General features: G+C 60.4%; 144 protein-coding genes, 7 tRNA genes, 2 pseudogenes and 1 riboswitch (1 of these 154 only partly in view). Of the genes and pseudogenes, 124 read left to right on the top strand and 29 right to left on the bottom strand.

The window, feature by feature from the left end:
* Positions 1-362: 362 nt before the first annotated feature.
* Together AB5750_RS01045 and AB5750_RS01040 are read left to right on the top strand one after the other, a co-directional pair.
* Entirely contained in the window at positions 363-2,243 is a 1,881-nt protein-coding gene (locus AB5750_RS01045; RefSeq protein ID WP_368145116.1) for a diguanylate cyclase, read from the top strand.
* Between the two features lie 23 nt (positions 2,244-2,266).
* The gene (locus tag AB5750_RS01040; protein WP_368145114.1) at positions 2,267-2,623 is read left to right on the top strand and encodes an Hpt domain-containing protein; all 357 of its coding nucleotides are present in this window, start codon (positions 2,267-2,269) and stop codon (positions 2,621-2,623) included.
* 108 nt (positions 2,624-2,731) lie between these two features.
* Here AB5750_RS01040 and AB5750_RS01035 read toward each other — a convergent pair whose 3' ends face one another.
* The 6 genes from AB5750_RS01035 to AB5750_RS01010 form a co-directional block, all read right to left on the bottom strand.
* A complete protein-coding gene (locus AB5750_RS01035; protein ID WP_161144628.1) occupies positions 2,732-3,541 on the bottom strand; it encodes a gamma-glutamyl-gamma-aminobutyrate hydrolase family protein in 810 nt (269 codons plus the stop codon).
* Positions 3,542-3,628: 87 nt separating this feature from the next.
* Entirely contained in the window at positions 3,629-4,393 is a 765-nt protein-coding gene (locus tag AB5750_RS01030) for an amino acid ABC transporter ATP-binding protein (RefSeq protein WP_089572310.1), read from the bottom strand.
* 36 nt (positions 4,394-4,429) lie between these two features.
* Positions 4,430-5,263, bottom strand: a complete 834-nt coding sequence (locus tag AB5750_RS01025; RefSeq protein WP_368145112.1) for an amino acid ABC transporter permease — start codon at positions 5,261-5,263, stop codon at positions 4,430-4,432.
* Positions 5,260-5,919 (bottom strand): amino acid ABC transporter permease, encoded by a 660-nt coding sequence (locus AB5750_RS01020; protein ID WP_368145110.1) that lies wholly within the window; start codon positions 5,917-5,919, stop codon positions 5,260-5,262. The genes AB5750_RS01025 and AB5750_RS01020 overlap by 4 nt, the downstream gene beginning before the upstream one ends.
* 138 nt (positions 5,920-6,057) lie before the next feature.
* Positions 6,058-7,053, bottom strand: coding sequence for a glutamate ABC transporter substrate-binding protein (locus tag AB5750_RS01015; protein WP_138113223.1), 996 nt, complete (start codon positions 7,051-7,053; stop codon positions 6,058-6,060).
* Positions 7,054-7,480: 427 nt separating this feature from the next.
* Positions 7,481-9,262, bottom strand: coding sequence for a 1-deoxy-D-xylulose-5-phosphate synthase (locus tag AB5750_RS01010; protein WP_368145109.1), 1,782 nt, complete (start codon positions 9,260-9,262; stop codon positions 7,481-7,483).
* A gap of 228 nt (positions 9,263-9,490) precedes the next feature.
* On the opposite strand from AB5750_RS01010, the gene AB5750_RS01005 reads away from it, so the two are divergent.
* The 12 genes and pseudogenes from AB5750_RS01005 to AB5750_RS00950 form a co-directional block, all read left to right on the top strand.
* Positions 9,491-10,024 (top strand): HD domain-containing protein, encoded by a 534-nt coding sequence (locus AB5750_RS01005; protein ID WP_368145107.1) that lies wholly within the window; start codon positions 9,491-9,493, stop codon positions 10,022-10,024.
* Positions 10,025-10,152: 128 nt separating this feature from the next.
* On the top strand, positions 10,153-11,046 hold the full coding sequence (locus tag AB5750_RS01000) for a putative ABC transporter permease (protein WP_368145106.1): 894 nt from the start codon (positions 10,153-10,155) through the stop codon (positions 11,044-11,046).
* Between the two features lie 198 nt (positions 11,047-11,244).
* Positions 11,245-12,522, top strand: coding sequence for an ammonium transporter (locus AB5750_RS00995; RefSeq protein WP_368145105.1), 1,278 nt, complete (start codon positions 11,245-11,247; stop codon positions 12,520-12,522).
* Positions 12,523-12,714: 192 nt separating this feature from the next.
* Positions 12,715-13,053 carry a P-II family nitrogen regulator gene (locus AB5750_RS00990; RefSeq protein WP_368145103.1) on the top strand — a complete coding sequence of 113 codons (339 nt, stop codon included), beginning with the start codon at positions 12,715-12,717 and terminating at the stop codon, positions 13,051-13,053.
* Positions 13,054-13,127: 74 nt separating this feature from the next.
* On the top strand, positions 13,128-13,790 hold the full coding sequence (locus AB5750_RS00985) for a TetR/AcrR family transcriptional regulator (protein ID WP_035137606.1): 663 nt from the start codon (positions 13,128-13,130) through the stop codon (positions 13,788-13,790).
* A 101-nt stretch (positions 13,791-13,891) separates the two neighbouring features.
* The gene (locus tag AB5750_RS00980) at positions 13,892-15,154 is read left to right on the top strand and encodes an MFS transporter (protein ID WP_368145101.1); all 1,263 of its coding nucleotides are present in this window, start codon (positions 13,892-13,894) and stop codon (positions 15,152-15,154) included.
* 115 nt (positions 15,155-15,269) lie between these two features.
* Entirely contained in the window at positions 15,270-16,127 is an 858-nt protein-coding gene (locus AB5750_RS00975; RefSeq protein WP_368145100.1) for an HAD-IIB family hydrolase, read from the top strand.
* 471 nt (positions 16,128-16,598) lie between these two features.
* Positions 16,599-16,724: a hypothetical protein gene (locus tag AB5750_RS00970; RefSeq protein WP_022094649.1), complete on the top strand. Its 126-nt coding sequence runs from the start codon at positions 16,599-16,601 to the stop codon at positions 16,722-16,724.
* A 275-nt stretch (positions 16,725-16,999) separates the two neighbouring features.
* Complete coding sequence (locus AB5750_RS00965; protein WP_040358972.1) at positions 17,000-17,710, top strand: TetR/AcrR family transcriptional regulator; 711 nt, start codon at positions 17,000-17,002, stop codon at positions 17,708-17,710.
* Positions 17,711-17,721: 11 nt separating this feature from the next.
* The gene (locus AB5750_RS00960; RefSeq protein ID WP_368145099.1) at positions 17,722-22,515 is read left to right on the top strand and encodes an acyl-CoA dehydratase activase-related protein; all 4,794 of its coding nucleotides are present in this window, start codon (positions 17,722-17,724) and stop codon (positions 22,513-22,515) included.
* A 417-nt stretch (positions 22,516-22,932) separates the two neighbouring features.
* Complete coding sequence (locus AB5750_RS00955) at positions 22,933-23,892, top strand: 3-hydroxyacyl-CoA dehydrogenase (RefSeq protein ID WP_368145097.1); 960 nt, start codon at positions 22,933-22,935, stop codon at positions 23,890-23,892.
* 96 nt (positions 23,893-23,988) lie between these two features.
* Positions 23,989-24,450, top strand: a pseudogene (locus AB5750_RS00950) (aryl-sulfate sulfotransferase); the annotation flags it as partial.
* Positions 24,451-24,464: 14 nt separating this feature from the next.
* On the opposite strand, the gene AB5750_RS00945 reads toward AB5750_RS00950, so the two are convergent.
* Together AB5750_RS00945 and AB5750_RS00940 are read right to left on the bottom strand one after the other, a co-directional pair.
* Positions 24,465-25,604 (bottom strand): DUF389 domain-containing protein, encoded by a 1,140-nt coding sequence (locus tag AB5750_RS00945; RefSeq protein ID WP_368145096.1) that lies wholly within the window; start codon positions 25,602-25,604, stop codon positions 24,465-24,467.
* 214 nt (positions 25,605-25,818) lie between these two features.
* Positions 25,819-27,522, bottom strand: a complete 1,704-nt coding sequence (locus tag AB5750_RS00940) for an OPT/YSL family transporter (RefSeq protein WP_349115250.1) — start codon at positions 27,520-27,522, stop codon at positions 25,819-25,821.
* 192 nt (positions 27,523-27,714) lie between these two features.
* On the opposite strand from AB5750_RS00940, the gene AB5750_RS00935 reads away from it, so the two are divergent.
* The 11 genes from AB5750_RS00935 (at position 27,715) to AB5750_RS00885 (ending at position 38,214) form a co-directional block, all read left to right on the top strand.
* Entirely contained in the window at positions 27,715-28,566 is an 852-nt protein-coding gene (locus AB5750_RS00935) for a type III pantothenate kinase (protein WP_368145095.1), read from the top strand.
* An 83-nt stretch (positions 28,567-28,649) separates the two neighbouring features.
* The gene (locus tag AB5750_RS00930) at positions 28,650-29,174 is read left to right on the top strand and encodes a deoxycytidylate deaminase (protein WP_089572276.1); all 525 of its coding nucleotides are present in this window, start codon (positions 28,650-28,652) and stop codon (positions 29,172-29,174) included.
* Between the two features lie 171 nt (positions 29,175-29,345).
* Positions 29,346-29,624 carry a NifU family protein gene (locus AB5750_RS00925; RefSeq protein ID WP_035137589.1) on the top strand — a complete coding sequence of 93 codons (279 nt, stop codon included), beginning with the start codon at positions 29,346-29,348 and terminating at the stop codon, positions 29,622-29,624.
* A gap of 109 nt (positions 29,625-29,733) precedes the next feature.
* Positions 29,734-30,555: a prolipoprotein diacylglyceryl transferase gene (gene lgt, locus AB5750_RS00920; protein ID WP_368145094.1), complete on the top strand. Its 822-nt coding sequence runs from the start codon at positions 29,734-29,736 to the stop codon at positions 30,553-30,555.
* A gap of 144 nt (positions 30,556-30,699) precedes the next feature.
* Entirely contained in the window at positions 30,700-32,883 is a 2,184-nt protein-coding gene (locus tag AB5750_RS00915) for a DUF6020 family protein (protein ID WP_368145093.1), read from the top strand.
* 164 nt (positions 32,884-33,047) lie between these two features.
* On the top strand, positions 33,048-33,854 hold the full coding sequence (locus AB5750_RS00910) for a YebC/PmpR family DNA-binding transcriptional regulator (RefSeq protein ID WP_117734266.1): 807 nt from the start codon (positions 33,048-33,050) through the stop codon (positions 33,852-33,854).
* Between the two features lie 166 nt (positions 33,855-34,020).
* A complete protein-coding gene (locus AB5750_RS00905; RefSeq protein ID WP_040358981.1) occupies positions 34,021-34,566 on the top strand; it encodes an Asp23/Gls24 family envelope stress response protein in 546 nt (181 codons plus the stop codon).
* Positions 34,559-34,936 carry a DUF2273 domain-containing protein gene (locus tag AB5750_RS00900; RefSeq protein WP_040358983.1) on the top strand — a complete coding sequence of 126 codons (378 nt, stop codon included), beginning with the start codon at positions 34,559-34,561 and terminating at the stop codon, positions 34,934-34,936. The genes AB5750_RS00905 and AB5750_RS00900 overlap by 8 nt, the downstream gene beginning before the upstream one ends.
* Before the next feature lie 44 nt (positions 34,937-34,980).
* Positions 34,981-35,502 carry an Asp23/Gls24 family envelope stress response protein gene (locus AB5750_RS00895; protein ID WP_368145091.1) on the top strand — a complete coding sequence of 174 codons (522 nt, stop codon included), beginning with the start codon at positions 34,981-34,983 and terminating at the stop codon, positions 35,500-35,502.
* A gap of 208 nt (positions 35,503-35,710) precedes the next feature.
* Complete coding sequence (locus AB5750_RS00890) at positions 35,711-36,733, top strand: YitT family protein (RefSeq protein ID WP_368145090.1); 1,023 nt, start codon at positions 35,711-35,713, stop codon at positions 36,731-36,733.
* Positions 36,734-36,882: 149 nt separating this feature from the next.
* Positions 36,883-38,214: a zinc-ribbon domain-containing protein gene (locus AB5750_RS00885; protein ID WP_368145088.1), complete on the top strand. Its 1,332-nt coding sequence runs from the start codon at positions 36,883-36,885 to the stop codon at positions 38,212-38,214.
* 140 nt (positions 38,215-38,354) lie between these two features.
* Here the strand turns inward: AB5750_RS00885 and AB5750_RS00880 are convergent, their stop codons facing one another.
* Entirely contained in the window at positions 38,355-39,818 is a 1,464-nt protein-coding gene (locus AB5750_RS00880; RefSeq protein WP_368145087.1) for a M20 family metallopeptidase, read from the bottom strand.
* A 162-nt stretch (positions 39,819-39,980) separates the two neighbouring features.
* Here AB5750_RS00880 and AB5750_RS00875 point away from each other — a divergent pair, with 162 nt between their 5' ends.
* The 12 genes from AB5750_RS00875 to AB5750_RS00820 all read left to right on the top strand — a co-directional run bounded on the left by AB5750_RS00875 (position 39,981) and on the right by AB5750_RS00820 (position 54,506).
* Positions 39,981-41,624 carry an amidohydrolase gene (locus AB5750_RS00875; protein ID WP_368145085.1) on the top strand — a complete coding sequence of 548 codons (1,644 nt, stop codon included), beginning with the start codon at positions 39,981-39,983 and terminating at the stop codon, positions 41,622-41,624.
* 918 nt (positions 41,625-42,542) lie between these two features.
* Positions 42,543-42,836 (top strand): co-chaperone GroES, encoded by a 294-nt coding sequence (groES, locus tag AB5750_RS00870; protein ID WP_022094351.1) that lies wholly within the window; start codon positions 42,543-42,545, stop codon positions 42,834-42,836.
* 96 nt (positions 42,837-42,932) lie between these two features.
* On the top strand, positions 42,933-44,570 hold the full coding sequence (gene groL, locus AB5750_RS00865) for a chaperonin GroEL (RefSeq protein ID WP_022094352.1): 1,638 nt from the start codon (positions 42,933-42,935) through the stop codon (positions 44,568-44,570).
* A 371-nt stretch (positions 44,571-44,941) separates the two neighbouring features.
* Positions 44,942-45,134, top strand: a riboswitch (FMN riboswitch).
* 5 nt (positions 45,135-45,139) lie between these two features.
* On the top strand, positions 45,140-45,730 hold the full coding sequence (locus AB5750_RS00860; RefSeq protein ID WP_349105772.1) for an ECF transporter S component: 591 nt from the start codon (positions 45,140-45,142) through the stop codon (positions 45,728-45,730).
* Entirely contained in the window at positions 45,727-47,631 is a 1,905-nt protein-coding gene (locus AB5750_RS00855) for an energy-coupling factor transporter ATPase (protein ID WP_368145083.1), read from the top strand. Before AB5750_RS00860 ends, AB5750_RS00855 begins: the two co-directional genes overlap by 4 nt.
* A complete protein-coding gene (locus AB5750_RS00850) occupies positions 47,631-48,431 on the top strand; it encodes an energy-coupling factor transporter transmembrane component T family protein (RefSeq protein WP_368145082.1) in 801 nt (266 codons plus the stop codon). The genes AB5750_RS00855 and AB5750_RS00850 overlap by 1 nt, the downstream gene beginning before the upstream one ends.
* 30 nt (positions 48,432-48,461) lie before the next feature.
* A complete protein-coding gene (locus AB5750_RS00845) occupies positions 48,462-48,908 on the top strand; it encodes a pyridoxamine 5'-phosphate oxidase family protein (protein ID WP_117648255.1) in 447 nt (148 codons plus the stop codon).
* A 44-nt stretch (positions 48,909-48,952) separates the two neighbouring features.
* Positions 48,953-49,363: a pyridoxamine 5'-phosphate oxidase family protein gene (locus AB5750_RS00840; RefSeq protein ID WP_368132201.1), complete on the top strand. Its 411-nt coding sequence runs from the start codon at positions 48,953-48,955 to the stop codon at positions 49,361-49,363.
* A gap of 257 nt (positions 49,364-49,620) precedes the next feature.
* Positions 49,621-50,691 carry an N-acetyl-gamma-glutamyl-phosphate reductase gene (argC, locus tag AB5750_RS00835; protein ID WP_368145081.1) on the top strand — a complete coding sequence of 357 codons (1,071 nt, stop codon included), beginning with the start codon at positions 49,621-49,623 and terminating at the stop codon, positions 50,689-50,691.
* Positions 50,692-50,825: 134 nt separating this feature from the next.
* Positions 50,826-52,091: a bifunctional glutamate N-acetyltransferase/amino-acid acetyltransferase ArgJ gene (gene argJ / locus AB5750_RS00830; protein ID WP_368145079.1), complete on the top strand. Its 1,266-nt coding sequence runs from the start codon at positions 50,826-50,828 to the stop codon at positions 52,089-52,091.
* An 81-nt stretch (positions 52,092-52,172) separates the two neighbouring features.
* Positions 52,173-53,153, top strand: coding sequence for an acetylglutamate kinase (gene argB, locus AB5750_RS00825; protein ID WP_195920141.1), 981 nt, complete (start codon positions 52,173-52,175; stop codon positions 53,151-53,153).
* 69 nt (positions 53,154-53,222) lie between these two features.
* Positions 53,223-54,506 (top strand): aminotransferase class III-fold pyridoxal phosphate-dependent enzyme, encoded by a 1,284-nt coding sequence (locus AB5750_RS00820; protein WP_368145077.1) that lies wholly within the window; start codon positions 53,223-53,225, stop codon positions 54,504-54,506.
* Positions 54,507-55,118: 612 nt separating this feature from the next.
* Here the strand turns inward: AB5750_RS00820 and AB5750_RS00815 are convergent.
* Positions 55,119-55,194, bottom strand: a tRNA-Val gene (locus AB5750_RS00815).
* Positions 55,195-55,381: 187 nt separating this feature from the next.
* Between AB5750_RS00815 and asnB the strand changes: the two genes are divergently transcribed.
* From asnB to AB5750_RS00720, 19 genes are all read left to right on the top strand, one after another.
* Positions 55,382-57,262, top strand: a complete 1,881-nt coding sequence (gene asnB, locus AB5750_RS00810; protein WP_195920120.1) for an asparagine synthase (glutamine-hydrolyzing) — start codon at positions 55,382-55,384, stop codon at positions 57,260-57,262.
* A 112-nt stretch (positions 57,263-57,374) separates the two neighbouring features.
* Positions 57,375-58,937, top strand: a complete 1,563-nt coding sequence (locus AB5750_RS00805) for a Mur ligase family protein (RefSeq protein ID WP_195920121.1) — start codon at positions 57,375-57,377, stop codon at positions 58,935-58,937.
* Positions 58,938-59,044: 107 nt separating this feature from the next.
* On the top strand, positions 59,045-59,956 hold the full coding sequence (locus AB5750_RS00800; RefSeq protein ID WP_138113161.1) for an HAD family hydrolase: 912 nt from the start codon (positions 59,045-59,047) through the stop codon (positions 59,954-59,956).
* A 51-nt stretch (positions 59,957-60,007) separates the two neighbouring features.
* Complete coding sequence (gene murI, locus AB5750_RS00795; RefSeq protein WP_349073907.1) at positions 60,008-60,892, top strand: glutamate racemase; 885 nt, start codon at positions 60,008-60,010, stop codon at positions 60,890-60,892.
* Between the two features lie 54 nt (positions 60,893-60,946).
* Positions 60,947-61,672, top strand: coding sequence for a ribonuclease PH (gene rph, locus AB5750_RS00790; RefSeq protein ID WP_368145076.1), 726 nt, complete (start codon positions 60,947-60,949; stop codon positions 61,670-61,672).
* Between the two features lie 143 nt (positions 61,673-61,815).
* Positions 61,816-62,457, top strand: coding sequence for an RdgB/HAM1 family non-canonical purine NTP pyrophosphatase (gene rdgB, locus AB5750_RS00785; RefSeq protein WP_368145075.1), 642 nt, complete (start codon positions 61,816-61,818; stop codon positions 62,455-62,457).
* Positions 62,458-62,460: 3 nt separating this feature from the next.
* On the top strand, positions 62,461-62,907 hold the full coding sequence (gene dtd, locus AB5750_RS00780; protein WP_148331907.1) for a D-aminoacyl-tRNA deacylase: 447 nt from the start codon (positions 62,461-62,463) through the stop codon (positions 62,905-62,907).
* A 183-nt stretch (positions 62,908-63,090) separates the two neighbouring features.
* Positions 63,091-63,387 (top strand): Veg family protein, encoded by a 297-nt coding sequence (locus AB5750_RS00775; RefSeq protein ID WP_006234957.1) that lies wholly within the window; start codon positions 63,091-63,093, stop codon positions 63,385-63,387.
* A 2-nt stretch (positions 63,388-63,389) separates the two neighbouring features.
* Entirely contained in the window at positions 63,390-64,286 is an 897-nt protein-coding gene (gene ispE / locus AB5750_RS00770) for a 4-(cytidine 5'-diphospho)-2-C-methyl-D-erythritol kinase (protein WP_368145073.1), read from the top strand.
* A 49-nt stretch (positions 64,287-64,335) separates the two neighbouring features.
* Positions 64,336-64,412, top strand: a tRNA-Pro gene (locus AB5750_RS00765).
* Positions 64,413-64,524: 112 nt separating this feature from the next.
* A complete protein-coding gene (tatA, locus tag AB5750_RS00760) occupies positions 64,525-64,800 on the top strand; it encodes a twin-arginine translocase TatA/TatE family subunit (RefSeq protein WP_022094895.1) in 276 nt (91 codons plus the stop codon).
* A gap of 106 nt (positions 64,801-64,906) precedes the next feature.
* The gene (gene greA / locus AB5750_RS00755) at positions 64,907-65,377 is read left to right on the top strand and encodes a transcription elongation factor GreA (protein WP_006234960.1); all 471 of its coding nucleotides are present in this window, start codon (positions 64,907-64,909) and stop codon (positions 65,375-65,377) included.
* Positions 65,378-65,456: 79 nt separating this feature from the next.
* Positions 65,457-67,421: a lysine--tRNA ligase gene (lysS, locus tag AB5750_RS00750; protein WP_022094894.1), complete on the top strand. Its 1,965-nt coding sequence runs from the start codon at positions 65,457-65,459 to the stop codon at positions 67,419-67,421.
* Between the two features lie 320 nt (positions 67,422-67,741).
* Complete coding sequence (locus AB5750_RS00745) at positions 67,742-69,310, top strand: threonine/serine exporter family protein (protein ID WP_368145071.1); 1,569 nt, start codon at positions 67,742-67,744, stop codon at positions 69,308-69,310.
* Between the two features lie 313 nt (positions 69,311-69,623).
* Positions 69,624-70,172, top strand: a complete 549-nt coding sequence (locus AB5750_RS00740) for a DUF2798 domain-containing protein (protein WP_022094319.1) — start codon at positions 69,624-69,626, stop codon at positions 70,170-70,172.
* Positions 70,173-70,453: 281 nt separating this feature from the next.
* Positions 70,454-74,893 carry an acyl-CoA dehydratase activase gene (locus AB5750_RS00735; protein WP_368145070.1) on the top strand — a complete coding sequence of 1,480 codons (4,440 nt, stop codon included), beginning with the start codon at positions 70,454-70,456 and terminating at the stop codon, positions 74,891-74,893.
* The gene (locus AB5750_RS00730) at positions 74,877-75,566 is read left to right on the top strand and encodes a TetR/AcrR family transcriptional regulator (protein ID WP_055309426.1); all 690 of its coding nucleotides are present in this window, start codon (positions 74,877-74,879) and stop codon (positions 75,564-75,566) included. Before AB5750_RS00735 ends, AB5750_RS00730 begins: the two co-directional genes overlap by 17 nt.
* Before the next feature lie 192 nt (positions 75,567-75,758).
* On the top strand, positions 75,759-78,395 hold the full coding sequence (locus tag AB5750_RS00725) for an ATP-dependent Clp protease ATP-binding subunit (protein WP_368145068.1): 2,637 nt from the start codon (positions 75,759-75,761) through the stop codon (positions 78,393-78,395).
* 214 nt (positions 78,396-78,609) lie between these two features.
* Entirely contained in the window at positions 78,610-80,067 is a 1,458-nt protein-coding gene (locus tag AB5750_RS00720) for an aminoacyl-histidine dipeptidase (protein ID WP_195232412.1), read from the top strand.
* Between the two features lie 127 nt (positions 80,068-80,194).
* On the opposite strand, the gene AB5750_RS00715 is transcribed toward AB5750_RS00720, so the two are convergent.
* From AB5750_RS00715 to AB5750_RS00705, 3 genes are all read right to left on the bottom strand, one after another.
* Positions 80,195-81,499, bottom strand: coding sequence for a type II toxin-antitoxin system HipA family toxin (locus AB5750_RS00715; protein ID WP_368145066.1), 1,305 nt, complete (start codon positions 81,497-81,499; stop codon positions 80,195-80,197).
* Between the two features lie 3 nt (positions 81,500-81,502).
* Positions 81,503-81,970, bottom strand: coding sequence for a helix-turn-helix domain-containing protein (locus AB5750_RS00710; RefSeq protein ID WP_349071266.1), 468 nt, complete (start codon positions 81,968-81,970; stop codon positions 81,503-81,505).
* Between the two features lie 119 nt (positions 81,971-82,089).
* Entirely contained in the window at positions 82,090-82,668 is a 579-nt protein-coding gene (locus tag AB5750_RS00705; RefSeq protein WP_368145065.1) for a manganese efflux pump MntP, read from the bottom strand.
* A 248-nt stretch (positions 82,669-82,916) separates the two neighbouring features.
* Between AB5750_RS00705 and disA the strand changes: the two genes are divergently transcribed.
* From disA to AB5750_RS00675, 6 genes are all read left to right on the top strand, one after another.
* Entirely contained in the window at positions 82,917-83,957 is a 1,041-nt protein-coding gene (disA, locus tag AB5750_RS00700) for a DNA integrity scanning diadenylate cyclase DisA (RefSeq protein WP_438266007.1), read from the top strand.
* Complete coding sequence (ispD, locus tag AB5750_RS00695) at positions 83,957-84,685, top strand: 2-C-methyl-D-erythritol 4-phosphate cytidylyltransferase (RefSeq protein WP_118385096.1); 729 nt, start codon at positions 83,957-83,959, stop codon at positions 84,683-84,685. The genes disA and ispD overlap by 1 nt, the downstream gene beginning before the upstream one ends.
* Positions 84,675-85,169, top strand: coding sequence for a 2-C-methyl-D-erythritol 2,4-cyclodiphosphate synthase (gene ispF / locus AB5750_RS00690; RefSeq protein WP_006234975.1), 495 nt, complete (start codon positions 84,675-84,677; stop codon positions 85,167-85,169). Before ispD ends, ispF begins: the two co-directional genes overlap by 11 nt.
* Positions 85,170-85,172: 3 nt before the next feature.
* Positions 85,173-86,639 carry a cysteine--tRNA ligase gene (gene cysS, locus AB5750_RS00685; protein ID WP_368145062.1) on the top strand — a complete coding sequence of 489 codons (1,467 nt, stop codon included), beginning with the start codon at positions 85,173-85,175 and terminating at the stop codon, positions 86,637-86,639.
* A 143-nt stretch (positions 86,640-86,782) separates the two neighbouring features.
* The gene (rlmB, locus tag AB5750_RS00680; RefSeq protein WP_368145060.1) at positions 86,783-87,703 is read left to right on the top strand and encodes a 23S rRNA (guanosine(2251)-2'-O)-methyltransferase RlmB; all 921 of its coding nucleotides are present in this window, start codon (positions 86,783-86,785) and stop codon (positions 87,701-87,703) included.
* Positions 87,704-87,706: 3 nt separating this feature from the next.
* A complete protein-coding gene (locus AB5750_RS00675) occupies positions 87,707-88,384 on the top strand; it encodes an NYN domain-containing protein (protein ID WP_055285223.1) in 678 nt (225 codons plus the stop codon).
* Between the two features lie 27 nt (positions 88,385-88,411).
* Here the strand turns inward: AB5750_RS00675 and AB5750_RS00670 are convergent, their stop codons facing one another.
* Entirely contained in the window at positions 88,412-89,752 is a 1,341-nt protein-coding gene (locus AB5750_RS00670) for a DNA-binding protein (protein ID WP_368145059.1), read from the bottom strand.
* A 224-nt stretch (positions 89,753-89,976) separates the two neighbouring features.
* Between AB5750_RS00670 and AB5750_RS00665 the strand changes: the two genes are divergently transcribed.
* The 11 genes from AB5750_RS00665 to rplA all read left to right on the top strand — a co-directional run bounded on the left by AB5750_RS00665 (position 89,977) and on the right by rplA (position 95,246).
* A tRNA-Thr gene (locus AB5750_RS00665) sits at positions 89,977-90,051 on the top strand.
* A gap of 813 nt (positions 90,052-90,864) precedes the next feature.
* A tRNA-Tyr gene (locus tag AB5750_RS00660) sits at positions 90,865-90,946 on the top strand.
* Between the two features lie 10 nt (positions 90,947-90,956).
* Positions 90,957-91,032: transfer RNA gene (locus AB5750_RS00655), tRNA-Thr, on the top strand.
* A 3-nt stretch (positions 91,033-91,035) separates the two neighbouring features.
* Positions 91,036-91,112 (top strand) — tRNA-Met (locus AB5750_RS00650).
* A gap of 96 nt (positions 91,113-91,208) precedes the next feature.
* Complete coding sequence (gene tuf / locus AB5750_RS00645) at positions 91,209-92,399, top strand: elongation factor Tu (RefSeq protein ID WP_035137538.1); 1,191 nt, start codon at positions 91,209-91,211, stop codon at positions 92,397-92,399.
* 279 nt (positions 92,400-92,678) lie between these two features.
* Entirely contained in the window at positions 92,679-92,828 is a 150-nt protein-coding gene (gene rpmG / locus AB5750_RS00640; protein ID WP_022093895.1) for a 50S ribosomal protein L33, read from the top strand.
* Between the two features lie 13 nt (positions 92,829-92,841).
* Positions 92,842-92,917 (top strand) — tRNA-Trp (locus AB5750_RS00635).
* 76 nt (positions 92,918-92,993) lie between these two features.
* Positions 92,994-93,332, top strand: coding sequence for a preprotein translocase subunit SecE (gene secE / locus AB5750_RS00630; RefSeq protein ID WP_055285218.1), 339 nt, complete (start codon positions 92,994-92,996; stop codon positions 93,330-93,332).
* Positions 93,333-93,335: 3 nt separating this feature from the next.
* On the top strand, positions 93,336-93,872 hold the full coding sequence (nusG, locus tag AB5750_RS00625) for a transcription termination/antitermination protein NusG (RefSeq protein ID WP_006234984.1): 537 nt from the start codon (positions 93,336-93,338) through the stop codon (positions 93,870-93,872).
* A 120-nt stretch (positions 93,873-93,992) separates the two neighbouring features.
* Positions 93,993-94,421 carry a 50S ribosomal protein L11 gene (rplK, locus tag AB5750_RS00620; RefSeq protein WP_022093893.1) on the top strand — a complete coding sequence of 143 codons (429 nt, stop codon included), beginning with the start codon at positions 93,993-93,995 and terminating at the stop codon, positions 94,419-94,421.
* Positions 94,422-94,538: 117 nt separating this feature from the next.
* On the top strand, positions 94,539-95,246 hold the full coding sequence (gene rplA, locus AB5750_RS00615) for a 50S ribosomal protein L1 (protein ID WP_022093892.1): 708 nt from the start codon (positions 94,539-94,541) through the stop codon (positions 95,244-95,246).
* Positions 95,247-95,371: 125 nt separating this feature from the next.
* Here rplA and AB5750_RS00610 read toward each other — a convergent pair whose 3' ends face one another.
* The 9 genes from AB5750_RS00610 to AB5750_RS00570 form a co-directional block, all read right to left on the bottom strand.
* Positions 95,372-96,082 carry a metallophosphoesterase family protein gene (locus AB5750_RS00610; RefSeq protein WP_117799696.1) on the bottom strand — a complete coding sequence of 237 codons (711 nt, stop codon included), beginning with the start codon at positions 96,080-96,082 and terminating at the stop codon, positions 95,372-95,374.
* Entirely contained in the window at positions 96,079-97,995 is a 1,917-nt protein-coding gene (locus AB5750_RS00605) for a BMP family ABC transporter substrate-binding protein (protein ID WP_368145057.1), read from the bottom strand. The genes AB5750_RS00610 and AB5750_RS00605 overlap by 4 nt, the downstream gene beginning before the upstream one ends.
* 93 nt (positions 97,996-98,088) lie before the next feature.
* Positions 98,089-98,856, bottom strand: coding sequence for a mechanosensitive ion channel family protein (locus AB5750_RS00600; RefSeq protein ID WP_117639535.1), 768 nt, complete (start codon positions 98,854-98,856; stop codon positions 98,089-98,091).
* 335 nt (positions 98,857-99,191) lie between these two features.
* On the bottom strand, positions 99,192-99,986 hold the full coding sequence (locus AB5750_RS00595; RefSeq protein ID WP_022093887.1) for an ABC transporter ATP-binding protein: 795 nt from the start codon (positions 99,984-99,986) through the stop codon (positions 99,192-99,194).
* On the bottom strand, positions 99,979-100,902 hold the full coding sequence (locus AB5750_RS00590) for an ABC transporter permease (RefSeq protein ID WP_368154875.1): 924 nt from the start codon (positions 100,900-100,902) through the stop codon (positions 99,979-99,981). Before AB5750_RS00590 ends, AB5750_RS00595 begins: the two co-directional genes overlap by 8 nt.
* Before the next feature lie 204 nt (positions 100,903-101,106).
* On the bottom strand, positions 101,107-102,087 hold the full coding sequence (locus AB5750_RS00585; RefSeq protein ID WP_368145055.1) for an ABC transporter substrate-binding protein: 981 nt from the start codon (positions 102,085-102,087) through the stop codon (positions 101,107-101,109).
* Positions 102,088-102,247: 160 nt separating this feature from the next.
* The gene (locus AB5750_RS00580; protein WP_368145054.1) at positions 102,248-103,030 is read right to left on the bottom strand and encodes a hypothetical protein; all 783 of its coding nucleotides are present in this window, start codon (positions 103,028-103,030) and stop codon (positions 102,248-102,250) included.
* A 259-nt stretch (positions 103,031-103,289) separates the two neighbouring features.
* Positions 103,290-104,693: an asparagine--tRNA ligase gene (gene asnS / locus AB5750_RS00575; protein ID WP_117635367.1), complete on the bottom strand. Its 1,404-nt coding sequence runs from the start codon at positions 104,691-104,693 to the stop codon at positions 103,290-103,292.
* A gap of 181 nt (positions 104,694-104,874) precedes the next feature.
* The gene (locus AB5750_RS00570; RefSeq protein WP_368145053.1) at positions 104,875-105,438 is read right to left on the bottom strand and encodes a PTS sugar transporter subunit IIA; all 564 of its coding nucleotides are present in this window, start codon (positions 105,436-105,438) and stop codon (positions 104,875-104,877) included.
* A 246-nt stretch (positions 105,439-105,684) separates the two neighbouring features.
* Here AB5750_RS00570 and AB5750_RS00565 point away from each other — a divergent pair, with 246 nt between their 5' ends.
* The 3 genes from AB5750_RS00565 to AB5750_RS00555 all read left to right on the top strand — a co-directional run bounded on the left by AB5750_RS00565 (position 105,685) and on the right by AB5750_RS00555 (position 111,315).
* Complete coding sequence (locus AB5750_RS00565) at positions 105,685-106,584, top strand: alpha/beta hydrolase (RefSeq protein WP_368145052.1); 900 nt, start codon at positions 105,685-105,687, stop codon at positions 106,582-106,584.
* 391 nt (positions 106,585-106,975) lie between these two features.
* The gene (feoB, locus tag AB5750_RS00560) at positions 106,976-109,336 is read left to right on the top strand and encodes a ferrous iron transport protein B (protein WP_368145051.1); all 2,361 of its coding nucleotides are present in this window, start codon (positions 106,976-106,978) and stop codon (positions 109,334-109,336) included.
* 347 nt (positions 109,337-109,683) lie between these two features.
* Positions 109,684-111,315, top strand: coding sequence for a PTS transporter subunit EIIC (locus AB5750_RS00555; protein ID WP_368154873.1), 1,632 nt, complete (start codon positions 109,684-109,686; stop codon positions 111,313-111,315).
* Positions 111,316-111,377: 62 nt separating this feature from the next.
* Here AB5750_RS00555 and AB5750_RS00550 read toward each other — a convergent pair whose 3' ends face one another.
* Positions 111,378-112,130: a MurR/RpiR family transcriptional regulator gene (locus AB5750_RS00550; protein ID WP_158550125.1), complete on the bottom strand. Its 753-nt coding sequence runs from the start codon at positions 112,128-112,130 to the stop codon at positions 111,378-111,380.
* Between the two features lie 175 nt (positions 112,131-112,305).
* Here AB5750_RS00550 and AB5750_RS00545 point away from each other — a divergent pair, with 175 nt between their 5' ends.
* From AB5750_RS00545 to AB5750_RS00525, 5 genes are all read left to right on the top strand, one after another.
* Positions 112,306-113,679, top strand: coding sequence for a family 4 glycosyl hydrolase (locus AB5750_RS00545; RefSeq protein WP_117583084.1), 1,374 nt, complete (start codon positions 112,306-112,308; stop codon positions 113,677-113,679).
* Positions 113,680-113,844: 165 nt separating this feature from the next.
* Positions 113,845-114,597, top strand: a complete 753-nt coding sequence (locus AB5750_RS00540; protein WP_368145048.1) for a hypothetical protein — start codon at positions 113,845-113,847, stop codon at positions 114,595-114,597.
* Between the two features lie 175 nt (positions 114,598-114,772).
* On the top strand, positions 114,773-115,969 hold the full coding sequence (locus AB5750_RS00535) for an MFS transporter (protein ID WP_368145046.1): 1,197 nt from the start codon (positions 114,773-114,775) through the stop codon (positions 115,967-115,969).
* A gap of 153 nt (positions 115,970-116,122) precedes the next feature.
* A complete protein-coding gene (locus tag AB5750_RS00530) occupies positions 116,123-117,499 on the top strand; it encodes an alpha-amylase family glycosyl hydrolase (protein WP_368145044.1) in 1,377 nt (458 codons plus the stop codon).
* Positions 117,500-117,502: 3 nt separating this feature from the next.
* On the top strand, positions 117,503-118,066 hold the full coding sequence (locus AB5750_RS00525; protein WP_368145042.1) for a uracil-DNA glycosylase family protein: 564 nt from the start codon (positions 117,503-117,505) through the stop codon (positions 118,064-118,066).
* Between the two features lies 1 nt (position 118,067).
* Here AB5750_RS00525 and AB5750_RS00520 read toward each other — a convergent pair whose 3' ends face one another.
* The gene (locus AB5750_RS00520) at positions 118,068-118,730 is read right to left on the bottom strand and encodes a hypothetical protein (RefSeq protein ID WP_368145041.1); all 663 of its coding nucleotides are present in this window, start codon (positions 118,728-118,730) and stop codon (positions 118,068-118,070) included.
* 93 nt (positions 118,731-118,823) lie between these two features.
* Between AB5750_RS00520 and AB5750_RS00515 the strand changes: the two genes are divergently transcribed.
* The 12 genes from AB5750_RS00515 to rpsJ all read left to right on the top strand — a co-directional run bounded on the left by AB5750_RS00515 (position 118,824) and on the right by rpsJ (position 136,633).
* Positions 118,824-119,960: a pyridoxal phosphate-dependent aminotransferase gene (locus AB5750_RS00515; RefSeq protein WP_368145039.1), complete on the top strand. Its 1,137-nt coding sequence runs from the start codon at positions 118,824-118,826 to the stop codon at positions 119,958-119,960.
* Between the two features lie 503 nt (positions 119,961-120,463).
* Positions 120,464-120,985, top strand: a complete 522-nt coding sequence (gene rplJ, locus AB5750_RS00510) for a 50S ribosomal protein L10 (protein ID WP_055250258.1) — start codon at positions 120,464-120,466, stop codon at positions 120,983-120,985.
* 102 nt (positions 120,986-121,087) lie between these two features.
* Positions 121,088-121,465: a 50S ribosomal protein L7/L12 gene (gene rplL, locus AB5750_RS00505; RefSeq protein WP_006235005.1), complete on the top strand. Its 378-nt coding sequence runs from the start codon at positions 121,088-121,090 to the stop codon at positions 121,463-121,465.
* Positions 121,466-121,778: 313 nt separating this feature from the next.
* Positions 121,779-122,687 (top strand): UTP--glucose-1-phosphate uridylyltransferase, encoded by a 909-nt coding sequence (locus tag AB5750_RS00500; RefSeq protein ID WP_368145038.1) that lies wholly within the window; start codon positions 121,779-121,781, stop codon positions 122,685-122,687.
* Positions 122,688-122,974: 287 nt separating this feature from the next.
* Positions 122,975-126,466, top strand: a complete 3,492-nt coding sequence (gene rpoB, locus AB5750_RS00495; RefSeq protein ID WP_199408647.1) for a DNA-directed RNA polymerase subunit beta — start codon at positions 122,975-122,977, stop codon at positions 126,464-126,466.
* Between the two features lie 6 nt (positions 126,467-126,472).
* The gene (locus AB5750_RS00490; protein ID WP_368145035.1) at positions 126,473-130,948 is read left to right on the top strand and encodes a DNA-directed RNA polymerase subunit beta'; all 4,476 of its coding nucleotides are present in this window, start codon (positions 126,473-126,475) and stop codon (positions 130,946-130,948) included.
* A 201-nt stretch (positions 130,949-131,149) separates the two neighbouring features.
* Positions 131,150-131,665: an RNA polymerase sigma factor gene (locus tag AB5750_RS00485; protein WP_368145034.1), complete on the top strand. Its 516-nt coding sequence runs from the start codon at positions 131,150-131,152 to the stop codon at positions 131,663-131,665.
* Positions 131,619-132,695, top strand: a complete 1,077-nt coding sequence (locus AB5750_RS00480) for a DUF4179 domain-containing protein (RefSeq protein WP_368145033.1) — start codon at positions 131,619-131,621, stop codon at positions 132,693-132,695. Before AB5750_RS00485 ends, AB5750_RS00480 begins: the two co-directional genes overlap by 47 nt.
* 524 nt (positions 132,696-133,219) lie before the next feature.
* Positions 133,220-133,597, top strand: coding sequence for a 30S ribosomal protein S12 (rpsL, locus tag AB5750_RS00475; protein WP_006235012.1), 378 nt, complete (start codon positions 133,220-133,222; stop codon positions 133,595-133,597).
* A 73-nt stretch (positions 133,598-133,670) separates the two neighbouring features.
* Complete coding sequence (gene rpsG / locus AB5750_RS00470; protein WP_006235013.1) at positions 133,671-134,144, top strand: 30S ribosomal protein S7; 474 nt, start codon at positions 133,671-133,673, stop codon at positions 134,142-134,144.
* A gap of 19 nt (positions 134,145-134,163) precedes the next feature.
* Positions 134,164-136,263 (top strand): elongation factor G, encoded by a 2,100-nt coding sequence (gene fusA, locus AB5750_RS00465; protein ID WP_022094183.1) that lies wholly within the window; start codon positions 134,164-134,166, stop codon positions 136,261-136,263.
* Between the two features lie 61 nt (positions 136,264-136,324).
* Positions 136,325-136,633: a 30S ribosomal protein S10 gene (gene rpsJ / locus AB5750_RS00460; RefSeq protein WP_022094184.1), complete on the top strand. Its 309-nt coding sequence runs from the start codon at positions 136,325-136,327 to the stop codon at positions 136,631-136,633.
* Positions 136,634-136,749: 116 nt separating this feature from the next.
* On the opposite strand, the gene AB5750_RS00455 is transcribed toward rpsJ, so the two are convergent.
* On the bottom strand, positions 136,750-137,526 hold the full coding sequence (locus AB5750_RS00455; RefSeq protein WP_368145032.1) for a biotin--[acetyl-CoA-carboxylase] ligase: 777 nt from the start codon (positions 137,524-137,526) through the stop codon (positions 136,750-136,752).
* Between the two features lie 176 nt (positions 137,527-137,702).
* Between AB5750_RS00455 and AB5750_RS00450 the strand changes: the two genes are divergently transcribed.
* The 27 genes and pseudogenes from AB5750_RS00450 (at position 137,703) to AB5750_RS00320 (ending at position 158,632) form a co-directional block, all read left to right on the top strand.
* Positions 137,703-138,662 carry a 3-oxoacyl-ACP synthase III family protein gene (locus AB5750_RS00450; protein ID WP_368145031.1) on the top strand — a complete coding sequence of 320 codons (960 nt, stop codon included), beginning with the start codon at positions 137,703-137,705 and terminating at the stop codon, positions 138,660-138,662.
* A gap of 52 nt (positions 138,663-138,714) precedes the next feature.
* The gene (locus AB5750_RS00445; RefSeq protein WP_368145029.1) at positions 138,715-138,951 is read left to right on the top strand and encodes an acyl carrier protein; all 237 of its coding nucleotides are present in this window, start codon (positions 138,715-138,717) and stop codon (positions 138,949-138,951) included.
* Positions 138,952-138,953: 2 nt separating this feature from the next.
* Positions 138,954-139,898: an enoyl-[acyl-carrier-protein] reductase FabK gene (fabK, locus tag AB5750_RS00440; protein ID WP_006235020.1), complete on the top strand. Its 945-nt coding sequence runs from the start codon at positions 138,954-138,956 to the stop codon at positions 139,896-139,898.
* On the top strand, positions 139,886-140,812 hold the full coding sequence (locus AB5750_RS00435) for an ACP S-malonyltransferase (protein WP_138113093.1): 927 nt from the start codon (positions 139,886-139,888) through the stop codon (positions 140,810-140,812). The genes fabK and AB5750_RS00435 overlap by 13 nt, the downstream gene beginning before the upstream one ends.
* A gap of 30 nt (positions 140,813-140,842) precedes the next feature.
* Positions 140,843-141,616, top strand: coding sequence for a 3-oxoacyl-[acyl-carrier-protein] reductase (gene fabG, locus AB5750_RS00430; RefSeq protein WP_227789743.1), 774 nt, complete (start codon positions 140,843-140,845; stop codon positions 141,614-141,616).
* 36 nt (positions 141,617-141,652) lie between these two features.
* A complete protein-coding gene (gene fabF / locus AB5750_RS00425) occupies positions 141,653-142,903 on the top strand; it encodes a beta-ketoacyl-ACP synthase II (RefSeq protein WP_438266029.1) in 1,251 nt (416 codons plus the stop codon).
* 3 nt (positions 142,904-142,906) lie between these two features.
* The gene (accB, locus tag AB5750_RS00420) at positions 142,907-143,380 is read left to right on the top strand and encodes an acetyl-CoA carboxylase biotin carboxyl carrier protein (RefSeq protein WP_022094191.1); all 474 of its coding nucleotides are present in this window, start codon (positions 142,907-142,909) and stop codon (positions 143,378-143,380) included.
* A 9-nt stretch (positions 143,381-143,389) separates the two neighbouring features.
* Complete coding sequence (fabZ, locus tag AB5750_RS00415) at positions 143,390-143,812, top strand: 3-hydroxyacyl-ACP dehydratase FabZ (protein WP_099432064.1); 423 nt, start codon at positions 143,390-143,392, stop codon at positions 143,810-143,812.
* Between the two features lie 10 nt (positions 143,813-143,822).
* Positions 143,823-145,166 (top strand): acetyl-CoA carboxylase biotin carboxylase subunit, encoded by a 1,344-nt coding sequence (locus AB5750_RS00410; protein ID WP_368145028.1) that lies wholly within the window; start codon positions 143,823-143,825, stop codon positions 145,164-145,166.
* Positions 145,153-146,865, top strand: a complete 1,713-nt coding sequence (gene accD, locus AB5750_RS00405; RefSeq protein ID WP_368145026.1) for an acetyl-CoA carboxylase, carboxyltransferase subunit beta — start codon at positions 145,153-145,155, stop codon at positions 146,863-146,865. The genes AB5750_RS00410 and accD overlap by 14 nt, the downstream gene beginning before the upstream one ends.
* Before the next feature lie 40 nt (positions 146,866-146,905).
* Positions 146,906-148,120 carry a PTS sugar transporter subunit IIC gene (locus tag AB5750_RS00400; RefSeq protein ID WP_368145024.1) on the top strand — a complete coding sequence of 405 codons (1,215 nt, stop codon included), beginning with the start codon at positions 146,906-146,908 and terminating at the stop codon, positions 148,118-148,120.
* A gap of 150 nt (positions 148,121-148,270) precedes the next feature.
* Positions 148,271-149,425 (top strand): cation diffusion facilitator family transporter, encoded by a 1,155-nt coding sequence (locus AB5750_RS00395; RefSeq protein WP_368145023.1) that lies wholly within the window; start codon positions 148,271-148,273, stop codon positions 149,423-149,425.
* Positions 149,426-149,464: 39 nt separating this feature from the next.
* On the top strand, positions 149,465-150,091 hold the full coding sequence (locus AB5750_RS00390; RefSeq protein WP_349070373.1) for a histidine phosphatase family protein: 627 nt from the start codon (positions 149,465-149,467) through the stop codon (positions 150,089-150,091).
* 449 nt (positions 150,092-150,540) lie between these two features.
* Complete coding sequence (rplC, locus tag AB5750_RS00385; RefSeq protein ID WP_035137484.1) at positions 150,541-151,161, top strand: 50S ribosomal protein L3; 621 nt, start codon at positions 150,541-150,543, stop codon at positions 151,159-151,161.
* A 46-nt stretch (positions 151,162-151,207) separates the two neighbouring features.
* Positions 151,208-151,834, top strand: coding sequence for a 50S ribosomal protein L4 (rplD, locus tag AB5750_RS00380; RefSeq protein WP_006235032.1), 627 nt, complete (start codon positions 151,208-151,210; stop codon positions 151,832-151,834).
* The gene (gene rplW, locus AB5750_RS00375) at positions 151,835-152,122 is read left to right on the top strand and encodes a 50S ribosomal protein L23 (RefSeq protein ID WP_022094197.1); all 288 of its coding nucleotides are present in this window, start codon (positions 151,835-151,837) and stop codon (positions 152,120-152,122) included.
* Positions 152,123-152,301: 179 nt separating this feature from the next.
* Positions 152,302-153,132, top strand: coding sequence for a 50S ribosomal protein L2 (gene rplB, locus AB5750_RS00370; protein WP_022094198.1), 831 nt, complete (start codon positions 152,302-152,304; stop codon positions 153,130-153,132).
* Between the two features lie 32 nt (positions 153,133-153,164).
* Positions 153,165-153,425, top strand: a complete 261-nt coding sequence (gene rpsS, locus AB5750_RS00365; RefSeq protein ID WP_006235035.1) for a 30S ribosomal protein S19 — start codon at positions 153,165-153,167, stop codon at positions 153,423-153,425.
* 14 nt (positions 153,426-153,439) lie between these two features.
* Positions 153,440-153,811 (top strand): 50S ribosomal protein L22, encoded by a 372-nt coding sequence (gene rplV / locus AB5750_RS00360; protein WP_006235036.1) that lies wholly within the window; start codon positions 153,440-153,442, stop codon positions 153,809-153,811.
* 6 nt (positions 153,812-153,817) lie between these two features.
* On the top strand, positions 153,818-154,528 hold the full coding sequence (rpsC, locus tag AB5750_RS00355) for a 30S ribosomal protein S3 (protein WP_006235037.1): 711 nt from the start codon (positions 153,818-153,820) through the stop codon (positions 154,526-154,528).
* Positions 154,528-154,944 (top strand): annotated as a pseudogene (gene rplP, locus AB5750_RS00350) (50S ribosomal protein L16); the annotation flags it as partial. The gene rpsC and the pseudogene rplP, both read left to right, overlap by 1 nt.
* An 86-nt stretch (positions 154,945-155,030) precedes the next feature.
* The gene (rpmC, locus tag AB5750_RS00345; protein WP_006235039.1) at positions 155,031-155,246 is read left to right on the top strand and encodes a 50S ribosomal protein L29; all 216 of its coding nucleotides are present in this window, start codon (positions 155,031-155,033) and stop codon (positions 155,244-155,246) included.
* A gap of 16 nt (positions 155,247-155,262) precedes the next feature.
* The gene (gene rpsQ / locus AB5750_RS00340) at positions 155,263-155,523 is read left to right on the top strand and encodes a 30S ribosomal protein S17 (protein WP_006235040.1); all 261 of its coding nucleotides are present in this window, start codon (positions 155,263-155,265) and stop codon (positions 155,521-155,523) included.
* A gap of 118 nt (positions 155,524-155,641) precedes the next feature.
* Positions 155,642-156,010, top strand: a complete 369-nt coding sequence (gene rplN / locus AB5750_RS00335) for a 50S ribosomal protein L14 (protein WP_006235041.1) — start codon at positions 155,642-155,644, stop codon at positions 156,008-156,010.
* Between the two features lie 13 nt (positions 156,011-156,023).
* The gene (gene rplX, locus AB5750_RS00330; protein ID WP_368145022.1) at positions 156,024-156,329 is read left to right on the top strand and encodes a 50S ribosomal protein L24; all 306 of its coding nucleotides are present in this window, start codon (positions 156,024-156,026) and stop codon (positions 156,327-156,329) included.
* Positions 156,330-156,802: 473 nt separating this feature from the next.
* Positions 156,803-157,882 carry a Gfo/Idh/MocA family protein gene (locus tag AB5750_RS00325; protein WP_368145021.1) on the top strand — a complete coding sequence of 360 codons (1,080 nt, stop codon included), beginning with the start codon at positions 156,803-156,805 and terminating at the stop codon, positions 157,880-157,882.
* A gap of 3 nt (positions 157,883-157,885) precedes the next feature.
* Positions 157,886-158,632, top strand: coding sequence for a DeoR/GlpR family DNA-binding transcription regulator (locus AB5750_RS00320; protein ID WP_196022160.1), 747 nt, complete (start codon positions 157,886-157,888; stop codon positions 158,630-158,632).
* Between the two features lie 60 nt (positions 158,633-158,692).
* Here AB5750_RS00320 and AB5750_RS00315 read toward each other — a convergent pair whose 3' ends face one another.
* Together AB5750_RS00315 and AB5750_RS00310 are read right to left on the bottom strand one after the other, a co-directional pair.
* Complete coding sequence (locus tag AB5750_RS00315) at positions 158,693-159,352, bottom strand: RluA family pseudouridine synthase (protein WP_227789749.1); 660 nt, start codon at positions 159,350-159,352, stop codon at positions 158,693-158,695.
* Between the two features lie 15 nt (positions 159,353-159,367).
* The gene (locus AB5750_RS00310) at positions 159,368-161,860 is read right to left on the bottom strand and encodes a U32 family peptidase (RefSeq protein ID WP_368145019.1); all 2,493 of its coding nucleotides are present in this window, start codon (positions 161,858-161,860) and stop codon (positions 159,368-159,370) included.
* A gap of 378 nt (positions 161,861-162,238) precedes the next feature.
* Here AB5750_RS00310 and AB5750_RS00305 point away from each other — a divergent pair, with 378 nt between their 5' ends.
* Positions 162,239-162,616: a RidA family protein gene (locus tag AB5750_RS00305; protein ID WP_089572469.1), complete on the top strand. Its 378-nt coding sequence runs from the start codon at positions 162,239-162,241 to the stop codon at positions 162,614-162,616.
* Positions 162,617-162,724: 108 nt separating this feature from the next.
* On the opposite strand, the gene AB5750_RS00300 is transcribed toward AB5750_RS00305, so the two are convergent.
* A complete protein-coding gene (locus AB5750_RS00300) occupies positions 162,725-163,381 on the bottom strand; it encodes a helix-turn-helix transcriptional regulator (protein WP_227789750.1) in 657 nt (218 codons plus the stop codon).
* 352 nt (positions 163,382-163,733) lie between these two features.
* Here AB5750_RS00300 and AB5750_RS00295 point away from each other — a divergent pair, with 352 nt between their 5' ends.
* The 3 genes from AB5750_RS00295 to ygfK form a co-directional block, all read left to right on the top strand.
* A complete protein-coding gene (locus tag AB5750_RS00295) occupies positions 163,734-165,128 on the top strand; it encodes a uracil-xanthine permease family protein (protein ID WP_161144905.1) in 1,395 nt (464 codons plus the stop codon).
* A gap of 196 nt (positions 165,129-165,324) precedes the next feature.
* The gene (gene ssnA, locus AB5750_RS00290) at positions 165,325-166,680 is read left to right on the top strand and encodes a putative aminohydrolase SsnA (protein ID WP_368145017.1); all 1,356 of its coding nucleotides are present in this window, start codon (positions 165,325-165,327) and stop codon (positions 166,678-166,680) included.
* 149 nt (positions 166,681-166,829) lie between these two features.
* Positions 166,830-168,773 carry the 5' portion of a putative selenate reductase subunit YgfK gene (gene ygfK / locus AB5750_RS00285; protein ID WP_368145016.1) on the top strand. Its footprint extends 1,056 nt past the window's final position, so the window shows 1,944 of its 3,000 coding nt (coding positions 1-1,944); the start codon lies at positions 166,830-166,832; the stop codon falls past the right edge of the window.

Genomic DNA, 168,773 nt, shown 5'->3' with positions numbered 1-168,773 from the left:
GCTCTCGATTGGTACGCCCCGCGAGGCGGGAACGAGGATGGCGGCTGAGCTTTTGGACTGTCCACTCGTAATGGTTCCCGGCGCGCACAACGGCCTGCGCGATCGTCCGGTAACGGCTGCCCAGACCGTCCGTGGCATCCTGGGGCTCTAGCAGCTGCAAAAAACAAAACAGGCTTCACCCGCAAACGTTTCGGCCGTGTTAACAAATGTGCTCAAAACCTCACGCCTGCGGCTTCAATCGTGCCGTCTGCCAACTCATAAAAATGTAACGACATTCACGTGCTTACCTGCATCGACAAGGTGCTACTCTGGTAGCATTTGGAACCCACCGCTACCAAGCGAAGCTATCGAAAGGGCCCCATATGCTCAATAATCACGAGGTCAATCTAACCGACGAGGAGGCTGCCGCCGAGGTCGCCCGCGTCGCGAAGACCTACCCCGTGGTGCGTTTGCTGTCGGCCGATCAGATTAAGAACGAGCCTAACTGCTTGCTCGCCGGCGATCGCTGCCCTTGTCTGCGTCAATCGAGTCTTGAGGCCTTGGCAGATTCGGGTGAGGTGTCGGAGCAACTGCTCAACGATGGTGTTGAGTACCGCGCCCGTCTGCGCCCTCTAAAGGTCGAGGGCGAGCCTCACGTCTTGCTGATGGTGCGTCCGATCGATGAGCAAGAGGCTGCAGAAGAGGACCTTGTCTACACCGACGTGCTGACGAGTGTGCACAATCGCCGGTATTATGAGGAAAAGCTCCGAAGCGCCCGTATGAATGCCGGCGTTGCGATGATCGACCTTGATGATTTTAAGGTCTTCAACGATACGTGTGGCCGTCATGCCGGCGACCTTGCGCTCGGTGCTGTGGCGACAGCCATACGCAGCGGAATTCGTTCGACTGACGAGCTTGTACGCTATGGCTGCGACAAGTTTGTGGTCGTCATGCCCAATATTCCCTCCGATGACTTCACCCGTCGCCTGCACCAGGTGTCCGATGCCGTTCATGCCACGATTGTTCCGGGCCATGAGTATGCGAGCTTGACGGCATGTGTTGGTGGCGTTCGCATTCATGGCGAGACGGTCGATGAGGGAGTTGGCCGCGCTGTCCAGTTATTGAGCCGCGCTAAGGCAAAAGCCGGTACGGTCGTGACCGATGCCGATTCCATTGAGGCCTTCCAAAGCGAAAAGCCTTCGGTGCTTATTGTCGATGACTCCGAGATGAACCGAGCCATTCTCAACGAGATGCTCAAGGACGAGTATTGCATCCTCGAGGCCGATAACGGTCGTGCGGCGCTCGACATGCTCGACCGCTATGGCGATGAGTTGTCGCTCGTGCTGCTGGATATTGTCATGCCGGGCACGAACGGCTTTGAGGTGCTGGCCGATCTGTCGCGCCGATCGGGTCTCGACAATCTGCCTGTCATCATGATCTCGAGCGAAGATTCCGATGATATGGTTCTGCGCGCTTACGAGCTGGGCGCCTCAGACTATATCAATCGCCCGTTTGACTCCCGTGTCGTGCGCCGCCGTGTAAGCAACACCATCCGCCTATACGCCAAACAGCGCCGCCTGACGAACCTGCTGTCCCAGCAGTACAACGAGCGCGTCAAGAACAGTCGCATGCTCATCGACATCATGGCCGGCGTCATGGAGCTTCGCAACGGCGAGAGCGGCAGGCACGTTACGAACATCGAGAAGCTGACCGAGCTGCTGCTTGGCTGTCTGGTCCGGCGTAGCGGCACGATCTCCCTCGACAATGAGGAACGCTCCACGATCGCCCTGGCTTCGGCGCTGCACGATATCGGCAAGATGTCGATTGACGATGCGATTCTCAACAAGCCCGGGCGCCTTACGCCCGAGGAGTTCGAGATTATGAAGACGCATACCACGATCGGCGCCGACATGCTGCGTGAGCTGGGTAGCCAACACGCCGGCAATGCGCTTATGGAATATGCGTACCAGATTGCGCGTTGGCACCACGAGCGCTGGGACGGCAAGGGTTATCCCGATGGCCTTAAGGGCGACGAGATCCCCATTGCCGCGCAGGTGGTCTCGGTGGCCGACGTGTATGATGCGCTGACGAGCGTGCGTGTGTACAAGGACGCTATCCCGCACAAGGAGGCAATCCAGATGATCCTGGACGGTAAGTGCGGCACCTTTAACCCGCTGTTGCTCGACTGCCTGCTCGAGGTGCAAGACCAAATTGCCGAGACGTTGGCACGCCCCGCCGATGTCGTCGCGTTTCCCACGATTTAGTTTGACCAAAGGAGTTTTAATCCATGATTTCCATGCGTGAGGCGTATGAGAAGGTCGGCGCTAATTATGATGACGCGTGTGCTCGGCTGATGGGCGGGGAAATGCTTGCCCGCTTTGCCCTCAAGTTTTTAGATGACGAGAGCATGGACAAGTTGGAGGCTGCCATGGCGGCAGGAGACGCCGAGGAAGCGTTTATGGCAGCGCACACGCTCAAGGGCGTGAGCCAGAACCTGGGATTCGATAATCTGTACGAGCCGGCGGTCGTGGTGACCGAGGCGCTGCGCGGCGCCGATGCCGTTGACGGCGCTCACGAGGGAATGCATGCGTTGCAGCAGCAATATGCGGCTACGATGTCGGCCCTGCGCGAAGCGGCCGAATAAGAACTTGCGAGCCTTGGCTGCCCCAAGTCCGTTGATGTAGTCACAAAAGGGCGCCCCGCCGGACCATGTGGCCGGCGGGGCGCCCTTCTGTGTTGTGCTGTCCGTGAACTAACGAGCCTGCTTTACCTTGGCCGCTGCCTCGACAAACGACTTCCACAGGTTAAAGTCGGTCTCGAGCGTCTTCCACGTGTACTCAGGGTGCCATTGCACGCCTAGACAGAATGGCTGGCCTTCGACCTCGATGCACTCGGGAACGCCGTCGGTTGCCTTGGCGACCAAGCGCGTGCTTTTACCCAGACGATCGACGCAGCAGTGATGCGCCGAGTTGGTCTGGATTAGCCTGTGCCCGCCAACCGCGCGCTCCAGCAGCGAGCCCGGCACGACCTCGACGGGGTGCACGGGATCGTTGAGCACGTGGGTATGACGCCACTGCGTGCGGCCCTCGCGCGCACCCAGGCTCGGCACGTCCATGCACAGGGTGCCGCCGGTGGCGACATTGAGCAGCTGCGTGCCTCGGCAGGTGGTAAAGAGCGGCTTCTTGGCGCGAAGCACCTCGTTAACCAGCTTAAACTCAAAACGGTCGCGAATCTCGCAGCACAGCGTGGGGTCGTAAGGACGCTCGTCGCCCCAGCGTTTGGGGTTGACGTCCGGGCCGCCGGGAATAGCGATACCGTCAGCGATTTCCACGTAATGACGGATAACATCGACGTCTTCGGTAATAGACATCTGCAGCGGCAGGCCACCGGCGGCAAGGATGGCATCGACAAAGACACTTGCGATTTCCTCGTTGGGGGAGAGCGTCTCGCTCAAAAACGGTTTTGCCTCTTCCCAACGCGGCGCGACGAGGATGAGCGGACGGTCGGCGGGGGCAACGTCGACGTGCGGGGTGTATGACGATGAGGTGCGGGTTCCGATCATAGGTGTTGCTTTCGAATCTAAAGGTGGCAGGGCGCATGGGGGACGTGGGACAACACTTCTGATGGATTTGTCCCACGGGGTGGCTGGTTAGTGGCCCTTAATGGAGTTGAGGAAGTCCTGGGCGCGCTTGGTCTGGGGATGGTCGAAGAACTCGTCGGGCGTGCCGGTTTCCACGATCTGGCCGTCGGCCATAAAGACGACGCGGTCGGCTACGCGGCGGGCGAAGTTCATCTCGTGCGTGATGACGATCATCGTCATGCCCTGCTGCGCCAGGCGAACCATGACCTCGAGCACCTCGTTGATCATTTCGGGGTCCAGCGCGCTTGTGGGCTCGTCAAAAAGCATGGCCTTGGGCTGCATGGCAAGCGAACGGGCGATGGCCACGCGCTGCTGCTGGCCGCCCGAAAGCTGTGCGGGCACCTTATCGGCCTGCTCGGCAACGCCCACGCGGCTCAGCAGGTCCATGGCGCGCTCGCGGGCCTCCTCCTTGGACACGCCCAGCACATCGACCGGCCCTAGCATGACGTTCTGCAGTACGGTCATATGTGCGAACAGGTTGAACTGCTGAAACACCATGCCCAGCTCGGCACGCATGCGGGCAAGGTCCTTGCCTTCCTGCGGCAGGGGCTCGCCCTCGATGAGGATCTCGCCCGAGTCGATGGTTTCCAGGCGGTTGATGGTGCGGCACATGGTCGACTTGCCCGAGCCCGAGGGGCCGATCACAACGACGACCTCGCCGCGATCGACTGACAGATTGATGTCGTTGAGAACGTGCAGGTCGCCATAGTGCTTATCGACGTGCTTGAGCTCAATCAACGGCTGATTGCCGGTAGAAGAAGTGCTCTGTGCCATGGTGCTCGGCTCCTTATGACTCGAAATGGTAAAGCGTTAGCGGATGATGGTCGCACCGGTCTTGTGCGAAACGTAGACAGCGGCCTTGTTGATCGCAACGTTGATGAGGATGTAGATGACCGCGATTACCAGGTAGACCGACACGAGGGCGTCGTAGTTGGTAATGAGCACGCGGGCATTTTGCATGAGGTCGGGGTAGCTCACCACGTAGGCGACGGTGGTGTCTTTGACTACGACCACAAGCTGCGAGATCAACGACGGAATGATAAATCGAATAGCCTGCGGCAATACGATTTTAAAGGTGATTTTAGCCTTGGAGAGACCGAGCGCCTGGGCCGCCTCGACCTGCCCGCGCGGTACGGCGTTGACACCGGCGCGGAAAATCTCGGCCAGCACGCCGGCTGCGGCGAGCGCGACAGGGAGTGTGAGCATCCAAAACGACGGCAGCGCGATCTTGTACTGGGGCAGCACCAAAAAGAAGAAGTAGATGAACAGCAGACTCGGCACGCCGCGGAAGAAATCGGTGAGCACGCGGCAGACCAGCTGCAGCGGCTTAATGTCGCTGGTACGGCCGAGCATAAGGGCTAAGCCCAGCACCAGCGCGATAGCGCCAGCGGTGAGTGCGACTTTAACGGTGCCCTCAAAGCCGGCAAGCAAGAACTTCCAGGTGGTGAAGTGCGTAAAGAAATACCAATAGTGGACCGAAAGCTGACCGGTCACATAAAAGCGCTGCAGTACCAGAGCGATGAGCGCGGCCACGGCAACGAGCGAAATGGCGGTGCCGATGCGAATCTTGGCGCGCATCTTGGGGCCGGGAGCCTCGTAGAGCGCATCGCGCATGGTGAGCGCGGAGGTGGAATGCTTGCTCATCGGAGGATCCTCACCTTCTTATCGATGTAGTTGCCAATGTGGCTCACCACAAAGGCCGTGCCCAGGTAGCCGAGCGCCGAGATAAAGAACGCGGCGACGCCGCCGAGCGAGCGCGTGTTGATGTAGCTCACCACGCCAGTGAGCTCCTGCGGTTTAAGCGGCACCTGGCTGCCCAAGGCGGTGGTGAGCATGACGGCGATAAAGAGGTTGGTCATGGGCAGCACGCTCGAGCGCAGCGCCTGCGGAATCACGATTTTGGCGAGGACACGGCTGAAGCTCATGCCCAGCGAGCGGGCGGCTTCCACCTGGCCGACGCCTACGGTGTTGATGCCGCTCATAAAGTTTTCGGAGCCAAAGGCCGAGCCCAAGAGGACCGTGGCGACGATAACGCAGGTGCGGTAGGGCAGAACGACCTTGAGCGGCGGCAGTGCGTAGACGACGATGATGAGCAGCGCGATGCCGGGGATGTTACGGAAGACCTGGACATACAGGTCGCCAAAGACGCGCAGCGGCTTGAGCGGCGACACGCGCATCACGGTGACGGCGACGGCCAGCACCATGGCGATGGCAAACGACTCAAGCGTCATGCCCCAGGTTGCTAGCAGCGCGTCGATATAGTTCTGGCCATAGAGCGACCAGAGTTCGGAGAGACTCATGCGGACCTCCCGCCGATAAGGAAAGGGGCTCCCGTGTGTACGGAAGCCCCGACAACTCAGTGAGGAAACAGTTTACCGCAATAAAGCGCATCATGCGTTTCCGTATGGTTTCGTTGCGGCCGTTACCAGGCTCGCTGCCTAGGCGCCGATCTCGGGCAGCTCGGGAACGTTGGTGTCGCCCGTACGGTCGCCGATGCAGATCTGCCACAGCTCGGTCCAGGTGCCGTCGTCCTCAATCTTCTTAAGGAAGTCATTGACGAAGGCGACGCCGTCGGAATCGAGCGGCAGGCCGATGCCGTAAGGCTCCTTGCTGCCGAAGGGCTTGCCGGCGATCTTGTACTTGCCGGGCTCACGAACCAGGGCGCTCTGCTGCATGTTGTTATCGATGACGTAGGCATCAACGCGACCCTGCTGGAGTGCCTGGCGGGCCTCCTCGTCGGTCTTGAACTCCTGCTGGCTGGCCTTGGGGGCGAACTCCTCCAGGATGGCGGGGCCGTTGGAGCCGGACTGGACGGCGACGTTCTTGTCGGCCAGGTCGTCGACGCCCTTGATGTCGTCGTTATCGGCGAGCACCAGGATGGCCTGCTGCGTGTAGTAATAGGGACCGGCAAAGGAGACGAGTTTCTTGCGCTCGTCAGTGATGGTGTAGGTGGCAAAGACGGCGTCGACCTGGCCATTCTGCAGGACGGACTCGCGCGTGTCCGAGGTTACCTGGGTGATCTCGACCTTGTTCTCGCCCAGAATGTAGTTGGACAGGAGCTGTGCGATACCGGCGTCGAAGCCGCGGGTCTGACCGTCTTTCTCGTTGAGGAGGGAGAAGAGCGTGGAGGTCTGAACGCCACCGATCTTAAAGACGCCGGCGTCCTTGACGGCCGTCGCCCAGGTGCTGGCGGCGATGGCGTCGTCATCGGCCTTGGGGCCGTTGTCGACGAGCTTGTCGAATGCCTTGGCGTCGAGCGTGGTGGAAGCCTCGGTATCCTCGGAGCTCTTGGAAGAGCCGGCGGCGGAACCCTTGTCGGCCTCGGCGCTGGTGTCGGAGCAGCCGGCAAGACCAAGGCCGGCGACGGTTGCGAAAGTGGCGGCAACGAAGCCGCGACGGTCGAGAACGACCTGCTGGGAGAGGTTCTTGCTCATGGTAGAACACCTTTCTCAATAAAATCCCTAGCGGTTGAGTAGAGTTATACCCTATCGCGCTCAAATGGGTCAATACGAAATAACTCAGAAACATACTTACCTTATGGGTTATTGTACCTACCAAAAAGGGACAGGTTTATTTTGGCAGGTTTTATCTGGGCAAACGTCGATTATTGCAGCTGAGATAGCGCTTTGCGGACGGCGTGGTCGCCCGCAGCGGTCGCTATAATGGCGGCAACGCGACACGTATATAAGTAAGGAGATCGCGTATGAACGGCTATTCGTTTTTCGCGCCGACCATGACTTGCTGTTTTGTCTCAATCTGTAACAGTTAGACGGTAATTCGGGCCCTAGATGTTACAGATTGAGATAATCGCGTCGCGAAAATAAAAACCTCCGCAGGGATGCTTCCCTTGCGGAGGTTTTCTTACTCGTTGAGTAGTCTCACGGCTTCGGCGGCCATGTTCTCGACCGTCATGCCATTCTGCGCGAGCAGTTCGTTGGGGTCGTAGCGGTCGGGGAAGCTCTTGGCGATGCCGAAGGTGCGCGTGCGCAACGGCGTGCATGCCAGATAGCATGCCACGCGCTCGCCCCAGCCGCCGTCCAAGATGCCGTCCTCGAGGGTGACGACGACGCGATGCTCGGCGGCAAGGCTGTCGAGGAACTTGCGGTCGAGCTCGGTTGCAAAGCGCGGGTTGACGAGCGTGGCCTCGATGCCGTACTCGGCAGCCAAGCGGTTTGCCACGCGTTCGCCCAGCTCAAAGAAATCGCCGAGCGCGAGCACTGCTACGTCGCGACCTTGGCGCACTACGTTGTAGCGAACGACGCTGTAGTCGGCGTCCTCGGCGGGCGCCAAGTCGGGGCGGATAACCAGGCCGATGCCCGGTACACGAATCGCCACGGGATGCTCGCGGTGGTCGAGCGACCAACTCAGCATGGACAGGTATTCCTCCATGCAGGCCGGCGCCAAGTAGCGCATGTTGGGAAGACCGCCCAGCATGGAAATATCAAAGAACGAAAGGTGCGTCTCGGACGTGGTGCCAAAGATCGACGCGCCAAACACCAAGATGGTTGCGGGGACATCGTTGAGGCACAGGTCGTGCCACAGTTCGTCGTAGGCGCGCTGCAAAAACGTGCCGTACACACCAAAGACTGGCTTGGCGCCCGAGCGCGCAAGCGCGGTGGCAAAGGTCACGGCGTGCTCCTCGGCAATGCCAACATCGACGAACTGTTTGCCGGCGGCAGCGCGAAGCTCGGGTGTAAAGCCCATGATGTAGGGCGTGGCGGCCGTGATACCCACGACCTGCGGATCGCGCTCGATGGCGGCGCTGAGCGCCTCGCCCGTAATGTCGGCATAGGTGCGCGGCGCAGGCTCGCTCGGATGGCCCGGGCAGAGCTTGCGCCCTGTTGCCATGTCAAACGGACCAACGTGGTGCCAGCGTTCGGGGTCGTTCTGGGCTGGCTCAAAGCCCTTGCCCTTGGCGGTGGAGACGTGCAGCACGATGGGATGATCGATATTGCGCAGTTCCTGCAGCGCGTCGACCAGGGCCAACACGTCGTTGCCGGCGTCCAAATAACGGTAGTCGAGTCCCATCGCGCGGAAAACGTTGCGCTCACAGGCGCCGTTGCTGGCGCGCAGCTCGGCCAGATTGCAATACAGGCCGCCATGGTTCTCGGCAATGGACTGGTCGTTATCGTTGACGATGATGATCAGGTTGCTGTCGAGATCGGCGGCATTGTTGAAGCCCTCAAACGCCAGGCCGCCCGAAAGCGAGCCGTCGCCAATGATGGCGATGACGTTGTATGCATCGCCCGCCAGGTCGCGAGCGTGCGCTAGGCCGCAGCCCAGGCTCACCGAGGTCGAGGTGTGACCCATGGCGAACAGGTCATGCTCGGACTCGTCGGGATTGGCAAAGCCAGAGGCCTCGCCAAAGCGCTTCGGATCGATATAAGTGTACGCGCGCCCCGTCAGCGCCTTGTGGGCGTAGGTCTGGTGCGAAACGTCAAAGACAATCTTGTCGATAGGGGAGTTAAACACGCGATGAAGCGCAACCGTAAGCTCAACGACGCCCAGGTTGGGGGCAACGTGCCCGCCGACGGCGGCGGAGCTTTCGAGGATGGCGTGGCGAATCTCGTCGCAGAGCTGCGGGAGCTCGGCACGATTAAGAGCCTTGACGTCCTCGGGCGTTGTCGTTTGCGTAAGCAGCATCGTTGTGGGTTACTCCATGCGAATCGAGCGTCGGCGCTCCCTCGGCCGACACAATTGCACAAGACAGTCTCGCACATTTTGGCGTTTGATATGTGACGGCGGCGCGGTAATTCGCCAACTGGTGGGGCAAAACGTTTTGTCCGATGCCATACTGGTAGATTCGATGATGATTTTATTCCATGCGTGCAGGCCGTGGCTTGTCGCTGTGAGTCGCTGGAAGGAGGCAGCATGTCCGATGGCGTTCGTGCCGAGAAAATCGCGTGCGAAGTAGACCATGCTGCCCGTCAACTGGCACAGGCGGGCCGTCTGGACCTGACGCGCGAGTTTATCCAGCATGGCGATGTGACGGTGTATGCGCATGTGATCTCGGTGGCGCGGGCGAGCCTGTCCTTTGCCGAGCGCTTGGGCCGTGCAGGCATTTTGGTCGACCGCGCCTCGTTGCTGCGCGGAGCCTTGTTACACGATTTCTTTCTCTACGATTGGCACGACCCCAACCCGAGCCATCGACTGCACGGATTTCGTCACCCGTTTTTTGCCCTGGCGCGTGCCGAGGAAGATTTTGAGCTAACGCCTCGCGAGCGGAATATTATCACGCGTCATATGTTTCCGCTGGTACCGGTTCCGCCGACGTGTCGTGAGGCCTGGATTGTGTGTATGGCGGATAAGTGGTGCGCGCTGTGCGAGACAGTTGCCGGCCGTCTGCCGCGCAGGGGCTGCACAGATGATTTGAACGAAGGCTCGAGCGAGAAGAGGAGAGGGTAGACGGTGGGGACCGCGATCGACATGTCCTTTGACGGCGCGACGCTTGCCGCCTGCCCGCTTTCGGCACTGGTGCTCTCGTTTGCCTTCTACGTTTTTGCGGCTGGGCATGGGAATCGACAGTCTGCGCCATGCTCAACCACGGACGCTTTGCCAACAGCGGCTTTTTGCTGGGACCGTGTTGCCCTATCTATGGCGCGGGTGGCATTGCCTGCTGGCTGCTGTTGCGCGGGATTCCGGATGCCCCGAGCCAGTTTGTCGCTGCAGCGCTCGTATGCAGCGTGATTGAGTACAGCGTAGGCGTGCTGTTGGAAAAAACAACGGGCGCTCGCTTTTGGGACTATTCGCATCTGCCGTTTAACCTGCACGGACGTATCTGTCTGTACTGGGCCTGCGCGTTTGGCCTGGGTGCGTTGTGCATTTGCCGTTTAGTGGAGCCGGCATTGCTGGGGCTGCTTGGCCATCTGCCGGTGCTGATTGTGCGGTTGTCCGCCTTTATCGTCGCGGTCGCGATGATGGTCGACGCGTTGTGCTCATTGGCGAGCTGGCGGCGTCTGTCTGATCAGCTGGAGCGCGTCCGGGCCGACCTTGCCGACCGCATCAACGAGTCGCTTGCCGACGCGTCCGACTCAATGCTCGAGCGCATTCCCGATTCTACGATTGACTCGGTGGCACAGACGCACATCCGTAGCCGTGCCGTTAACGCGTGGCTGGCCGAGCTGGGTGACGCCGCGCTCGATGCCCTGCGCGAGAAGGCTTCGATGCCGACGTTTATCGCGGATGGTGCTCGCGGCCTGGCGCTTGCCGCCCGCCGCGTGGCCGATGCCGCGCCGAGCATGCCGCGTCCGTCGCTCAGTCGTCGCCTTGCCGGTAAGTGCATGAGCCGTCCGGTACCGAGCGTGTCACTCAGCCGCCGCGACCTACGCTTTTTCAATGCCTTCCCGCGTCTGCGCATCAATCGCTACGAAGGTGTCATTCGAGCAACTAATCTCCGCGACCGCGCCCACGAGCTGTTTCGGCGCTAGCCGGGATGGGCGCGCTCACGGCTCCCTTGCTCGCGTATTTCCCGTTCGTTTCGCGCCCGTTGCCGCGCCGTTTCCAAGATTGCGGCACCGTTTCCATTCGACAACGCCGCGTTTAACAACGCCGTATCTGGTCTACACCAGTTGCCCCTCGGCCGCATTATGGGCGCCGACAACGTTCATGCGATCAAGGGGGAGCGAATGTTCGATACGGGATCGACAACGTTTATGCTCATCTGCACCATGCTCGTGTTTTTAATGACACCGGGCCTGGCGTTTTTCTATGGCGGCCTGTCCAGGCGCAAAAATGTCATCAACACCATGCTTATGTGCTTTGGCGCCATTGGCCTGGTTGGTGTGCTGTGGATTGTTGCCGGCTGGTCACTGGCCTGCGGCGGCGACGGTTCCAGCCCGTTTATTGGAGGCCTTGACCAGCTGCTGTGCCTGCCGGTGCTCGGCCAGGTGCTGCAGGCGGCCGAGGGCAATGCCGCGGACGGTGCCGTCTACCCTCAAATCATCAACATCGCCTTCCAAATGGCGTTTGCCATGATCACGGCAGCTATCGTCACGGGCAGCCTGGCCGGCCGCGTTAAGTTTGGTGCCATGACGGCCTTCCTGGGCATTTGGCTGCTCGTGGTCTATGCGCCGCTCGCCCACATGGTCTGGGGCGGCGATGGCTCCTTTATCGGCGACATCATCGGCGCACTCGACTTTGCCGGCGGCGACGTGGTGCACATTTCGTCCGGTCTCACGGGCCTGATTCTCTGCTTAATGCTCGGCCGTCGTCGCGGTTTTGGCATGGTGAGCTATCGCCCGCATAACGTGCCGTTTGTGGCGCTGGGCGCCGGCCTGCTTTGGTTTGGCTGGTTTGGCTTTAACGGCGGAAGCGAGTTCAAGGCCGACGCCGTGGCGGCGCTCGCCATCCTCAACACCGTGACGGCCAGCGCGGCGGGCATGGTCTCGTGGCTTGCCGTCGAGCGCGTGCGCACCGGCCGCCCCACGCTGGTGGGTGCCAGCACCGGTCTGGTTGCGGGCCTTGTGGTGGTCACGCCGGGTGCGGGCTTTGTCGAGCCGTGGGCGGCGCTGGTCACGGGCCTGATCGTATCGCCCGTCTGCTACCTGGCCATCAGCCATCTTAAGACCAAGTTTGGCTACGACGATGCGCTCGACGCGTTTGGTTGCCACGGCATCGGCGGCATCTTGGGCGGCGTGCTCACAGGCCTGTTCTGTGTGCCGGAGCTCTCGTGGACTGGTAAGGGCGGCCTGTTCTACACGGGCGACGTGTCGCTGCTCATCTCGCAGATTTTGGGCATTGTGGTGACGGTCGCTATTGTGTTGGTGCTCGATTTGGTGATCGCCGCGGTGGTCAAGGTGCTGTTCCACGGCAGTCTGCGCGTGGACGAGGCCGACGAGGCGCTGGGCCTGGATGCGAGTCAGCACGGTGAGAGCGCGTACCCTTCGTTCTCCGGGCTCGATTAGCAGCTTCCCCAAGCTCCGCACCTTGCCGTTCAATCGTCGCGCGGCTTTCCCAGGCACCCGACCTTACCCCTCAAACCGTCGCTTGCGTACCGAAGTACGCGGCGCTCCTCTTTCGGGGCAATCTCGGGCACCTGGAAAACCCGTGCCATGTGAAGAACAATCAATTTCTTTTATTAAAGAGAGGAATTCACTATGAAGAAGATTACGGCGATTGTTCGCGCCGAGAAGCTTGAGGTTCTTAAAGATGCGCTGTTTGCTGCTGATGTTCGCGGTATGACTATCAACCAGGTGCAGGGCTGCGGTGCGCAACATGGCTGGAAGGAATACGTGCGCGGCAACGAGTTGCTTGTTAACACGATCCCTAAGGTGCAGTTCACGCTCATTTGTGCCGATGAGCATGTCGACGGAATTGTCGACATCATCTGCAACGTCGCTCGTACCGGTGCCGTTGGAGACGGCAAGATTTGGGTCGAGCCGGTCGAGGAAGTCATCCGCATCCGTACCGGCGAACACGGCCCCGCCGCGGTGTAGAATCGACCGTCTACCATCCGCAACGTTAAAATGCTGCAATGAGGCACAAGACTTGCGTTGTGGATGGACGGATTATGGGTCGTAATAAATATCCCGAGGAGACTGTCGCGAAGATTCTCGACGCGGCGCTGGAGCTATTCTGCGTACAGGGTTATGAGGGGACGAGCATCCAAGACATCGTCGACCGCCTCGATGGCATGACCAAGGGTGCTGTCTATCATCACTTTAAGAGCAAAGAGGAGATTTTCAACGCCGCATTTGATCGGGCAACGGCTCCGATTGCTGAACACCGTCGCGCGACACTCGGTGCTGGCAATATGACGGGAGCTCAAAAGCTCAAACGACTTTATGCGCCCGAGTCCGTCGTTCCGCAAATCGAGCTATGGGCTCGCATGCATCCTGCGGCAGATCCGGTAAAAAGCTCGCGGCTGCTGGCGATGCAGTACCAAGGTTCGTTTGACGAGTCGGCCGATGGCAATCTCTTGCCAGTAATCGAGGAGGGCATCGCCGACGGCTCCATTGCGTGCGAATGCCCGCGCGAAGCAGCGGAGGCCGTATCGTTGTTAGCGAATCTTTGGCTGCTGCCATTGTTCCGTCCGCTCGAGCCCAAGGAGCGAATGCTCGCTCGCGCACAATGTTTGGCACAGATGGCGGCAGCGGTGGGGCTCGATTTGGGTAATGAAGTGCTCCAGACAACGGCCCAGATTTGGGACGTATGGAACCGTGCCGGGTGGTAATATAGATACCAACGGTATGTAATTGATTTGTGAGGGTAGCCACGGCTGCCCTTTTCAAGTCATTAAATACATACTGACAGTATGTATTTGGGGGCAGGCTTATGGCTGGGATGCGAAGAATTAGCGTTTCATTGGCGCCAAAAACAGTGCGATCTATCAGGCTATTTGGTCTTCTTGTTGCACAGCTGTGTGCGTATTCGATGCTGTCGGCACTGTGCTTTGCGTGTCCGCTCTACTTGTTCGATTGCAGCGGCTCCTCAACGTTATATGGCGCCGTCGCGGCGATAGCGTTCATACCGGGCGTGCTCGCGACTCCGGTTGGCGGGATTTTGGCGGATCGGGGAAGACATCGCGGGGTTCTTGTGGTACTCGGCATTGTTCTGATGGCTGCATCACTGCTGTTTATCCCCATGAAGCGTTCGCTGCCTCTTGCGGTTGTCGTGGCAGCAATGCTTTGCGTCCAATATGGCATCCAATCGCTGCTGAAACCGATGCTTCAAATTGAGGCGGTGCGCATGACGGGCCAAGAAAAGGTTGAGCGTGCCACTGCGTTGGTCTCGCAGATAATCATGATGAGCAATATCTTGGGGCCTGTAGTCGGGACGGCAGTCTATGGGTGCTTTGGTATCGATACTCTATGCGAAACCGCGGCGTTGACGTTTACGATTTCAGCCCTGCTGTTCGGGGGCGCACTCAAGCAAAATGCCTCATCTGAAACGATGGGAGACGGCGCGACTCGTACGACACGCCGAAACGATTTTCGGGAGTTGATTCGGTACCTGTCTCAAAACTCATCATTGCTCGTTGTGTTTTTGATTGCGGCTATTTTGAACCTTGCGTTAGTTGGGTTAACGATTGGTGCTCCCGTTATTGTTGCAAAGCATCTCGGAATGCAGTCATCCTTCGTTGGGATTATTGAGGTGGCTATGGGCTTAGGTGGTCTTGTCGGCAGTGGTTTGGTCGGTATTTGGCCGCATCGTTTTTCCTTCAAGGGCATATGTCGATATGTTGCGATGATCTGTTTTGGAGTCGTGCCGATTATTGTCACGCTACTGAGCGGTCCTGATGAATTAGCGTTTGCCGCGCTTGCGGCCGGCTCGGCATGGGTCATGGCGTGGGCAAGCATTACATCGGTCGAAATCGTTTCATTTGTTCAGCGGTCAGCGCCAAAGGAACTCTGCGGAAAAGTGCTGGCACTCGTTTATATGACGCTTTCCTGTGCAACGCCTATTGGCCAATTGGTTTACGGGCTCGCATATGATCGATGGACACCGGCGATTGTATTCGCAGGCATGTTGGCGGTGCTGACGTTGACGACGGCGCTGTTTTATCGGCTGAAAAGTCGCTTGTGGCGATTGTCTTAGCGCGCTGGGGCACCGTGAATTTGTGAAGGCAGTGGCACGTCGCGTCGTGACGGCATTGTTTGGGCGTGCCTCTCCTTCGTCTACAATATCGTGCAGACGAAGGAGAGGCACGCCCATGATCAAGATGTTTGCGAGTGACTTAGACGGAACGCTGCTGAACGCCCTGCATGAGGCGGATGGGACCATCCGCCGTGCCATTCGCGAGCTGACCGAAGCTGGCCTGCATGTGGTTCCCGCGACCGGACGCTCGACGCTGCCGATCGGCGAGCATGGCTTTACGGGCCTGACGCTTGACGCCTGCTGCTCCAATGGATCCATCGTGCGCGACAGTCATGGCGAGGTGCTCAAAACCTGGACCATTGACCCGCAGATCACCGAGGAACTGCTCAAGGAGTTTCCGGACATTTGCTTTGATTGCTCCACGCCCGATGGCATGTTCTCGAGCGGCTCGTTCGAGATGCATCAGGCGGGCTTTAAAAAGGACAGCCCTATCAAGCGTATCGTGATGCGTGGCATGCGTGCACGTGGCGGGTATCACGAGGAGCAATATTTCGACCAGTCGATCGGTGACATCCTGCGCCACGATGTGTGCAAGATCAACTGCCGCGTGACCTCGCCCGAGCTGGAGCGTGACCTTAAAGCATATTTGGCCGAGCGATCGGACCGCGTGGTCAACGCGCCGTTCGATCCGGTGATGTTCGAGATCACGGACGTGGCGTGCAACAAGGGCGAGAGCGTGGCCTGGCTGGCGGGCTACTACGGTATTGCCGAGGATGAGGTCGCGGCCTACGGCGACGGCGGCAACGATATCGCCATGCTCAATCGTTTTCGTCACAGCTACGCGACCAAAAACGCAAGCGATGCAGCCAAGGCCGCCGCGAGCGCGACTATCGGCAGTTGCATGGTCCACGCCGTTCCCAAACACATGCTCGCCACCATGCACAAGCAAAACTCCCGCACCGTCATCGAATAATGTGACAAAGGGACAGCCCCTCTGTCACATGGGAGATGCCGGCTTTTGGCGTATAGGACTGTCTCGCTTTCGCCACCAACAAATTTTGAGTTATTCGGCCTGTCGGAGGTCGTTAAATGGCTAAAGATGCCCTCTCGGGAACATTCATACCTCTAATGGTGTTTGATTCGGTGTCGTAAGTGCGCAAATGGGCATGTATGCGCTCAAATAAGGACAAAAACCCTCAGATAATCCCGGCGGTGCATTTATACAGAACTAGCAGCGTGGCCGAATAACTCGAAAAATGTAGGTGGCAGTTCGGCGACAAGCTCGGGTACGGCAAAGGAACTGTTCCTTCGCCGTACCCGAGCTCCGATCTTCTGAAATACGAACAAACATTCGCATATCTAACTGCGCTTTGATAGAATTGATACTGTTGGCGGCAGTTCCATGTGCCGGGCAGCGCCCTCCATCTGATGGGAGGTGATGCCCATGACCGATCTGATTGATTTCGTGAGACTTCTGACCGCTTTGGTCTCGTTCTTCACGGCGCTTGTCGGCCTTTCCGAGGCACTCAAGCAGCGTTCGAAGCGCAACAGAAGGGGTCGCCGCCGCTAAGGCATTGACCCCCTAATGCAAACAACGGCGCTGCCCAGCTAGCTACAACTTGGGCTGCCGTCGACACTATTCTACCCACGAATGACTTTTTGGACAATCGGTACTGCCGCTTCAAAAGCCAGGCACAACTGGCACAACCTAGGCGGTCGCTGAATGTGACATGGGAACTGTCCCTTCGCCACATCCCAAATATTGCCTTTGCGTGTTGATGCACACGGTGTGCAATAATACTCGCACTGTGCAATAGCGCACAGGCTGAGTAACAAGGAGGACGCTTGTCCCAGCTCGAGAAATGCGATCGCCGGTCCCTTCGCTCGCAGCGTGCCCTTCGCCAGGCACTCGCCAGCGAGCTTGCCGAAAGCGGCGACCTTTCGCGCATTAACGTCGCGTCGCTCACCGAGCGTGCCGGCCTTACGCGCCGCACGTTCTATTCGCACTACCGCGATATTCCTGACTTTATCAATCAAATCGAGGACGGCTTGCTGGCTGAGATCCGTGAGCGCATTGAGCTCATCACCGCAGCTCAGCTGCCCGATCTCTATCACAACATCGATGAGCTCGAGCCGGCGCCCGGTTCGGTTGAGCTGCTGCGTTATCTTGCAGCCAACCGCGACTTAATCGGCGCGCTGCTGGGTCCGGGCGGCGACCAGGCCTTCATTAAAAGGATCATCGACACCGCGCGTGAGGCTGTGGTACCGCGTGCGCAGACGGGCATTTTGGGCCTGGCGCTGGGCACGTTCTTTGACTACTACGTTACCTACGTCGTAAGTGCCGAGGTCGGCATGATTCAGCGCTGGTTTGAGCGTGGGCTCACCGAATCGCCCGAGGCCATGGCGCGCATTATGACGGTGCTCGCTTTTGTGCGCCCTGGTGACCTGTATGGTCAACCCATCGATATCAACGTGCCGGAATACGGCATGAAGCTATTGAACTTGCAGCTCGAGGACGCAGCCGACACTGCCGCAACCGTCGAGTCCAACAACTAAGAGGAGAGACAATGAGCAAACTCGTCGAGGGCATCAAGGACCGCATGGTCGCTGCCGCACGCGAGGCCGCGCCCACCGTGGTGGACGCCGCGCAGAAGGCCGCGACCGCGGCTGCCGAGAAAGTTGCCGAGGCAGTTGCCGATGCCAAGAACGCGGCAGGGGAGACATCCGTCGCCAGCGAGCCCGTAGCCGCCGAGCCCGTAGCCGCCGAGCCCGTAGCCGCCGCCCACGCCCCCGAAGGCGCGATCTTCAACCCCGAGAACGCTCGTGGCAACCTGCACCTGGGCATCGACGTGGGCTCCACCACCGTTAAGCTCGCCGTGCTCAACGACGACAACCAGATCGTCTACGCCAAGTACCAGCGCCACCACACCGACGTCCGTGCCTGCGCCCGCGACCTGTTCGAGGGTGCCGCGACCGTGCTGCCGACGGCCCAGATGACCTGCGCCATTACCGGCTCGGGCGGCCTGCTGCTGTCCCAGTGGCTCGACCTGGAGTTTGTTCAGGAGGTCATCGCTAGCAAGCGTGCCGTCGAGACCCTCATCCCGGCCACCGACGTCGCCATCGAGCTGGGCGGCGAGGACGCCAAGATCATCTACTTCGACAACGGCATCGAGCAGCGCATGAACGGCACCTGCGCCGGCGGTACGGGCGCGTTCATCGACCAGATGGCAACCCTGCTGCACACCGATGCCAGCGGCCTCAACGAGCTCGCGGCCAACGCCACCACCATCTATCCCATCGCCAGCCGCTGCGGCGTCTTTGCCAAGACTGACGTGCAGCCGCTGCTCAACGAGGGCGCTCGCCCCGAGGATGTTGCCGCTTCCATCTTCCAGGCCGTCGTGACCCAGACTATCTCGGGCCTGGCGTGCGGCCGTCCCATCCGCGGCAACGTTGCCTTCCTGGGCGGCCCGCTGCAGTACCTCTCCGAGCTGCGCCACCGCTTCTACCTCACGCTCAACCTGGACGAGGAGCACCGTATCGTGCCCCAAAACGCTCACCTGTTTGTGGCGAGCGGCGCCGCCATGGCGCACGAGTCCAACAAGCTCAGCACGTTCCCGCAGCTCATCGAGGCCATCGACAGCTTGGGCGACACACAGGGTGCCGAGGTCGAGCGCCTGGATCCGCTCTTTGCCACTGACGAGGACTTTGCCGAGTTCAAGAACCGCCACGACGCCGAGGTCGTTCCCAAGGGCAAGCTCGACGGCTACACCGGACGCGTGTTCATTGGCATCGACGCCGGCTCCACCACCATGAAGGCCGCGCTCGTGGGCGAGGACGGTCAGCTGCTGCACACCTGGTACGGCAACAACAACGGCGACATTCTGGGCACGGCCAAGGTCATCATGGCCGATTTCTACAACCACATCCCCGCCGGCTGCACCATCGGTCACGTGACCACCACGGGCTACGGCGAGGCGCTGCTCATCGAGGCCCTCAAGGCCGACTCCGGCGAGATCGAGACCGTCGCGCACCTGCGCGGCGCCAAGGCGTTCCTGCCCGGCGTCGAGTTTATCCTGGACATCGGCGGCCAGGACATGAAGTGCCTGCGCGTGAAGGACGGCGTCATCGAGCACATTATGCTCAACGAGGCCTGCTCGTCGGGCTGCGGCAGCTTTATCGAGAGCTTCGCCGTGTCCATGAACATGGACGTGCGCGCGTTTGCCGATGCCGCCATCCATGCCAAGGCCCCTGTCGACCTGGGCAGTCGCTGCACGGTCTTTATGAACTCGCGCGTCAAGCAGGCGCAAAAGGAAGGCGCCACGGTGGGCGACATCGCGGCCGGCCTGTCCTATTCCGTCATCAAAAATGCCCTGTTCAAGGTCATTAAGCTGCGCGATCCCAAGGAGATCGGCAGCCAGGTAATCGTTCAGGGCGGCACCTTTATGTCCGACGCCACGCTGCGCGCATTTGAGCAGCTCACCGGCGTGCATGCCGTGCGTCCCGATATCGCCGGCTGCATGGGCGCCTATGGCGCTGCCTTGCTCGCCCGCGATCGCGCTGGCGCCGACGGCACTTCGACCATCCTCTCGGCCGAGGACATCGCGCACCTCACCGTGACGCAAAAGCATGTCCGCTGCGGCCGTTGCTCTAACAACTGCCAGCTTACCGTCAACGACTTTGGCGGCGGCAGGCGCTTCATTACCGGCAACCGCTGCGAGAAGGGCGCTGGCCACAAAAAGCAGAAGACTGAGGCCCCCAACCTCTTCAAAAAGAAAAACGAGCTGCTCTTTAACCGCGAGATCCTGAGCCCCGACGAGGCCCCGCGCGGCACCGTCGGCATCCCGCGCGCGCTCAACATGTACGAGAACTACCCCTTCTGGCATGCGTTCTTTACGCGCCTGGGCTTTAGCGTGCAGCTGTCCGACCAGTCGAGCAAAAAGACTTACCAGGCGGGCATCGAGTCCATGCCGTCCGAGAGCGTGTGCTATCCGGCCAAGATGAGCCACGGCCACGTGATGAACCTCATCGACCGCGATGTCGACTTCATTTGGATGCCGTGCGTGCGCTGGGAGCGCAAGGAGGATCCGACCGCCGGCAACTGTTACAACTGCCCCATTGTCATGAGCTACCCCACGGCGCTGGCGCTCAATATCGACGAGATTCGCGAGCAGAACATCGAGTTCCTGTACCCGTTTGTGCCCTATCACGACAAGACCGAGCTCAAGCGCCGTCTGTACCAGGTGCTCGCCGTCGACCGTGTGGCCGATGCTGAGGCCGGTCGCGGTCGTGTGCGTGGACCCAAGATCACGCGTTCCGAGGTCGATGCCGCCGTCAACGCCGCCTACGAGGCCGATGCGCGTTTCCACGAGGACATCCAGACCATGGGCGAGGAGGCTCTTAAGTGGGTCGAGGACCACGGCGGCCACGGCATTGTGCTCGCCGGCCGTCCCTACCATAACGACCCCGAGATCAACCACGCCCTGCCCGAGCTTATCTCGAGCTTTGGCTTTGCGGTCTTTACCGAGGATTCGCTCGCGCATCTCGTGAAGCCCGAGCGCCCCATTCGCGTCGTCGACCAGTGGATGTACCACAGCCGCCTGTACGCCGTCGCCCGTTTTGTGACGATGCGCAACGACCTGGACCTGATCCAGCTCAATTCCTTCGGCTGCGGTCTCGATGCCCTGACTACCGATCAGGTGCAGGAGATCCTGGAGGCCAGCGGCAAGATCTACACCGTGCTTAAGATCGACGAGGTGTCTAACCTGGGTGCCGCGCGCATCCGCATCCGCTCGCTCATGGCAGCGCTCAAGGACCAGGAGGCCGAGCGCCTGGCCGATGCCACGGCCGCGGGCGAGGCCTACGAGCAAGGCGATGCCGCGCCGGTGGCGCCCTCCACGGATGCCCCCGCGTTCGCGAGCCGCAAGTACACGTTCGAGGCGCAGCGTGAGAGTGCTTCGACCGCGTGGCCCAAGGTGCCCTTTACCGAGCAGATGCGCGAGGAGGGCTACACCATCCTGTGCCCGCAGATGGCGCCGATCCACTTTGACCTGGTCAAAGAGGTGTTCCGCGGTGCCGGCTACAACTTGGAGCTGCTGCCCTCGACCGACCACGATGCCGTCGAGGCTGGCCTGCGCTACGTGAACAATGACATTTGCTATCCGTCGATCCTGGTGACGGGCCAGATTATGGAGGCCATCGAGAGCGGTCGGTACGACCTGTCCAAGACGGCCGTGGTTATCAGCCAGACCGGCGGCGGCTGCCGTGCCACCAACTACATCGCACTCATCCGCAAGGCCCTGCGCGAGAGCGGCCACCCCGAGATCCCGGTGATCTCGCTTTCGGCCGTGGCGCTCGGTGAGGACAACCCCGGCTTTAAGATTACGCCGGCACTGCTTAAGCAGGCAGTCTACGCAGTGCTCTTTGGTGACGTCATGATGCAGATGCTCTATCGTTGCCGCCCGTACGAGGCCACGCCCGGTGCCGCCAACGCACTCTACGAGGAGTACATGGCGCGCGCCCGCAAGCTGGCGCCTAAGTTCAACAGGCACAACTACACCAAGTTGTGCCGCGAGGCCATCCGCGCGTTCGACACCATGCCGCTTGTGGGCGAGGGTACCAAGCCGCGCGTGGGCGTGGTTGGCGAGATCCTGGTCAAGTTCCATCCCACGGCCAACAACCACGTGGTCGATGTCATTGAGCGCGAGGGCTGCGAGGCTGTGGTGCCGGGTCTGCTCGACTTCTTCCTGTACTCCATGAGCAACGCCGAGCTACAGAAGGACGAGCTGGGAAGCTCTGCTACCACGCGCGCTGGTATGCAGGCGCTCATCAAGCTGGTGGACTGGATGCGTACGCCGGTGGAGGAGATGCTCGAAAAGTCCAGCCGCTTTGAGGCGCCCGAGCGCATCGACACTATGGCCGACAAGGCTCGCACGGTGCTCTCGGTGTGCAACAACATGGGCGAAGGCTGGCTGCTCACGGCCGAGATGCTCGACCTGATTGACCATGGTGCACCCAACATTATCTGCACGCAGCCCTTCGCGTGCCTGCCCAACCACGTGGTGGGTAAGGCCGTGATCAAGGAACTGCGCCGTCAGCACCCCGAGAGCAACATCGTCGCAGTGGACTACGACCCCGGCGCGTCCGAGGTCAACCAGCTCAACCGCATTAAGCTCATGATCAGCGTGGCCAAGGAAAACATGCGCGCCGGTAAGGGCTTTAAGCTCGAGAAGGTGGCGCCGCTCGCGATGGACGAGGTCACCGGCCAGATGCGTGCCCACGATGGCTGCGTGAGCTGCGGCTCGGTCGACGAGAGTGCCGTGGCGTCGGTCGCTGAGCGCCTGGGACGCGGCATTAAGAAGTAACTGGCCTGCTATGGGCTGGATATGAGACAAACGGGTGGTGGCCGTACCGGCTACCACCCGTTTTTGCTTGGACATATGTTGCGTAAATCGTTTTGTTGCAGCCTTCTGTGCACTCGAATTTCGGAAGTGCGGGGAAAAACGCGAACCTCCTGAGCACACCGCCTTTTTAGACTCTCGCGACCTGCGGTTTTGTTGTAAAAAAAGCCGGTCTGGTCGGTGAAACCCGATTTTTCCCCGCACTTCCGAAAACAGCGGTTCAGCAGCGCCAAAAAATGCCCTCAAAATCGAGAGTTAATGAACAGGTGTAGCCGTTCGCCACAAATTACCGTCCGTTTATAGAACCCACCCCCAGCGCGCGTCCTCCTTACGGTTGAATAAATACACATCTATGGAATTACGTAAGAGAGGACTGTTCTTATGAGCTACAAGACCGTTTGCGTTGCCGGCGGCGGCGTGCTGGGAAGCCAGATTGCCTTTCAGGCAGCCTACTGCGGCTTTGATGTAACGATTTGGCTGCGCAGCGAGGGCAGCATCGGCCGTACCCAGCCCAAGATCGATCATGTGCGCGAGGAGTACATCGCTGCTATCGAGGGCATGGCGGACGGCACGGGCGAGTGGTGCGCCGGTATCGCCGATAGCGACCAGCCTTTCGACAAGGAGACGGCGCTCGCCGCCGTCGAGCGTGCCTACTCCACACTCAAGCTGGAGCTCGACCTCGCCAAAGCCGTGGCCGACGCCGACTTGGTTATCGAGTCCATGGCCGAGGACGCCCAGGCAAAGATCGACTTCTACAAGAAGCTCGCCCCGGTCCTCCCGCAAAAGACCGTCGTCGTAACGAACTCCTCTACGCTGCTGCCGAGCACCTTTGCCAAGTACACCGGCCGCCCCGAGAAGTACCTGTCGCTGCACTTTGCCAACTCCATCTGGAAGAACAACATGACCGAGGTCATGGCCCAGAGCCAAACTGACAAGCGCTACTTCGACGAGCTCGTCGACTTTGCCAACGATATCCGCATGCTTGCCCTGCCCGTCAACAAGGAAAAGAACGGCTACCTGCTCAATTCCATGCTGGTGCCGTGGCTGCTTTCGGGCCTTGACCTGTATGTCTCGGGCGTGAGTGACCCCAAGAGCATCGACCTCGCATGGACGCGCGGCACCGGCGCTCCCAAGGGCCCGTTCCGCGTATTCGACACGGTGGGCATCCAGACGGCCTACAACATCGTCATGCAGTATCAGAAGGTCCCGGGCCTGGTGAGCCCGCTGCTCAAAAAGATGATGATGCCCTACAACTTTAAGGCCATGGCATCCGTCCTCAAGCAGATGCTCGACGAAGGCAAGCTGGGCGAAAGCTCGGGCGAGGGCTTCTTCAAGTACTAACAATGATCCCTCGGGGACGGAGGAAAACGGATCATTTTTGGTCGCCAGCAGTGAGAAGATGGACCCAGAAATAGAAAGGAGTGGCAATGGGCCGGCTCGGGCTTTGAGGACAAGTTACTGCAGGCCCAGGGCGTTTTTTCGCTCAACGCGGGTCAGCACAGCGTGACGTATCTGCCGAGTTTTGACACGGCAACGACTGGTCGCTACCAGGTGCTGCTGTACGACAACAACTTTGGTGCGGCCGAAAGCTATCCCAAGTTCGACTGGGGTCAGCTGGGCGCCGCGGTGGTGACCGACTACAACAAGGGCACGCATTCGTTTGGGCGCATCTTTACGGTGGACGAGACCGCGCGCACCTACGAGCTTGTGGACCAGATCGCCGTGCCGTTTTCGGGCTATGTGAGCAGCGCGCAGCGCGTCGGCAATTCGAACAGCATGCTCGTGGCTTCGGGCCAGGCTAAGACCTTTACCGAGTACGATCGCTATGGACTGCCCATCGCCACCTACGAGATGGAAGCCGAGAAGTACATCTATCGCGTGTACAAGTACGACCTGTAGGGCCGCGCTCTGCATCACTTCACGTCAAATTCCACGCGATCGAGCTCGGGCACATTGAGGTCGATGAGCTTGCGGGCGACGTGGCGGTCGCGTGCCCCGAGCGCCTCGCTTGTCGTCACATGGGCGACAACCTCGCGCTCGACGATGCCCTCCTCGTCGCCTTCGGTGGCCGAGGTCTCGACGGCGACGGTGTAGTCCTTAAAGCCTGGCAGCACCGCCGCAAGCTCGCGCGTGGTTTCGGTGACGCCGTAGCCGTCCTGCACGCCGGCCTGCGCCGAGCCAATGGAACCCGCCGTCATAACGATGCAGGGGATGGCAAAGATTACCGTGCCCACGATGATGCGGCGGCGCACCTTGCGCGATAGCTCGTCGACCTCGGCATTTTCCTCGGCAGTCACAATACCGTCGCCGTTGAGGTCGCGCTTGAGCGGCACGCGCAAAAGAAGCAGAACGGCTTCGGCCGCGAGTGCGATAAAGACCACGTTGATGCCAAACTCGTAAAGCGCCGAGAGAAACAGTGACCCGCTTGCGATGGCGATGCCATAGCCCGCCGCGCACAGGGGCGGCATGAGCGCGGTCGCCACAGCCACCCCGGCGATGAGCGTGGCGGGTTCCTGGTCGCGCGAGTTGCCCAGGCCACCCGCAAAGCCGCCCGCGAGCGCGACGGCAAGGTCCCACACAGTCGGTGTCGAATTGTCGATGATGGCGGCCGTGGTGGTGCCAAGGGGCGAGAGCTTAAAGTACAACGTGGACGTGACCAGGCAAAAGACCATCTGCAGCGCGAGGCCGGCGACGGCCTCAAGGGTGATCTCGCGGTCGAGCGTGGCGATGCCGTATGCCATGGCAAGGACCGAGCCCATGAGCGGGCAGATGAGCATGGCGCCTACAATGGCGATATCCGAGTCGATATCGAGGCCGATGCTCGCGATCAACATGGCAATGATCAAGATGCATAAGTGTGAGCCAGTCAGGCGCGCCCCGTTTACAAAGCGCTTGCGAATCACGTGATAGGGCGCGCGTCCCTCGCGAATGTTGAATGCCCGCTTTAGAAAGCGGCTTGCGTTCTCCATGGCCTCGCTGTGGGCGGGGCGGATGCCATGGCGCCGATGATGGCGCTCGCGCAGTCGCTTGAGCTGTTGTTTATCGAGTTCCATGTCCACCTCGTATTGCCGTAGGAACGCGGGTGCGTTCGCAGCATGTACTCTACACCGTGACGGGCGGGGCGGTCATCTTGACATGGAACTTAGGCGAGCAGGCAAAGGAAGACACGCCACATACAAGTACTGCCGAGGGTTTCGGCAGATACAAAAAGCGCGGGGCCGGATGGTCTCCGACCCCGCGCTCTGCACGGGTGCGTTGTTGTTTGGTTTAGCCCAGCAGGCTCAGGCCAACAGAGACAAACGCCAGGATAACGCCGACGATGGACTCGCCACCGAGCAGGCCGCTGGCGACAACCAGGCCCTGCTCCTGGAAGGCGGCATCCTTGGCGGTCTTCTCCTCGTCCGAAAGACCGGCGTTGGCATCGCGGTGGGCTGCCCACTTGTCGTAGGCGAGCTTGACGCAGGAGCCCAGGAAGGCCGTGAGCGACATGTAGAACGGCAGGTACACGCCCAGGCCGATCATCATGGCCGGAATGCCGAGCCAGTACATGACGATGCCGGCGATAAAGCCGCCCGCAAACCACGGCACGCTCGGGATGCCCGAGACCATGGTGGCGACCACGCTTGCCTGTGCGGCCACAAAACTCTTGTCGGGGCCAAAGGCGTCCGGACCATAGGCGGTGACGAGCGCGACCATGACGGCGGCGGCGACCAGGGCGCCCACGATGCCGCCAATGGCCTGGCCGACCCACTGCGCGCGCGGGTTGGTGCCCAGCACGGCGCCGGCCTTGAAGTCGTTCATGACGTCGCCCGCAAGGCCGCACGCCACGGCCACGATGCCGGCGATAAAGAACAGCTTGACCTGAGCGAGCTGCGCGAAGGCGGCAACGATGAGCATGACGATGAGGCCGAAGATCTCCATGGGGTCGATGCCCGTCTGGCCGCAGCTCTGCGCGCTCATGATGGTGGTGACAAAGGTGAACAGCGTGACGATGACGGCCGGAACGGGGCCAAGGTCGAGCACGATGGCGATGATCACGGCGATGGCGGCAGCGCCCAGGCCGATGATACCGGCGTCGAGTTTAAGGGAGCCCGAGATGAGCGACTGCTCGTCGGTGTCGGTGGAGCTGTCGGCGGCGAGGCCGCGGACGATACCGGCGACCTGCGGAAGGATGTCCTTGAGGACGACGGCGACGCCAAAGCCCATCATGAGGCCCATACCCAGGGACTTGACGATGCCCTGTGCGGTCATAACGTCAAACAGACCGGCAGCGGTGCCGCCGACGATGATGCCAAAATTGCCCAGCAGCGCGCCGGCAAACCAGAACGCGACGGGGGCGAAGCCCACCAAAAAGCCGATGGACAGCAACATGGGCGAGTTGTAGATGGCAAAGGTCACGCCGGGGATATTGAGCGTGCACAGCATGCTGGGCACAATGCCCAGAGCGTCGCGCAGCACGCTGTAGATGCCGGCGATGGCCATGGAGCCAAAGAGCTGCTTGCCGGTCTTGCCGCCGGCCTCGGTCGCGCGCAGGGTCTGAGCTGCGGCGTTGCCGGTGGGGAACTCAAGCGCGGCGTCCACGATAAAGTGACGGTGGATGAGTGCCGTGGCCAGCAGGCCTAGGATAGTGCCGGCGAGTGCCACGATAAACATGTCGAGCCAACTGATCTGGTCGGCATAGCCCAGCATCCAGGCGCCCGGGATGGTAAACGCCAGACCGCCAGCGACCATGGCGCCTGCGGACATGATGGTGTGGGTGACGTTGGCCTCGTTGAGGCTGGCGTTGCCCATGAGCTTCAGGAAGAACAGCGAAATGACGGCAGCGAAAATGATCGGCCAGGGGAGGGCGCCCATCTTGAGGGCGGTGTAGGCCGAGCTTGCCGTGATGATCACGCAGCCAAGGACGCCGATGACGACGCCGCGCAGCGTGAGTTGCCCGCGCATCGAAGCGCGGTTCGAGGGATTGCTCATATAAAACTCCTTTGCGTATATCCGCTTCCCCCGGGAGCGCCGTTACGGATACGGCGCGGGAAGTCGGGTTACCAAGGGCCGCCGCGTGAGCTCGCAAACGACCGCGCACCAGTATAGCCGCAAGCTAGTCATTTTGGGATGACTGGTTTAGGTAGGCGATATACTGCTGGGCAGACGAAAGGAGCGCCGACGATGCTTAATGGGTGCGCATATATATTGACGGTCGACGTGGGCAACACGTTCATTCGCTTTGGCCTGTTTGCAGAGGATTCGGCCGCGGCGCAGGAATGTCCGCTTGCGACGTGCGAGATCACCATGCCGTCGAGCATCACGGCAGACGAGGCGCGCATGCGTCTCGTGCAGGTCATGGCCGCACTGGCGGCCGATGCGGGCATGCCGGGCGCGCTTGTGTCCACGGCTGCTGTGCTGAGCTGCGTGGTCCCGGCGCTCGAGCGCCCGTGGAAGGCGGCACTTTCCCGTACCTGCACGGGGCGCGTGCTCACGGTGGGGCCGGGACTTAAGACCGGCATGCCCGTGCACTACGATGACCCGGCCGAGATCGGTCCCGACCGCATCGCCGACGCCGTGGCTGCCCGCGCCGTCTACGGCTCGCCGTGCATTGTGATCGACCTGGGCACGACGACCAATATCGAGGTCATCGACGCACACGGCACCTTTGTCGGCGGCGTTATCGCGCCGGGGCTGGCGCTCGGCGCCCGTTCGCTCTCGGCCGCTGCGGCGCGCCTGCCTCAAGTTGAGCCCTCGGCGCCGACACACGTCATCGGCCGTAACACGCGTGAGGCCATGCGCTCGGGCGTGGTTCTGGGCGAGGTGGCACGCATCGACGGCATGCTCGACATGGTGCTCGCCGAGATGCGTGCGACCAAGGCCGCGGGGGAGGGCGATGTGCCCATCGTCATTACCGGCGACGATGCCGAGGCGCTTGCGGCGCTGGTCGGCCATAGCCTGACGGTCGACGATGCGCTGACGCTGCGGGGCCTCGCCGAGCTCTACCACATCAACCAAAAGCCCCGCCGCGCGTAGCGATGGGGGCAATGGGACAAAAACGTCTCCACCTTCCACCTGCTACAATGGGTCAAACTATTGCGATTTCGGAGGTGTCTGCCATGTCGGACGATCTTCATCAAACCGCGTCGGGCAAGCGCCGCGACGTTATTAGCTGGGATGAGTTCTTTATGAGCGTGGCCATCGCCGCGCAGCGCCGCAGTAAGGACCCCAACACGCAGGTGGGCGCGTGCATCGCCAGCACCAACCACCGCATCCTTTCGGTGGGCTACAACGGTACGCCCTCGGCGCTCAACGACGACTTTTTCCCGTGGGGCACGAGCGATGACCCGCTGCAGGACAAGCATAACTACGTAGTCCATGCCGAGGCCAACGCCGTGCTCAACTATCGCGGCTCGCTCAAAGACCTTGAGGGTTCCACGGTCTACGTCACGCTGTTCCCGTGCCACGACTGCGCCAAGATCCTGGCACAGGTGGGTGTGGGCGAGGTCGTCTACCTGGACAATAAGTATGCCGACACCGATGACGGCCGTATCAGCCGCCGCATTCTCGACTCCTGCGGCATCAGCTACCGCCAGGTCATCGTCGATGTCCAGATTGGTACCGGGGGACAAGCTCAGCAGTAATATGCGTTGTCGCTATCTGGCGACGAACGCAGCTCAAAGAGCCCCGTCCCAAATTGACTACTCGTGAAAGTCGCGTCTGCGCGCATGGACGGCTCGTGAGCGGGTACATGGCTGTAGTAACATAGCTTCTGTCCGCGGGCGTGCCCGCGTTATTGTGAGAAAGGAGCCCCTGTGGCTGTTAACGAAGAGCTGCTTAAGAAGGTTCTTGAAGAGATTCGCCCCAACCTGCAGGCCGACGGCGGCGATATGGAGTATGTGGGCGTCGACGACGAGGGCGTCGTTAAGCTGGAACTGCAGGGCGCTTGCGCCGGCTGTCCCATGAGCTCGCTGACCCTTTCCATGGGTATCGAGCGCATCCTGAAGGAGCACGTGCCCGGCGTTACCCGCGTCGAGCAGGTCAATGCTTCCGGCGAGGCCGAGGACCTGTACGACGAGTACGCGCCGTTCTAAGATGCGAAAGCTGCGGACGGTACGCTCCGCATAGACGTTACGTCCAAATATGCGGCTGCGAGCGCAAGGCCCGCGGCCGCATTTGTATGTAGGGAGCAGGGGGATCGATATGCTCAACGACCTCTACCATATGCTTGACCCCGTTGCGATCTCGGCGGGCCCCATCACGATCTACTGGTACGGTCTGGCCTATGTGGTCGGCGCCCTGCTCACGGCGGTCGTTATGTACCGCACGCAGCGTCGTTGGGGCTTCGACATCACGATCGATGACCTGACGAGCGTCGTGGTCGGTGCGGTCTTTGGCCTTATTATCGGCGCGCGCCTGTTTTACGTCGTCTTTTACGGTGATGGCTACTATTTGGCCCACCCGCTCGAGATCTTTGCCACCAACGAGGGCGGCATGAGCTTCCACGGTGGCCTGGTGGGCGGCATCTTGGGCGGCATCATTGTATGCCGCATGTATAAGCTCGACGCCTGGACCATCGCCGACCTTGCTGTGATCGGTGCTCCGCTGGCGCTGTGCCTGGGACGTTGCGCCAATTTCGTCAACGGCGAGCTGTGGGGTAAGCCGACCGATCTGCCCTGGGGCGTGGTCTTTGGCGGCACTGCGGGCGATATGCCGCGCCATCCCTCCCAGCTCTACGAGGCGTTTCTTGAGGGCGTCGTACTCTTCTGTATTTTGCAGGTGCTCAGCCGCAAAAAGCCGCTACTGCCCCAGGGTACGTTTATGGGCGTGTTCGTGATGGGGTACGGCATCGTTCGCTTTTTGATTGAGTTTGTGCGTGTGCCCGATGCGCAGCTGGGCTATCTGCTGGGCGGCGTCATCACCATGGGTCAGCTGCTGAGTCTTCCGCTCGTAATCGCGGGACTGGCGCTCATCATCTTTGCTCGTCGCCGCAACCAGCCCCAGCGCATCTACCTCGACGCCTAACCACCAAAACCACCACAAAGGGGACAGGCACCTTTGTGGTGGTTCGCTGGGCAACGATGACAGAACCGTAACGTTTCCCCAGATAAAACCTGCCAAAATAAACCTGTCCCTTTTTGGCAGGTTTCTAGAAAGGCTCTTTGGACTGTGAAGGATTCCGATCTCTCCACAACGGCTGCGCGCGACGCTGCCCGCATCGTCTGGTTTAAGCGCTATCCCGCCAAGCAGACGCTAATCGCATTTTTGCTCGCGCTGTTGGCGACCACGGCGTTTTCCATCGATCCCGCCCCGGTGTCGAGCAACGCAGTCTTGGCGATTGACCCCAAAGCCTCGGGCATGCTGTACGTGTGCTACGAGGTGCTCCTCTCGTTTGCCGGCCATACCGACGCGGTCATGCTGCTTGCACTTGCCTGCCTGCTCACGCTACCGTTTCGCTACGTGTTCTTTGGCCGTGGCGACACCTGGCGCCCATCGATCGTTCTGCCGTCGCTGTTCTTCGCCATCTGCATGGTGTTCGGCCGCAGCTACGATCTCACCGACTCGGCCGAGATTGTCCTTGGCGACAAAGCCCGCATCATCTGCGCCTGGATTGGCGGCGCGGGCTGGATGCTCTTGGCGGTCGTTGCCTTCTACCTTGCGTTTGAGTGTCTAGATTGGCTGAGCTCTCGGCGCATTCCGTTTTCCGAAGCGCACTTTGGCCGCGTATGGCGTGTAACTCACGCCGTGCTCTCGGTCCATCCCTTTGCCGGGCCCTTCCTGGTGCTTATGATCGCCTGGGCGCCCACGCTCATCGCTTCGCTGCCTGGCCTTTTTATGGGAGATACGGGCGCGCAGATTCGCCAGTGGTTTAACTATCCCAACGGCACGAGCGACTACCTGCGCCTACTCAACCCCAACGTGCTGCTCAACGGGCATCATCCCGTAGTGCACACGGCCATTATCGGCTCGTGCGTCCAGCTGGGGCTTTCACTGTTCAACAGCGCCAACGCAGGTCTTGCCATCTATACCTGCGCTCAATTTGTCATCACGGCTGCCTGCATGGCCTATTCCATTTCGTCGCTGCGCAAACTGGGCGTGAGCCTGCCGGTTCGCGGTGCGATCCTGCTGTTCTTCGCGTTTATGCCGATGTTCTCTAACTACGCGGCGTTGCTCACCAAAGACGTGCTCTTTGCCGACGCGTTCTTGGTGCTGCTGGTACAGACCGTCAAGCTCGTGGCATGTGGCTTGCCCCGTCGTGATGCCAATGTCGAGCGAGCGGGCGAGAAAGCCCCCGCGCTCTTTGCGCGCCACGACTGGCTGCTGCTCGCTCTGGGCGCCATGGGTTCCACGTTCCTGCGCAACGGCGGCTTGGTGTTTCCCCTGGCAGCATGCGTAATCGCGGCGGCGTTTTGCGTATGGGACGTGCATGTGGCTCGTCGTGCAGTCAAGCAGACTGGTGCTGCGCCGTCAGGCGCCATCCCGCGCTTCCGCTGGGTTGGCGTTCTCGCGGTGCTCGCGCTCTGCCTTGCCTCTAATATGTACTTCACCAAGGTCTTTATGCCGGCGCACGATATCACGCCTGGTTCCAAGCGCGAAATCCTTTCGATTCCGTTCCAGCAGACGGCTCGTTTCGTCCAAAAGCACGACGGCCTCAACTCGGGCGTCAACCCTACGGTTAAGGAGGATGGCACCATCGTGGAGGCTCCTTGCGACGGTTTGGTGACCGACGAAGAACGTGCCGTGATCGATCGCGTACTCAAGTACGAGAACCTGGGCCGCCGCTACAACCCCGACAAGTCCGATGCCGTCAAGAACTGCTTTAACGAGTACGCCTCGCAGGAGGACATCAAGGCCTATTTTGAGGTATGGGCCCAGATGTTTAAGAAGGATCCCGAGTGCTATATCTCGGCGCTCATCAATAACTACTATGGTTATTTTTATCCGAGTGCCCAGGATGCGTGGGTCTACAGCACGGCGCGCAGTGCCGAGATCATGGCGCGTCCCGACAACCTCAAGTACTTCGACTTCCATCCGGTTGACAGCAACGTGGTGCGCTGGTGCGACCACCTGGTCAATCTGTACCGTGTGGCGGTGCAGCGCATCCCGTTTATTTCGCTCACCATGAGCTCGGCCACCTATGTGTGGATCATGATCGCCGTGGTGGTCTACTTGCTGCGTCGTCATTCATGGCGTGCGCTGGCGATCTGGGTGCCGCTGTTGGGCGTGCTCGCTGTGTGCCTGATTGGCCCGTGCAACGGCTCGACTTACATGCGCTACCTGTATCCGGTCATCGCCTGCATGCCCTTCGCCATCGGCGCCACCGTCACCCGCAGCGACTTTCTCTGGTCCTAACTTGGTGCATTGGGGTCAGGTTTCTTTGCACCAAAGGGGTCATCATCACGACGCCTTCATTTTGGGGTTTATCTCGCAGGCCAGTAGGTATATCATAACGACGTTTGTTTATATTGCCCGAGCATCTGCGCTGGGCTTTAGGTCGAAACCGATAGGAGACACGTATGTCCGGACACTCTAAGTGGGCCACAACCAAGCATCGTAAGGGCGCGCAGGACGCCAAGCGTTCCGCCCTCTTCTCCAAGCTCAGCCGCAACATCACCGTTGCTGCCCGTCTCGGCGGTGACCCGCTGCCCGAGAACAACGCCAGCCTCGCCGCTGCCGTTGCCAAGGCCAAGGCTCAGTCCATGCCTAAGGACAAGATCAAGTCCGCTATCGACAAGGCTTTTGGCTCGGGTGCTGACGCCGCCGTCTACGAGAACATCGTGTACGAGGGCTACGGTCCCGCCGGTGTCGCCGTCTACGTCGACTGCCTGACCGACAACCGCAACCGTACCGCCGCTGATGTCCGTTCCGCCTTCTCCCACGCTGGTGGCAACCTGGGCACCTCCGGCTCCGTCGCCTTCCAGTTTGAGCGCAAGGGTCAGATCGTCGTCGCCAAGGAGATCCTGGACGAGAACGCCAAGAAGGAGACCATGATCGCCAACGGTGCTGCCGGTGACGAGGATGAGTTCATGATGGCCATCGCCGAGGCCGGTGGCGAGGACTACGAGGACGCCGGCGAGGAGTGGATCGTCTGGACTGCTGCCAACGACGTTATGGCTGTCTCCAAGGCGCTCGAGGAGCAGGGCGTCCAGGTCAAGGGCTCCGAGACCACCATGGTCCCGACCACCCCGACCGAGGTCTCCGGCGCCGATGCCAAGAAGGTTCAGCGCCTCATCGACCGTCTTGAGGAGCTCGACGACGTCCAGGATGTTTACAGCACCATGGACATGACCGACGAGGTCATCGCTGCCCTCGAGGAGGAGTAGCGCCCGCATGGGTTAAGCCGTGCATATCTGGGCATAATGAAGCGAGCATGCAAGCCTCGTGGAATAGATGAGCCGGATTCGCGTGCGTAGAGCACCGGACCCGGCTCTTTTATAATGATGCGAACCGTTTTGCATTTCGAGAGCCGAGATTTGAAGGGAGCGCCACGTGCGCGTACTCAAACGAGCCCTAGCGATCGTGTATCTTGCCGCCGCCATCGTGGCGCTGGGTACGCTTGTCTGCCAGTTTTGGGGGCCGTATACGTATCGCTTTATGCTGCTGATGCGCGACCCCATGCCGCGCATTGTCGTGACGGCATGCGGCGGAGTTGTGGCGATTGGCGTGCTGGTAAGCTTCTTCCGCCTGATGTTTGCTCGTCGCGAGCCGTCCTGCGTGCATCCGGCGGGGGAGCGCAATATCGAGGTCACGCTCGCGGCGCTTTCTTCGTGCGCCAGGGCTGCTGCAGAGCGCGACGATCGCGTGATGATCGAGCATGTCGAGGCCCGCGTCCAAGGTTCCGACGATTCGCACGTCCGTTTTAAGGTCGAGGCTATCGCGCTTGACGATAAGGACGTGGCATCTCTGGCTACCGCGATGCAGCAGCGCATCGAGGAAGCTTGCGACACCATGCTCGGCACGCCGGGTACGACCACGCGCGTCCGTTTTTTGCCGTCCAAGACTACCGTCCAGACCGTGGAGGTTTCCGGTGAGTGATACCAATCAAGATAAGACCGCTCGTACGCCGCGCCTGACGATTGACCAGAGCGCCACGCCGGCGAGCGAACCTGTTGATTCCAAAGCAGAGGCAACTGAGTTACAAGACGCGGCGGCCGCGGATTTTGACGAGGCTATGGGTCTCATCAAGGGTACGGGCGCTGCCATCTGGAGCTATGCTGTGCGTCATCCCAACACCACGCTTGGCGCCGTCGCTGGCTTTATCCTCGCCGTGTTGGTGCTCACGCTCGGCCTGTGGGACACACTCGTCATTGCATTCTTCGTGCTGATCGGCGCCGTGATCGGCCAAATTCGCGACGGCGAGAACGGGATCGTCAACTTCTTCGGCCGTCTGTTTAGCGGCCGCTAATATGTATTCGACTGTCGCATCCGCGGCAGGCATAAGGAGGAACCATGGCTTTTAATACGAAGGTCGATGTAGCCGATACCGAGCTCGAGGAGAACGAGGCGGTCGTCGCCGAAGCCGAGGATGTGACGCTCGAGGACGAGGCTCTTGTCGAGGTCGAGTCCGCCGATGACGCGGACGAGGATGATGAGGAAACAGACGAGTCCGAGGACTCGCTGACCTATTCCAACGGTGTGATCGAGAAGATCGTTGCCATGGCCACCCGCGAGGTTCCGCACATTCTGGGCATGAAGGGTAACCTCATGCACTTTGTGCAGGAGCAGTTTGGTGCCGAGAATCTGACCAAGGGCGTGACGGTCGAGGTCACCGATGACAATCGCGTGGTCGTCAACATCTCCGTCATTATCGAGTACGGCGCCTATGCGCCCGCGATCTTCGACGATGTCAAGGCGCGTGTCACCGAGCGCCTTGCCGCGATGACCGGCCTTGAGGTGGCGGGCGTCAACCTGCGCATCGAGGACGTCATCACCCCCGAGGAGTACGAGCACCGCACCAGCCAGCACGAGTAACCTTCCAAAAAGGGACAGGTTTGTTTTGGCAGGTTTTATCTGCGAAAACGTTAAACGGCCGACCGCGCAAGCAAAAGCGTGGCCGGCCGTTATTTGTATGCCCCCCGATGTAGGCATACCGCTCGTCTAACTAGGGGTTGCAATCGTCGCGTTCCGCGTTACCCTAATGGGCGCATTGTTTCCAAATTGTTAACGAGGGGTTGCCGTAATGGCCGACGAGCACGAAACAGAAAGCAAGGCATGGGCAATTGAGGCCGCCGCGGCAGAGGCGGCATCGCGTGCTGCCGAGGAGATGCATCGTCCTCCCGTAGTGCCGATGGAGCGCGTGGTCGATCGCACCGATATCGAGCGCGGCGAGCGTGCCGGCCAAAAGCGCAGCCAGGAGCCAGGCTTCCCGCGCTTTTTTGCCGAGCTCAATCTGGGTCTGATTCTTACGGCCTTTGCCATCGTTGCGTTTAAAACCCCTAATCACTTTGCTTTTGGCGGCACCTCGGGCATGTCGGTCATTCTGTCCACGCTGTTCCCGACCCTGCCCGTCGGCGTCTTTATGTGGATTATTAACGCGGTTCTCGTCGTTTTGGGCTTTATCTTTTTGGAGCGCAAGGCAATCCTGTGGAGCGTCTTCGCCTCGTTTGCGTTGTCCGCCTATGTTTCGCTGTTTGAGCTCTTTATTCCGACCGATGTCTCTCTGACGGGTGATATGTGGCTCGACCTGTGCTTTGCCGTCATCTTGCCGGCGCTCGGCAGCGCTATTGTCTTTGACATCGGCGCCTCGACGGGTGGCACGGACATTCTTGCCATGATCCTCAAGCGCCGCACGACGCTCGAGATTGGCCGCGCCCTGCTGCTGGTCGATATCGGCATCGTGACCACCGCGGCCTTTTTGTATGGCCCGCGTGTCGGTCTGTATTGCGTGCTTGGCCTGTTTGCCAAGACACTCGTGGTCGACAAAGCCATTGAGAGCATTCACCTGCGCAAAGTCTGCACGGTCATTTGTTCCGAGCCCCTTAAGGTCGAGGAGTTTATCGTCAAGCATCTCAACCGCACGGCGACCATCAGCCGCGGCTACGGTGCCTTCTCGGGCAAGTGCGTGACGGTGATCATGAGCGTGCTGAGCCGTCGCGAGGCCGTGCAGCTGCGCCGTTATGCGCGCGAGGTCGATCCGGGTGCCTTTATCACGATCGTCGACAGCTCCGAGATTGTCGGCAAGGGCTTCCGCGGAACGAACTAGCACAGACGTATTCAACGAACCGCCTGCTGGCGCCGTGTATCTTGCAAATCGGTCATCTTTGAGTATTTGACCCCACATTGGGCAATAATGATGCTAAAGACATCGTTTGCGATCCAAGTGATTTGTTCAAGATACGAAGGGATGATTCTATGTTCTGCTCGCAGTGTGGCGCCCCCATGGGCGATAACGACAAGTTCTGCGGCGTGTGTGGTGCTCCTAATGCCGGTGCCGCTGGCCCCGCTCCCCAGGGACAGCCTCAGCCCCAGCAGTTTGTTCCGCAGCCGCCCGTGGCGAATGCGCCAAAGGGCTGTGTGGCTCAGGCGTTCCAAGATATGACCAAGACTCCGGGCGTGCTTCAGCGTGTATGCCAAATCGCGTTTTTGCCGGCGCTGATTTGCGTTGTGTCGGTGCTCGTGTTGTTTATTCCCGTTATTGGCGGCATTGCGGCTGCCATTGGCTTTTTGGCAGCTTGCATTGCGAGCGTGTGCGGTTCCGGCTTTGGTATCGAGTGGGGTCGTGATCTTTCGCTCAAGGTCGATGACGGCATGGATCGTCCGTTGATGCGTTCCACATCGTTTGGCCTTGGAGTCTTTTCGAGCGTTATTTCGGTCGTGCTCGAGGTTATCGCTGCCATTCCCGTTATCGGTGTAGTGCTTTCGCTGGTGGAGGGCGTGGCGCTTGGTGCCGCAGGCTCGTACTCCTACTATGGCTCCTATGCGCTCGAGGCTGCGCTGTTCGGTTCGCTCGGCCTGCTTGTCCTGGCGCTGATTGCCTCGGCGATTCTGGGTGTCTTCTTTAAGATGTTCGCCGACATCGCCGTGATGCACTTTGCGGTGACCGGGCGTGTCGAGAGCGCGTTTTCGCTCGATAAGGTCTGGGCGGCGTTTAAGCACAACAAGACCAAGCTGTTCTGTGCTTCGTTCCTTCCCGAGTTTTTGACGGGCCTGGTCGCCAACGTTGTCACATGGATCTTGACGGTCGTCTTTGGCGCCATTGCCTCTGTCGGTATGTATAGCTACTACTATCGTCCTACGGGTATTGAGGCAATTGTTACCGGCGGTGGCGTCACGCTCGCGCTGTTCTTGGTGCTGGTCGCTTTCGTCACCGTATTTCTTACGGTCTTTGGCAAGATGCTCAAGCACCGTGCCGTTGGCTATTGGGTTGCACGTTATGCAAGCGAGTGGGCCGACGAGGACAAGGACGACGTCCTGACTTTTGTATTGCCCTTCGAGAAGAAGTCCGCTCCCTCGGGTTACAGCGCTCCGGATGCCGAGCCCGCACCTGAGTCCGAGCCCAAGCCTGAGCCGGCACCTGCACCCGCTCCCGCGACCGAGCCTGAGCCGGCGCCCGAGCCTGAACCGGCGCCCGAGTCTGAGACGGCATCTGAGCTTGAGCCTGCGCCTGAGCCTGAGCCTGAGCCGGCACCTGCACCTGAGTCGGCGTCCGAGCCAAGCTCCGACGAGGAACCTCAGGACGAGTAGCCATGCCGTCTGCCATTTGGGGACGGGGTAGAAATAGTAGAAATAGCGCTTGATAAATGAGCGGGGGCGGACGTGTCGAAACGTCCGCCCCCGCTTTGACATCGCGATGTGGCTATGACTGCGAGATGCCAGCGAATCGACTACTCGTCGTGCTTCTCCTCGCGGCGTGCAGCAGCGCGTGCGTCGTGGATGCCCTTGATCGCGGCATGGCGAGCCGTTCGGGCATCATGGATGGCGTCGCGAGCCTCGGCGGTCGTCGCCTTGGCAGAGCGCAACTTGGCGGCCAGATCGGGGTTGGTTTCGGCGACCGCGGTAATCGCGGGGCCGTCGAGCTCCTCTTGCGTGGGCTCGGCCAAAAAGTCGATAGCATACTGGGCGGCCACCATGGAGCCCTTTGCCAGCACGGTCTCGTCGATCTTGTAGAAGCAGGAATGTTGGGCGTACGTGGCGCCAATCTTGGGGTTGCGCGTACCTACAAAGGCGAGCACGCCCGGTACGCGACGCAGGTACTCCGAAAAATCCTCGCCCGAAAGCGTGCCGCGATAATGGCCTTGGCCGGTGGGGCCCAGGCACTTGATTACAGCCTGACGGCAGCGCTCGCTCGAGGCGGCGTCGTTTTCGACCTTGTAGTTGGCGATGGTGTAGTCGGTGAGCTCTGCCTCGGCGCCCAAGGCGGCCGCGGTATGCTCCACGATGCGGCGCATGAGCTCCGGCATTTCCTCGTGGGTCGAATCGCCGTAGGTGCGCACCGTGCCGGCGAGGTAGGCCGTGCCGGCGATAACGTTGCGTGCGGTGCCGCCGTGCAGCTCGCCGACGGTGATGACAGCCGGCTCGTAGGGGCTGATCTCGCGCGAGACGATGGTCTGCAGGGCGTTGACGATCTCTGCGGCCACCATAACGGCGTCGTGACCGCGCTGGGGCATGGCGCCGTGGCACGAGGTGCCGCGTACGTCGATACGGAACCAGTCGGTATTGGCCATGCGCGGTCCGGGCTCGCAGCTCACGGTGCCGGCGTCGACCTCGCTCCAGATGTGCGCGGCGTAGGCGCCATCGACGCCGTCGAGCACACCCGTGCCGATCATGAGCTTGGCGCCCTGGCCGTTTTCCTCGCTGGGCTGGAAGGCGATGCGGACCTCGCCGTGGATGTCGTCGGTCATATGGCGCAGGATTTGCAGCGTGCCGAGCATCATGGCGATATGGCAGTCGTGGCCGCAGGCGTGCATACAGCCCTCGTTGACGCTGGCGAACTCCTCGCCAGTCTGCTCGGTAACGGGCAGGGCGTCGATATCGGCGCGCAGCAGGATGCGGCGGCGTGGCGTGCCGTCCTCGCGATAGGCGTCGGGCGCGGTGCCGCGAAGCGTTGCCACCAGGCCCGTCTTAAGGGGACGCTCGTAGGGGATATTCATGGCGTCGAGCTGGTTGGCGATGTCGGAGGTCGTGCGCTCCTCGGCGAGGCTCAGCTCCGGGTGCTTATGGAAGTGCCGGCGCTGCTTGATGATATATGGTTCAAACTCGGTAGCGATATCTTGGATGGCCGCGGTGACGTCGTCAGCCGCGCGAGCCTCGGTCGCCGCCATAATCTGCTGTGCCTTGGTCTTCGTCATGGTCGATTTGCTCCTTGCTGGGTTGATCGCAAAATCGTACAGGCTCTCTCCAGTATGCCACCTGCCGCTAGGGCTGGTAAAGTTGCCGTTTGCCGCTTGGGGTTTTGTTACAAGGGCGGGGGAGTACACTCGGGGGTGTTGAATTTCCTGCCAGAGATGGGGATGCCCATGCAACATATCGATCTGATTATCCGCTCCAAGAACGTCTTTACCGCGCAAGACGGCATCGATACCGCCCGCGAGCTGGCGATTGCCATCGCAGGCGACCGTATCGTCGCAGTCGGTGCGCCGGATGACGTGATTGCCGCCGCGCCTGCCGCCACGCCGGTTATCGACTACGGCGAGCAGTTTGTCTGCCCCGGTTTCCATGACGCTCATCTGCACTTCTTCCATACCTCGGTCGGTTCCTCGCCGTACATGCTCATGGATATGGGCACGTCCGAGGCGGCGCTGGTGCAACATGCGCTCGAGTTTTCCCAGGATCTGCCTAGTGACGCTTGGGTCGTGACGCAGGGCTGGCGCGATTACCGTTGGGATCCGCCCGAGCATCCTACCAAGGCGTCGCTCGATGCGGCATTCCCCGATCGTCCCTGCGTTATGTATTCGGGCGACGGGCACACGCTTTGGCTCAACAGCCGCGCACTCGAGGCGCTCGGCGTCACGCGCGACAGCGAGCCGCCAGCGGGCGGCAGTTACGACAAGGATGCAAACGGCGAACTCACGGGTATCGCTCACGAGGCGGCTGCCATGCAGCTGCTACCGCGCTGCCTTGAGTGGCTGGGGGAGGATCGCATCGCAAGCGCTTACGCCGATCAAATGAGGCGTATGGCCGAGCAGGGCATCACCTCGATCTGCGATATGTCGCTCATGCCCATGCCGGGCTGCGATTTTATCCGCGACGACGTCTACGACAAACTGCAGGCAGCCGGCAAGCTGGGCATCCGAGCCCATCTGTTCCCCACGCTGCTGGATGACCAGTCGCGCTTGGAAGAGCTGCAGACCCGCTACGCGAACAACGCGCTGCTCTCGGCGCCTGGTTTTAAGCAGTTTTTCGACGGCGTGTCGAGCGAACACACGGCCTATCTCACCGAGCCCTATACCAACCCGCGCTTCCCGGGCGACCAGGGCCGTCTGACGGTTCCTGCCGAGCGTATGCGCAAGCTGGTCCTCGCTGCCGCGGAGCGCGGTCACACCGTGCGCATCCACGTCATCGGCGACGGTGCCATCCATGCCGCGCTCGATATCTTTGAGGAGGCCGCGGAACTGTACGGCCTGCCCCAGCACGGTCATAACACGCTCGAGCATCTGGAGAACCTCTTGCCCGAGGACATTGACCGCCTGCGCAAGCTTAACGTGGTTGCTTCGAGCCAGCCCTGCCACATTACACTCGACCCGGGCGGCCCCGAGCGCGACCTGGGCCTGGAGCGCAGCCGCATCATGTGGCCGTTCGCAACCTATAAGCAGCGCGGCATTCGACAAGCCTTCGGCACCGATAGCCCCATCACAGCTGTTACCAGCATGAACGTGCTCTACACGGCTATCACGCGCCAGGATCCCAAAAGCCACTGGCCCGAGGGCGGCTGGTTACCGAGCGAGCGCATCGATGCAGCAACAGCCCTGCGCAACTACACCCTGGGCAGCGCCTATGCAGCGGGCGACGAGCAAAACCTCGGCAGCTTGGAGCCCGGCAAGTATGCCGACCTGGTAGTCCTGGACCAAAACCCGCTCACTATCGACCCCCAAGAGCTCCAGGCTACCAAGGTTCAGACCACCTACCTGGCAGGTAACTTGATTTACGAGCGCTAAGTATTCATGCCGTACCGTTAAGCGCGGCTCGGGCAGCCTTTTTGGGATAGCGCTCGAGCCGCGTTTGCGTTTTGGTGGGGATCCGCCATGAGCGTCCCTGCTCTGTTGGATTTGGGTGCGGGGCGGAGGTGCTGCTGCCCCGCGCTCAATTTGGACACCAGCAATGCTATCTCTTGGTGTTTTGCATACTTCCCATTACAGATTGCATAAAAAGGCTGGGATGTCCTTCCTGATCCTGATGTACCCCCGCCCGTGCCGTGCAAAAAACGGAGTATTCAGCACCGCGAGCTCTGCCGGTGCCGCTGCGGCTGAGTAACGTTGCGGAGATTGACGTCATTTTGGGCTCCGGTACGGCGCGAAGCATGCCTTTTTGTCCTGGCGGGGTTTGCCTGCCGACTCAAATCGCCGGTCGAAGGCGTCCTTGGGACCAATATGGTGTGTCCGGCGTGTATGCAGCCGTCCTGGCTTGCTGAATACTCCCAAAAATGCACGGTGCTCCCCAGGGGACCCGTGCACGCAACGAAAACCATGCCCATGTCGCTATCCGCATCGCCATTTTGCTGCACTGACTTTTCTGAATGTCGGGCCCGAATTAGTTAACCTGCCTCCCGTGTGGCTCCGGAGGGGCGGGGCATAAGGTTTATCGCGAGTTCCGTACGAGCCGAAGGCCACTTAATGTGGCCTTCGTGCGAGCAGGACTGCCCGAGCAGGAAACCTTACGCCCCGCCCCTCCGGAGCCACACGGGAGGCATCGCTAAGTTATCCCCCGGCATTCAGAAAATCTAAGTGCCAAAAAATAAGATTTTTTGACTCCGTGTTGTATAACCCGCCATTCGTGGGTACCATTCAACGCGTACGCAAACAAAAAGGGTTAATTCGCGTGGTATAACCGCGCGGCCCAAAAAGGAGGAGACAAGCATGTCGTCTTTGAAGCCGCTTGCAGATCGTGTTCTGGTCAAGCCCGACGAGGCCGAGCAGAAGACCGCTTCTGGTCTGTATATTGCCAGCAACGCTCAGGAGAAGCCGCAGCGTGGCACCATCGTTGCCGTGGGCGCCGGCAAGGTCAACGACAAGGGTGAGCGCATCCCCATGGACGTCAAGGTTGGCGACGTTGTCATCTACGGTAAGTTCGGTGGCAACGAGGTCAAGGTCGACGGCGAGAAGTATCTGCTGATGCGCGCCGACGACATCTACGCCGTCGTCGAGGCCTAGTCTCGTCAGAATCTCTGATTCGTCTTTGAACGCGCCCGCCGCATAGGACTCGGAAGCGGCGACGCGAGTCACATTTCTTTTGGAGGATTACCTACCATGGCAAAGAACATTACGTTCAACACCGATGCCCGCGCTAAGCTCGCCAAGGGCGTCAACACTCTGGCCGACGCCGTTACCGTCACCATGGGCCCCAAGGGTCGCTACGTTGCGCTGCAGCGCACGTTCGGTGCCCCGACCATCACCAACGACGGCGTTTCCGTCGCCAAGGAGATCGAGCTCGAGGATAACATCGAGAACATGGGTGCTCAGCTGGTGAAGGAGGTTGCCACCAAGACCAACGACACCGTGGGTGACGGCACCACCACCGCAACCCTGCTCGCTCAGGCCATCGTCAACGACGGTCTGCGCAACGTCGCCGCTGGCGCCAACCCGCTGGCCATCCGTCGCGGCATCGACAAGGCCGTCAACGCCGCCGTCGCCGAGATGAAGAAGCAGGCCAAGCCTGTCGAGACCAAGGAGCAGATCGCTTCCGTCGGTACCATCTCCGCCGGTGACCCCGAGGTCGGCGAGAAGATCGCCGAGGCTATGGAGGTCGTGGGCAAGGACGGCGTCATCACCGTCGAGGATTCCCAGACGTTCGATATCACCATCGACACCGTCGAGGGCATGCAGTTCGACAAGGGCTATGTCTCCGCTTACTTCGTCACGGACAACGACCGCATGGAGGCCGTGATGAAGGATCCGTACATCCTCATCACCGACCAGAAGATCTCCAGCGTTCAGGACATTATGCCCGTTCTCGAGGCTGTCCAGCGCGCTGGCCGCGGCCTGCTCATCATCGCTGAGGACATCGACGGCGAGGCTCTGCCGACCCTGGTCCTCAACAAGATCCGTGGCGCCCTCAACGTCTGCGCCGTCAAGGCCCCTGGCTACGGCGATCGCCGCAAGCGCATTCTCGAGGACATCGCTGTCCTCACCGGTGGCCAGGCTGCCCTGGACGAGTTGGGCGTGAAGGTCGCTGACATCACCGCCGATATGCTCGGTACCGCTAAGTCCGTCACCATCTCTAAGGACAACACCGTCGTCGTCGGCGGCGCTGGCTCCAAGGAGGCCATCGACGCCCGTATCGCTCAGATTAAGGGCGAGATGGAGAACACCACCTCTGACTTCGACCGTGAGAAGCTCCAGGAGCGCCTGGCCAAGCTCTCCGGTGGCGTTGCCGTCATCAAGGTCGGCGCTGCTACCGAGTCCGAGCTCAAGGAGATCAAGCACCGCGTCGAGGACGCCCTGCAGGCAACCCGCGCTGCTGTCGAGGAGGGCATTGTCGCCGGTGGCGGCGTCGCCTTCATGGACGCTGCTCCTGCGCTCGACGCCGTTGAGCTCGACGACCCCGAGGAGAAGATCGGTGTCGACATCGTCAAGAAGGCTCTGACCGCTCCGGTCGCTACCATCGCCAAGAACGCTGGTTTTGAGGGCGCTGTCGTGGTCGACAAGGTTGCCGAGCTGCCTGCCGGCCAGGGTCTCAACTCTGCCAACGGCGAGTGGGGCGACATGATCGAGATGGGCGTCCTCGACCCCGTCAAGGTCAGCCGCGTCACCCTGCAGAACGCTGCTTCCGTCGCCAGCCTGATCCTCATCACCGAGGCCACCGTCTCCGATGTGCCCAAAAACACTCAGCTTGAGGACGCTATCGCTGCTGCCACCGCTGGTCAGCAGGGCGGCGGTATGTACTAAGGCCGACAAGGTCTAGAACTCCCACCGGGAATCCGGGGGCGTGACGGGGGTTTCTCTCCGGAACGTCCTCGGACATGCAAAGAGGCTCCGCATCGCGCTTCGCGCTGCGGAGCCTCTTTGCGTCCTGCGGAATGTTCCGGAGAGAAACCCCCGTCACGCCCCCGGATCCCCTGCGTTTACGGCCTTGAGGTCGGCGTGGGCGGAGAATGTGGTTGATGGGGATACGTGTCCCTTTCGCTGTTTCGCGGCTTTGCCGCGAAAAGCGCGTTACTTTGGGATGGGTGGGGAACGTGGTTGTTGCGGCAGCTGATCCCCGCCACAAATTACCCTCGGCATACTTGCGCGAGCGATTGCTCGTGCTACACTTGCAATTGCTGTTTCAGGGCGGGGTGGAATTCCCCACTGGCGGTAAATCGGGCGGTGCCAAAGGGGTGCCGCGGAGCAGGCGAGGCGTCTGCGACCGAGCCGATGAGTCCGCGACCCGTGTGTGCGTTGGTTCGCATGCCGGCTGAACTGGTGAGATCCCAGTACCAACGGTTAGAGTCCGGATGAAAGAGGCAGGTGATCTTATGTCTGAACAGTCGCAGCATATCCATTTTGAGAACACGAATAGGTGGAGCACCAAACAGCTCGTTACCATGGCGCTGATGTGTGCCTTGGGTGCCCTGTTTATGTACGTGCAGCTGCCTATCCTTCCTTCGGCGCCGTTTTTGACGTATGACCCGTCGCTGGTGCCGGCGATGGTGTGCGGGTTTGCGTATGGTCCTGGCGCCGGCACTGCTGTTGCCGCTATGGCAATCGTTATCCATGCGCTCACCACGGGTGACTGGGTCGGCGCGCTTATGAACCTGGTTGCCACGCTGGGCTACATTCTGCCCGCGGCTATCGTCTACCAGAAGATGCACACCTATAAGGGTGCCGTGATTGGTCTGGTGCTCGGCGTCATTGCCGCTACGGTGCTGTCCATGGTCGCGAACCTTACCATTGGCGTTTGGTTCTGGTATGGCTCGGTCGATGTGATCGCCCCGCTCATGATTCCTGCCGTGCTGCCGTTCAACCTTATCAAGACCGTGCTTAATTCGGTATTGACGCTTGCGGTGTACAAGGCGGTCTCCAACCTCATCACGCCTAAAAAGGACCAGGTCAAAGGCTGCGCATGATTGAGTGTCGGGGCGTTTCCTTTAGCTACGACGGTGCCGTACCGGCGCTCGACGGCGTCGATCTAAACATCGAGGACGGCGAGTTTTTCTGCATCCTCGGTGGTAATGGGTCGGGCAAGTCGACGTTTGCCAAGCATCTGAATGCGCTGTTGCAGCCCGATGCGGGCACGGTACGCATCAACGGCATGGATGCGTCCGACCCCGAGCTGGTCTACGACATTCGTTCGACCGCGGGCATGGTATTCCAGAATCCCGACGACCAGCTGGTGGCAACGCTTGTCGAAGATGACGTTGCGTTTGGTCCCGAAAACCTTGGCGTGCCATCGGCGCAAATTGCGCAGCGCGTACGCGAGGCGCTGAAGGGTGTGGGCCTGGTGGGCTTTGAGCGCCACGAGACCCATGCGCTTTCGGGCGGCCAAAAGCAGCGCGTGGCGCTTGCCGGCGTGCTCGCCATGGAACCGCGCGTGCTCATATTGGACGAGGCTTCCTCGATGCTCGATCCGCGTGGACGCAAGGGCCTCATGAAGGCTTGCCGCGCGTTGCACGCTCGCGGCATGACCATCGTGATGATTACGCACTTTATGGAGGAGGCTGCCGAGGCCGATCGTGTCGCCGTGTTTCAGACGGGACGAGTTGCCATGCTGGGCACGCCCGATGAGATTCTGACGCGGGCGAATGAACTCGTTCAGCTCAACCTTGACATGCCAGAGTCGTGCCGTTTGGGCACGGCACTTCGTGCGGAGGGCGTGCCCGTTTGCGCGCAGGTACGTGAGGCGGATATGGTCGCCGAGATTGCGCAGGCTTATGCCGAGCGAAGTGGGGCAGGCATCGCGGGGCAGTCTTCCGTATCCCAGTCGGAAATCGCTGACGGCACTGTTCCGGTAGACAACGAGGGCAACGCGTCGGAGCCCGTCATCGAGTTATCCCATGTTTCGTACAGTTATTCGCTCAGTCCGCGCGAGCGCCGCCGCTGGCATAAGCGCTCGGCCACTGCGGGCAAATCGAGCAAACAGGCTCTCTGGGGAAACGACCCAAGCAGCCCGTGGGCGCTGCGCGATGTATCGCTGACGGTGCGTCGCGGCGAGTTCCTGGGCTTGGCAGGTCATACCGGTTCGGGTAAGTCGACGCTGGTCCAGCATCTCAACGGTTTGATTCGCCCCCAGGAGGGATCCGTTCGCGCGCTGGGGCTCGATCTGTCAAACAAGAAAGACGCCGCCGCGGTTAAGGCCAAGGTCGGCGTGGTGTTTCAATATCCTGAGCGTCAGCTGTTTGCCGAAACCGTGGCGCAGGACGTGGCGTTTGGTCCGCATAACCTTGGCTTGCCGCAAGATGAAGTCGACCGTCGTGTCGAGTCATCGCTCTCGCGCGTGGGCCTCGACCTTTCCACGGTCGGCGACAAGAGTCCCTTTGAGCTTTCGGGCGGTCAGCAACGGCGTGTGGCATTCGCCGGCGTGCTCGCCATGGAGCCCGAAGTCCTGGTGCTCGATGAGCCCATGGTGGGGCTCGATCCGGCTGCGCGCAGGGATTTCCTTGAGCTTATCGATCGACTTCACCGCGATGGCCTGACCGTTGTCATGGTTTCGCATAGCATGGATGACCTGGCCAATTGCTGCGACCGTATTGTCGTGATGAACGAGGGCGCGGTGTTTGCCGAGGGCACGCCCGCTCAGGTTTTTGCGCATGCCGATGAGCTTAAATCAATCGGCTTGGGCGTTCCCGCCGCCCAGCGTATGGCGCTGGCGCTTACGGAGGCGGGCGTGCCGCTGCGCTTTGACGGCCTCTATACGGTTGAGTCGCTGACAGACGAGTTGGTGGACCTGCTAATCGGTTGCTCGGGCGGTCCTTCTAACGTCGCGGACATTGCTAAATTCAAGACGGTCGCGCGAGAGAAGGGCTGCTAATGGAGGCGTTTTCGTTTGGCAGCTACTATCCCGGCGATAGTGCGATCCACCGCCTGGACCCGCGAACTAAGTTGCTCTTGGGCTTTGTGTTTCTGATCACGACGCTCACAGTCAGCAGCTTCCGCGGACTGGCCCCGGTCGCAATTTTCGTTGTGCTGACCTATGCCGTGTCTCGGGTGCCGGTTCGTCGCGTTCTGTCGTCGATGGCGCCGCTGCTGGCAATCGTCGTCGTGGTCGCGGTGCTCAACTTGTTTACCGACCAGAGCGGGCGCATTCTGTGGCAGCTCGGCTTTTTGCAGATAAGCGAGGGCTCGCTGCATTCCGCCGCCTTTATGGCGTGCCGCCTGACCTTGATGATGGCCGGTATGAGCGCTATCACGCTCACCACGCCGACGCTCGACCTCACCGCGGGCTTTGAGCGCCTGCTCGCACCGTTTGCGCGTGTGGGACTTCCTGCGCACGAGCTCGGCATGATCATGGGTATCGCGTTGCGCTTTATGCCGCAGTTTGCCACCGAGATGAAGCAGACGGCGGACGCGCAGGCGAGCCGCGGTGCGCGCGTGACGGGGGGCCCGCTCGGCGGCGTGCGTATGCTCGGCAGTGTGGCGATTCCGCTGTTCACCGGCGTGTTCCGCCATGCCGAGACGCTGTCTGCTGCCATGGATGCACGCTGCTATCACGGCGAGCAGGGCCGCACGCGCCTGCATGCGCTTGCATTTGGCCGCGGCGATGCGTTGGCGGCGGTGGTGACGGCGTTGCTGCTCATCTGCGTCATCGTCATCAATCTTCAACTTGTTTAGGCGCGATTCGAGCGCAAGAAAGGGGTCCCTATGACCGACAACGACCGCACGGCTCAGCTTGAGCGCGCCTGTTCGTATCTCAGGCGCATTCCGGCGTGGTATCTGGCCACGACCGATGTGGCCGACGGGCATCAGCCTCGCGTGAGGCCGTTTTCGTTTGCCATGGTCGATGACGGTAAGTTGTGGTTTTGCACGTCGCGCGACAAGGATGTGTGGGCGGAGCTGAGCGCGAATCCCAAGTTTGAACTCTCGGGCTGGAAGCCGGGGGAGTGCTGGATCGTGTTGACCGGCGAGGCCGCACTTGAGGACGACGCAGTTGCGAGCGACAAGGTGCGTCAAGCGGGTTTTAAGCACATGGTGGGCATTGGCGAGGAACACGAGAGTGCCAACGACGGCCGCCTTGCTTTCTTTTCGGTCCGCAACATTGCCGCGCGCTTCTGTGATATCGACGGCAGCGAGGAGCGCCTGGAGCTCTAGCTCGCACAAACCAGGTTCCCAAACTAGCTAGTACAGGAGGAAACGTGGACGGATTGAATACGGTTTTGGAGTATCTGACGTCGGTGCCGGCGTGGTATCTGGCGACGAGCGTGGACGGACAGCCACATGTGCGTCCGTTCTCGTTTGCACAGATTCAGGACGGCAAACTGTGGTTTGTAACGGCGCGCACCAAAGATGTGTGGCAGGAGCTGCTGCAAAATCAGCGCTTTGAGGCCACGAGTTGGTGGCCGGGCCATGGTTGGTTGATTCTGCGCGGGCGTGCGGGGCTGGAAGACCGGGCTTCGAGTGAAATGCGCGAGGCCGGTTGGAAACATCTTGAGCGCTTGAGCGAGCACTATGAGGGGCCTAACGACCCCGCGCTCGTCTTCTTTAGCGTCGAGGATCCCGAGGCTTTTATCTGCAATCACGACGAATGGGTGCCGGTCGAGCTCTAGCCAGCTGGCTCATCCTAACAACTTGGTTTTCGCATGCGCGGGCCCCGTATTGCCCGGCGCCGTTAGGAGCGCCGGTCAATACGGGGCCCGCTCCATTTGTCAATTCCTTCAAGCGAATGTGTCGGGAATGTTTCAATGCATGAATATGCAAGCCATTTACGTATTTATGCATCTTTTGGTGCTAAAGTTTCAACCCACTTCATAACAACCGCTGCGAAATGCGCATCGGTGCATAAATCGCAGACAAGGAGTCTGATATGTCTTTAAAGGTTGGAATCGTCGGTGCGGCTGGATATGCCGGCGCCGAGCTCATTCGCCTCGTGCTCGGCCATCCCGAGTTTGAACTTGTTGCCATCACGTCCAACGCCGATGCCGGCCAGCCGTTGTCTGCGGTGTACCCGAGCTTCACCGGCGTAAGCGATCTTGTCTTCACGACGCATGACGCCCCCGAGCTCAAGAACTGCGATGCGGTCTTTTTGGCCGTGCCGCACACGGCTGCCATGGCACGGGTGCCCGCCCTGCTTGCCGCGGGAGTTTCCTGCATTGACCTCTCGGCCGACTATCGCCTGAGCGATCCGGCCACCTTTGAGGCCTGGTATGCCGCCGAGCACACGAGCCCCGAGCTACTCAAGAGCCGCGCCTTTGGTCTGCCCGAGCTGTTCTCCCAGGATTTGGAGACCGCTGCATCCGACCACGCCGACGGCAAGCCCGTACTGGTCGCCTGCGCCGGTTGCTATCCCACTGCAACGAGCCTTGCCGCCGCGCCTGCCGTGCGCGCCGGCTGGGTTGCCCAGAGCGGCCCCGTGATCGTTGACGCTATCAGCGGTGTAACGGGTGCCGGTAAGTCCCGCAACGCCCGTACGCATTTTTGCAGCGCCGACGAGAATTTGGAGGCCTACGGCGTGGGCAAGCATCGTCACACGCCCGAAATCGAGCAAATCCTCGGTCTAACCGATCGTGTCGTCTTTACCCCGCACCTGGCACCGCTCAAGCGCGGTCTGCTCTCTACGGTGACGATGCCGCTTACGCCGCGGGCTATCGACGCCTTGACCCTTGAGGACGTTGTCGACCATTACAAGCAGTTCTACGCCGGTCGCACCTTCGTGCGCGTACTCGATGCCGGTCAGCAGCCCAAGACGGCTTCGGTCGTCGGCACCAACGCCGCCCAGATCGGTCTCGCGCTCAACGAGCGCGCGGGCGTTCTGGTGGCCACGGGCGCCATCGACAATCTGTGCAAGGGTGCAGCAGGCCAGGCGGTCCAGTGCGCCAACATCGTCTTTGGTTTTGGCGAGCGACGAGGCTTGCCCACAGTGGCGTGCCCGGTGTAGCACATTCGATTGTTAGCGATTTGGTAATCGGGCATCGAGTGGGGCGCCACTCTTAAGCTGGTCTCATGATTGTGGCTGGCATGGCGCACCAACCGATGCCCATTTTTTGTTTGACATAAGGAGTCATAAAGACGATGAATGCTGAGCAGTTCGATATCAAGATCCATGCCGTAGAGGGCGGCGTAACGGCGGCAGCCGGCTTTAAGGCGGCGGGCATCCATGCCGGATTCCGCAAGAATCCCGAGCGCCTGGATTACGCGCTCGTCGTGCCCGATAAACCCTGTCCCGGGGCCGGCGTGTTTACGACTAACCGCTTTTGTGCGGCGCCCGTGCAGGTGAGCCGTGCCAACCTGGGCGGCGCCGACAAGGGCTATGGCATCATCGCCGGTGTTTCTATCAACTCTGGCAACGCCAACGCCGCCACGGGTGAAACCGGTCTTGCCTGCGCGCGCGAGACCTGCAACATCGCCTCGCAGGTCATCGGCTGCGAGCCCCAGCAGATTCTGGTCGCCTCCACGGGCGTAATTGGTCAGATTCTGCCGATCGACACGTTTGAGACCGCCGTTCCTGCCGCCTACGAGGCGCTCTCCGCCCACGGCGGCGCCGATGCCGCTCGCGCTATCATGACGACCGACACGCATTCCAAGGAGTATGCCGTGTGTTACCGCAGCGAGGCCGCGGGGCACGCAGGTAATGCCTATACGGTGGGCGGTATGTGCAAAGGCTCGGGTATGATCATGCCCAACATGGCCACCATGATCGCAGTCATCACTACCGATGCCCCCGTCGAGCCGGCGGCGCTTCACGCCCTGTTACTCTCCACCGTCAAGCAGACCTTCAACAAGGTAACGGTCGACTCCGATACTTCGACCAACGACACCTGCATCATGCTCGCTTCCGGCGCTGCCGCAAATGCCGAGCCTATTGTCGAGGGCTCCGATGCCTTTGACGAGTTGGCCTTTGCCGTGCATGAGGTGTGCGAGAGCCTGGCGCGCAACATCGCCGCAGATGGCGAGGGCGCATCCAAGCTCGTGACGGTTAATGTCACCGGCGCCGCGAACGACGAGGAGGCCGATATCGCCGCCCGTGCTGTTGCCAACTCGCCGCTCGTCAAGACCTGCATCGCCGGCCACGACTGCAACTGGGGCCGCGTTGCCATGGCGCTCGGCAAGTGCGGCGTGCAGTTTAACCAAGAAGATGTGTCCATCGACATGATGGGTATGCCCGTCTGTCGCGATGGCCTGACGGTCCCCTTCGATGAGGACGAAGCCCTGCGACGTTTTGAGGCGCCCGAGATCGTGATCTCGGCCGACCTGGGCGCAGGCGACGCGGCAACGACCGTGTGGACCTGCGACCTCACGCATGAGTACATCTCCATCAACGGCGACTACCGTTCCTAGATTCCGGGCACGCTGCGCATCTTGCCGCGATTGCGGACAGCGGAGCACGGCGCGATAACGATACGAAAGACGAGGCAGATTATGAAATTCGCACGCGATTGTCGTTCGAGCGAATCCAACGAAGCAACCGCGCAGCTGCTGTTCGAAGCACTGCCGTGGATTAAGAACCTGACCGGCAAGACGGTTGTTATCAAATATGGCGGAGCCGCCATGGTTGATGAGCAGCTGCGCCGCGACGTGATGAGCGACATCGTTTTGCTCAAGATCATCGGTATGCGCCCCGTCATCGTGCACGGCGGCGGCAAGGCTATTAACGAGGCGCTGAGCCATTACGATATTCCCGTCGAGTTTAAGAACGGCCAGCGCGTGACCACGCCGGCGACTATGGATATCGTGCGCGAGGTGCTGGGCGGCAAGGTTAACCAGGAGCTGGTTGCTGCCATCAACCACCACGGCAACCTGGCCGTGGGCGTGTCGGGCAGCGATGCCGGCACGCTCATCGCCGAGCCGCTCGACCCCGAGCTCGGTCGCGTGGGCAAAGTGACGCACGTCAACACCGACTATATCGAGCGCTTACTCGATAGCGAGTACATCCCCGTCATCGCTACCGTCGCGGCGGGGGAGGACGGCGGTTTCTTCAACATCAACGCCGACACCGCCGCCGGTGCCGTTGCCGCGGCGCTCCACGCGCATAAGGCGATCTTTTTGACTGATGTCGATGGTCTGTACAAGGACTTTAGCGACAAGGACTCGCTTATCTCCAACCTAACGCTCGACGAGGTTAACGAAATGCTCTACGGCGGCGAGGTCGATAAGGGCATGATTCCCAAGCTGCGCGCGGCCGTCGATGCGATTACCGGCGGCGTATTTCGTGCCCACATCATTAACGGTACTACGCCGCATTCGCTGCTCCTGGAGCTGCTGACCGATGCCGGCGTCGGCACCGTGATTCATTCCACCGAGACGGCTTACGAGTTCGATACGCATCCGCATCCGCTTTCGACGTTTGCTGCGCGTCTGACCGAGAACCTTGACGAGGTCGAGAAGCTTCAGACGGTCTAGCTGACCCGCAGCCGCCCCATTCCTGCACCCATAGCCCCGCGCCGTCTGGCGCCCAACGAAAGGCATCCCATGTCACTTGCAGCTCAGCAATCGCTTGAATCCCATTACGTTATGCATACCTTTGGCCGCTCTCCGGTCGAGTTTGTCGAGGGTCACGGCATGAAGCTCACCGGCGACGATGGCCGTGAGTACCTCGACTTTCTTGCCGGTATCGGTGTGTGCAGCCTTGGCCACGGCAACGCCGCAGTGCTCTCGGCGCTCGAGGCGCAGACCAAAAAGCTCATGCATGTCTCCAATTACTTCTACATCGAGCAGCGTGGACAGGTCGCGGCGCTGCTGTCCAAGCTTGCCAACGACGACGTAGATGGTGCGTGCGTGCTGGCCGATGCCATTGCCGCCGGCGATGAGACCACGGCCGCTGCGCTCGGTGCCCCGGCTGCGGACGAGCAGGTGTGGGAGACGTTCTTTGCCAATTCTGGTGCCGAAGCCAACGAGGGCTCGATGAAGCTCGCGCGTCTGTACGCCAAGCGTGCTGGTAACGGCGGCAACACCATCGTATGCATGCGCGGCGGCTTCCACGGCCGTACACTCGAGACCATTGCGGCCACCATGCAGGATTGGCTACAGGACAGCTTCCGTCCGCTGCCGGGCGGTTTTGTGGCCTGCACGCCCAACGATGTCGACGAACTGCGCGCAATCTTTAAGCAGCTGGGAAGCGAGATCTGCGCCGTCATGCTCGAGCCGATTCAGGGTGAGGGCGGTGTGCACCCCATGACCGAGGAGTTTATGGCGGCGGCGCGCGACTTGGCACACGAAGTGGGCGCCGTGCTTATCGCCGACGAGGTCCAGTGCGGCATCTTCCGCTCCGGCAAGCCATTTGCGTTCCAAACCTATGACGTGGAGCCCGACATCATGAGCCTTGCCAAGGGCATTGCCGACGGCGTGCCCATGGGTGCCGTCGTGGCAAAGAAGGAGATTGCCGACGTGTTTAAGCCGGGCGACCATGGCTCGACCTTTGGCGGTAGCTGCTTGCCCATCGCGGCGTGTGCCGCGACGCTCTCCGCGCTTGTGCGTGGCGATTATGCCGAGCATGCTGCCAAGGTGGGCGCCTATATGGAGCAGGCGCTGGCTAAGCTTCCGCATGTGGTAGAGGTGCGTGGCCGTGGCCTGATGCTCGGCTGTGATTTGGATGATGCCGCGGGTGACGCACATGATATTGTTGCCCGCGCGCTGGCCGCCGGTGCCGTGATTAACGCTACGGGTGCTCATACGCTGCGTTTCTTGCCGCCGCTCGTCTGCGAGGAAGCCGACGTGGACAGTCTGATCGAGATCCTGTCGGGTGTCTTGGGCTAACGCAGCGTAATAACTCAATTTGGATCGGGTTCCGGACTGCTGGGTGTGTCATATGCGGCATGATTTGGCGATCCGGAGCCCGTTTTGTTGCTGATTTGCGATGGTCAAAAGTCCCTCTGGTCAAAAAATGCCAAATATGAGTACGGGCACTAATTCTGTAGCATATAAATTAGACACAATTTGACGAATTGGACCGCATATGTCCAGTTTTGCTGTCAGAAAACATGCTCATCTGGACCGTTAGCCGTTGCTTTGATGTCAGATTTGCCCTTTGGGACCTCGAAAATGCTGTTACAAAAGAGGTAGCAGTACTCATATTTGGCATTTTTTGACCACTGCCCTTGAAACGAGTGAGCTGTGGGGTTCGAATCCCTCTGCGATGGGCCCAAAAAAGAAAGGCTCCCATTGCTGGGAGCCTATCAAATCAGTGGTGGGCGATGAGGGATGTCCGCGTGCGGCTGGCGCCGCCCGCTTCCGCTTCGGGCCTGCGGCCCTCGCGTGCTGCGCTGGAAAACGCTTCGCGTTTCCTCAGCTCCGCACCCTGGCGGGTTCGAATCCCATGAAATGGGCGCAAACAAAACGGTCCCCTTGCGAGGACCGTTTCCAATTCAGTGGTGGGCGATGAGGGATTCGAACCCCCAGCCTTGTGCGTGTAAAGCACCTGCGCTAACCGTTGCGCCAATCGCCCGTGCGGAGAGAGTATAGCAAAACAATCGCCTCATTCATCTCATATCCATTAAAGGTAACTGGCACGTGTCGCAGCGGAGCTGATTCAGTTGAGATTGCCTGAACATTCCGCCCCTCTTTACGCCCTCGGGTATACTCAAAAGCTACTGATTCGATTTGATGCCCAGCAACAGCAGAGGGGATAGTATATGTGCGGTTTTGTCGGTTTTGTCGGTGGGACGGATAACCAATCCGAGGTGCTCACCAAGATGATGGACCGCATCGTCCATCGCGGTCCCGACATGGGCGGTCAGTTTATCGACGGCCGCGTTGCCCTCGGCTTCCGCCGCTTGTCGATCCTCGACCTGACCGAGGCCGGCGCTCAGCCCATGGCCAATGAGGACGGCAGCGTCGTCATTGTCTTCAACGGTGAGATCTACAACTTCCAAGAACTCCGTTCCGAGCTCGAAGCCAAGGGCTACAAGTTCCATTGCGGCGCCGACACCGAGAGCCTCCTGCACGGCTACGAGGAGTGGGGCGAGGCTGTCCTCGATCGCCTGCGCGGTATGTACGCCTTCGTCATCTGGGACAAAAAGAAGAACAAGCTTTTTGGCGCCCGTGACATCTTTGGCATCAAGCCGCTTTACTACTATCCCATGGCCGATGCGGGCGACGGCGCTCCGGGCGTGCTCTTTGGTTCCGAGATCAAGAGCTTCCTGGACTACCCGCACTTCCACAAGGCGGTCAACAAAAAGGCCCTGCGTCCGTACATGACGCTGCAGTATTCGGCAACCGAGGAGACCTTCTTCGAGGGTGTCTACAAGCTGCCGCCGGCGCACTACTTTACCGTCGATATCCCGACCGGCAAGATGAACATCGAGCGCTACTGGGATTGCGATTACTCTGCCGTCGAGAAGCCGTTCGAGGAGTACGTCGACGAGCTGGACGAGGTCGTGCACGAGAGCGTCGAGGCCCATCGCATCGCCGACGTCAAGGTCGCGTCGTTCCTCTCCGGTGGCGTCGACTCCAGCTACATCGCCGCTTGCCTCATGCCCGACAAGACCTTCTCGGTGGGCTTTGACTACAAGAACTTCAACGAGACCAACTACGCCAAGGAGCTTTCCGATAAGCTCGGCGTCGAAAACGTTCGCAAGATGATTACCGCCGACGAGTTCTTCGGTGCGCTCGAGGACATCCAGTATCACATGGACGAGCCGCAGTCCAACTTGTCTTCCGTGCCGCTGTGGTTCTTGGCCGAGATGGCCCGCAAGGACGTTACCGTCGTGCTTTCGGGCGAAGGCGCCGACGAGCTCTTTGGTGGCTACGCCTACTACGAGGACACGGTCCCGGTGCGCAAGTACAAAAAGATGGTGCCGCTGCCCGTCCGTCGCGCGCTCGGTAACCTGGCGCTGCATATGCCGTACTTCAAGGGACATAACTTCCTGGTCAAGGGTGCCGAGATCCCCGAGAAGTCGTTCCTGGGACAGGCTCTGGTATGGCCGGAGCGCGAGGTCGACGGCGTGCTCAAGCCCGAGTACAACACCGGCGACGGCGCCTTCGAGCTTGCCGCTCCCATCTATGCGCGCGTGAAGGGTCAGCCCGAGCTGGTCAAGAAGCAGTACCTGGACATGAACATGTGGCTCCCGGGCGACATTCTGCTCAAGGCCGACAAGATGTGCATGGCACACTCACTGGAGCTGCGCGTGCCCTTCCTGGACCGCAAAGTCATGGAGTTCGCCGAGCACATTCCCGACCGCTACCGCATCAACGAGAACGGCAACAAACAGGTACTCCGCCACGCTGCCAACAAGTCGCTGCCCGATGAGTGGGCCACCCGTCCCAAGGTGGGCTTCCCGGTGCCGATTGTCTACTGGCTGCGCGAGCAAAAGTGGTACGACTATGTCAAGGAGTACTTCACCGCGCCGTGGGCAAGCGAGTTCTTCAATACCGACGAGCTCATGCACCTGCTCGATCTGCACTTTGCGGGCAAGGGCGATTTCCAGCGCAAGATCTATACGCCGCTCGTGTTCCTAGTGTGGTACAAGCGCTTCTTTATCGACGAGGGCCAGCCTTCTGTTCAGGCTGCCTAGTCTCGGCTTACGAATGCCTGCGCGTAACGGCTCCTCCGGGAGCCGTTTTTGCGCGAGCACGTTTCAGTTACTATGAAAACCGTCCCTGCCAAATGGCTGAGAAAGGTGAAAGATGCACCATTCGGATTCCGCGACCGTGACCACGGTCGATACGCTTGCCAAGCTTCTCGGTGTGTGCGGCGAGCTGCGCGCATCGGAGCAGGTTGACGAGCGTGCCGTGACCGGCTGCTCGTTTGATTCGCGCGCGGTCTCGGCAGGTGACGTATTCTTTTGCAAAGGTGCTGCCTTTAAGCCCGCGTTTTTGAGCATGGCGCTCGATGCGGGCGCCGTCGCATTTGTGTGCGAGGAGTCGCTGGTCGAGTCTCTGGAGCCGCTGGCGCAGGAGAGCGGTGCTGCGATGCTGGTTGTTGATAGTGTTCGCACGGCCATGGCCCTGTTGCCGCCGGAGGTCTACGACCGTCCTGACCACGACGTCAAGATCGTGGGCATCACCGGCACCAAGGGAAAGACCACGGCCGCTTTTATGCTCCAGTCCATCATCAAGGCGGCGGGCGAGTCCTGCGGCATGATCGGCTCGGTGAGTACCGACGATGGTATCGAGTGCTACGAGAGCACCAACACCACGCCCGAGGCCCCCGAGGTTTGGCGCCATATCGCCAACTGCCGCACGTCCGGTCGCCAGTCCATGGTCATGGAGGTCTCGAGCCAGGCGCTCAAGTACCAACGCGTCGAGAATCTGCCGTTTGACGTGGCGTGCTTCCTCAACATCGGCCGCGACCACATCTCGCCGATCGAACACCCCACGTTTGAGGATTATTTTGAGAGCAAACTCAGGATCTTTGACCAGGCAAAGACTGCCGTGGTGAATCTGGGCACCGAAGAGGTCGACCGTGTGCTGGAGGCAGCGTCGACGGCCGAGCGCTTGGTGACAGTTGGCGTCGAGCATCCCGAGGCGAGCCTGTGGGCGAGCGACGTACGCATGGTCGGCTTTAGCATCGAGTTCAACTTGCATGGCCTGTGTGCCGACGAGTCCGAGGCGGGGGAGAAGGTCCTGCTGGGCATCGCGGGCGACTTTAACGTGGAAAACGCGCTGGTCGCTATCGCCGCCGCGCGCGAGATCGGCATCGGTATCGAGGCTATCAAGAAGGGCCTCTCCAAACTGCGTGTGCCGGGCCGTATGGAGGTCGTGGAGTCGAAGGACGGCCGCGTGATCTGCGTCGTCGACTATGCGCACAACCAGCTTTCGTTCCGTTCGCTTTTCTCGTCGGTCAAGCGCGCGTTTCCCGCCAGCCCGGTCATCGCGGTGTTTGGCGCTGCCGGCGGCAAGGCGCAGGAGCGCCGCGAGCAGCTTCCGCGCGAGGCCGCACCGTATTCCGACCTGATGATCTTTGCCAATGAGGACCCGGCTCACGAGGACCCGATGAAGGTCTGTCGCGAGCTTGCCGAACATGTTCCCGACGATACGCCGAACAAGATCATCCTCGATCGCGAAGCTGCCGTGCATGCGGCGTTCAAGGCGGCGCGCGAGGAGTACGTCAACCCCGATGCTCCTACCATTGTCTTGCTGCTGGCAAAGGGTGACGAGGAGCTCATGCACGTGGGCGACGAGTTCGTGCCCATCGAGAGCGACCTTTCGTTGGCCAATCGCCTGATCGATGTTACCCAGTTTGACTAATGAACCATGATGGCGGCGGCGCCCTGAGTGCGCTGTCGCCATAAGCGTGTTCCCTCAATCAAAACATGCCGTCCAAGTCCAAATCCTTCTACGTAAACGGAGTAACCATGTCCCACAATACCCTGCCGACCGTTGCCGAGCTTTCGGGCGAGATGCGCGAGCGCTTGGCCAAGGTCAAGTACGTCTTTACCGACCTGGATGCCACGATGCTCGCGCCCGGCTCGTGCGTGCTGCGCGACAACGACGGCAACCCTTCGACCAAACTCGTCGAGGCCGTCGTGGCGCTCGCTCGCGCTGGTATCCAGGTGGTTCCCACCTCGGGCCGCAACCGTACCATGATCCACGAGGACGCGCGCGTGCTCGGCCTCAACTCCTACATCGGCGAGATGGGCGGCCTGGTCATGTACGACCTCAAAGCCAACGATTGGGAGTATCTGACCGGCGACATGCCTTACGACCCCGCCTGCGGCCTTACTCCGCACCAGGTGATCGAGCAGACCGGCGTGTGCGAGAAGATCCTTGCCCGCTGGCCGCACAAGATCGAGTACCACAACGACATGTCGACCGGCTACAAGTACCGTGAGGTCACCGTCGGCATGCGCGGCGATGTGCCCGACGATGAGGTCCAGGCCATCCTGGACGAGGCCGGCTGCGGTCTGGTCTGGGCTTGCAACGGCCATCTGACGCACCTGTCCAAGCCGACGACGCTCGAGCTTAATCGCGTCGAGGACGGTCGCGCCTTCAACATCAATCCGGCGGGTCTTAACAAAGGCGTTGCCATTGCGCGCTTCTGCGAGCACCTGGGGATCGAGCGCGAGGAGACGCTTGCGCTCGGCGACTCCGAGTCCGACTTCTACATGGCCGACCATGTTGGCATGTTCTGCCTGGTCGAGAACGGTCTGACGAGCGCCGGTGCCCCGGAGTTCTTGGACGCCTGCGACAATGCCTATATTACGCGCGGCAAGATTGTCGACGGTTGGGTGGCAACGGCCGAGCTGCTGGTCGCAGCCCGTTCGTAGCGCGACGCATCACGATTGGTCGCATTTTTCGAGAGAGAATCTGGTGAGGTAATGTCCGATATCGATAATATGGCCGGGGACACGCGTCCGATCGGCGTGTTCGACTCGGGCCTGGGCGGCTTGACGGTCGCGCGCGCGATCGCAACGGCACTTCCGCACGAGTCCGTCTACTATTTCGGTGACACTAAGCGCTGCCCTTATGGCACCCGCACCGAGGACGAGGTTCGCTCGTTTGCGTTGCAGGCGGGTCGTTGGCTTTCGAAGCACGACGTCAAGATTATGGTCATCGCCTGCAACACGGCGACCGCTGCGGCCTTGCGTCTGGCCCAGCAGGTGCTCGACGTTCCCGTGATCGGCGTGATCGCGCCGGGTGCCCGTGCGGCAATCAACAGCACCCGCTCGCGTCGTGTGGGCGTGCTCGCCACCAACCTCACCATTCGCTCGGGCGCCTACACGCGCGCCATTCAGGATCTAGATGCCGGCGTCGATGTATACGGCTGTCCTGCCTCGAGCTTTGTCGAGGTTGTCGAACACGAGCTCGCCTCGGGTGCACATCTGCAGGAACAGTGGCTTGAGAACGAGGACATCTTCGATACGCCTGCCGTGCGTGCGCTGGTGGGTGCCACGGTTGAGCCGCTGCGCGACCACGGTATCGATACCGTGGTGCTCGGCTGTACGCATTTTCCGCTGTTGGTGGGACCTATCCGGCATGCGCTGGGGCCTGGGGTGCGCGTCGTGAGTTCCGCCGAGGAGACCACGCGCGAGCTGACCGATATCCTCACGCGCCGCGAGCAGCTGGCGGGCGACGCCGCCGAGCCGCAGCATCGTTTTGCCACGACGGCCGATAACATTGCCGAGTTTGCGGTGGCGGGCAGCTTTATCTTTGGTCAGCCGCTCAAGAGCATCGAACACATCGATATCGATGAGCTGAAATAGATGTAAGGCAGCCGCCAAAGCCTTCGCCACATCTTTTGCCGAAAGGATATTTCTATGGAGTACATGCAGGTCAACCGCGCCAACGGTCGCGCCGCCAACGAGTTGCGCCCCGTTAAGCTCACCCGTGGCGTCATGAAGCACGCCCACGGCTCGTGCCTGGCCGAGTTCGGCGACACGCGCGTGCTGTGCGCCGCCACTATCGAGGAGGGCGTGCCGGGCTGGCGAAAGGGAGCTAAGGCCGGCTGGGTGACCGCGGAATACGCCATGCTGCCGGCGTCGACCGGCAAGCGCTGCAAGCGCGAGCACGCCAACCGCAAGGGTCGCTCCATGGAGATCGAGCGCCTCATTGGCCGCAGCCTGCGTACCGTCGTCAACATGAAGGCGCTCGGCGAGTACACCGTCACCGTCGACTGCGATGTGATTCAGGCCGATGGCGGCACGCGTACAGCGAGCATCACCGGCGCCTGGGTGGCGCTGCACGACGCCCTCGCCATGTGGGTCGAGGCGGGCAAGATCGATCGCATCCCGCTTACCGGCCAGGTGGCTGCCATCTCCATGGGCGTTGTCGACGGCAATACGCTGCTTGACCTCGATTATTCCGAGGACAGCCATGCCGAGGTCGACATGAACCTCGTCGCCACCGACACCGGTGAGATGATCGAGCTCCAGGGTACCGGCGAGCAGGCGCCCTTCGACCGCAAGCGCCTCAACGCCCTGCTCGACCTGGGCGACAAGGGTATCGCCGAGCTCATCGAGCTTCAGCGCCAAGCCCTCGCTTAACCTGCCAAAAAGGGACAGGTTTATTTTGGTAGGTTTTATCTGCTGAGACGTCTAGACACAAGACTGCCGTTGATTGAGAGGGGAGAGGCGGAGACCCTCGTTGCCCTCGGCGCGGCATTGCTATAGAGACAAGGAGGCCAGTCATGGCACTTGAGAAGATTGACATCGACACCCTCGACCCGGTGGCGACCATCGTCGTGGCAACGGGCAACGCCCATAAGCTCACCGAGATCGAGGCCATTTTGGGCAAGGTCATGCCCGAGGTGCGCTTTGTGGCGCTCGGCCAGCTGGGTGATTTTGAGGATCCCGAGGAAAACGGCACGACGTTTTTGGAGAACGCCATCATCAAGGCCCAAGCCGCGGTTGAGGAGACGGGCCTTATGGCCATCGCCGACGATTCGGGCTTGGTCGTCGACGCGCTGGACGGTGAGCCCGGTGTGTATAGCGCGCGCTATGCGGGCGTGCACGGCGACGATGCCGCCAACAACGCCAAGCTTCTCGTTAACCTGGAAGGCGTGGCAGATGAGGACCGCACCGCGCGCTTTATGAGCGTCGTCGCGCTCATCGACACGGACGGTCTGGTCACCTATGGCGAGGGCGCCTGCGAGGGCGTTATCGCGCACGAGGGCCGCGGCGACCATGGTTTTGGCTATGACCCGCTGTTCCTGCCGGTCGACACGCCGGGCAAGACCATGGCCGAGCTGACGGCTGACGAGAAGAACGCCATCAGCCATCGTTTCCACGCGCTCGAGCATCTGTCCGCCAAGCTGACGGGCGAGGAGTAGGCCATGCGTGCGGTGGTGCAGCGCGTGCTCAACGCCGGCGTGACGGTCGACGGCGAGTGCGTGGGCCGCATTGGACGCGGCTACCTGGTGCTGCTGGGTGTGGGCCATGGCGATACGCGTGCCGAGGCCGACAAGCTGTGGGGCAAGCTCCGCGGGCTGCGTATCAACGAGGACGAGAACGGCAAGACCAATCTGGCGCTTGCCGATGTCGACGGCGAGGTGCTCGTGGTGTCGCAGTTCACGCTGTTCGCCGACTGCCGCCACGGTCGCCGCCCGTCGTTTACGGATGCCGGCGCACCCGATGTTGCCAACGAGCTCTACGAGTACTTCCTGACGCTTGTGCACGAGGACGTTGAGCATGTGGCGCACGGTATCTTTGGCGCCGACATGAAGGTCGACCTGGTCAACGACGGTCCGTTCACCATCGTCCTCGATACCGACAATCTTTAGGTTACGCGGTTTTACCAAACCGCGTAACAACTGGTCATGCGAGGTTGTCGTCTGGTACGTATTTGGGACCGGGCTTATTTAGCTACTTGCGTATGGCCACAACAGGGTGCTATAGTATTAGAGTTTTGTCTATCTTAGGGGTATTATCCCCTTTTTGAATTGCACCTTCTGGAGGCCCTGTTCATGGAAGAGATGGAAGTCAATCACGTCGACGACATCCACGAGAAGCTGACCGATATGGTGGGCGATCGCGTCAAGGTTAAGGCCAACATGGGCCGTACCCGCGTCGTCGAGCGCATGGGCACCATCAAGAGCGTCCACCCGGCCGTCTTCATTGTCGAGGTTGACGAGCGTCGTGGCCGCAAGTCGCGTCAGTCCTACCAGTATATCGATGTGCTCACCGGTCAGGTCGAGCTGTTCGACCCCGAGAGCGGCGAGCACATCTTTACCCCGCTCGGCAATCAGCTCGAGGAGCATTAACGGTGACCGATTGGTCCCTGACTCTTTCCGCGCCGGCAAAGATTAACCTCTACCTGGGGGTTCATACCGAGCGCGATGACCGCGGCTACCACAGGGTCGATTCCCTGATGGCGGCCGTCGGTCTTTCCGATACCGTGACGGTCACGCCGGCGCAGGCGCTGACCGTCCAGACGGTTCCAGCATCAGATTTTCCCATGCAAAAGAATACGGCGTATCGGGCTGCGGTTGCTATGGCCGAGCATTATGGTCGCGAGGCAAACATCTGCGTGACGATTGAGAAACGCATTCCATTGTGCGCCGGCTTGGGCGGCCCCTCGACGGATGCGGCCGCGGTCATTGTCGCCTTGGCAGAGCTCTGGGGCATTGATCGCACCGACCCCGTGCTCGACGATATTGCGCGGGGCATTGGTGCTGACGTCCCGTTCTTTTTGCACGCGAGTCCTGCGTTCTACGTAGGTGGGGGAGACGTGCTGGCAACTGAGTACCCCGCGCTGCCTGCGACGCCCGTCGTGCTGGTCAAGCCGCGCGAGGCAAGCGTTTCGACAATTGAAGCCTATCGACGTTTTGACGAGGCCCCGGTGCCTGCGGACAAGCCCGGCGCGATAGCTTCTGCCTTGCGTGCTGGTGATGCCGAGACGGCATATGCACTCATCCATAACAACCTTGGTGTCATTTCCGCACAGATGGAGTCGCAGATTCAAACGGTCCTCGACTGGCTGCGTAAACAGGACGGAACCGTTGCTGTAGATGTGTGCGGATCGGGTGCCTGCTCGTTTGCCATTTGCGACACCGCTGCCACGGCCGAAAGGCTTGCCGATGCTGCCCAGCAAAATGGCTGGTGGGCCTGCGCGACTGAGCTTATTCCCAACACGGTTCAAATCGACGCTTCAAAGAAATAAAAATTTCTCTAGCACGCGGCGAAAATCTTTGTTACTATAGTCGAGCTAACGGGTTGTGGCTCAGTTTGGTAGAGCACTGCGTTCGGGACGCAGGGGTCGCTGGTTCAAATCCAGTCAACCCGACCAGAGCATGAGGAGGGACCGCTTCTTGCGGTCCCTTTTTTTAGCTAGTGTTGTGATACCGCGATACCCGCGGTATACTCATTCGAGCTTGTCTCGCTGTATTGTGGAGGTCTACATGTTTGGACTGAGGGCTCCTGAGCTCATCATTATTCTCGTCGTTGTCCTGATTATCTTCGGGCCCAAGAACCTGCCGAAGCTCGGCAAGTCCCTCGGCTCTACCGTCAAGAATATCCGTGAGGGTATGGAGGGCGACGATAAGGCCGAGACCAAGCAGGCCGAGGAGGTCGTGGTCGAGCAGTCCGAGGAGGACAAGGAGATCGCTGAGCTCGAGGCCAAGCTCGCTGCTGCCAAGAAGAAGCAGGCAGAGGACAGCGACGCGGACGCAGAGTAGTCCCATCCCTTTGGGGTGAGCACCTGACCGGCTTGCCCGCAGGCTAGCCGGTCTTTTTCGTTTTGTTGACAGTTGATTGTTTGATCAGAGTTGGGGAGATATCCGTATGGACGCAAGCCAGATCGTACTGACCGCTGAGGGCCGCCAGAAGCTCGTCGAGGAGCTCGCTTGGCGTGAGGGCGATTACGCCAAGGAGATCGTCGAGGACATCAAGGAAGCCCGCGCGTTCGGCGACCTTTCGGAGAACTCCGAGTACGACGCCGCTAAGGACAAGCAGGCCCAGAACGCCGCTCGTATTGCCGAGATCCAGGCCATCCTCGCCAACGCTCAGGTTGCTGCCACCACGGGCGACCTGACCGTCTCCATCGGTTCCACCGTTTCGCTGATTGATCCCAACGGCGAGGTCATGGAAGTCACGCTCGTCGGTACCACCGAGACCAACTCGCTCGAGCACAAGATTTCCAACGAGTCTCCGGTCGGTCACGCCATCATCGGTCACGGCGAGGGCGACTCCGTCGAGGTCGTTACGCCTTCCGGCAAGACTCGCGTCTACACCATCGCCAAGATCGCACGCTAGACCACGGTCCCGCGTAAAGGTATGTTTTCGCTCCCTGGGACCGAATCCTGGGGAGCGTTTTAGTTTGAGGAGCTAACTTATGGCAGAGAACCAGAACGCCGCCGATCAGGCATCGACGCTCAACGACGAGCGCGCCACCCGCCTGGCCAAGCGCGCCGCCCTGTTCGAGGCGGGCCAGAACCCCTATCCTGAGCACTCTGAGCTTGAGGACTACGTCGCCGATATCGAGACTAAGTACGCCGATCTTGCCGATGGTGAGGACACCGAGGATGTCGTGAAGATCGCCGGCCGTGTGGTCGCCAAGCGCGGTCAGGGCAAGATCATGTTCATCGTCGTGCGCGATGCGACTGCCGAGATTCAGCTGTTCTGCCGCATCAACGACATGGACGAGGCTGCCTGGAATACGCTCAAGGCCCTCGACCTGGGCGACATCCTGGGCGTGACCGGCGTGGTCGTGCGCACCCAGCGCGGTCAGCTTTCCGTTGCCCCTAAGAGCGCGACCCTGCTTTCCAAGGCCGTTCGTCCGCTGCCCGAGAAGTTCCACGGTCTTTCCGACAAGGAGACCCGCTATCGCCAGCGCTACGTCGACCTGATCGCCAACGACGACGTTCGCGAGACCTTCCGTAAGCGTTCGCAGATTCTCTCCACCTTCCGTCGCTTTATGGAGTCCGACGGCTACATGGAGGTCGAGACCCCCATCCTGCAGACCATCCAGGGCGGCGCTACTGCCAAGCCGTTCATCACTCACTTCAACGCGCTCGATCAGGAGTGCTACCTGCGTATTGCCACCGAGCTGCACCTCAAGCGCTGCATCGTCGGTGGTTTTGAGCGCGTGTTCGAGATCGGCCGCATCTTCCGTAACGAGGGCATGGACCTTACCCACAACCCCGAGTTCACCACGATGGAGGCCTACCGTGCCTTCTCCGACCTCGAGGGCATGAAGGCGCTCGCCCAGGGTGTCATTAAGGCAGCTAACAAGGCCATCGGCAACCCCGAGGTCATCGAGTACCAGGGCCAGACCATCGACCTTTCTGGTGAGTGGGCCAGCCGTCCCATGACCGACATCGTCTCCGACGTGCTCGGCAAGCAGGTCACCATCGACACGCCGGTCGAGGAGCTTGCTGCCGCCGCGCGCGAGAAGGGCCTGGAGATTAAGCCCGAGTGGACCGCCGGCAAGATTATCGCCGAGATTTACGATGAGCTGGGCGAGGATACCATCGTCAACCCGACCTTCGTGTGCGATTACCCCATCGAGGTCAGCCCGCTCGCCAAGCGTTTTGAGGACGACCCGCGCCTGACGCACCGCTTTGAGCTGGTCATCGCCGGCCACGAGTACGCCAACGCATTCTCCGAGCTCAACGACCCGGTCGACCAGGCTGAGCGCTTTGCTGCCCAGATGGCCGAGAAGGCCGGCGGCGACGATGAGGCTATGGAGTATGACGAGGACTACGTGCGCGCCCTCGAGTACGGTATGCCTCCCGCGGGCGGCATTGGCATTGGTATCGACCGCGTGGTCATGCTGCTTACTAACCAGGCTTCTATCCGCGACGTCCTGCTGTTCCCGCACATGAAGCCCGAGAAGGGTTTCCAGTCCGGTGCCGCTGCCGCCAAGGCTGCAGAGGCCGGCAACGCCGCGAGCCCATTCGTTAAGTCGCTTAAGCCCACGCTCGATTACTCCAAGATCGCCGTTGAGCCGCTGTTTGAGGAGTTCGTCGACTTTGATACCTTCTCCAAGAGCGATTTCCGCGCAGTGAAGGTCAAGGCATGCGAGGCCGTCAAGAAGTCCAAGAAGCTGCTGAACTTTACGCTCGACGACGGTACCGGTACCGACCGCACCATCCTCTCCGGTATTCACGCTTATTACGAGCCCGAGGACCTGGTCGGCAAGACCTTGCTCGCCATCACCAACCTGCCTCCGCGCAAGATGATGGGCATCCCCAGCTGCGGCATGCTCATCAGTGCCATCCACGAGGAGGATGGTGAGGAGCGCCTCAACCTGATCCAGCTCGACGCTTCCATCCCCGCCGGCGCAAAGATGTACTAGGGGGTTACGGCGTTTTGCCAAACGCCGTAACCAGTTGACGCTGCAAGCCCGCCAGAGCGGCAATCTGCCTTTCAACTTCGGCGGCATGACCAAAAGGTCAATGCCGCCTTGTTTCAAGGCACCTTGCTCGCTCTGGCGGGCTTTCGCTGTCGTTGCCAAGGCATCGGCGTTGCCTTGGCTGTCAATAGTCATTGTGGACGTTCTTAAACGACTACCCACGGCTATTGCGCGCATGGTTCGCATGACAGTCGTCTCTTTTATGTCTCCTTTAGCCGCTGCTGCCTAGGATGGGAGTTAGTCAGTAGGAAGGGAGCGCCTGTATGGACGACGCGAGCGAGCGTGCAATCGAAGAGGACATGCTCGATCAGTTCAATTACTTTGACGATGAGGATGAGGAGCTGATCGATCGTCGCGAGCCGGCATCGCTTGACTCATTTGATCTGGTCGATGAAGAGCCCGACGAGGACGAGGTCGAATCGGCGGAACCCCCACAGCCTTCGCACCTCGATTCGCTATTCTCGAGAGTTCCTATGCACCACGGCGTTCGTGCCGGCGCGCTTCATATGAAAACTGACTGGCACCAGATCGTGACAGCAGACGATGAACTTGCCGTCGATGCGCCGCTCACCGATAAGTCATCCATCATCTGCCGCACCGGCATGCTTATGCTGGCAAGCGGAACAGGCGCCTGGCGCGTGCGCGATACCATGAATCGTGTTGCCGCCGTACTCGGCGTCACGATTCACGTCGACCTGAGTCTTCTGTCGTTTGAGTGCACCTGCATCGAAGACGGCCACTGCTTTAACGAGGTCGTCAGCCTACCCACAACGGGGGTCAATACTCATCGCATTTGGATGATGGAGAGCTTCTTAAAGGAAATCGAGATTTACGGGCGCCGTTTTACCGTGCACGAGTATCACGAGATGCTCAGGACCGTTGAGAGCTCAAAGCCCGATTACTCTCCCTGGCAACAGGGCCTTGCGGCAGCCTGTGCTTGCGGCGCCTTCGTCTTTTTGCTCGGCGGCGGCCCTATCGAGATGGCCTGTGCATTCGTAGGCGCTGGTGTCGGTAACTTTGCTCGCTCCCATATTCTCAAGCAAGGCCTTGGTCAGTTCAGCGCGCTGACGACTGGTGTTGCGCTCGCTTGCGTTTCGTATCTGCTGGCATTGCTCGGCCTTGGCCAGGTCATACCGGGGGCAATGTCGCACCAAGAAGGCTATATCGGCGCCATGCTCTTTGTGATTCCCGGCTTTCCGCTCATTACGGCAGGCCTCGACATCGCTAAGCTCGACATGCGAAGCGGTATCGAGCGCCTTTCATATGCCGTATCGATTATTGTGATGGCGACGCTCGTAGGTTGGATGGTTGCCGAGTGTGTTGGCCTGGCGCCGGACGACTTTGCCCCACTGGGCCTTTCGCCGCTTGCCCTTACGCTCCTACGCGTGGTGATGAGCTTCGTTGGCGTATTCGGCTTCTCGGTGATGTTCAACAGCCCGGTAAAGATGGCCGCGGCAGCTGGGTTGATCGGCGCCGTGTCCAATACCCTGCGTCTGACCCTTGTCGATGCGCCGACGATGATTCCCTTCCTGGGCCTCAGCACGGGAATGCCTCCCGAGGCAGCAGCGTTTATCGGCGCGCTGGTATCGGGTCTGCTGGCAAGCTTGGCCGAAGTCAAGCTCACCTACCCGCGTATCGCCCTCACGGTGCCTTCGATTGTCATTATGGTGCCGGGTTTGTATCTGTATCGCTCGATGTATTACATGTGCACCTTCGACACAGTCAATATGCTCGGCTGGTTTGTGCGCGCAGTGCTCATCGTGGCGTTTTTGCCCGTTGGCCTGGGTGTGGCGCGTACGCTCACCGACCCTCGCTGGCGCCACACCAGCTAATTGGTGCAAGGGAGACAGGTTACTTTGCACCAAATGAGTTGCGGTGAAATAGGGACTGAATTGCTGCTTAAAGGGTCAAAACAGTCCGTATTCCACCGCAACTTATGGGGTCGGGGGATTATCGGTGCCCTGCATCTTCATAAACTCAACGCTTACGAAGCGCATGCGTTTCGTGCTAGGCTGGTTCCACCACATAAGTAGTCGCAGACGCGCGTACCACGGGCGGGCGAGATGAAGTTCCAACAGCTCCATCTTGCCCGCCCGTTTTTGTTGCGTGGCGCCGCGGTACAACACAGAGAGGAATCTGCCCTTTATGCCTATCAACAAACGAGAGAGCCTGCTGTTCACCTTTATCATGTGCTTTTGCATGGTGCTCTGGATGAGCATCTACAACGTTGCCCTGCAGCACGGGGCCATCAACGGCGAGGTCGTTGCCACTGCGTGGCTCGGCTTCCCCGTTGCCTACATTTTTGCCATGTGCTGCGACTGGTTCGTCGCCAGCCCGCTCGCCAAGGGTTTCGCCTTTAAGTACTTGGTCACGCCGGGCAAGAGCTCGCCACTTGCCATGACGCTCGCCGTCAGCTCCTGCATGGTCGTTCCCATGGTCATCATCATGTCGCTGTACGGTGCCTGTGAGGGTCTGACGCACATGCCCGGCGGCATCCTTGCGAACCTGTATTCCGTGCCCGCGATCTGGATGATCAACATCCCGCATAATTTTGTGATGGCGCTGCCGTGGAACCTTTTGGTAGCCGGTCCGATTTCCCGCTTCGTCTTCCGTCGCGCCTTCCCTGTGGGGACGGTTTTCGAGGAGGAGCATGCCGAGCTCTTGGAGCAGGCTATGGCTCCTGAGTGCGAGTAGCTCGCTTAGGGATCTGCTGAGCGCGGGCGACTTGCTTGGTTGGAGCCCTAAGCGTGGATAGCTCTCTCGGCGACATCGCGGGCGTGAGCGGTGCGCATGACCGGAGGGCCCGTGCTGCTCCGTTGCCCGACGTGCTAGCGCGCAGAACAATCTGTTGGTGCATTCGGCGGCTGCTGAAGCGTTTCGGCAGCCGCTTTTTATACGGAGTTTAAATACAACAGTCTGTTGTATTACGTAGAGTGGTATATCTCTAGCGGGAAAAATGCGAGAGACGGAGCATTATGGCGTTGCTAGTAGGACTGGACGTAGGGTCGACGACGACCAAAGTTTACGCGATGCACGAGGATATGACCGAGGCGTGGTGGGGATATCGCCGCCACGGGGCGTGTCAGACAGCGAGCGTGCGCGCCATGCTCGGCGAGCTCGCCGAGCGCTTTCCCCATGAGTCACTGCGCGTTGCGGTGACCGGCTCGGGTGCGCGCGATATCGCGACCGTGCTGGGCGCCTCGTACGTTCAGGAGGTGGTCGCCAACGCGCTCGCGATCAGCAGGTTCTATCCGCAGACGCGCTGCGCCATCGAGCTGGGCGGCCAAGACGCCAAGATGATCTTCTTCCGCACCAACGATAAGGGAGACATCGAGGTTGCCGACATGCGCATGAACGGCTCGTGCGCAGGCGGTACCGGTGCATTTATCGACGAGATGGCAAAGCTCATGGGGGTCGGCACCGAATCGGGCGAGTTCGAGCAGCTCGCAAGCCGGGGAACGACCGTCCACGAGGTCTCGGGCCGCTGCGGCGTGTACGCAAAGACCGATATCCAGCCGCTGCTCAACGAGGGCATTCCTACCACCGACCTGGCGCTTTCGGCGCTTCACGCGGTCGCCCGCCAAACGATCGGCGGTCTGGCCCAGGGTATCGACATCGAGCCGCCGGTAATCTTCGAGGGCGGTACGCTCGCCTACAACCCCACACTGGTCCGCGTGTTCCGGGAGCAACTGAATCTATCGGACGATCAGGTTATCGTCCCGCGCGATCCGCAGATCATGGTCGCGCGCGGTGCCGCCCTGTCGCTGACCGACATGTTCGCATCGTCCCGACCGATCGACCTTCCCGACGCTTTTGTCCGGCTGGATAAGCTCGAGACGGTCGCGCCCGCAAGCGGGGAGGGACGTCTTGCCCAGCCCTTTTTTGCCACACCTGCCGAGCAGGCGGATTTTACGGCACGCCATGGCAAAGAGACGCCGGCAAAGGGTCCGGATGCGTATGCGCCCGGAGAGACGGTGCGTGTGGCGCTCGGTATCGATTCGGGGAGCACGACGACCAAGTTCGCCCTGGTCGATGAGGCGGGTGAGCTTGTCGATTCGTTCTACGCGTCTAATAACGGCAGACCGCTCGACGTCGCCCAACAGGGTCTTGTCAGCTTGAAGAACCGCTGGGAGACAGCGGGAGTCACGCTTGCGATCGATGCCGTGGGCACCACGGGATACGGCGAGGAGCTTTTCGCGCGCGCGTTCCACGCCGACTACCATACGGTCGAGACGGTCGCGCACGCCCGCGCCGCGTGCGCATGCGTTCCCGATGCGACCTTCGTGCTCGACATCGGCGGACAGGATATGAAGGCCATCTGGCTCAACCACGGCGTGCTGACCGATATCGTCGTCAACGAGGCGTGCTCTGCGGGCTGCGGCTCGTTCCTCGAGGGTTTTGCCAAAAACCTCGGAATAGCCGTTGAGGATATCGCGACCGAGGCATTTTCGTCCAAAGCCCCCGCCGTTCTCGGCAGCCGCTGCACGGTGTTCATGAACAGCAGCGTCGTTTCCGAGCAGCGGCGCGGTAAGGGTCCGGGCGACATCATGGCCGGTCTCTGCCGTTCGATTATCGAGAACGTGTTCACCAAGGTCATTCGCGTTTCAAATCTCAACCGTCTGGGCGACAAAGTCGTCGTCCAGGGCGGCACGTTCCGAAACGACGCGGTGCTGCGCGCATTCGAGCAGTATCTGGGCAAACCCGTCACGCGTGCGCCCCACCCGGGGCTGATGGGCGCTATCGGTATCGCCCTGCTCGCGCGCGAGGAATGCCGCAAGGGCGACGCCGGCACGTCGTTTATCGGGCTCGATGCCGTGGAGCGCTTCGAGCATCGCGAGTTCGGCGGCGTTACCTGCCGTCGGTGCAACAACCGCTGCCAGCGCGCGGTCGTGGCATTTGGCGACGGCTCGCTTTACGTCACGGGCAATCGCTGCCCGCGCGGCGGCGCCATCTCATGGGATGAGCTCGTGCGCGAGGTTCCCGCGGCGGAGGAGCTGCGTCCGCAGGGTGCTTGCGAGGCACAGGCACCCGGCACGGGGCGCGACCGGACCGCGGCTGCCCCCAATCTCTTTGTCGACCGCGAGAAGCTGCTGTTCGAGTCGTACCCCACGGTTCCCGTCAGCGGGGGGCGCGATGTCACGATCGGCATTCCCCGTGTGCTCGAGTTCTGGGACACCATGCCGTTCTGGTCGACGTTCTTCAGCACGCTCGGCTTTAAGGTGCGCGTCTCGGGGCGCAGCACCAAGGCGATGTGCGAGCGCGGTCTGGCGCACGTCACATCCGACACCGTGTGCTTCCCGGCCAAGCTCGTCCACGGGCACATCCGCAATCTCGTCGACGCCGGCGTCGACCGCATCTTCATGCCCATCATCACGACGGTGCCCACCGAAAACACCGCCTCTACCAGCGAGTGGATGTGCGCCGTCGTAAAGGGATACCCCTACGTGATGCGCAATTCCGATAACCCGGAGGAGCGTTTCGGCGTTCCGTTCGATACGCCGCTGTTCCACTGGTACGACGAGGGCGACCGAAACCGCCAGCTCAAGGCGTGGTGCAAGGAGACCTTCGATATCGATGCCGACCTGGTTGCCAAGGCGACCGAGCAGGCGGACCGCGCGCAGGAGACGTTTGAGAACCAGCTGCAGCTGCGCGGCAGGCAGGTGCTCGAGAACGTGCACGAGGACGGCGGCTACGCGGTGGTGATCGCTTCGCGCCCGTACCACAACGACCCGCTGGTCAACCACGGGCTGCCCAAGCTCTTCTCTGAGCGCGGCATCCCCGTGCTGACGCCCGATGCGGTGCCGGGGGTCTGCAACGTCGATCTTTCCAACAGCCGCATCGACATCGTGAACAACTACCATGCGCGCATGCTGTCGTGCGCGGTCATCGTCGCATCGACGCCCGAGCTCGAGCTCGTGCAGATGGGCAGCTTCGGCTGCGGCCACGATGCGTATCTCACCGACGAGATCGCGCGCATGATGGGCGAGATGGGCTCCAAGGTTCCGATGATGATCAAGCTCGATGAGAGCGACGTCGCCGGTCCCATGGGCATTCGCGTGCGTTCGTTTATCGAGTCGGTCAACCGTCGTCGCGCGGAGGAGCGTGCCGAGGGCGCCCGGGTGCACGCGGTCCATCCGCTCGACGACCCGTATAAGGTCAAGTACACCAAGCGCGACCGGCACGACAAGATCGCGCTGGTCCCCAACACCTCCCATGCGTTCTGCAGGCTCATGACCGCGGCGATGCGCAATCAAGGCGTGCGCGCCGAGGCCCTTGATATCGGGCGCGAGGATGCCATCCGCCTGGGCAAACGCTATGTGCACAACGACATCTGCTTCCCCGCGCAAATCGTGATCGGCGAGGCGCTCGCGGCACTCGAGAGCGGTAAGTACGACCCGCACGACGTCGCCGTGGTGACTGGCAAGTATATCGGCGACTGCCGCCTGACGCACTACATGCCCCTGCTGCGCCGCGCGCTCGACGACGCGGGATACGACTATGTCCCGGTGCTCACCAACGACGACGTCGATGCCCACAATGCGCATCCGGGCTTCAAGCTCGGCCTTGGCCCGAGCATCCAGATCGCCTACGGTCTTCCCATGATCGATGCCCTCGAGGCCATGCTTAGGCGCATCCGTCCCTACGAGCTCGAGAAGGGCGCGGCGGACGCTGCGTTCGACCGCGCGCTCGATGAGGTTATCGAGGGCATGGAGCGCTCCGGGCTGAGAGGCCAGGCGACGGGCTTCAAACGCGCGCTTGCGATCATGGACGCCGTTCCGTACGACCGCTCGAACCCGCATCCGACCGTTCTCATCGTGGGCGAGTACCTGCTCAATTTCCATCTCGGCGCCAACCACGAGATCGAGCGCTACCTCGAGGACAACGGGCTCGAGGTCATCGAGGCGCGCATGACCGACGTGATCCGCAAGACCTATTTCTACAAGCATGCGCAGTCGCGCGAGTTCCACGTCGACCTGTCGCTGCCCGAAAAGGCCTGGTACGCCACGGCGGACAACCTGTTCGAGCTCGCGCACGACCGTTGCGACCGCCTGGGCGCGGCGAGCCCGCTCTACGAGCCGCCGACGCGCATGCCCGAGCTCGTGCGCGCGAGCGATAAGATCCTGCACCATACGTTCGATGCGGGCGAGGGCGTGCTGATTCCGGCGGAGATTCTCGAGCACGCCAAGCGCGGCTGCCGCAACTTCGTGATCCTGCAGCCGTTCGGGTGTCTGCCCAACCATGTCGTGGGGCGCGGGCTCATCCATGCGCTCAAGGAGCAGTATCCCACGGCGCAGTTCCTGCCGCTCGACTACGATCCCGACGTGAGCTTCGCCAACGTGGAGAACCGTCTTCAGATGCTCATCATGAACGCCAAGGCGCAGGGGTGCGGTGAGGCGCATGGCGAGACCGCGTAAGGACGCCGATGCGCCCGATGCACGCACCCGTATCATCGAGGCGTTTTGGGAGCTCATCGAGAACAACAGCATCTTCGAGCTGTCGGTTGGCGAGGTGACCCGCGCCGCCCAGTGCAATCGCGGAACGTTTTACTACTATTTTCACGATTTCGATGAACTCGTCGCCATCGCCATAGCCCAGCTGCTGCAGGATAACGAGCTCATCACCGATGCCCTCTGGCATTTTTCGAGCGAGGGCGACCTTTCGGCGTTCGACCGGCGCGACGTCCGCTGCCTGCTGCGGCGCATCGTCATCACCATGAGGGCGGGTGCCGCCGAGCAGGTCGTGCAGGGCATCCATACGATCATCATCGACCGCGTGAGAGAGATCGTCCACCCCGACGGAGAAGAGCTCAAGGCAGATTCGAGCTTTGCGGTGGGCTTTCTGGTCTCGGGCATCATGGGCTTTGTGATGGCGGTCGGCTTTGCCCGGGAGGGCGGCGAGGAGATAGACCTCGAGCAGCCGGGGGACAGCGCGTGCGCGTACCTGAGGGCGGTCGCCATGCAGACGGTGGAAACGGTCGCGCAAGTCGAGGGCGTCGATACATCCGAGCTGCTCGAACGCGTCTCCAAGGAGGCCGATGCCTATCGCGCATCGCGTGCGACGAGTCCCGACGTGGTGAAAGACGCCTAGGGTTTCTCTTGCGGGGCGCCTGTCGCGCATCGCGCGGTGAGTCCCGCGATGCGGTCATAACCTGCATTCATGTGAGCCGGGTTTATAGATATTCCTCCAGCTGTTAACATAGACAACCTGTGGGTAAAGAGACAAAAGCGCCGCCGACGGGCGGGCGTTTTGATTTCGATGAACTCATGTAAGGAAACGAGCATGTTAGATAGATTTACCGATCGAGCGCGCAAGGTCATGTCGATGGCCAAACAGGAGGCGCTCGATCTGCACTCAAATAAGGTGGGCACCGAGCACCTGCTGCTCGCACTCGCCAAGGAGGACGAGGGCATCGCTGCCGAGGCGCTGCGCTCGCTTGATATCTCCTACGACGACATCATGGACACCCTCAAGGAGGTCCAGACCACGGTTCCCGAGCCCAGCGAGGAGACCGAGGCTGCCAAGCTTGCCTTTACGCCGCTCGTCATTAGCGTGATGGAGCGCTCCTTCCGCGTGGCACGTGAGAACAACCAGACCTACGTGTCGACCGAGCACTTGCTGATTGGCATCGTCGAAGAGGGTAACGGCATGGCCATGGACATCCTCATGCGCCTGGGTGTGTCGTCCGCCTCCATCAAAAAGGCTATCGAGATACTTACCGCCAGGGACCAGGACAAGAAGCGTCCGCTCGCCGGCGCCGGGCGTCCCGGTGCGGGCCTGCCGTTCTTTAGCGGCTCGGACGCGTCGCAGCAAAAGGGGAGCGGCACCGATACGCTTAAGCAGTTCGCCACCAACCTTACGCAGAAGGCGCGCGACGGCGAGCTCGACCCTGTAATTGGTCGCGAAAAGGAAGTCCAGCGTATGATGGAGATCCTTTCGCGTCGCACCAAGAACAATCCGCTTATCTTGGGCGACCCCGGCGTGGGCAAGACGGCCATCGTCGAGGGTCTGGCTCAGCAGATTGCAGCTGGCAACGTGCCCGAGAACCTTATGAACCAGAACATCTGGACGCTCGACCTGCCGGGCCTCGTTGCGGGCGCCAAGTATCGCGGTGAGTTTGAGGAGCGCCTCAAGAACGTGATCCAGGAGGCCACCGAAGCTGACGATGTCATCCTGTTTATTGACGAGATGCACACCATCATCGGTGCCGGCTCTGCCGAGGGCTCCATCGACGCGAGCTCCATGCTCAAGCCCGTGCTCGCGCGCGGTGCCTTCCAGATTATCGGCGCCACCACGGCCGAGGAATTCCGCAAGTACCTCACCAAGGACCCGGCCTTCGAGCGTCGCTTCCAGACCATCGATGTCGAGGAGCCGAGCGTCGAGGACACGGTCAAGATCCTGACCGCGCTCAAGCCGCGCTACGAGGAGCACCACCATGTGCGCTATACGCAGGGTGCTATCGAGGCCGCCGCGAACCTCTCCGACCGCTACATCCAGGATCGCTTCCTGCCCGATAAGGCCATCGACCTCATTGACGAGGCCGGCGCCCGCGCCCGCATCGCCGCCAACCGCGCGCCCGAGCCGGTGCGCGAGGCCGAGCATCGCGTGGAGGAGCTTAAGGCCGCCGCGCAGGAGGCCACCGAGAGCGACGACATGAACAAGGCCGCCGAGATCACCGAGCAGCAAAAGGCTGCCGAGATTGAGCTCGCCGAGGCCAAGGCTGCCTGGACGGCCGAGCTCGACGCCAGCCCGCTCACCATCGATGTCTCCCAGATTGCCGACATCGTGTCCGTGACCTCTGGCGTGCCGGTGTCCTCGCTCACCGAGAGCGAGAGCCGCCGCCTGCTGCAGGCCGAAAGCGTGCTCAAGACGCGCATCATCGGTCAGGACGAGGCCGTCGAGGCCGTTGCCAAGGCCGTGCGCCGCAGCCGCTCGCCGCTCAAGGACCCGCGTCGCCCCGGCGGCAGCTTTATCTTCCTGGGCCCCACCGGCACGGGCAAAACCGAGCTCGCCAAGACGCTCGCCGAGTATCTCTTTGGCAGCAAGGACGCGCTCATCAGCTTCGATATGTCGGAGTTTGGCAGTGAGTTCGAGGTCTCCAAGCTCATCGGTAGCCCCCCGGGCTATGTGGGCCACGACGAGGGCGGCCAGCTCACCAAGGCTGTTCGCCGTCACCCGTACTCGGTCGTGCTGTTCGACGAGATCGAGAAGGCGCACCCCGACATCTTCAATATCCTGCTGCAGGTGTTGGAGGAGGGCCGTCTGACCGATAGCCAGGGCAAGACGGTCGACTTCCGCAATACGGTGATCATCATGACGTCAAACGTGGGCGCCCGCGAGATCGCGCAGGATGCGAGCGTTGGCTTTGGCACCACCGGCGAGCAGGGCCTCACCTCGAGTGAGATCCGCGGCCGCGCGATGGCCGAGCTCAAGCGCCTGTTCCGCCCCGAGCTGCTCAACCGTATCGACGACATCGTGGTGTTCCAGAAGCTCTCGGGCGAGAACCTGACCAAGATTGCGCACCTGCTGGTGGATGATCTGCGCCAGCGCCTGATCGCAAACGGCATGAACATCAAGCTTACCGATGCGGCCTACGACAAGATTGTGGCGGAGGGTACCGACCTCACCAACGGCGCACGTCCGCTGCGTCGTGCCATCCAAAAGCTCATCGAGGATCCGCTGTCCGAGGAACTGCTGGCTGGCGAGTGGGGCGAGGGCGATACCGTCCTGTGCGACGTGGCCGACGGCAAGTTTGTCTTTAGCCACGGCACGGGTGAGATTCCGGCGCCGCGTCCGGCGGGTGCACTCGGGGGCGATACCGCTCCGGCGGCGCCGCATACCGGAAACGCTGCTCCTGTAGGAGGCGGCGTGAGTTCGGGCCCCGGCGGCATGATGCAAGCCGGTTCCGGCGCGCTGTAGGGCGTGGCGACAATTTGATACGCGCAATCGAGGCGCTCCGGAAAGGGCGCCTCGATTTGTAGAGCTGCGGAAGTTGTGACTGTTGCGCTATACGGTCCACCGTTAGCCGATGATGCGGGGGCGCTCGGCGTTTTCGACTGGTTTATGCACGCAAAGTCTGGGAATATACAAGGCGCATGTCTTACTGTCTAACCAGTTGCGCCAAGGAGGCACCATGGACTACAAGATTACCGGCTACGAGCCCGCCCAGCTGTTCCATTTCTTTGAGGAGGTCAGCGCGATCCCCCGTGGGTCTGGCAACGAGAAGGGCATCAGCGATTTCCTGGTTGCGTTTGCCAAGGAGCGCGGTCTCGATGTGTACCAGGACGAGGTCTACAACGTCATCATTCGCAAGCCCGCATCTGCCGGTGCCGAGAATGCCCCGACCGTGATGCTGCAGGGCCACATCGATATGGTGTGCGACAAGTTGGGCTCCGTTGAGCACGACTTTACGACCGATGGTATCGACCTGGTCGTCAAGGACGGCGTCCTCACCGCTAACGGCACCACTCTGGGCGCCGACAACGGTATTGCCGTCGCGCTTATGCTTACCGTGCTCAACGACGATTCGATTACCCATCCGGCCCTCGAGTGCGTGTTCACCACCGACGAGGAGACTGGCCTGGTCGGCGCCGAGACGCTCGACAAGTCCCAGATTAGCGCCCGCACCATGATCAACCTTGACTCCGAGGAAGAGGGCGTTGCCACCGTCAGCTGTGCCGGCGGCGTCGTCGTTACCTACACCTGCCCGATCGCGCGCGAGCACAAGACCGGTAGCACCCTCACGCTCGACATCTCCGGCCTGCTGGGCGGCCACTCCGGCAGCGATATCAACCTGGAGCGCGGCAACGGCAACCTCATCATGGCCCGCATCATCGACCGCCTGATGGTTGCCGGCGAGCCCGCCATCGTTAGCTTTAACGGCGGCACCAAGGACAACGCCATCAACCGTGAGTGCAAGGCTGTTCTGGTCTACGCCGACCACGCTGCCGCCGAGGCCGCGGCCCAGATCGCAAAGGGCATCATCGCCGACGTCACTGCCGAGCTCGAGGTCTTCGACCCCGGCTTTACTTGCACCGTCGAGATTGCCGACGACGCCGAGGTTGAGGCCATGGACCAGAAGTCCGCGCTTGCCCTCATCCGCGCCCTGCGCCTTGCCCCTAACGGCGTGATTCGCCGCAACGTCGCCACCGACGGCTCCGTCGAGGTTTCCTCCAACATCGGCGTGGTCGCCACCTCCGATGACGAGGTCAAGATTATGCTGTCCCCGCGCTCTTCGATCACCTCGCTGCAGAACGAGTTCAAGGACCGTCTGCAGACGCTGGCCGATGTCCTGGGCTTCGACGCCAAGTTTGAGTTTGAGTATCCCGGCTGGAGCTATGCCGAGCATTCGCCGGTCCGCGAAGTCTTTGTCGAGAGCTATCGAGAGCTCTTTGGCTCCGAGCTGCGCATCGAGTCCATTCACGCCGGCCTTGAGTGCGGCCTGTTTGCCGAGGCTCTGCACGGCCTGGACGCCATCGCCGTGGGCCCGACGCTCTCCGATGTCCATACCCCGGACGAGAGCATGGAGCTCGCTTCTGCCGAGCGCTTCTACGAGCTGCTCATCGACGTCCTCAAGCGCCTCGCTGCGTAAAGGTTGCGCTAGCAGCAGTCCGAGTCACGTGCTAGCGGATTGCAAATGACATTATGAGAGGGGGCATCCGGTCTTTTGCGACGGGTGCCCCCTCTCTTTTGTTTGATAATTGCGAAATTACGGCCACCTAGTCCATTTCTGCCCTGATGAGGTCGAGGGCGCGCTGGCAGTTTTCGCGGACGGGGCCGAGCATATGCTCGCGCAGGTCCGCCATGCTGGGCAGGTCGGCGTATTCGTCCATGACCTCTTCCATGCAAATGGGTACCTCGTAGGCGAGGTCCATCATGGTCGCAAAGCAAAACTTCTCGGATAGCCCGGCATCGGTGAGCGTCGCCTCCAGCGTGGGGTCGCCCATACCGTGGTATCGGCGGATAGCGCCTGGACCGATGCACCCCACACGATTTTCGCCGCCAACGCTCATGGCAAGGCGCGCCCGGCGGCGCATGCGCTCATACGCCAAACCCGACGCGACATCGTACATTCGAGCCATCATGGCTGCGCCGTCGTTTCCAAGGAGCAGGGAATAGTTTTTCGCGTGCGCATCCGGTGCGCCGATGATGGCGTTAAAGAAAAGTATCTGCGTAAACAGATACAGGTTAAGTTGATGGTGGCTCGTATTTACGAGGAGCTCTTGAATGTCGCGTGTGGTCGGGCCGCCGTCTGCCGTGTACTTTTGGGCGGGCATCACCCCAAGTGCCTGACAGAGGTCTTCTTGATGTAGGCGCCTGATCGTTCCGTCTTTGACTTTCACGCGGTCATAGCGCTCAACAATGAGGGCAGGTTCGTCCTCAAACATACGATATTCGACGTTTGCCGTTGCGATGCCGGCGCGCTGGGCGCTTTTCATGCAGACAAACTCATTGAGAGCCTCGAGTTTAAATCCGATAACGCCATTTTTGAAAATATGCGTCGTGGGCGAGGAGCCCATGCATTCGCACCAGCGGTCGTTTATGAACGCGAGCGCGAACTTGCCCTGGTTGCCTCCAAGTGACCAACTTTCATCTAGACCCATCCACGATGCATCGCGGTCATCTCTGATCGACTTGAGGCGAAGAGCAATTTCGTGGTCGTCTATAGGGCGGTATTCGCCAGCGCGATGCAGGACGGCGTCGGCATCTTCTTCGGCACAAAACTGCACTCCGCCCGGACAGTCGAGTCCGATATGGCTGAGCAACGCAACGGGATTGTTGGGCCTAACGTCGAATTCGGCGGCAATCGCTTTTCGTTGGTCCTCGCTGTCGGGTAGAAGGCCAAACAGGTACGGATTCATGACCTGTTGTCCGTATGTGCGATTCGATACGGGTATGTTGGTCGATAGGGCTGGCCCGTCATAGTCATGATCGTAGGTAAAGCTGATAAGACCGTTCTCATCTTGCGTGAGCGTTCCAGCAGGCACGCCGCAAATAATGGTCCGAAGTGATGTTCTGGCCATTGGCTATTTCCCTTCGGGCATGGTTTGGCTAGATGCGTTTGTGGCAATCGAGACTCCGAGATTGGACATGGCGAAATCGGCGAAGACCTCGTCGTAGAGTGCGGATGTAAAGGGGGCATCTGCAAGAGCCGGAATGGTTGTGCTGCGACGGTTGCGATGATGAAGACGTTGGGCGTGATGGCGTCTGGAGGTGCTGCAAGGTTGATCAGCATGCGGGGCGTCGACTGGTTGCTCATTTTTCGTTTCGCCTATATCCCCTTGAGCGGCGAGCGCCAGTCCAAGAGCACCGAAAACTGCCAGCAGCTTGTCGAGCCGAATGCCCGTGGCATCTCCCAGCTCGAGCGATGCGAGCAGGCGTTCCGAAACACCGGCTTTTTTAGCGAGGGCGGCACGGGTGATCCCCTGCGCCTCGCGCGCCTGACGCACGTAGATGCCGGCTTGACGCGGCGTGGTGATGGGAAGGGTATCCATGGCAATCTCCTAACGTGCAGACTTTTGCATCCTAGTATGACATGCAAAAGTCTGCATGAAAAGGCCCATGCAAAACTCTGCATGAGACCTCATACGGACGTTTAGTTTTGAAGGGTGTTTTACAGCACCAAAAAACCCAAGTGTTCCAGCAGGATCTTGAGGCCGATAAGGATGAGCACGACGCCACCCACGATGGTGGCGGGCTTTTCGTAGCGCGCGCCAAAGGTGTGGCCAATCGCCACGCCGGCGACGGAGAAGATAAACGTTGTGACGCCGATAAGCGATACAACGGGCACGATGTCGACCGAGAGCGCGGCAAATGAGATGCCCACGGCTAGGGCGTCGATTGAGGTGGCGATAGCGAGGATCAGGTACTCGACCAGGTCAATCTTTTCGGCATCCTTGCCGTCGCCTTCATCCTCGTCCTCGGTAAAGGCCTCCCACAGCATTTTGCCGCCGATAAAGGCCAAAAGGATAAAAGCGATCCAGTGGTCGATGGGTCCGATGATGCCCATGAATTGACTGCCGAGCGCCCATCCGATTACGGGCATGCCGGCCTGAAAGCCGCCAAAGAACAGGCCGAGCACTACGGCGACCTTAAGGTTGATCTTTTTCATGCCGAGGCCCTTGCAGATGGAAACGGCAAAGGCGTCCATCGAAAGGCCAACGGCGAGCAACACGAGCTCTGCGAGTCCCATAGTCTGGCTCCCTCTCTGCGGGCGAACCCGATTACACGACTACTCCCTCATTTATATGAAACCCGATGCTACCACATGAGCAGCTAAAAGAGCCCCGTCCCAAATGAGCTACCTAAGCGGTGTTCGCTCATTCTGTAAGCATCGGATTTCGCAAGCGTTGCGGGGACAAACCGTGAGAAACTATTTAGCGTTTATGGAGCGTATACGATGGGAGCGATGCCTTGGATAAGAACGAGCTGCAAAAGCGTATGGAACAGGCCATCCGCCTGACGGCACCTGGTCAGCCGATCCGCACCGCCCTCGACATGATCATTGCCGGTCACCTGGGTGCTCTTATCTGCGTCGGCGACACTGAAAACGTGCTCGCCGCCGGTAACGACGGCTTCCCGCTCAACATTTCGTTCACCTCGAACCGTCTGTTCGAGCTCTCCAAGATGGATGGCGCCATCGTCATCGACGGCGACCTCACCCAGATCCTGCGCGCCAACTTCCACCTCAATCCCGATCCCTCGCTTGCCACGAGCGAGACGGGCATGCGTCACCGCACTGCCGCTCGCATGTCGGTGCTCACCGATGCCATCGTGATCTCGGTCTCGGCCCGTCGTGCCGTCGTCAACGTGTACGTTCACGGCAAGAGCTACGAGATCCAGCCCGTCACCACTATCATGAGCTCGGTCAACCAGCTCGTCGCCACGCTCCAGACCACCCGTCAGTCGCTCGATCGCTCCCTGCTGCGCCTGACGGCCCTCGAGCTCGACGACTACGTTACGCTCGCCGACATTACCGGTATTTTCTCGAGCTTCGAGATCATGCAGCAGGCAAAGACCGAGCTTAAGGATTGCATCGTCAAGCTGGGCAACCAGGGCAAGCTCGTGCAGATGCAGCTCGAGCAGCTCGCCGGCTCCAGCATGGATACCGAGTACGACCTGATGATTCGCGACTACGCGAGCGATTCCTCCGAGGCAAACGCCGAGAAGATTCGCGCCAAGCTTGCTCGCATGACGCCTAAGGACCTGTCCGACCCACAGCATGTGGCGGCGGTTCTGGGCTATGACGACCTGGACGAGGACTCCGTCATGACGCCGCTGGGCCTGCGCACGCTTTCGCGCGTGTCCGTCGTGCGCGACGGCGTGGCCGAGAAGATCGTCGACGAGTACGGCTCGCTGCAGGAGCTCATGGACGACATCAGCGAGGATCCGGAGCGCCTGGGCGACTTTGGCGTTAACAACCCTGCCATTCTTGCGGACTCCCTGTACCGCATGAAGGGCACCAAACAGGGGAACGCATAATGGCGCCCGTATGCGCCGTGGTCGTTGCCGGCGGCAGCGGCCAGCGCTTTGGAAATCCCGGCGGCAAGCAGCTCGTTAACGTGGCGGGCCGTCCGCTCATGAGCTGGTCCATCCGCGCGTTCGATCGTAGCGACAAGGTCGGCCACATCGTCGTGGTTTGCCCTGCCGAGCGCCGTGCCGAGATGCGCCGCCTGGCCATCGACCCGTTTGACTATGACACGCCCATCAGCTTTGCCGATGCCGGCGATACCCGTCAGGATTCCACCCGCGCCGGCGTGCATGCGGTTCCGGCGGGTTTCGAATATGTCGCCATTCACGACGGCGCTCGTCCGCTCATTACCACCGAGGCCATCGATCACGCTATCGACGTGCTTGTGGGCGACCGCTCGCTCGACGGTGTCGTGTGCGGTCAGCCCGCGATCGACACGCTCAAAATCGTCGACGGCGATAATATCGTTGAGACGCCGCCGCGCGAGCTCTATTGGGCTGCACAGACGCCGCAGATCTTTAGCGTCGACGCCATGAAGCGCGCCCACACCGCAGCTATCGTCGAGGGCTTTATCGGTACCGACGATTCATCGCTGGTCGAGCGCATGGGCGGGCGCGTCCGCTGTGTCCAGAGCCCGCGCGATAACCTTAAGGTGACGGTGCCCGAGGACCTGCGTCCCGTAACCGCGATTCTGCTTGGCCGCATGGCCGAGGGAGAGGACCTTCCCCATGTTCAGTAACCTGCGCATTGGCCACGGCTACGACGTCCACCGTTTGGTGGAGGGGCGTCGATGTATCATCGGCGGGGTCGACATTCCCTACGAGCGCGGCCTGCTGGGCCACTCGGATGCCGACGTACTCGCACACGCCTTGGCCGACGCCATTCTGGGCGCCTGCCGCGGGGGAGACATCGGCAAGCTATTCCCCGACACCGATCCCGCCTACGAGGGTGCCGATTCGATGGTGTTGCTCGCTCGCGTGATGGACTATGCGCGCGAGCTGGGCTTTGAGTTTGTCGATGCCGATTGCACCATTGCCTGTCAGCAACCCAAAATCACCCCGCACCGCGATGCCATGCGCGCCAACCTTGCCCATGCCCTGGGCGTTGACGTCGAAAATGTGGGCGTCGCCGCCACCACGACCGAAAAGCTCGGTTGGGAAGGCCAAGGCGAGGGAATCGGCGCCTGGGCCGTCTGCCTGCTACAGAAAACCGTTAAGGAGTAACGAATGCGTATCTACAACAGCGCTACCCATAAAAAGGAAGAGTTCCAGCCCATCGAGTCCGGCAAGGTCCGCATGTACGTGTGCGGCCCCACGGTCTACGACAACATCCACATCGGCAATGCCCGCACGTTCATCAGCTTCGATGTGATTCGACGCTGGCTCATCGCGAGCGGCTACGAGGTCACGTTCGCCCAGAACCTCACCGATGTCGATGACAAGATCATCAATCGCGCCAACGAGCAGGGCCGTACGGCTGCCGAGGTCGCGACGGAGTTTTCCGACAAGTTCATCGGCGTCATGCGCGCCGCCAACGTGCTCGATCCCGATGTGCGCCCCCGCGCCACCAAGGAGATCGGCCCCATGATCGCCATGATCAAGACGCTTATCGAGCAGGGCCACGCTTACGCAGCCGATAACGGCGATGTGTACTTTGCCGTGCGCAGCGATCCCAACTATGGCCAGGTTTCGGGCCGCAACATCGACGACCTTATGGTTGGCGCGCGCATCGAGGAGAACGAGGACAAGAACGACCCGCTCGACTTTGCCCTGTGGAAGGCCGCCAAGCCCGGCGAGCCCAGCTGGCCGAGCCCCTGGGGCGAGGGCCGTCCCGGTTGGCACACCGAGTGCGCCGCCATGGTGCACCGCTACCTGGGCACCCCGATTGACATCCACGGCGGTGGCTCCGACCTTGCCTTCCCGCATCACGAGAACGAGTGCGCCCAGGCCACCTGCGCCTGGCACCAGGGCTTCTCCAACACCTGGATGCACACGGGCATGCTGCTGGTAGACGGCGAGAAGATGTCCAAGTCGCTCGGCAACTTCTTTACGCTGGCCGAGGTGCTCGAGCAGCACTCCGCTGCCGCCCTGCGCCTGCTGATGCTGCAGACGAGCTATCGCTCGCCGCTCGACTTTTCTTGGGAGCGCCTGGAGGGTGCCGAGAATTCGCTCACGCGTATCGCCGGTACGGTCGAGAACCTGCGCTGGGCCGCGAATCACGCAACGGCCGACGCCGATGAGGCAGCATCCGAGGCGTTTGCCGACAAGGCCGCCGAGACCCGTGCCGCCTTTAAGGAGTGCATGGACGACGACTTTAACACCGCTGGTGCCATGGGTGCCGTCTTTGGCTTTGTCACCGAGTGCAACCAGTATCTGGAGCAGGCGGGCGACGCTGCCGGCAAGGCCGCTGCCTTGGCTGCCGCCGACACGCTGGCCGAGCTGCTCGATACGCTTGGCGTTGAGCTCCCCGAGCCCAAGGTCGAGCTGCCGCTGGGCCTGCTGGGCGTTGCCGCCGGTTTGGTCGCCTATACGGGTGACGACGTGGACGAGGCCGCTGCCAAGATTCTCGAGGCCCGCGCCGAGGCCCGCGCCGCCAAGAACTGGAATCTGGCCGACGCCATCCGCGACCAGCTTAAAGACCTGGGCCTGACGATCGAGGATACCGCCGCGGGTACTCGTATTAAGAGTCTCTAGTATTTGTCGACCGTTCGAGGTGCGGTAGATTGCCTTGAAAGAGGAGGGCATAGACCTAGTGGTCATGCCCGACGATTGAAAGGCAAGGTGCCGTGGCTCGGACGGCCGATTCTTGTTCGTTATCTATTTAAGGAGGCCGCTTTATGGCCGACAATCGCAAGCGTGCACCGCGTGGAGGCAAGCAGGCTGCTTCTGGCTCGCGTCCTATTCGCCGCAACGATCGCGCTGCCACTTCCAAGGGCCAGCGCGAGCGCTCCCAAGCCCAGGCTGCGCGTCCGCAGCGAGATCGCAACCGCGACAACGTTCAGGCCCCCAAGGGCGAGTTTATTGAAGGTCGCCGTGCTGCCGCCGAGGCGCTGCGTACCGGCTTTCCCGTCAAGTGCGCGCTCATCGCTGAGGGCGGGGAGCGCGATGCCGCCTTGTCGCGCCTGGTCGACGACCTCAACGCTGCAGGCGTCCGCATTAAGTATGTGCCGCGCGCGCAGCTCGATGCGCTGTCGAGCCATGGCGCTCACCAGGGCATTGCGCTCGAGGTTGGCAACTTCCCCTATGCCGATGTTGCCGATATCCTCGACCGTGCGGGCGACGGTCCGGCGCTCGTTGTCGTGCTCGACCATGTGACCGACGACGGCAACTTTGGTGCCATCGTGCGCTCCGCCGAGGTCGTGGGCGCGGCGGGCGTCATCATTGCCAACAAGCGCGCCGCCGGTGTGACCGTCGGCAGCTACAAGACTTCTGCCGGCGCCGTCATGCACCTGCCCATCGCGCAGGTTCCCAATATCGCCCGTGCGCTCGATGACCTCAAGGCCGCCGGCTTTTGGGTGGGCGGCGCCTCCGAGCACGCCGAAGGCAGTTGCTGGGATGCTCCCTTCGAGGGTCGCGTGGCGCTCGTCATGGGTTCCGAGGGCGACGGCATCTCGCGTCTGGTGCTCGAGAAATGCGACTTTTTGACCAAGCTTCCCCAGCGCGGCATGACCGAGAGTCTCAACGTGGCCCAGGCGACCACCGCTCTGTGCTTTGAGTGGCTGCGCCGCAATGCCGGCGAGCTCATGGGGGAGGAGTAGCGCATGTCCAAGAAGAACCGCGCCAAGTCCAAGGCCAAGCGCTTTGGCGAGGGCTCGGCCAAGCCTATTGTTTCGGCCGCGACCTACGGCGTGGGCGGCAATGCGTTTGCGCAGGCTATCGCCGACCCAGTCTCGACGGTACACTCCAACAAGCCTGAGCTGCTGGTGGTCGACGGTTACAACGTGATCCACTGCACGCCGCGCTACGAAAAGCTCGTGTACGACCATTCCGACGATCCGTATTCCAGCGACGTTCACGATATGGCGCGCACCGCGCTCATCAACGACGTTGCCGCGTTTGCCCAAGGTCGGTACGAGGCCGTAATCGTGTTTGACGGCGCGGGCAATATCTCCAGCGAGCGCCCCAATCTGCCTGCTCGCGGCGTGCGTATCGAGTTTTCGCCGACGGGCGTATCGGCTGATACCGTGGTGCAAAAGCTCTGCATCGAGGCACGCGAGGAAGGCCGCGCGTGCTCCGTGGTATCGAGCGACGGCACGATCCAGGCTGTCGTCATGGGCAAGGGCGTCACGCGCATCTCGAGCCGTATGCTGGTGGACGAGATCAAACAGATCGATAACGACGTTCACGAGGCAGAGGAAGCTCCGCAGATCAAGATGACCTTGGGCAGCCGCCTGAGCCCCGAGGCGCTGGCCAAGCTCAAGGCCCTGCGCGGGAGGTAGGGGAGTTGGCGGGGCAATGCTGCCTCGCTAACTCCATTCAGCGATGTCGATCATTCTTTCGAGGCGCCACGTTAGCGCCTCTTTTAGATAAGGCAGTCTCGCTGCTAGGGCATCGTTTTTAGACAGAATCTCGATTGCCTCGTCGACAAAACCTTCGAGTTTGTCCCCGTCAAACCAGTTCATATCCTCAACAAGCAACATTTGTTTCGCGGGACTTGAATGGAACTGCGCGCTGGCAAAACTGTGCTCTCCTGCCCTAAGCTCATCTAGAGATATGTTGCACCAGAGCGATGAGCCCGAATCGAAGATGGGGGCTGGTCTGCAGACTAGTGAGTTGACGTTTCGCACGAGGCCGAAGTTGCGCCAATGACGATCGTAGTTGGCAATAATGTCGTCACATACGATCATGCGGTCAAGGGCGCTTTTTATATCTGTCGCTCCAAGCTCCTCGCAGTTTACTACATACCGTTCGTAATCGGTTAGTCGCTCGTCTGCATTTGCATGCTGGTTTACATAGAACGCAGGGACATACTCTTCTTCATCAGTTAAGAAGACATCGCATGTGCTCAAGGCGGAAGTACCCGCGCCTTCGAGCGAATAGGGTACATAATCGCAAGCGTTTAGGATGCGACGGTGAAGTGCAGTCGCCACCAGCTCGTTATAAGGTTCCTGGTTTAGATGCGCACCTGCCTTGTGGAGGATTCGACGGTCATCCTCGCATGTCCAGTACTTTTGAAGATTGCCGTCCGAGGTGTTGTCGGGCTTTGCGGCAGCCGCTTTTCCCTCTGGGGCAAAGGGCGCGATGCTGAGAGAGACGTCGTCAAAAGCATTATTGAAGAAATTGATATCTTCCCACGCGAGACCGGAGTCTTGGGGCCTAATCCAATACTGGTCGGATAAGGAGAGGCCAAGATTTCGCTGTACGAGTTCATCGGGAACATCGACTGCGGCTTCTGCAAGCAGGGAGGCTAGCCCAATGCGTGCGAGCGGGATACCGCGGCCGCGCCACCAGATGCGGAAGGAGTCTAGCGATATGGGGCTATTAGGGCCAAATACTCCAATAGGGGCGTGGGCGTAATCGATGTCGGCACCGATGTGGGTAAAGTCTTTTCGCGATGTACTGTAGACCAGCTGAGCGACTTCGTACGTGCGGTTCATGAGGGTGAACGCGATCTCGCTCTTACCGTGGCCGCGGCGGGGACGTCCCCCCGTTTTGGTCACAGAGCGGAGTCGCGTGTCGACGCTGTCTTTGTCGATGAGCCATACACCAGAAGCCTTGCGGGCCTCAAGTGCTCCGTTTTTTATGAGCTCCTGCACCCTGCGCGGAGTGATGCCGAGCAGCTCGGCGGCTTCTTTGGTAGTAAGCATCGCGAAACCCTTCGCCAGAACGAATAGTTTTATATATAGCAATTGTAATTAAAACTATTCGTTCTGGCGAATGGTTTTAAGATTGAGGGCGCACTGACAGAAATGAACGGGCCTGGTACGCGTTGTTGCTGGATTTTGCATATTTGTATAACGCCGTGCGGCCTGTTGCGCCCCGTCCGCAATTCCTTTATTCTTAACTCGCTTCGCGTGAAAGCGCCAAGTGTGCCAGTGTGGCGCAACGGTAGCGCAACTGATTTGTAATCAGTGGGTTGCAGGTTCGATTCCTGTCACTGGCTCCATGAGAGTTTCGGGCTCTGTTTCCTTGTGGGACAGGGCCCGTTTCTATTTATGTCGATAAGTCAGCGTGTTTGGCGCCAACCAAGCTTCAGGTTTGTCTCGATCCGTAACACGAGTGGGCTGAAGACCCTCCTTATAGTTACAGATCGAAACATTGCCAAGGGAAGGCCGATAACATCTCGATCCGTAACACGAAGAGGCTGAAAACCGTTCTTACTGTTACAGAATGAGACGTAAGCGGGGGTTTCTGCGAAACATCTCGATCTGTAACAGATAGGGGAGGAATAACTCTCTTACTGTTACAGGTCGAGACATAGGCCGGGGCGAGGTTGGTCATCGTCATCGAGCGTGGATTATCGGACACACGAGCGTGGAAAATCTTCCGCCTAGTGAATGAGCGTGGATAATCTGCCACTTTGGATTCGATGGCACGGCAAAGTGGGAGATTATCCACGCTCGATTTCAAACGGAAGAAAATCCACGCTCGATTTTGCCTGGGAAGAGCAATCTTCTGTCTGGGCAGCCCCGATCTCGACCTATATATAGGTGCAAATAAGCTGGTATCGAAGTTCGATACTGAAGGTGTACTCCACTACAGCAAAGTGTTACCTTGGGAAACGTCACCTCAGTATCCAAAACCACCGTCCCTCATATCCCAACTCAACAAAACAGCAGGTCAAAGGTATATAGATACGCCCGGAACCGTGTATCTAGAGGTTTTCGTTGACAGCCCCCAAGGTTGCATCGTATTATCTTTTTCGTTCGCGGGGGCAGCGGTCCAAAAGACCAAAGATCCTGCGGATACTTGAACGATTGGGAGTTTGCCCGAGTGGTTAATGGGGACGGGCTGTAAACCCGTTGGCTCTGCCTACATAGGTTCGAATCCTATAGCTCCCACCCGTCAAGTGCCTGTATAGCTCAGTCGGTAGAGCACTTCGTTGGTAACGAAGAGGTCACCAGTTCAAGTCTGGTTGCAGGCTCCATCCGGCGGTGTAGCTCAGTTGGTTAGAGCACACGGTTCATACCCGTGGCGTCACTGGTTCGAATCCAGTCACCGCTACCATAGGTAACACGGTGGCTTCTCAATAGTATGTTGAGAGGCCACTATGGTATAAAGGCAAAGTCCCGTCCGGGGACGACCTGTTAAGAGGAGGGCTTTATGGCCAAAGAGAAGTTTGAGCGCACTAAGCCGCATGTTAACATCGGCACCATTGGTCACGTCGACCACGGCAAGACCACGCTGACCGCCGCCATCACCAAGGTTCTCTCCGAGACCGAGGGCTGCAAGGCTGACTTCACTGCGTTCGAGAACATCGACAAGGCTCCCGAGGAGCGCGAGCGCGGCATTACGATCTCCGTCTCCCACGTCGAGTACGAGACCGCTGCCCGTCACTACGCTCACGTTGACTGCCCGGGCCACGCTGACTACGTCAAGAACATGATCTCCGGTGCTGCTCAGATGGACGGCGCTATCCTGGTCATCGCCGCTACCGACGGCCCCATGGCTCAGACCCGCGAGCACATCCTGCTCGCCCGTCAGGTCGGCGTTCCCTACATCGTCGTCTTCCTGAACAAGTGCGACATGGTCGACGATGACGAGCTCATCGACCTCGTCGAGATGGAGACCCGTGAGCTCCTCTCCGAGTACGATTTCCCCGGCGACGACATCCCCGTCATCCGTGGTTCCGCTCTGGGCGCTCTCGAGGGCGACGCCAAGTGGATGGACGCCATTCGCGAGCTCATGAAGGCCGTCGACGAGTACATCCCGACGCCTGCTCGTAACAACGACCTCCCGTTCCTGATGGCCGTTGAGGACGTTATGACCATCTCCGGCCGTGGTACCGTTGCTACCGGCCGTGTCGAGCGCGGTGAGCTCAAGCTCAACGAGCCCGTCGAGATCGTCGGCATCAAGGATACCCAGAACACCGTCGTTACCGGTATCGAGATGTTCCGTAAGTCCATGGACTTCTGCGAGGCTGGCGACAACGTCGGTCTGCTGCTCCGCGGCATCAAGCGCGAGGACATCGAGCGCGGCCAGGTTCTCTGCAAGCCCGGTTCGGTTACCCCGCACACCAAGTTCACCGGCGAGATCTACGTTCTGACCAAGGAGGAGGGCGGCCGTCACACCCCGTTCTTCGATGGTTATCGTCCTCAGTTCTACTTCCGTACCACCGACGTTACCGGTACGGTCAAGCTCCCCGAGGGCACCGAGATGGCTATGCCTGGTGACCACATCACCATCGAGGGCGACCTCATCCACCCGATCGCCATGGAGGAGGGCCTGCGCTTCGCTATCCGCGAGGGTGGCCACACCGTCGGTTCGGGCATCGTCTCCACGATCATTGAGTAAATTAGCTCTTTGATATAGCTGACTTAGAGAACCCGGCACTTATATGGGTGCCGGGTTCTTTTCTGCAATGGATATTGAGCCGTTGCTGGTGTCGAGAGGATCGATAATGGTCCTGGATGCACCGTCGATTAGATCTCGATGGCTTCATTGATGTGTTCCAAATATGAATGGATCCACCGAGAACCAATTGACTCGAGGTTTTCATTGACAGCACTTACGTGGAGCTGATAAAGTAACAACTCGTGCCCGTACGGGGCGGAAATGAAAGGTTCAGGATACATGCGTACTCTAGTTACTCTTGCGTGCACTGAGTGCAAGCGCCGCAACTATACGACCACCAAGAACAAGTCGACCATGCCTGATCGTATGGAGATCAAGAAGTATTGCCCCTGGTGCCGTCACCACACGCTGCACAAAGAGACTCGCTAGTCTCTAGTCACATACGCCAGTAGTTCAATTGGTAGAGCATCGGTCTCCAAAACCGAGTGTTGAGGGTTCGAGTCCTTCCTGGCGTGCCAGTCATTATTCCGTAAGCTCCCACTTGGGGGCTTACGGTTTACTCATGTATAAGCGCATTGCGCGGAGGTAACCCAAATGGCCAACAAGAAGAACAAGAAGAAGGCTCAGCAGCCGGCACCTGCCAACAAAGCTGCCGCCAACTCCAAGGTTGAGGCCAAGAAGGCCGTTGCCAAGAAGAACGAGAAGGCTGCGAAGTCCAAGAAGAACGAGAAGCCTGGTTTCTTCGCCCGCACCAAGAAGTATTTCGCTTCGGTCAAGTCCGAGATGAAGCGTGTCACGTGGCCCGATAAGAAGGAGCTCGTGAACTACTCGGTCGTCGTTTGCGCTTCTCTGGTCGTCGTCGGCGTCGTCATCGCTCTGCTCGATGCTGGCTTTGGCGAGGCTCTTGCTCTGTTCTCTGGATTGAGGGGCTAAACCATGTCTAAGCGTTGGTACGTCGTTCACACTTACTCCGGATACGAGAACCGCGTAAAGTCCGATCTCGAGCATCGTATCGAGACCATGGGCATGCAGGACCGTATCTTTGATATCGAGATTCCTATGGAGCGCGTCACCGAGATTAAAGAGGGCGGCAAGCGCGAGACCAAGGATTCCAAGATTTTCCCGGGTTATGTCCTGGTCCGCATGGAGATGGATGACGATGCTTGGACGTGTGTTCGCAACACGCCCGGCGTCACCGGTTTCCTAGGCGGCAACGGCAAGCCCGCTCCGCTTTCCCGCGACGAGTACAACAAGATGACTCGTCGTCCCGGTAAGGGCGATTCGCCCAAGCGCACCTCGGTTGATATTCAGGTCGGCACGTCCGTCCGCGTCACCGATGGCCCGCTTACCGACTTTGATGGCAAGGTCTCCGAGGTTAACACCGAGGCTGGCAAGCTCAAGGTCACGCTGATGATCTTTGGCCGCGAGACGCCGGTCGAGCTCGACTTTAACCAGGTCGCTGTCATCGCTTAAGTTTTCGTCCGTTCGCGCGAGCGTGCTTCTTCTGTGACTGCTCATCTCAGGAGTGCTTCTAACACGTGCGTGCTTACGATATAGCAAGTACTTCACACTCGTGATTCGAAAGGAATGACCATGGCTGAGAAGAAGGTTGCCAACGTCATTAAGCTCCAGATTCCTGCTGGTGCAGCTAACCCCGCTCCTCCCGTCGGCCCCGCCCTGGGCGCTGCTGGCGTGAACATCATGCAGTTCTGCCAGGCCTTTAACGCCGAGACGCAGGACAAGAAGGGCGACATCATCCCCGTTGAGATCTCTGTCTACGAGGATAAGTCCTTCTCCTTCATCACCAAGACCCCGCCGGCGGCTCACCTCATCAAGAAGGAGCTGAACCTCAAGTCTGGTTCCGCTAAGCCCCAGGCCGACAAGGTTGGTCAGCTCTCCCAGGAGCAGCTCACCAAGATCGCCGAGATCAAGATGCCGGACCTCAATGCCAACGACATTGACGCCGCCAAGAAGATCATCGCCGGTACCGCCCGTTCCATGGGCGTCACCATCGCTGAGTAGCGATTTCTTATGGTAACGACGGGTGCTCCGAGCGGGGCGCCCGTTAAATGTGTGCAATAGGGCACACGATACGATGTGGGAGGGCTCACGCCCGTTTAACCACAGGAGGTAATGCACATGGCTAAGCATGGTAAGAGCTATAACGCCGCTGCCGAGAAGATCGACCGCGCCACGCTCTACACCCCCCTTCAGGCTGCCAAGCTCATCAAGGAGCTCGACACCGCCAAGTTCGACGAGACCGTCGAGGCCCACTTCCGTCTGGGCATCGATACTCGTAAGGCTGACCAGAACATCCGTGGTTCCATCTCCCTGCCCCACGGCACCGGCAAGACCGTTCGTGTTGCCGTCTTCGCCGAGGGCGAGAAGGCCCGCGAGGCTGAGGCTGCCGGCGCCGACATCATCGGTTCCGACGAGCTCGTCGCCCAGATCCAGAAGGGCGAGATCAACTTCGACGCCGCTATCGCTACGCCGAACATGATGGCCAAGGTTGGCCGCATCGGTAAGATCCTTGGTCCCCGTGGCCTCATGCCGAACCCCAAGCTCGGCACCGTGACCATGGACGTCGCCAAGATGGTCTCCGAGCTCAAGGCTGGCCGCGTTGAGTACCGCGCCGACCGCTACGGCATCTGCCACGTGCCCCTGGGCAAGAAGTCCTTCTCTGAGCAGCAGCTCGTCGAGAACTACGCTGCCCTGTACACCGAGATTCTGCGCGTCAAGCCCTCTTCTGCTAAGGGCAAGTACGTCAAGTCCATCTCCGTGTCTTCCACCATGGGCCCTGGCGTCAAGGTCGATCCCGCTGTCCAGCGTGACTTCCTGGCTGAGTAACTGCTAGTTACTGCCTGAGTACAGCAAGCATTGCTAAAGAAACTCGGTTCTGCCTTGTGCAGGACCGGGTTTCTTGCTATCGCGTCAAAAGCACCATAAAGGGGACAGTGTCCCCTTTATGGTGGTTACCAGGGTGTTCTGGCTGTTGAAGACTCGATGGCTTCGTGGCGTTTGAGCTCGCGGCGCATGGTTTGTGAGTTGAGCCAAGCTGCTTGCCAGCCGCGGATGGGGTAGTGCGTCTGGTCGAGCTCAAACTGCGTATAGCCGCAGGCGTTGATGATCGTCGTTCCACACACATGCTGACGCTCGCGCTGAAAATCGCAACCGTAGCTTTGGTGCACATGCCCGTGCACCATGTAGTCGGGATTCCAGGATTCGAGTGCTGTGTTAAAACACTCGAATCCTCGATGCGGCAGATCGTCCAGATCACCCATACCGGCGGCGGGTGCATGGGTAAGCAGAATGTCGCACCCGCCGACCATCCTAACCTTACGCGACAGCTTACGCATGCGCTTGGACATCTCGCGTTCGGTGTACATGTTGGCGCCGTCGCGATAACGCATGGACCCGCCAAGGCCCGCAATGCGAATCCCTCGGTACGTGTACACGCTGTCCTCTACGCAGATACATCCACCCGGTGCATGACGTGCGTAGCGGTCATCGTGATTGCCGCGCACGTAGATGAGCGGTTTGTTGATGACCGTAACCAAAAACTCAAGATAGTCCGGGTCCAGATCGCCGGCGGACAAAATCAGGTCGACTCCCTCAAAGCGTTCCTTGCGAAAGCACTCCCAAAGGCATCGTTCTTCGGTATCGGCTATGGCAAGGATTTTCATAGGGCAGGGACTTTCGGCTCATCGTCGAGCTGCGGAATGGTGCCTACCACGTTGTCCGCCAGCCAATTCATCTCGACAATCTGCGTGCTCGGCAGCGGAGGGAAGCCTTCGATCTGTACCACGCCGTTCTGGCTGTGGAGCTCGCCGCCAAAGGGGTTGATGGATCCCACAACAATGCCGTTGCGGAGCAACTGCACGAGTTTGCGCGTTTGGTAGGGTAGGCCCGGAGCGTAACGGATGTCGATAACGCCGGAGCTCATGCCATACCAGTAGTTGACAGCGCGCACTTGGTTGTCGTCGCTGGTCTCGTCCCACGTGCCGTGAAGAAGGCTGCGAACGATGAGCTCGTAGTAACGGCCCCAGTTCCATACGGGCATGGCGATGCCGGTGACTTTGCCGTCGACCAAGCGGTGAAGCCCGTAGGCCGTTGGGTCTTCGAGCGACTTTGACATGTCAGCGCCGGTCATGACGCTTACGCCTTCGCGGCACATGGCTTCGGCAAGACCACCGGCGAGAACATCGCCCCAGGTGAGGATGACCTGCGCGCGCGGGTCGAGCAGCGAGGCGCCAATCGCAAAGGCGTTGATCTCGCTGAGTGCGCCCGAGGCGAAGACCGACGCGTGGTAACCGATGCGGTGGTTGTCCGCCATGCTGGCCGCAAGGGCGCCCAGCAGAAACTTGGCCTCGTACATCTTGCCAAAGTACGAACGGACGCTTTGGTGGGGAAGGCCGATAGAGCAGTTAAGGAACCGAACCTGGGGATACTCAACGGCGGCTCTGAGCGTGTATTCCATCAGGCGGTGCGAGGTCGAGAAGATGACGTTGTCTCCATGTTTGACAGCCGTTTCCACGGCGGCGTAGAACACGTCCGGATCGTGACAGTCTTCGAACGCCTCGGTGCGCACGATACCGTCAAAGTGCTCATCGAGATACTGACGTCCTTGGTCGTGCAGACTGTCCCAGCTCGACGCCGCACAGGGGAACTCATGGATAAAGGCGATACGCAGGGGGTTGGCCGCCGAATAGACAGTCTTGCCCATAAAGAAGTTGAGCACGCCGGAGGTGGACTTGGCGGGCGACTCCTCCTCATCGACGCTCGGCGCTTCGACAAGATCGACCTTGTCCTCGTCGTTTTTGCCGGCAATGACCAGCTCGCGCCAAATCTTGCACAGGCGGTTTACGACGATATCCGTCGGCGTATCCAGCAGGCGGTCCTGGTTGTACACATTGAGGTAGACGAGCATGGCGTCGGCGGGCGTAATGTCCAGGTGGTCGCCGCCTGCGCGAAGGTAGGCGCGCTTAAAGAGCAGGAAGGTGTGGCGCAGGTAGTCGACCTTTTTCTGCGGCCATTTTTCGATAAGGTTCCGACCGAGCATCTTGGCGAGCGTCTCGTAGCTTCCCTCACGCGAGAACTCGATTTCGTATAGGGGGCAGACGCGCCAAAACGCGCAGAATTCACCGTACAGGCGGCTTTCGACGGAATCCCATGTGCCGGGGTAGAGACGGGTGACCTTGGCCGAAACCGTCGGGGCGTCCAGGAATTTGAGGACACTGACGCGCTTGTTGCCCTCTTGGACGTAAAACCGATGCATGAACTCGGTGACGATGACGGGATCGCGATAGCCCTCGGTCACCTGGATGTCGTAGAGGTTGGACCACTTGCGGGCGAACTCGGTGCTAAACGGCAGCAACGGCATAAAGTTGCATGAAAAGGCGGACTGACGGCCCTTAGTAACCGTACCGACGACCATTTCGAGCGGAATGTCCCTTAGGCCGACGCTCTCTCGCTGACCTAAGGGGAGCTGGGCGACCAAGCTATCGAGGTCCGTTAGGTACGGATGCTCGCTTTGACTAATGGCGCGTCGACGTCCTTGCTCGCCGCGCTTGCGTGCTTGACGATAAGCCTCTTCCATGGTGTCTACTCCCTTAGTCGTTTAAACAACGATATGAACCATGGTACCACGATGCGAAACCACCACAAAGGTGCCTGTCCCCTTTGTGGTGGTTTAGGCGATGATGGGGGCGATGGCGCGGATGCAGGCGTCGGCTGCCGTGAAAGTGGTGCTGTCGTCGCTGACGATAAAGATGATCTTGCCCTTAATGCCAAAGTCGCCGATCTCGCTAAAGAGCACATACGGCTCCTTGTCAAAACCCGAGATGGGTGAGACAGCCGTTTTAGTGGCGCTGGTCAGCTCGTCTGCCAGTGCGTCGAGCGAAGCCCATTTTGAGGGGTCTTTCACCGCGACGGGGACGGCTACGCGCCCAAAGGGCATCAAATGCACGAGCGTGTTCTTGGAGATGTTGGAGTTGGGGACGATGATAGTCTGCCCGCAGGCATCTTCGATGGTCGTGTGGCGCCAGGTGATGTCCTGGACCACGCCTGATACGCCACCGACCTCGATGTTGTCGCCAGGCTTGATGATGCCCATAAAGGTCACCTGCATGCCGCCGATAAGGTTTGACAGCGTATCCTGAAAGCCCAGCGAGATGGCGATGCCGCCGACGCCAAGAGCGGCGACGAGCGCGTTTGCGTTAATGCCAAAACAGTTGTCGAGGATAAAGCTGCCGCCGATCATCCAGATGACGGCGCGCGCGATGTTGATGAAGATACTCGATGCCGGAAGCGGGTTATCGTCTCGGTTAAGCAGATGGTGCAGGGTCTTGGATGCAACCTTGGCGGCGACGGCGGTGCCTATCGCCAAGATGACGGCCCAGATGATGTTGTGGACCCACCGTTGCTCAAAAAAATGAAGAATCGGCTCAAACAATTCCATGTAGGGAAAACCTCCTAATGATCATTCAACCATGATACCTACCAAAAAGCCCGTCCGATCACATCGGACGGGCCGATAACTTGAGACGGGGCGGTCGCGGTGGCGTAAGCTGGGGCGCCGGCGAGCACGCCGGTAAGGAGCGCGGCGGTCAAGCAAGACGGGGAAGAGGTCTTCTCATGGCAGTTTCCTTAGTTCTTAACCAGTGGTCCCTGCTGACGCTGGATTATCGACATAATATGCGAAAACCGCCGCAAAGGTGTTTGTCCCTTTGCGGCGGTTTTGACGTTTGCGCAAATAAAACCTGCCAAAATAAACCTGTCCCTTTTTGGCAGGTTTTAGCTCAGCAGCATGCGGTCGTTGGCGAGCTCGCCGCCCGAGACCTCCTCGAACTTCTGCAGTAGGTCGGCAACGGTGAGCGACTTCTTTTCGTCGCCTGCCACGTCGTAGATCACGTGGCCCTCGTGCATCATGATCAGACGGTTGCCCAGACGGATGGCGTCGTTCATGTTGTGTGTGACCATGAGTGTGGTCAAGTGGTTCTCGTCGACGATCTCCTCGGTCAGGTTGAGTACCTTCGATGCCGTCTTGGGGTCGAGGGCCGCGGTGTGCTCGTCGAGCAGCAGCAGGCGCGGCTTGGTGAGCGTGGCCATGAGCAAGGTGAGTGCCTGGCGCTGGCCGCCCGAGAGCAGACCGACCTTGGCGTTGAGGCGCGTGTCCAGACCGAGGTCCAGGCGCTTGAGCAGTTCAACGTACTCGTCCTTCTCGGCCTTGGTGACACCCCACGAAAGACCGCGACGCTGGCCGCGGCGCTTGGCGAGGGCCAAGTTCTCGGCAATCTGCATGTCGGCTGCGGTGCCGCGCATGGGGTCCTGGAACACGCGGCCCAGGTACTTGGCGCGCTGCGACTCGCTCAGACGCGAGATGTCGGTGCCGTCGAGCTCGATAACGCCCGAATCGAGCGGATATACGCCGGCGATCATGTTGAGCAGCGTGGACTTGCCGGCGCCGTTGCCGCCGATCACGGTTACAAAGTCGCCATCATTGAGGGTAAGGTCGACGCCGGTAAGAGCGCGCTTCTCGGTGACGGTGCCCTTGTTAAAGGTCTTCTTGACGTGTGAGAGCTTAAGCATCTACTTCATCCCCCTTCGTGTAGGAGCTGCGGAGCTTATAGCGCTCCCAAACCACGGGCACGCACAGGGCCACGGCGACGATTACGGCGGAGAGCAGCTTCATGTCGTTGGCGTCCATGCCCAACTGCAGCACGATGGCGCGGATAAGGAAGTACACCACGGAGCCAAAGATGGCGGAGGCAAGACGGACACTAAACTGAGTGAGACCGCCGGGCAGCAGGCGGCCGAGCACCTCGCCGATAACAATGGCAGCAAGACCGATAACGATGGCACCGGTGCCCATACCAATGTCGGCGTACTTCTGGCTCTGGCAGATGAGCGCGCCCGAAAGGCCGATGAGGGCGTTGGAGAGCACGAGGGCGATCATCTTGGTGGAGTTGGTGTTGACGCCCAGGGCGCGGATCATGTACTCGTTGTTGCCGGTGGCGCGCAGCGCCGAGCCGATCTCGGTGCCAAAGAACCAATACAGGATGGCAACGATAGCCACAGCGAGCAAGATGCCCAGGATGATGGCGACAGTGGACTGCGGCAGGCCCGTCATGTTGCTGACAGACGAGAAGATGGTGCCCTTGGCAAGGATGGGCGTATTGGATTTGCCCATGATGCGCAGGTTGATGGACCACAGGCTGATCTGGGTGAGGATTCCGGCGAGGATCGCGGGAATCTCAAAGACGGTGGTCAAAATGCCCGTGACGGCGCCCGCGATGGCGCCGGCGCACATGCCGGCCAAAATAGCGAGCAACGGGTCGACGTTGTTATTGACGATGAGCACGGCGCAGACGCAGCCGCCAAGGGCAAAGCTGCCGTCGCAGGTCATATCGGGGATGTCGAGCAGGCGGAACGTGATAAACACGCCAAGCACCATAATGCCCCAGAGGACGCCCTGCGAAACGGCGCCCTGCAATGCAATAAGCATGCTTCATACCTCCTAGGATAGGGTGGACACGTGAGTCACCATGATAGCGGTAACAATGTATAAAAGAGCTGCGGCCGGATGTTTTGTCTCATCCGTAACAAGCAGGGCGAACGCCGGTCTTTGGCGTTCGCCCCTGTGGCTCACATATTGAATAACACGGCAACGGCACGAGTGCGTGCCCTAGACGCGCTACCGCGCATGGCGTTACTCGTCCAGAGCGGAAAGGTCGATGCCCAGAGCCTCGGCCATCTCATCGTTCTTGACGACGACCAGGTCCTTGCTCGAGAGGTGCTTGATCGGCATATCCTCGGGCTTGGCCTCGCCCTTCAAAATCTTGACGGCCATCTCGCCCGCGGCGTAGCCCAGATCCTCGTAGTTGATGGAGAGGGTGAACAGGCCACCGGCCATGCACATGCCCTCCTCGCCGGTCACGAAGGGAAGCTTGTTCTCCTTGCAGATCTGGCCCACCTGCGAGGCGCCCGCGGCGATGGTGTTGTCAGTGGGGGAGTAGAGCGCGTCGACCTTGCCCACGGCGGACTCGACGACGGACTGGATTTCATTGGAGCTCGAGACGGTGTAATCGGTGTACTCCAGCCCCAGTTTGTCGAGCTCCTTCTTGGCGGCCTTGATCTGGACGTCGGAGTTGGACTCGGCGGTGCAGTAGAGCAGGCCGACCTTCTTAACGTCGGGCAGGACCTTCTGCATCATCTCGAGCTGCTCGGCGACCGGGGTGAGGTCGGAGGCGCCGGTGACGTTGGTGCCGGGCTTATCGTTGTCCTGGACCAGGCCCGAGGCGGCGTAGTCGGTGATGGCGCAGCCCACGATGGGGATATCGGCGGTGGCGCCAGCGGCGGCCTGCGCGGCGGGCGTAGCGATGGCATAGATCAGGTCGACGCCATCGCCCACGAACTTGTCGGCGATGGACTTACACGTGGACTGGTCATTCTGGGCGTTCTTCTGGTCGATTTTGACCTTAAGGCCGCTCTTCTTGATGGCCTTGACGAAGCCGTCGTTGGCGGCGTCGAGTGCGGAGTGCTCGGTGAGCTGCAGAATGCCGACGGTGTAGTCGGAACCGGCGGCAGCAGAGCCGGAACCAGAGTTGCCGCCGCATCCGGCGAGCGGAGCGAGCGCGAGCAGGCCGGCAGAGACCAGAAGGCTCCTGCGGCTGATGGTGATGTCCTTCATATCGTTACCCCCAGTATAGAAATGGCTGGAAACACTGCACTCAAACAAAGTGCAAGTGGAACTATAGTAGCGCGGATGTCCATTTTTACAATAACCTGGCGGGTTTTTTAATACAGAACCGGATGGGCGGTACGGGTAGTCGAATGGACGGCGGAGGTTCTTATGCGGCGGAGGCGTCGTCCTCCTCCAGGGCGGCGAAGAGCTTCTTGCCGTCGAGGAGACGCGTGGTGACGTTTCTCATGCGCCCGATCTCTACGGTACGCAGCGTGTCATCGGCGCCTCGGGCGTCATAGACCGTTCCCAGCAAATACGAGATGCCGTCTCGTTGCTTGATGGCAAAGGGGCGGAGTGTCATCCGTGCTACTTCGGTTTCGCCGCGCGCCGTGACGCTCGAAATATCAAAGCTCACCGTGGTTCCGTGGTCGATGGCCTGCTCGATGAGCTCGCAGGTGTCGATGCGCTTGACGGGCGTGCGCGTGGCCTTGGTGGATTTGCTGCCGGCACTTGGAGCGGGCTCGGGTGCATCGAGGTAACCGCGAACGTCGGCACTCGCCATGGCGACCAAGTGCTGAGCCATGCTTTTTCGAATGGCGATGGGCGTGGAGCGGTTGCGCATGACCATGCCGTGGAGCCGGATGATCTCTTCATCGGTGAGCGGGCGGGTAAGAAGTTTGTAGCCCACGCCGCGTTTGTACTCAATTTCGTATCCGGCATGGCGAAGCGCGGAGATGGCGGTGTAGATGCTGCGCCGCGCCGCCGAGATGGGCATGCGGGCGGGGTCGTCGGGATGGGCGAGGCGCCGGATCAGCTCATCGGAAAGCATGGCCTTGTCTTCGCCGGTGTTTTCGCTCAAGAGCTGCAGGATACGAACGGCGCGATAGGCTGCCATCGAGGCGGCGCCCCTCGTCGTGGTGTCGTAGGTTTCAACAGCGGCTTCGGTCATGGTGCCCACGTCCTTTCCGTTTTGGGTGGCGACGGTATGGAGCCTAGGACGCGGGGCTTTTCCAGGGGCGCAGGGCGCTCTGGGCGGTCGGTAGTCGTCGGCAAACGGCGGGTCGAGTTTTCAACAGCCCTGCTCAACTGACCAAAAACTTGCCAAAAGCTTGACGGATGCTGTTGAAAAAAAGCGTCTCTCGACCGATGTCGAGAGACGCTTATGCGATGAGCGTTGGCGTGTGGCGACGCGAGCTAGCGTCCGACGATTAGAAGTCGGCGTTGCCCACGGTGCGCGGGTGCGGCAGGACGTCGCGGATGTTGCCCACGCCGGTCAGATACATGACCAAGCGCTCGAAGCCCAGACCGTAGCCGGCGTGCTTGCAGGAACCGTAGCGGCGCAGGTCAAGGTAGTACTTGTACTGCTCGGGATTCATGCCCAGATCCTTGATGCGGGCCTCGAGCAGATCCAGGCGCTCCTCGCGCTGGGAGCCGCCGATAATCTCGCCGATACCGGGAACCAGGCAGTCGGCGGCGGCGACGGTCTTGCCGTCCTCGTTCATGCGCATGTAGAACGCCTTGATCTCGGCCGGGTAGTCGGTCACGAAGGTCGGGCGCTTAAAGTGCTCCTCGGTCAGGAAGCGCTCGTGCTCGGTCTGCAGGTCGATGCCCCAGCTGACGGGGTAATCAAACTTGTGACCGGCGGCGACTGCCTGCTCCAGGATCTCGACGGCCTCGGTGTAGGTAACGCGGGCAAAGTCGGAGTTGGCGACATGGTCCAGGCGCTCGAGCAGACCCTTGTCCACAAACTTGTTGAGCATATTGAGCTCGTCGGGGCAGGTTGCCATGACGTCCTTAAGGACATACTTGAGCATGGCCTCGGCGTTATCCATGTAGTCGTTAAGGTCGGCAAAGGCCATCTCGGGCTCGATCATCCAAAACTCGGCGGCGTGGCGCGTGGTGTTGGAGTTCTCGGCACGGAAGGTGGGGCCAAAGGTGTACACGTCGCCAAAGGCCATGGCAAAGTTCTCGGCATTGAGCTGGCCGGACACGGTGAGGCTTGCATGCTTGCCAAAGAAGTCCTGGCTCCAGTCGACCTCGCCGGACTCGGTGAGGGGCGGATTTTTGGGGTCGAGCGTGGTCACGCGGAACATCTCGCCGGCGCCTTCGCAGTCGCTCGTGGTGATGATGGGGGTGTTGACGTAGACAAAACCCTGCTCCTGGAAGAAGCGGTGGATGGCGGCAGCCGCGACAGAGCGGATGCGGAACACGGCGCGGAACAGGTTGGTGCGCGGGCGCAGGTGCTGCTGGGTGCGCAGGAACTCGACGGTTGCGCGCTTCTTCTGCAGCGGGTAATCCGGGGCGCTGACGCCCTCGACCTCGATGGAGGTGGCAGAAAGCTCGAAAGGCTGGGGTGCATCGGGGGTCAGTTTGACGGTGCCGGTGCAAATGAGTGCGGCCGAGACGTTTTGATGTGCGATCTCGTCGTAGTTGTCGAGTGCCTCGCGGTTCATGACGACCTGCAGGTCGCGGAAGCAGCTGCCGTCGTTGAGCGTAACAAAGCCAAAGTTCTTCATGTCGCGGACGGACTTGACCCAGCCGGCGACGGTGACGGTCTGGCCGCCGAGCGACTCGGCATCGGCATAGAGCTGCGCGATTTTGGTGCGGTTCACGTATCCTCCCATAACGGTTGAATGATAGTTATCCATACAGTTCGATATTCTAGCAGCTCGGCTCATTTGGGCTATACGGATAAGGCATTGGCGGGATGGTTTTTCAAACGAAAAGCGCCCGCGGCCAAATGGTCGCGGGCGCTTGACGAGGTGCCTTTTGGCTGTATGGCGCGGGGCCTGGCTACTTGGTCTTGGCTACCAGCAGCGGGTCGCCCAGCTTGACGAGCGGATTGCCGCCGATAAGCGTGCCAGACTCGCCGACGTGGTCGATGCTCTTGAGGCGGTCGAGCTCAGAGACGATGACGGTCACGATGTCCTCGTGGCCGGCGGCTTTGATGGCGTCGCGGTCGAAGCTGATGAGCGGCTGGCCGGCCTTGACCGTGTCACCCATCTCGACAAAGCGGGCAAAACCCTTGCCGTTCATTTCCACGGTGCCCAGGCCAACATGGATGAACACGCGCAGGCCGTCCTCGGTGATCATGCCGATGGAGTGGTTGGTGACGGTGGTGGCGCCGATACGGCCGTTGGCGGGGGCGTAAATGGTGCCGGTAATGGGCTCGATGGCGTAGCCCTGGCCGAGCATGCCCGAGGCGATGGTCTCGTCGGGAACCTCACTCAGATTGACGAGCACGCCGTTGACGGGAGCGTAGATGACGCCTTCGCGGGTGGCGAAGCTTGCTGCGGGCGGAACGGACGCCTCGCCCGACGAAGTGAACGTGGACTTGAGCGAATCGAGCAGACCCATAGATGCCTCCAACGTATCAGGCGCGCATGTTGCACGCGTGTGGTTTGCCGGAAACGTTTCGTACGTGTTTCCCAGCACGGTCAGCGCCCCTATTTTACGCTGCCCAACGATACCTCTGAACAGCGATTTTGTGATATATCAGTTGAAGGCCAACTTATTGCGGGGGTGTTTCTGCGCCGCGGGCTCAAGTGGGGTACGCTAAGGTGCGAAAAACGAGTGCGCACGAATCGCACGGAGGGAGCACCTATGATTATTGAGAACCATGCGCTGTGGGGCGAGGAGCCGACCGAGGATTATCCGGCGACGTTTACGTATCTGGGTGCCGAGCCGCTGCCCGACAAGCCCAATGGCCGCCGCCCCGCGGTGATCATCTGCGGCGGAGGCGGGTTTACGCATATCGCTCCGCACGAGCAGGACCCGGTGGCGTTTGCATTTTTGGACCGCGGCTACCAGGCCTTTGTGCTCAACTATGTGACGAGCGCCACGGGCGACGTGAGCTTTCCGCGCCCGCAGGCGGACCTCGCCAAGATGGTCGCTACCGTGCGCGCCAACGCCGACGAGTGGCATGTCGATCCCAAGCGCGTGTGCATCGTGGGTTTCTCGGCGGGCGGCATGATCTGCGCCTCGTTGGCAACGCAGTGGAAGACCGGACCCTTCGCGGGCCTTGCCGGGGCTCGTCCGGAGGATATTCGTCCCGACGCCGTGGTGCTGGGCTATCCGTTGCTTGACCTTGCCTATGTGCGCGATATGCAGACGCGCGACCCGCGCATCGACCTGCGCGTGCCCAAGACGGGTGGCAAGACGGGGCGCGATTTGCTCAACGACTATCTGTCGATGGTGACGGGCGGCGAGGCGACCGATGAGCACTTGACCGACATTTGCCCTACCACGCACGTTTCGCGCCAGATGCCCCCGACCTTTGTGTGGGGCGTTTCGGACGACAAGACGGCGCCGATCGCGCAGGTCTACCCGTTTGCGCAGCGCATGGCCGAGGAGGGCGTTGCATGCGAGATACACGTCTTTGACCAGGGTGGCCACGGCCTTTCGCTCGGCAACGCCAATACCGCGGTCGACAACGAGGACAAGCAGGTTTCCGTCCGTCCCTGGATCCGCCTGGCCTTCCGCTTCCTGGAGCGCCATCTGTAAGAGGACGGACATCCCCTCAATAACTTGCGGTGAAATAGCTCCTATTTAAGGCCTCAACCAGCCCAAGCAGGAACTATTCCACCGCAATTTTGGTTTTGATGCCCCGCCCGGAAACTACGTCCCGGTTTTGCCCTCGAAGGCGGTTTTCCCATAGTAGTCATTGGGGACGTTCTTAATCGACTAGTCGGAAGGGACACTCTTGCGGCGCTTGGCACTCGGGGACGTTCCTTTTGTGCCGGTACTTGGGGACGGTCCTTGCAGCAATCTGTCGATTGAACGTCGTTGTGCGTTCGCGCTATCATGCATGGTTACAATTGGTTAGCCGTGGCAAACGGTTAGCCAAGGTAAACTAAATGCAACGCCCTGTGGGCGTCGGGGGAGGAGCACGGACGTGAAGCTCGATACACTCGAGATTGGAAAGGACGCCGTTGTCGCATCGGTGGCATCGGACGATCAGGCACTCCGACAGCATATTTTGGACATGGGTCTAACGCCGGGCACCGAAGTCACCATGATGAAGTACGCCCCCATGGGTGACCCGCTCGAGATCCGCCTACGTGGCTACGAGTTGACGCTGCGCAAGGACGATGCCGCACGCATTGAGCTCGTGGATGTGCACGACACCGATACCGGCCCGCGCGTTAACGCCGCAATCGGCACGACGGACCACCCGGCCCTGGGCGAGGGGACGTATTCACCCCGTGCGGCAAAAACGGCCGTGCCCGAGGGCGCGCCGCTGCATTTTGCCCTTGCCGGTAACCAAAACTGCGGCAAGACCACGCTGTTCAACCAGCTTACGGGCTCCAACCAGCACGTCGGTAACTTTCCCGGCGTGACGGTCGACCGCAAGGACGGCACCATTCGCAACCACCCCGAGGCGAGCGTTACCGACCTGCCCGGCATTTACTCCCTGTCGCCGTACACAGGCGAAGAAGTCGTGAGCCGTCAGTTCATCCTCGACGAGCGCCCGGACGCCATCATCGACATCATTGACGCCACCAACATCGAGCGCAACCTGTACCTGACGCTGCAGCTTATGGAGCTCGACCGCCCCATGGTCATCGCGCTCAACATGATGGACGAGGTGACGGCCAACGGCGGCGCCGTGGACGTCAACCTGCTCGAGAGCCTGCTGGGCGTGCCCGTTGTCCCCATTAGCGCTGCCCGCAACGAGGGTATCGGCGAGCTGGTGGATCATGCCTTGCACGTGGCGCGGTTCCGCGAGCGTCCCGGTCGCCTGGACTTTTGCGCACCCGATGGTCCAGACGGCGGTGCGCTGCATCGCTGCATCCACGGCATCGCCAACCTTATCGAGGACCATGCCGCGACGGCGCACATTCCCGTGCGTTTTGCGGCGACCAAGCTGGTTGAGGGCGACGAGCTGGTGACCGAGGCGCTTCACCTGGATCGCAACGAGCTCGACGCTATCGAGCACATCATTACTCAGATGGAGGGCGAGGCCGGCACCGACCGCCTGTCCGCGCTGGCCGATATGCGCTTTAGCTTTATCGGCGACGTGTGTGGGCGCTGCGTCGTCAAACCGCACGAGAGCCGCGAGCACGTGCGCTCCGTCAAGATCGACCGCATCCTGACGGGCCGCTACACGGCCATTCCGGCGTTCCTGGTGATCATGGGCCTCGTCTTTTGGCTGACGTTTGGCGTGATCGGCGCGGCGTTGCAGGGGCTCATGGAGGACGGCATCGCTGTCATCATCGCCTCGGCCGATGCGGGCCTCAAGGCGTTCGGAACCAACGACGTGGTGCGCTCGCTGGCTGTCGACGGCGTGCTTACGGGCGTGGGCAGCGTGCTGACCTTCCTTCCGATTATCGTCGTGCTCTTCTTGTTCCTCTCCATTCTGGAAGACTCCGGATACATGGCACGCGTGGCCTTTGTCATGGATAAGGTGCTGCGTCGCTTTGGCCTGTCGGGCCGCAGCTTCGTGCCTATGCTCGTCGGTTTTGGCTGTACCGTGCCGGCTATCATGTCGACCCGTACGCTCCCATCCGAGCATGACCGCAAGATGACGGTCATGCTCACGCCGTTCATGAGCTGCTCGGCCAAGTTGCCGGTCTATGGTCTGCTGTGCGGGGCGTTTTTCCCACAGGCGACGGTTCCCGCCATGGTCTCGCTCTATCTGATTGGTATTGCGGTTGGTTGCATTGCGGCTTTGGTGCTCAACCGTACGGCATTTAAGGGCGACCCGGTGCCGTTTATCATGGAGCTTCCCAACTACCGCCTGCCGAGCGTCAAGACGACGGTGATGCTGGCATGGGATAAGGCCAAGGACTTTATTACCAAGGCCTTTACCATTATCTTTGCCGCTACCGTGGTCATCTGGTTCCTTCAGACGTTCGATATCCGCTTTAATGTGGTCGCCGATCAGTCGCAGAGTCTGCTTGCCGGTCTGGGTAGCATCATCGCGCCGGCGCTGGCGCCGCTTGGCTTTGGCGACTGGCGTGCATCCACGGCGCTCGTCACCGGACTTATCGCCAAGGAGAGCGTTATCTCGACCCTCACCGTGCTTTTGGGTGCAACGTCGCCTGCGGCACTGTCGACCATGTTTTCGCCGTTTACCGCTTACGTGTTCCTGGTCTTTACGCTGCTGTACCCGCCTTGCGTGGCGGCAATCGGCGCCGTCAAGAGTGAGCTGGGCGCGCGCTATGCCGTGGCCGTATTCGCATTTCAAGTGACGGTCGCCTGGATCGTGGCGTTTGTCGTGCATTCGGCGGGCATATTGCTGGGATTGGCTTAGGGGCGCGTTGATGCTCCGCGCTTTTGGGCGAGCAACAATTCAATAAAAATGAGCCAAAATACCGCCAATTGTCGGCCTGCGGGGACTGTCCTACGCTGCAGATTGCCGTTCGCTGCCTATTTGCTGCCGTTTACGGATTCGTAAATACTTGCAATCGTCGGTCGATTTAACCGTATTACGCGATGTCGATGCGTATTTTGTGCGCCCCTTTCTACAATCACTTTGTTTCTATTGCCGAACATGTCTTCCGTTTCGCCTGTGTGGGGACGTGGGATGCAATAGTCGTTTGTAGAGGCTCATTGAGGAGGGAATTGATGAAAGAAAAATTCCAATCGTTCGGAAAGGCAATGCTCGTTCCGATTACGCTCATTGCCATTTCCGGTCTCTTTTTGGGTATCGGTAGCGTTTTTACGACCGAACTGACCCTTGTGTCCCTTGGCGTTAATTGGGACTGGTATGCCGCTTCGCCGCTCTTTACGTTCTTCTCGGTATTTAAGGGTCTCGGCGAGGTAATCATTGGAAACCTCGGTGTTTTGTTTGCCGTCGGCTGCGCCTTCTCCTTGTCTCGCAAAGAGAAGGGCTGGGCTGCCTTTTCTGCCCTTGTCTGCTATCTCACCATGCTCAAGACGGTTGAGATTCTGCTTGGAGCAGCTGGCTTGGCTGCCGACAATACAACGGTGGAAGCTCTTCAGAAGATCGGCCTTACGTCCATTCAGGCGAGTGAGCAGTCCGCACTCTACACTACCTCGCTCGGCTTTTTTGGCTACAGCTCTGGTGTCTTTGGCGGCATTATCGTGGGCTGCCTGGTCGCTTGGATCACCGGCCGTTTTTACAAGACCAAGCTTCCAACGGCGCTGGCGTTTTTTGCGGGCAGTCGAACGGTCCCCATTGTATCGCTGGTCGCCGGTGGCATCCTGGGCGGCATCATGTACTTCGTCTGGCCCGTCATCGGTGGATGCTTTTCGGGTATTGCGACGTTCGTGAAAGGCTCCGGTCTGGTCGGTACGTTTGTCTATCGCTGGGTGCTCGAGAGCCTTGTGCCGTTTGGCTTGCATCCGCTGCTCGAGACGCCCATGTATTGGACTGAGCTTGGCGGCTCCATGGTCGTCGATGGAACGCGCGTGGTGGGCAATAGCGCCATTCAGCTTGCACAGCTCGCTTCTCCCAGCAGCGACAAGCTCTTGGTTAGGGCCTTCATGGCTGGTTATGGCATTAACGATTATGCGTTGTTCCCGGGCATCGCCCTTGCTATGTGGTCTTGTGCCAAGCCCCAGAACCGCAAGAAGGTTGCTGGTCTTTTAATCCCCACAGTGATTTCGACTGTTTTCTTTGGTGTTACGGAGCCTATTCTCTTTACGTTCCTGTTTGCCGCCCCCTGGCTCTACTTTGGCGTTTACGCTCCGCTTTCCGGACTGGGTGAAGTTCTCTCGGAAGCAATGGGCGTTTCGGTGTACCAGGGAAATATCAAGGACCTGATCCCATTCTTATTCCGCCCCGAGAAGCTTAATCTGCTTCCGTACCTTATTCTGCTCCCCGCCTTTTTCCTGGCAGCTTTCTTTCTCTTCCGGTTCTTTATTACTAAGTTCGATATCAAGACGCCCGGTCGAGATGATGGTGACGATATTGAGTTGATCAACAGCAGAGCCGAGTTCGAGGCAAAGGCCGCTGAGGCAAAGGGCGAGTCTGGTAGCACTCCCGAGAAGGCAGTCCAGGGCCATGCGACCAAGGACAGCGCGCTTGCTGTCGGCATTGTCGAAGCGCTTGGTGGAGCCGACAACATTGATGATCTTGACAACTGCATCTCACGTCTTCGCGTGATTGTCAAGGATGGTTCTAAGGTTGCAGACGACGAGGTGTTCACCAAGAATCTTGAAGCTATGGGCGTTATCCGCCTGAGCGACAAGGCAATCCAGGTCGTTTACGGTCCTCGTGTCGGCGAAGTCGCTTCTGAGGTGCACGACGTTCTCGGTGACGAGTAAAACGCGCAAGTGGCTTGCAATTGCATAGTGCAATTCCAGGGCTTGGCTTCCTATCGCATGATTTAGGGGGCCAAGCCTTCTTGTTTTAGATTGTCAAGGCAGATACTCAATAGTTCTTCGAATGCGAGAATGCAACTTCCGGTAAAGCAGTTAGGCTTAACGTTCTTAAGATCCATTGGGTGATCGTCATGTATCGTAAAGATCGCGTCTGCCGTCTTGGCGAGCTCGCTGTCTTCGTTGCCGGTAAAAGCGAGGGTCGTAATGCCCGCGTCGTGGCATGCCCTTGCGGTTTCCAGGATGGCTTCTGTCTGGCCCGATTTGGATATGAGCATCATGCAGCTGAGCGTATTTCGGTTGGATTCGACAAACTGATCGGTTTCTAGGAAGTCCTGTATGACGGCCAAAAAGCCAAGTCCAACGAGCTTGGTCGCCATGTACTGCGCAACGATGCGTGAGAAGCCCTCTCCGTTTACTCCGATCATTCTGTTGCGATGCAGTGCGGCGATGAATACGTCTACATCTCCGGTATGGCATACGAAGTGGACACTACTGTCTTTGAGTGATTGATTCATTTCGCGGGAGACATGCTGAAGGTGCTTGAGATCGTACATCATTTCGCGGTAGCCACGGTAGCCGAGCTTTTTCGAAAGCCTGATGACTGTCGTCATGCTGGTAAAGCATGCCATGGCGACGGGTTTTATGCCAATATCATCGAGGGTGTCGATATTGTTGAGTAGGTATTCGAGTACGCTTTGCTCGGTTTCGGATAGCTTTGCGGCTGAGTAGAGCTTGGAAATCTGCTTTTTATCAACCATCGGTGCTCCCTTCCCGCCGGACGTGTGCGGCCGCTTCCGTTGCGTAAATAATAACTCCTTGGGGAATTCCTTTCCCGCCTTGCAGCCGGGGCGGGAAGCGGCCCTCCATGCTGGATACAATATCCATACACAGGCGAACCATGCAATATTGAATGTGCTAATTGGGGGTTTCGATATGAAACTTACGGTCATAGGCGGCGGTGGCGTCCGCTCCATGTTTTTGGCAAAGAGCATAGCCCAGCAGGCGTCATCGCTTGGGATCGACGAACTTGTGTTTATGGACAATGATCCCGAGAAGCTGCGCATCTACGGTGGCCTTGCCGCCCATGTCTCGGGCATGCTTTGCCCCACGCTTAATTTTTCACTGACGGGTGATGCAGTCGAGGCCGTTAAGGACGCCGATTACGTGATCACGACGATTCGCGTCGGTGGGGACCATATGCGCGTTCGCGATGAGCGCATTGCTCTTTCACATGGGGTTCTTGGCCAAGAAACGACTGGCGCAGCCGGCGTGTCTTTTGCCATGCGCTCCGTCCCTGCGCTTGCTTCGTATTGCGAGTTAATCAAGAAGTACGCAAAGCCGGGCGTCAAGGTGTTTAACTTTACTAATCCCGCTGGCGTCGTATCTCAGGCCCTACGCGATATGGGCTATGATTTTACTTATGGCATTTGCGATGCCCCCTCGGGCATGTTGCATCAGTTTGCCGAGTATAAAGGCGTTGATCCCGCATCGGTTCAGGGCGAGTGCTATGGACTCAACCACCTCTCGTTCTTCCGCAATGTGACGGTTGACGGCGAGGACATCATGCCCGACTTGATCCACGACGACGGGGCATATGCTCATACAGATCTTAGGTTCTTCGAGAAGGATCTCGTTCTAAATCGCGGATGCGTGCCAAATGAGTACCTATACTATTTCTACTATCGCGAGCGCGCCGTTGCCAACGTTCTCTCTTCGCCCCAGACGCGCGGCGAACTAATCGAAGAAATTAATCGAGAAATGACGAGCGAGCTTGCATCTATCGATATTGAGAACGACTTCGAAAAGGGCCTCGCGTGCTTTGAGAAGTGGTACGGAATGCGCGAAAACAACTACATGGCGGCCGAGACTGGTATTCACCGCGACAAGCCGTGGACGTTTGACGTGTACGGCAAAGATGCTGGCGGATACGCAGGTGTCGCGCTCCGTTTCATGGATATTGCTCGCTCTGGCAAGACGCAGCAGATGATCCTGTGCACCCCCAACAATGGCGCCATCCCCGGCCTTCTCGATACAGATGTCATTGAGTCAACGTGCGATATCTCCACCGATGGCTGTGTACCGCATCGCGTCGAAGCCGATTCTGTGCCCGCGGGAAACCTCGAATTGATTCGTCGCGTCAAGTACTACGAGCGCACCGTGGCGCGTGGCATCGTTAACCGATCGAAGCGCGACATTGTCGAGAGCCTCGCGATGCACCCGCTCGTTAATTCGTACTCCTTGGCGAAAGATATCGCCGCGCAGTACTTTGAGCTTAACCGCGACTACATCGACGGCTGGACAGACTAGTCTGGACGTTAAAACTAGAAATTATGGATGGGCGGACCGGCGTTTATATTGGCGCCCGTTCGCCCTGCCTAGTAAGAAAACGGGTATAGAGTGAACTTGCGAGAGAACTTCAATGTCTTTCTGGAATCGGGCGATCGGGCGAAGGGATGCCGGAGTGGCTGCACGATGGCGTTATATATCCCCTTGTTTGTTATGAGCGCGCTTCAAATTGGTGTATCAAACGTTGCAACTGAGCTCGCCTATATCAATCCGTCAATTACGCTTATTTGCACTGTGGTCGCGGCCTTTTTAAACCTGCTTCTATCGAATGTGGCTTTTTCATTATTTGCCGTCGACCGGTCCAAAGAGACGGTGCAACCTGTTCGAACCCCTCCGGTTTGTCTCTTGGCCTCGACGGTTCCCCTCCAGATTTCTGGGGCGTTACTAATTTATTTGGTTCACTTGATTTTATCGGCAATTGTAGTCTTTGCCTCGCTTGCGAGCAGTCAGCTCGGGGTGTTGTGCTCGCTTGTGGTGGCAGTAATCGTGACGCTTCTTTCCGCGTCGTTCGTATTCGTGTTGATTGAAGATGCGGACGTGGAGCAGAGGGGACTACGAGGCATTCGGTTTGCACCACGCTACATCATGCGTTCGGTCACGGTGCTTCGTTCCTCCTGCAGAGAAATCGCGCGTCCCGCAACGCTGCTGGTGGCATGGAACCTGGTTGCAAGTTGCGCAATCCAGGTTCTTGTTGGATGGGCAGTTTCGAGTGCGGCGCTCCCGGCGGCACTTTCAGTGACGGCGCTTGTACATGAGGGACTATATTATGGGGCGTTTGCTTATATGCTGCTTTTGCTAGTTCATTGTGCGGTTGCGAGTTGGCTCGAAATTGACGTGCTCATGGGGGTGTCCTTGTGCGTATCCGAGCAGGCGCGATAGCCCGAAGATGAAGCCGCGTTTTCGACATTGAGTTCCTGCGTACCTTGCTTTCTAAGCAGAATTGGCGCGCCGTCTGTTAACGATCGTTTTCCAAGAATTCTGTTGTTGCGTATTTTATAGACTTCTCATTGCTATAATCGCCCACCGCTCAAGATAATCGGAGAGGTTTTCCTATATGGCTCAAACAAAGCAAGGTGGTATCGCACCCAGACAGTGGCTCCCGCTTATCGGGCTCGCCTGTTGCGCATTCGTATTCAACACGTCGGAGTTCATGCCCATTGGCCTTCTGACTGATATTGCCGCGTCGTTCTCGCTCACCGAGGCCCAGGCCGGCATCATGATCTCGGTCTACGCCTGGGGCGTCATGCTGCTGTCGTTGCCGCTTATGGTGTTTGCCTCGCGCTTTGAGTTCAAGCGGATGCTGCTCGGCGTGCTCGCCGTGTTCTCGCTGGGCCAGTTCCTGTCCGCCGTGGCGCCCACCTATCCTATTTTGGTTTGCGCACGTCTGGTGGTCGCCTGCGCGCATGCCGTGTTCTGGTCGGTCGCCTCGATTATGGCCTCGCGCCTGGTCGACAGTCGCCACGGGGCGCTCGCCATCAGCATGATCGCCACGGGCTCGTCCATCGCGCAGATCTTTGGCCTGCCGATCGGCCGCGCCATCGGGCTGGCCGTGGGCTGGCGCATGACGTTTGCCGTGGTCGGGGCCCTCTCAGCCATCGCGGTCGTCTACCAGGCCGCGGTGTTCCCGGCCATGCCGGCGGGCGAGCGCTTTACCGTCAAACAGCTGCCCGAGCTGCTCAAGAACCCGTTCCTGGTCGCGCTCTACGCGGTCACGGTTTTTATGGCGACCGGCTATTACGCAAGCTACAGCTACATTGAGCCTTTCCTGGCGCAGGTCGCACACGTCGACGCGGGCGCCATCACCATGACGCTGACGGCGTTTGGCTTCTCCGGTCTGGTGGGCAGCTGGCTGTTTGGCCGCCTGTTCGACGGGCACCGCTTCCCGTTCTTGGCTATCACGCTCTCCGGCGTGCCTGTGGCCCTGCTGCTCATGGGTCCGGTTGCACCGTCGCTCGTCGCCGTTCTCGCTGTTTGCGCGCTATGGGGCTGCTGCTCCACGGCCTTTAACGTGGCGTTTCAGGCCGAGCTCATCAAGTACACGCCGGCGGATTCGTCGGCCGTCGCCATGTCGATCTTCTCGGGCCTGTTCAATCTGGGTATCGGCACGGGCACCGCAATCGGTGGCGCCGTGGTTTCGGGTCCTGGTATCGCTTGCATTGGCTTCGTGGGCGGGGCGATTACCGTCGTGGGCGTCATCCTCGCCATCACCGTACTGTTCCCAGCCATACGCCGCGCCAAGCTCGTTGCCTAATCATGTCCCCTCATCAGTTGCGGTGGAATAGTTCCTGTTTAAGGTCTCTGAAGGCCCAAGCAGGAACTATTCCACCGCAACTTATTTTGGGGGAGTGGATACAAGCCGGGCATACAATGGATGTCGTTGTGTTGAGCTTACCGGGAGGTTGCTATGTGGGCATACGAGACGACGTTCTATCAGATCTATCCGCTGGGCTTTTGCGGAGCCCCGCGCGAAAACGCCGCACCCGTTGCCGAGGATGAGCTTGCTCAAGCTGCCGGCACCGCGCCCAACCCCGATGCTCCTATCATGAAAATCGCCCAATGGGCCGACTACCTGCAAAAACTCGGCGTTGGCGCTGTGCTCATCAACCCGCCGCTCGAGTCCGATAGCCACGGCTACGATACACGCAGCCTGCGCCACATCGACCGCCGCCTGGGTGGGGACGCCGACTTTGCCGCCGTGTGCGACACGCTGCATGCCCACGGCATCCGCGTGGTGCTCGATGCCGTCTTCAACCACGTCGGTCGTGGCTTTTGGGCCTTCCGTGATGTGCAGGAGCGCAAGTGGGACTCGCCCTACAAGGATTGGTTCCACATTAGCTTTGACGGCGACTCCTGCTATGGCGACGGCTTTTGGTACGAGGGCTGGGAAGGCCATTTTGAGCTTGTGAAGCTCAACCTGCAAAATCCCGCTGTGGTCGATTACCTGCTCGAGTCCGTGCGCCGCTGGGCCGACGTCTTTGGTGTCGATGGCCTGCGCCTGGACGTTGCCTACATGCTCGACCGCGATTTCATGCGTCGTTTGCATAGCTTTGCCCGTGAGCTCAAGCCCGACTTCGTGCTGATCGGCGAGACGCTCCACGGCGACTACAACCAGATTGTCAACGACGAGATGCTCGACTCCTGCACCAACTACGAATGTTACAAGGGCCTGTACTCCAGCTTTAACTCGGTCAACATGTTCGAGATCGCGCACTCGCTGCACCGTCAGTTTGGTGGCGACCCCTGGTGCATCTACCGCGGCAAGCATCTGCTGTCGTTTGTCGACAACCACGACGTGCCGCGCCTGGCAAGCATCCTCACCGACAAGTCGTGCCTGCGTCCCGCCTATGGCATGCTCTTTGGCATGCCGGGCATTCCGTGCGTCTACTATGGCAGCGAGTGGGGAATTGCTGGCGAAAAGGGTGGCCCCGATGGCGACTGGGCGCTGCGCCCTGCGCTCGATGAGCCTGCGCCCAACGAGCTGACGGCGTTCATCACGCAGCTTGCGCACCTTCGCTCGGCCGACGACGCGGCGGCCCGTGCTCTCAACTACGGCGCGTACCGCAACGTGGTGATCCAGAACAAGCAGCTGCTGTTCGAACGCGCCTGCGACGGCGCGACGGTGCTCGTAGCGGTGAACGCTGTGGACGAGCCTTACACCTTTGGAGCCGGCGAACTCAACAACTCCTTTGTCGACCTGCTTGCCGACGATGCACCCACGGTCGAGCTGACGGGCGCGCTTGAGCTTGCGCCCTACGAGGTGCGCTATCTGTTGAGGGCCTAGGCCATGGCTGCGTCCGACGAGGGCTATCAACATATTGAGCATGGGTTCGAGCCCGTGTTCGACCAGCGCTCGCGCGTTTTGGTGCTGGGGTCGTTTCCCTCGGTGCTTTCGCGCGCCAATGCCTTTTATTACGGCAACCCCCAGAACCGCTTTTGGCGGGTCATGGCCGCGTGCCTCGGTGTGCCCGTGCCGCCCAACGAGGGCGATCCTTTGGCAAGCGGTGAGCCCGCGACGCTCGATGCCTCGATTGCCGTCAAGCGGGCCATGCTGCTGAACGGCGGCGTAGCCCTGTGGGATGTGATTGAGAGCTGCGACATTAAGGGCTCGAGTGATGCGAGCATTCGCAACGTTGTGCCGGCACATATCGAGTGCATTACCGACGTGGCTCCCATTGAGCAGGTGATATGCAACGGTGGCACAGCTGGCCGGCTCTACAAGCGCTATCTACAAGAACGCACCGGGCTGCCCGCCATCGTCCTGCCCTCGACAAGTCCTGCCAATGCGGCCTGGCGCCTGGAGCGGCTTGTCGAGCGCTGGCGCGAGTCAGTTGACTGGGTCGCTCTCTAATTTAGATACTTGATTGAGCATGGGCGCCGAGGCGTTTGATGATGGCGCGCCAGATTGGTGCGGGCACGGCGGGCTCGACGCGCACCATGCCGTCGGCATCGACGCTATCGGCATTGCCGCCGCCAAGCAGCTGCGCATGCTCAATGGAGCAGCCCATGCGCACAGCGCCCACAAGTTTATCCATCGCTTCCGAAAATGGCCGTCGTAGGAGTCCCATGCGCGGTGAGTGGCGAAGAGCCGCAATGCCGCTGCCGGCACAGACGACAACGCCGTTGCACCACGCCAGGTCACGAAGACGGCAGGCCCGACGCAGCCGCGCAGCGGTTTCGTGTGCCCGTTCGGCGTCCTCGGACCCAGCAAGAATGACGACATAGATGCGTGTCTCTGTATTCCCAAGGCGATCGAGTATCTGCTCGACAGCGATCATGGCCTCATCATCAAATGCATCATCAACAGCGAGCACGATGCCATCGACAACGCAGCCGGCATCGTCCGCCTCCAAATCAACCGAGTGGGGGAGCGCGGTGCCAGAAAGCTGTGCATAGGCAGCGATGGCATCCTGCAGGTCCCAGAGCAAAAACTCAAGATCAGCGCTATTGGGAATACTGATATACACAATGGTTTGCAGCGTTTTGGGCTTATCGCCGCGTGCGGTCGTCTCCATGCCGCCTCCTTTCCGGTCGGTTTCCGTTTAGGTTACACCGTCTGACGGCGCCTCGCCGCGCTATCCTAGTGCAACCCTTACGAAAGGAACGCCATGCGTCTGCCTATGAATACCTCGCTTGCCACGCTCAAGCCCTCCGGCATCCGTCGGATTAACGCGCTCGCCGCCCAGCACCCAGGGTGCATCGCGCTTGCGCTCGGCGAACCCGATTTTCCCACGCCCGATGTGATTAGCGCCGAGGTGACCGCTTCGTTGGATCGCGGCGACACGCACTATCCGCCCAACAACGGCCGCCCCGCCCTGCGTGAGGCGCTGTCTGCCTACATGGGGGACGCAGGCCTGGCGTTTTCCGCCGATGAGGTCATCCTGACCGACGGCGCGACCGAAGCCCTGTCGGCAACATTCATGGCCATGCTCAACCCCGGCGACGAGGTCATTATCCCCACGCCGGCCTTTGGCCTGTACGAGAGCATCGTCGTGGCCAATCACGCCAAAGCGGTCTTTTTGGATACGGAGCCTGCGCAATTCCAGATTGACGAGGACGCACTTCGTGCTTGCGTGACGCCGGCGACCAAGGCCATCGTCATCTGCACGCCCAACAATCCTACGGGCTGCATCCTCAATGCGGCATCGCTCGACGCCGTGGCACACGTGGCAGAGCAGGCGGGCATCTACGTGGTCTGCGACGACGTATATAACCGCCTAGTCTATGCGGATGGCTACGAGCGATTTGCCCAGCGCCACCCGGAGCTACGCGAGCAGACAGTGGTTATCGAGAGCTTCTCCAAACCTTGGGCCATGACCGGCTGGCGCTTGGGCTGGCTCGCAGCGGCAGCCCCCGTCATTGCCGAGATCGCAAAAGCCCACCAATACCTAGTATCGAGTGCCGTCTCCTTTGAGATGGACGCCGCAGCGCGAGCCCTGACCGTCGACCCAACCCCCATGCTCAAAGTCTACCGAGCCCGCCGCGAGCGTGTACTCGAAGCCTTAAACGCCATGGGCCTCGACGTGGTAGAGCCCGCAGGAGCCTTCTACACTTTCCCGAGCATCAAAAAGTTCGGCCTAACCAGCGAAGACTTCTGCATCAAAGCCATCGAAGAGGCAAACGTAGCCCTAGTCCCCGGAGATTGCTTCGGCACCGAAGGCCACATCCGCCTAAGCTACTGCGTTTCCGACGAAAACCTGGACGAAGGCCTCCACCGCCTGTCCACCTTCATTTCAACCTTATAGCCCAACGGGACGCAACGCATCAGCCCACCGACCCAAGCATTATGAGTGGGGGCGTCAGCCAACGAAAACCCGGGCTGCCCAAAGTCAACGCAGGCCGCGCCGCCGAAGGCCAGGCGCAAGGTTTTCGTAGATTCCGCACGAGCCGAAGAGCACTTAATGTGCTCTTCGTGCGAGCCAGGACTTGACCGAGCGAAAACCTTGCGCCTGGCCTTCGGCGGCGCGGCCGGATGGTGGAATTGTGTGCAGCCCGGTTTTCCGTTGACCGACGCCGGGGTCCCCGCCATAATACTTTCGGTTCACGCACGAATCCGCTGCCAGAGACAGCCGGCGCAAACGGGCATCGCCCGCGAGCTTAATGGGATATCCCGCCAGCCGAGGTGGTCGAGTAGATATGTCTTCTCGCCCCCGTCGCTCATGCAGCGCGGGGGCTTTCTTTTTGGACATGCCCCCGTCACGTCCTTGTGGCGGACCGTGCCCGGAAAGAATTCGAGGAGGTGTAATTCATGCCCCAGCAGTACAAAATCGACAAGGTTGCAGAGATCGAGTCCCGTATCGCCGAGAACGCCGGTCTGTTCGTCGTCAACTACAACGGTCTGACGGTTAAGCAGGCTCAGGAGCTGCGTCATCAGCTTCGCGAGTGCGGCGCCGAGATGAAGGTCTACAAGAACAACCTGGTCAAGATCGCTCTCAAGAACCAGGAGCAGCCCGAGATCGACGAGATCCTCGCCGGCCCCGTCGCTTATGTGTTCTACGAGACCGAGCCGGTCGAGGCCGCTAAGGCCCTTAAGGACTTCTCCGCTAAGTCCAAGGGCGTCCTTGAGATCAAGGGCGGTATCTCCGACGGCAAGGCCGTTTCCGCTGATGATGTTAAGGCTATCGCCGAGCTGCCCACCAAGGATCAGCTTCTCGGCCAGATCGCCGGTCTCATCTCCGGTTTCGCTCGCGACATCGCTGTCTGCGTCAACGGCGTTTCCTCTGGTCTCGCTCGTTCGATCCAGCAGGTCTCCGAGCAGAAGGCAGCCTAGTCGCTGTTTTCACCCGCGGCGGCAACGCCGCACCCCTGGCGCATTCGCGCCGTGTTTTAACTGATCTCCGTGCATCCGCACGGAAACCGAAAGGACTTAGAAATGGCTAAGCTTACCACCGATGAGATCATCGATGCTCTTAAGGAAATGACCCTTCTCGAGGCTTCCGAGCTCGTCAAGGCTATCGAGGACACCTTCGGCGTTTCCGCCGCTGCTCCTGCCGCTGTTGTCGCCGCTCCCGCTGCTGGCGCTGCTGAGGCCGAGGAGAAGACCGAGTTTGACGTCGTGCTCGAGGGCTTCGGCGACAACAAGATCCAGGTCATCAAGGCCGTCCGTGAGCTCACCAACCTTGGCCTGAAGGAGGCCAAGGAGGTCGTCGAGGGCGCTCCCAAGGCTGTTCTCGAGGGTGCCAAGAAGGAGGACGCCGAGGCTGCCAAGGAGAAGCTCGAGGCTGCTGGCGCTGCTGTCACCCTCAAGTAATCAGGCTTTCTCGCCAGATTTCTTTGCAGACGGGGTTCGCATTGCGAGCCCCGTCTTTTTTGTTATAACCCCTCTATTTTGCGGGCTCCGCATGCAAATTGCCGTCGTTTGCGGTGCTTTGGGGTCGCTACCGTTGGGCGATAAAATTGCACCATTCGAGCAATAATTTGCGTTGACCTGCTGAAGAATGGCGCTTGCCTGCATTAACGTTAATTAGCAGCGGTAAGATAATTCGGTATCGCAATTTGGTCTGCGGCCGCCGTGCCGCACGCACAGGGCGCATCCTGCGCCTGCGAAAGGATCCTTGAATAATATGAAGGCAATCATCCCCGCCGCCGGTCTTGGCACGCGTTTTCTGCCTGGCACCAAGTGCACGCCCAAAGAGATGCTGCCGGTTCTCGACAAGCCGGTCATCCAGTATGTCGTCGAGGAGGCGCTCGACCCCGAGGAGGTCGACGACGCCATCATCGTTACCTCGCCCGGCAAGCCCGAGCTGCTGAACTACTTCCAGCCCGACCGTTCGCTCGAGAACCTGCTGCGCGAGCGCGGTAAGGATGCCTACGCCGACGCTGTCGCCCATGCGGGCGGTATGCCGGTCGACTTCCGTTATCAGTACGAGCCCAAGGGCCTCGGTCACGCCATTCGCTCTGCTGCCGACGCTGTGGCAGGGGAGAACTTCCTGGTTCTTCTGGGCGACTACGTTGTGCCTAACCGCGACATCTGCGACAAGATGCTCGCCGTTTCCAAGGAGCACGGTGGCGCTTCGGTTATCGCCGTTGCCGCGTGCGCTCCCGAGGAAGTCAGCCGCTATGGCGTCATCGCCGGCGATCGCGTGGGCTCTCTCGAGGGCTTCGAGAATGCCGCTGACGACGAGCCCGGCGCCGTTTGGCGCATCGGCGGTCTGGTCGAGAAGCCCGCTCCCGAGGCGGCTCCGTCCAACCTGTACATCGTTGGTCGCTACCTGCTGAGCCCGTTGGTCATGGATCTGCTGGCCGATCAGCGGGCCGGTAAGGGCGGCGAGATCCAGCTGACCGACGCCATGGCACGTTCGCTCGATCGCGAGGCCATGTATGCTGTCGTTATCGACCCGCTGTCGGGCTACGATACCGGTACCCCGTCTGGCTGGATGGCCACCAACGCCCTCATGGCTGCAAGCGATCCCCGCTTTGCCGGCGCCTTCTGGGACGCCATCGACGAGCGCGGCGGATTGATGCGCAAGTAAGCCTTCGGACATCGACATTTACGGGCGCGGACCTCGGTTCGCGCCCGTTTTTTATAAGAGCTGCGATTTCCGGCTCTCTGTTCACAGAAAATATATGAACATATGTTCGATACACATACATCTACCTGCGTGTTTTCTGTCGAAAAACTTTGCTACTCCAAAAACTCAATCACGTCAAGGCTTTTCTTGCTCAACGGTCGGTACCTGATAAACTATTATGTTGCGATAACTGGCGAAGCTATGCCTCGCCAATCCACCGAGCATTTCCGTGAAGGAGGAAAAACCTGGTGACCTACGCATACACTGCCACTGAGCGCAAGCGCGTCAGCTTCGGGAAAATCCCGGAGGCCATGGAGCTCCCCAACCTTATCTCTGTTCAAAGGGAATCCTTTGAGCGTTTTAAGGACGAGGGCCTTCGTGAGGCGTTCAAGGAATCCAGCCCCATCCAGAGCCAGAACCATGTTCTCGAGGTTACCTTCGGCGAGCATCAGTTCGGCGATCCCGCGCACACCGTCGAGGAGTGCCGCGAGAAGGACATGACCTATCAGGCTCCGCTTCTGACCGACGTCCGTCTCACTAACAAGGAGACCGGTGAGATCAAGGAGCAGCTCGTCTTTATGGGCGACTTCCCCATGATGACCGATCAGGGCACCTTCATCATCAACGGTACCGAGCGTATCGTCGTCTCGCAGCTCGTCCGTTCCCCGGGCGTGTACTACAGCTCCGAGATGGATTCGGGCAAGCAGATCTACAAGGCTCAGATCATCCCGTCCCGCGGTGCCTGGCTTGAGTTTGAGGTCGACAAGCGCGACCAGCTCATGGTCTCCATCGACCGTAAGCGCAAGCAGAGCGCCACGATGTTCCTGCGCGCCCTTGGCATCGCCGTCACCAACGACGACATCATCGAGCTGCTCGGCAATTCCGATGTGATCAAGCGCACCCTGGAGCGCGACACCGCCCTCACCCGCGAGGACGCCCTCATCGAGATCTACCGTCGCCTGCGTCCGGGCGAGCCTCCCACTGTGGATGCTTCCCGCAGCCTGCTCGAGGGCCTGCTCTTTAACCCGCAGCGCTACGATCTGGCCCGCGTCGGTCGCTACAAGGTCAACAAGAAGCTCAATCTCACCACCGAGGAAGAGGTCACGGTGCTCACCGACGAGGATATCGTCGCGACGCTGCGCTACCTCCTGTCCCTCGCTGCCGGCGAGCAGGGCTTCAAGGTCGACGACATCGACCACTTCGGCAACCGCCGCATCCGTACCGTCGGCGAGCTCGTCGCCAACCAGTTCCGTATCGGCATGAGCCGTATGGAGCGCGTCGTCCGTGAGCGCATGAGCTCCCAGGACATCGACGAGATCACCCCGCAGTCGCTCATCAACATCCGCCCGATCGTGGCCTCCATCAAGGAGTTCTTCGGTTCCTCGCAGCTCTCGCAGTTCATGGACCAGGCGAACCCCCTGACCGGTCTGACCCACAAGCGCCGTCTGTCCGCACTCGGCCCTGGTGGTCTTGCCGGCCACAAGTCCGGCTCCAGCCGCCGCACCAACGTGCCGACGGCCGTCCGCGACGTTCACAATTCGCACTACAGCCGCATGTGCCCGATCGAGACCCCCGAAGGCCCCAACATCGGCCTGATCGGCTCGCTCGCCCTCTACGCCCGCGTCAACGAGTATGGCTTCATCGAGGCCCCGTTCCGCCGCGTCGAGAACGGCGTTGCCACCGACCAGATCGACTGGATGACCGCTGACGAGGAAGAGAAGCACGTCATCGCGCCGGCCAACACGCCGCTCGATCCCAAGACCAACGAGTTCATCACGACCGATGCCGAGGGTAAGATCGTCCGTCCGCACACCGTGATCGCCCGTACCCGCGACTTCGACGGCTCCTTCGGCGCTCCCGCCGACGTGCCCGTCGAGGACGTCGACTACATGGACGTCTCGCCGCGTCAGATGCTCTCCGTCGCAGCCACGCTGATCCCGTTCCTTGAGCACGATGACGCCAAGCGTACGCTGATGGGCGCCAACATGCAGCGTCAGGCCGTGCCGCTGGTTCACCCCGCCGCTCCCTATGTCGGTACCGGCATGGAGCGTCGCGCCGCTCTGGACTCCGGCGAGGTCACCCTGGCCAAGAACGCCGGCGAGGTCATCTTTGCCGACGCCGCCAAGATCATCGTCAAGCATGCCGGCGGCATGGACGAGTACCACCTGGCCAAGTACCAGCGCTCCAACCAGTCCACCTGCATCAACCACCGTCCGCTCGTTCGCGTTGGTGACACCGTTGAGCAGGGCGAGCCTCTGGCCGACGGTCCTTCGACCGATCACGGCGAGCTCGCACTGGGTCAGAACCTCACCGTGGCCTACATGCCGTGGGAAGGCTTTAACTACGAGGACGGTATCGTCGTGTCCGAGCGCCTGGTGGCCGAGGACCTGCTGACGACCATCAACATCACCCGTCACGAGATCGACGCCCGCGACACCAAGCTCGGCCCCGAGGAGATCACCCGCGAGATCCCGAACCTCTCCGAGGACATGCTTGCCAACCTCGACGAGGACGGCATCATCCGCATCGGCGCCGAGGTCGGCCCTGGCGACATCTTGGTCGGCAAGGTCACGCCTAAGGGCGAGAGCGCTCTGACCGCCGAGGAGCGCCTGCTGCGCGCCATCTTCGGTGCCAAGGCCCACGACGTCCGCGACACCTCCCTTAAGATGCCTCACGGCGCTTACGGCCGCGTCATCGACGTCGTCCGCTTTAGCCGCGAGAACGGCGACGACCTGGCCCCCGGCGTCAACGAGCAGGTGCGCGTCTACGTCGCCCAGCGTCGTAAGATCCAGCAGGGCGATAAGATCGCCGGCCGCCACGGCAACAAGGGTGTTATTTGTAACGTTCTGCCGGTCGAGGACATGCCCTACATGGCTGACGGTACCCCGATCGACGTTATCCTCAACCCGCTGGGCGTTCCTTCGCGTATGAACGTCGGCCAGCTGCTCGAGTGCCACCTTGGCTGGGCTGCTGCCTGCGGTTGGGATACCGAGCAGGCCGACTCCGACAAGTACGTCCCCGGTCCGTTCTTCACCGCCACGCCCGTCTTCGACGGCGCCAAGGAGGACGAGATCGCCGAGGTCATCCGTCGTGCCAACAAGAACATGCTCAACAAGGCCACCGCTGCCTTTGGCGATCACATGCGCCCCGAGTTCGTCACCCAGCTTGACGAGCGCGGCAAGACCCGTCTGTTCGACGGCCGCACCGGCGAGGAGTTCCGCGAGCCCATTACCGTGGGTACGTCCTACATCCTCAAGCTCGGCCACATGGTCGACGACAAGATCCACGCCCGTTCGACCGGCCCTTACAGCCTGGTTACCCAGCAGCCTCTGGGCGGCAAGGCTCAGTTCGGCGGCCAGCGCTTCGGCGAGATGGAAGTTTGGGCACTGTACGCTTACGGTGCTTCCAACGTCCTGCAGGAGATCCTGACCGTCAAGTCCGACGATACCGTGGGCCGCGTCAAGACCTACGAGTCCATCGTCAAGGGCGAGAACGTTCCTGTCCCGGGTATCCCTGAGTCCTTCAAGGTTCTCGTCAAGGAGATTCGCTCCCTCGCACTGGACATCGAGCCCATGCACGATGCCGACGAGGACGCCTCCGCACCTGTGACCGCCGAGGAGACCTCTGCTCTCGACGACCTGGCTGCGCTCGCCGGCGTTGACGCCGACGTCGAGGCCCAGGATGCCGAGACCGCCGAGGCACCCGAGGCTGTCGCCGCCACGACCACTGATAAGGAGTAGTTGACTGTGGCAGATTTCGAAGCTACTGATTTTGACTCGGTAAAGATCTCCCTTGCCTCCGCCGACCAGATCCGTTCCTGGTCGCACGGTGAGGTCAAGAAGCCGGAGACCATCAATTACCGTACCCTCAAGCCCGAGAAGGACGGCCTGTTCTGCGAGAAGATCTTCGGTCCCGCCAAGGACTGGGAGTGCTCCTGCGGCAAGTACAAGGGCATCCGCTTTAAGGGCATCGTCTGCGAGCGCTGCGGCGTCGAGGTCACCTCGGCCAAGGTGCGTCGCGACCGCATGGGCCACATCGAGCTCGCCGCTCCCGTGTCCCACATCTGGTACTTCAAGAGCCCCACGAGCTTCCCGATGAGCCGTATGCTCGACATCAAGTCCAAGGACCTCGAGAAGGTTCTGTACTTTGCCAGCTACATCATCACCGAGGTCGACTACGAGGCTCGCGAGGCCGACGCTGACGACCTGCGCGAGGAGCTCGCCGCCGATCTGGAAGAGATCGATGCCGAGTGCGCCCGCCAGATCGAGTCCCTCAAGGAGCAGGGCAACCCCGAGAACTTCGACGAGTTCTCCGACGAGGAGCCGCTGACCCCCGAGGAGATCGCCTCCGGCATCGTCGACATCGAGGAAGAGTGCAAGGACGAGAAGCAGCTCCGTACGGACGCCTTCAACGCCTTCATGAAGCTCACCGAGCGCGACCTCATTTCCGATGAGCCGCTGTTCCGCGAGATGACCCGTTACTACTCCATGTACTTCAAGGGTGGTATGGGTGCCGAGGCCGTTCGCGACCTGCTCGCTGCCATCGACCTCCCCTCCGAGGCCGAGAAGCTCAAGGCCATCATCGCCGACGAGGACTCCCAGAAGCAGAAGCGCGAGAAGGCCGTCAAGCGCCTTGAGGTCGTTGACGCCTTCCTGAAGGGCGGCAACAGCCCCGCGAACATGATCCTGGACGTCATCCCGGTCATTCCGCCCGATCTGCGCCCGATGGTCCAGCTCGACGGCGGCCGCTTCGCCGCGTCCGACCTCAACGACCTGTATCGTCGCGTGATCAACCGTAACAACCGACTCAAGCGCCTGCTCGACCTGGACGCCCCTGCGATCATCGTGAACAACGAGAAGCGCATGCTCCAGGAGTCCGTGGACGCCCTGTTCGACAACGGCCGTCGTGGTCGCCCGGTCTCTGGCCGTGGCGGTCGCCCGCTCAAGTCGCTCGCCGAGGCCCTCAAGGGCAAGCAGGGTCGTTTCCGTCAGAACCTGCTGGGTAAGCGTGTCGACTACTCCGGCCGTTCGGTAATCGTTACCGACCCCAAGCTGCTGCTGCACCAGTGCGGTCTGCCCAAGACCATGGCGCTGGAGCTCTTCAAGCCCTTCGTCATGAAGCGCCTGGTCGAGCTTGGCAAGGTCGAGAACATCAAGGGCGCCAAGCGCGCTATCGACCGCGGTGCCACCTTTGTGTGGGACATCCTCGAAGAGGTCATCGACGGCCGCGTCGTGCTGCTCAACCGTGCACCGACCCTGCACCGTCTGTCCATCCAGGCCTTTGAGCCGGTGCTGGTCGAGGGCAAGGCTATCCACCTGCATCCGCTGGTCTGCTCGCCCTTCAACGCCGACTTCGACGGCGACCAGATGTCTGTCCACGTGCCGCTGTCCAGCCAGGCTCAGGCCGAGGCCCGCGTGCTCATGCTCTCTGCGAACAACCTGCGCTCGCCGGCATCCGGCAAGCCGGTCAACATCCCTTCGCAGGACATGATCATCGGTGTGTACTACCTCACCCAGGTTCGCGAGGGTCTGCCGGGCGAGAACCACGTGTTCGCCAGCTTCGACGACGCGCTGCACGCCTATGACTGCCGCTCCGAGGTCGACATGCAGGCCAAGATCCAGGTCCGCGTGTCCGCTGCCGATGCCAACGTCATCAACGAGGACGGCACCCGTATCTTCCGCGTCAAGAACGGCAAGAACGAGTTTGTCGACTACGACGTCACCGGCAACAAGACCGCGCGCTTCGAGACCTCTATCGGCCGCATCATCTTCAACCGCCAGTGCCTGCCCGAAGACTATGAGTTCATGAACTACAAGATGGTCAAGGGCGACGTGGCCAAGCTGGTTGCGGACTGCTGCGATCGTTACCCCGAGGCCAAGGTCGGCCCGATCCTCGACGCCATCAAGTACTCCGGCTTCCACTACGCTACCCGCGCCGGCCTCACCATCTCGGTGTGGGACGCTCTCATCCCTGCCGAGAAGCAGGAGCTGCTCGATCGCGCCCAGGCCAACGTCGACCAGATCAACGAGTACTTCGAGGAGGGCTTCATCAACGAGACGGAGCGCCACATCGAAGTCGTTAACGAGTGGACCGCTTGTACCGATAAGGTCGCAGCGCTCATGCTCGACATGTTCGACGAGGAGAACCCGCTGTACATGATGGCCGACTCCGGCGCCCGTGGTTCTAAGACCCAGCTGCGTCAGCTCGGCGGCATGCGTGGCCTGATGGCGGACATGTCCGGCGAGACGATCGACCTTCCCATTAAGGCGAACTTCCGCGAGGGTCTGCTGCCGCTCGAGTACTTCATTTCGACCTACGGCGCCCGTAAGGGCCTGGTCGATACCGCATCCCACACCTCGGACTCTGGTTATCTGACCCGTCGTCTGGTCGACGTGGCCCAGGACGTCATCGTCCGCGAGGAGGACTGCGGTACGCACGAGGGCGTCACCTACAACCTCATCATCCCCGGCACCACCGACCTCAACACCGACCTCGTCGGCCGTTGCTTCATTGAGGACGTCGTGGCCCCCGATGGCACCGTGCTCTTTGAGCAGGACGGCTACATCGAGAAGGTCGCCGACATCCAGAAGATGGTCGATGCCGGCCTTAAGAAGGTCAAGCTTCGCGCGCTGCTCACCTGCCGCTCCAAGTACGGCGTGTGCCAGAAGTGCTACGGCTGGGATCTTTCCACCCGTCGCCCGGTCGCTATCGGTACTGCCGTCGGCATTATTGCTGCCCAGTCCATCGGCGAGCCCGGTACGCAGCTTACGATGCGTACCATTCACTCCGGCGGCGTCGCTGGCGTCGACGATATTACGCAGGGTCTGCCTACGGTCAGCCGTATGTTCGATATCGTCGGCAACGTCAACGAGAAGATTCTGGGTCGCGAGGCCGAGCTGGCTCCGTACTCCGGTCACCTCTCGATTAAGCCCGAGAAGTCCGAGTACGTGCTGACGCTCACCGACTCCGAGGATCACACCCGTGTCCTCGACGAGCGTCGCGTCCCCGCTTCGGTGCGCTTCATGCCTGAGATCGAGGACGGCTGCGAGGTTCGCGCCGGCGACCAGATCACCAAGGGCTTCGTCAACTTCCGCAACCTGCGCAAGCTGACCGACATCGAGTCGACGATGCACACCTTCGTCGAGAGCGTCAAGGACGTCTACACCAGCCAGGGCGTCGACCTGAACGACAAGCACATCGAGGTGCTCGCACGTCAGATGCTGCGTCGCGTTCAGATCACCAACCCCGGCGACTCCAAGTACCTGCTTGGTCAGTACGTCGACCGCTACGAGTTCGCCGACGAGGTCGAGCGCGTTGCCCGTCTGGGCGGTCAGGCTCCTGTGGCCGAGCCCGTCATCCTGGGTACGCTCAAGGTCGCGTCCAACATCGACTCCTGGCTGTCGAGCGCTTCGTTCATCCGTACCGCCGGTGTCCTTACCGAGGCTGCCATCGAGGGCAAGGTCGACCACCTGCTCGACCTTAAGTCCAACGTCATCGTCGGTAAGAAGATCCCGGCTGGTACCGGCCTCAAGCCGTACGCCAACGCCAAGCTGACGTATCGCACGGCCGACGGCTACGTGGACATCGACGGCCCGGCTTCGCCTAACGCCAAGTCGCTGCCCGAGTGGGCTCCGGTTGAGCTCAAGGACCTGGACGAGCAGCTCCCGCAGCAGCTCGACTGGGCCGGCTACGACGAGTTCGGTGGTGCTGACGGTTCGTTCACCCGCAACGGCCACACCATCTCCGCCGAGAAGGCTCGCCTGTACCTGTTCGACGACCTGGGCGTGTCGCAGCGCTGGACCAACAAGTTCAGCGAGGTCGGCATCGAGACGGTCGGCGACCTGGTCGGCAAGTCCGAGGAAGATCTGCTGCGCATCGATGGTATCGGTGCCAAGGCAATCGAGGAGCTCCGTGACGGCCTGGAGGCCCACGACCTGCTCTACATCCTCGAGAACAACGACGACGTTGCCGACGAGGAAGACCTCTCGCAGCTGCTGCAGATGGTCTTTAGCCCCGACGGTCCGGACGATATCCTGCTGGGTACCTCCGCTCCGACGCATCACGCCGACGCCGACGAGGAGCTCCTGGGCGCCCCGATCGACGACAAGAAGGCTCCCGCCAACGGTGCCATCAACGAGGACATGGCGTCCCTCGACGAGCTGCTCAACCAGCTCGTGGACACCGACGACGCCGAAGAGGCCAAGGACAACGACGAGGAGTAATTTCCTAGTACGTTAACCGTCCTTCCAAAGACCCGTTTCCCAACAGGGAAGCGGGTCTTTTTTGTTGAAGAAAACCTGCCAAAAGGGGATAGGTTTATTTTGGTAGGTTATTCCTGCTTGAATTTGAAACATTTCGTTCGGTCAAAGCGTATCTATGGTGAGGGCCTCAGCAAGAATCATTAACGTCACCGGGAGGTGATTATGGAAGAACAAGCATTTAGACAGGCGGTCGAGGATCACCGTGATGTCGTGTTTCGAATCGCATTGACGTACCTGCGCGATCGTGCCGATGCCGACGATATTGCCCAGGATGTCTTTCTTAAGTTGCTTAAAAGCGATGGACACTTTGAAAGTTGGGAACATCTTCGCCGCTGGCTTATCCGGGTCACGATCAATGAATGTAAATCGCTCTTTCGAAAGCCATGGAGGCGTGTGGAGGATATTGAGAACCTGGCCGATTCGCTTTCGGCGGCGCAGGATGAGACCAAGGCGGTCCTGTCAGACGTTATGCGACTTCCGGAGCGATTCCGTGTTCCCATCGTGCTCTATTACTATCTGGGCTTTTCGACCCAAGAGATTGCCGAGTTACTGCATGTGCCAGCCGCGACCGTTCGAACGCGTTTAGCTCGTGGTCGATCGAAGCTCAAGTTCATCCTAGAGGAGGGCGACCGTGAAATCCAACCAAATCAAGCAGGCCTTCGAGTCCGTCCAAGCTGATAGCGATCTTGCAGATCGCGTCCTTAATACCGCTGCGGGTGAGTCGCTTCATCGAAAGGGCCACGCGAAGCCTCTCTATGTTGCCGTAATCGGATGTCTCGCTGGAGTTTTGGCGACTGGAGGGGTCGCCTACGCCGTTGTCAATTCCAGATATTTTGCCTCAGCCTGGGGAAACCATGGCAACGGGGTTTCCATTACCTGGACCAACGGCGGCTCATCGGGGGCTAAATACACCTACACCAGAGAGTTTGGTGACGGCATTGCGCCCCAAAGCCTGGAGGGCACGGTCCAGAAGGTTAATCTGTCCGTCGAGGGTAACGGCTATACACTTGATATCCATGAGATGGCAATCGACCAAAACGGCTGCGGAGCCGTGACGTTTACGTTGTCCAATCCAAATGGAGTTAACTACTACAAGCCAGCAGCAGAGATTGGCGAACTTGTTCTCTATGGTGAAGAAGAGCAGGGCATCGGCACGCCCGATATGAAGTTCGGCGAGGAATGGCCTGACACACGCAGCACAATTGATAAGGACACATCAAGCGATACTGTCATTAATGGCACGATGTACTTTGCCGCTATGGATCGCGAGCGAGATTTGCAACATGCTGTCACCTGGAATATCCATTGGACCGAGGGTGAAGGTGAGAGTGCGAGGCGGTTTGAGGCGTCGACACCCGAGTTCAATATTGGAGCGTACGTCGATACAAAGGAACTCCGCTCCGGTGACTCGCCTCTTGAGATTAGCCCGTTTTCCATCCAGACGCACATCGATGATTTGGGCTATGAAGCAGTTGATAATAAGCTGACCGTCAGCTACAAGGATGGATCGGAGCAGATTATCGAAGATGACGACGCAGGGGTGTTCAACTTATATTTTTCTTATGGGCGCAATAGCGGAGAGAACATCTGGGTGCCAACGAAGTTGATTGATGTCGATCAAGTTGTCTCGGTAACCCTTGAAATTGTGAGGTATACATCAACAGGGGAGACCGAAACGAAAGAGCCCTTTACCATCGTCTATTCGTAAGATTTGGGGTCGCTTCCTACTAGGGGAAGCGGCCTCTTTTGCGTTAAATGGAAACACCGCCGATTTCCATGCGACAGATGAGAGCAGATCACCGCTGGAGCGCGACGTTTCCCCAGATAAAACCGACCAAAATAAACCTGTCCCTTTTTGGCAGGTAGCGTTGCCTCGACGAGCATGTCGGATTCCCGGACCGGGCGGCCTGCGGTTTAAGTTTGTCGCGAGTTCCGCACGAGCCGGAGGCCACTTAATGTGGCCTCCGTGCGAGCCAGGACTGTAGAGCAGCAAACTTAAACCGCAGGCCGCCCGGGCCGGGAATCCGCCCATGCGCACAGGAGGGGATCCCTTTTGTGTAGGGTTTGCGGAAATGTGCCTATTTTGGGATACGCCCGGCGGCGTGGTCTGTTGACGGCACAGCTAACGCCACGTATCCTATCGAACTGCGTGTTTCGTAGGGGGATGCTGACCCCTCGATTCAAGCCGTTGCACTTTACAGAAAGCTGGAATCATTCGAGAAGGAGTACGCTTTGCCTACTATTAACCAGCTGGTTCGCCAGGGCCGTCGTTCCGTGCCCAAGAAGTCCAAGAACGCTGCTCTGCAGCACAACTCCCAGAAGCGCGGCGTGTGCACCCGCGTCTTCACCACGAGCCCCAAGAAGCCGAACTCGGCTCTTCGTAAGGTTGCCCGTGTTCGCCTTGTCAACGGCATCGAAGTTACTGCTTACATCCCGGGTGAGGGCCACAACCTGCAGGAGCACTCCATCGTGCTCGTCCGCGGCGGTCGTGTCCGTGACCTCCCTGGTGTCCGTTATCACGTCATCCGTGGCGCCTACGACGCTGCTCCGGTCCAGAACCGTATGCAGGCCCGTTCCAAGTACGGTGCTAAGCGCCCCAAGGCCAAATAAGCCAGATAACGTTTTGATACTTTCGCCGTGTGCCGCCTAAGCGCCGCACGGTAGACACTTAAGGAGATTTCACATGCCGCGTCGTGCAGCAGCTAATCGTCGTGAGGTTCAGCCTGACGCCGTTTACAACAACCGCCTGGTGACTCAGCTCATCAACAAGGTCCTTCTTGACGGCAAGAAGGCCACCGCTGAGCGCATCGTTTACACCGCTTTCGAGATCGTTGCCGAGAAGTCCGAGGGTGGCGACGCTCTCGCTACCTTCAAGAAGGCTATGGACAACGTCAAGCCCACGCTCGAGGTTAAGCCCAAGCGTGTCGGTGGCGCTACCTATCAGGTCCCGATGGAGGTCAACTCCCGTCGTTCCACCGCTCTGGGTATCCGCTGGATCGTCAACTTCTCCCGCGCTCGCAAGGAGAAGACCATGGCCGAGCGTCTCGCTAACGAGATCCTCGACGCTTCCAACGGCCTGGGCGCTTCCGTCAAGAAGCGTGAGGACGTCTTCAAGATGGCCGAGGCCAACCGCGCGTTCTCTCACTATCGTTGGTAAGTTAAGGTAAGGAACTAACATGGCTAAGCCTAAGTACAAGCTTTCCGATACCCGTAACATCGGCATCATGGCCCACATCGATGCCGGTAAGACCACCACGACCGAGCGTATTCTTTACTACACCGGTAAGACCCACAAGATCGGTGAGGTCCATGAGGGCGCTGCCACCATGGACTGGATGGTTCAGGAGCAGGAGCGCGGCGTAACCATTACCTCCGCTGCTACCACGTGCTTCTGGAACAAGGACGGTAAGGACTACCGCATCCAGATCATCGACACCCCGGGCCACGTTGACTTCACCGCCGAGGTCGAACGCTGCCTGCGCGTCCTCGATGGTGCTGTCGCCGTCTTCGACGCCGTTGCCGGCGTTCAGCCCCAGTCTGAGACCGTTTGGCGTCAGGCTTCTACCTTCAACGTCCCCCGCATCGCCTTCATCAACAAGTATGACCGCGTGGGCGCTGACTTCTTCAACGCTATCGAGACCATGAAGGATCGTCTCGACGCCAATGCTGTGGCCGCTCAGGTCCCGATGGGCGCCGAGGACAACTTCTGGGGCGTCATCGACCTCGTTACCATGACTGCATGGGACTTCAAGGCCGACGAGAAGGGTATGACCTACCCCGAGCCGATGGACGAGATCCCGGCCGAGTTTGCCGACATTGCTGCCACCAAGCGCGAGGAGCTCCTCGACGCTGCTGCCAGCTTTGACGACGAGCTCATGGAGAAGATCCTCATGGAGGAGGACTTCACCGTCGAGGAGCTTAAGGCCGCTCTGCGCAAGGGCGTTCTGGCCAACGAGCTCAACCTCGTCTTCGTGGGCTCCGCCTACAAGAACAAGGGCGTTCAGGAGCTGCTCGACGCTGTCGTCGACTACCTGCCCAGCCCGCTCGACGTTGAGGCCGTCACCGGTACCGATCCGGACACCGGCGAGGAGATCCAGCGTCATCCTTCCTTCGACGAGCCCTTCTCCGGCCTGGTCTTCAAGATCATGACCGACCCGTTCGTCGGTAAGCTCACCTACGTCCGCGTTTACTCCGGCCGCGCCGAGTCCGGCTCCTACGTTGTTAACGCTTCCAACGGTCAGCGCGAGCGCCTCGGCCGCATCCTCGAGATGAACGCCGCCGAGCGTATCGACCGTGACGACGCTGCCGCCGGCGACATTGTCGCTTGCGTCGGCTTCAAGAACTCCACCACCGGCGACACCCTGTGCGCCGAGGGCAAGGAGATCGTCCTCGAGAAGATCGAGTTCGCTAAGCCCGTTATCGACGTTGCCATCGAGCCCAAGACCAAGGCCGAGCAGGACAAGATGTCCCTGGCTCTGACCAAGCTCGCCGAGGAGGACCCGACCTTCCAGGTGTCCACCAACCACGAGACCGGCCAGACCATCATCGCCGGCATGGGCGAGCTGCACCTCGAGATCATCGTCGACCGTCTGCTCCGTGAGTTCAAGGTTGACGCTAACGTTGGTAAGCCCCAGGTTGCCTACCGCGAGACCGCTGGTCACGACGTCGAGAAGGCTGAGGGCAAGTTCGTCCGTCAGTCCGGCGGTCGCGGTCAGTACGGCCACGCCGTCATCAAGCTCGAGAAGATGGAGGAGGGCTTCGGCTACGAGTTCGTCAACGCTATCGTCGGCGGCGTCGTGCCCAAGGAGTACATCCCGTCCATCGACAAGGGCATCCAGGAGGCCCTGAACACCGGTGTTATCGCCGGCTTCCCGGTCCTCGACGTTAAGGTCACCCTGTTCGACGGTTCTTACCACGAGGTCGACTCCTCCGAGGCCGCCTTCAAGATCGCCGGTTCCATGGCTATCAAGGACGCCCTCAAGAAGTCCGACCCGCAGCTGCTCGAGCCGATCATGGCTGTCGAGGTCGAGACCCCCGAGCAGTACATGGGCGACGTTATGGGCAACCTCTCCGGTCGCCGCGGCAAGATCGAGGGCATGGAGGATCGCAAGAACAGTAAGCTCATCCGTGCCAAGGTGCCGCTGGGCGAGATGTTCGGTTACGCTACCGACCTTCGCTCCCAGACCCAGGGCCGTGCATCCTACACGATGCAGTTCGACTCTTATGAGCCTGCGCCCAAGTCCATCGTGGACGAGGTCATGAGCAAGAACGCCTAAGTTCGAGCTCCCTGTTACGTAATCCTGCGAGAACATCTCTCGCACTCTTTGGAGGTTTAAGTTGGCTACCCAGAAGATCCGCATTCGCCTCAAGGGCTATGATCACGAGGTCGTCGATCAGTCCGCGAAGCTCATCGTCGAGACCGCTCAGAAGACCGGCGCTCGCGTTTCCGGTCCTGTCCCCCTGCCCACCGAGCGCAACCTGTACACGGTTATCCGCTCGCCGCACGTGAACAAGGACTCCCGTGAGCAGTTCGAGATGCGCACCCACAAGCGCCTCATCGACATCCTCGACCCCACCTCGGGCACCGTTGATTCGCTCATGCGTCTCGACCTCCCCGCTGGCGTCGACATCGACATCAAGCTCTAAGCGATATCGCTCATAGCTTAAAGGGCCCCGCTGCCGTTACGGTAGCGGGGCCCTTTTGTTTTGAGTTTAGATTTTGGGATAGCGAATTCGTCTGCCGAGCCGACGGCTGCGGCGCCCTATTCGCTCAGGGGGCGCAAGGATGCTTCTTCGAAGTGGAAGACGCACAAGCCGCTCTCGGTCTCAATGCATGCGCGGCCGCAATCGTCGACCGTTCTAAATATGCCTCGTGCCAGCTCGTCTCCAGCGGGGGAGCGGGCGATAACGTGCTCCCCGATCCAATTGAGGTGACCGACATAGTCATCGCGGACGGGCGCGAGCGGTCCGGCGTCTTCTTCCATGGCGTTGAGGCGTTCTGCCCACGCATCTACAGCGTTCACGACTGCGTGATAGACCTCATCGAGGAGCATGTCGACGGCAGGAACGTTTTCGTTAAGGTCCGAGAGACCGATTGCGGGCAGGCCGCCATCGGGAACCTCCGCGGGCACATAGTTCACGTTGACGCCGATGCCACAGACCGCAAAGGGGCTGCCTTCGTTATCGCGTGCGGCCTCGACCAGAATGCCGCCGAGCTTGCGTCCTCGCGCGACAAGGTCGTTGGGCCATTTAAGGCGAATCTCGTTTGCAAGACCCTGCTTTTCGAGTGCTTCGAGCACCGCTAGGCCGCTGACGGCGGCAAGACCAGAGAACTTTGCAGGATTAACGCATGGGCGCAGGACAAGCGAAAGCAATAAGTTGCCGACGGTTGAGTCCCACTTGTGCCCGCGCCGGCCGCGCCCTGCTGTTTGAGCCCGGGCGGCAAGTCCTGTGCCGTGCGGCGCTCCCTGTTTTCCTGCTTCGAGCAGGTCATCGTTGGTCGATCCGGTTACGTCGACTATCGTTAAACGAGAATCCATAACAGCTGCTACCTCCTAAGTAAATAAGGCAATCGCGCAATGGTGTCGAGAGATAGACACAATGTGAAGCCTTTGTCGCATTTGGACAATTTAATGTTAACACGTCAACAAAGACTGAAATGCGTTATCCTCTCTTGGTCGATGTAAACACGTCAACAACTCAAAGGAGGTTAGTGATGGGTTTCACGATTCTTGGAACAGGCTCGGCGCTTCCTGAGCGCAGCGTTTCCAATGACGAGCTGTCTGAGTTCCTCGATACCTCGGATGAGTGGATTTTTACTCGCACAGGTATCAAGAGCCGCCACGTCTGCACCACCGAGTCACTTGACGACCTTGCCGTAGCGGCGAGCGAGCGGGCACTCCAGGTGTCCGGAATCGACGCGAGCCAGCTGGATCTGATCGTCTGCTCGACGACGACGGGTGACCACCTTGTTCCCGCCGAGGCGTGTGCCGTTGCTGAGCGACTTGGCGCGACGTGCCCTGCCTTCGATGTCTCGGCGGCTTGTGCCGGCTTCGTATTTGCGCTCGATGTCGCCGAGGGCTATATCGCCCGCAGCCGTGCCGAGCGCGTGCTTGTTGTTGCTGCCGAGCAGATGACGCGCGCGCTCGACTGGACCGACCGTGCCACCTGCGTGCTTTTTGGCGATGGGGCAGGCGCCGCAGTGATTGAAGCTGGGGGAGACAACCCCCTTGCCGTTGAGCTTTCGACGGCGCCCGACGTCGAGACGTTGCGCGTTCCCGGTCTGGTCGGTACCTCGCCGTTTAGGGCTTCCGCAGATAGCGCGAGCGTGCTGTCCATGAACGGCCGCCGCGTGTTCAAGTTCGGCGTCAACGCCATCTGCGACACGGTCCATAAGCTTGCGATCGATGCGGGCATTTTGGTCGAAGACATCGATCATTTTGTATTCCATCAGGCTAACGAACGAATCCTGAGCCAGGCGGTCAAGCGCCTGGGCGTGCCGGACGAGCGCGTGGTTCGCACGTTGCGCGAGACCGGCAACATTTCGAGCGCATGCATTCCGCTTGCCCTCGACCGGCTGGCAAACGCCGGTGCACTTCACACAGGCGACACCATCGTCTTGGTTGGATTTGGCGCCGGTCTGGATATAGGTGGCTATCTGCTTCGTTGGAAGTAGTCGCACATAGGAAATAAAAACGCCCCTAGGGCACAAACAAAGGAGAACTACCATGGCAGATCAGAAGACCTTCGAGTGCGTTTGCGACGTTATCCGCGAGACCGCCGGTCTTGACGATGTCGAGATGAAGCCCGAGTCCACGCTCGAGGAGATTGGTCTCGACAGCCTGGGCACCGTCGAGATCCTCGTTGCCGTCGAGGACGAGTTTGGCATCCAGCTCGATACCGAGGAGAACCCCAAGACGGTCGGCGAGTTCGCCGATACGGTCGAGGCGGCATTGGAGAAGTAGAGATGCTCAAGACTCCTCTCTGCGATCTGCTCGGCATCGAAAAGCCCGTGTTCCAGGGCGGTATGGCCTGGATTGCCGATGCCTCGCTGGCGTCCGCAGTGTCCGAGGCGGGTGGCTTAGGCATCATCGCGGCCATGAACGCCGACGCCAACTGGCTTCGCGACCAGATTCATGAGCTGCGCGCCAAGACGGATAAGCCCTTTGGCGTCAACGTCATGCTCATGAGCCCGTTTGCCGACGAGGTTGCACAGGTCGTGATTGACGAGCGAGTGCCGGTCGTCGTGACGGGCGCCGGCAATCCCGCCAAGTACATGAAGGCGTGGAACGAGGCGGGCATCAAGGTCATCCCGGTCGTTGCCTCGGTGGCGCTGGCGCGCCTCGTGGCACGTCGTGGAGCCACGGCGGTTGTTGCCGAGGGTACCGAATCGGGTGGCCACATTGGCGAGACCTCGACGATGGCACTGGTGCCGCAGGTCGTCGATGCGGTTGACATTCCCGTCGTGGCCGCCGGCGGTATTGCCGACGGCCGCGGCGTGGCGGCCGCCTTTATGCTGGGCGCCGAAGGCGTGCAAGTGGGTACGCGCTTTCTGGTCGCAGACGAGTGCACCGTCTCGGAGCAGTACAAAGAGATGGTCCTGAAGGCCAACGACACTTCAACGCGTGCGACCGGTCGGTCGACGGGACATCCAGTGCGCGCCCTCAAGAGCCCCTTCACCAACGCCTATGCCAAGAGCGAGGGTTCCGGCGCGAGTGCCGAGGAGCTCGGTGCTATGGGAACCGGTGCGCTGCGTAAGGCCGCCAAGGACGGCAACTACGAAGAGGGTTCGTTTTTGTGTGGACAGATTGCCGGCATGGTCAACGAGCGCCAGAGCGCACGCGAAATCGTTGACGACCTGGTCGATGGCGCCGAGCACGTCCTGAAGGGTGCGTGCGCATGGGTGGCGTAGCGTTTTTGTTTGCCGGCCAGGGTGCCCAGCACCCCGCGATGGGCGTCGACTTGATCGAGACATCGCCGGCGGCTGCCGAGGTGTTCGCCATTGCCGATGAGGTGCGCCCGGGGACGAGCGAGCAGTGCCGGAGCGCCTCCAAGGAGGAGCTCTCGCAGACCGAGAACACGCAGCCTTGCGTGTTCGTGCACGACCTGGCAGCGGCTGCCGCCCTGCGTGAGCGCGGCGTGGTACCTGCCGCCTGTGCGGGATTCTCGCTGGGCGAGGTCGCCGCGCTCACCTTTGCGGGGGCGTTCGATACGCGAGCGGGCTTTGAGCTCGTGTGCGAGCGCGCGGCGCTGATGGCCGCGGCTGCCGAGCGCCATCCGGGCGGCATGCGCGCCGTCATCAAGCTCGATGCGGCGCAAGTCGAGGGCCTGGCAAAACAGGCCGGCGAGGACTGCTGGCCAGTCAACTACAACAGCCCACAGCAGACGGTTGTGGCCGGAGCGCCCGAGGCGCTGCAGGAGCTCGACGTCCTAGTAAAAGAGGCTGGCGGCCGCGCCATGAAGGTCGCGGTGTCGGGTGCATTTCATAGCCCCTATATGGCCGAGGCGACCTGTGGCCTTGCCGCATATATTGAGGCCGGTCACGCGCCGTCCCCGTTGCTCATTCCTGTTTTGGCAAATATGACAGCGGCGCCCTATCCGGCGGATCCCCAGACGGCATCGGATGTCTTGGCCAATCAGGTGAGCCATGCCGTACGCTGGGTCGATACGCTGCATGCTCTGCAGGATCAAGGCATCGACACATTTATTGAGGTCGGCCCCGGCAAAACGCTGTCCGGCCTGGTCAAGCGTACGCTGAGCGACGTTCGCGTGTATTCGTGCGAGACGGCCGAGCAGGTCGCAGCTATTGCCGACGAGCTCGCATAGTCCACAGGGCTGTAACCCGAAAGGAATGACATGGGCAACTTGAACAATGGCGCGCTCGAGCGCAACGACTCACGTCGCGTGGCACTGGTCACGGGCGGCTCGCGGGGTATCGGCCGCGCCTGCGCTATCGGTCTGGCGGAGGATGGCTACGATATCGCCGTCGTCTATGCCGGCAGCGTCGATGCGGCGCGCGAGACGTGCGACGCCTGCGAGGCGGCTGGCGCCACGGCGCGCTCATATCAATGCGACGTGGCCGACCCCGCTGCCGTCAACGCGTGCGTGGAAGCGGTCCTCAACGACTTTGACTCCATTTGGGCGCTCGTCAACAACGCTGGCATCACCCGCGATGGCCTGCTCATGCGCATGGGCGATGACGCCTTCGATCGCGTGCTCGATGTCAACCTTAAAGGAACGTTTAACACGACGCGCGCGCTCACCAAGACCTTTATGCGCCAGCGCGGCGGCTGCGTCGTCAACATGAGCTCGGTTGTGGGCCTGATGGGCAATGCCGGGCAGGCCAACTACGCTGCCTCCAAGGCGGGCGTGATCGGCCTGACCAAGGCGGTGGCGCGCGAGCTTGCGCCCCGCGGTGTACGAGTGAACGCGGTCGCCCCCGGGTTTGTCGAGACAGATATGACGGCAAAGCTTTCGGAAAAGGTTCGTGCGGCAACCGAGGAGCAGATTCCCCTTAAGCGCATGGCGCGCCCCGAGGAAGTGGCCGGCGTGGTGCGCTTTTTGGCGAGCGATGCGGCTTCCTACATTACGGGCGAGGTTGTACGCGTTGACGGCGGAATGGCGATGTAGAAATCAGGGCCGAAGAACGGCTTGGATGAGGAGACCATGATGGAACAGAGAGTTGCAATCACCGGCATAGGTGCCGTATCGCCGCTCGGCAACACCGCGCTTGCCACCTGGGCGGCAATGTGCGCTGGCACGTGCGGCATCGGCCCGATTACGCACTTCGATACCGATGCATTTGCCGTCAAGGTGGCGGCCGAGGTCAAGGGCTTTGACGGCAACGAGTACTTTGGCAAGCGTGACGCCAAGCATCTGGACCCCTGCGTTCAGTTTGCGATGGCGGCTTCGGACGAAGCCATGCACGATGCGGGCTTTGATGTCGAAGGCGCCATCGATCGCGAGCGCCTGGGCGTCTACGTGGGCTCGGGCGTGGGCGGCATGACGACGCTCGTCGACAACGTCCATACGATTGCCGAACGTGGGCCCCGCCGCGCATCGCCCTATATGATCGCGATGATGATCCCCAACATGGCATCGGGCAATATCGCAATCCGCCACAAGGCAAAGGGCCCGACCCTGCCCGTGGTGACCGCGTGCGCAACCTCGGCCCATGCGGTGGGCGAGGCGTTCCGCGCCATCAAGCACGGCTATGCCGACGCGATCCTCGCGGGCGGCGCCGAGGCGGCCATTATCCCCGATGCCGTTGCGGGCTTTACGTCCTGCCGCGCATTGACCACCAACCCCGATCCCGCGACGGCCTGCCGTCCGTTCGATGCAGACCGCGACGGCTTTGTGATGGGCGAGGGCGCCTGCGTGCTCGTGCTCGAGAGCATGGAACATGCGCAGGCGCGCGGTGCGCACATTTATGCCGAGGTCGTGGGCTACGGCAACACCGATGATGCCTATCACATCACGAGTCCTGATCCCGAGGCTGCCGGCATTGCCCGCGCGATATCGCTGGCGGTGACCGAGGGCGACGTCAAGCCTTCCGAGGGTCTCTACATCAATGCCCACGGCACATCGACCAAGCTCAACGATTCGTCCGAGACGGCGGGCATTAAGCGTGCGCTCGGCGAGGACGCGGCGCGCGCCGCGCACGTCTCGTCGACTAAGTCGATGACCGGCCACATGATCGGTGCCACGGGCGCCATCGAGGTCATGGCCTGCGCCATGGCGCTCGAGCAGGGCGTGGTGCCGCCGACCATTAACTACCGCACGCCCGATCCCGCCTGCGATCTTGACTACACGCCCAATCGCGCAGTTCGCGCCGACCTTACCTGGGCGCTTTCGACCAACCTAGGCTTTGGCGGGCACAACGCCGCCATCGCGCTGCGTAGATATACGAGGAGCTAGAGCATGGATTCCAAAAGACTTGCCGAGATAGCCGATGTGATGGAGGACCGCGGCCTCACGCGCGTGCGCGTTGAGGAGCCCGATGGCACCGCGGTCGAACTCGAGCGCGCGAGCGCCGCACAGCCGGTTGCCGTGCCCATGCCCATGCCGAGCGCTATGGCCGCTCCAGTTGCAGCTCCCACAGTCGCGCCTGCCGCACCGGAGCCCGCCGCGCAGACACCTGCCGCCGCACCGGAGCCCAAGGGCACCGAGGTGACCGCTCCCATGGTCGGCGTTTTCTATGCTGCCCCGGCGCCGGGCGACGAGCCGTTTGTGCACGTGGGCTCCAAGGTCAAGGCCGGCGAGACGCTCTGCATCATCGAGGCCATGAAGGTTCTCAACGAGGTAACGGCAGAGGCAGATGGCGAGGTGCTCGAGATCTGCGTGGCCGACGGCGACCTCGTAGAGTTCGGCAGCTGCCTCATGAGGATCGGATAGGTGATATCCATGAACAAAGAAGAGCTCAAGAAGCTGTTACCGCATCGCGAGCCGATGCTTTTGCTCGACGAAGCCGAGCTGGTGGGCGACGAGGCCCACGGCAAGATCACGATTACGGGCGACGAATACTTTTTGCAGGGGCATTTTCCGGGAAACCCGGTGGTCCCCGGCGTGATCCAGTGCGAGATGCTCGCCCAAAACTGCTGCGTGCTGCTGATGGGCGATGAGGAGGCGCGCGGCGCGACGCCGTTCTACACGAGTCTGGACAAGGTGCGCTTTAAGCGTCCGGTGCGCCCGGGCGACACGGTGGATCTGGTGTGCTCCATCACGCGTGCGCGCGGGCCGTTCCGCTTTGCGACGGGTACCGCGAGCGTCAACGGTGAGGTTTGCTGCCGCGCCGATATGTCTTTTGCACTCATGCACGAAAGTTAAGGAAGGCTCCATGTTCGACAAAGTGCTCATCGCCAACCGCGGCGAAGTCGCGGTCCGTGTTATCCGCGCGTGCCGCGATATGGGCATCAAGACCGTCGCTGTTTATTCCACGGCCGATGCGGACGCGCTGCACGTGCAGCTTGCCGACGAGGCGTATTGCATCGGTGGCCCGCGTCTTGCCGAGAGCTACCTCAACGACGATGCCGTGCTCACCTGTGCCGTAAAGTCGGGAGCTAAGGCAATTCATCCCGGCTATGGCTTCTTTTCCGAGAAGGCGAGCTTCGTGCGCGACTGCGACAAGTATGGCCTGGCGTTTGTTGGTCCTTCGGCCAAGGTGATCGACAGCATGGGCGACAAGGACGCCGCACGTCGAACGGCTGCCGCGGCGGGCGTGCCCATCGTGCCGGGCTGCGATTTGCTCAAAAGCCCCGAGGAGGCAACGGCCGAGGCCGAGCGCATTGGCTGTCCCGTGCTCATTAAGGCGCGTGCAGGTGGCGGCGGTCGCGGTATTCGCAAGGTCGAGCGCGTGGAAGATGCGGCAAAGGCGTTCATCGAGGCGCGTGCCGAGGGCGAGGCCGTCTTTGGCGACGGCGAGTGCTACATGGAGAAGTTCGTCGCGCCGGCGCACCATGTCGAGGTGCAGATTATGGCCGATAAGCAGGGCCATGTGTTTTCGCTCGGCGAGCGCGAGTGCTCGGTGCAGCGCCGCAACCAAAAGCTAATCGAGGAGAGCCCTGCGCCGTGCCTCGACGGACACGACGACATTCGTGCTCGCATGCACAAGGCGGCACGCGATCTGGCTCGTGCCGTCGGCTACGAGGGAGCCGGCACCATCGAGTTTTTGTACTCGGACGACGGCAATTTCTACTTTATGGAAATGAACACGCGTCTGCAGGTTGAGCATCCGGTCACGGAGTTTGTGACCGATACCGACTTGGTCAAGTGGCAGCTGCGCGTGGCAGCCGGCCAGTCCCTGCCCTTTGAGCAGGAGGACGTACCGGTCCGTAACCACGCCATGGAGTGCCGCATCAATGCCGAAACGCCGGACTTTCTGCCGTCATGCGGAACGGTCACCGCGTTGCGTGTGCCGGGTGGTCCGCGCGTGCGCTGGGATTCGGCCATGTTTACCGGTGCGAACGTTCCGCTGTACTACGACTCCATGCTCGGCAAGCTTATCGTGTGTGCGCCCACGCGCGACGGCGCCATTCGCAAGATGCGCTCGGCTTTGGGCGAGCTCGTGATTGAGGGCGTGAGCGAAAACAGCGAGCTTCAGCTCGACGTGCTGGCAAACGACGAGTTCTTGTCGGGCATGTATCACACCGATCTGATGGGGCATCTCTATGCTGATGAATAGAAAAGCGAAGACGGTCAACGTCCTCGAGGGACCGATGACCGAGTCGTGTGCCGAGTTTCCCGCGCGCCACGTGTTTATCAAGTGCCCGGAGTGCCGCCGCGTGATCGATGAGGCACGTCTGCACGATAACCTCGAGGTCTGCCCTCGTTGCGGTAAACACTTTCGCGTGAGCGGTCGCGCGCGCATGCGCATGACGGTCGATGAGGGCACGTTTGAGGAATGGGGTGCCAATCTGGCGTCGGAGGATTTCCTCTCGTTTCCTGGCTATGCCGACAAGCTCAAGAGCGTGAGCGAGCGCGATGCCGTTGTGTGCGGCAGGGGCAAAATCTGCGGTTGCGACACGGCGCTCTTCTTTATGGACGCCAACTTTATGATGGGCTCGATGGGTTCCGTGGTGGGCGAGAAGATCTGTCGCGCATTTGAGCGTGCGACCGAGCTGGGATTGCCAGTTGTCGGCTTTACCGTTTCGGGCGGTGCGCGCATGCAAGAGGGCGTGACATCGCTTATGCAGATGGCCAAGATTTCTGCGGCGGTTAGGCGCCATAGCGAGGCAGGTGGCCTGTATATCACGGTGCTCACCGACCCCACGACCGGCGGCGTGACCGCGAGCTTTGCCATGGAGGGCGACATTATCCTGGCCGAGCCCGATGCCCTGACGGCATTTGCCGGCCCGCGCGTGATCGAGCAGAACATGCACAAGCGCCTACCCAAGGGATTCCAACGCTCCGAGTTTTTGCTGGAGCACGGCTTTTGCGATGCCGTTGTTCCGCGTGGCGAGATTGCGCTCACAGTAGGCGAGCTGCTGGCGCTGCACGAAGGGCACGCGCCCGGCCTGGGGGCACCGCATGAGATCGTGCATACGGGTCGCCGCGGCAAAAAGCTAGGACACTTGTTCAAACGCTCGACGGCACCAAAAACCGCGCTCGAGATTGTCAAGCAGACCCGCTCGGCAGATCGCGCCACGGCGGGTGAGATGATCTCGCTGGGCCTGGATGGATTTGTGGAGCTGCACGGCGACCGTTACTTTGGCGACGACGCCGCTGTGGTGGCTGGCATTGGCTGGAAAGACGGACGCCCCGTAACGGTCATCGCCATTGAGCGCGGCACCACGACCAAAGAGCGTATGCGCCGCAACTTTGGCATGGCGCATCCTGAGGGCTACCGCAAAGCGCGTCGCCTGATGCGCCAGGCCGAAAAGTTTGGTCGACCGGTTCTGTGCCTGGTCGATACTTCGGGCGCGTTTTGCGGCATCGGTGCCGAGGAGCGCGGCCAGGGCGAGGCGATTGCCCAGAATCTCATGGAGATGAGCGGCCTTAAGACGCCGATTGTCTCGGTGGTGACAGGCGAGGGCGGCTCTGGTGGCGCGCTGGCGCTGTCCGTGGCCGACCGCATCCTGATGCTCTCGAGCTCGGCCTATTCGGTCGTGAGCCCCGAAGCCTGTGCGTCGATCCTGTGGAAGGATACCGAGCGCGCGAATGAGGCCGCCGAGGCGCTGAAGCTCACGGCCCCCGATCTGTTGGCGCTCGGCATCATCGACGGCATCGTCGACGATAGGGGCCTGTCGCATGAGGAGATCGCCGGCGCCGTCATGTCCTCGGCATTTGATGCCTTCGATACGCTTGGGCAGCTCGACGACGCGACCCTTACAAGCCTCCGCTACGAAAAGTACCGCGCAATCGGTCGGTACCGCACGATGTGACAAAGGGACAGTCCGCATGTCACATTGGGAAAGGCGTTCCATGTCACAAGTTTCTAACACCTCGTTTACAACGACGGTTTCATCAAACGCCATGGCCGTGGTGGACTATCTGTCCAAAAGCATGATGTCGGCGCTGCCGTTTATTGTCTGCGCGGCGTTGTTCCGCACCGTCGCCGTCATTATGGGTGAAGGCATGCTGGGCCTGTGGTCTGCCGATTCCGAAATCTATCGCCTGTTCTACAGTTGGCTCTATAACGCCGGCTACTACTTTTTGCCCATTTATCTTGGTTGGGCGGCCGCCCGCCAGCTCGGTTGCTCGGAGCAGCTGGGCATGATGCTGGGCGGCGTATTGATTGCGCCCGATCTGCTTAAGCTCGTCGATGCCGCATCGACGACGGGGGCATCGATGACTTCCGTGTATGGCCTGCTTCCTGCGCCGGTCAACGATTACACGACGACTGTTATTCCGGTTCTCATCTCGGTGCCCGTGCTATGGCGAGTGGAGTGTTTCTTTAAGCGCGTTATCCCTCAGGCCGTGGCGTTTTCGTTCGTTCCGTTTGCGACCATGCTTGTCATGGTTCCGGTTTCGCTGTGCATTACGGCGCCGGCGGGCAGCTATCTGGGCATGCTGTTGGGCCAGCTTATGTTTATGCTTGGCAATTCCGGTGGCATCGTGTCGCTGCTCACGCTCATGGGGCTTGCTGCGGGCTGGGAGTTCCTTAAGATCGCCGGCGTCAGCAACGTTGTCCTATCGCTCGCCTATGCGCAGTTTATGAGTATGGGAACGGATTCGTGCATCCTGATCGCCGCGACGATGGCAACGTTCGCCGTTTGGGGCATGCCTTTTGGCGCGTCGCTCCGCGTTGCGGATAAGGACGAGAAGGCGCTCATGCTGGGCTATTCAATCTCGGGTGTTCTTGGCGGCGTAAGCGAGCCGGCGCTGTACGGTTGCGGCTTTAAATATGGCAGGTGCCTGACGTGCATGGCCATTGGCGGCGCCGTCGGAGGCCTTGTTGCGGCCGTGGGCCACGTTACGGCCTATACCATCGGCATGACGAATGTCCTTATGGTCATTGGCTTTGCCACGGGCGGCATCTCGAACCTGCTGTGGTGCTGCGCTGCCGGCGGTGTGGCATTTGCGGTGTCTGCGGCGCTGAGCTACTGCTTTGGCGTGGTGCCGGCGAAGGGACAGACGACGGGGGACGGAGCCGATTTGCCCGAAACCTCTAAGAGCGTGGCCGAAGTAAGCGCGTAAACCTGTGCGACACAAGGACGATTCCTTTGCCATATTCCAAGGCCGTGGCCCGTGTGGGTTGCGGCCTTTTTGTATCTGGGGGACAAAGTGGCTACACTACAATCCGTTTGAGCAATAGATATATAGGTAGTACCGTGGGGGCGGATGTAGATGGTCGAGTGGATTGTTAAGCGTGCGCAGGGCGACCGTGCGCGCGTGGGCACGTTGACGGGCGTGGTGTGTATTCTCGCCAATGTGGCACTATGCGCTGCGAAGGGCGTAATTGGCGTGCTGTCGGGATCGGTTTCGATTGTGGCGGATGCCATGAACAACCTGTCCGATGCAAGCTCGAATATCGTGAGCGTGCTGGGCTTTAAGCTGGCGAGCAAGCCGGCCGACCCCGAGCATCCTTACGGCCACGGTCGCTACGAGTATCTCTCGGGTTTGGTCGTGGCGGCGCTCGTGCTGCTTATTGGCATCGAACTGGTGAAGTCCTCGGTGGAGCGTATTGTCAACCCGGAGCCTGTCGAGTTCTCGCTTGCCCTGGTGGCAGTTCTAGTGCTTTCGATGGTCGTAAAGCTCTGGATGGCGGCCCTCAACCAAAAGCTCGGCGATCGCATTGAGTCCGAGACGCTGCATGCGACCGCTCAGGACTCAAAGAACGATGTCCTTGCCACGGGTGCCGTGTTGGCGTGCGCAATTGTTTCGCAGGTGACGCACATCAATCTTGACGCATGGGTCGGCCTTGCCGTTGGCGCCTATATTGGTTGGAGCGGCTTTGAACTTATTCAAGATACGGTGAGCCCGCTTTTGGGTCAGTCGCCCGATCCCAAGCTCGTCGAACATATCCGCAGCAAGATCATGAGCTATCCCGGCGTCTTGGGCGTTCACGATTTGATGGTTCACGACTACGGCCCGGGCAGGAAGTTCGCAAGCGCTCACGCCGAGATGGCAGCCGAGGCCAGCCCGCTGGAAAGCCACGACACGCTCGATAACATCGAGCAGTCGTTTAGGAACGAAGACGGCATGATCGTCACGCTTCACTACGACCCCATCGTGACCGACGATCCAAAGGTGGCGAGCATGCGCTTGCGCATCAACGCTATGGCTCAAGAGATCGATAGCCGCCTTTCGATTCATGATTTGCGCTGTGTGCCGGGCCCCACGCACACCAACGTGATCTTTGACTGCGTGCGTCCCTCGGATCTGCAGATGAGTGCCGAAGACTTAAAGCACGCGCTGGCACAACGGGTCGAATCGGAATATCCCAAGTCGATTGCCAAGATTACGATCGACGAAGACTACGTAGGGCATACCCACGAGTAAGGCTGTGCCGGCAAAGCAGGTTATGCAGAAGGGGAGAGCATGAAGAAGCTGTATCTACTCCGTCACGGTCAGACGGAGTTCAACGTCAAAAAGCTGGTCCAGGGTCGCTGCGATTCACCGCTCACCGACTTAGGCCGTCAGCAAGCCGGGATGGCAGCCGCATGGCTCAAAGCCCACGGCGTCGTCCCCGATAAAGTGGTCTCCTCCCCTTTGGGCCGAGCCATGGCCACGGCAAGCCTCGTCGCAACCGAGCTTCTCGGCGCAGACGCTGACGTTGAGCCCTGCGAAGGCATTATCGAGCGCTGCTACGGCACCTTCGAAGAGGGCCCGCACGACGCGCTACCCACCGACGTCTGGGATCCAGGCGAGGACTTAATCCCATTCGGAGGAGAAGGAAGCCAGGCGCTGCAAGAGCGCATGGTAGACACCCTCACCAATATCATGGACGCCGATGGTATCGAAACCCTTCTAGCAGTAAGCCACGGCAGCGCCAGCCGCCAATTCATCAAGGCTGCCGTCCCAGAGGACTTTGAGCTCCCAACAAAACTCCCCAACTGCGCCATCATGATCTTCGATTTCGATGAGGAAAAGTCGGGAGAAGAGGGCGATACGCCTCAATCCAAGTTTACCTTGCGGCAAATCATCGATCCCCAGCAAAGTCATTAGCCTGAGCGAGCAGAGTTAAGCAGACATCAGCGTGTCGTCTCCCGAGCACGGCGAGGGCCGGAGAAATATATTAAGGTCATCGCGAGTTCCGCACGCAAAGGAGAGCACTTAATGTGCTCTCCGTCTTGCGCAGGACTGTAGAGCAGGGACCTTAATATATTTCTCCGGCCCTCGCCGTGCTCGGGAGACGTGCCACGCACTTTACCTGCGTAAACAATGTGAGTGAAATATGAATCTCGATGGATACGCCCGCAGCCGTGTATACTAAACAGCTGTGTGAAACCAGGGGAGTATTCTGGCTGGACAAAATGCCTGCTTAATAGGGTTGTCAGGTAGTCCGGGCGAAATACAAGGCTGGGGAGCACGTCGTGTAAGTAGTGGTCCTCTAGGGGCGTACGCTCGGTGGTGTACGCATTGTCCCAAGACCACGCGAGAGTTGGGATCATATCTTGATCAGCATGATTCTCGGCCGCAAGATTGGCATGACCCAGGTTTGGGACGAGGACGACAACGTCGTTCCCGTCACGGTCATCCAGGCTGGCCCCTGCGCTGTCTCGCAGGTTAAAACTCAGGCAACCGACGGCTATGACGCCGTCCAGATCGGTTTCGGCGACATCAAGGCCAAGAACGTGAACAAGCCCATGGCTGGTCACTTCGCCAAGGCTGGCGTCGAGCCTGTCCGCTTCCTTCGTGAGGTCCGCGTCGAGAACGGCGAGGAGCACAAGGTCGGCGAGGTCGTCACCGTCGCTGATTTCGCTGATGTCGAGAAGGTCGACGTCATCGGTACCTCCAAGGGTAAGGGCTTCCAGGGTCGCATCAAGCGCTGGGGTCAGCGCCGCGGTCCTATGACGCATGGTTCTCACTTCCAGCGTCACCCCGGTTCTATCGGTCAGTGCGCCTATCCTGCGCGCGTCCTCAAGGGCGTCAAGATGGCCGGTCACATGGGTAACGAGCGCGTTACCGTCAAGAACCTTTCCGTTGTCCGCATCGATGCCGAGCAGAACCTCATCTTGGTCAAGGGCGCTGTCCCGGGTGCCAAGAATGGTCTCGTCGCCATCCGTATGGCCTAAGGGCCCAGCCCATTTAGCCCAGCGTCATACCAAGGAGAACACTTAAATGGCAAAGTTTGAAGTAAAGAACAGCGAGGGCAAGAAGGTCGCCGAGGCCGAGCTCGCCGCTGAGGTGTACGGCATCGAGCCGAACATCCACGTTATGCACCACATCGTCAAGTGCCAGATGGCCTCTTGGCGTCAGGGCACCCAGTCCGCTAAGGGCCGCTCTGAGGTTTCCGGTGGCGGCAAGAAGCCTTGGCGTCAGAAGGGCACCGGCCGTGCCCGCCAGGGTTCCATCCGTGCTGCCCAGTGGCGTCACGGTGGCGTCGTCTTCGCCCCCAAGCCCCGTTCCTACGCTAAGCGTATGAACAACAAGGAGGTCAAGCTGGCTATGCGCTCCGCGCTGTCCGCCAAGCTGGCCGATGGCGAGCTCGTGCTCGTCGACGACTACGGCTTCGAGAAGCCTTCCACCAAGGCTGCCGTCGCCATGCTCAAGGCTCTCGGCCTTGAGGGCAAGCGTCTGACCATCATCGTTCGCGATGAGGACGTCAACGCCTACCTGTCGTTCCGCAACATTCCCAAGACGTTCATCATCACCGCTGACGAGGCCAACACCTACGATCTCGTCAACAACAACGCCGTGCTGATGCCCGCCGACATCGCCGCTCACTTCGGGGAGGTGCTTGCATAAATGACCGCCCACGAGATCATCATCCGTCCGATCGTGTCCGAGCGTTCCTTCTCCGGCATGGAGCTGAACAAGTACACGTTCGAGGTCGCCAAGGATGCTAACAAGTATCAGATCAAGGACGCTGTCGAGGAGATCTTCGGCGTCAAGGTCGTTCGCGTGAACACCCTGACGGTCAAGCCCAAGACCAAGCGTGTGCGCTATGTCGCCGGCAAGACCCGTTCTTGGAAGAAGGCCATCGTCACGCTGGCCGAGGGCGACACCATCGAGGTCTTTGGCAACCAGGCCTAAGACTCGCTGCTGTTGAGTGAGCTCATGCCTCCCAAATAGGGGAGGCGGGAGCTCAAGGTTTTGGGCGTATAAAATGGACACGCCCGGAACCGTGTATACGTCCGGTGTCATCGCACCCGAGGCAGAACCTCGAATCCCTGTCTGCGATGGCTAACGGATTCCTATTGAAAGGGATTGTAATGGCTGTAAAGCACCTTAAGCCGACCTCCGCTGGTAGGCGTTGGCAGACGATCTCCGACTTCTCCGAGATCACCTGCACCAAGCCCGAGAAGTCTCTTCTCGAGCCCCTGCCCAAGAAGGCCGGTCGTAACAACAACGGCCGCATCACCACCCGCCACCAGGGCGGCGGCGTGAAGCGTCGTTACCGCGTGATCGACTTCAAGCGCAACAAGGACGGCGTGCCCGCCAAGGTTGCCACGATCGAGTACGATCCGAACCGTTCCGCTCGCATCGCTCTGCTGCACTACGCTGACGGTGAGAAGCGCTACATCCTGGCCCCCAAGGGCCTCGAGGTCGGTCAGACCATCATGTCCGGTTCTGACGCCGACATCAAGCCGGGCAACGCTCTGCCCCTCGCCGACATCCCCGTCGGTACGCTCATCCACGCCGTCGAGTTCCAGCCGGGCAAGGGCGCCGCTATCGCCCGTTCCGCCGGTAACTCCTGCCAGCTGATGGGTAAGGAGGGCAAGTACGCTATCGTCCGTATGCCTTCCTCCGAGATGCGCCGCATCCTCGTTACCTGCCGCGCCACCGTCGGTGAGGTCGGCAACGCCGATCACTCCAACATCGTCATCGGCAAGGCCGGCCGTAAGCGTCACATGAACGTGCGCCCGACCGTCCGCGGTACCGTCATGAACCCTGTCGACCACCCGCACGGCGGTGGCGAGGGCAAGAACCACACCTCTGGTCGTCCCTCCGTTACCCCCTGGGGTAAGCCGACGAAGGGCCTTCGTACGCGCAAGAAGAAGAAGGTCTCGAACCAGCACATCATTCGTCGCCGTAAGAAGTAATTTCGGATACCGAGTTTTAGGAGAAAGCACTTATGAGCAGAAGTCTCAAAAAGGGCCCGTTCGTGGAGACTCGCCTTCTCTCGCGTATCACCGCGATGAACGAGGCTGGCAAGAAGGACGTCGTGAAGACCTGGTCCCGCGCGTCCACCATCTTCCCCGAGATGGTTGGTCACACCATCGCCGTCCACGACGGCCGCAAGCATGTGCCCGTGTATGTTACCGAGTCCATGGTTGGTCACAAGCTCGGCGAGTTCGCGCCGACTCGTACGTTCCGTGGCCACAAGGCCAAATAGGGGGTTAACCGTAAATGGCAACTAAGTCTATTGAAACTGAGGCCACCGAGGTTCGCGCCGTCGCTAAGTACGTGCGTGTTTCCCCCAGCAAGGCCCGCCTGGTGGTCGATCTGATCCGCCGCAAGCCTGTCGCTCAGGCCTTCGACATCCTCCACTTCTGCGACCGCGCCGTCGCCGTGGATGTCGAGAAGGTTCTCCGTTCCGCCGTTGCGAACGCCGAGAACAACAACGGTCTGCGTGCCGACAACCTGGTTGTCGCCGCTGCCTATGTTGACGAGGGTCCGACGCTTAAGCGCATCCGTCCCCGCGCCAAGGGTTCCGCTTCTCGCATTCTGAAGCGTACTTCCCACATCACCGTCGTCGTTGCTCCTCGAAAGGAGGCGTAAAGCTGTATGGGTCAGAAAGTCTACCCCACCGGCTTCCGTCTTGGCATCACCGAGAACTGGCGCTCCCGCTGGTTCGCAGAGAAGGATTACGCTAAGACCCTCGGTAACGATCTCGAGATCCGCAAGTACCTCGAGAAGCGTCTTTCCCGCGCAGCTGTCTCCCGCGTCGAGATCGAGCGCGCTGGCGACAAGGTGAAGGTCATTATCCTCACCGCTCGCCCCGGCGTTGTCATCGGTAAGAAGGGTGCCGAGATCGATACCCTCCGCACCGAGCTCGAGAAGGTCGCTGGCGTCTCCAAGGGCCAGCTCTCCGTCGACGTTGTCGAGATCAAGCGCCCCGAGCTCGACGCCAACCTCGTTGCTCAGTCCATTGCTGAGCAGCTCGAGGGCCGCGTTGCCTTCCGTCGTGCTATGCGCAAGGCTGTCCAGTCCGCCCGCAAGGCCGGCGCCAAGGGCATCCGTATCCAGTGCTCCGGTCGTCTCGGCGGTGCCGAGATGGGCCGTCGTGAGTGGTACCGCGAGGGTCGCGTGCCTCTGCACACCCTTCGTGCCAAGATCGACTACGGCACGGCTGTCGCCAGCACCACCATGGGCGCTTGCGGCGTGAAGGTCTGGATCTACCTGGGCGAGAAGCTCCCGGGCCAGCCTGTTCCCAACCCTGCACTCGAGGGCTCTTCCCGTCCTCGTCGTCGTAACTCCGAGAGGAGGGGTCAGTAGTGCTTGCCCCTAAGCGTATTCTTCACCGCAAGGTGCAGCGTGGCTCCATGAAGGGCCAGGCCAAGGGTAATACCGAGCTGCATTTCGGCGAGTTTGGTATCCAGGCTCTCGAGGCCCATTGGATCACCAACCGTCAGATCGAGGCCGCTCGTATTGCCATGACCCGCTACATGAAGCGTGGCGGTCGTGTCTACATCACGATCTTCCCCGATAAGCCCATCACCAAGAAGCCTGCCGAGACTCGCATGGGTTCTGGTAAGGGTAACCCCGAGGAGTGGGTGGCCGTCGTCAAGCCCGGCCGCATCATGTTCGAGGTCAAGGGCGTGCCCGAGGAGGTCGCTCGCGAGGCTCTGCGTCTTGCACAGCACAAGCTTCCCATCAAGACCAAGATTGTTGCTGCTAAGAACGCTGAGCAGCGCATCGAGAAGGAGATGGCTGAGGAGGCCGCTCTCGAGGCCAAGTGGGCTGCTGAGGACGCCGCCGCCGCCAAGGAGGAGAACTAATGAAGCCCGCAGAGATTCGTGAGCTCTCGGACGCTCAGCTCGTTGAGAAGCTGAAGGAAATGCGCGCCGAGCTCTTTAACCTTCGTTTCCAGATGGCCACCAGCCAGCTGGACAACACCGCTCGCGTCAACACCGTGAAGAAGGACATCGCTCGCGTCCTCACGGAGCAGCGCGCCCGCGAGATCGCAGCGGAGAAGTCCGCTGTCGCCGAGTAGGACCTAAGGAGAGAACATGACTGATTCGCGTAACTCGCGTAAGGTCCGTACGGGTGTCGTTACCTCCGTCTCCGGTGCCAAGACCATTGTTGTCACCATCACCGAGCGCAAGCGTCACCCCAAGTACGGCAAGATGATGACCAGCTCCAAGAAGCTGCACGCTCACGACGAGGAGTGCACGGCTGGCGTGGGCGACACCGTCCGCGTTATGGAGACCCGTCCTATGTCCAAGATGAAGCGTTGGCGCCTCATCGAGGTCGTCGAGCGCGCTAAATAAGCAGTCGCTCTTACGACTTGTACGTTTCCGAAGATGTGCGTATGCCTGGCTTGCATACCACAGGCCGTATAAAGGCAGCGCACCTCTCTTCGGTTCTTAGTTCGGAGGAACATCTACCATGATTCAGATGCAAACCATGCTGAACGTCGCCGACAACTCCGGCGCTCGCAAGATTCGCTGCATCAAGGTGCTTGGCGGTTCCAAGCGTCGTTATGCAGGCATCGGCGATGTGTTCATCGGTGCTGTCCAGGAGGCTACCCCTGGCGCCAACGTCAAGAAGAAGGACGTTGTCCGTTGCGTCGTCGTTCGCACCGTTAAGGAGATCCGCCGCAAGGATGGCTCCTACATTCGCTTTGATGAGAACGCCTGCGTTGTCATCAACAACGATGGTTCGCCCGTCGGCACCCGTATCTTCGGGCCCGTCGCTCGCGAGCTTCGTGACAAGAAGTACATGAAGATCGTCTCGCTCGCTCCCGAGACCCTGTAGTTAGGGGAGATATATGTATATCAAGAAGGGCGATAAGGTCCAGGTTCTCTCTGGTAAGGATCGCGGCAAGCAGGGCGTTATCCTGCGTGCACTCCCCGCCGAGAACAAGGTCGTTGTCGAGGGCGTTTCGGTCGTCAAGAAGGCCGTCAAGCCCAACGCTGCCAACCAGCAGGGCGGCATCGTTTCGCAGGAGGCTCCCATCGACGCCTCCAACGTCAATCTCGTCTGCCCCGAGTGCGGTAAGGTTACCCGCGTCGGTCACGAGAAGGACGGCAAGAACAAGCTGCGCGTCTGCAAGAAGTGCGGCTACAAGTTCTAAGCTGCCCGCAACATCAAGTTGCTAGCAAAGGCCCGGATGCCCCACGGCACCCGGGCCTTTTTCTATCCCCACTCATTGGGGATACTCATTGGGGACAGACTTACATGAGTGATTGTGCTCATTGGGGACAGACTTAAATGAGTAGTCCCGGCAGTTGGGGACAGTCCCCATGTGTCGGCAGTTTGGGACGGTCCATTGATGCCTGATGCCCCTAGAGGGGAAGAGTAAGACAGCCTGCTCTGCCTTTTTGGGCTTTGGTGTTCCGCTTCTTTATCCTTTACAAGGATCCTCGCATGCGCATTATCGCGCATAGCATTGCGTGTTAATGCGTATGACCGCGTAAAAATGTGCAAAATATGGCTAAATAATGACCGATAAACAAATAAACACGCAAATACAAGCAAATACGCGCGCATTTGTGCGAATATAAGGCTGTTGGAAATGAAGAACTTCCGATGACTCAGGAGGCACATATGGCAGATTCCAAGCAGGCTCCACTCGACTCCGCGGCAGCCGCAAAAGCAGCGTTCGCTTCGGTCCAGGACAAGCCGTTCCCTAACGACATCTTTACGGCTCCCGAGCTCCGTTGGGCTGTGATCGGTTGCGGCGTTATTGCCAACCAGATGGCTCAGTCCCTTGCCCTTGCCGGCCGAAAGCTCGCGGGCGTTGCCAACCGCACGTTGTCCAAGGCTCAGGCTTTTGCAGAACAGTATGGCGTTGAGAAGGTCTATGACACGGTTGAGGATCTCTACGCCGATCCTGACATCGACGCCGTCTACATCACCACCCCGCACAACACCCATATCACCTATCTGCGCGCCGCCCTGGCGGCCGGCAAGCACGTTCTCTGCGAGAAGGCCATCACGCTCAACTCCGCCGAGCTCGAAGAGGCCCGCGCCATTGCCGCCGAACACAACGTGGTTCTTATGGACGCTACCACGGTGCTCCACATGCCCTTGTATCAAGAGCTGCGCCGCCGCATGGATGCCGGCGAGTTTGGCCGCATGAACCTCGCTCAGCTCAACTTTGGTAGCTACAAGGAGTACGGCGACCTGACCAACCGTTTCTACAATCGCAACCTCGCCGGCGGTGCCATGCTCGATATTGGCGTATACGCCCTGTCCGTCATGCGCCTGTTTATGGCGAGCCAGCCCGTCGAGGTCGTGTCTCTGGGTAACACCTGCAAGACCGGCGTGGACGTTGCAGGCGGCATCGTCTGCCGTAATGCCGAACAGCAGCTGGGCGTGGTGAGCCTCACGCTCCACTCCAAGCAGCCCAAGCGTTCGGTCATTAGCTTCGACAAGTGCTATATCGAGGTCAACGAGTATCCGCGCGCCGACCATGCGACCATCGTGTGGACTGCGGACGGTCGCCGTGAGGAGGTCCACGCTGGCACCGAGGCTTATGCCCTGTGCTACGAGATGGCTGACCTCGAGCAGGCCGTCGCCGGCGACGATTCCAAGCGTGAGCTTCTGGATTATGCTTCTGATGTGATGGAGCTCATGACCAAGCTCCGCGCCGATTGGGGAGTCGTCTACCCCGAGGAGGAGTAAGCGATGCTTGCGGAAGATAGGCTCAATGCGATCGTGTCGATGGTGCAGCAGGCCGGCTCGGTTACCGTGCCGGAACTTGCCGAGGCCCTGGGCGTGACACCGTCCACCATTCGCCGTGACTTGCAAACGCTCGACCGCGCGCACCGTATCGCCAAGGTGCACGGAGGTGCGACGAGTCTGGAGCGCGCGCACGTGACGCGCGACTTGACGATCAGCGAACGCAGTGATCTCCATAACGATGACAAGGAGCGCATCTGTGCTCGTGCCGCGGCCCTGGTGGAGCCCGATAGCTTTGTGTATATCGATTCGGGCTCAACGACCCTCAAGCTCATCGAGCATCTTCCGCGTCTCGACGGCGTCACCTATGTGACCGATTCCGTGCTCCATGCTCAGCACCTTGCTTTGCGCGGCATGCGTACCGTGGTGCTGGGCGGCGAGCTCAAACCCGAGACCGAGGCGCTCGTTGGCCCCGATGCCTTGGCAACCCTGGACCGCTATAACTTCAACTGCGGCTTTTGGGGATCCAACGGCATCGCGGCCGAGCAAGGTCTCACCACACCGGATATCGAGGAAGCACAGGTCAAGCGTATCTCGATGCGCCATACCGCCAAACGCTTCGTAATCTCGGACGCCAGTAAATTTGGCATGGTGGCGCCCGTCAAGTTCGCGGACTTCCGCGACGCAACGATTATTACCGCAGGCGAGGTCCCCGCCAAGTACCGGGCAATGGACAACGTCATCACGGTCTAGCAGCAGGGGACGGGCTAAGGCCAAAACCACCGCGAAGGTGCCTGTCCCCATTGTGGTGGTTTAGGGCTCCCAGGGGCAGGGGGCTTCGATGTGGATGTGCTCGCCGGTTACGGGATGCGTGAAGGACACGCTGTGGGCGTGGAGCATCAGGCCGCAGGGGCGCGGCGTTCCGTACAGGTCGTCGCCAACCAGGGGGTGACGCTCGCTGGCCAGGTGCACGCGAATCTGATGCTTGCGGCCGGTGAGCAGCTCAACATCGATATACGAACGCGCGGGCAGGCCTCGGCGGCTCTTAAGGCGCTTGAGTACCTTGACGCGCGTCTGAGACGGCTTGCCGCTGGCGCCGACGCGCATCTTGCGGCTGTCGTGGCGGTCGCGGGCGATGGGCTTGTCGATGAGCTTTTCGTTCCAGTCGATCTTGCCCTCGGCGAGCGCTAGATAGTGCTTTTCGAATGCGTGGTCGATGACCATCTGGTCAAAAGCGGGCTGCGTCCGCTTGTCGAGCGAGAACAACACCACGCCGGTGGTGTCGCGGTCCAAGCGGTTGAGCGGTTGCATGTCGGTCGCGGCAAAGCCGTCGCCCATCGCCAGCAGCAGGTCGCTGGCGTAGTCGGTAAGTGTGCGCTCGCCGGTGCCGTCACCGTGGACGATCATGCCGGCAGGCTTATCGATAGCCATGAGCCAGGCGTCGCAGTAGAGGACTTGAGGTTCTTCGTTCACGTGTAAGCCTTTCGATTAGCTAATTCCCACAAACATGCAGCCCGAGGTGGCGCCGCGCAGGCGGGCGGCGGGCTTGCGGCCGGCTTGAGCCGCCTCGACGGCGCGACGGACGCGAGCGACGGCACGGCCAATCTCATCGGCCTCGAGCAAGGTTCCGTCGACCATAAGACGACGGACGCCGGCGTCGAGCAACTGCGGTACCTGCGGCGTGAGGTCGATGGGGTAAGCATCGTACAAGCGAGAGCGGCCATGGATGTCGGTGCGTACGGGCATGACCTTGCCGTCGATATTCTTGAGCGAGAGCTTGCGGGCACGCAGGCGGCAGTTGGCGCAATCGTGGATGCAGCCGTTGGCAACCTGCAGAATGCAATGCTCGCTTGTCATGACGCGTGGGCGGCCAAAGACGGTGATGCCCAGAGTCGCGGGCGCGGCGGCGCCGAACGAGACAATCTCGTCGAGCGTGATCTCGGGCGAGAGCCAAAACGCACCGGCCCCGCGCTCGGCAAGCGCCTCCATGCAGGGCGTGTTGTGCACCGGCAGGCAAGAGCGAATCTCGGCCGTGGCGCCAACCTGGGCGGCCAGGGCAAGCTCAGAGATGTTGCCAATAGCGACCGTGGCGCCGGCAACAACCCACGGGTCGACGCGCTCGTGGTCAACGGCACGGCAGACCTCGTCGAGCACGGGCACGATGCCCTGCTCAAACGCATCGGCGGGGGAGAGCTCGGCCGCATCGAGCGCGTCGGTGGTCATGTAGATGCGCGTTGCACCCTCCGCTCGCGCTGCCTCGGCGGCCTCGAGCGAGGTGACGGTGGCGCAGATCTGCGGCTCGTCGCGGTAGTGCTCGGGCATGGGCCGCGTACATTTGTCGAGCACCGGCAGCTCGAGCGTGCGGGCACGCTCGTCATACGGTGCCAGAATGGCCTCCTCCAGCGCCTTGCAGGCGGCGGCGCGCACCTTGTGCACAGCGGAGAAGCCCATGCCGCAGCCCTCATCGAGCGCCACATCAAAGCCCGCAGCCTCAAAGGGAGAGGAGCCCATGCGCCCGACGTGCTCTACCAGATCGGATGCCTCGACGGCGCGGGTCTTGGCAGCCTCGACGGTAAAGCCGGTGGCGGTGGCAGTGAGCGCGGGGTCGTCGCAGCAGGTGAGCGTAACGGTAAACGGCTTGCCCAGACGCGCCACGACGGACACATCAACGGCGCGGCGGCGCAGCACATCGCGCTTGAGCGCGGCGCCGGCAGCGTCAATGGCGCGCTGGCTTCGAATCACGCGCACGCGGCAGCCCTCGGGCATGCTGCGAGGCACGCGGCACTCGATGATGTCACCGGCGGCGGCATCATCGGCGGCAATGGTGGTCAGGAACTGGTCAAACTCGTTATCGTGGCGAAGCTCCAGCAGGTCGCCCTTGCCCACGGGCTCAAACAACTCAATGCGGGCGATGGCGGCGCGCCGACGGCGGTCGTCGGGCTTGAGGCCGCGCACATCGCGGTTGGCCGGGCGGCTGCCCAGCACCGTGCCCACGATCTGGCCGCGGTTGTTGGAGCGCTCGTAGCTCATCATCTCGTCACCCGAGGTACCGTCTTGGTAGGCGTGCGTAAAGTCGCGGTTGAAGCAGCGCTTGAGCTGGCGCTGGCGGGCGGCTTCCTCGTCCTTGGCAACGGTGGCTCCGGATAGCATGTCGTCAATTTCGTGACGATATACATCAACGATGGAGTACACGTAATCGGGCGCCTTCATGCGGCCCTCGAGCTTGAGCGACGCGGCGCCGGCGTCATACAGACGGCGAACAAGCTGTGAAGTGTTGGTGTCACGCGGGCATAGCGCACGCTCGCGGCCGGCGGGGGAGAGTGCGCGACCGTTCTCGTCGATCAGCTTGTAGGGCAGGCGGCAGGGCTGGGCGCACATGCCACGGTTGGCCGATCGTCCCGCCATGGCAAAGCTCGAAAGCAGGCACAGGCCCGAGTAGCAAAAGCAGATGGCACCATGGCTAAAGACCTCAAGGTCCACATCGGGCGCGGCATCGTGAATGGCGGCAATCTCGTCGATGGAAAGCTCGCGCGAGAGGGTCACACGGTCGGCGCCCTGCTCGCGGCACCAAAGGGTTCCGCGGTCGTCGTGGATGTTTGCTTGGGTTGAGATGTGCGTCTCGATGCCGGGCATCGTGCGCTTGACCTCAAAGAACAGGCCCCAGTCCTGGATGATGAAGGCATCGGCGCCCAGCGTGGAGCAGCGATGGATGAGTTGCAGCGCATCGCTCATCTCGGACTGCTTGATGACGATGTTGACCGTGACGTAGACGCGCGACCCGGCTAGATGTGCGGCGCGGCAGGCTTGCTCAAAGGCCTCGTCGGTAAAGTTGGTGGCCTTGCGGCGGGCGTTGAAGCTGCCCATGCCGCAGTAGATGGCGTCTGCCCCGGCGGCGAGTGCGGCGGCAAAGGGCTCGGGCCCTCCGGCGGGCGCCAAAAGCTCGGGTCTGCGGTTGGTGGTTCGACTGGCGGTTGCGGTCATATCCTGCCTTTCAAAATGCTCAGATACTCAAAAGTATAGTGGTGCTGTTGCGGCGGGCGATGCCCGTGCTCCAAGCGGGATAAAGTCTTCAGCAGTCCTTGCAGCAAAAATGACCCGTTTCCCTCCGTCCCCTATGGATTACCTGATCCGATGGGGACGGAGGGAAACGGATCATTTTGAGCTTCACCGTCCGGTCGTGCCGTTCAGCGGCCGACAGGTGCCGTTGGGCGATAAATTATTCTCGCAACGTGATAATAATCTTGCATCGCGCGGAAACCTTGAGTACTATCCCAAATCAAGCGCGGTGTTCAGACCGAATTGTGCCTCCCGGTGCGAACGCCGCGCTCACGCTCTCTATCTGATCGTAAGGAGAAAAACATGAGCAAGACCGTCGTGTCTTCCGATAACGCACCCGCAGCCATCGGCCCGTATTCCCCCGGTATCCAGACCGGCAACATGGTGTTCCTGTCCGGCCAGCTGGGCATCGACCCCGCAACCGGCAAGCTGCCCGAGGGCGTCGAGGCCCAGGCCAAGCAGTCCCTTGCTAACGTCGAGGCTCTGCTGACCGCTGCCGGCGCCACCTTTGCCGATGTCGTCAAGACCACGGTCTACCTGGCCGACATCGCCGACTTCGCTGCCGTGAACGAGATCTACGCCTCCAAGTTCGAGGCCCCGTTCCCCGCGCGCAGCGCTTTCCAGGTTGCCGCCCTTCCGGCCGGCGGTCTGGTTGAGATCGAGGTCGTCGCCGCTCTCTAAGGCGTTGGCAACAACTAAACATGACATGCAAAAAGACCCTGCAGTGCGAGCTGCAGGGTCTTTTGTTAAGTGACGGATCGCTTGTGGAGCCGCGCTCCATTTTGCTCGTTAGCCCTCCTTGCGGACTTTTTGCAGGTAGCGGTAGACGCTGGGCTCCGAGATGCCCAGCGCGGTGGCGGCGCAGGCTACGGCGCCCTTGAGCATGAACACTCCGTTGCCGTTGAGGTGGCGAATGACGTCCACGCGGTCGCTTTGACCAAGCGACGCCACATCCAGCCCGCGAGCGCTCAGCAGCTCGGCAATGCTGCGGTCGATGAGCTCCTGTGTGGACTCCGAAAGGCTTTCGACCTCGATAGAGGCGGGCTCCGTGCGCGTCGGCGCCGCGTCGAAGCACGCCATGAGCTGCTGTGCCATGGCGTTGATGGAGCGCACGGTCGAGAGGTCGGTGTTGACGCAGAGCATACCGACGATCTCGTCACCCTCACGGATAAAGTACGTCGCCGACTCCAGCGTCTTGCCACCGGCACCGCGGCCCTCGTAGCCCGTAATAAACGGCAGGTCGCGATACTTGGCGTCGTGCATGATCTTGAGCGCCAGGTCGGTGGCGGGACCGCCGACCTTGCGACCGCTCACGATGCCGTTGCGAATATCGACGATGGCGTGGTCGGGATCCGAGAAATCGTGCAGCACGATTTCGCTGTTTTTGCCGAGTATCTGCTCCAGGAAATCGACCATCGGCAAAAAGCGACGTACGGTCTCGTTCACGGGCAACTCCTTGGGGTGAAATCGGAAATGTTCATAACAATTTTTTCTCATGGTAACACGCCATTCCTCATCTCGTATATTCGCAGGTACATTGCGTAATACAGACGAGCGGTAGGAATTCGGCGGTAAACGGTCGACCAAAAGAAAAGTTAGATGTTATTTTGACCAGACACTTTCTTGACCTGTGGAAATGTATTGTCTCAGCTCAAGAATAGTCTGATAACAAAAAATTATTATTGAGAATGAGAATCATCTTTAATACGATATGCAACGAAGGCACAACCTCAACCCCGCACTGCGTCACAATAGAGCGTTAGATGCGAAAACAACTATTTCGAGGATTGGTGGTCAAATGACCCAGGAGACGGTTAAGAACGGCACTGAAGCCCTGTTCACTCGTGAAGGCATGCCTCCCGTTAAGGAAATGATCCCGTGTGCCCTTCAGCACGTACTGGCTTCGTTTGCCGGTATCATCACCCCGGCGGTCATCATGGCCGGCGTCTACGGCTTTAATAGCCAGCAGAGCACCGACATCATCCAGGTCGCGCTCATTCTTTCGGCAATCGACACGGCCCTTCAGGCCTTCGCTCCCTTCCGTCGCATCGGCGGCGGCCTGCCCATCGTCATGGGCGTTTCGTTCGCGTTCCTCCCGGCCCTCCAGGCCATGGGTGCCTCGGGTTTTAGCTTTGGTGCGCTGCTGGGCGGCGAGATCGTCGGCGGCGCCGTCGCGGTCCTCTTTGGTCTGGCTTACAGCAAGATTAAGTGGCTATTCCCGCCCGTCGTGACCGGTACGGTCATCTTCTCCATTGGCGTCTCTCTCTATCCCACGGCTGTCAAGTATATGGCCGGCGGTATGGGTACGCCGCTGTGGGGCACCCCGCAGGCCTGGTGCGTCGCTCTTATCACCTTCGCCGTGGTCTTTGCGCTCGCCAACTTTGGCAAGGGCACGCTCAAGCTGGGATCCGTGTTCTTTGGCATGATCGTTGGCATGATCGTTTCGATCCCCTTTGGCATGATCGACTTCTCCAGCGTCGCCACCGCTCAGGTCTTCGCCCTTCCCAAGCTCATGCCCTACGCGCTCGAGTTTGATCCCGAGGTCTGCATTACCCTCGCTGTCGTGTTCCCCATGGTCGCCATCCAGGTTATCGGTGACGTTTCCGCCGCCTGCCTGGGCTCCATCGACCGTATGCCCACCGAGCGCGAGCTCTCCGGCGCTATTGTGTCCCAGGGCCTCACCTCTATGGTCGGCGGCCTGCTGGGCGGTCTTCCCACCAGCGCCCTTGGCCAGAACGTGGGCATCATCTGCTCCAACAAGGTCGTCAACAAGTGGGTCTTTGTGATCATCGCGGCCGTCTTTGCCATCGCCGGTCTGTTCCCGCAGCTCTCTGCCGTGCTCTCCGCCATCCCGCAGCCTGTCATCGGCGGCGCGACCGTCGGCGTCTTTGGCACCATCACCATGAACGGTGTGCGCATGTTCACCCGCGAGGGCCTCACGCAGCGCACCACCACCATCGTCGGCACCTCGGTCGTCTTTGGCCTGGGTATTTGGATGGCCAGCGGCTGCCTCGCCGGCGAGGGCATGCCCACCTGGGTGTCCACCGTCATCGGCTCCAACGCCGTGACCCCCACCGCCATCATGGCCATTGTCCTTAACCTGATCCTTCCGCAGACGCCGGTCGTGGCTCAGCACATCGATGCCGCCAAGGATGCCGCTGTGGATCTGGTCCTGCCCGAGAGCAAGAAGTAACCAATTCGGTGCTATTCGCTGGCGGACGCATCGCCTCGTCCGCCGGCGCCATGCGGCGCCAAGCCGCACTTCAAAGGGCTTGTCCCTTTGGTGAAGCGTTGACGGGAGAGGGCCCGTTTCCGGTGTAGGCCGGCGCTTCGCACTTCCGCCATGTCAGAGGTGTCAAACCCCGCCTCTGATGTTGAAGGGAGCATTTATGCTTCTGGTCGCTAACGGTTCCGTCTTTACCCGCAATGCTCAGGCCCCGTTCATTCCAAACGGTGCGGTCGCCATTGACGGAGATACGATCGTCGAAGTAGGTCCCGAGTGCGAGCTCAAGGCCAAGTACCCGGATGCCGAGTACGTCGATGCCCAGGGCAACCTCATCATGCCTGGACTCATCAACTGCCACACCCACATCTACTCGGGTCTGGCCCGCGGCCTTGCCATTAAGGGCTGCAACCCCACCAACTTCCTGGAGAATCTTGAGCAGCAGTGGTGGAAGATCGACGACAACCTGACGCTCGACGGCACCAAGGCCAGCGCCTATGCCACGATTCTGGACTCCATCCGCGATGGCGTCACTACGATCTTCGATCATCACGCGAGCTTCTGTGAGATCCCGGGAAGCCTCTTTACCATTAAGGATGCAGCTCAGGAGCTGGGCATGCGTTCGTGCCTGTGCTACGAGGTTTCCGATCGCCGTGGCCAGGAAAAATGCGACCAGGCCATTGCCGAGAACGCCGAATTTGCCCAGTGGGCCGCCAAGGAGCGTCGCGATAACGACAACCACATGATCGCTGCCATGTTTGGCGGGCATGCCACCTTTACGCTGTCGGACGAGACCATGGATAAGATGGCCGAGGCCAACAACGGCCTGACCGGCTTCCACATCCATGTGTGCGAGGGCATGAACGACGTGTGGGATTCCCGCCTCAACCGCGGCGGCATCAGCCCCGTCGAGCGCCTGCTGCAGCACAACCTGCTGGGTCCCGACACCATGCTGGGCCACTGCATCCACGTGACGCCTGCCGAGATGGATATCGTCAAGGAGTCCGGCACCTGGCTCGTCAACAACCCCGAATCCAATATGGGCAACGCCGTGGGCTGCGCCCCCGTGCTCGAGTTCTTCCGCCGCGGTATTCCCGTGTGCATGGGCACCGATGCCTACACCCACGATATACTCGAGAGCCTTAAGGTCTTCCTGATCATTCAGCGCCACAACGCCGCCATGCCCAACGTGGGCTGGTACGAGGCCATGACCATGCTGTTCGAGAACAACGCCAAGATGGCGAGCAAGTACTTCGATCGCAAGCTCGGTGTGCTCGAGGCCGGCGCTGCCGCCGACGTTATCGTTATGGACTACAAGCCCTTTACGCCGCTGAGCGAGGAGAATATCGACGGCCACATGCTCTTTGGCATGATGGGCAAAAACTGCCGCACCACCATCATCAACGGCCGCGTCCTGTACAAGGATCGCGAGTTCGTTGGCATTGATGAGGACAAGATCAACGCGTGGACCATGGCTGAGTCCAAGAAGCTCTGGAGCACGCTCAACGATCGCACCTACTAATTCACAAGTAGATTCACGCGCGTCGGATGTTTCGCCGCATCCGGCGCGCGTATAGGCGACCTCCGCGGGGTCGCCGGCGCTGTGCTAGCGCTACACCGTATTTGCGCCCGCCGCGCGGTCTCGCCGGGCGTTACAGAGAGGAGCTCACTATGAGCGACATCATGAGGCCGATCCCGTTTTCGCAGCTGATGAACTGGATCATCGAGGAGCACAAGACCCAGGGCGCCGTCTTTGGCGTGCGCAAGATGGTCACGACCAACCAGGAGGGCGCGCTTCCCATTTTTGACGAGCGCATCGAGACCCCGTTTGGCCCGGCCGCCGGTCCCAATACGCAGCTTGCCCAGAACATCGTGGCATCCTACGTTGCCGGTTCCCGCTTCTTTGAGCTCAAGACCGTCCAGGTTATGGACGGCGAGGAGCTCTCCAAGTGTGTGAACAAGCCCTGCATCGTGGCGCAGGACGAGTGCTACAACTGTGAGTGGTCGACCGAGCTCGAGGTTCCGCAGGCCTTTGCCGAGTACGTGAAGGCATGGTTCGCCTGCCACCTCATCGCTCGCGAGTACGGCCTGGGAAGCCCGGACGGTTTTGTCTTCAACATGTCCGTGGGTTATGACCTGGAGGGCATCAAGAGCCCCAAGGTCGACGCCTACATCGAGGGTATGAAGGACGCCAGCGGCTCCGACGTCTGGAACGAGTGCCGCACATGGGCGCTCGCCAACCTGGACAAGTTTGAGCATGTCGATGCCGCATTTGTCGAGTCCATCCCGGCGCGCGTGTCCAACTCCATCACCGAGTCTACCCTGCACGGCTGCCCGCCGGCGGAGATCGAGCGCATCGCGACCTATCTGATCACCGCGAAGGGCCTCAACACCTACATCAAGTGCAACCCCACGCTGCTGGGCTATGAGTTTGCCCGCCAGCGTCTGAACGAGCTGAGCTTTGATTACATCGTCTTCGACGATACGCACTTCCGCGAGGACCTGCAGTGGGTCGATGCCGTGCCTATGTTCGAGCGCCTGATTGCCCTGTGTGCCGAGCGCGGGCTGGAGTTTGGCGTCAAGCTCACCAACACCTTCCCCGTCGACGTGACGAGGAACGAGCTGCCCTCCACCGAGATGTACATGTCCGGCCGTTCGCTGTTCTCGCTGACCATCGAGGCCGCCCGTCGCATTACCGAGCAGTTCGATGGCAAGCTGCGCATTAGCTACTCTGGCGGTGCTACGGTCTACAACATCCGCGCCCTGTACGATGCCGGCATTTGGCCCGTCACCCTGGCGACCGACGTACTCAAGCCTGGTGGCTACGAGCGCTTTAGCCAGATGGCTGGCGAGTTTACCGACCTGGATGGCAAGCCGTTCGCGGGCGTCTCTCTCGAGGCCGTGACTGCGATCCAGACCGACTCGCTCACCAACCCGCTCTACAAGAAGCCGCTGCGCCCGCTGCCCGACCGCAAGGTCGCCGGCAAGAGCCCGCTTTCCGACTGCTTTACCACGCCGTGCCGCACGAGCTGCCCCATCCAGCAGGATATTCCCGCCTATCTGGCGGCTGTTGACGAGGGCCGCTACGAGGACGCACTCAACATCATCATCGAGCGCAACGCCCTGCCGTTCATCACCGGCACCATCTGCCCGCATCCTTGCGGTCGTGCCTGCGAGCGTGCGTTCTACGAGCCCGAGGGCGCCCAGATTCGCGCCAGCAAGCTCAAGGCCGCCCGCGAGGCCATGACCGCCGTGCTACCCAAGCTGCGTGCCCAGGCTATCGCCAACGACGGCGAGCGCAACGTTGCCGTTATCGGCGGCGGCCCGGCCGGCCTGGCGACGGCATTCTTCCTGACGCGCGCCGGCGTGCCCGTCACCATCTTTGAGGCCCGCGATTCGCTCGGTGGCGTGGTCCGTCACGTGATTCCCGAGTTCCGCATCGCGAGCGACGATATCTCCCACGATGCCGAGCTCTGCCTGGCCTTTGGCGCCAAGGTGCAGCTCAACGCTCGCGTTGATTCCATTGACGAGCTCAAGGCCCAGGGCTTTACCGACGTGGTCGTGGCCACCGGTGCCTGGATGCCCGGCTCTGCGGGCCTAGGCGAGGGTGCCGAG

The sequence above is a fragment of the Collinsella aerofaciens genome (assembly GCF_040926185.1).
Classification (GTDB): domain Bacteria; phylum Actinomycetota; class Coriobacteriia; order Coriobacteriales; family Coriobacteriaceae; genus Collinsella; species Collinsella aerofaciens_BC.
Note: the sequence above shows the minus strand (reverse complement) of the source record. Positions and strands in the feature narration are given on the sequence as shown.

Bases quoted from the DNA above. Each gene is read 5' to 3' on its own strand.
- AB5750_RS01045 (WP_368145116.1), top strand. From the start codon at position 363: ATGCTCAATAATCACGAGGTCAATCTAACCGACGAGGAGGCTGCCGCC.
- AB5750_RS01040 (WP_368145114.1), top strand. From the start codon at position 2,267: ATGATTTCCATGCGTGAGGCGTATGAGAAGGTCGGCGCTAATTATGAT.
- AB5750_RS01035 (WP_161144628.1), bottom strand. From the start codon at position 3,541: ATGATCGGAACCCGCACCTCATCGTCATACACCCCGCACGTCGACGTT.
- AB5750_RS01030 (WP_089572310.1), bottom strand. From the start codon at position 4,393: ATGGCACAGAGCACTTCTTCTACCGGCAATCAGCCGTTGATTGAGCTC.
- AB5750_RS01025 (WP_368145112.1), bottom strand. From the start codon at position 5,263: ATGAGCAAGCATTCCACCTCCGCGCTCACCATGCGCGATGCGCTCTAC.
- AB5750_RS01020 (WP_368145110.1), bottom strand. From the start codon at position 5,919: ATGAGTCTCTCCGAACTCTGGTCGCTCTATGGCCAGAACTATATCGAC.
- AB5750_RS01015 (WP_138113223.1), bottom strand. From the start codon at position 7,053: ATGAGCAAGAACCTCTCCCAGCAGGTCGTTCTCGACCGTCGCGGCTTC.
- AB5750_RS01010 (WP_368145109.1), bottom strand. From the start codon at position 9,262: ATGCTGCTTACGCAAACGACAACGCCCGAGGACGTCAAGGCTCTTAAT.
- AB5750_RS01005 (WP_368145107.1), top strand. From the start codon at position 9,491: ATGTCCGATGGCGTTCGTGCCGAGAAAATCGCGTGCGAAGTAGACCAT.
- AB5750_RS01000 (WP_368145106.1), top strand. From the start codon at position 10,153: ATGCTCAACCACGGACGCTTTGCCAACAGCGGCTTTTTGCTGGGACCG.
- AB5750_RS00995 (WP_368145105.1), top strand. From the start codon at position 11,245: ATGTTCGATACGGGATCGACAACGTTTATGCTCATCTGCACCATGCTC.
- AB5750_RS00990 (WP_368145103.1), top strand. From the start codon at position 12,715: ATGAAGAAGATTACGGCGATTGTTCGCGCCGAGAAGCTTGAGGTTCTT.
- AB5750_RS00985 (WP_035137606.1), top strand. From the start codon at position 13,128: ATGGGTCGTAATAAATATCCCGAGGAGACTGTCGCGAAGATTCTCGAC.
- AB5750_RS00980 (WP_368145101.1), top strand. From the start codon at position 13,892: ATGGCTGGGATGCGAAGAATTAGCGTTTCATTGGCGCCAAAAACAGTG.
- AB5750_RS00975 (WP_368145100.1), top strand. From the start codon at position 15,270: ATGATCAAGATGTTTGCGAGTGACTTAGACGGAACGCTGCTGAACGCC.
- AB5750_RS00970 (WP_022094649.1), top strand. From the start codon at position 16,599: ATGACCGATCTGATTGATTTCGTGAGACTTCTGACCGCTTTGGTCTCG.
- AB5750_RS00960 (WP_368145099.1), top strand. From the start codon at position 17,722: ATGAGCAAACTCGTCGAGGGCATCAAGGACCGCATGGTCGCTGCCGCA.
- AB5750_RS00955 (WP_368145097.1), top strand. From the start codon at position 22,933: ATGAGCTACAAGACCGTTTGCGTTGCCGGCGGCGGCGTGCTGGGAAGC.
- AB5750_RS00945 (WP_368145096.1), bottom strand. From the start codon at position 25,604: ATGGAACTCGATAAACAACAGCTCAAGCGACTGCGCGAGCGCCATCAT.
- AB5750_RS00940 (WP_349115250.1), bottom strand. From the start codon at position 27,522: ATGAGCAATCCCTCGAACCGCGCTTCGATGCGCGGGCAACTCACGCTG.
- AB5750_RS00935 (WP_368145095.1), top strand. From the start codon at position 27,715: ATGCTTAATGGGTGCGCATATATATTGACGGTCGACGTGGGCAACACG.
- AB5750_RS00930 (WP_089572276.1), top strand. From the start codon at position 28,650: ATGTCGGACGATCTTCATCAAACCGCGTCGGGCAAGCGCCGCGACGTT.
- lgt (WP_368145094.1), top strand. From the start codon at position 29,734: ATGCTCAACGACCTCTACCATATGCTTGACCCCGTTGCGATCTCGGCG.
- AB5750_RS00910 (WP_117734266.1), top strand. From the start codon at position 33,048: ATGTCCGGACACTCTAAGTGGGCCACAACCAAGCATCGTAAGGGCGCG.
- AB5750_RS00895 (WP_368145091.1), top strand. From the start codon at position 34,981: ATGGCTTTTAATACGAAGGTCGATGTAGCCGATACCGAGCTCGAGGAG.
- AB5750_RS00890 (WP_368145090.1), top strand. From the start codon at position 35,711: ATGGCCGACGAGCACGAAACAGAAAGCAAGGCATGGGCAATTGAGGCC.
- AB5750_RS00885 (WP_368145088.1), top strand. From the start codon at position 36,883: ATGTTCTGCTCGCAGTGTGGCGCCCCCATGGGCGATAACGACAAGTTC.
- AB5750_RS00880 (WP_368145087.1), bottom strand. From the start codon at position 39,818: ATGACGAAGACCAAGGCACAGCAGATTATGGCGGCGACCGAGGCTCGC.
- AB5750_RS00875 (WP_368145085.1), top strand. From the start codon at position 39,981: ATGCCCATGCAACATATCGATCTGATTATCCGCTCCAAGAACGTCTTT.
- groES (WP_022094351.1), top strand. From the start codon at position 42,543: ATGTCGTCTTTGAAGCCGCTTGCAGATCGTGTTCTGGTCAAGCCCGAC.
- groL (WP_022094352.1), top strand. From the start codon at position 42,933: ATGGCAAAGAACATTACGTTCAACACCGATGCCCGCGCTAAGCTCGCC.
- AB5750_RS00860 (WP_349105772.1), top strand. From the start codon at position 45,140: ATGTCTGAACAGTCGCAGCATATCCATTTTGAGAACACGAATAGGTGG.
- AB5750_RS00855 (WP_368145083.1), top strand. From the start codon at position 45,727: ATGATTGAGTGTCGGGGCGTTTCCTTTAGCTACGACGGTGCCGTACCG.
- AB5750_RS00850 (WP_368145082.1), top strand. From the start codon at position 47,631: ATGGAGGCGTTTTCGTTTGGCAGCTACTATCCCGGCGATAGTGCGATC.
- AB5750_RS00845 (WP_117648255.1), top strand. From the start codon at position 48,462: ATGACCGACAACGACCGCACGGCTCAGCTTGAGCGCGCCTGTTCGTAT.
- argC (WP_368145081.1), top strand. From the start codon at position 49,621: ATGTCTTTAAAGGTTGGAATCGTCGGTGCGGCTGGATATGCCGGCGCC.
- argJ (WP_368145079.1), top strand. From the start codon at position 50,826: ATGAATGCTGAGCAGTTCGATATCAAGATCCATGCCGTAGAGGGCGGC.
- argB (WP_195920141.1), top strand. From the start codon at position 52,173: ATGAAATTCGCACGCGATTGTCGTTCGAGCGAATCCAACGAAGCAACC.
- AB5750_RS00820 (WP_368145077.1), top strand. From the start codon at position 53,223: ATGTCACTTGCAGCTCAGCAATCGCTTGAATCCCATTACGTTATGCAT.
- asnB (WP_195920120.1), top strand. From the start codon at position 55,382: ATGTGCGGTTTTGTCGGTTTTGTCGGTGGGACGGATAACCAATCCGAG.
- AB5750_RS00805 (WP_195920121.1), top strand. From the start codon at position 57,375: ATGCACCATTCGGATTCCGCGACCGTGACCACGGTCGATACGCTTGCC.
- AB5750_RS00800 (WP_138113161.1), top strand. From the start codon at position 59,045: ATGTCCCACAATACCCTGCCGACCGTTGCCGAGCTTTCGGGCGAGATG.
- murI (WP_349073907.1), top strand. From the start codon at position 60,008: ATGTCCGATATCGATAATATGGCCGGGGACACGCGTCCGATCGGCGTG.
- rph (WP_368145076.1), top strand. From the start codon at position 60,947: ATGGAGTACATGCAGGTCAACCGCGCCAACGGTCGCGCCGCCAACGAG.
- rdgB (WP_368145075.1), top strand. From the start codon at position 61,816: ATGGCACTTGAGAAGATTGACATCGACACCCTCGACCCGGTGGCGACC.
- dtd (WP_148331907.1), top strand. From the start codon at position 62,461: ATGCGTGCGGTGGTGCAGCGCGTGCTCAACGCCGGCGTGACGGTCGAC.
- AB5750_RS00775 (WP_006234957.1), top strand. From the start codon at position 63,091: ATGGAAGAGATGGAAGTCAATCACGTCGACGACATCCACGAGAAGCTG.
- tatA (WP_022094895.1), top strand. From the start codon at position 64,525: ATGTTTGGACTGAGGGCTCCTGAGCTCATCATTATTCTCGTCGTTGTC.
- greA (WP_006234960.1), top strand. From the start codon at position 64,907: ATGGACGCAAGCCAGATCGTACTGACCGCTGAGGGCCGCCAGAAGCTC.
- lysS (WP_022094894.1), top strand. From the start codon at position 65,457: ATGGCAGAGAACCAGAACGCCGCCGATCAGGCATCGACGCTCAACGAC.
- AB5750_RS00745 (WP_368145071.1), top strand. From the start codon at position 67,742: ATGGACGACGCGAGCGAGCGTGCAATCGAAGAGGACATGCTCGATCAG.
- AB5750_RS00740 (WP_022094319.1), top strand. From the start codon at position 69,624: ATGCCTATCAACAAACGAGAGAGCCTGCTGTTCACCTTTATCATGTGC.
- AB5750_RS00735 (WP_368145070.1), top strand. From the start codon at position 70,454: ATGGCGTTGCTAGTAGGACTGGACGTAGGGTCGACGACGACCAAAGTT.
- AB5750_RS00730 (WP_055309426.1), top strand. From the start codon at position 74,877: ATGGCGAGACCGCGTAAGGACGCCGATGCGCCCGATGCACGCACCCGT.
- AB5750_RS00725 (WP_368145068.1), top strand. From the start codon at position 75,759: ATGTTAGATAGATTTACCGATCGAGCGCGCAAGGTCATGTCGATGGCC.
- AB5750_RS00720 (WP_195232412.1), top strand. From the start codon at position 78,610: ATGGACTACAAGATTACCGGCTACGAGCCCGCCCAGCTGTTCCATTTC.
- AB5750_RS00715 (WP_368145066.1), bottom strand. From the start codon at position 81,499: ATGGCCAGAACATCACTTCGGACCATTATTTGCGGCGTGCCTGCTGGA.
- AB5750_RS00710 (WP_349071266.1), bottom strand. From the start codon at position 81,970: ATGGATACCCTTCCCATCACCACGCCGCGTCAAGCCGGCATCTACGTG.
- AB5750_RS00705 (WP_368145065.1), bottom strand. From the start codon at position 82,668: ATGGGACTCGCAGAGCTCGTGTTGCTCGCCGTTGGCCTTTCGATGGAC.
- disA (WP_438266007.1), top strand. From the start codon at position 82,917: ATGGAACAGGCCATCCGCCTGACGGCACCTGGTCAGCCGATCCGCACC.
- ispD (WP_118385096.1), top strand. From the start codon at position 83,957: ATGGCGCCCGTATGCGCCGTGGTCGTTGCCGGCGGCAGCGGCCAGCGC.
- ispF (WP_006234975.1), top strand. From the start codon at position 84,675: ATGTTCAGTAACCTGCGCATTGGCCACGGCTACGACGTCCACCGTTTG.
- cysS (WP_368145062.1), top strand. From the start codon at position 85,173: ATGCGTATCTACAACAGCGCTACCCATAAAAAGGAAGAGTTCCAGCCC.
- rlmB (WP_368145060.1), top strand. From the start codon at position 86,783: ATGGCCGACAATCGCAAGCGTGCACCGCGTGGAGGCAAGCAGGCTGCT.
- AB5750_RS00675 (WP_055285223.1), top strand. From the start codon at position 87,707: ATGTCCAAGAAGAACCGCGCCAAGTCCAAGGCCAAGCGCTTTGGCGAG.
- AB5750_RS00670 (WP_368145059.1), bottom strand. From the start codon at position 89,752: ATGCTTACTACCAAAGAAGCCGCCGAGCTGCTCGGCATCACTCCGCGC.
- tuf (WP_035137538.1), top strand. From the start codon at position 91,209: ATGGCCAAAGAGAAGTTTGAGCGCACTAAGCCGCATGTTAACATCGGC.
- rpmG (WP_022093895.1), top strand. From the start codon at position 92,679: ATGCGTACTCTAGTTACTCTTGCGTGCACTGAGTGCAAGCGCCGCAAC.
- secE (WP_055285218.1), top strand. From the start codon at position 92,994: ATGGCCAACAAGAAGAACAAGAAGAAGGCTCAGCAGCCGGCACCTGCC.
- nusG (WP_006234984.1), top strand. From the start codon at position 93,336: ATGTCTAAGCGTTGGTACGTCGTTCACACTTACTCCGGATACGAGAAC.
- rplK (WP_022093893.1), top strand. From the start codon at position 93,993: ATGGCTGAGAAGAAGGTTGCCAACGTCATTAAGCTCCAGATTCCTGCT.
- rplA (WP_022093892.1), top strand. From the start codon at position 94,539: ATGGCTAAGCATGGTAAGAGCTATAACGCCGCTGCCGAGAAGATCGAC.
- AB5750_RS00610 (WP_117799696.1), bottom strand. From the start codon at position 96,082: ATGAAAATCCTTGCCATAGCCGATACCGAAGAACGATGCCTTTGGGAG.
- AB5750_RS00605 (WP_368145057.1), bottom strand. From the start codon at position 97,995: ATGGAAGAGGCTTATCGTCAAGCACGCAAGCGCGGCGAGCAAGGACGT.
- AB5750_RS00600 (WP_117639535.1), bottom strand. From the start codon at position 98,856: ATGGAATTGTTTGAGCCGATTCTTCATTTTTTTGAGCAACGGTGGGTC.
- AB5750_RS00595 (WP_022093887.1), bottom strand. From the start codon at position 99,986: ATGCTTAAGCTCTCACACGTCAAGAAGACCTTTAACAAGGGCACCGTC.
- AB5750_RS00590 (WP_368154875.1), bottom strand. From the start codon at position 100,902: ATGCTTATTGCATTGCAGGGCGCCGTTTCGCAGGGCGTCCTCTGGGGC.
- AB5750_RS00585 (WP_368145055.1), bottom strand. From the start codon at position 102,087: ATGAAGGACATCACCATCAGCCGCAGGAGCCTTCTGGTCTCTGCCGGC.
- AB5750_RS00580 (WP_368145054.1), bottom strand. From the start codon at position 103,030: ATGACCGAAGCCGCTGTTGAAACCTACGACACCACGACGAGGGGCGCC.
- AB5750_RS00570 (WP_368145053.1), bottom strand. From the start codon at position 105,438: ATGGGTCTGCTCGATTCGCTCAAGTCCACGTTCACTTCGTCGGGCGAG.
- AB5750_RS00565 (WP_368145052.1), top strand. From the start codon at position 105,685: ATGATTATTGAGAACCATGCGCTGTGGGGCGAGGAGCCGACCGAGGAT.
- AB5750_RS00555 (WP_368154873.1), top strand. From the start codon at position 109,684: ATGCTCGTTCCGATTACGCTCATTGCCATTTCCGGTCTCTTTTTGGGT.
- AB5750_RS00550 (WP_158550125.1), bottom strand. From the start codon at position 112,130: ATGGTTGATAAAAAGCAGATTTCCAAGCTCTACTCAGCCGCAAAGCTA.
- AB5750_RS00545 (WP_117583084.1), top strand. From the start codon at position 112,306: ATGAAACTTACGGTCATAGGCGGCGGTGGCGTCCGCTCCATGTTTTTG.
- AB5750_RS00540 (WP_368145048.1), top strand. From the start codon at position 113,845: ATGGCGTTATATATCCCCTTGTTTGTTATGAGCGCGCTTCAAATTGGT.
- AB5750_RS00535 (WP_368145046.1), top strand. From the start codon at position 114,773: ATGGCTCAAACAAAGCAAGGTGGTATCGCACCCAGACAGTGGCTCCCG.
- AB5750_RS00530 (WP_368145044.1), top strand. From the start codon at position 116,123: ATGTGGGCATACGAGACGACGTTCTATCAGATCTATCCGCTGGGCTTT.
- AB5750_RS00525 (WP_368145042.1), top strand. From the start codon at position 117,503: ATGGCTGCGTCCGACGAGGGCTATCAACATATTGAGCATGGGTTCGAG.
- AB5750_RS00520 (WP_368145041.1), bottom strand. From the start codon at position 118,730: ATGGAGACGACCGCACGCGGCGATAAGCCCAAAACGCTGCAAACCATT.
- AB5750_RS00515 (WP_368145039.1), top strand. From the start codon at position 118,824: ATGCGTCTGCCTATGAATACCTCGCTTGCCACGCTCAAGCCCTCCGGC.
- rplJ (WP_055250258.1), top strand. From the start codon at position 120,464: ATGCCCCAGCAGTACAAAATCGACAAGGTTGCAGAGATCGAGTCCCGT.
- rplL (WP_006235005.1), top strand. From the start codon at position 121,088: ATGGCTAAGCTTACCACCGATGAGATCATCGATGCTCTTAAGGAAATG.
- AB5750_RS00500 (WP_368145038.1), top strand. From the start codon at position 121,779: ATGAAGGCAATCATCCCCGCCGCCGGTCTTGGCACGCGTTTTCTGCCT.
- AB5750_RS00485 (WP_368145034.1), top strand. From the start codon at position 131,150: ATGGAAGAACAAGCATTTAGACAGGCGGTCGAGGATCACCGTGATGTC.
- rpsG (WP_006235013.1), top strand. From the start codon at position 133,671: ATGCCGCGTCGTGCAGCAGCTAATCGTCGTGAGGTTCAGCCTGACGCC.
- fusA (WP_022094183.1), top strand. From the start codon at position 134,164: ATGGCTAAGCCTAAGTACAAGCTTTCCGATACCCGTAACATCGGCATC.
- AB5750_RS00455 (WP_368145032.1), bottom strand. From the start codon at position 137,526: ATGGATTCTCGTTTAACGATAGTCGACGTAACCGGATCGACCAACGAT.
- AB5750_RS00450 (WP_368145031.1), top strand. From the start codon at position 137,703: ATGGGTTTCACGATTCTTGGAACAGGCTCGGCGCTTCCTGAGCGCAGC.
- AB5750_RS00445 (WP_368145029.1), top strand. From the start codon at position 138,715: ATGGCAGATCAGAAGACCTTCGAGTGCGTTTGCGACGTTATCCGCGAG.
- fabK (WP_006235020.1), top strand. From the start codon at position 138,954: ATGCTCAAGACTCCTCTCTGCGATCTGCTCGGCATCGAAAAGCCCGTG.
- AB5750_RS00435 (WP_138113093.1), top strand. From the start codon at position 139,886: ATGGGTGGCGTAGCGTTTTTGTTTGCCGGCCAGGGTGCCCAGCACCCC.
- fabG (WP_227789743.1), top strand. From the start codon at position 140,843: ATGGGCAACTTGAACAATGGCGCGCTCGAGCGCAACGACTCACGTCGC.
- fabF (WP_438266029.1), top strand. From the start codon at position 141,653: ATGATGGAACAGAGAGTTGCAATCACCGGCATAGGTGCCGTATCGCCG.
- accB (WP_022094191.1), top strand. From the start codon at position 142,907: ATGGATTCCAAAAGACTTGCCGAGATAGCCGATGTGATGGAGGACCGC.
- fabZ (WP_099432064.1), top strand. From the start codon at position 143,390: ATGAACAAAGAAGAGCTCAAGAAGCTGTTACCGCATCGCGAGCCGATG.
- AB5750_RS00410 (WP_368145028.1), top strand. From the start codon at position 143,823: ATGTTCGACAAAGTGCTCATCGCCAACCGCGGCGAAGTCGCGGTCCGT.
- accD (WP_368145026.1), top strand. From the start codon at position 145,153: ATGCTGATGAATAGAAAAGCGAAGACGGTCAACGTCCTCGAGGGACCG.
- AB5750_RS00400 (WP_368145024.1), top strand. From the start codon at position 146,906: ATGTCACAAGTTTCTAACACCTCGTTTACAACGACGGTTTCATCAAAC.
- AB5750_RS00395 (WP_368145023.1), top strand. From the start codon at position 148,271: ATGGTCGAGTGGATTGTTAAGCGTGCGCAGGGCGACCGTGCGCGCGTG.
- AB5750_RS00390 (WP_349070373.1), top strand. From the start codon at position 149,465: ATGAAGAAGCTGTATCTACTCCGTCACGGTCAGACGGAGTTCAACGTC.
- rplD (WP_006235032.1), top strand. From the start codon at position 151,208: ATGGCAAAGTTTGAAGTAAAGAACAGCGAGGGCAAGAAGGTCGCCGAG.
- rplW (WP_022094197.1), top strand. From the start codon at position 151,835: ATGACCGCCCACGAGATCATCATCCGTCCGATCGTGTCCGAGCGTTCC.
- rplB (WP_022094198.1), top strand. From the start codon at position 152,302: ATGGCTGTAAAGCACCTTAAGCCGACCTCCGCTGGTAGGCGTTGGCAG.
- rpsS (WP_006235035.1), top strand. From the start codon at position 153,165: ATGAGCAGAAGTCTCAAAAAGGGCCCGTTCGTGGAGACTCGCCTTCTC.
- rplV (WP_006235036.1), top strand. From the start codon at position 153,440: ATGGCAACTAAGTCTATTGAAACTGAGGCCACCGAGGTTCGCGCCGTC.
- rpsC (WP_006235037.1), top strand. From the start codon at position 153,818: ATGGGTCAGAAAGTCTACCCCACCGGCTTCCGTCTTGGCATCACCGAG.
- rpmC (WP_006235039.1), top strand. From the start codon at position 155,031: ATGAAGCCCGCAGAGATTCGTGAGCTCTCGGACGCTCAGCTCGTTGAG.
- rpsQ (WP_006235040.1), top strand. From the start codon at position 155,263: ATGACTGATTCGCGTAACTCGCGTAAGGTCCGTACGGGTGTCGTTACC.
- rplN (WP_006235041.1), top strand. From the start codon at position 155,642: ATGATTCAGATGCAAACCATGCTGAACGTCGCCGACAACTCCGGCGCT.
- rplX (WP_368145022.1), top strand. From the start codon at position 156,024: ATGTATATCAAGAAGGGCGATAAGGTCCAGGTTCTCTCTGGTAAGGAT.
- AB5750_RS00325 (WP_368145021.1), top strand. From the start codon at position 156,803: ATGGCAGATTCCAAGCAGGCTCCACTCGACTCCGCGGCAGCCGCAAAA.
- AB5750_RS00320 (WP_196022160.1), top strand. From the start codon at position 157,886: ATGCTTGCGGAAGATAGGCTCAATGCGATCGTGTCGATGGTGCAGCAG.
- AB5750_RS00310 (WP_368145019.1), bottom strand. From the start codon at position 161,860: ATGACCGCAACCGCCAGTCGAACCACCAACCGCAGACCCGAGCTTTTG.
- AB5750_RS00305 (WP_089572469.1), top strand. From the start codon at position 162,239: ATGAGCAAGACCGTCGTGTCTTCCGATAACGCACCCGCAGCCATCGGC.
- AB5750_RS00295 (WP_161144905.1), top strand. From the start codon at position 163,734: ATGACCCAGGAGACGGTTAAGAACGGCACTGAAGCCCTGTTCACTCGT.
- ssnA (WP_368145017.1), top strand. From the start codon at position 165,325: ATGCTTCTGGTCGCTAACGGTTCCGTCTTTACCCGCAATGCTCAGGCC.